This window comes from Erythrobacter sp. JB1-4, assembly GCF_057365025.1.
The window spans coordinates 2,646,229-2,869,586 of the sequence record NZ_CP200292.1; the positions used below are offsets into that span (position 1 = coordinate 2,646,229).

The window sequence follows — 223,358 nt, forward strand, 5'->3', positions numbered from 1 at the left end:
TGGTTTTTGCGGACCAGATCGCTTACCGCCTCGCCGCCCAAAGTCACGGTGCCACTGTTGGCAGTTTGTAGCCCGCAAATGATGTTCAAAAGGCTCGATTTGCCTGACCCCGAAGGCCCAAGAAGAAGCGCGCGCTCACCTGCATCAAGCGTAAAACTCACCTCATCAAGGATCGGCGTGCCGCCGTAAGAGAGGCTAATGCTGTTGACCGCAAGTTGCATGGGTGTGGAGTATCGGTTCGCAGCCACACGGTCAAAGACTGAATTGGTGGCACAATTTCTAACGGCTTGGGCTGGCATTTGTCTTCGGCCTGGGCCAAATGGCGCTTAAAGATTGACGCAGGACCTGTTGGATCATAACTAGCGGCATCTTTCGCGATAATGATACATTATATCATGGAGGCCACCGTCAAAAGCGACCGCGCCGCAACTGCCCTGAGCGCTTTGTGCATTTTGCACTGCCTTGCCCTTCCCATTGTGGCAAGTGCACTCCCTTTCTTATCGGCTGTCGCCGAAGCGGAATGGGTGCATTGGCTGTTTGCGGTCACGGCTGCTATCATTTCTGCAAGCGTGCCTTTGCGCGATGAAACAGCGCGCAAAGCGGCGTTTCTGTTACCGGCTGGGCTTGGTATCGCTTTCCTTATATCTGGACTGTTTGCCGATACACTGGGTGCCGATGAGACGGTACTTACCGTGATCGGCGGAGCGCTGGTCGCATTTGCTCACATCCGCCGCATGGTTGCACAACGTTGAGCGTAACCTCACCGAGGCTTCTCGTGTTGGGGACAGGAGGCACAATTGCGGGAAACGCAGACAGTGCGACGGGTGGTTCTTATGCCGCCGGGGAACTGGGTTTAGATGCAATGCTGAGCCAATTGGCACAGCTTAATCTTGATGCACATTTTATTGCCAAACCGATCGCGCAAATCGGGTCGCAGGATATGGGTTGGGACGAGTGGGACGCGCTTTATAGAGCGATTACCGCGGCGCAGGATGATCCTGAAATTGATGGCATCTTGGTGACGCACGGCACCGATACCGCCGAAGAAACAGCCTATATTCTCGACCTGACGCTGTCTGCGGAGAAGCCTATAGTTTTGGTCGGCGCGATGCGGCCGGCGGGCGCAGTGGGGTCAGATGGGATGCGCAATTTTGCAAATGCGGTTCGGGTCGCGAGTGATCCAGATGCAGGTGGGCGGGGGCCTTTGCTGGTCATGGGAGACACGGTGTTTGCGGCCAAGGATGTGCGTAAAGCTGCGACCTCGAACATCGACGCATTCAAAGGCTATCCGAGAGGACCGGTCGCGCGGGTGACACCGTCGAGCCTTGACTGGTTTGGCGGCGCGACCCGTGTGGATGAGCCTGCAAGTTATGCTTGGCCAGAGGCGCTTCCTCGTGTGGCGATCTTGACTGCTGGTGCTGGAATGGACGAGGCGCCCGTGAAAGCGCTGCTGGGCATTGGGTGCAAGGGCATTGTGCTTGCCGGAATGGGGCAGGGCAATGCGCCCAAATGCGTGCTGGATGCGCTTGGGCAGGCAGTCAAAAGCGGCGTGCCAGTTGTTCGCTCAGCCCGCGTGGACGAAGGCCTTGTGGACCGCAATATCGAGGTCGATGATGACGCTTATGGCTTCGTCGCAGCCCGCGCGCTCGGGCCTGCTAAAGCGCGCATCTTGCTGATGGTGCTGATCGCGAATGGGGTGACCGATCTCGGCGATATTCAGGCGGCGTTTGATCGCGGATAGGTAGGGGCAAAAGGCCCACCCCGCTGCGACTAAGCCTCACCCCAAAACGAGTTTGGGCTTCGGCAAGTCTCGCTCCCCTCCCGCAAGCGGGAGGGGCAATGAAGCTTAGCGAGCCGCAAGGCGAGCTTAGCTGCAATGGGGTGGGCCTGTTAAAGCGCTACCTCAACCCCACGGGGTCACGAGATATTTCTCACCTGTTTTCATCTGACGATAATCAAGGATCGCTTCCTTGGTGAGCATGCCTTCAAGGTCGACTTTTGCCTTGTAGCTTGAGGCGAAAGTGGTGCCGAGGTTCTCGATCACGCGGGTGCGCATGCGAACCACGGTTTCCATTCCGGCTTTCGCAAGAAACGGCGTCAGAAGCCAGCCAGCAACCGTCCACTGAAGCCCATAAGACGGCGTCAAAATGGTCGGGTTTTGAAGGTCCAGACGGCCATATTGATACATTTTCTTGTCTTGGTTCGAACCATAGCGAGAATACTCATCCATTTGGCTTGCCGCGACCTGCTCCATGGCTTTGAGCACGTGGTCGGTGTTCTGCCCCCCGCCAATCGGGTCAAAGCCAAGGAATGCGCCTGTCTCTGAGATCGCGGCGCGAAGCTGCTTCATGTAATCATCGTCCGATGAGTTCACGACATGCGTTGCGCCTTGCGATTTGAGCAGGTCAACGTGTTCCTGACGGCGCACGATGTTGACGAGCTTCATGCCGTCTTCCTGACAGATTTTGTTGAGCATCTGGCCAAGGTTTGAGGCCGCTGCCAAGTGGACGATTGCATCGTGGCCTTCCATTTTGGCGGTCTCGACAAAGCCGAGCGCAGTCATGGGGTTCACAAAACTGGAGGCGCCCGCTTCGCTCGAATGGTCACCCAAAGGCAGGCACATCATCGCATCAGCAATGGCGTATTGGCTGAACGCATGTCCGGGGACGCAAGCGACGCGCTGCCCCATAAGCGCTTTTGCCATATCGCTGTCACCCGTGGCGACAACGGTTCCGGCACCCTCGTTACCGGCTTCGAGGCGTTGACCGTGGCGGCCGCGTTGTCCTGAAAGGAAGGGCTCAGGCATGTCAGCGACGACTTTGCCAGCCGAATATTCCGCGTTCTCAAAGTCAGCGGCGCTGGTGAGAATGGCGAGGTCCGATGGGTTGATCGGGGCCGCTTCCATTTTTACCAAAACTTGGTTGCCCTTGGGCTCTGGAAAGCTCTCTTCGCTGACCTCCAGTGTGAGTTTGCCCTCTGCTGAAAGCGTCGTGAATAGCTGTTTGCCGGTGGTCATAAGTCTCTCTCCAATATGGGGTTATTCAGGGGCGGTTTCTGTTTTTTCTCTGGGTGACAGCTCAAGTAGTGTCGCCATTACAGCCCAAGTTGCGAGCGTTGGTTGCAGCTTGGGCACTTTGGTAAGCGAGAACCATTCTTCGGCGATTTCTGGCAGAAGATAGATCGCCCCTGCGGTGATAATGACGCTGAATAAGGTGTAATCGCTAAGCGCAATGGATTGGATCATCATGACCACGAAGGCGCTGATTGCAAGGAGCGCTACAAAGTCGAAAATGGGTAGGTTTTCACCGCCCACAAGGACGAAGCCAAGGACAGCGCCGAACACGATATTGAGCGCGCTGAGGCCGGCGCGGTAATCGCCCTCTTTCATCTTGGAATCGAGCGGAATTTTGTACCAGTTGGCCATCAGCTCTGGACCTCTTCGGGATAAATAGCTTCCACAAAGTAGAGCCCTTGTGGCGGCGCGTTAAGTCCTAATTCTTGGCGGTCTTTTGCCGCTAGGGCATGGCCGATTTGGCGCTCTTCCCATGTCCCTTGGCCGACCAATTTGAGGCATCCGACCATGGATCGAACCTGATGATGGAGGAAGCTTCGCGCCTGCGCATAGATTCGCAATTCCTCACCCTGACGCTCCACATCGAGGCGGTCCAGCGTCTTCACCGGGTCTTTTGACTGGCATTGGACAGAGCGGAAGGTGGTGAAGTCATGAAGCCCGACCAGCGATTGCGCGGCACGGTGCATCGCCTCGTGGTCCAAAGGCTGTGCAACATGCCAGACCTGATTCTTGGCAAAGGTCAGCGGCGCACGCCGATTGCAGATGCGGTAGACATATCGCCGCTCCACACAGCTAAACCGCGCATGCCAGTCATCGGGCACGATCTGGCAATCGAGAATGGCGATAGGGTCCGGGCGAAGATGGGCATTGATCGCCTCGGACAGGCGAAATGGGTCGATGTCTTTCTCAAGATCAACGTGGGACCGCATTCCCAGCGCATGAACGCCTGCATCCGTGCGCCCGGCGCTGTGTAGAGTGATCTCTTCACCTGTAATCCGGTGAAGCGCATCCTCGATCGACTGCTGCACCGAAGGCCCATGCTTTTGCCGCTGGAGCCCATGAAACGGTGTCCCGTCAAATTCTATGGTGAGGGCAAAACGGGTCACTTGAGCACGGTCCCCGCCGCAATCGGCCGTCCGCGCAAAAAGTCCTCGCGGTTCATCGCAGGTTTGCCCGCGCGTTGGAGCTTGAGCGGACGGATCGCGCCATCACCGCAAGCAATGGTGAATGCATCATCCAGCACCTCGCCCACTTGGCCGTTACCCTCGGCTGTCTCAGCCAAGAGCAATTTCACCCTCTCATTGTCCAGCTCAAACCAAGCACCGGGGAAGGGCGCGAGCCCTGCCACGTGCCGCACCAACTCGCTCGAACTCCGCGACCAATCGATCCGCGCCTCAGCCTTATCGATCTTGGCCGCATGGGTGGCTTGGGCATCGTCTTGAGGAACCGGCGGATAGGCCTCAAGGTCGCTCAAAACCTCAACCATTGCCTCCGCGCCAAGTGCCCCAAGCTCATCAAACATCTTCCCCGTGGTCTTGGCTCCAATTGGCGTCCTCACAATATGCCGCATGGGCCCGGTATCGAGCCCTGCCTCCATCTGCATAATGGTAACGCCCGTCTCCTCATCGCCCGCCATAATCGCGCGGTGAATAGGCGCAGCCCCCGCCAGCGCGGGAGGATCGAGGCGTGGATATTGAGACAGCCGTGCCTCGGCGCATCTAGCACGGCTTGAGGTAAAATCAGACCGTAGGCCGCGACCACCGCTACATCTGCGCCCAGCGCCGCAAACTGTCCTTGCGCCTCTTCATTCCGCAGCGATTTTGGTGAGCGCACCTCGAACCCAAGCTCCTCAGCTTTTGCCTGAACAGGGGAAGGGCGCAGCTTCTTGCCCCGGCCCGAACGGCTCGGCGGCTGGGTGTAGACGCAGGCGATCTCATGGCCCGCCTCATGGAGAGCCACCAAGGCAGGCACCGCGAAATCGGGCGTTCCCATAAAAACTATGCGCATAAGGTAACAGCCAAACCTTTGTGAATTGAGCCAAGCGCCCTATCTCCCCCCACATGGCATCGCAAGAGATTGAAGCTCTATCCAGCGCATTGGCGCGTTTGCCCGGGCTCGGCCCACGCAGCGCGCGGCGCGCTGTGCTGTGGCTGGTCAAGAACCGTGAGCGCGCTTTGCCAGACTTGCTCGAGGCGCTGGACGGCGTCTCCCAAACGCTGGTCGAATGCGAGATGTGCGGCAATGTCGACACCACCAACCCGTGCAGCATCTGCTCCGATCCAAAGCGCGATGCAAAATCGCTGTGCGTGGTCGAGGATGTCGCGGACGTGTGGGCGCTAGACCGCGCGCGGCTCTTCCAGGGGCGATACCATGTGCTTGGCGGCAAGCTTTCAGCGCTCGATGGCATCGGCCCCGAAGACCTCAACATCGCCTCGCTGATCGAGCGCGTCGCAGGCGGCGAGATTGATGAGGTCGTCCTCGCCATGAACGCAACGCTCGAGGGGCAAACCACCGCCCACTACCTCGCCGAGCGGCTGGAAGAGCACAAAGTGCGCATCACGCAATTGGCGCATGGCCTGCCAGTGGGCGGGGAACTGGACTACCTTGATGAGGGCACCTTGGCGCAGGCGCTACGGGCCAGAAGGCCGGTGGGATAGGCCCACCCCCAACCCCTCCCGCGAGTGGGAGGGGAGCGAGACTTGCCAGCTTGCTGGCCTAGTCGCAGCGGGGTGGGCATTCTCGATCTCTGAAATCGAACCGTTCCGCTTGCAGTTACCACCCAGCCGCCCTAAATCGCCCCAATGGCTATCCGCGAAATCATCGAAGTGCCGGACCCCCGGCTCAAACTTGTGTCTGAACCGGTCAAACCGGAAGAGTTCGGCGACGAGCTCAAGCAGCTCGCCGACGATATGCTTGAGACTATGTACGACGCCCCCGGCATTGGCTTGGCGGCCATCCAAGTCGCGGTGCCCAAGCGTCTGCTCGTCATTGACCTGCAAGAGCCCGATGAGGACGCAGAGCCCGAAGTCGACGAAGACGGCAATGAACATGTGCCCATCAAACGCGCGCCCCGCGTCTTCGTAAACCCGGTGATCACGCCGGAAACGGGCGAGATGAGCACCTTCCAAGAGGGCTGCTTGTCGGTGCCCGAAGTCTTCGCCGATGTGGACCGCCCCGCGTCCTGCATGGTCGAATACCAAGACCTCGACGGCAACCACCACAAAGAGCACATGACCGGCATGTGGGCGACCGTAATCCAGCACGAGATGGACCACCTCGAAGGCATTGTCTTCATCGACCACCTCTCGCGCCTTAAGCGCAACATGATGCTCAAGAAGCTGAAGAAACTGCGCGCGGCGTAGGCAAATGTCGGTCCATCCGATCATTGCGAATGCCATGCTCCTCGCTCTGCCAGCGCTGCTTCTTTTCATGTTCTGGTCTTGGTCACGGGGGCTTCCAAAGAAGAAGTCAAAAACCCGTCTATCGAAGGTTGACTTCCTTCTTTGTTGCTTGGTGGCGGCGTTTTGTGCGTTCAAAGCGTGGGACGGGTACTCACAAGGCATGAGCCACTGGTACATCTGGCTTGTTTTAGCAGCGTTCGTTCTTTTTTGGGTGGTCAGGGATTGGCCTAATTGGAAGGAACCAAGCCCTGATCAGTTAAAGCTCTACAGCGTCCTTTCTTGCATTGCGGCAGCGTTTCTGGCGTACACGGGTTGGGCTTTGTATTCGCAGGGTGTGAGTGACTGGTCATTGTTGATTTTCCCACCCGTCGCCTTGGTTTACCGCGCGATAACAGATTGGCCGAGATCCAAACTTGCGCACTAGATCGGTGGCCGGGGAAGTAAGTGCCATGAATTCGTCATCCCGGACTTGATCCGGGATCCAGCTTCGTCCGGTCTCAGCTTTGTCGGGGATATCCAACAAAGCGCTAGTGTTCCACTTATGTTCCATGCTATAAGTACGCATGGATAACGCGATTCTACTCATCATCACTTTGGTCATCGGCTTGGCCCTTGGCGGCGGGGCGGGGTGGTTCTTTGCCTCGCGGCCTATCGCCGATTTGCGCGAAAGGCTTACCGCGAGCGAGGGACAATCGCGTGAGCTTGAGGCGGGCCTTGGCGATGCAAACGCAAAACTTGCCGCTGCCGAGGTGAGGGCGGCGCAGGCCGTGACCCTCGAGCAAGAGCGCAATGATGAGCGTACCAAACGCATGGCCTTGTCCGAGCGGCTGACGCAGATCGAAACCACTGCGTCCGAGCGCGAAAAAGCGCATGAGGAGCAAAAGCGCGCCCTCGTCGAAGCGCGCACCGCGATGCTTTCCGAGTTTAAGGCGACCGGCGCGGAAGTGCTTAAGGCGAACCAAGACGATTTTCTCAAACGCGCCGAGCAACGCTTCCGCCAATCCGAGGAAGCGGGCGAGGCCAAGATCAAGGCGCTGCTCAATCCGGTGGGTGAGAAGCTTGCCAATTACGAAAAGCAGGTGAGCGAGCTAGAGGCCAAGCGCACTGATGCGTTCGGCCAGCTCCACGGCCTCATCCAATCCATGCGTGAGGGCCAAGAAGAAGTCCGCCGCGAGGCACAGCGGCTGGGCAATTCGCTCACCAACGCGCCAAAAGCGCGCGGGCGCTGGGGCGAGCGGGCCTTGCAAAACCTGCTCGAACAATGCGGGCTGGCGGAGCACACCGACTTTCAGATGGAACAATCGGTTGAGACCGAGGAAGGCCGCCTTCGTCCTGATGCGATCATCAACGTACCGGGGCAGAAAAAGCTCGTGATCGATTCCAAAGTGTCGCTCAACGCCTATCAAGCAGCCTTTGAGGCAGATGACGACGACATTCGCAAACACCAGCTTGACGCGCACGCAAAGTCGATGCGCGGCCATGTGCAAACGTTGAGCGCAAAGAGTTATCAGTCGCAATTCGAAGAGGCGCCCGACTATGTCATCATGTTCATTCCCGGTGAGCATTTTGTGACCGCGGCCTTGGATGCCGATCCGACTTTATGGGATTTCGCGTTTGAGCGCCGGGTTCTGCTTGCCACGCCAACCAATTTGGTCGCCATTGCACGCACTGTTGCACAAGTCTGGCGTCAGGATGGCCTTGCGCAAGAAGCGCAGGAAATTGGGCGGATGGGCGCAGAACTCTACACCCGCCTCGAGACGGCGGCCTCGCACCTCAAGCGCGTGGGTGGGGGACTGGAGACAGCGGTCAACAATTACAACAAATTCGTCGGCAGCTTTGAGCGCAACGTCCTCTCGTCGGGCAAGCGTCTTGCCGAAAAAGGCGTCGAGATCGGCAAGCGCGAGATCGAAGAAGTACCTCTCGTCGAAAGCACTCCGCGCTATAACGCGGCGGATGCTGATGAGGCTGAGAACTTCATGCTGGAGGACAGCAAGGGCGCGGCAGAGTAGCGCTGAGGAGAATAGCCAGCAAAGATGGCTCTTTCCTACTCGTACTCAGCTTGCCAATATCTGGGCAGCGCTCTTTGATATGGTCGAGATTGGCAGAAGCTCTTTTGCAAAGTGTCACCTTTTTCCAACACGGGAAATTGGCAGAAATTGGGCGCTTTCTGGCTCTTATCTGTAGGGAAAAGGTGACACATGCGTCACTTTATTCCTACAAGGCGTCCAGCACCTCATACGCCAGCACAGCCCCAGCCACGGCCGCATTTAGCGAGTCCGCACGGCCCTTCATCGGCATAGTCACCCGAAGGTCGCATTCTGCTTCATAGCCTTCCGGCAGCCCCTGAGATTCGTTGCCTACCAAGATGAAGCAGGGCGATTGATACGCCGCACCGCGATAGGGTACAGCATCGCGCAAACTCGCCGCGACCAATTGCCCCTCGCCGGATCTCAGCCAAGGCACAAATTCCTCCCACCGCGCCTGCGCAAGACCTTGTGTGAACAGTGCGCCCATGCTCGCGCGAACTGCTTCGGCGCTGAACGGATCGGCGCAGTCGTCGATTAGGATCAGTCCTCCTGCCCCCACAGCATCGCCTGTACGCAGCATCGTACCTAGGTTGCCGGGATCGCGCAGGTCCTGCGCAACGAGCCAGATGTCACCGCCGCTCCGGTCAAGGCGCGGCAGCGAGGTGTCAAACTCATCGAATACGCCGACGACGCTTTGCGCGTTAGACTTGCCGGTGATCTTGGAGAGGATGTCAGGATTGGTGGTGATGATTTCGCCGCCGACTTGCGCAACCTCGCGCTCCAGACCCTCAATCAGCGGATGCGGATCACGGCCCTCGGCCATCACAAGCGTGCGTGGAACAAAGCCTGAAACCCGCGCATCTTCGAGCAGCCGCAGTCCTTCGACCAAAAATTGCCCAGCGCGTTTGCGCAGCTTCTTTTCCCGCAAGCTGCGCAAATACTTCACGGTCGGATTGGAAAACCCAGAGATGTGTTTGCGGGTCATCAGGCCACCGGAATTCTGGTCAATTCAGTCTTCGCCAAAGCCATCTTCGACGAGGGCAACGAGCTGTTCGAGTACGACCGGGGCATTGGTTCCATCGACGATAAGCTCAATCTCCTGCCCCTTTGCAGCACCGAGCATCATGAGACCCAAAATCGACCCGCCAGCCGCCTCATTTCCGTCCTTGGCAACCTTGACCAATGCGCCTTCAGGAAGAGCAGCAACCGCGCCCACAAACTTGGCACTGGCACGGGCATGAAGCCCGCGTTGGTTCACAATAGTGACTGTTTGTCGCAGCTCCCCCATGCCGCCTCCTTAGCTTCCACCGCTCGCTGCGCGCGCTGTTTTTCCTTGGGGAGCCGTGTCCGCACCCAGCAACTCGCTTGCCACCGTGATGTAATTCCGGCCCGCAATCTGCGCTGCCTCCACCGCTTCGACCACATCCAAATTCTTGCGCGCACCAGCCAAACGGATGAGCATGGGCAGGTTGATCCCGGCAATGACCTCAACCCGGCCCGCATCAAGAAGGGAAATCGCCAAATTGGAAGGCGTACCGCCAAAAAGATCGGTCAGGATGATCACGCCGCGTCCAGCATCAACGGTGGTGATCGCAGCGGCGATGTCTGCGCGGCGCTGTTCCATGTCGTCATTGGGGCCAATGCATACGGTCTCAACGGCGGATTGCACGCCAACCACATGCTCCATCGCTTCGACGAATTGGTCCGCGAGGCGACCGTGCGTTACCAGAATCAATCCGATCATGCCGTGAATATCGTCCGTTCTACCAAAGCGCCCTTGAAGATCCGCGTACGTGAAAACCCACAAGGGGCGCTCCCTAACACTAACCCATGCCCCCGATGCAAGCCCTTAATGCGCTCCCTCGATGGAATCCGTCGAGCGCGACTTAAGATTACGATGCCGAACGGTGGGCGAAAACCCTTTATCGCGCAAGGCCTGGGCCATTCCCTCAGCGGTGAAGACGGAGCGGTGCCTCCCGCCGGTACAGCCAAAAGCTATGTGGATGTAGGCCTTTCCTTGCGCTGCATAACGGGGAAGGAGGGTCAGAAGAAGGTCGCGTATCTGATCGAAAGCAATTGCAAACGCGGGGTCTTTTTCAATATGCGCGCCAACTTCGCGGTCGAGGCCTGTTTTCTCACGCAAGCCTTCCACCCAGTGCGGATTATCAAGGAAACGCATGTCAAAGACCAAGTCGGCAAGCGGCGGCATCCCGCGTGCAAAACCAAAGCTGGAAACCGTCAAGCTGGGTTCGGCCTTGTGTTCTTTGTCAAACAATTCGCGCACGCGCGTTTGCAGGTCGTTGGAGGATTGCTCGCTCGTATCTATGACCACTTCGGCCCAGCGTCGCAAAGGTTCGAGCAGTTCGCGCTCAGCAGCGATCGCGTCTTGAATTGTGCGTTCATGGGCCAATGGATGGCGCCTGCGGGTCTCATTATAGCGCCGCTCAAGCTCGCTCGTTTTGCAGTCGATAAACATGAATGTGACAGCCAAATCACCGCGCGAGGCCATGGCTTTAATGAGCGAAATGATCTCAACCGGAACAAATCCGCGAGTTCTGGAATCAAAGCCAATGGCTAGCGGAGCGCGCGCGACTTGATCGCCAGGGTGGGGCGCTTCGCCAGGCTCTCCAATCAACCGCTCGAGCATACGGATGGGGAAATTGTCGATCGTCTCCCAGCCCAAATCCTCAAGCACGGCAAGCGCGGTTGATTTGCCCGCACCTGCAAGGCCGGTCACTAGCAACAGCCGCTGGCGCGTGTCTGATTGGGGAACTGTCTCAGCCATGATCGTGTGTGCTTTTCGTCTTTTACCCCGGAGAATGAAAGCGATTTATTCTTGCCATTGGAAGCGAAGTCCAAATTTGCGAAGCGCGATTTCAGCGCGAATGGCTGGGGCGATGGTCCCAGGGGCGAAAGGCAAGGATGGAACATCAATGCCCAGGATATCGCGCATAGGGGCACCCTCAGGCAAGCGTTCATCGTCAACGCCGAGCTGGAGTATAAGAGCAAGTGGGCAGGGCTGCGCGGTGGGCATCTCTATCAGGCCCACACCGCGCACTTCGAGAAGTCCTTCGATGTTGGGCGGTGGACCTGCGATAATGCGATCCTCAACACAGGTCAGAGTAACGCCATCATCGCCTATCAGCTGGGCCCCGCGATCAATCAATCCAAGGACGAGAGAGGATTTGCCGCTCCCTGGCGGACCCTCAATCGCCAATGCCACCTTGCCAATCGCGACCGCACTTGATGAGAACAGGATTGAGCTTGGCTGTGTCACTGCGCTCTCATGTGGGCTTATTCAGCGGCAGGGAGCTGAAGGCGCAAGCAAGCCCCGCGCTCACCATTTGTCCGTGGTTCGGCGACAAGTGATCCATCATGCGCCTCTGCGATAGCTCGGCCGATAGCAAGACCAAGCCCAGAGTGATTGCCAAAATCCTCCTCGGCAGGCCGTACCGAATGAAAGCGCTGAAACACCTTTTCGCGCGAGTCCGCGGGAATGCCGGGGCCGCTGTCGCACACGGTCACAGTGACGCAATTGCCATCGTTATCGACCATGACTTCAATCGGGGCATCGGGCGGCGAAAAGGAGACGGCATTGTCGAGAAGGTTCTCAAGGACCCGCTCAAGCCTTGCCCCCACTCCAACGACATTTGCTTTAAAGCCCCGCGTCTCGAGCTCGATACGGTGATCATGGTTCTCAGCTCGGTTCTCGCGGCTTCCGATTATTGCGCGGATGAGTTCCGCCATATCGATCGTCTCGCGCACCGCGCGGCTCATCTCTGCATCGATCCGGCTCGCGTCTGAAATTTCGCTAACCAACCTATCGATCCGGCGCACGTCATGCGTGGCGATCTGCTCTAGCTCGCGCCTTGTGTCGGGGTCCTTCACTTTGGGCAGGGATTCGACCGCGCTGCGCAGGCTTGCGAGTGGGTTTTTGATTTCATGGGCAACATCAGCGGCAAAACTGTCGACCGCGTCAATTCTCTGCCGAAGCGCAAGGGTCATGTCGGAAACTGAGCGGGCAAGCTGCCCAATCTCGTCTTTGCGCTCGGGCAGCCGTGGAACTTCAACCTCGCGCTCCCGGCCAAGGCGGACACGCTGGGTTGAGCCGGCAAGCAATTGCAAGGGGGATACTATGGTTCGTGCAAGATAAAGCGACAAAGCCGCCGATGCTCCAAGAACGAGAAGAACGGCCGTAATCAAAGCGGTCCGCGCAGCTCTCACGCTTTCTGTAATATCAACCGCGTTGCGCACGGTGAGCAATGTTGCGCCATTGAGGCCAACGGGCGCAGCGGCGGTGATGACAGGCGTTCCATCGCGCCAGCGGTACAGGCGGATTTGGCTAAGCCCTTCTTCGCGTGCTTGGACAAGTTCGGGCCAAGCGTCTGCTGTTTGGCCTTCGGGCTCAATGAAATCAGGGACGGCCTCTGCGCTAACGATGGCGTCAACTGTTCGGTCTAGCCAGCGCGCAAGCTCCTGCTCCCATGTGTCGTTTGAGATATCGTGGAGCTCAAAGGCGGGTTCATCCAAAGCATAGCTGTCTGCCCACAAGAGGCCCTCGGCATCGAACATACGCATGCGCATTCGCTGCTCCTGACCGATTTGGACGAGTAATGCTTCCTGGCGGGCCTTTGTGGCTCCTGCTAGCGCCTCAGCGGTGATCTGGGCCTCGATCCGGGCAAGTTTGAAACGCTCATCGATAAGCTGTGTGCGGTATGTATCGAGATAGAAGAGCCCGCCTGACAGCAGCGCCAACGGCAAAATGTTCACAACCAAAATGCGCGCTGTCAGCGAAAAGCGTGTGAAAAGGCCTGGCCTTTCGACGGCCTGACCGACCGCTTGGGTAAGAGGCGCGTTGGACTGCAACTCGTGGTCGCTGGAAGCACTAGCCATCGGTGAAGCTGTAACCTGCACCATAAAGCGTATCGATCGCGCCAAAGGTGTTGTCGACTTGGCGGAACTTGCGGCGCATGCGTTTGATGTGGCTGTCTACGGTGCGATCATCGACGAAGACATCGTCGGGATAGGCTGCATCCATCAATTGGTTGCGACTTTTGATCACCCCGGGACGTGCAGCGAGCGCCTCAAGGATCAGGAATTCGGTGACGGTCAAGCTCACCGGTTTATCGTCCCATTTCACATGGTGGCGGGCCGGGTCCATAAACAATCGCCCCCGGTTAATCTTGGGATGAACGGTGTCGTGGCTTTGCGCATTTTGGCCAAGAGCCCGGTCAGGTTCAGCGCGGCGGAGGATCGCTCTGATGCGCGCGGTGAGCAGGCGTAAGCTGAATGGCTTGGCGATGTAATCATCGGCTCCCAGTTCAAGGCCGACTTCTTCATCGGCCTCGTCATCTTTACTCGTGAGGAAAATGACGGGAAGAGCAGAATGTGCGCGCACGCGTCGCAGCAGTTCCAGACCGTCCATCTTAGGCATTTTGATGTCGAAAACCGCAAGGTCGGGTGGATTTTCAATCAGAGCCTTAAGAGCGGTCTCGCCGTCAGAATAAAGGCGGGTGACAAAACCCTCAGCCTGAAGAGCAATCGAGACTGTGGTCAAGATGTTGCGATCATCATCGACCAGAGCAATCTCTATCGCAGTATCTGACGCCGCATCAGAGGCGTCGTCTCCTGCGATAGCTTGTTCGGTGTCCTGCAAATCGCCTGCCATTCGGGGCTGTCCTGTTATTGACCAATCACAGTTGATTAGCGCCAAGTGGGCTTAGAAACAATCAAAGTGGCGTAGGCCAAATTGCAAGTTCGCACAAAATTTGGAGGCACCGTGTGAACATTAAGGACTGCGGGGCGAGGTTGATGCCTTTGGTTTGAGCGGTTTCGTGCAAGTGCGAAGCACGCCAGCATTCGATTGCTGCGATGCAGCGTAAACACAGGGGTTTGACGGCGCTTGGCCACATGCTTATGCGCTACTCAACCCTTGGGATCAGGTGACTTAGGCGAATCAAGCGCGCACGAGCGCGATTGTCTCAAAAGACTTGTCCTGACGGTGCATACGTATGCGCAGCTGTGTCCAAAGCAGTTTGCCTCAAGCGAAGACGTCTTAGGAGAATTCACGTTGACCCCCGCCGCAATCCCCTTGGCCCAGTCCCTTTCGTCACAAGGTTTTGAAACCTCGGCTAATATTCACGCAAACCTTGGCACTCCGGCGCTCGTTGAAGCTTCGGTTGCCTCAGGTGAAGGCCAGCTGTCCAAGCACGGCGCGCTGGTTGTAAAAACTGGCGCAAAGACTGGGCGCAGCGCCAAAGACAAGTTCATCGTTCGCGATGAGACGACCGAGGGCACAGTCTGGTGGGGCAAAGTCAATGCCAGCATGACAACTGAGCATTTTGCCAATCTCAAGCAGGATTTCTTGACGGCGATTGGTGACAAAGAGACGCTTTATGTGGCCGACCTGTTTGGCGGATCTCAGCCAGAGCACCGCGTCAATGTGCGCGTGATCAACGAACTTGCCTGGCACAACCTTTTCATCCGTACGATGCTGGTGCGTCCAACTGCGCAAGAGCTTTCAGACTTCGCGCCTGAATACACGATCATTGATCTGCCAAGCTTTAAGGCAGACCCCGCGCGCCACGGCACCAATTCGGAAACCGTGATTGCGGTGAACCTCACTGAAAAGCTGATTCTGATCGGCGGTACGCGTTACGCCGGTGAGATGAAGAAGTCGGTTTTCGGCATCCTCAACTACCTGCTGCCGACTAAGGGAGTGATGCCGATGCACTGCTCGGCCAATATCAGCGCGGATGGCAAGACGGCCGTGTTCTTTGGCTTGTCGGGCACGGGTAAGACCACACTTTCCGCCGACGCCTCGCGCACGCTGATCGGTGATGATGAACACGGCTGGTCAGATACTGCGGTCTTCAACTTCGAAGGCGGCTGTTATGCAAAGATGATCCGTCTTAGCGAAGAAGCTGAGCCGGAGATTTACGCCACCACCAAGATGTTTGGCACCGTGCTTGAAAACGTTGTGATGGACGAACAAACCCGAGAGCTGGATTTCGACGACAACACGCTGGCTGAAAATACGCGCGGTGCTTATCCGATCAACTTCATCCCAAACACGTCTGAAAAGAACTTGGGCCCAGCACCAAGCAACGTTGTCATGCTTACAGCCGATGCGTTCGGCGTATTGCCTCCGATTGCGCGCCTCACCCCCGATCAGGCCATGTATCATTTCCTTTCAGGCTATACGGCTAAAGTCGCGGGCACCGAAATCGGTGTGACCGAGCCAGAAGCGACCTTCTCAACCTGCTTTGGCGCGCCCTTTATGCCGCGTCATCCAAGCGTTTACGGCAATCTTTTGAAAGAGCGTATTGCCAAAGGCGGGGTGCAGTGTTGGCTGCTTAATACAGGCTGGACCGGCGGCAAATATGGCGTGGGTAACAGGATGCCGATTAAGGCGACGAGAGCGCTCTTGAATGCAGCGCTGGATGGCAATCTTGACGGCGTTGAATTCCGAAAAGACCCCAATTTCGGTTTTGATGTCCCCGTTCACGTGCCAATCCTCGCCGAGGCCGGGATCGATCAAACAATCCTAGACCCGCGCAGCACTTGGGCCGACAAGACCGATTACGACGCTACTGCTGAGAAATTGGTGCGTTTGTTCATCGACAACTTTGCCGAATTCGAGCCTCACGTTGACGAGGGCGTACGCCAAGCTGCGCCTGCAGGGGCGGTCGCCGCCTAAGCACAAATTTGCGAGCTGGAGAGGGAAGCCTCGCATGGCGCGCCTGTTACATTTAGGTGTAACAAGGTGCATCATGCGGGGCTTTTGCTTTGTTTGTGGGCTGGTTTCGGGCAAACAGCCCATGCACGAGTCGAAACAGATTCGCATTGGGAGACAATTCATGAGTATGCTTGATGGCCTTTTAAAGCAGGTTGCCGGTTCACCAGACACCGTTGCTGACCTTGCCGGTAAAGTTGGCCTTGACCCTGGCATGGTCGAAAAAGCGGTCGCGGCCCTTGGCGCTGCTCAACCTCAAGAAGGTGACACCGTGGAACTTGCAGCTGAGAAGACCGGCCTTGATGCAGGTGCGCTTGGCGGCATCGTGGAGCAACTTGGCGGTGAAGGCGCTTTGGGTGACCTCGCTGACAAAATCGGCGGCGACTCAAACCTTTCCGGGATCATGAGCATGCTTGATCAAGACGGTGACGGAAACCCGCTTGATGATATCGCGGGCATGGCCAGCAGCTTCTTTGGTAAGAAGTAAAAAGAAGGCTTTAGGAGGGGAAACTTCATGAGCTTAGCGGCAATGCTGCAGCAAACAGGTGCGATTTCGTCAATGGCGCGCGAATTGGGTGTCGACGAAAGCACAGCCAAAACCGCCGCTGGCGCGCTTTTGCCCGCTATTGTGGCGGGTATGGGACGCAGCGCCACAGGCGGTAATTCAACACCTGATCCGCTGGGCGGGCTCGGCGGCCTCGCTGGCGCACTTCTTGGCGGAGGCAGCGCGCAAGGCGCTTCTGCAGGCGGTCTTGGCGGTCTTATCGGGGGAGGGCTGCTTGATGCGGTTCTTGGTTCAAGCCCAACGCCAACTCAGCCAGGCAACGACATTTTGGGCAGCATCTTTGGAACGAAAGATGTGAGCCGTTCTGTTGCGGGCGAAGTCGCTGGGATCACTGGACTTGATGAAGGCCTTCTCAAAAAGATGCTCCCTATTCTTGCCATGGCTGTCGCTGGTTACATGGCGAAGCAAGCAACCGGTACAGGTACAGGTGCGGGCACAGGCCAAGAGGGTGGAGGCGCTCTTGGAGGGATTTTGGGTTCGATTGTTGGGGGTATGATGCAGCGTTAGGCGCAAAGCGGCATCATACTTTCAGCAAAAACGCCGCGCGGATCAGACGATCCGCGCGGCGTTTTTCATTGGCGTTTGCCAAATCAAATCAATCTTTGAGGTGGTCCGGAACAACACCGCCAGCCGCTGCCATCTGATCGAGCACAGCCTTGTGCAGAGCGATGTTGTCTTCTGCCGTGCCCGAATAGTCGGTGTTGCCCATCTCAACCGCGAGCGCCTTGCGGTTCTCGTAGCTTGGATCGATGCGCACAAGTTTCATCAAGTCGACAATCGACGTTTGCCAGTTAAGCTCACCAGCGCCAGGAATATTGCCAATGCGTGCTTCAACATCTTGTGCAGTGATCGCAGCACGCCCAGTCGGTTTTGCAGCAGCATCAGCAGGGGCCGCTGCGGGCGCAGCATCAGCCGCCTTTGCCTCGTCCTCGTCAGAGCCAAAGATCGCGTTTGAGATTGAACTGAAAATTCCCATATATCCCTCCATGGATTGTATACGCTGATAGCTAGCGGGCCGGGCCTGCAATTTCCAGCGTATTTACAACTGATGACAAGAGAAAGAATGGCGCGATAGATGACTGATCTTGTATTCTCCCTTGTGATGCTCGCTGCCATTTTGCTTATAGCAGGCGCATTCTTCTATTGGCGACGCACAGGCGAGGTGAAGCAACCAGCGCTGATGGTGATCTTGGCAATTGTTGCGATTGGGAATGTGCTGATCTGGACAATCCCGACCGTTGAAGGGACCGCGCCGATTGATCAGATCGAAGCGGCCGAGGCCCAATAAGAAGCCCAGTTAAGGGATCAATAAGCCCCGGCTGTTCCGAACTATTCTGGGATGGTCCAAGCGACGGAGCTGGAATAGCTTCCCGCAACCGCTTTTCCATCCGTCCCCTTCGCCGGGTTGAACACCGCGCGCTGTGAGACGAGGGTACATGTCGCACGGTCAAGCGCAGTATGCCCGGTTGATCCTGTGATCACACAATCGCTCACCTTGCCGGTCGCATCGATTTGAAGGGCGAAGCTCGCGATCCCTGTAAGTTCGCGCCGGATCCAAGTGCTGCGATAGTCCGCAGTGGTGATCCAATTGGCCGGATTGCCCCTTGGTGACGCGTCGATTGGATCAAATACGGGGTCAAGTGGTGGCAAAGCGCCGAGCCCTTCTGAGCCCAGCAGCGTGCCAGGGTCAACCGGCCCAAGCTGCCCGATGGGCGCTGTTGTCCCAAGTTCAAATTCCACATCGCTTTGAGGCCTTGTGACCGTTTGAGTGGGCGTGCTTGATGTCGCCTTTGCGTCGCTCGTTGGGGCAAGGTCGTCTTCGATTACCTCCGGGGTGACGACGACAAAGGGAATGTCTTCGCCGATAGGGTTGGGTATGGGTTCTTGGATCACGTGATTAACGGCCAGTCCTGCGATCAGGATAACGCCGAAACTCGCAGGAACGCCCATTGCGCCAAGCGCGGCTAAGGGGTCGGGGCGCCTTGCTGTAGTCGCATAGTTCATGAATTCTCTCCTTTCACGATTTGCGATTGGGAGAGGCTGACACGAGTTTTTGCGAGTGACAAGCAATATCGAGTTGCATTTAACGACCCGTAGCAGAGCGCAACCCGTTGTTTTTAAATACTGTCCTGCATTTTCCTAAGCTGCTTCCGCCACTTAGTCCTCACTAAACGGGCCGCACCCAGGACCTGATCCGGGGAGGCCATTTAGCGATGACGAGGACGCGGATGCGCCCTCGCAATTCAAAAAATCACTTAATCGGGCAATCTGGTGAGAGGCGGAAGTTGAGGTAATTGTCGACGCTCGCCATCATGTCTTCCATTTCGTTTTCAAAGAAATGGTTTGCGCGAGGGATCTCATCGTGGTGGATCGTGATGTGTTTTTGCGTGCGCAGCTTGTCGACGAGCTTTTGGACAGCGCTTGGCTGCACCACTGTGTCGGCTGCCCCTTGCACGAAGATGCCAGAGGCTGGGCAGGGCGCAAGGAAGCTGAAGTCATACATGTTCGCAGGCGGCGCAACCGAGATGAAGCCGCGCACTTCCGGGCGGCGCATAAGCAGCTGCATGCCGATCAGCGCGCCAAACGAATAACCCGCAACCCATGTTTGCTGCGCCTCTGGGTGGATCGACTGAACCCAATCAAGCGCGGAGGCTGCATCGGAAAGCTCGCCAATGCCGTTATCGAAGGAACCTTGGCTGCGGCCCACTCCGCGAAAGTTAAAACGCAGAGTCGCAAAGCCGCGATCGGTGAAGGTCTTGTAAAGACGCTGCACAATCCGATCATTCATCGTGCCGCCACCTTCAGGGTGCGGATGCAGGATCATGGCGACGGGTGCGCGTGGGCGAGGTGGAGGAGAAAAACGACCTTCGAGACGGCCCTCTGGGCCGGGAAAGATGACGGATGGCATCAAATACCCTTTATGAAATGAGTTGCGCTATTGCACCGGCTGGTGCCAGCGGTTGAGCGCTCTATATAAGCATTTGTACAAGAGTGCAATTTTTTAAGAATCGTTCGCAATAAGGCGCAGCTTTGACCAACCGAGTGTATCTTGACCACGCCGCCACAACGCCGCTTCGCCCAGAGGCGAGGGCAGCGATGGAGGAAGGCTTTGCGCTTTGGGCGAACCCTTCGAGCCCGCATGGCGAGGGGCGCAAAGCGAAGAATGCGCTCGAGGATGCAAGGGCTCGGATCAAGGCGGCATGTGATTGGGATGGCGAGGTGATCTTCACCAGCGGCGCGAGTGAGGCGCTTTGGATTGCGCTCAACCGCTGCAAGGCCAATCGGCGCATTGTCAGCGCGGTTGAACATGACGCGGTGTTTCGAGCTGCGCCTGATGCGGAAGTCTCCTCGGACGAGAGTGCGTTTGACGCCTCCACCATTCTTGCTGTGCAGCATGTGAATTCGGAGACCGGAGTCATCAATCCGATTGGTGCGATGGTTGAGACCTTGGCTCCAACAGGCGCTGTGTTGCTGTCAGATTGCGCACAGAGCGCTGGGAAGCTCGCACTGCCCGTTGCCGATATGCTGGTGGTCTCGGCGCACAAACTTGGCGGGCCGATTGGGATTGGGGCATTATTGGTACGCGATTATGCTCTGCTTGAGCCGATGGGCGGGCATGAGCGGGGCTATCGTCAGGGCACGGAGAATATGCCAGCAGCGCTGGGCTTTGCAGCGGCGCTTGAAGCAGGCGACTGGGCGACCTCGGCGGATGAACGAGCTGCATTTTCGAGCGAGCTTGGCGATGAATTGCTGACCTTTGGAGAGCAGACCGACTACATCTTCGCGCTCTCGCACCCCTCAATGAGTGCGCAGGCTCTTCTGATCCGACTAGACGCCATGGGCATTGCGGTGTCAGCGGGCAGCGCGTGCTCTTCCGGAACGCTCAAGAAAAGCCGGGTGCTTGATGCCTTTGGTGTCAGTGACGAGGTGGCCGCGCGCACCATCCGGGTGAGCCTTGGGTGGAACACCTCCACCGCCGATCTGGACCGGTTCTTGGATGCTTGGAAATCGCTCACATGATCTACCTAGATAATCAAGCCACAACCCCGCTTGCGCCTGAAGCGCGCGATGCGATGATCCGTTATCTCGACGGTCCAGACGGCACAGGATTTGGCAATCCCCACTCGCCTCATCGCATGGGGCGCCAGGCTGCGGCTGCAATTGAGGCAGCGCGTGATAGCGTCGCCGCGCTCTTCCCGCCGGGCGGCAAAGTCATCTTCACCAGCGGCGCGACTGAAGCACTTAACCTTGCCATCCGCGGGACGGGTGGGAAGGGCAGCGTTGCTTTCTCGGCAATCGAACACTCCGCCGTGGGAGACACTGCGCGCGATGCTGGCCTTTCGAAAATGCTTGAAGTTGGCGCTGATGGCATCTGCGATCCCGCACAGGAATTGGGCAAAGCGACGCGTATGATCGCAGTCATGCAGGTCAACAATGAGATCGGCACTGTGCAACCCTCGCTCGATTGGCATCGGCGCGCGAAGCAGGAAAATGCGCTTTTCCTGATCGATGCGGTGCAAGCTTACGGCAAAATCCCGGTTGCAGGCGCAGATATGATTGGGGTCTCTGCGCATAAGCTCAACGGCCCCAAGGGTATAGGCGCGCTATGGGTGCGCGATGGGCTCGAAATTGAACAGGTGCAAACAGGCGGCGGGCAAGAGCATGGCCTTCGTTCAGGGACGCTATCGCCTGCGCTAATCGCAGGATTTGGGGCAGCCGCCAGGCTTGCCAAGGAGCGCATGGAGCAGGACGAAACCCATGTCGAAGCGCTTTGGAACAGAGCGCGTGAACATTTCGATGGCTGGACGCTCAATGGCAGCGATGCCTCGCGCTGGTTTGGCAATATGAACATCCGAAAAGATGGCCTCGATGTCGCGCGTCTTATGTCTGATTGCCGAAACATTATGTTCTCCGCTGGCAGCGCTTGTGCCAGCGGATCAGGCCGCCCGAGCCATGTGCTCAAAGCCATTGGGCTCACTGACGCAGAGGCAAAAAGCTCTATCCGTTTGGGCTGGGGGCGCTACACGACGATTGAGCAGATTGATGAAGCAGCCAAGGCAATCCTGGCTGCTGCAAAGGAGCAAGAGCTGTGGGGCTAAAAGTCACCTTTATTGATCCCAAAGGGACGCCAGTGGAGGCCGAGGGTGAGGTGGGAGACAACCTCCTTAAAGTCGGCCAAGCCGCTGGGCTTCCCCTCGAAGGAACGTGCGAGGGGCAGATGGCGTGCTCGACCTGCCATGTGATCGTCGCCGCCGAATGGTTCGACAAGCTCGCCGAGGCTAGTGAGGAAGAGGAAGACATGCTCGACTTCGCAGCAGGTGCGCGCAGGACGTCGCGCTTGTCGTGCCAGATTGATTTGACTGAAGAGATGGACGGTCTGACCGTTAGCGTGCCGGGCGAAAGCCACGATGCAAGAGGGCTTTAGGGCGCCTATTGAAAGGAAACGAGAAACCCCGCCGCGCTGTTACGGCACGGCGGGGTTTTCTTATATCTAGCCCATAAATTGGGTCCGCCAATTTAGGCGTTTTCAAGCACCTGATCGGCCGAAATGCCGACCGCATCAATAAGCGCTTCAGTGAAGGCAGGAATATCCTCGGGGTTGCGGCTGGTGATAAGATTACCATCGACGGCCACTTTGCGGTCAATCACGTCACCGCCTGCATTTTCAAGATCGGTGCGCACGGAAGGCCATGCGGTGACGACCTTACCATCGACAAGGTCTGCTTCGATCAGAAGCCACGGCGCATGGCAAATGGCGGCGATCGGTTTGTCCTGATCATTGAACTGCTTGATAAGATCAATGACGGTGTCGTTCATGCGCAAAATGTCGGGGTTCATCTGGCCGCCGGGCAAAAGCAGCGCGTCGAAATCGCCTGCATCGACTTTGTCGACCGTGGTTTCAACTGCGACTGCATCGCCCCAGTCGCCATCTTCCCAGCCTTTGATCTCGCCGGTTTCGAGGCTTGCGATAACCGTTTCAGCGCCAGCTTCTTCCAAGAGGCGTTTGGGCTGTTCTAGCTCTGATTGTTCAAAGCCGTCGGTTGCAATGATGAGGATGCGTTTCATAGCGTGGGTCTCCTTTGTTGAGGGTTACACACTGCTTATGAAGTGACGCCGCAAGCGTTCCAATTTGGTCCGCGCTATCACGTGAGGAGGAGCATCTTAACGCTTGGCGCTGAACTGGCGATTAAGGCAATCCTAAACATTAGTAAAATTTCCCAATGCTTTGGGATGGACGCTTTCGGCATGCGCGCGCCACATCTAGAAAACCCCGGAATTCTGCCGTTTTTCGAGTTTGGCACGGGGTCTGCAAAGTAGTTGGCATACAGCGGAGGCACTCTTCGCAACCACGAAAACACTGGAGACCAACAATGACCAACACAATGAACTCTTTCGCAAGCGCCGCTCTTTCAATCATCGTTTCAACCAGCCTGCTCGCTTACGCAATCGTACCAGCAAGCCCCACGATGTTCGCTTAATTCTCAGACTGAACAGACACTTCAATTCAAAGGAAATTCAAAATGGCACTTTCACAAAACAACGTCTTCGCAGCAGCTCTCTCGGTCGTCGTATCCGCTAGCCTGTTTGCTTACGCTATCGTCCCTGCCAGCCCGCTCGCTTTTGCCTAATTGCTGACAGGCCTTCGGTAGCCCTTTTGCCCCTTGCCAATTCCCGGAGACCAACATGACCCGCAACAATTCCCTCTTCGCCGCCGCTCTCTCGATCCTTTCAACAACCGCAGTCTTCGCCTCAGCATTTCTTCTGAGCAACCCCAACATCCTCGCCTAAAGTCGCCCCATCACTAGCTACCCCCCCACCTTCATTTGGCGCAATTCCCCATTGCGCCAGTCCCAAAGGGCGCATCGGTATCTCTCCCCAACGAGCCGATGCGCCTTTTTCTTATGAGGCTACAATATCGCTTCTACGCTGCTCAGCCCTGATCTTTCAGATCCTTCTTCCAAAACCGAAGGCGCATACCGAAACGGTGGAGTATCCACCGCAATGCAAGGATGAGCAGCGCAACGGGAAGCAATGCGGTGATGGTGTAGATGATTGCGGCGACGCTAACGCCCAGTGTTGATCCAACCGAACGAAGAGCGCTCGCAATCGGTCTGACAAAGCCGACCTGAGTCTCTCCAAAAGCGGGCTCATATTCAATCCTAACATCGCTGTACTGAATGCGATTTTGATACGATTTGAGCCTCTGGCGGGCGGCATCGAGCTGTTCATTGACATCGGCGAGAGCCTTTTCCGCCTGCACCAGCTCTGCGACAGACCCTCGCGCTGTGCGCAGCACTTCAGTGAGTTTGTCGCGCAGAAGCACGCGCGATTGAATGCGCGCCTCAGTGTCGATGATCTGCTCAGACAGGTCTTCACCATTGCGAACAGAGGAAATGAGCGAGCCGCCAAGTTCTTCAGCGGGTTGGGTGAGGGCCTCGGCCAGAGTGTTGGCCTTATCTGCGGCGACTTGCAGTTTCAGTTCGCCATATCCGTCCCAGCTGTCAGAGCGCGCCTGCGAGCTGCGAATAACGCGGCACGCTTCGCCCATTTCATCGCACATCTCGATATGGGCGGATTGAAGCTCTTTAATCTCGTCGGAATCGATGCGGAAACCGTAGCCATAGGAATATGCGATTTGTTGGCTTGCTTTGGCTGAGGCCGCTGGAGGTTTGGAGGTGTCGGAGGACGCTTGCTGGGGCGTATCTGCGGCCATGGCTTCGGCCTGTGCATCTACCGAAGTGTTGAACATACCGAGCGGACCAGTTTCCCTCGCCTCCCACATTCCAAACTCATTGGCAGGCGCGCCATCTGCGTAGGCAACGCGGCCCGGTTCAATATCAGAAATGATGTCAGCAGATTGGTTTTGAAGCTCCATTTCGCTGCACCCGGCAAGCAAAAGAGCGCTGAGCGTACCGATTAAGAATTTGAGCTGCATCTGAGTTCCTCCCATCGTTGTAGAGATGCACGCTGCGAATTCGGTCTGCAAGTCCCACCAAGATTGTGGAAACTGCTCTCCCCGTGGCGCCCGCGCCTTGCTAAGCGTGACACATGGCTGACCCCACGATCCCAGACGACACCGATCCATTCGACGCAATTGTCGATGCGCCCTTTGATGCCGCATTGTCTGAGCGTTATCTTGTCTATGCGCTCTCGACGATCACCGCGCGCTCGCTTCCGGACCTGCGCGATGGGTTGAAGCCGGTGCACCGGCGGCTCTTGTGGACCATGCGTCAGCTGAAGCTGTCACCTGACAGCACCTATAAGAAATCCGCCCGCGTCGTGGGCGAGGTGATTGGTAAGTACCACCCGCATGGCGACACTGCCGCTTACGATGCGATGGTGCGCTTGGCGCAGGATTTCTCGCTGCGATATCCTCTGGTTGAGGGGCAGGGAAACTTTGGCAATATCGATGGCGATAATGCGGCGGCCTATCGTTACACCGAAGCGCGCCTGACCAAGACCGCGATGCAGCTGATGGAAGGGCTGGATGCGGGCACGGTTGACTTCATCCCGACCTATAATGGCGAGGAGGAAGAGCCGGAATTGATGCCGGGCCTATTCCCCAATCTGCTTGCCAATGGGGCGAGCGGGATTGCGGTGGGCATGGCGACCAATATTCCCTCGCATAACGTAGCCGAAGTCATTGATGCGACGCTGGAATTAATCGACAATCCGCATGTCGAGCATGAGCGCCTGATGGAGCTGATGCAGGGGCCGGACTTCGCGACTGGCGGGCAATTGGTGGACAGCGCTGAGGTGATTTCACAGGCCTATCGCACGGGGCGCGGGTCATTCCGCCTTCGCGGTGTGTTTCATGCGCCAGAGGCTGAGAATGCCGAGGATCAGGCCGCTGGCATTGAGCGTCTGGGCGGGGGGCAGTGGCAGCTGGTGATCACCGAAATCCCGTATCAGGTGCAAAAGGGCAAGCTGATAGAGCAGATCGCTCAGGCGATTGCGGACAAGAAGCTGCCGATCCTGGACGATGTTCGTGACGAAAGTGATGAAAGCATCCGTATTGTGCTGGTGCCCCGGACGCGCAATGTCGATCCGGAGCTGCTTAAAGAGAGCGTTTTCAAGCTGACGGATATGGAGACGCGCTTCGGGCTCAATATGAATGTGCTCGATGCGACCCGTACGCCGATGGTGATGGGGCTCAAAGAGCTCCTGCAAAACTGGACCGCTGCGCAGATCGAGATCCTGCAACGCCGTACGCAGCACCGCCTCGATCAAATCGCGCGGCGTTTGGAGCTTGTCGAAGGTTACATCACCGCTTTCCTCAACCTTGATCGGGTGATCGAAATCATCCGTTATGAGGATGAACCCAAGCAAGTGATGATGGCTGAGTTCAAGCTCACCGACCGTCAGGCCGAGGCGATCCTCAACATGCGTCTGCGGTCCTTGCGCAAGCTCGAGGAAATGGAGCTGCGCACCGAGAAGGACAACCTTCTCAAAGAACAGGACGAGCTGAACAAGCTGCTCGAAAGCCCCGCGCGTCAACGCACGCGCCTGAAGAAAGACCTGCGCGCGCTTCGCAAGGATTATGCTGAGGACACCACCTTGGGCGCGCGCCGTACGCGGATTGAAGAGGCTGCTCCTGCAGTTGAATTCTCAATGGATGCTATGATCGAGAAAGAGCCCGTGACGGTCATTCTCAGCCAGAAAGGCTGGATCAGGGCCGCAAAGGGCCACGTCGATCTGGCGCAGGAGTTCAAATACAAAGAGGGCGATGCGCAAGCCTTTATCCTCCATGCGCAGACCACAGATAAGGTACTGATCGCAGGGAGCGATGGGCGGTTCTATACGCTCGGCTGCGATAAGCTACCGGGCGCGCGCGGCTTTGGTGAGCCGGTGCGCACCATGATCGACCTGCCCGCCGAAACCAATGTCGCCGAAATGTTGGTGCACAAACCCGGGGGCCGCCTGCTGCTTGCGTCCTCCAATGGCAAAGGCTTCATCGCTGAGACGAAAGAGCTGATCGCGGAGACCAAAAAGGGCAAGCAGGTCGTGAACCTCAAAGGCACCGCCAAGCTTCAAGTTATCCGCGAAATCCCCGAGAGCCACGACCATGTTGCGGCGGTGGGTGACAACCGAAAACTCATCGTCTTCAACATGGAAGAGATGCCCGTTATGGCGCGGGGGCAGGGCGTGATGCTGCAACGCTACCGCGATGGTGGACTATCCGATGCGACGACTTTTAAGCTAGAAGAGGGCCTTAGCTGGAAAATGGGCGGATCGGGTGATCGCACTCGTACCGAAAACGAGATATGGCAGTGGAAAGTTGCGCGCGGCGCGGCTGGCCGTCTCCCGCCGCAAGGTTTCCCGAAGAACAACCGGTTTTAGGTTTGCCCACCCCCGAATAAGTCTTGATAAAGGGTGCAGAGAACTCTGTTTACCCCTCCCGCAAGCGGGAGGGGAGCGAGACTTAGTGGAGCGCAGCGAAACTTAGTCGCAGCGGGGTGGGCCTGCGCAAGTTTAGCTTGAAAGAACTTCGCCCAAAATCGCCTCAACGCGGGCATCATCGGGAAACCCTTCCGCCACCCACTGCCGCTCTACCGTCTGCAATATGCGCGCGACCTCTGGTCCGGCGGCCACTCCGCGCGCGACAATTGCGCCGCCCTTGAGCGGAAATGTCGGCGGCTCCCAAGTGGCTAGTGCCTGTGCATCCGCACCAAGAAGGAGCAGCCGGTCCACCGCAAAGGGCACAGAGATTGAATAGGCAAGCGCTTGCGGGTTTTTCTCGTCGCTCGCCAATCGCTCAGACGCACAAACGAGCCGCGCACGCTGAGCTTTGGAAAGACGCAACCGAGCGGCTACCGCCTCGGCAACATCGGGCGAGGGGGAAGAAGCGCTGCCAAACGGCGCACAGGATCAGCACGGATCGATTGCGCCGCCTCATGGGTGATGAGCGCTCGCAATGCCTTTACATGAGGCTTGCATGTCTCAGGTAAAACCACGCGCAAAACGCCGCGATCAAACATGCGCTCCACCGTCCGACCGGGATCGGGCAGTACGAGAAGGCGCAATATCTCATCGGCCACACGCTCGCGGCTCAGCCCTTTTAGAGTGGCGGCAAGCTCAGCGCAGGCCTCTTCGGCCTCATTATCGAGCTCAGCGCCAAAGCGGGCTTGGAAACGGTAATAGCGCAGGATACGCAAGTGATCTTCTGCTATCCGCTGACGGGCATCGCCGATAAACCGAACACGGCGCTCGTTAAGGTCTGAAATGCCGCCGAAATAGTCGCTGATCTCCAGCGTTTCGGGATGCGCATAAAGCGCGTTGATGGTGAAATCACGGCGGCTCGCATCTTCGCGCCATTCCTTGGCGAAGGCGACCGTCGCGCGCCTCCCGTCTGTGGCAACATCAAGTCGCAGCGTGGTCACTTCAACCGGGCCATCCTCCAGCACCGCGGTGACCGTTCCATGGTCAATGCCGGTGGGGACAGTGCGAATGCCTGCATTCGCGCATCGGTCGATCACTATGTCGGGTGTGAGGGTAGTCGCGCAGTCGATATCATGCACTTGTGCGCCAAGTAGCGTGTCACGCACGGCGCCGCCGACCCAGCGGATATTGTCCGCTCCCAAGGTTCGGACAAGCAGTTTGAGGCCATCGCGATGCGGCCAGATTGCAGATTTAAGCGCGTCGTTCACAACGCGATGTCGCTAAACAGAAAAGCATGAATTGGACAAGCTTCGTCTGGTCAGGAAGAGATCCAATCAACGCGTCCAATCGATCCGCTGCCCAAGGTTGGCAATGATCGCAGCTGTCACGCCCCAAATGCGAAAACCTTCATAATCCATCTCAAGATAGCCGCGCATTTGCCCTTTCCAAAACACCTCCTGCCTGTTCCATGCCGCTGGGTCGAGCAACAGTGAGAGCGGTGTCTCAAACCATGCCTCGACCTCGCCGGGATTGGGAGTGAGCGGCAGGTCTGGTGGCACCACTGCAAGCACTGGGGTCACATCAAAGCCGGTGCCAGTGGTGTACAGGTCGCTTGTCCCAATCACCTGAACAACTTCACGGGGCAGGGCGAGCTCTTCCTCCGCCTCGCGCAGGGCCGCGGTCACCGCGTCTTCGCCCGGATCGCATTTGCCGCCGGGAAAGGCGACTTGGCCGGGATGATCACGCATATCGCGGGGGCGCTGGGTCAGGATGACGCCGGGTTCAGGGCGGTCGGTCACCGCGATTAAAACCGCCGCGGGCGTCCGGCGATCCCCGCTTGCCAAATTGGCATCGTTCAGAAGATCGGGAAGGTCGCGCCCATGGCCTTCTTCATAAAGGGCGCTCAGCTTTTCGAATAGGCCCACCCTCAGCCCTGCAACGAAAAGAGCGCGCCTTGGCTAGAGACGATCCAATCATCGCCCCCCGTTTCCAATGCGATTTCAGCAAGCTGCGCATAGGTTGAACGGTTCAACCGCGCCTCAAGCCCGCGCCGTACATGAAGGTAGATAGCGGGTGTGTCGGGATCGCCTGCGATGCGCAATTGATTGTCTGGACCTGCGACCACCAGATCATCGGTGCTGAGGCGGAACGCCAGATCACCGCTTTTCGCGACGCAATCGACCGCGATAAAGGCGGCATCATCGACTTCGATTGTGAGCTTTTCAAAGGGTGTCACCAACCAATGCTGCCCGGCATCATCGCGTGTCAGCAAGCCGGAAAACGCGCGGACCATCGCTGGGCGGCGGATGGGATCGCCTTCGTGATACCAAGTGCCATCGCCCGCAATGCGCATAAAGCTGTCACCCAGTTTCTGGGGGTTCCAATTCTCTACAGGCGGGAGCTTGCGCTCTTCCACCTGATTGGCGATTTCGGCGAGGCTGAGTTCAGCCAAATAGGGAGGGGGTTCGTAAGGCATGTTGGGAACCGCGATGGCAGAGTGGACGGGCGTAGGAAAGTGTATTTGCGCACCTAAGTGGAATTCCTAGAGCTCCAAACCGGTCCACGGCCCAAGCATGCCCTCTTTCGGCATATGAGGAATGGCCGCGCCGCGTGCGAGAAGGCGCTCTTTTTCATATGGGCCGGGGCACTCCCATCCCCCGGTTGAGCCTGCGTTAAAGCCCCAACGCCCATAATATTCTTCATCGCCGATAAGCACCTGCGGGAACACCGGTGAACCTTCGGCTGCCATGCGCGCCTCAGCATCGAGCATTGCCATCATAAGGCCCACGCCAAAACCTTCGCCTTGCCTCTCGGGCACCACGGCCACTGGGCCCACCATGACCAGCGGCACGCGTGCGCCGTCTTTGGCCTGCAAGCCGACCGGGTAACACTGGATCGTGCCCACCAGCATCTGATCATCGTCAAGCGCTGCAAATGACAATGCCTCCAGCCACTCCATGCCTGCACGAACGCGATAAGCGGTGCGCGCATGGCGGTCCTCACCAAAAACGCGGTCAAGCAATTGCTCGATCATGTCGGCGGGAACCGCTGAAAGCGGGACGAGGGTTGCGGTATCTGACATCAGGGCGCGGGCGCTAAGGCCTTTGTGCCCATTTGCCAAGCCTACATACTGAGACGAAGCACGCTGCCCTCGTCCGTCGCCACCCAAATGCTGCCATCATCGGCCACATCGAGGGAACGCACTCGGCCATCGATGGGGTAACGCTCAGCCTCGTTGGCGCTGTCGCCGTCGATTTCGACTCGGACGATTGCGCGGCTTGAAAGACCAGCGATAAGAGCATCGCCCTGCCAATCGGCAAACATGTCGCCGCGGTAAAATTGCATGTCACCGGGCGCGATTACAGGGGTCCACCAGATAGCAGGCTTTTCGAAACCATCATCGGCTGAGTGGTCAGTGATCGGGTCGCCATTGTAATGCTCACCGTAAGAGCGTGTTGGCCAACCGTAGTTGGCGGCCTTTTTGACGAGGTTGAGCTCATCCCCGCCTGCTGGACCATGCTCAACATCCCAAAGGCGACCTTCGGCATCCCAATCGATGCCAAGCAAATTTCGGTGGCCGTAAGACCAGATTTCCGCTGTCACACCGCCTTCATCGGCAAAAGGATTGCCTTCAGCTGGCGTGCCATCAAGGTTGAGCCGCACGATTGTGCCAAGCGTGTTGGTTTTGTCCTGTGACGGCGTCATCTTCTGACGGTCACCGCTCGTGATGTAGATGTGGCTTTCGTCGGGTGAAAAGGTGATACGGTGCGAATAGTGTCCGCGCCCGCTTACTTTTGGTGCCTGACGCCAGATAACCTCGAGGCCCTCTAGCGCACAGTCTTCCATTGAAGCGCAGGCGAGGGTCCCTTTGCCCACAACAGCACCGCGGCTTTCGCCATCATCGCCAAATTCGGCCCAGCTGAGATAAATCGTGCGCCCATCGACGCCTTCTCCAGCTTCGCTTGGCAAGAATGCGATATCGCCAAAGCCGCCTTGGCCACCAAAAGCAACATCAGGTGCGCCAGCGACGGTCGCCGAAGTACCGCTCGCAGTGTCCATCACCTTGAGAACGCCTTCTTTCTCAGTCACGAACAGCATGTCTGAGCCGGGCGCGAATTCAATCGCCCATGGCTTTTCAAACTCACCCTTTTGCGTGATTTGAAGCTCGCCCGAGCCTGAAATCGTGCTTGAACTTTCCCCCGCTTCTGCAGTGGCGCAACTTGCGAGTGCGAGCATGGGAAGGGATGAGAGTGCGGTACATTTAGAAAGAGTGTTCATGTCTCAGGGTACTCCTGATCTCAAAAATAGTGCCGGACCTATCATCATAGGGGTCGATGAAGCCGGGCGGGGACCTTTGGCAGGGCCTGTCGTGGCCGCTGCCGTGCTTATGAGCGATGCAGTACCGGCGGGCGTTGCAGATTCCAAGAGGCTATCGGCGAAGCGGCGTGGCGCTCTTGATGAGGAGCTTCGCGCGAACTGCCAATGGGCGGTTGCCGTGGCGGAGCCAGCTGAGATCGATGCGGTCAATATCTTTCAAGCAACCATGCTAGCGATGACTCGCTGCGTGCGCGATTTGGTGGCGGATATCGCAGGAGCCCCGGAAATTGTCCTGATCGATGGCAACCAAACGCCAGAGCGGCGATGTGACGAATGGGTATGGCCTGCGCGCGCGATCGTGGGCGGGGATGGCAAGGAACCCGCGATCAGCGCTGCATCCATCATCGCTAAGGAATGGCGCGACCGATTGATGTTAGAGGCTGCCAAAACGCATCCCGAATATGGGTGGGAGCGCAATAAGGGCTATGGCACGCCAGAGCATTTAGAGGCTTTGAAGGTCCATGGGCCGACCCCGCTGCACCGTCAGAGTTTTGCGCCGGTGGCACAAGGTCGGTTGTTGTAACCAAGGCCTGCGAGGCACAGCCCACTCCTAACCCCTCCCGCCTGCGGGAGGGGCAGCGAGAATTAACGAACCGCAGGTGAGCTTATTCGCAGCGGGGTGGGCAAAAGAACTAGGCTAGCGGTAGGCACAAGGCCCCGCTAAAGGCCACTCATGCTAAATGCGATCCTTTTAAGTCTGGCGGGGCTAGTGAGCCTTGCGATTGGCGGCGAACTTCTGGTGCGCGGCGCTGTGGGCATTGCGCAAAAACTGGGCGTGTCTACGCTCTTCACCGGCCTTGTGATCGTCGGCTTTGCGACCTCGATGCCCGAAATGGTGGCGAGTGTTCAGGCCAGCCTTGCGGGCTCACCTGAGATTGCTTGGGGCAATATCGTCGGATCAAACCTTGCGAACACGCTATTGATCCTTGGCGTTTCCGCTTTGGTTGCACCTATCATCTTGACCGGCACAGGCCGCCGCGATGCAGTGGTTGCGCTCGGCGTGACGCTCCTTTTGTGGGGCCTTGCGCTTTCTGGATTGGGCGCGCGCTGGATTGGATTTGCGCTGCTGCTTGGCATCCTTGTCTATATCGTGTGGCGCTATCGCAATCCTGGCTCTTCCCAAGAGGATGAGGACGAAGAGGGACCGCAGAACGGATTGATCGCGGGGGTGCTTTTTGTCGTAGGCCTTGGAATTCTTGTGGCGGGCGGCGATGCACTGGTGACCGGCGCCATCGCACTTGCGACGATTTTTGAGGTGCCTGAGACGGTTATCGGCCTCACCGTAGTCGCCGTTGGCACATCGCTTCCTGAACTTGCGGCATCCATCGCTGCCGCCGTTCGCGGAAAGTCAGCTTTGGCGCTTGGCAATGTGGTGGGCTCCAATATCTACAACATCCTGCTCATCGGCGGGGCGACGATGAGCATCGCGCCCATCGCGCTTCCCGCTGAGCTTGCAGGGCTTCAAATGGCGCTTTTGACTGCCAGTGCCGCTGCGCTACTTGCGCTTTTATGGTTTGCCAAGAGCATTGGCCGTCCGCTTGGCGCGGTCCTTCTCGCCGCGTTTATCGGCAACGTCGTGCTGGTTTTCGCTTAATGGCGAGAACGCCCAAGGAGATTGTCGGCTGGCGCGAAATAGTCGCGCTTCCCGCGCTTGGCCTCTCGCACATCCCCGCCAAGATCGACACTGGCGCGCGTACGTCCTCCCTCCACGCTAAGGTCCTCGAAGAATTCGAGCGCGAGGGTGGCAAATATGTGCGTTTTGCGGTCGATTGGGACGGGGAGCGGCATGAGGGCGTTGCCATCCATGTCGACGTGCGCGGCATCACCAGCTCCAATGGTAAGACGCAAAGACGCTACGTCATCAAGACGCCGCTTTTGATCGGTACTCAGGAGTTTAAGGCCGAAATTAGCCTTGCTGACCGCTCGGATATGAAGTTTCCCATGCTGATTGGTCGCACTGCGCTGAGGCGTAGGTTTGTGGTTGATAGCGGCAATTCGTGGCTTACCTCACCCAAAGCACCCAACCCCAAAGGGACCACTTGAATGAAAATCGCAATGCTCGCGCGCAATCCGAACCTTTATTCGCACAAGCGTTTGGTAGAGGCGGCTGAGGAGCGGGGCCATGAGCTGGATATCCTCAACACGACGCGCTGCAATGTGAATATCGCGAGCCACCGCCCGACAGTAACCTATAATGGTGAGACGCTAACGGGCTATGATGCGGTGATCCCGCGCATTGGCGCGTCAATCACAAATTACGGCCTTGCCGTGCTGCGCCAGTTTGAGATGCAAGGCGTGTGGCCTCTCAACGAAAGCGTCGCCATCGGCCGCAGCCGCGACAAGCTGCGCTCCATGCAGATCCTGTCCAAGCACGGGATTGGCCTGCCGCTCACCGCCTATGCCAATGATCCCAAGGCGGCAGAAGAAATCATCAAGGCCGTCAAAGGCCCGCCAGTGGTCATCAAACTGCTTGAAGGCACGCAAGGGATCGGTGTGGTTCTGGCTGAAACCATGTCGAGTGCAAAGTCGGTTATTGAGGCCTTTCGCGGGGCCAATGTGAACATCCTTGTACAGGAATTTATCGCAGAGGCAGGGGGCACCGATATTCGCGCTCTGGTGGTTGGCGGCAAAGTGGTCGCGGCCATGAAGCGGACGGGCGCCGCCGATGATTTTCGCAGCAATCTGCACCGAGGCGGCAGCGCTCAGCTTATCAAGATCACTCCTGAAGAACGCTCCACCGCTGTACGCGCGGCAAAGCATATGGGGCTGAACGTGTGCGGCGTTGATATGCTGCGATCGAACCACGGGCCGGTTATTATGGAGGTGAACTCCTCGCCCGGGCTCGAAGGCATCGAAAAGGCAACCCAGAAAGATGTTGCGGGCACAATTATCGAGTTTATCGCCGCGAATGCTAAGGCTGGTAAGACAAAAACCAAAGGGCGCGGCTAAAGCCTTCGACTTTTTTCGTGCAAGGGGGCGATCTGAGTCCTCCAGGCAACACCCCTTGATCTGGAGTCCCCTGCTATCGCCGGGACTCAACATATAGTGGGGCCATGTTTTGTTCCGCACTCGACCTAGGGTTTTTACTAAGCATTAACCATAAGAGCCCAGAAACTAAGCGCTTGACGTAAGACCGGCGAGGACTCATCCCCTGTGGATAAGTTTGGCGAATAGTGACCTCTGGGGCAGATTATGGGCGTGATTGAAACAACAAAGCAGCGTGCAAAGCGCGGGGTTAAGACCACCCCTCAGGACACGCGCGCGCTTCTGCCGTTGGGTCAGATTTTGGACGGCGATTGCATCGAGGCGATGCGCTCGATCCCTGACAATTCGATCGATCTCGTGTTCGCAGACCCGCCTTACAACCTGCAATTGGGCGGTGACCTCAACCGTCCTGATGGCAGCGAAGTGGATGCGGTGACTGACCACTGGGACCAATTCGACAGCTTCCGCAGCTATGACGAATTTACAAAGGCTTGGCTGATAGAGGCGAAGCGCATTCTTAAGCCCGACGGCGCGCTTTGGGTGATTGGTAGCTATCACAATATCTACCGCGTTGGCGCTATCCTTCAGGATATTGGCTTCTGGATCCTCAACGACATTGTGTGGCGCAAAACCAACCCGATGCCCAACTTCAAAGGCACGCGCTTTACCAATGCGCATGAGACTTTGCTGTGGGCGAGCCAGGGTGAGAAGTCGCGTTACCACTTCAACTACCGGGCGATGAAGACGCTCAATGATGAGCTGCAAATGCGTTCTGACTGGGTGCTGCCGATTTGTTCGGGCAATGAGCGTTTGAAAGAGAACGGTTCGAAAGTTCACCCGACGCAGAAACCGGAGAGCCTATTATACCGCGTGCTGCTCGCAACGACCGAGCGCGGGGATGTGGTGCTTGATCCCTTCTTTGGGACGGGCACGACCGGCGCCGTCGCCAAGCGTTTGGGCCGGGAATGGATCGGGTGCGAGCGGGAGGGGACCTACCGCCAAGCCGCTCACAAACGCATCGAAAAAGAACTCCCGCTCGACGAGAGTGCGCTCACCACTATGCAGTCTAAAAAAGCCGCCCCTCGCGTTGCGTTCGGCGCTGTAGTGGAAAGCGGACTTATCAAGCCGGGCTCGCAAATATTTGACAAAAAACGCCGCTGGTTTGCAACCGTGCGCGCCGATGGGTCGCTCGAATGCGAGACGCCAAAAGGCAAACTCCAAGGCTCGATCCACGGTGTCGGCAAAGACCTCCAGGGCGCGCCAAGCTGTAACGGATGGACCTTTTGGTACTATCAGGATGGCAATGAGATGAAGCCAGTCGACGCCGCGCGCGAACTTTACAGGCTCGCAAACGAAGATTGATGTCTCGGCGGTAAACGCTCACCTAAAACGCCTCGTCGAAAACTGCGACTGATTATCGTTTGCTTTGCACGGGTCGCCGATCAGGTTTGGAACCATTCACATTGTAAGTTGTCTTCCGTGGACTTCGCGCACTTTCCCCAACCCGGGCCCCCTAACCCGGAGCGCGATACCAAACACAGAGGATTACAATGAGTAACAACGTAAAATTCACCCCCAATCGCTTTCTCCTGGCACCTGTCCTTCTGGCCGCGGCCATCGCTGTCCCCGCCAGCGCACAAGACAGCGAAGCTGGACCCTATATCGGCCTGAGCGGCGGTGTCGCTCTTCCCGGTGACAGCAACAATGAAGGCACTTTTGATCTCGACCGTTCCTGCAACTGACGACTTTGACGCCATCCCCGCTGGCACCGACGTTGCTTGGGAAACCGAGTTTGACACCGGTTTCGCGATCAACGGTCAGGTCGGCTACGCATTCGAAAATGGCGTACGCGTTGAAGTCGAAGGTTCATATGTTGAGTATGACGTCGACAGCCACGCTAACCTCACGGTAGGCGGCGCGAACATTGATGGCGTCGATGTAGCCGTGCTTACGCGCGGTCCGGCCGATGCAGCCAACCCAACAGTGGGCACCGTGCTCGCCGATGGTCAAGGTGATGTCACCAACATCGGCGTGTTCGGCAACGTCTTTTATGACATCGAAACCGGCAGCGGCTTTAAACCCTATGTTGGCGCCGGTCTTGGCTATCAGTGGGTCGATGTCGACTATCAGCCATCCGCTGTGCAGGTAGGCGATGATACAGACGGCGCTTTTGCCTATCAGCTTATGGCTGGTGCAAGCTTTGCTGTGACCGACACGGTCGATCTGTTCGGCCAATACACCTATCGCGACACGTTTGAAGATGCGGAAATCCCGCTTACGCTTCTCCCAGCGACCCTCGGCGTTGAGAGCCAGCAGTCACTTGTTACCGCAGGCGTGCGCGTGCGTTTCGGCGGCTAGGAGCTGTTCGGACTGAGGCGATGTAATCTGTTCGCACTTCTGATCAGATGCATGTGCCTCGCGCCTGAATTCTGAATCAAAAAGGGGAGCCGGGCTGCGGCTCCCCTTTTCTTTGCTCTAGAAGCTTGCTGAGGCTTATGCGCCAGCGCCGCGGCGGCGACGACGGCCAAGGCCGATGGCTGCAAGCGCCAAGCCCATAAGGCCCAGAACGCCTGGTGCTGGGACGTCTACGCCCCCTGATGAACCGCCAGAAGATGAAGCGCCCCCTGACGAGGCACCGCCAGAGGAAGCGCCGCCCGATGAGGACGCGCCACCAGACGAGGATGCACCGCCTGAAGTCGATGAACCGCCGCCCGAAGTCGAGGTGCTTGAACCGCCGATGATTTGTGGCTGTTTAGGCTTCACGTGGATATCGCCGCCTGGCCGCCAAATGCTGATCTGACCAAACTTAGCGTTGCCCGGTTGACGGAAGCGTACAACAAGCGCGGAACCGGCAATGTTCTTGCCGTTGAATGACCCGCTGATGCTGTCGAACTTAAATTTGTTGAAGCCGCAGATGCCGTTACAAGCCTGTCCCTCAAAAGGCTCGTTTGGCTGCCAGCTTTTGAAAGCTTCGCCGCGACCAAATGACTGATTGCCGCGCGGGTCTTGAAGCACGACTTCACCAGATGCGTTGTCTATCATGATAAAGCCGCCATCGCCGAGCTCATATTTGAACTGCGCTGCTGCTGCTGGTGATGCCATGAGTGCCGTCGTTGCGGCTAGTGCGAAAACTGCCCTTTTCATTTTCGTTCCTGTTCTCTCTTTTTTGTCCACAATGGACGTGCCTGAATTTTTGTTGAGTTAGCCTCGGCGACTAACAAGCAAACGGCATGCCAAGATGTAAGAACGCGGAGTTTCCGCCTTTTTCTCAGTTAACAATGGGTTACTGTAGGAAGAACCGATAAGAATTCCGACACTGACGTCTCTTACTTTATGCAGGCTCTGGCTGATGCGACTAACATTGTTAGAGCGACTGTCCTACGGCTGCCCTGCTTGCTAAAGCCGTGGGTGATGAACGTGTCCTTGCCCCTTGTCAGAACGCTGTGGAGCGCAAATTTAGGAACCGATGAGACTTCTGGCTCTAGACAGTGTGCCAAGTGTGCCAAACTTCAGACAACTGATGCGAAAGCTGAACAGATATGACCGCTAGCCTCTATATTCAGCCCCTCGGCCATGCCCTGGGTCCGCAAACAGAATCGAAGGGCGATGGTCCTGGCGCGGTCCGTTTGGCTGGCACGATGGTCTATGCCGGCCGCTTTGCCTTGATGGTGCGCGAAGAGAGCGTTGAGGGGAGCAAAATTACCCATCGGCGTGTCTTTGGCGTGAGCGAGGCGGCAGAAGCGATTGAGGAGGTTGGCGGGTCTTTATCGCGCGAAGCTGAGCAGCAATGGGCAAACCTTCAAAAAGTTCATGCGCCGCTGCAATTGGGTGAGCGCACCGTGCGCCTTGATCAGCCGCAGATTATGGGCGTGCTTAATGTCACGCCTGACAGTTTTAGCGATGGCGGCGAATGGTTGGAAAAGCCTGATGCGGGCCGCGAACATGCTGCCGCGATGCTTGAGGCAGGCGCGGCGGTCATCGATATCGGCGGGGAGAGCACAAGGCCCGGGGGAACGCCCACGTTTGAGGGTGATGAGATCGAGAGGGTTGTTCCGGCGGTCGAATATTGCGCTGCCATGGGCGCAGCGATCAGTGTCGATACACGGCGAGCGGGCGTGCTTGAGGCCGCTCTCGCGAAGGGCGCGCATATGGCGAATGACGTGTCGGCACTGCGCTATGATCCCCGGATGCTTGACCTTGTCGCAAGCGCGCGGTGCCCTGTGATCCTGATGCATGCGCCGGGTACAGGTGAGGATTTGCACTCGCTCGATGGGCTCAGCGGCGGCGAATATAAGAACGTGGTGACTGATGTGTTCGATACGCTCCAGCACCAACGGGCCAAGGCGATTGCGAGCGGGATTGCGGAGGACCGGATCATGATCGATCCCGGCATCGGTTTTGGTAAGACGCTTGGCGAGAATCTGGCGCTGATCAATGCACTACCGCTGTTCCACGCATTGGGGAGCCCGCTGCTGGTGGGGATGAGCCGAAAGCGGATGATCGGCGCGTTGAGCCGCGAAGAGGGCGCGCATGAGCGGCTTGGCGGGTCGATTGCCCTGGCGACAACAGCGATGAATGCAGGCGCGCATATGCTGCGGGTGCATGATGTGGCTGAGACGGTTCAGGCGAGGAATGTGTGGCGCGGGATGCGCGATTCAGCGCTGACGGATTTTAGCGGGTTGCCCCTTTGAGGCACATCAGAGCGTGAACCCGCCATCGCTGACCAACACGTGACCGGTGATGTTGGAGCCTGCATCGCTAAGCATATAGAGGATCGTGCCAGCCATCTCTTCAGAACTGGCAAAGCGCTGGTTGGGCGTTGTCTTGGACATGCGCTTCAGGGTCTCTTCACGGCCAATCGCTTCGACCGACCGGTTGAAGTTTTCGCCCGTCTCCCAGATGGCGGTGTCCACACCGCCCGGAGCAATCGCATTCACGCGGATGTTGGCGGACGCATTCTCCATCGCCGCAATGCGCGCCATATGCGCAACGGCGGCCTTGGCGGGACCATAAGGGCCGATGCCGGGAACAGGCTTCACGCCGGTGGAGGAACCAGTGATCACAACGCTGCCGCCCGCTTCAGCGTCCTTAGCTTTGATAGCTCGCAATGCGGCACGAAGTGTCAGGAATGCGCCATCCAAGTTGATCGCCATGACGCGGCGCCACTCTTCAAAGGTAAGCTCGTCAATAGCCCCAAACCCGCCGACACCTGCGTTGACAACCGCATGGTCAAGCCCGCCGAGTTTGGGCTCAATCGCGTCCCACAATACCTCATCCGCAACGCTTCCAGTGACTGCTTCGACTTCGCAATCAAGATTAAGGGCGGCCATCCCATCGGCATCCACATCGACGAGGATGAGTTTTGCAGCGCCGCGCTCAGCCAACAGCTGTGCGCAAGCAGCGCCAATGCCAGAGGCAGCGCCTGTGACAAGGGCCGTGCGGCCGGTGAAGTCTTGAAGAGTTGTCATGGGCGGTTGCCTACGGTCATCCGCAAGTGAAGTCGAGCAGTGTTAGCGCAATGCAGCGCCGGCAGGCGCAAACCAGCCGGCGTTGCATGCACTTTTCTGCGTCTCGCTTATCCGGGAGACGCAGCACTGCCTGCCAAAAGCCCGCCATCAAGGGTCAATTCGCTGCCGGTCATATATGCGCTGACATCGCTAGCGAGAAATACCGCAAGCCCCGCGACCTCTTCTGGCGTACCGAACCGTTTGAGCGGTGTGTCTGCCACCAAAGCGGCCATGTTGGCCTCACGCTCAGGACCAACGCCCAGCATCGGCTCCCAAATGGGCGTGAGCACGGCGGCGGGGTGGATCGAATTGCAGCGCACCTGCCAACCTTGCTGCGCCGCATAGAGGGCGACCGATTTGGAGTGGTTGCGGATCGCGGCTTTGGAAGCGGCATAAGCGGCTGCTCCGGGAATGCCGACAAGGCCAGAGCGCGAAGAGATATTGATGATTGAGCCCGTGCCCTTGACCCGCATCGCTCGCAAAGCATAGCGGCACCCAAGAAAGGTGCCATCGGTGTTGACCGCGTGCACAGCGCGCCAGTCTTCAAGCGACGCGGTCTCAGGGTCGTGAGGGCGTACAGCCTCTTCAAAACCGGTGATCCCGGCATTGTTCACCATCACATCGATCGCGGGATAGCGCTTGCTCAGCGCCTCCCAATGCACCTCTTCGCGCACATCGAGCTCTACGAAAGCGCAGCCGATGGTGTCGGCTGCCTTTTGGCCCTTATCAACATCGATATCGGTAAGAACAACATCAGCGCCCTCCGCGTAGAAAGCTGCACAAATGGCATAGCCGATACCGCTGGCACCGCCAGTTACGACGCAAGTAGCGCCGGTGAGAATAGACATAAGAAAACCTCAAGGAAAATCAGTGAAACATTCAGCAGCGCCTCTTGAGCTGCTTATGAATGGAGTTCCGCTTTAGCGGTTGCTCTTGTTCACTTGAGTTACTCCTTGTTGGGGCAAACTCTCTAGCCGCTCTAAGCCGCGTTGTCGATCCCAAGATCACTTAGCTTACGATACAACGTCGAGCGGCCAATGCCGAGCCTACGCGCAACCTCTGTCATGCGGCCCCGGTAGTGCCCGATGGCCAAGCGGATCACGTCAGCCTCAATCTCTTCGAGCGGGCGCAGATTTCCATCCTCGGTGTAGAGCATGACGCCCACACCCTCTTGCTGCGCAGAGCGGGCAGAGCTGTCTAGCTCGCCGATCATTTCGGAAAGCTGCGGGAAGCTTTCTGCGGTCAGCGTATCGCCTTCGCAATAGACGGCCGCGCGGAACAGGACCGATTGCAACTGGCGCACATTCCCCGGCCAATCATATGCCGCTAGCAGGCTTAACGCGCTGTCTGCGATGGAAAGATGGGTAAGGCCCGGTTGTTCGCCAATCCGTGTCAGGAAATGGCGAGTGAGCGCAGGGATGTCTCCAGTACGCTCACGCAAAGGCGGCAATTGCACTCGGGTTGCGCCAAGCTTTTGAGCAAGGCTCGCGTTGAACACTCCGCCTTCCACGAGCGGCGTGAGGCTCATATTGCTGGCGGACAGAATGCGAATGTCGATGCGGAAGCCGTGTGCTGCGCCAAGCGGGCGCACAATGCCCGTCTCAAGCGCATCATTGAGGCGTTCTTGCACAGCGAGGCTTAAACGGTCGATCTCATCGAGAACGAGAGTGCCGCCGTCACAATGCTGAAGCGCGCCGATCTGACGGTCGAACGCTCCGGGAAAGGCGTTGGGCTCGTGGCCGAAAAGCACCGATTCCACCGAGTTTGGCGGGACGCTGGCGATGTTGATGATCCGAAGCGCCTCTTTGGCGCGGGGTGATGCCCCATGCATCGCGCGCATCAGCATCTCTTTGCCGGTCCCGCTTTCGCCTTCGATGAGCGAGTGGTTGTGCCCGCGCGCAGCCTTTGCCGCCTGCGCAAGGGCTGTGCGGAATGGCGGCGCTGTGCCAATCATCGCGTCGAAATCGAGGCTCGCCGACATTTTCTCGGTCAGCGGTGCAAGCTCATCACGCGGCGTCTCACGAGTGGTTACGGCGCGAAGGGCTTCCATCAGGCGGTCAGGGGAAACAGGCTTGACGAGATAATCGCTGGCCCCTGCGCGCATCGCTTCTACTGCAAGAAGCGGAGAGGCGCTGGTGGTCAGCATCAAGATGGGCAGAGCAGGGCGGCGTTCTTTAAGCTCAGCGATAAGCGAACAGGCATCGTCGCCCGGCACCCATTGATCAAGAAGGATAGCGGAAAGTTGCATCCCTTCGCGTGTCCCAAGCATGGCAATCGCGGTCTCAGCATCGCTGGCGACAACCGTGCGCCAACCATCGCGCGCTGCAATCGCAGAGATCAGTCGGCTTTGCGCAGGCTCATCATCAATGAGCATGACGATGCGGGCGTCTTCTTCTGATTCGTCAGAGCCGCTCACATCGAGGTCAAACTCCTCGCCGCCCAAAGTTTCGGGCATAATCTCAGCGTGTTCGTCGCTTTGCGCCATAAATTGGGCCCGTATTCCTTACATCCCTGGCAAGCGCCCCAGGGTGAGACGTGAAAGAGGGCATAAAGGAGGCGGGTAAAGACGGAATTAAGGCTGTTGCGATGAAGCGCTGGGGCTGCAATGTGAATTTAGTCCCTGACGCGCGGGAACCGCATAAGGCTTTGATGGGTTGAGCTTCAACAAACCCTTCGATAGTGGGTTCGGGGACAAAACAAATGGCAGACGTAGCCGTGCGCGCAACAAATGGTGTGCGGACGTGCGTTTGTGGGAAAGAAAGCTGAAGGGACTTACACGATGTCAGCCAATGATATGGACCACGCCCGTTCCACGTACGATGGGTTTATGGGAGCGCTCAAATGGGCGATTCCTTTGATTGCGATCATTACATTTATCGTTGTTGCTCTGATCGCTCCATAAGGGCGTAAAAACATGAAAATTGCTGTTCTGAAAGAGCTCGCTGCGGGCGAGACAAGGGTCGCTGCAACCCCTGAAACGGTGAAGAAGTTCATTGCCCTTGGTAATGAATTCGCCGTTGAGAAGGGGGCAGGGCTGAACGCGTCCATTCCGGATGAGGCATATGTGGAAGCTGGTGCTACCATTGGGACGGCGGCTGCTACCGTAAAAGGCGCGAATATTGTGCTTGGGGTACAGGCGCCTGCGGTGGCTAAGCTCAAAGGCGCAAATGCCGGGGCGTGGGTCGCGGCGCTCTTTGATCCTTTCCAGAGCGGCGATGTAGTCGAGGCCTATGCGAAAGCGGGCTTTGAGGCATTGAGCATGGAATTCATGCCGCGCATCACCCGCGCGCAGTCGATGGATGTGCTCTCCTCGCAATCGAACTTGGCGGGCTACAAAGCGGTTCTTGCCGCAGCCGACACTTATGGTCGCGCTTTCCCGATGATGATGACGGCGGCTGGCACAGTTCAAGCGGCCAAGTGCTTTATCATGGGTGTGGGCGTTGCAGGGCTCCAGGCGATTGCAACCGCGCGGCGTTTGGGCGCGCAGGTTTCGGCGACCGATGTGCGCTCTGCCACGAAAGAGCAAATCGAAAGCCTTGGTGCAAAAGCCATCTTCGTCACCGATGTTGAAGGCATCGAGGGTGAGGGTTCTGGCGGTTACGCGACCGAGATGAGCGATGAGTATAAGGCAGCGCAGGCCAAGCTTGTCAGCGAACACATCGCCAAGCAGGACATCGTCATCACCACCGCTCTGATCCCTGGACGCGCCGCGCCTGTGCTCATTACTGATGAGCAAATCGCGACGATGAAAACGGGAAGTGTCATCTACGACCTTGCGGTCGCCCAAGGCGGGAATGTCGAAGGCTCCGAGGCTGACAAAGTGGTTGAGAAGCACGGTGTGAAGATCATTGGCTATGCCAACACGCCAGCAGCCCTTGCAGCAGACGCGTCAGCGTTGTTCTCGCGCAATCACTTCAACTTCCTTTCCGCCTTTTGGGACAAGGAAGCAGGCAATCCCGTCCTCGACGAAGAGATTGGCGATGCTATCCGCCTGACCAAAGATGGTGCGGTCGTGAATGAGAGGCTCAAAGGGTGAGGGCGCTAACCGCTCTTACCCTTGGTGTTGCTGCTCTGGCCCCGGTGATTGCCCATGCGGATACCGATGAGCCAGGCAGCGGCATGTCCTATTCACTAAACGATGCTCGTGCAGGTGCTCAGCTGCGGGCTGAGGCGGGCATTTTGATGCCTATCATCTTCGATCCATGCGGCAGCACCCCGGCGATGCGTCCTGTGAAGGAGCGCTTTGCCGCTATGCTCCACGGCGTAACGCAAGACCGCCACAAATTCGATATTGTGATCGCGCGTGCAGATTATGACTACCAAATGAGCCTGGTCGATATTGCATGCCCGGAATTGGACGCAGAACAACAAGCAGAGGCCGATAGGCTGGAAGCATCCGTTGCCAATAGCGTGATGGACCGCATCGACACTTTGCTCGCTCAATCAGCCGAGAGAGGCGAATAATGGACTTTATTTCAATCCTATCCATCTTCGTGCTGGCGTGTTTCGTCGGCTATTATGTGGTCTGGTCGGTGACCCCGGCGCTTCACACGCCGCTTATGGCGGTGACCAATGCGATTTCTAGCGTCATTATCGTGGGCGCGCTGATTGCGGCGGCCGAGGCGACAAGCCCGCTTGCCAAATGGCTTGGCCTTGCAGGCGTTGTGATGGCCTCGATCAATATCTTTGGCGGCTTTGCCGTGACCGAACGTATGCTCGCGATGTACAAGAAGAAGGAGAAGTAGGGATGGGTTTGCTAGCTTCTCTCGTTATGCCATCTTTGTCTGAAATCATGGCATTCTCGGATCTGGCAGCTTACGCTTGCGAGATGCTGCCCACGGACGGTAGCTGCTGTCCTCCTAACCCATGCGGTGGACAGTTGGCCGCATTGAGTGTCGATCAATCTGGTTCTTCGACAACTACAGCGGCGGCCCACGGTGGCTACACGCCTGCTTGGGCTATGCTTGCCTACCTTGCGGCGGGCGTGTTCTTCATCCTAGCGCTTCGCGGGCTTTCATCCCCTGCCACTAGTCGTGCGGGTAACCGCAATGGCATGATTGGGATGGCCATCGCGCTCATTACGACGCTTGTCACTCACGACATCGCCAATATCGTTGAGATCGGCATTGCGATCCTCCTTGGCGGCATCATCGGCGTCACCATTGCGCGCAAGATTGCCATGACCGCTATGCCGGAACTGGTAGCGGGCTTTCACTCCTTGGTGGGCCTCGCCGCAGTGGTCGTGGGTCTCGCTGCATGGCTCAACCCGGGCGCATTTGGCATTCTGGACGACGCGGGTCAGATCCTTGCGGTTAGCCGGGTGGAACTTGGTCTGGGTATCGCGATTGGTGCGATCACGTTCTCCGGCTCGGTTATCGCCTTCTTGAAACTTTCTGGCCGGATGAGCGGGTCTCCGATCCTTCTTCCAGCTCGCCATGTGATCAATCTGGGTACGCTGGCAGCGATCCTGGGTATTATCGGATTCTACACCGTCTCGCCGAATGGCGGGCCCGGCATTGGGTGGGAGATCATTGCGATCACGGCGCTCGCGTTTGCCATCGGCTTCCTCCTTATCATCCCCATCGGCGGGGCGGATATGCCGGTCGTGGTGTCGATGCTGAACTCCTATTCGGGCTGGGCTGCAGCGGCTATGGGCTTCACCCTTGGTAACTCAGCCATGATCATTACCGGCGCGCTGGTCGGCTCGTCTGGCGCGATCCTCAGCTACATCATGTGCAAGGCCATGAACCGCAGTTTCATCAGCGTGATCGCGGGCGGCTTTGGCGCAGAAGATGGCGCTGGCGGTGGCAGCGGGGAACCGCGTGAGCAGCGGCCGTACAAACAGGGTTCAGCCGACGACGCGGCCTTCATGCTTGAACAGGCTGAAAGCGTGATCATCATTCCGGGCTACGGCATGGCGGTGGCACAGGCTCAGCACGTTCTGCGTGAGATGGCCGACGCGCTCAAAGAAAAGGGCGTTGAGGTCAAATATGCGATCCACCCGGTCGCAGGGCGTATGCCGGGCCACATGAACGTGCTTCTGGCCGAGGCGAATGTGCCTTACGATGAAGTCTTCGAACTTGAGGACATCAATAGCGAGTTTGCACAGGCTGACGTTGCCTTCATCATCGGTGCAAACGACGTGGTGAACCCGGCGGCTAAAACCGACAAGTCATCGCCCATCTACGGCATGCCTGTCTTCGATGTAGACAAGGCCAAACAGGTCTTCTTCATCAAGCGTTCGATGGGCGGCGTAGGCTATGCAGGCGTTGACAATGACGTCTTCTACATGCCGCAAACGGTCATGCTCTTGTCTGATGCCAAGAAAATGGTCGAGGGTATTGTGAAGGCGCTTGACTAAAGCTTCCATGCGCTACGCCTTCCTCTTCGTCCTATTCCTTGCAGGGCTTGCTGCCTTCTGGGTTTTGGGCGGAGAGAAGCTCCTAGAACGCGTGACCGAAGCGCGGGTGGAGCAGGCTCTTCTCGACAACGGAGCGCCTGCACCGCTCGCAGAGTGCATGGCAGAACGGCTGGTCGATACGCTCACGATTGAACAATTGCTCAAGCTTGAAAAGCTTGCGCCCGAGGAGGGCGAGGCCCGCGTTCCCCTTTCACGGCGCGAGCTAATTGATCGCTTGAACCGTGTTGACGATCCTGAGGCTGTGCGGGCGCTAGCGGGCGCTGGGGCAGGCTGTTCGCTCTCAATTATAGGCGACGCGCTCAAGGATCGCTTCTGAGACTTGCCAAATCTCACCTTTCTGCGGCACAAAGCGTATCGGAGAGGGAGACCATCACATGATCAGAGTTGCACTGGCCGCGAGCCTGCTTGCCACCGCCGCGCCCGTTTGGGCAGAAACCCACACAATCAGCCCCGGTGAAGGCGCGCAAGAACGCTTGCAAGAGGCGCTGATTCTTGCCGAGCCCGGCGATGAGATCGTGCTGGAGGCAGGACGCTATACGCTCACCGATGGACTTTCGCTCGATGTTGACGGCGTGACAGTACGCGGCGCTGGCATGGATGGGACCGTGCTCGATTTCACGACGCAAGCCGGGTCAGGCGAGGGGCTACTTGTCACGTCGGACAATGTCACCTTGCGCGATTTCGCATTGGAGAACCCCAAGGGTGATGGGATCAAATCCAAGGGCGCTGATCAAATTGTCTATCACCGCATCCGTGTGACTTGGACCAATGGACCAGACCCCAGCAATGGCGCGTATGGCATCTATCCGGTCGAGAGCACCGGAGTGCTGGTCGACGGGGTGAAAGTCACCGGAGCTTCCGATGCTGGCATCTATGTTGGCCAGTCCAATCAGATCACCGTGCGCAATTCGATTGCCGAAGCAAATGTCGCTGGCATCGAGATTGAGAACAGTCGCAACGCCATTGTCGAGCACAATATCGCCACCCGCAACACTGGCGGCATTCTGGTGTTTGACCTGCCCGGACTGCCGATCATGAATGGCGGTAATGTCATCGTTGAGAACAACCTTGTGGTGGCCAATGACACGGCCAACTTTGCGCCTCCCGGTAACATCGTTGCTGGCGTTCGCCGCGGCACAGGCATCATGGTGATGGCCAATGAAAAGGTCCTCATCAAAGACAACATCATCGACGAAAACCCAACCGCGCCGATCATGGTCATCGCCTATATCCAACCCTTTGATGATGATCGCTACAATCCGTTTGCGCGCGATGTGGTGGTGGGCAACAACATCTATGGCCGGGGCGGCGATGACCCTCAGTTTGAAGGCGCAGAGATGCTTCTGGCGGCCTTTGGCGGGGCCCTGCCCCCGGTTTTGTGGGACGGGCAGGGCAGCCTTACTGCCGTCGAGGGTACAAGCGGATGGTCGCTGAATCTCACGGAGCAGGGCAAGGGACTGGCAGATGCGAACCCATCGCCTTTGAACGTGCCAGCGCCGACAAGCGAGTTCGACCGCACCGGCATCGGCGCGCCTGCTGAACTGGACGCGCGCATCTAGTGCGGGGGCTTGGACTGTTCCTGACAGCTTTGGCGGCTCTTGGCCTGTCCGTGGCAGGACAGTCGAAGGGTATTCCCAAGCCAATGGTCAATGACGAAGTGGTGCTGGGCAAAGGGCTACCGCGCACCCTTGGCGAATTTGGCTTCTTTCAAGATTATGGCGCGCGCGAGCCTTCAGACCGCGTAACGGCGTACGAGCTCAACACGGCCCTTTGGTCCGATGGAGCGGATAAGCTGCGATATATCTACCTGCCAGAGGGCGTTAATCTCGAGGGCGATGGAGAGGGGCTGCTGCAATTTCCCGTCGGCAGCGCCATCATCAAGACTTTCGCTTTCGGAGAGGGCAAGGAGCAGCGGTTTATCGAAACCCGCGTGTTGCTTCACCGCGCGGATGGGTGGTTGGCGCTCCCCTATCGCTGGAACGAAGGGCAGACCGAGGCGAAACTGGCGCTCGCTGGTGGCCGTATTGCGATTACTACGCCTTCGGGTGAAGAAATCAGCTATCGCATACCGAACAAGAACCAGTGCAAGGCATGTCATTCTGTAGATGGCGAAGTCATCCCCATCGGTCCCAAAGCGCGCAATTTGTCAGCTGAGTGGCTCGGCAAAATGCATGATGGCGAAATGCTCGACCAAGTGCCCGAAGGCGCTGATACGCTTCCCTTGTGGAGCAACACCAGCGCTAGCACAGACAAACGCGCCCGCGCTTACCTCGATGTGAACTGCGCGCATTGCCACAAGCCCGGCGGCGGCGCGTCCAACTCAGGCCTAGACCTCAGCTGGGAGCAAACAGACAGCTTTGCGATTGGCGTTAAAAAGCCGCCTGTTGCAGCAGGGCGCGGGGCGGGTGGCTTCCTTGTCTCTATCGACCCCGGAGCACCGGAGAAGTCGATCCTTGTGCACCGCATGAATTCGAATGAGCCCGGCGTTGCCATGCCCGAACTGGGCCGCTCTACAATCGATAAAGAAGCGGTCGAACTGATGCGCCAATGGATCAGTGAGATGCCTCAATGAAATGGGCGGTCCGTGTAGTCTTTGCGGTGCTCGCACTGCTCGTCGTCGCATTTTTCGTGTTTCGCGTGCCCGACACCGATCCCGATATGATGCGAGCACGGTGGGGCGGGGAGCCATCTCAATTTGTCGCAATCGGCGATGGCGTCACTATCCACCTTCGTGACGAGGGAAGCGGGGAGGGACCACCGATAATTCTCCTCCACGGCTCAAACGCGGACCTCCACACATGGGAGCCTTGGGTGGATGGTCTCAAAGACACTCGCCGGGTTATCCGCTTTGATCAAGTCGGCCATGGCCTCACCGGGCCAGACCCTGCGGGCGACTACAGCCGCGCGAATTACGCACATGATGTGATCGAAGTCGCCGATGCGCTTGAGATTGATATGTTCATCCTTGGCGGCAATTCCATGGGCGGAAAGCACGCTCTTGCGGTCGCCAGCCTTTATCCTGACCGCGTCTCCGGCCTGATCCTTGTTGATGCTGGCGGTGCCCCTCGCGATGAGGTTGAGGCGATGATGGACCCCGCCGTCGAAGAAGCAGATGACGGCGGCAATATCGGCTTTGCCATTGCGCGCATGCCCGGTGTGAACTTGATTGCAGAGCATATAACGCCGCGGTCACTCATTAAGCAGAGCCTTGAAGAGAGCGTTTCCAACAAGGCTATCGTGACTGAAGAGGCGGTTGATCGTTATTGGCAATTGCTGCGATATCCGGGTAACCGTGGGGCCACGATGGCGCGTTTCTCGACCGAGTATGCGCCGCTTACAGCGCAAGAAATTAGCGCGATAACCGTGCCATCTTTGATCTTATGGGGTGATGAAGATCGGCTAATCCCGGTCGAAGCGGGGGAATGGCTCGATCAGGCGCTGCCAGACAGCGAGCTTAAGGTTTATCCGCAAATCGGTCACCTGCCTCACGAAGAAGCGGTTGATGCCACTTTGGCTGATCTGAAGGCGTGGCTTGAAGTCCTTGAAACAGGGTCCGCTGAGGCTTCAGGTCAACAGCAGTCACCTTAATTTTCTGCCCCTTTACCACCTGCTATGGACGCAGGCGCGTAACGCTGTCACCATCTTTCGCGCGTCTGAAGTTTTTGGGCAAACAAGATTCGAGGGACACGTCTGTTGCGAAAATTGGGAATGATCGGGGGAATGAGCTGGGTCTCTACCCGTATCTATTATGATCGGATCAACCGCATAGTTCAGCGCCGCGCTGCACCTATGGCCTCAGCGCCGCTCCTCATCGAAAGTCTCGATTTTGCACAACTCTACGCTCTTCGCGATGACAAGGAGTGGGAGGGCGCTGCGCAAATCCTCTCCGAAAGCGCAAAACGGCTTGAGGGCGCAGGGGCACAGGCGCTGATCATCAATGCCAATTCCATGCACAAGGTCTATGATGAGGTTGCAGGCGCAGTTGATGTGCCGGTCATCCATATCGCGGATTGCGTTGGCAAGGCTCTGAAGGCTGCAGGGTGCAAAAGTGCCGCGATCCTTGGCACCCGCAATGTCATGACCGAGAGCTTCTATCGCAAGCGCCTTGTCGCTCAGGGGATCGATCTACTTCCACCCAATATGACCAATGTCGAAATCATGGATCGCATTATCTATGACGAATTGATGGTCGGCAAAGTCACCCGCGATGCCCAGCGTCAGATGAAGACAATCATTACAAATAAGTCACAGGACGGCGCAGAGGCCGTTGTCCTTGCTTGTACCGAGTTTGATCTGGTTGTGGATGTTGATGCCAATGTCTTGCCTGTTTTCGATTCCACGCGAATTCACTGTGAAGCTGCCGCCGATTGGATCCTTGAACAGGAAGCGGTGAATTAGAACTCGGCTGACCTCTTATCAGGGGCGCTTCGTCGCATAGCATCCAAGGTTGGGGTGTAAGTTCTCCTCTGTCGATTTACGTGAGCGTCAATGCTTGTCACTAAAAAGTAACAGACAAGCGTGGGTCTTCGGGTCGCGCCGATGACCCGAGAGCTAAAATGCTCTTGGGGCCGCTTACCACCCCCCATTGCACCCGGTAGGCGGTCCCATTTTTTCACACCATCTAACACGATTTGGGACGCACGGCGTGCTGTCCACGGTAAAGGGTATGGGTTGCCCTTCTGTTCCCGTTGAGACCTGGCAAACGCTCACCTAAGCCTATCTTAGCATGTCTACTAGAGCGCCCTTCGCAGCCGATCCTTTTGCCCATGGCGGCCGCGAGTTTGACGCTTCGCCATCAATTCATAAAGGTGCCTCGAACAGACCTGGTGAGAGGCGCGGGCCACGCACTGATTTTCAACGCGACCGTGACCGCATCATCCATTCGATGAGCTTTCGTAGGCTGAAATCGAAAACACAGGTTTTTATCGCGCCAGACGGCGATCACTATCGCACGCGGCTAACGCACACGATTGAGGTTGCGCAGATTGGCCGTGTTCTGGCCCGTGCTTTGGGCGTGGATGAAGATCTAACCGAAGCTCTTTGTCTGGCTCATGATTTGGGCCATCCCCCCTTCGGCCATGCAGGCGAAGACGCGTTATCAGAGGCGATGGAGGCCCATGGCGGTTTTTGCCATAATGCTCAAACCTTGCGCACTGTCATGCGGCTTGAAAACCCTTATCCAACACATGACGGGTTGAACCTCACTTGGGATCTCCTCGAAGGGCTAGCCAAGCACAATGGCCCGGTCTCAAAACCCGGCTGGGCCTTGACCAAATTGGACGAGGCATTCCCACTTAAACTTGGCTCTTGGCCATCTGTGGAGGCTCAAATTGCGGCGGTGGCGGACGACATTGCCTATGACAATCATGACATTGACGATGGGCTTCGCGCTGGGTTTTTGACGCTTGATGATTTGATGGGACTCGAATTCCTCGCAGACCAGTGGCGCTTGGTCGAAAAACGCTTTCCACGTGCACCTCGTGAACGGCTTTTGCGTGAATTGATACGTGATCAGATCGGGGTGATGGTAAACGATGTACTTGAGCACACCAGCGCCCTAACCAAAGGCTTTGAAAGCGTTTCAGACATCCGTGCGAGCGGCAAGCAACTTGCCGGTTTCTCACCCGCGATGGCAAAGCAAGAGCGCGAATTGAAATCGTTTATGTATGACAAACTGTATTATCATCCTGAGCAAGTTTGCGCCGCTGCACATGCGCGCGACGTTATTGTGAAGTTGTTCGATGCCTATTCCAATGACCCTGATCTAATGCCGTCGCAATGGCGCAATCGCTTGCCGACGGAAGAACCTGCTCGATCACGAAGCATCGCCGATTTTATCGCAGGGATGAGCGATCGCTTTGCAATGACAGAATGCGCTAGGCTCCACGGCGAAGTGCCAGAAGGGCTGATCAATGTCTGATATCGGTGGCGGAGCACACACGCCCGTTCGGGTCGGCCTTGTCGGGGCAACGGGCCTAATTGGCCGCCGCTTGATCGAAATTTCAAGTGCTGGTGAAGATATGCGTATGGTTGGCATTGCCCGGCGCGAACCGCAGCTGCCCAAAGGCGCTAAGGTTGAGATGTTTGTAGCGGACGCTGATAAATGGGGCGAGATCCTCGAGGCTGTCCGCCCGCGCGCTCTTATCTGCGCACTTGGCACCACTTGGCGTAAAGCCGGACGCGATGAAGCGTCGTTTCGCGCGGTCGATTATGAGCTGATCCTGGCAACAGCAAAGGCGGCGCATAAGGCTGGAGTGTCCAATTTTATCATGATCAGTTCGTCAGGTGCAAACCCGCGTGCCAAGAGCTTCTACATGCGGACCAAAGGCGAAACCGAGGAGGCGGTGTCCAAATTGGGGTTGAACCGGGTGGATATCCTTCGCCCCGGCCTTTTGAAAGGAGCGCGCCAAGACGACCTTCGCCCGCTGGAGGCCATTGGGCAAGTGGTCAGCCCAGTGCTTGATCCGCTGCTGCCAGAAAAGTGGCAAGGTTATCGCTCGATCAATGCTGATATCGTCTGCGAGGCCGCTATGGGACTTGCTTTGCGTAAAGCCGCAGGCCGATTTACCCACGACAATGATGCCATTAAGCGAGCCGCGCGCGAATGGCGCGCCAAGCATTCTGCAATCGAAAACTAGAGGGAGCAGGCGGCAATGGATTGGGCAACGATATTCAAGGCGGCCAATGGCCTTGCGCTTATTTCTTGGCTGGCTTTGATCCTTTTGCCTCGTTGGCCCGCTTTGCTATCTGCATTGCTCTATCTGGTGATTGGCCTGCTTTGCTTTGTGTACACGGTATGTTTGGGAGCAGTTCTAAGCGGCGCGGTCTCAGGGGGTAATAGCGGGGCGGACTTCACATCGATTGAAGGTGTGCGCTCGATCTTTGGAAGCGATGTGGGTGTGACGATTGGCTGGATCCACTACCTTGCCTTTGATCTTTTCGTTGGCCTATGGATTGCCCGCGACGCGGATGCCAAATTCATCTCGCGCGTCATCCAAGCGCCGATCCTGCTCCTTACGTTTGTCGCAGGACCTGCCGGCCTTTTCCTTTGGCTGATAGTGCGCGAACCGGCTGCGCGGGCCAAAGGGCGCTGGACGTGAAGATGCACCAGGAAAAATAGGTTAGTCTCCATAAGTAAAATTATGGACGCGGGGGGCTTCAGATGCTTAACGTCCGCACAAAAGCATAGGGTGTGGAGAGACAAGACATGGGCGCAGTAGCCGAAAACGATTTTCTTTCGTTTGATGAATTCCTGAACCACTGGGCGAAAGTGTCGCCTGATCAAGTTTCGCTCGAGATGGGCGATCGCAAGACAACTTATGGTGAGACAGATGTTCTCACGCGTCAGCTCATCGCTTTGTTTGCGCAAAATGGCGTGGGCCGGGGCGACCGTATTGCTTGGCTTGGCAAGAATTCTGACCGATATTTTCAGTTGCTTTTTGCCTGCGGGCGTATCGGCGCGGTGATGGCGCCGGTTGGGTGGCGTTTAGCTCCGCCTGAGATCACCTATATCCTGAGCGATACCGGCACAAAACTCCTGTTCATTGAAAAAGACTTCATCGACACCGCAGACGCAGTGACGAATGCCATGGAGAATGCCCCGCGCGTTCTTGAAGTCGACAGTGCCTTTCGCGCTGCGAGCGACCTTGAGCCCGCCACGTTCGAGCCCGCTGACAAAGACGATGCTGTTTTGCAGCTCTATACGTCGGGCACCACAGGCAATCCCAAGGGTGTCACCCTTTCAAACCGAAACCTTTTTGCACTGCGCAAGCCAAGCTTGGAAGCAGCGGAGCCTTGGCAGGTTTATGAGGAGGATGATTGCATCCTGGCGGTAATGCCGTGTGCTCATATCGGCGGCACCGGAATGGCGGCGATTGCGGTGGCGAACGGGATTAGAGCGCATGTTGTGCCTGAATTCCTGCCCGACGGCGTGCTTAGAGCTGTGCAAAACGGGACCACGCATATGTTCCTCGTGCCTGCTGCGATCCAATTCGTGATCCAGCACCCGCTTGCGAAAGAAACCGACTTTTCGAACCTGCGCTATCTTATGTATGGCGCCGCGCCCATGCCGCTGGAGCTGCTGAAGCAGACCGTTGCGACCATGCCGGGAGCGGGCCTGTTGCAAGTGTACGGTATGACCGAGACCTGCGGCACGGTGACCATGCTGCCCCCTGAAGATCACGAGCTTGAAGGCAATGAGCGGATGCGTTCGGCGGGGCGGGCTGTGCCGGGAGTCGATATCGAAATCCGCCTTGAGGACAATACCGAAGCACCGCGCGGTGAGATCGGCGAGATTTGCATCAAGTCGCCCTCTAACACGACCGGTTATTGGAAGCTTCCAGATGCGACGGCAAAGACCATCGACGCAGATGGCTGGCTGCATACGGGCGACGCAGGGATTATGGATGATGACGGTTACGTCTACATTCAGGACCGGATCAAAGACATGATCATCTCAGGGGGCGAAAACGTCTATCCTGCAGAGGTCGAAAGCGCGATTTATGGCCACCCTGCCGTGGCTGAAGTTGCGGTTATCGGCATTCCGTCAGAGCAATGGGGTGAAGAGGTGAAAGCCTGCTGCGTGCCTAAGCCTGGCATGGAGATCGAGGCAGGCGACGTGATCGCCTACGCGCGCGAGAGGATCGCGGCGTTCAAGGCTCCTAAGAGCGTTGATGTGATCCCAGAAATGCCGCGCAACGCCTCCGGCAAGATCCTGCGCCGCCAATTGCGCGATCCTTATTGGGAAGGACAGGACCGGCAGGTTTCCTAGGGCCAAGGCTTTCTGATGAAACGCCATGCACCCGCCACCTTGCGCAACCGCGAGGCAATTGCGCGCGTCCTTTCCGTAGAACTCCCTAAACAAGGAGTGGTGCTGGAAGTCGCGAGCGGTTCTGGCGAACACGTAGTTTTCTTCGCGGAGCGTTTTCCGGACTTGGAATGGCAACCCAGCGACCCAGATCCCGATGCCTTAAATTCGATCAGGGCATATACGGATGAGTATCAGGGTAAAAACATAAGAGCACCCTACGGTCTCGATGTACAGCTGCCCGAAGCGTGGGCATCGCTCCCTGAAATTGCCGCTACCTTGTGCAGCAACATGATTCATATATCTGCCTACGCCTCGTGCACCGCTCTTTTCGCAGGCAGCGTCCACATAGCTGAAACACCCGCTGCACAAAGGGCGAGCACTAAGGGTTTTCCCGTGATCCTTTATGGGCCGTTCTTTGAGCAGGGAGTCACGCCAGCGGAATCAAACCTTGCCTTCGATTTAAGCTTGAAAGCTCGAAATCCGATGTGGGGCATTCGCGATGTTGAAAAAGTAGACACGACCGCGGCCGAGCACGGCTTTACGCGCACCGCACGGTACGAAATGCCCGCCAACAATTTGATGCTGGTCTATCGCTTTTCGTAAATTTGCCCAGTTTTCAGGCAGGCCAACTTTTCAGCCAGGCCAAATTTTCAGGCCAATCAAGGGTAAGGACCGTAGGGCTGAGGAGCTTGGCCCCTTACGTTATTTGTCGTTGATGACGTCTTCGCCAGCTTGACCGACAGATTCAATGTCGCGGCCCACGCCTTTGACCGTGTTGCATGCGGCAGTCGTGACAGTCAGCGCGCCAAGAGCGATCACGAGAATGGTTTTTCGAGTTGTCGATGGGGTCATCTATGGGCTCCTTGATGTTAGCACATTAGCTCACAACAATAGGCCATGACACAACAAAAAAGGGCCCGCCCATCAGGCGAACCCCTTTTTCACTCAGCCTAGCGCTGGCTTAAGTTTCTTCGTCAACCGCGTCAGCTGCTGAATTGAGATCATCACCCACACCGCGAACGGTGTTGCAGGCGGCTGCGCTCAAAGTCATCGCGCCAAGGGCAAATGCGAGAATTGTCTTGCGGATCATCGGGGGGTCTCCTTGAATTGGTTTCGTTAAGCAACACGAATACCCAATCAGCCATCAAAGGGTTCCAATAAGTCTTTTGCTGATTTGTTCTTTTGGGCCAATGCCCTCTCGCGCCATGCGATCAATGCTCCCGCGCCCACGATCAACGGGGCTCCTAGCCATAGGCTGGTGCTTGGTGTCACGCCAAAAACACTCCAGCCATAATAGGTCGCCCATAAGAGCGCTGTGTAATCCATCAGGAGAATTACCCCCGCAGACCCAAACCTCAAGCTAGCTGTAAGGAGCAATTGAGCAAGCGCCCCGCAGAGACCCATGGCCCCGATGATCACCCAAGTCTCGGCAGTGTGCGGCACGTAAACGAAGGGCAAAGTGAGCGCCAAAACTGGCGTTGAAAACAGTGTAAACCAGAAGACGATGCTCCATGGACTTTCTGTCTTGTTGAGGTCTTGAAGTTGAAAGCTGATCAACGCCACCAGGAAAGCGGCGATAAGACCGACACCTGCTCCAAGCGGATCGATGCCAGTTGTGTCGCCAAGCCCAAAGCCGGGCTGGGTAAGCACCAAAACACCGGCAAACCCCAGAGCTACAGCGCCCCAACGGTATTTACCCACCCGCTCTTTGAAGAGCAGCACCGCAAGGATCACCGCAAAGAAGGGTGCTGTGAAATTGATCGCTGTGGCCTCGGCCAAGGGCAGCAATACCACCGCGCCATAGACAAAGAACATGCCAATGATGCCTGCGACGGCGCGCCCGCCATGTGCTTTGAGGCGCGCGGTCTTTAGGTCAGCAAACCGGCCCATTGCGGCCAGCAGCACGGTGATGGCGATTAGCGTGATAAATTGCCGCCAGAACACAAGTTCGGTGAGCGAAGCGCCTTGCTCGCTCGCCAATTTGACCAGCATAGAAAGCGTCGCGAGGGTCCCTGCTGCGGCGAGCCTCAGGCCAAGTGCCAAAAACGGGCGAGGGCGGGCGACTGATCCATCCATTGCGCTCATGGCTTTAGGCCCCTTGCGAATTTGCGCAATCCCAACGTCGCCCGCCTAAGTCTTCCTGGCCTTGCGTGTGGTTGAGGGGCGCTTAAATGGGCGACACCATGGATTTCATGAACCCTCTCACCTTTGCGAGCGATGCTGCGCTTTTGGCCATTGCGGGAGGCATGTGCTGGGTATTGGCGGCTGTATGCTTGCTGATGGACAAACGGCGCGAGCGGAACCGTTCGGTAGACCGGCTTGAGCGGGTTGGGTTTGTGCCATGGACGGGGCTCTTCCTAGGCCTAGCCATTATCGGAGGCGGATGCCTCGCGATGAGTTTGCCGGTTGTGCTGGGGAATTTGTAGGTTATCCTTAAACCCAATGAAAATTACGTCCCGATCGTTGGTAGCAGCGTTCTTGCTGGTGAACGTCATGGCAGTGCCCGCGGCGTTCGCATGCGATAGCGTGAATTCTGAGCCTATCTTCGCACCGGCTCAGATCATCTTTGTTGGGCGCCTTACTGACTACGAAGTGCGCTCTTCGAGCTTGCGAGAGCCTTCGCGTGCTATTCTGACGTATGATGTTGAGCAACGGTTGAAAGGCCAAGTGGCCGATCAGATTAAGTTGACTTGGGAAGGTGCACTATGGGGCGAGGGCATTCCGGCTGACTTGCAGGTTCCTCATATCGAGATTGTCGGAGCTTCACTTCATGCCATGGCTGGGCATCGGGAGGCCGAGTTCGATTTGTTTGTCGACGGCTGTGGTGAAAGATACTTAGTCCCGGCAACTGAGAGGAATATTCAGTCGATCAAACACTGGATCAAGACGAGTGAAGCGCTTCCGTTACAGAATGTCTATGACAGCTCACCTGAGCTAGTGTTGGTCGAGCAGCGACAAACCGGTCCTTCGAATTGGCCAGTTGCTCTTGGCTCCCTGACAACAATCATCGCATTTGCATTCTTGTGTGCTTGGCAACGCAAAGGCCTCAAGGCGACTTAGAGACAAGCCTCAAGATAAGCCTGATCAAACCCGAACTGACGCGCTTTTTCGAGAGTATAGGGCCGCAGACCGCTTGAGCGGAATTCGCCCATGATCTTGCCGTCTTCGCTCTCGTCCAAATACTCAAACTTGAACAGGTTCTGTGTCACGATCACATCGCCTTCCATCCCGATAACCTCGGTGATGTCGGTGGTGCGACGCGAACCATCGCGCAGACGCTTCACCTGAACGATAACGTCCACCGATTCTGCGATCTGACGTGAAATGGCTTCCTTCGGGATCTTGATGTCACCCATCAGGATCATGTTTTCCATACGGCCAAGGCACTCACGCGGAGAGTTGGCGTGAAGCGTACACATGGAACCATCGTGGCCCGTGTTCATCGCGGCCAGAAGGTCGAAACACTCTGAACCACGAATCTCACCAAGGATGATCCGGTCAGGACGCATACGCAGGGCGTTTTTCACAAGGTCACCGATGGTAATTGCGCCTTGACCCTCAAGGTTAGGCGGACGCGTTTCAAGCGGCAGCCAGTGAGGTTGTTGCAGACGAAGTTCCGCCGCATCCTCGATCGTCAGAACACGTTCACCCGGGTCAATCATCTTTGACAGGGCGTTGAGCATGGTCGTTTTACCGGAACCCGTACCGCCTGAAATAACGATGTTAAACCGGCACGCGCCTGCGATTTTGAGAGCGGTGCACATCTTCTCACTCATCGAGCCGAATTCCTTGAGCATATCCAAGGTGATCGGTTTCTCGGAGAACTTACGAATAGAGATCGCGGTGCCGCGCAGAGACAGCGGCGGAACGATGACGTTCACACGAGAGCCGTCTTTCAAACGAGCATCGGCAAGTGGCGTGGTTTGGTCAACACGGCGGCCAACCTGGTTCACGATACGCTGTGCGATCTGGAAAAGGTGTTGTTCATCGCGGAACCGGATCGGTGCGATGACAAGCTTACCCTTTTTCTCGATGTAGGTCTGATCAGGGCCGTTGACCATAATATCGGACACATCCGGATCGTTAAGAAGCTCTTCCAATGGCCCAAAGCCCAAAAGCTCGTCGATCAGGACTTTCTCGAGAGCAAATTGCTCGCGCCGGTTCAGCGTGACCTTAAGTTCGGCCAGCACTTCCATGATGATCGGGCGAAATTCTTCCGACAGTTCTTCTTTGGTGAGAGTGGCTGCCGCTTCAGGGTCAACACGCTCAAGAAGGCGTGGGAGAACCTGTTCTTTAATCTTGTGGACGCTGGCCTCAAAACCGCCTGCCTCTGCTTCGGCGGCGTGAGTTGCGTTCATGCGCTCTGCCAAGCGATCCATCGCATCAGAGGTAGACGTTGGCTTTGACGATTTTGGGGGAGGCGGAGCGGTCGATTTGGCTGGTTCGGCACTGCCACCACCACCATTTGGAAGCGGTGGGAACTGCTCGCCGCCCGAGGCATCCTCAGATTTTGAGTTGCCACCTTTCATCGGCCGTGCAACGCCAAAGGCAGGTTTTGCGCCCGGTCTCATTCCGCCTGCGCCACCTTTTTTGCCAAATGCGCTCATTAACTTAGCCCCCGGGCTTGGTAGTGTCCTGTCCGCTCACTCGCGAATTATCGCAAAGAGCTCGTGTCGAAGTGTGGTGAATAATTTGGAAACCTTAATTTTTCGCCAAAGCGATAGCTTTTGCTTTCTCCGGGTAAATCCACTCGTCTCCTATCGCGCAAATGGCGCTGTTTGGGCTATGCGCATAGCGCGCAAATTAATGCTGAATTCAATACACTTGGTGCGCCCGGATCTGGTCGTCACAATTGGCGTAAGGGCACGGTGTTAAAGAAGTCTGTCTCTACGAGAGGTGTCGAGCGAAACAATGGTCACGCTGCTGGGAGCCTGGAGCAAGCTTGTTAGTGGCAATGCGATCAACGGGGTCATGCAATTGGCGATCTTTGCCATTGCAGCTCAGGCGCTTGATTTGGCGATGCTCGGCGTGATTGTTTTAATCCAGACCTACGTCAGGACGCTCGACGGTATCCTCAATTTTCAATCGGTTAACGTGCTCACTAATTTTATGGCGGGTGCCCAAGAGCGCAAAGATTTGGGGCAGGTAAAAGGTCTCTTTAAAGCGGGGCTGTGGATTGATTTTGGAACAGCGGGCCTAGCGACATTGTTGGCTATTGCCTGCTTTCCTGTCGCTAGTGAGATACTCGGGCTAGAGACGCAATGGTACTGGCTTGGCGTTGCGTATTGCTTGGTCATCGCAACGCGTACCTTTGGGGCGGTTGAAGCAGGCTTGCGGTGTTTCGACCGCTTCGGTGCGATCAGTATGCGTCCTGTCACAGCCTCGGCACTGATACTCGCGGGCTCGATTGTAGCGTGGGGAATGGGCGCAGATGCCAAGACCTTCTTGGTTATTTGGCTGGTCGGGGAAGCGGTTGCGAATATTGGCTATTTGGTTTGGTCGCTGGCGGTGCTGCGCGGACACGGGATGACTAATCTTCGCCGCGTACAAGCGAGTGCTGCGATTTCCTCCTCGCCGGGTTTTTGGCCGATGATGTGGCAGACGAATGCCGCTTTTGGTGTGCGTATGTTGAGCCAGGAAGCCGACGTCTTGGTTGCAGGAGCCGTACTGGGACCGGCTGCAGCTGGGCTTTTGCGAGCGGCCAAAAACTTGGCCAACCTTGTCGGGCAATTGGGAAGGCCCGTTCAACAGGTGGCAAGCGCTCCGATCGCGCGGCTTTGCGCAGCGGGAGATAATACGTCGGCCCTGGTGTATGCTGCGAAAATCAGCGGTGTTGCCTGTATCGCAGGGCTTGCGCTTGCTGCTATGATGTACGTCTTGTCGGGGCCGATCTTGGCGATTGCGTTCGGCGCGCAGTTTGCAGCTGCTGCATTGATAACATCGATGCTCTTTGCCGCGAGAGGGATCTATCTTTCGGGGGTCACTTTGATGCCATTGCTGCTCGCCTTTGGGCAAAGTGGGCGCTTTTTGGGATCGGTTATTGCGGGCACAGCTGCATTCTTCACAGTCTTAATTTGGAGCATCGGCCCACTTGGCCTTGTCGGTATCGCCCTTGCGCACATCGCTTTTGAGCTCATCTGGTCAGCCTACGGCTGGTTTGTGGCCCGTGAGGCTACCCGGTCCTAGCAATTAGCTGCGCCCGAACACCTGTTTGACTTTACGGCTTAAAGCCCGGGCAGGTTGTGAGGCTTCTGCGTGCAGATATTGATCAGGGTGAACAAGATCGAGCATTGCTGGTGCGCCAAATCCTTGCGCTTTCAATTTGGCCTCGGTCTCTGATCCTTTGCGGGCAAAGACAATCAAGTTCTGGCGATACCAAAAGGCGATATCCGAGTTTTGCCAGATGAGCGGACGAATGGGATCAAACGCTGCAAACCCATGCCCGGCAAAATGCTCGGCCCAATAGCTTTGCCATTGCTCGTTTATATGCCCGGTGCCGCCCTGCATTGGGATAGCAGCTGAAAACAAGACACAGTCGCCAAGGGCGCACAGATCGCCAACAAAGCTCGTAGCGCGGGAAGGAGCTAGGTGCTCTGCCACTTCTAACGAGATGACCAGGTCGAAGCTGTCATCGGCGCTGACTTTGTCTTCAAGGTTCATAAAGCTGACCTGAGCTTCGTCCAACACGAGGTTGGCAGTCTTTGCCCAAGGTCCCTCAAATCCTTGTACTTTTTCGATGCCCAGCTCCTGCGCGACCGAAAGCCACGTGCCAACACCGCACCCCACATCGCAAACGCTTTTCGCATCAACCCATTCTTGGACTTTGCTCAAGATCAGCCTGGCTGATGCCCGGGTGCGGGCGTCACGATCTGCATGAAAGTCGCTGGAGTAAAGGGAATCGGGGGATGGAGCTGCGCTTGCCATTTGTGCTCGCCTTTATGCGCCATAAGAGGCGCGCTGAGAAAAGATGCCTAAGAGGTAAGAAATCTTAGTAACTGACAGGTTAATGGGCTTTCTATGATACGAAAAAACCTGTCTTCTCTTGCGATGATGATCCCGCGGCCTGTGCGCCGCGCTCTTAAGACGCAGGTTCTGCCGCCCGCCTTGCGCACGGTTCGCACGATCCGGGGGTAAGCCCTCGGACACCAAACCTTCGCGAACTTCGAGTGCTGGGGCATGAGACGTTTGCTGGCTATTATGAAATTCAGCCTGTTTCTGCTGATGGGAGAGCGGTGCTTGCCCACGCATCCATTACTGCGAGAGCTGCGCTTACTGGGAAAGAAGACGTTTTGCTCGGTTGGTTTGATATCGAGACTGGAGAATGGCACGAAGTGGCCAAGACCCGGCTGTGGTGCTGGCAGATGGGAGCACGGCTAAGGTGGTGGGATAGCGCTGGGCCGGGCACTTTGGCGTTTAATGCGATGATCGATGGCAGTCCGGCGCATTGCTTGGCGAGGGAAGGGCGGCCCCTGCAAAAGCACTGCGATATCCCGCTTTTTGATGCCCGCGAGGAAGCAAATGTCGGGCTTGGCCTCAATTTTGCGCGGCTTGCTAGATGTCGGCCAGGTTATGGTTATCCCTTGCTCGATGATCCGTTCGCCGATCAGAATTTGCCTGAGGCAGACGGCGTCACTTTGATTGATCTGTCAAGCGGCAAAAGCGAGCTTGTTTACTCACTGCCGGACTTTGCCGCTCTGATCCCAGAAGCTGGGCTGCATGAATATCATTATCTCAATGCAGCTTTGCTGAGCCCTAAGGCAACCCGCTTTACAGTGCTCTATAAGCGCCTCCCCGATCCAGATGACGTCCATGCCTGGACGGTTGATGCAGTAATTGGAAATTGCGATGGCACCGGTCTTATTCACGTGCCTCTTTCGGGAAGAGCCTCGCACTATTGGTGGATCGACGAGGACCGGATCGTCTACACGTCAAATTCTGGCATTCATTCGCAATATGTTGTGTTCGATTGCCGAGATGGGTCGCTCACGCCGCTCTCCCCTGTCGCCCCCGGCGTCGATGGACACCCCAGCCTTCATGCGCGAACTGGTCGGTGGGTAACCGACACCTACCCAGACTTGTACAGCGAACAAAGCTTGTTTGTGTTGGAGAAGGACGCCACGCAAACGCGAGCTCTTGGTAAGCTTTGTGCTGATAAACGCTATCAGGATGAGTGGCGCTGTGATTTGCACCCGCGTTGGTCGCGAGATGGTCATTCGATCATCGTCGATTCCTCTCATGAAGGATACCGCGCCCTCTATCATGTCGAGGCGAGCTCCGACTAATGCCTGAGATCAGCGTCTTGATGGGAGTGCACAATGGCGAGGCCTTCTTGGCGCAGACGCTTGCCAGTGTCGCAGGCCAAAGTTTCGCTGACTACGAATTCCTTATCGTCGACGATGCTTCGACAGACGCAACGCCCCATTTGCTGGCACAGGCGGCCGCTAAGGACACACGTATCCGCATCCTGACCAATCCTGACAACCAAGGGCTGACGCGCTCACTTAATCGCGGGCTTGAAGAGGCGCGCGGGGAGTTTGTTGCGCGAATTGACGCGGACGATGTCTGCTTGCCAAACAGGTTGCAAGTGCAATTAGAGCACATGCGCGCACATCCAGAGCTTGTCGGGGTCGTTGCCAATTTCGAGATGATCGATAGTGAGGGCCGCGCATTAGGCAGGCGTGAGGAGGCGCTTGATGATTGGCAGGTGCGCTGGCTTTTGGGCTGGAATCCGCCCGGACCTCACCCAACGTTCTTTTATAAACGCCTTCCCGATGGCATTTCCCCCATCTTTTATGATGAGAGCTTTCGGACGGCGCAGGACTTTGAACTCTGGAGCAGGTTGGCTAACCTTGGGCCAACGCAAAGGCTCGCCGATGTCTTAGTGCAATACCGACGCCACGAAGGCGCTATCACTCACGCAAAGCGTCATGAGCAAGCGCAAAATTGTGCGCGGATCGGAAGGGCCAATCTTGCAAGCCGCTTGCCAGAAAATGTGCTCACACAGCTTGAGCCTTTGATGGCGATGTTTCGTTATGAGCTGGGTGCAAACCCGCAAAGCGTCCGAGCTGCTGTCGAAGGGGCGGATGCTCTTGTGCGATGGGACTGCGCCAATGCGCCTAGCGCGTTTCACACAAATTGGGTGCGCGCAGTGGCTGCTGGATTGCTGGCCGACGCGGTTCTTTCCCGGGGAGGTGGGCTATCTTCTGCGAAGGCTGTGGCGGCTTTTGTATGGCACGCGCGTTGGCATCTGCGGCATTTGGCAAAAGCTGTGTTGAGCGACCCGATGACCGCGTTAAAGAGCCTGCGCCAAAGAGCGCGGAAAGACTAATTCTTATAGTCTACCCCTCGTAAACCTTACTGGTCTCACGGGCTACGCGGGCCCAGGAATAGTGGGTCTGTGCAAGCTTACGTGATCGCAAAAGGAACTTTGCGCGCTCAGCTGGTTGCCAGTCCATCACCTCAGCGATTTTGGCCGCCCAGGCCGGTGCATTCCCTGCTTCGATAAGAAGGCCGGTCTCGCCGTGTTTGACAGCATCGCTCAGCCCGCCCGTATTGGCCGCGAGGACCACTCCGCCCGCGCTCGCCGCTTCACAAGCGATCAGGCCAAAACCTTCGAATTCGCCATTGCTGCGTTCGATATTGGGGAGGATGACGCAGGTCGCTTTGGAGAAATCGTTTGCCAATTCAGCTTGAGGTTTTCGCCCCAGAAACTCGACTTGCGGATGATCGAGAGCCGTTCGCTCGTTTTTGTCCCAAACTGTGCCAACAACGCTCACGCGCAGATCACCAGGCAGAATTGGCAAGACCTCCTGAACAAACCAGCCAAGGCCTTTTTGGGTGATTAAACGACCCGCAAAGAGCAATTGCCTGCGTTCGTAATCAGCGAACGGCTTTCCTGCCAGATCCGTTGCAAGCGGCACCACAGCGCTGCATTGCCAACCAATTTCGGTTAGCCGTTGCGATGTGGCCTTTGAGTTTGCGATAACCAGTGCGCGCGAAAAAATGCGCGAACCAAGCGTTTGGTAAAGTTCGTAAAGCCCACCTCTAAAACCGCCGCGCAGGCCATAGGAAACATCGGTTCCGTGTGCTGACAAAACGAGCTTTGCACGCGGGAAAAAGGCGAGCGCCATAAGCGCCAGGGGCCAGATCGCCATATCACCGAGATGGATAATTGAAGGCTTCCGTTTGTGTTTCAGAAGCGCGCTCACGACCGTAAAAGGGAAGGCCAAAAGGGCCAAGAGACTAGGAGGAAGGCCATTTGGGCGACCACGCAAGGCAATCACATCGACGCACCGCTCTTTGCCGAGTTCCTCGGTCAAACGCTCGCAATATGTCTCCATTCCTCCGACAGCAGGGCCCCATTTGCGTGTTATGAATAGGACCGATTGATCACAGCGCCGAGCCATTGTCTGCGCCTCGACCTTTGCCTTTTTGTTGTCTTGCGAAGGGAGAGCGGTTTCCATCAAAAACCGCCCCAATAATCGCGCACTGGAGCGCTTGGATGAGGCTTGATATTGTCTCCCCAAGTGAGATTGAAAGGCTGATCGGACGTGTTGCTTATCTGAATAATGCCGCGCCTAAGCTTTACGGTTTGTCCCGTTTGAAGAGGCTCACCTGCCACCGTTAGCGTGCCTTTTCCTGTGGCGCTTCGCGTGGCCGTGTAAACGCCGGGTACAAGAACTGTCCATTGAACCGTTTGGCCCGCCGCAACCTCGCGGCCTGCTACATAGATATCCCCCCAGAAATGGCGATAGCTCGTGCGCAGCGCTTCTGCATCCTCACGATGGAAACCGTTTGCCGAACCATTGAAGAGCGGTCTGAACATTTGCTCGTTATCAAGGATGAGCGGCACGGCCTGCTGCTGCATGGCGTTTTTGAACCGTGGAACGCCGGCCTTGCGATAGCTTTCAAAGCCCCACGGCGTAAGAAACCCGTTCTTTTGCTGATATTTCCCCACCATGGCGCAGCAATCGAAATAGGCAACAGGCTCAGGAAAGGACGATTTGACGCCTTCTAATAAAGCACGCTGGCGTTCGGTTACGGGGGTTTCATTACCGACCCAATTAAGAAGCGCGAACAAAGCGATAGCTGATGCCAAGATGACCGGGCTGTAGCGTTTGGCTAGAAAAGCAAATGACAAAGCGGAGGCGGCGGCAACTGGCGGAAGGATGAATACGTAAAAATAGGGCGCAGCGTTGTGATAGAACAGCGGAGTGAGGACAGGGAGCCAAAGGCATAGGATCGCAGCGCGGCGAACAGGAGACTGAACTGTGTCCCAGACGATGATCGGGAGCAACACGACCCCCAGAGTTAAGGGCACTGCAAATATCGCTGCATGCTTGACCATGGGAAGGTATGGAGAATGCAGGAAACCAAACATCTTAGTCGCAGCGCCCCCGGCCGCTCCGCTTGATGACAATGCGCCCGAGGCATCGCCCATAAGGGCGGTGTGCATGCTCAAAAGGGCTGCAAACCCAAGCGCTGCGACAATGCCAGCGGCGACCCAGCGCAAAGGATAGCGCCAGTCGAATTGCTCGTCTTCCCAACGATAAAGTGCTGCGCCTGCAAAGGCCGGAAGCCAAAGAACGAATTTCATTGTGAATATTGCTGAAAGCGCGATCAGTGCGCCTAAGCCAAGGATAGCGACAGGACCCAATCGAGAGCGAATGCCAATCGCAAGCGCGCCGCCCAACGTGGCTGCAACCATGGGGTCAATCCGGAAGGAAGTCGCGTGGTTAAGCACAAAGCCTGCGCCAAGATATGCGGCAACCGCAAGACAGGCACTGGAGTGGTCGGAGAGACGTTTTGCAACAAGATAGACCATGAAAGCAGCGACAGCCGCAAAGCCTGCCATTACGCCCCTGGTTATCAATATGTGGTCGATTTCATCACCCGGTAGACCGGGTATCCACCAATGAAAGAGGCGTACAAAGAATGTCTGCAATGCTGGCAGCTGCTCGCCGCGCGCAAGAGATTGGATAAGCGAATAGTGCCAAAACTCGTCCCAATTGATCGAACGGGTAAGGGCTAAGTGCAGGTGAAGCGCTGCAAGCACCACTAGCACGCCATAGATCGCGAGGTTTGCACCTTTGCCGTGCAAAGCCTCTAAAAACGCAAAGCGGGGCCTTGCGTCATCGAGCGACGCTGCGATCACGCGCGCCGCCTGATTTTGGGGGCTTCCTCCAGCTTTGAAGCCTCGTCCCCGCGTTCTTGGTCCTGCGTCGCCAATTGCTCTTCAATCCGACGAAGCTTAAGCATGTTTGCCTCAAGAAGCTTGCGATTGGTCGCAATGAGATCGGCCAGAATGCCAAGTACGGTCACAAGCACACCAACGGTTAAAAGCGCGCCGCCAATCACAAGTGATTGAATGTGTCCCTGACTGTCGCCCATCGCAAAAAACCATAAGAAGCGTGCAATTGGGAAGACACCAAGGAGCGTCGCCAACATGCCAAGCCCTACAAATACCCGCAGAGAGTTGAAGGTGGTGTAGGCGCGAAGAATGGTCACTCCGGTCTGCTGAATAAAGCGCGGGATTGACTTGAAAAGGCGCGAGGGCCGCGTTGCTGCGTGGGTGCGGATTGGCACGCTGGTGATCGCAAGGCGCTTGCGCCCTGCTTGGATCAACATGTCAGTGGTGTAGCTGAAGTCGGTGGTGATATTGATACGTTGCGCTGCATCCCGGCTGATCGCGCGAAAGCCGCTGACAGCATCTGTTATGTCGGTCGCAGACAAAGTGCGGACCACGTAAGAGCCAAGGCGTTGGAGTAGCCGCTTACCGTTCCCAAAATGCGCATTGTTACCAACGGAACGGTCGCCGATGCAGATATCAGCCTCGCCTGCCACCACTGGCGCAACGATTTTGGCTATGTCTGCACCTTCATATTGACCATCAGCATCGGTGTTGACGATGATATCAGCGCCTTGTGCCAAACATTTATCGACCCCGCTGCGGAAAGCTTCGGCAAGACCGCGATTGCGGCGGTGGCGCACGATGTGATGCACGCCCCAACGCTTAGCGACCCCGCTTGTGTCATCATGGCTGCCATCGTCGATGATGCAATATTCTATACAATCGACACCCGGCAAAGAACGTGGCAATTTGGCCAATGTCTCAGGCAGCACTTCGGCCTCATTAAGGCAGGGTATCTGAATGATGAGCTTCATGTTCGTTTCTTGCCCCTTAGACGCGCCTTATGTTGTGTGTGCGCCCGCACCGCGTCATCAGCCGTGCTAACGGGGGTGCTTAAGCAATCGTAAACCATGATCAGTGACAGCTGGGGGAGCAGGCTGCTCATCAATGGGACAGGCCTCTCAATATTGCGGTTTTGCTTCAAGTCTTGTTCAAGCTTTGTAAGTAGTGCAGCGCGGCAGATGCGGATAATCAACGCAAACATCAGTCTGAGGGAATTTGTCTAAATATGTGCGGCATCATCGGGATCGTGAGTTCAAGCCCTGTTTCAGACCGGTTGGTCGATGGCCTCAGGCGAATGGAATATCGCGGCTATGACAGCGCAGGGGTTTGCACCTTAGATAGCGGCGCGTTGATCCGTCGCCGCGCAGAAGGAAAGCTCCTCAACCTTGTCGGTGTGCTAGAAAAAGAACCTGCTGCTGGCACCACAGGGATCGCACACACACGCTGGGCTACTCACGGCGCACCAACCGCTGCCAATGCGCACCCTCATGCGACCAGCGAAGTCGCAATCGTTCACAACGGAATTATTGAGAATTTCAAAGAGCTTAGGGCAGAACTCGCAAAAGCTGGTCGGACGTTTGAAAGCGAAACTGACAGCGAGGTGGTGGCCCATATGGTCTCTGCACAAATTGAGGCAGGCCTGAGCCCAGAAGCTGCTGTGCGCGCTGTTCTCCCCCGGCTTCGCGGGGCCTTTGCATTGGCGATTACGTTTCGTGAGCATCCTGACCTTCTAATTGGGGCGCGTCTCGGCTCACCATTGGTGGTGGGCTACGGCGAGGGCGAGATGTTCCTTGGCTCAGATGCGCTCGCGCTTGCACCGCTTACGCAGCGGATCACTTATCTGGAAGAAGGTGATTGGGTTGTGGTGCGCCGTGACGGCGCGCGGGTCTTTGATGAAACAGGTGAAGCTGTTGAGCGTCCCATCCAAGCATCGGGTGCGTCCGCTGCGGCAGTTGAGAAGGGCAATTACCGGCACTTCATGCAGAAAGAGATTTTTGAGCAGCCCACCGTGGTGGCGCAAACGCTCAGTTCCTATTTGCGGCGCGAAGATGTGTCGGTTGCTCTTCCCCAGTTTGATTTTGATCTCTCCGCTATCCGCCGTCTCACAATCGTCGCATGTGGCACGTCATATTATGCAGGGCTTGTGGCCAAATATTGGTTCGAGCAATTCGCCCGCGTTCCCGTTGATATCGATGTGGCGAGTGAATTTCGTTATCGCGATCCAGTTCTCGAAGAAGGCGGCTTAGCGCTCTTTATCTCCCAAAGCGGAGAGACCGCCGACACACTTGCAGCCCTTCGCCACTGTAAGGATGAAGGGCAGGTCATCGCGGTCGTGGTCAATGTGCCCACCAGTTCCATGGCGCGAGAGGCGGACTTGCTGCTTCCGACACACGCGGGGCCTGAGATCGGTGTTGCCTCGACCAAGGCATTCACTTGCCAATTGGCAGTGTTAGCAGCGCTGGCTGCGCACATGGCTGTCAAGAAAGGGCGCCTGTCGCGCGAGGAAGAACGTGAAGTGGTCAAGCATCTGCTTGAAGCGCCGGCCGCTCTCAATGAAGCGCTTGCACATGACGACGATATCGCTGCCATGGCCCCCCTCTTTTCGCAGACCCGTGACGTATTGTACCTTGGGCGCGGTCAGGATTACCCCTTGGCTCTCGAAGGTGCACTGAAGCTCAAAGAAATCAGTTACATACACGCAGAGGGCTATGCTTCGGGTGAAATGAAGCATGGGCCAATTGCGCTGATTGATGACGATGTTCCAGTTGTCGTGATTGCCCCATCCGGGCCGCTTTTTGAAAAGACTGTGTCCAATATGGAGGAGGTCCGTGCAAGGGGCGGCAAAGTCGTTTTGATCTCTGATGCAGCTGGCATTGCGCAAGCTGGAGAGGGCTGTTTAGCAACAATTGAAATGCCGGTTGTGCACCCTCTGATTGCGCCATTGGTTTACGCTATCCCTGTGCAATTATTGGCTTATCACGTAGCTGTGGTTAAAGGAACTGACGTAGACCAACCTCGCAACTTGGCCAAATCCGTGACCGTCGAATAGCCGCGGTTTCCCAAGAGTTTCACGCGAAAATCTTGTTGATCAAATGGCATGAGCTTTACATCCTTATAACCATTTGCGGTTAACCAAGAGGGCGTGAACGACCAAACCACCATCCAAGCGCAATCCATCGAGGATGAATTGCCGGTCTCTGCAGTCCTTGGCCTCTCGGACAAGGGGCAGGCTGATTGGCCGCGTCTGCGTGGGCTCGAAAAGTATGACTTGAGCCGGCTAACGTTCCAGCGTGCCTATGTGCATGCCGCTCTTGGCCTGTTTGTTGCACAGCTTTACGGCGCGGCCGTTGGTATTGTTTGGATCGGCGTTTGGTTTTTAGCTCTTGTGGCTGTCCAGATATACGGTGCGTTGGTCGACCGACGCCATCATGCAAGTCCAAAGAACGACGCACGGGGGAAAAAAGCTCCAAACGCCATTCACTGATCGGCTCAGTGGCTGCTGGCTTGTGGGTGCTACCCTTTGCAGTCTTTGCACCGCATGGATCGCGTGAAAGCCTTATCGCGTTGCTGACAATTGTCGCGGTGCTCATGGCGGTGCGTGTCTATTTCTACACCACAACACCAATAAACATGGTGATAGCAACAATTATCAATGGAGCTGGAGCCACCATCCCGTTTGTCCTTTCGGGCGAATGGCCAGTTGTCGGTGGGATCGCGCTGTTTACTATCTGCACCACTCTTGGCGCCATCGAAGTGGGCAGGGCCCATATGAGCGCGCGCATTGCGGAAAGCGTGATTGCAGAGAAAGAGGAGGTGGTCTCTCTCCTTTTGCGCGAGTTTGAAGAAAACGAAGCAGACTGGCTTTGGGAGATCGACACTCGCCGTCGCTTGCAATCGGTTAGCCCTCGCTTTGCCTTCGCTCTAAATGCCTCTGATGCAGACGTCGAAGGCAAGCCTCTTTTGGCGTTAATCGCAGGGGAGAATTGGGAAAGCGGGGATTTCCCTCCAAGCCTTCATGAACTCGCGGGCAAGCTGCGCAATCGTGAAAACTTCTCGAACCTATTTGTTCATGTTTCAATCAAAGGTGTTGAGCGTTGGTGGGAGCTATCGGGTACTCCCATCCGCGATGAACGCGGGAAGTTCACTGGTTTTCGCGGCGTTGGCTCGGATGTCACTGAACAGCGTCAGTCGTCTGAAAAGATCGAATATCTTGCCCGCTATGATACGCTGACCTCCTTGCCCAACCGCTTGATGCTAACCGAGGCTTTGGGCGATGCGCTTGAGTATGCACAGCATTGGCGCACACGCTGTGCGCTTATGATGATTGATCTTGATCGCTTTAAGGCGGTTAATGATTCCCTTGGCCATATGATCGGCGACAAATTGCTTGCTCAGGTCTCGTCGCGCCTTCAGGCGCTTACTGGCGAAAATGCAATCGTTGGTCGTCTTGGCGGTGATGAGTTTGCCGTTGTGATCCGCGATGCAAGCGATCTGGATTTTCTGCGTAATCTTGCCCGCCGAGTTATCTCTAGCCTTTCGGAGCCCTACCAAGTCGATAACCATACGCTTTACGTCGGCGCAAGCATCGGGTCTGCGATTGGTCCTCGTGATGGGCGGACAGTCGAGGAGCTGATGCGAAACGCTGACCTTGCTCTGTACCGCGCGAAGGATTTGGGTGGGGGCGAACATTGCCGGTTTGAGCAAAACTTGCACGCCTCGGCTGAAGAGCGTCGTCAGCTCGAGGTATCCCTTCGCAAAGCGTTGGGGCTTGATGAATTCGTTCTTCACTATCAGCCGGTCGTGGATGCGCGCAGCGAAAATGTTGTGAGCTTTGAGGCGTTGGTGCGTTGGAACAGCTCTGAACATGGTTTTGTGAGCCCGGGCAAATTTATCCCGCTTGCAGAGGACACGCGTCTTATTGTGCCCATTGGACAATGGGTGTTGCGTCAAGCTTGCTTTGAGGCGCGCAATTGGCCTGAGCATGTGAAGGTCAATGTAAATGTCTCCCCAGAGCAATTGCTTGAACCAGATTTCCATCAAGATGTAATCGACGCTTTATCAGCAAGTGGGCTGCGTCCAGAACGGCTTGAGATTGAGGTTACTGAGAGCATCTTCTTGAGAGATGCGAGCATTGCGCGAAACGCGTTGGAACAAGCTATGGCGCTTGGCTGCTCCATTGCGCTTGACGATTTTGGGACGGGTTATTCGTCGCTTGGATATCTGCGCAAGCTGCGCTTTTCGACGATCAAGGTCGACCGCAGCTTTGTTCAAGGCGCCTCACAGGGGTCGAATGAAAGCCTCGCTATTATCAATGCCGTTGTCGCTATGGCCAAGAGCCTTGAGATGACAACCACCGCTGAAGGGGTTGAGAGCGCTGACGAGGCAGAACTGATCCGCAATTTGGGCTGTGACAAAATCCAAGGGTTTTATTTCGGCCGCCCAATGCCGAGTAACGATGCCAAAGCACTATTTGATGAACGTTGGAAGCGGGCTCGCCAAGCGTAAGCGTTACGCGGCAATCAAGCTGCCGATCACATTTTCGAACAACGCACGGCCATCACTTCCACCAAGGGATTGGTGAGCGGCCTCTTCCATTGCGCGTTCTGGATGGGGCATCATACCAAGAATACGGCCATTAGCGCTCAGCACACCGGCGATGTTGCGCTGCGATCCATTGACATCGTCCATATAGCGCAATGCGATCCGGTCTTCGGCTTCAAGCGCGTCAAGCGTCGCATCATCGGCGAAGTAATTGCCATCGTGGTGAGCGACCGGGATGCGCAAGACTTGGCTCTGCTTTAGCCCGCGCGTAAAGAGCGACGTTGTATTGGCAACCTCAAGATCGACGGTGCGGCATACAAATGTTTGCTTTGCGTTGCGCATTAAGGCGCCCGGTAAAAGGCCACTTTCGGTCAGAACTTGAAACCCGTTGCACACGCCGAGGACCGGGACACCGCGATTGGCTGCTTCGACAACAGCGCGCAAAATCGGGCTGCGTGCAGCCATCGCGCCAGAGCGCAAATAGTCGCCATAGGAAAAGCCACCGGGAAGGGCGATAAAGTCGAGGCCCTCGGGAAGTTCGGCATCGCCATGCCAGATACGGATCGCAGTCTCGCCTGAGACCGCTTCAAGCGCCACTGCCATGTCGCGGTCGCAATTGGATCCGGGGAAAGTGACGACGCCGCCTTTAAAGCTGCTGTTCGCAAGGCTCATCAGGCTGGCACCTTCGTGCCATCGAGCCGCTCAATCGCGTAATCTTCGATCACCATATTGGCGAGGAGCTGCTCGCACATTTTGGCAAGCGTTTCATCGCTGGTTCCTTCTGCCACATCCATCTCGATCATCCGACCGATACGAACATCCTCAACCCCTTCAAACCCTAACCCATCAAGCGAATGGTGTACGGCGCGTCCTTGGGGGTCGAGCACGCCGGGTTTGAGACGAACAAGGATACGGACTTTCATGAGAATTGTTTCCTGCGCTGGATCGATGTTTGCGCTCGCCTATACTCATTCGGGGGCCCCGCGCAATCACGCGAGATGCGAAAATCACCCGCTTCGTGCGCAACGAGATTGTTCCAACGGTGGGCTTTTGCGCATTTGGGGCTTGGTAAAATCATCGCAGTCGACTAGCGGATGGGCTTACAGGGTGCTTTTAAGATACCCTCCGAAAGGCTGGCAGGAGGCGACCTGTCAGCCTTTCTTTTTTGGCTCTTCATTAGCGACCACAGCGTTGTCCCCACCAGCAGATTTCTCTGGAAGGACCAGAAATTCTACGGCTCTATCCATGGCAAGGTACCTCTGGGCGATCGCGCTCAATTGTTGTGGCGTAATAGCGCGCAAGGTCTCAGGCCCTGCAAACCAGCGTTCCAACCTATCCCGTTCGCTTTGGGCGCGGTCTGCAAGCTGTACCCATCCACCAAGCGATTTGAGCGCATTATCATAAGCTTCGAGCAAGGGCTGACGTGCGCGCTGGACCAGGTCGGGATCGATTGGCTTTTCGCGAAGGTCGTTGATCATCGTCGCAATCGCATCTCGCGCCGCCTCGATCTCCGCGACGTCAAGCGAAGCGGTCAGAGTAAACGTGCCATATCCCGGGAAGATCTTGCTCATCGAGCTTGAGGCATTGGGCGAATAGGCCTGTCCAAGCTCCTCGCGAAGGCGGTCGGTAAGCTCAATGCGTACCATTCGGGCGAGCAGTGACAGCTGCAACTCCTCAGCAAAATCGCTGTCGTCATTGGTTGGCCACACGATCCTTAGCAAAGCCTGATCCGCCTCCCCTTCGTGGGTGAGCACATGCTTTATCCGTTTGCTTGTGAATTGGCGGGTGCGTGCTTCTTTGCGAACTCTGAATTCCGGTTCGCGGGCGGGCAATGCGCCAAGGGTCGAGGCAACAGCGGCAATGGCGGCATCCTCGTTAAAATCGCCTACGAGTGACAGCTCGATCGCGCCGCTTTGAAGGCGGTCGCCGATCACGCTTGAAAGCCCATCGTAATCGAGTGAGAAGAAGGCCTCCTTAGTTTGCAAGCTGAACCTGGGATCGCCATCCGAAAGGATCGCGCCTGCCGAATTGCCAAGACTTCGGAACGGTGTTGACCGAAGTGTCGCAAAGAAATTGTCGATGCCGCGCCGGAATTGCTCAATCCCTTCAGGGCGATAACCGGGGTCGGTTAAGGCTGCTGTCAGTAATTGCATCTGCAGATTGAGGTCACGCGGCGTTGTTGCGCCTGTAAAGGTAAAACCCTCTGCCGAGTTGGAAGCGCTAAAGCCTACGCTTCGCCCTGCAAGGATGGTCTGAAGTTCATCGCGGCTATGCGCGCCGAGCCCGCCCGCTGAAAGTGCGCCAATCAAATAGGTGCGCAAAGGTTCATCGCTCGTATTCATCAGCGAGCCGCCATCTAGCAGCAATCGATAGGCGACACGGTCCTCGCGGATATCCGTGGTCTTAATGGTCAGTCGCACATTGTTTGCAAAGGTAATGTAGCGAAATCCCAAACGTTCATCACGCGTGTCCATTGTGACCTCGCCTGGCGTTCCGAAATCGCTATACGCAAAGGTCGCAGTGGCCGCTTCTTTGACCGGTGAAATAGGCAGAGCCAAGCCTTCAGCAAATGCAGTGCGAAGCGATGCTTCACCGCCCTCGGGCGCTTTGCGACCTTGGAAGCGGATGAGCGGATTGTCGAAGGGAATAAGCCTTTCGCGAAGAGCGCTGAGCACCGTTTCAGGGGTGATGGTGTTCTCCATTTCCTCAAACAAGGCGAGCTGGAAGTCAGGTGTAGTAGGCACCGCCTCGTTAGAAATGAGGCTCAACGCAGATCCTATGAAGAAACCGTTTGAGCGTGTGGGGGCGCCTGACACGCGGTTTTCGAGAGCCGTGCGAATATTGGCGAGCTGCTCTTTGACTTCGGCTTTGGTGAACCCATGCACCGCTGCCTCGCGAACGCTTTGCACAGCCGCGAGCATTCCTGCACGCCACTTTCCATCCTCGCTAGCTATGGAAAGCGTGTTGGTGCGCGCATCTTCGAAGATCGAGCCTTCTGAAAAGCGCGCTGCGCGAAAAGGTGCATCTGTCGCACGCGCAAGCCGAGACAATCGCCGCGCGATGATCCCGCGAGCAACGCCGCGCAAAAGCGATTTCTTGCGAGCATCCAATGTGTCGGGCTCATCAGTGTAAGGCGCGAGTACGGTGAGAGTTAGGTTTTCAGATAAAGCGGGATCAATAAAGACGTCGCTTTCCCCGCGCCGGGTTACATCAACGGGGCCTGTGACAGGTTCGGATGGTAGAGACGCTCCCTCCCAATCGGCAAAGCGCGATTTGATCGCCTCTTCCATGACCTCGACCGGAAAGTCGCCCACAATGACGATCACCGTGTTGGAAGGTACGTATGTGCGCTCATAGAGCGCACGAAGATCGGCAGCGCTGGCGTTCTCGATGACTTCTAATTTGCCAATGGGCAGCCGCTTGGTGTAGCGCGCACCGGGGGAGATGAACTCAAATCCATCTTCACGAGCGCGTTGCTGAAACCCGCGCCTATCACGGCGCTCAGCAATAATGACACCGCGTTCGCGCTCGACGGCATCAGGTGCAATTGTCAGTTCACTTGCTGTCTCGCGCATGAGCATCATCGCGGTGCCCAACAACGCCTCATCATTGCGCGGCAGATCGAGCATGTAGGTGATCGCCTCAAAACCGGTGGACGCATTGGTATCTGCGCCAAAAGCCAGTCCCTCCCGCTCCAGCAGCGGGATCATCTCGCCTTCGGGAATGCTCGTCGAACCGTTAAAGGCCATATGCTCGAGAAAATGTGCAAGGCCGCGCTCATTCTCCTGTTCTGCCAAGGAGCCAGAGCCAATCCGCATCCGGACAAGAGCAGTACCCTCAGGGGTCGCATTCTCACGTAAAATGTATCGAAGGCCATTAGGCAACTCGCCAAAAACATAGCCGGGATCAACCGGTAGATCGCTTATCTCAAAGGCCCAAGTGGGTGTGTCTCCGGGTTGCTGCGCGTTAGCGCTTGCCTCGGCTGGCTGCGCAGTTTGAGCAGCCAGCGATGCAAGGGGTAGTAGCACGAGCATACCAGCGCAAAGCGCACGGGTCGCAAATTGCATCACAGGTCTTTGTCTCTCATCTCTCTCAAGATGCACAGATTAACCAGTATCACCTGTATGTCAGCTTATTTTTGTCAGCTCACTTTTTTGGGGGTGGGTTTCCCCGCAGACGAGATCGGTGGCTGGAGAGGTCTAGCACTTCGCCGGGTCCCGTTTCTTCATTCTGCAAAAGACCAAGGCGGCGAGCCACTTCGCGATAAGCCTCTTCCTCACCGCCCATGTCGCGGCGGAAGCGGTCTTTGTCTAGTTTTTCGCCTGAAGCCATGTCCCATAGACGACAACCATCCGGGCTGATTTCGTCGGCAAGGATCACGCGGCTGTAATCGCCGTCGAACAAGCGCCCGAATTCGAGTTTGAAGTCGACAAGGCGAATATCGATCCCTGCAAACATTCCGCAAAGGAAATCGTTGATACGGATTGCCATTGAGGAAATATCCTGCATCTCCTCAGAGCTTGCCCAATTGAAGCAGGCGATATGTTCCTCAGCGATCAGCGGGTCACCCAGCGAATCGTCCTTGTAATAATACTCGATCAGCGTGTGAGGGAGCGGCTCACCTTCCTCAAGGCCCAAGCGCTTGCAGATCGATCCTGCAGCGACATTACGCAGCACAACCTCAATCGGGATAATCTCAACCTGGCGCACCAATTGTTCGCGCATATTGAGGCGGCGGATAAAGTGGGTGGGAATGCCGATATGGCTAAGGCGGGTGAAAACATGTTCGCTGATGCGATTGTTGATCACGCCTTTGCCGTTGATGGTGCCCTTTTTCTCCGCGTTGAAGGCTGTCGCATCGTCTTTGAAGTATTGGATGAGCGTGCCTGGTTCAGGGCCTTCATAAAGGACCTTGGCTTTGCCTTCGTAAATTTTGGAGCGGCGGGACATTTCTCAAGAGTTCCCTTCTTTCAGCGTGGTGCCCGGGGGCGGAATCGAACCACCGACACGCGGATTTTCAATCCGCTGCTCTACCCTGAGCTACCCGGGCATTCGCTGCGGCGTCGAGGCTTTGTTAAGCGCCCCGGCGAGCAAATGAAGCGGCGCTATGGCGCGGCTTGGGCGACTTGGCAAGAGAGAAATGGGATGGATTTCCCCTTTTATGCCTAATCTTGGTTGTCCCAGTCGCTTTGGACGAATTGTTCAGGATCAACCGGGTCACCAGGGACGGAGTATCCATCGCCAAACCATTGTGCCAAATCGCGGTCTTTGCAGCGCTGTGAGCAGAAGGGGGCGAATTCCTCAGTGCGGGCGCGCTTACAGATAGGACAGGGTTTTGTGGCTTGTTTCATTGGGCTATAATCTGGGCTTGGGGCGCTTCTAGTGCAAGGGCAGGGTTGGTCTCAATCCGCACTTGGCGCCCTGTCCGTTTTGCAAGCTCATCAAGCCAGTTGGGTTTAAGTTTCGCCTTTAGGGCAGGGTGAACAGTGAGCAGCAAAACTGGCCCTGTGCCTTGCGCTCTTTGTGCGATCCGCAAGGCATATCGCGCGCACATCCCAACGCGCGAGGTGGCAAACCGGTGAAGCAATGAGGGCCCTTCAAGGCGGGCCACGAGTTGAACAAAGCCAAATCCGTTCATAGCGGTGCGCTCATGTGGCCAGTCCAAAAGCGCCTCTTCGAGGGCCTTATCAACGGTTCGGCGATCCTTCTTGGCTTGTAAGGTGGGAAAATCGATCCCGATATTGCCGCCCATATCAAACCAGCGCAGCGCCTTTGCGATGGCAGGGACGGCCGCGAGGGCGAGTTCGCGGGGGGCAAGATTTCCATCGATATCGATTACGGTCATGCCGGGGGTCACTGCGCACAGGAGTTCGCCGCCATCAAATGCGATGCTGCCTGATGACGCCGCGTGCCAGATCTCCTCCCATGTGCCCGGTTCGAATTGATGGGTGGATACGGCGTGCGGTGTCGGCTGGTCGCCTGCCTCACCGTCAATCCAACGTGTCTGAGGGAGCTTTAGCCGGCCTTTTTCCGCTATGCCTGCCCGGGTGATCCGAACCCGTCCCCAATGGCCCTGTGTGACCTCGCGAGGCAGGTGGCCCACTAAAGCCTCAAGGCCATTTTCAAGTGTCACTGTGCCGCGTTTAGCGCCGGTGGTCTTATGGCTCAGCTGTGCTTTGAGGACCTCGCCTGCGCAAAGTTCACCGGACCATTGAACCTTGGCAGCGATCACTTCGCCGTCTTGGAAAAGGAGTTTGCGGGTTTCCCCAATACCCTCTTCGGCCAGCCACTCAGCCAATTGCAAATCCGGCCGCCCTGAGCAGCGCGCGCGTTTCATAAAGCGGCAGGCCCATCACACCCGAATGGCTTCCTTTCATCCACTGAATGAGCGCTTCTGCTTGTCCTTGGATCGCATAGCCGCCCGCTTTGCCGCGCCATTCATCGCTGGCGATATAGGCCTCGATTTCTTGGGATGAGAGGTTCTTAAACCGTACGACATTCTCGTTGAGCCGCTCTCGGCATGTGCCATCGGGTGCGCGCAGCACAACGCTGGTAAGCACCACATGCCGTCTCCCTGAAAGGAGTTGCAGGCAATCGCGCGCTTCGCCTTCTTCCTCTGTCTTAGGCAAAATCCGCCTGCCAGCCGCCACCACTGTATCGCCAGCTAGAACATAGCCGTCCGCTGTAACTGCAAGCGCCTTCTCGCGGCCCATGCGCAAGGCATAGTCGCGTGGGCGCTCTGCCGAAGCAGGCGTTTCATCAATATCTGCTGGCGTCACGGCGTCAGGCGTCACTCCAAGGCGCGCCAAAAGGTCTCGCCGCCGAGGCGATGCTGATGCAAGTGTTAAATAGAGAGAGCCCATGACGGGGTGTCCCGCCTCTGGGGCCTTATTGAGGACCGGGGCCACCACGGCCCGGCATAAAGCGATAGGTGATGCGCGCCTTGGTGAGGTCGTACGGCGTGAGCTCGCAAAGCACCTCGTCACCCACCAGCACCCGGATGCGGTTCTTGCGCATCTTGCCGGCAGTGTGTCCAAGGACTTCGTGACCGTTTTCAAGCTCTACCCGGAACATTGCATTGGGCAGCAGCTCGACGACGCGCCCGCGCATTTCGAGTAGTTCTTCTTTGGCCATGGGTTTCCTATGTCTCGTTTTGTGTGTGCGACAGATTGTTTGCCGCTTGGTGTTTGTCGTGTCTCGCGGGCCATTTAGCGATGGTGAGAACAAAAGGGAAGCCTCGTGCGTTAATGCCTGAAATCAGCTTGGTTCATGCGCGGGGTCTATCCCATTTAATAAGTGCAATCGGATCGAGTGATGCAAACCGATACAAAGAGCCGCTTTGTGGAGGCTCTGTAATAGCTCAAAAGGCACAGAATGACCCTCTCTCGCCTATGTCGTACCGCAGCTTTGTCGGGTGTTTCTGTCTGCGCGCTGCTCGCCGGTCCTGCTCTTGCGCAAGAAAGCGCACAGGCAGATCAAGAGCCAGCACCAGAACTTACTCAGGAGCCTATCCCCGCCGATAGCATCATTGTTCAAGGCGAACGGCGTCGCGGCCAGTTGGATGTCGAGCAGGCGCCCATCCTTGAGCTGAGCGAAGAGGAGATTGCCGCTGAAGGTGTCGCCTCGATCGCAGATCTTGTGACACAAATCACCGCGCAGACCGGCTCATCGCGCGGGCGAGGGGACGGCGGCAGGCCGGTCATCCTCGTGAACGGGATTCGTCCCGGTTCTTTCCGCGAACTCTTTCAATATCCGCCAGAAGCATTGGAAAAGGTCGAGGTCTTCCCGGAGGAAGTTGCCCAGCGTTTCGGGTTTTCCCCTGACAGGCGGGTGATCAACCTCATCCTCAAAGACAATTACCGCAACGCCGAGATTGAGCTTGAATTTGAAGGTCCATCACGCGGAGGATACTATCAGCGCGAACAAGAGTTTGGGTTTTTGCAAATCGCCAATGGCGCGCGGATCAATGTCAACCTTGAAGCAAATGATAGATCGTTTCTGACCGAAGATGAGCGGGATATTGTTCAAACCGACGGGTCGGTTTCCGATGTACCGGGCGATCCTGATCAAGCGCCGTTTCGCTCTCTTCTGTCTGACAGCCGGTCACTGGAAGGCAATGTAAGCTGGGCCAAGGCGTTTCTTGACAGCGGAATATCCGTCTCTGCCAACGCCAACTATGAACGCAGCGACAGTTTGTCTTTGCAAGGCCTCAATACGGTGACTTTGACAGATGGTGCAGGCAACAGCGCGCTGCGCACCTTTGGCGAGGATACCCCGCTGGAGAACAGCAGGTCGCAGGATTTTGTCAGCACTTCTGGTTCGTTTACAAGTCCCATCAACGCCTTCCGCCTGACAAGCACATTCGATGCCGGTTTTTCAGAGACCACCCAGCTTATCGATAGCAGGTTCGACACCTCCGAATTACAGGCCCAAGCGCTGGCAGGCGCATTAGCGCTAGACGGTGCGCTCCCTACCAGTGTTGTACGCACCAAGGACATCGCATTTTCGCGCGGGATAACGGCAAGTACTCTCACCACACTGCGCGGGCCTCTGGTGTATTTGCCCGGTGGGGAGGTCATTGCAACTTTCGATGTTGGCTATGATTGGCAGCGGCTTGAGAGCGATGACACGCGGACAAATCTGCCTGTGCAATTGACCCGGGGCGACCTTTCGACAGGTGCTAACCTTGTTATTCCGGTCACTAGCCGCCGCGAGGGGTTCGCCGATGCTTTGGGCAGTTTTACCCTCAATGCGCAAATCGGGCTGCAAGAGCTGTCAGACTTTGGCACCTTGGGTGATTATACGCTGGGGCTGAGTTGGTCTCCGTTTGATAATCTTGATTTGTCCGCAAACTACATCGTTCGCGATGTGGCGCCGGGGATCAGCGCACTTGGCGGCCCTCAGATCGAGACGTTGAATGTGCCCGTGTTCGATTTCGTCAATGGCGAAACTGTTCTGGCAACGGTGACAACGGGCGGTAACCCTAACCTTGCCGCAGAGACGCAGCGCGACTGGAAATTTGCCGCCAATTGGGAGCTCCCCTTTTGGGAAGGCGCGCGGTTCCAAGTCGAGTATATCCGCAACCGGTCCGATGATGTGGTGAGCACATTCCCGCAAGTGACCTCTGAGATCGAAGCAGCCTTTCCTGACAGGATTACGCGCGATGCGGGCGGCACATTGATTGCGCTTGATCGCCGCCAGGTGATCTTTGCCGAAACGCGCGCGGATAGGCTCAACTTCAGCCTGAATTTGCGCGGGACGATTGGTGGGAGCGGGCGCGGAGGCCCACCCGGTGCTGCTCGCGGTGGTCGCCCTGGCGGTGGTGGCGGACCGCCATCGGGCACAGCACGTCCAGCAAGCGCTCCGGCGGCGGCAGGACCTCCCCCGGGCGCAGCTAGCCCTCCTTCAATCGGCGCTCCAGCGGCAGGCGGCGAACGGCGCGCAGCATTTATGCAATTCCGGGAGCGCATCTGCGCCGATGATGGTCTCGAAGTGCTCACCCGCCTCGCCAATGCGATTACGAATGGAGAGGATGTTTCGACGATCATCCCCGGAGGCGGCTCGCCGCGTTTGATGCGCATGGTTGAGCGGATGAAGGGCGCAGATGGTCAGATTGACCCCGAGCGCCTCGACGCAATGCGCACGCGCATTTGCAGTATGGACCCCTCTGCTATGAGAGGGCCGCGCGGTGGTCCCCCGGGTGGTTCTCCCGGCAGTTCTCGCGGGGGGCACAAGGTGCACCTTCCGATGGTCCTCCTGCCAATGAACGCCCCAATGGACGTCCTTCTGGACCAATGGGTGAGGGCTTTGCAGCCTTTCGTTCGCTAGCGTGCGCCGAAGATGGCGAGGCGAAGCTGCGCGATCTTGTCGCTCGTATCGAGCGCGGAGAGGATGTGTCAGATGTCATCCCGGGCTTCGATCCCAATATGGCCGGCTTTATGATTGACCGTTTGCGCGGTGAGGACGGTACGCTCACCTCTGAACGGATTGCTGGCCTTCGCGCACGCTTCTGCGATGCGGAATCGAGCGGTTTATCCGGCGGCGCATCTGGCGGTGCGACTGGCAGTTCTGGCAGCGGTGCTCCCCAACGCGGCGGTCCGCCCCCCGGCTTTAACCCGCTTGCACGTCGCAACTTCTCAGGCTTGCGCTATTTCCTCTCGCTCAATCACACGATCGAGCTTGAAAATGAGATTGTGATCGCGCCCGGTCTAGCGCCGCTTGACCAGCTTGATGGGCAATCGACCAACGCCTTTGGTCAGCCGCGTCACAATACGCGCCTTGAAGCCGGGCTCTTCGGGCAAGGCGTCGGTATGCGTCTTTCAGGGCGTTACACAGGCTCCACGCGGCTTGATGGATCGGGCCTCCCCGGATCGAGCACCATCTTCTTTGATGATATCGCGCGGTTTGACCTGAGGGTCTTTGCCAATATCGACCAACTCACCGGCAGTAAGAGCCCACTGTTGAAGAATGTGCGCGTCTCACTTCGCGCTGACAACATTTTCGATGCCCAGCTTAATGTGGTGGACGAGAACGGTGATACACCGCTCAACTTCCAACCGTTCCTGATTGATCCGGTTGGTCGTTTCGTCGGCATTGATATTCGCAAGCTTTTCTAAAGCTTTGGGTTAGCCCCAGGCTGTTTCCAGCTTGGGGAACATCCAGCTTTGGAAGGGGTTTGCCTCAAACGGTTTCCAGTCACCCTCAGCCTGCGCGAGGCGGTCAGCGATAGCGATCATCACGCTTGGGTTCACGCCAAGCCCGCAGTGGCTGGCAAAGACGCGGATGTTTTCCGTTGGAGCGCCGCTCGCCTTGTCCGGGTCCTGTACGCTGCCGCGCCAGTGAACAACCCCATCGGTTTTTGTAAGGACAGAGGTGGTCGGCACAGGGGGCGCCACGTCTAGCCCGCGAAATTGACCATCGCGGATTTCGTCAGGTTCATTCCCGTTGAAAAACTCAAACAATCGAGAGGCATTGGTGTGCGAACGATCATCGGTGATCGGGCTGCCAAGGCTCATCACAAGGCGGATTTTCTCAGGGCGAAGCTTCGCCAGCTCCCGCGCCAGCACACCGCCAAGGCTCCATCCAATAAGCGAGATTTTGCGCCCGCTTTCCTCATACAGACGGTCAATCTGCGCCTCGAGCTTCGAGACAAGCTCTTCATTCACGCGGACATTGCGGCCCGAATCCCAGCCATGTGCATCATAGCCAAGGCTGTTTAAAAGGTTGCGCATAGGGGCGGTTGAGCTGTTGGTCGCCATAAAGCCGGGGAGCGCCATCACGCTATGCCCGTCGCCTTTTGGCAATGTCGAAAGGTAGGCACGCGAAGCGTAGAACGCGCCAAATTCAAACACCGCGCGCCCTTCTGAAAGCGCAAGCAGGGGGTGGGGCGCGCGCGGTTCGACCGGCACTTTGCCGCGCGTTTTGGCGTCATCGACAACGATGCTGCCGGGCATAGGCGGCAGGTCGCGCATTGTGGGTAGGGTGGCCATTATTTGCTCTCCTCAGCGATCCGCGATGCCGAGGCTTTTGTCGGCTTGCGTTTGGCTGGTTTTTTGGCCGGAGATCCCGTCCTAGCCGCGGTTGTGGTTTTCGCCGCAGTCTTGCGCGCGGCTGGTTTCTTTGTTGGAGCCTTACGCGGTGCAGCCTTTTTCGCAACCGGCTTCTTGCTCGGAGCCGGAGCTTTCGGCGGCGCCTTTGCCGCCGCTAGCATCTCCTCAAAGCTCTCTTTGAGGCACTGCGAATAGAACTCAGGATCAGGCATAATGTCGCGGCAAGCGGTGAAGCTGATGTAAGCTTCGTCGCGGTAGGATTGCACCACGTGCGCAAGGCCCAGACCATCGGACAAGCAAATGAGCGAGAGCGCCATACTCTCAAGTTGCGCGCCAGCCGAATAGATTGGAATGGGAGGGCCGGGCACATTGGTCACAACCGTGTTGAACGGCATCGCCATGGAGTGGGCAAAGCTCACCCGGCTGAACAATTGCGCGCCCAATGCCATGTAAAGCAACGGATTGACCTTGGAGACCTCTGTCATGGTCCGAGCGCCAATCGCATTGGTCATCGCTTTGGAATTGCTGGTCCGGCCAAAGACATATTGGAGCCGCTCCGCTGGGTCCGCGATATGCGTGCCCAATGGCGCAATCATGGCCGAAACCTGATTGCCCATATCGCTTTTCTCGTCGTTCGAACGCACGGAAATCGGGGCCATGGCGGTCATGGTCGCCTTGGGCAGATCATCCTTTGCAGTCAGATATTTGTGCAGCGCCCCCCCGATAATGGTGAGCGCAACATCGTTGACCTTGGTTTTAAGGTCAGGCGCAAGCGCCCGGATCGCCTTGATGTCTTCAAGCGGGAAGCGTTGTCCTTCGACGACACGGTGGGGTGAGATCGATTTATTGAAGCGCGTGCGCGGAGGCACATAGTCGCTGGTGAGTTTGAACTCGCTGGTGATGAGGCCCTTAATCGCATTCGCCACGCCAGGAACCGCTTGAGCGGCCACCTTTGCTTGTTTCAATGGGTTGAGAAGACCGTTGATATAGCTCTTGCCCAAAAGCTCCACTGGTCCCGGGATCTTCTCAGGCTGCCACTCATCAGGCTTATTAGGCGGCGGCGCGTGCGGGGCGAGTGTGTGGATCGCCTCCATGAGGTCAATACCGCTCATCCCGTCAATCGCGGCGTGGTGCACCTTGGTCACGAACGCAAAGCACCCCGGCGGATAGCCCGGCACATTATCTAGTCCCTCAACCACAGTGAACTCCCAAGGCGGGCGGTTGAGGTCCAAAGGCCGTGCATGAATACGCGCGGTTTGGATGCACAATTGCCGCCAATCGCCGGGTTTGGGCAGGGCCACATGGCGCAGGTGATATTCGAGGTCGAAATCCGGGTCTTCGATCCAATAGGGATAATCGAGGTCAAACGGCACGCGCACAAGGCGTTGGCGCATGGTTTTGGATAGCTGCAAGCGGCTGCGGAAGAACTCGAGGATGTCTTTGAAGCGCACAAATCCGCCGGGGGCGGTCGCCGGGTTGTAGATCAGCAAATTGCCAATGTGCATCGGGGAATTGGGCGACTCCATCGCCACAAATGATGAATCCATGCCCTGCAATTGCTGCAAATGGTCTCTCCCAACCGATTTATTCCCACAGAGCCTTTGGTAGCCCATTAGAGTAAAGGGGTAGGCACATTTCCCTGATGATACAAGCTGACGCGCGCGTCAGTAGTACACAGATGCTGCTCCAACACCGGTGTATCCACTCGCAGGCTTTACGACTACAGGTGTAGTTGTTAGTATTGTTGGGAAAATAGGAGAGCACGTTGATCGTCAATCTGGAAAACACAAAGCGTAGACTCCTTGCCGGAACTATCGCCGCTTTGTTGGCCGCGCTGCCGCAAGTGATCGCAGCGCAAGAGGGGGCGAGCGAGGACAGCGCTGCGCCGAATGTGTGCAAGGAGGTCGAGGCAATGGAATGGTTCGATCGCGATTGGGTTTGCACGGCCCAAGGCCGCGGTCTGGCGCTCGCTTTACCAGATCAGGCAGAGCAATTGGCCGCCACTTTGGATGTCGCGGTCTCCGATTTTGAGGGCTATTTTGGCCCTTCAAACTACAATTTTGCCGTACTCAGCACACCGTCGCTGCCTAAAGACGCCACCGCTTTTCTGAAAGAGCGCGGGTTTCTAACGCTTCCTTGGATCACCGAAGCATCACGGGCAGATATGATCAGGCTTTCAGTCGAGCGACAAGTCAATCAGCAGACAAAGGGTATGAGCGAAGAGCAGCGTGCGGCGGTCCTTGCCCAGGCTTTGGCCCAAGTTGCAGGAGAGGGGAAAAGTTCCCCACAACCGCCATCTGCAACCGAATTGGGAGCGCTTGCACATGAGGCAGGGCATATTTTGTTCCGCCAATTTTATGATGGCGATGCAATCCCGGGAAAAAGCGTCTCGCGTTATGGCAGCTCTTCTCCCGATTGGATTGATGAACTTGCAGCAGTCCTCAATGAGAACGGCGAATTGACCAAGGGCCGCTACGCGAATGCGCAAAAGCGTCTAGAGGAGGGCGAAAGCGCAAACCCTTTCGCGTTAGCTGAATTCTTCAAGATGGAGCACCCATCACTGCGCGCCGCGCAGGCGTTACGAGAACGGTCTGGGCAATCGGGTGAGAATGTGACTTTGGTCCTGTCAGGCGAAGAAGCGGAACAATTCCTCAAGGAAAGCCGCGGCAATCCGGCGGAATTTTATCTGCAAACTCGGCTATTTGCCGATTTCATGCTTGAGACCACGGGCGACCAACGCATCTTTGCGAAGGTCGCCAACGGGGTCAAAACGCAAGGATCATTCGCCGCATGGCTTGGCACCAATCACGAGATGTTCGGTCTTTCCGGGACTGTCGATGAGCTTGAGACGCAGTTTGAGAAATGGGTATCAGAACGCTTTGCTTATGGGCGTGAAACCGAAGGCTAGAGGCTGTCGCCCGCTGCAACGCCGCTTGCCCAGGCCCATTGGAAATTATACCCGCCAAGCCAACCGGTGACGTCTACTGCCTCGCCAATGGCATAAAGGCCGGGGACGGTCTTTGCTTCCATGGTTTTGCTGGAAAGTTCGTTGGTGGAGATGCCGCCGATCGTGACTTCGGCCTTGGCGAACCCTTCCGAGCCTGAGGGGCAAAAACGCCAGTTGGCGAGCTTTTCTCCCGCGTCTTTCAATGCCTTGTCCGACACATTGCCAAGTTCGCTGTCGATCCCGAGTTTCTCTGCGAGCGCGTCTGCGAGACGGTCGGGGAGATGCTCGCGCAAGGCCGACTTGACGTGAGCTCGCGGTCGGTCGCGTTTGAGGCCTATCAGCCAGTCGGCGTCAGCTTGGGGAAGGAAGGTGATCCCCACTTCCTCGCCGGGACGCCAATAGGAGGAAATCTGCAGTATCGCAGGGCCAGAGAGACCCTTGTGGGTGAATAGCGCCGCTTCATCAAAGCTCGCCTTGCGCTTTTTCACTCCAGCAGTCGCCCGCACCGGAGCAGAAACGCCAGAAAGCTCGCGGAACAGCACATCGTCTCCGCCAAGGGTGAGCGGCACAAGGGCAGGGCGCGGTTCGACCATTTTGAGCCCAAATTGCCGCGCAAGGTCATAGGCAAATCCGGTCGCGCCCATTTTCGGAATGGAGGGGCCGCCTGTGGCGATGACGAGATTGGGCGCGGCGAAGGTCTGACCGCTGGCGGAGACCGCGAAGGTGTCACCGTCCTTCACTACGGCGCTGATGAAAGCATCACAAAGGACGTCGACCGTCGACCCGCATTCGTCGAGGAGCATCTGCACGATCTGTTTGGCTGAGCCGTCACAAAACAGCTGGCCCAGCGTCTTTTCATGCCATGCGATGCCGTGTTTATCGACCAGCTCAATAAAGTCCTGCGGCGTGTAGCGGGCTAGCGCAGATTTCGCGAAATGCGGATTGTCGGAGAGATAGTTCGCTGGCCCTGCATCAACATTGGTGAAATTGCAGCGCCCACCGCCAGAAATCAGGATTTTCTTCCCTGGTTGATCGGCCTTCTCAAGCACCACGACGCGAAGGCCGCGCTTGCCAGCTTGCGCTGCACACATAAGGCCAGCGGCGCCACCGCCTAGGATAATTGCGTCATAATGCTTCATTTTGTCGCCGATAGAGGGTCGCCCGCGCATTGCCAATGGGCGGCCTCGCATCCTATCTATGCCCCATGCCAAGCGCGCCGATCAAAGATGGAACGGGAAGCCCTCATAATCCCGATGGGGCGCAGCGTTTTAACGAGGCGAATGCGGCTTCGACCGTTGCGCGCGCCACACCCAATTTGGAGGTCGGCGTTGCGGCCATTCGCGAGGTGGTGGACACGCTCAAACCCATTCCCGGCGTCTACCGGATGCTCGATGCGCGCGGTGATGTGCTTTACGTTGGCAAAGCGCGCAGCCTGAAGGCGCGGGTGGTCAATTACACGCAGGTCAATCAACTGACTAACCGGCTCCAGCGCATGGTCTCGCAGTGCCGCGCGATGGAGATTGTCACCACCAACTCAGAGGCCGAAGCGCTGCTTCTCGAAGCGCAGCTCATCAAGCGGTATCGACCGCCTTTCAATGTTTTATTGCGCGATGATAAGAGTTTTCCTTTCATCCTTTTGCGCGCAGATCACGAGTTCCCGCGCATCCACAAACACCGCGGCGCGCGCCGGGCGAAGGGAAACTACTACGGTCCCTTTGCGAGCGCTGGATCAGTCAACACCACGCTTAATGCGCTGGAGAAGCTCTTCCTTCTAAGGTCTTGTACCGACAGCTTTTTCAACAATCGCGACCGGCCGTGTCTGCTCTATCAGATCAAGCGGTGTTCCGCGCCTTGCGTGGGCCGGATCAGCGAGCCCGACTACGCCGCGCTGGTCGCTCAAGCGAAGGACTTCCTCGCGGGCAAGTCGGGCAAGGTGCAGGCCGATCTTGAAAAGCAAATGGCAAAGGCTGCCGAAGACCTAGACTTCGAGACCGCCGCTATCCTGCGCGACCGATTGCGCGCGGCGACCTTTATCCAAGGCTCTCAAGCCATCAATGCGAAGAACGTGGGCGATGCCGATGTCTTTGCGATTGCGTCCAAGGGCGGGCAGATGTGCGTGCAAGCGTTCTTCATCAGGGGCGGGCAAAACTGGGGCCACCGCGCGTTTTTCCCGAGCCACATCAAAGACGTCGAAGAAGCGCAGGTCCTCGCCAACGTCATGCTGCAATTTTACGAGGAAGTGCCGCCGCCGCCCGGTGTTCTTGTGGACCGGGAATTGCCCGAGGCGGAGTTGATGGAGGCGGCTCTCACTGAGCTTGCCGATAAGAAAGTCACCATTTCCACGCCCCAACGCGGCGACCGTCGCAAGCTTATGGCGCAGGCTGAGCGTAACGCTGTGGAGGCGCTTGAGCGCAGGCTCGCCGAGAGCGGGACCAAGGCCAAGGTCGCGCGTGAGCTTGCCGAATTTCTCGAGCTTGAAGAGCCGCCCAAGCGCATAGAGGTGTACGACAACTCCCACATCCAAGGCGCAAAGGCAGTGGGCGCGATGGTGGTCGCGAGCCCCGAAGGCTTTGAAAAGTCACAATATCGCAAGTTTAACATCAAGTCCGCGCAGACCAATGACGATTTCGCCATGATGCGCGAGGTGATGGAACGCCGCTTTACCCGCGCGATGAAGGACGATCCCGACCGTGAGCGCGAAGGCGTGTGGCCAGACCTGGTCCTCGTCGATGGCGGAAAGGGTCAGCTTTCCAGCGTGATTGAAGTGCTCGGCGAGCTTGGCATCGAAGACCTGCCGGTCATCGGTATAGCCAAAGGCCCGCACCACGGGCGCGAGGGACGCGAAGTATTCCACTTCCCCGATGGGCGCGAGAAGATGCTGCCGACCAATTCGCCGGTGCTGTTCTACGCACAGAATCTGCGCGATGAGGTCCACCGCTATGTCATCGGTGCGCACCGTGCCAAACGCTCCAAGGCGATCACCGCAAGCCCCTTGGACGAAATCCCCGGCATTGGTCCTTCACGCAAACGCGCGTTGCTGCTCCACTTCGGCACCGCGAGCAAAGTGCGCGCCGCAGCGCTAGAGGACCTTCAACGTGCTCCCGGTGTCAGCGATGCCGTCGCGCGCACGATCTACGATTTCTACCACGCGGGCGGGTAACGAACGAAAGCCTTACGCCTCGTTCGCCACCATGTCCTGTTGCAATGTCCGGCCCGCAAGCAAGTAGTGCAGCGCTGCCCAGCCATAGCCGCAACTGGCAATGATGATCGACCATTGAAGCCCACGCGCATTAGCATCATTGCACGCGGCTAGGTTGGTCGCATCTGCGCCGATCAGGGCCGCACGTGCCTCTGGTGCCATTGCGATCAAAGGCTTGCACGTCTCAAGCGTGAGCCCGAGGTTGTAGCCATCGAGGAAGAAGGTGTTGAGATAGCTTGAAAGAATGCCGACCACGAGCGGGCCAAGGCCATAACCAAGCAGGTTCACAACGAACAGAGTGATCGCCACCGACGTCGCCCGCATACGGCTGTCCACCACGCCGCCAGAGACCGCGTACATTGGCCCGAGATAGAAATAATGGATCATTGCCGCCAGCATCAGCGATGGCATGGCAAACCACAGGCTCTCCGCCATGAAGCCAAATGCGTAAAGCGGGACAGAGAAGCCCATGCCAAGAGCTGGCAACCATGAAAGCGCGGTGGGATAACGTTTTGATAAACGGTCAGAGAGCCAGCCTGAGCTAAACACCCCAATCGCTGCCATCACGCCAAGGATGATGCCGAACAGGATCGAGGCCTGTTGAATGGTCAGTCCGTGTGTGCGGATGAGGAAGCTCGTGGTGAACTGGTTCACACCGTAACCCACAAAGGAGGCGAGCATCGCGCCAAAGACCACATGGCGATAGGCGGGCTTCTTCATCAGCACTTTGAGAGCGTCGCCAAAGCTGACCTTTTCAAGGCCCTGGAGCGCGGCAGGGTCTGTGTAACCGCGCGGCGGCTCTTTGATCGAACGCCACACCAACAGCCCCAGGAGAATGCCGGGAAGACCAACGACGACAAAGGCAATTCGCCAACCCTCAACCTGCGACCAGTCAAGCGATCCGAACAGCCCGCCAAGGCCAATTGAGCCGATCCATGCGCCAAACGCTGCACTGTCGATCCCGGCAAGCTGCCCGCCGAAAACGCTAGCAAACATGCCGCCCAAAGGCACGCCGAGCGCGTAAATGGACACAGCTGTCGCCCGCTTGGACGGGTGGAAATAGTCTGCAATCAGCGACTGTGCGGGCGGTGTGCACCCAGCCTCACCAATACTGACGCCAACGCGGAATAGGAACAGCATCAAAAAGGACGCTGCAAATCCGCACAGCGCTGTAAACAGGCTCCAGATAATCACCGCGCCTGCGATAATCAAAACCCGATTATACCGCTCTGCCGCGCGCGCGATGGGAATGCCAAGGAAGGTGTAGAGCACCGCAAAAGCAGGTCCGCCAAGCAGGCCCATCTGCCAATCTTCCAATCCGAACGACAATTTGATCGGCTCTGTCAAAATATTGACGATGGTGCGGTCAATAAAGTTGAAGATGTAAACTGTGAGCAATGCCGCAAGCACGTAAGCGCGGTAGCCGGGAGTTCCAGATCCTGTGTTAGGGGCACTTGCTGAAGAAGCAGGCGCTGTGGTCGCTGAGGCTTGAGCCGCCGAACCTTGTGTCAAAATTCTCTCTCCCTCACCCTTTTCGGGCACGCGCTAAAGCGCTGTTCTTTTCTCAAACAGCAACCTTCACCAATTCGCAAGGGAGGTAAAGCGCAATGGGCAAGAGATGTCGTTTTCGCCCCACAAAAAAGGCCCGGACTGCGCATGATCGCAGGCCGGGCCTTTTAAAATTTGGGTGCCTTACGGCTTACTTCGGGTAAACCCACGTGCTGCCGCGCTCGAGGTTTTCGCTGGCGAATGCCCAGTTAAGCTTACCGTCAACGACTGCGTCGAGATACGCAGGGCGCGCATTGCGGTGGTCGATGTAATAGGCGTGTTCCCATACATCGATGGTCAAAAGCGGATTGAAGTCGCTGTCTGCAAGAGTGTCGCCATCGTGGGTTTCCTCAATTGAGAGCATACCATCTTTTTCAGCCAGCCACACCCAGCCGCTGGCAAAGTGGCCTGCGCCGCGCGATTTAAGCTGTGACTTCAGTTCTTCGATTGAGCCAAACGCGATTTCAATCTTCGCTTTGAGCTCGTCTGAAGGTGCGGTTTCTTCACCAGCGAGCGAATGCCAGTAGAACGCATGGTTCCATGTTTGCGCGGCGTTATTGAACAGACCAGCGTTTGATGCACGAGCATCTGCCACGACGGCCTCAAGCGCGGCATCATCGTGAGCAGTGCCCTCAATCGCAGCGTTCATTTTGTCGACGTAAGCCTTGTGGTGCTTGCCGTGGTGGAAAGACAGGGTTTCTGATGAAATCGCGGGTGCGAGTGCGTCGTCGCCGTAGGGAAGGTCGATGAGGTCAAAAGCCATCTTAGATTAGTCTCCTGCGTTGGAATTGGTTGTGCCATTAGCGAATGCGCGAACACGAGGAAAGTTGCAATTCACTGTTTCATTTCGCGACGGCATCGCAAAATACAGATCACAATATTGTAAAAAAGCGACTCTCAGTATTGTCAGAATCATGACAGTTAGCTTACGACACTAACCCATGATCGGGTATAAGATCGCCATGGTGAGAGACAAAAGCATGGAGCCGCGGCTGCCAAAAGGCAGCGTGGTTCTCTTTAAGTCTAAGATACGCCCAAAACGGGGAGATACCGTTTTGGCGCTTCACCCTGATATTGGCAAAGTCGTCCAGAAAGTTACAGCTGTTGGCCGCAAGGGCGGTGTACACCTTAGCGCAGAGCGCAAGGGTGGCAGCGAGGCGCAGTCTGCCGGCCGTGTGGATCCTGAAGATGTGCTTGGCGTAATGGTGCGCCGACTGGCTTAAACAGCGGTTGCTTGGGCTCGAAGCTCAGCGTCTTTCTTCAACTGAGAATGCTCCACCCATGTGGCATGAACGCCGCTTGAGATTTTGTGCGGTAGCCGCGCGCGGGCAATCGGGCCCTTTGTCACGTCGCTTGCGTCAAGGATCGCGAGCTCAGACCCGCCAGTATTCTCATCGATCAGGAAGGTGACGAGGTATCCATCATCTTCTGAAGTAGCACCTTGCCTTGGCACCATCGGGCTCTCGCTCGCATAAACGCCCTCTGGCAGAGTGAAGACCTGTTCCTCGCCCGTTTGCGTGTCGTGGCGCACATAGCCGTTGAAAAGGAACCAGCCGGGCCGCGTTGTGGTGGACCAGATATAGCGGCTTTTTGTCATCAGATACTGCGGGTTGATCATCCCAAATTCGACGATCTTGTCGCACAGGCGCTCTTCTGTTGTCTCGCCCGTTTTGAGGTTAAAGCGCCAGCGGTGCAGGCGGCTTTGGAAGCTATGCTCATCAACATAGGCCATCATATGGCTGTATTCGCCCGCCTCCTCTAGGGGGTCGGGCATGGGCTTGTCTTGGTAATAGCCTTCAAGGACAACCTCATCGCCATCCTCATACGCATTGGTCCAGTGAAGAACGTAGGTGGGCGAGGCCTCAAACCAGCGGATATCCTCAGGGTTTCCATAACGCGGGATGAGCGCGAACCTTGTTGGTACTCCATCATGAATGCGCGCGGCGTGAATTTTGCGCTCCAGCAGGTTTTCATCCCAATACAATGGCATATCGTTCAGAATCGACCAGTTCTTGGTGATTGCCATATCATGCGGCAGGCGCGGACCGGGTAGGGGGATGGGCACATAATGCGCAAGTTTGCTTGAGCGGTCGACCACCCCATAATGCATGTAAGGTGCATATTTGGAGTAGTTGAAGAACATGAGCTCGCCGGTTTCTTCGTCCACTTTGGGGTGGGCGGAAACCCCATCAATCGGGCCCCATGATGCTTTGCCAAGGTTCTCCAACGTCACCGGGTCCATCTGCCAGGCTTCCCCGCACTGATAGAGAGTGGCCAGCGCGGTGCCCGCGTGTACGATAATATCGGTTGAGCCTGTGTCTTTAAGCCCCTCATGCGCACCAAAGCCGGGGCGTTTGGAGGTGCCATGAGGGTCCATCAATCCGCCCCATAGAGCGCCGCCTGCAATCTGTTCTTGGTCAAAACAATGCGTGCGGATGAAACGGTTGCGATAACTCGCTTTGCCCCCTGAAATGCTCACCTGATGCACCATGCCATCACCATCAAAGGGATGGTGGCGGCCAAGTGGTTGGTGCACCGGATTTTCGGTATTGCGCAGATAGATGCCGTCGATATCTGCCGGAATCTCGCCTTCGATCACTTCGAGTTCTTCAACGTCCACTTCCTCGTGGACCGGCGTCCAAGGCCCGCTCAAATAGGGGTGGTTGGACGGTTCAAGCGTGGTTCTTACCGGCGGCTCGCGCGTGATCTGCATAAGTCTCTCCCAGTCCGTGTTTTAGACAATGCGCAGCATTTGGGAAGAGTGCACTCACCCCATGATGATGTGCGGTAAAAACCGCGCCAAATCACGCGTAATTGGGCTGGCGTCTTCACGGATAGACATGCCCGCTGGGTCATCGCCCACAACCCAGCTGCCAATGACAGCGTGATGGTCGCCTGAGCGGGCGATGGGCGCGTAGCTTTGTACAATATGCCCTTCTGCACCGTATCCCTCGCGCGGGCCTTCATGTCGTTCGTTTCCGTCGAAAAGGGCAATGTCTGCGCCTTCACGGCTGAAGAACGGCTTTGTCACATGTGGGTGGCCTTCGAGCGCGCGGGCACTTTCGGTCTGCGCGAAAAATGCAGGCAAGAGGTTTCGATGTCCTTGATACCGTTCCCACAAGAGCGGCAGGATCGCCTTGTTGGATAATATAGCCTTCCAAAGCGGCTCGATGAAATTGCACGCAGACCCTGCCAACTGAGCAGCGCTTTCTTCTTGGATCATGTCTTCCCAGGGATAGAGCTTGAACAAAGCGCCAATCCGGTAACCTTCTGAGTCCATAAATTCGCCCTGATCATCGATCCCGATTTTTTCGATATCGACAAATCGCGTCTCAAGTCCTGCTTGTCCTGCCACATCTTCAAAGTAGGCGACGGTCGCGCGGTCCTCCACATGACTTTCGACTGCGGAAAAATGGCACAGGCTTCCAGGGGTGAGGATTTGTGCAAAACGCTCGACCAAGGCTTCGTGGAGGCGGTTGAATTGGTCAGTGCTCTCAGGAAGCTCGCCCAGCGCAATCATGTCCTCTAGCCATTTCCATTGGAAGAATGCCGTTTCATAAACGCTTGTCGGCGTATCGGCATTGAATTCCAACAGTTTGGCGGGCCCATCACCTGTATAGGCAAAGTCAAACCGGCCATAGAGCGAGGCATCCCCGCGCTTCCATGAATTGGCGATAGGGTCCCACATATCGCGCGGGATCGCGAGGCGCTCCATCACCTGCTGGTCAGCGCAAGCATCATCCACAAGCGCCAGGCACATGGCATACAATTCTGTCGTGGGATCTTCGATCTCGTCTTCGACTTCAGCCAAAGTGAACTGCCAACAGGCGCGTTCGTCCCAGTATAAATCGCCATCGACATGGTGAAAAACAAAACCGTTTTCCGCCGCTATCTCTTGCCAGTTTGGTCTCTCAGGGAGAACCTTGCGGAGCATCTTTAAAGCCTCTTCTTTGCCGATTTACCCAAAATCCACCTTACGATAACCTTTTTGGCTTAACCCGAAACACTCAGGCCCAAGTCTTACGGGGAAAATAGGGAAAATGGCTTTAAATCGTTCAAAGCGTTCGTCGTCAGTTAAGCTGACCACTATGGCTGCCTTGAGCTCGGGCGTTATGCTCAGCGCATGTGGCGGTGACCCGGCGCCCGCGGCCAAAGCTGCGGCGGACCCGCAAGACAAGCTCGACGTTGAAGTTGAGGTTTATGAAAACGTATTTGCCTGCGCCAAAGCGACCGGTCTTTCTCAAGAGGAATGCGAAAACATGCGTCAGGAAGCGGCACAAATTGCTGCTGCTGATGCGCCGCGTTTTGAGGCGAAGGAAGACTGCGAGGCGGTCTATGGCCCTGGCCAATGTGTGCAGGACACTCCGCCAGAAGAGGAACAGACCTCAGGTCGTCGTTCACACTATTCCGGCTTTATCGTAGCTTGGTTTTCGAGCAAAAAAGACGGTCGCACCGGCCCGCTTTATAAGAGCACCGCAGGCGGTTATCAGACAGCGAACGGTTCGCGTCTTGGTTATGGCGGGGCGCCGGGCAAGTATCTTGCTTCAGGCCGCGCGATGGAGCGCGCGAAAAGCGTTCCCAAAACCAAGCCCGCCTCGCAAATGGCGCGCCAAGCCGGCTTTGGGAAACCCGGTTATGGTAAGAAGGATGCTGACTTTGGCAAAACCCGTATGGCTGGCGGCGCTGGCGGGGGTCTTTTTGGTAAGACTAGCGCAGCATCTGGCAGCAAGGGCGGCTAACCCTCTTTTTGGATTGAGGGTTTGATTAATGTCAATGCAGGCCTGAATATCTGCACGCATACTTCTCTTGCAACCACGGGAGATGAGCGATGCAGAGCATTCTTTTGCATGTCGATGACGATCAAAGCTTTGAGGCGCGCAAACAGGTCGCGCTTGATCTGGCGCGGGCAGGCGGTGGCCACATCACTTGCCTTCAAGCGGTCAGCTACGAGGTGTTTGCGCCGGGCGACTTTTACGGCAACGCCATGGCGGCTGCGATGCCGCGCATTAAAAAGGCCGCTGATGCCTTGCGCGCTAAGGTTGAGGCTGACCTTGAGAACGAGGGCGCGAATTGGGAATGGCGCTTTTGTTATGGCATGGCAGAGACGCATCTGCTTGAACACTCTGCGCTCCACGACATCATAGTCATCGGCCCGCACGACATTGGCGAGGACGGTGCGCGGGGTCCATCCGCCATGGCTGGAGAGCTTGCCATCAAGGCGCCTGCCCCTGTTATGGTGGTGCCAAGAGATGTGAAAAGCTTCGATCCTAGCGCCCCTATAACAGTGGCTTGGAATGGCTCTGCAGAGGCTTGCATCGCGATGCGAAGAGCTTTGCCACTATTGGCGCAATCAAACCGGGTTTACCTTGCAAGTGTGGCGGAAACGGATGAGCGTGGGCGTTTTGTATTTCCGGTAAGTGAGGCGGCCACATATTTGGACCGCCACGGTATTTGCGCCGAAGTGATCGACATACCGCGCGGGGATACAAGCATTGCCGATGCTCTGTTACTTGCAGCAAAGATGCGCAACTGTGCTGGCATGGTGATGGGCGCTTATGGCCATTCGCGGCTTGCACAGATGTTGATGGGCGGTGTGACCCGATCCGTGCTAAGCGATCCCAAATTACCGTTTTTGATGGCGCATTAAGGGTCGGGAGCGTTGCGGGTCAGCCGCGTTTGATCCGCTTTCTAACCATGCCTTCCTGCGCCACACTGGCGACGAGGATGCCATCCCGACTGAAGATACGCCCACGGTTGAACCCGCGCCCTGCGCCGGACCATGGGCTATCAGTGGCATAGAGAAGCCAATCATCAGCGCGCGTATCCTGGTGGAACCACAAGGTGTGATCAAGGCTCGCCCCTACAAGCTCACCGCGCATCCATGATAGGCCATGGGGAAGGGCAGAGGTGCCGAGCAGCGTGAAGTCGCTGGCATAAGCGATCACGGCGCGGTGCAATGCAGGATCATCGGGAAGAGCACTCGCCGCTTTGAACCAGCTGTGAGCGCGCGGCTCTTTGGGCTCTGAGTTCATCCAGTGGAGCTTATCGGTGGTGCGCATTTCGATTGGGCGCGGGCGAAGGGCGATGGCACGTTGGTCCTCGGAGACCTTATCGCCCATCATATCGATCATCGCGCGGCGCACCTCCATATCGGGTTTGAGCGTCGCGGGATCATCCACGTCAGGCATCGGCGAGTCGAGATGTTCAAGCCCCTCTTCTGCCGTCTGGAAGGAGGCGGTGAGGTTGAGAATGGGCGTGGCTGTGCCGTCTTCATTCTCTTGGCTCGCGACAACGCGGCGATTGGAAAAGCTGCGCCCGTCAAAGTCGCGTTCAATGCGGTATTCGATGGGAACGCCTTCACGCCCGCCGCGAAGGAAATAGGCATGCAAAGAGTGCGCTGACTTGGCCACAGGAACGCTGGCTTGCGCCGCTTGCAAGGCCTGTGCGATGACTTGCCCGCCAAACACGCGGCCAACGCCGCCTTTTTGGGGTGAGCCCAGGTAAATGTCAGTGGCAACGCGCTCTACCGTAAGCAGTCTGACGAGGCCTGCGACAATACGCTCATAGTCTGGTGTGTCACTCATGGTTGATCCCATGCAGCGGGTGACTGTTATGCGTCAAGCAGGAGCAAGCCGGGCTTTGCGGATCATTCGGTAGGCGAGCGACTTAGCACGGTTGGTCTGAGGCCAGCGTCCCGGGGCTTTGGGTTTGAGGCCAAGCTTGCGTAGAACCCCATTGAATGCGCGCGCTTCGCTCTCATGATAGCTCCATGTGGAGCGCCATGTGATGGATAAAGAGATGCTTGGTGATGGCCCGTTGCGCACGAAATGCGGAGCCATGACCGGGACGTAGACGGCATCGCCCGGGCCAAGCGGAAACTCAGTCGCTGCGTCCATAAATTGCCCATCCCACTGAAGCTCGCGCGGGCCACCGGTATGGTAACTTTCATGCACACTGTCGGCGGCAAAGCGCGGGTTTCCAGCGGGAAATTGGGTCATCACTTTTGTTCCGCGCACTTGCAGCAAAATGTTGTGCTCCGGGTCAAAGTGGTATGGCGTGACGGCGTTTGGGCTTGAGATGAAAATGTAGCCTTGTGGGGTCAGCAATGCGCCGGTTTTGGTTTCTATCTCTTCGCGCACCTGATCCAGAAGATCGGTGAGAAGCGCTTGGTAGGCTGGAGCTTGCTCAATGTTTTTAAGCACCGCCCAGCTGTTTGATCTGGCGACTTCGCGGATTGTCTCGCCGATTGAGAGGCCTGTCGCCGCTGGCTTGCCATCAACACCTATCGGCAGATCGCCGCTATTGTATTCAACGCTTTGGTCCGGAAGGTCCTCAGCAAGTTCGCTGAGTGCATCAAGCCCAAGAAGAGGGTGGTGTCCTAGAAAATGCCGAAGGGTGTGCGGGTCTTCGGGATAGTGCGTGGCAAACTTTTCACGCGCCTTATCATCGAAAGTCTCATGACTATCGCTGGCTGGTCTGAGCGTGTGTATCGGAGCGTTCATCGCTTTAGCCCCGCTCGCGCGTCTCGTACGCCATAAGCGCGCGGGCTGTTAGGCGGCGCAAAGACCCGCCAATCGCGACATTATGGCTCACCAATGGGCGCTTCTCGCACCAAATACGTTCGATCATGGAATGGCCTTGAACTGCGCAGCTATCGGTCCATGCAATGCTAGGATTGTTCAGCATATCGAGGTTTTCAATCTGCAGCTGAAGTCCTGGCGAAAAGCGAGCATAGTCTTCATCAAATGCCGTCTTAAAGCTGAATGCTCCGGGCGCAGTGATGATATTGGCGAGCATGGCGATAGGCTTGCCATCCAAACGCAGCGCCAGCCGTTCAAGCTTGCCCGCTTGCGCACAGCCGTACATGGCGTCGGCAAAAAAGGCATATGTTGCCGGATTGCCTTTAAGGGCAGAGCCTTCCTCGCCTTTCCAGCCTGCTGCTTCAAGTTTCAGAAACTGTTCGATCCATGGCTCAATACACTCGGTTCCCCCAAGGCGTTCGAATGACAGTTCTCCAAGCTCAGAAAGCCGCTTCTTCTGGCGGCGAAGTTCTTTGCGTCTTTTGTTACTGAATGCCTGTGCCAAGTAGTCCTGAGGGCTAAGGTTTGAGGCAAGCATCGCCCGGGCTTTGCGCTCCACGATGGCGGAAGGGCGGCGCATAGAATGAAGGACGCGGATTAACGCCTGATTGAGTTCGCCGCGCTCAGGAAGGGCAGGAAGGTGAAGAAACAAAGAAGGCCCAGGCGTCCTATCGAGCTGCTCAAACAACGCCCGCCAAAAGGCAGTCTCATAACCTTTGGCGACAAGGGGTGCGCCGTTAAATGCGTGGTCATGCAACCAACTGCTAATGTGCGGCAGAGTGTGTCCGTAGTAATTGGTGGAGCGCATGAGAGGTAAGACACCAACGAGCGCATCGCCATTCCAAAGGGCAGCGATGGCGTAGTCTTCACCGATGGCAAATTGCTCAAGCGAGGGGCCTGCAAACCAATGTTCAAAAAAAGGGTTAGGCTCTGCAGCGCGGCCCGCAAGTTTTCGCCACGCCTCAAGGAAAGCAGGTGACATGGCCGATTGCACATTTAACAGAAGCAGCTCTCCCTGAGGGCTGCTGATCGGCTTTGAAATGCCGGGAAGGGTCTGGGTGCTGGCTTGCATCTTGTGACGGGAAATAGGGGATATCCGGCAAGGAGCGCTACTGGTTTGCCCAAACGACTTTTGGGTGGCTCAGAGCGGGACACTTACCCAATCAAAAGCAAAGAGCCCCGCCGCGGCGTCACCGGGCGGGGCTCTTCAATTGGCAAGTGGAAGGCGTTGTTTAGTGAGCGCCGCCAGCCAGAGCCGCGAGCAGAAGCAGCGCGACGATATTGGTGATCTTGATCATCGGGTTCACAGCAGGACCTGCGGTGTCCTTGTAAGGATCGCCCACAGTGTCGCCGGTCACAGCCGCTTTGTGAGCCTCAGAGCCCTTGCCGCCGTGATTGCCGTCTTCGATGTATTTCTTCGCATTGTCCCATGCGCCGCCACCAGCGGTCATAGAAAGCGCGACGAACAGACCGCCAACGATCACGCCTAGAAGCAGTGCACCAAGCGCTGCGAAGGCGTTGTCTTGGCCTGCAAGGAAGTAGATCACGAAGTAAGTTACAATCGGTGCCAGCACTGGAAGCAGTGAGGGCACGATCATTTCCTTGATCGCAGCCTTGGTCACAAGGTCCACGGTCCGGGCATAGTTTGGACGGCTGGTGCCTTCCATAATGCCCGGATCGTTTGCGAACTGATCACGCACATCGACAACCACGTCGCCAGCAGCTCGGCCCACAGCGGTCATGCCCATTGCACCAAACAGGTACGGAAGGAGCGCGCCGAGCAGAAGCCCGACGATGACATATGGGTTTTCAAGGCTGAAGTTGACGTTCGCGTCTGGGAAGAAAAGGCGAAGGTCAGCGGTGTAAGCGGCAAACAGCACGAGTGCTGCAAGACCTGCTGAACCGATGGCATAGCCTTTGGTCACAGCCTTTGTCGTGTTGCCCACAGCATCGAGAAGGTCGGTCTTTTCACGAACACTCGCATCAAGCTCAGCCATCTCAGCGATACCGCCAGCGTTGTCGGTCACAGGACCATACGCATCGAGCGCCACAACCATGCCAGCAAGAGCAAGCATCGCGGTTGCACCGAACGCCAAGCCGATGAGCCCTGCGAGCTGGTACGCACCGATGATCGCTGCGATGATGACGATTGTTGGCAGAGCGGTAGGACTCAAGCGAAATCGCCAGACCTTGGATCACGTTTGTGCCGTGGCCCGTCTCCGATGCCTTAGCAATAGAGCGCACCGGACGATAGTTTGTGCCAGTGTAATACTCAGTGATCCAGATGATGATCCCGGTCAGCGCCAAGCCGATAAGCGAGCAATAGAACAGGTCCATGCCATTGAATGCAACGCCGCCAGGGCCGGTGCCCAGTGCAGTGTTCATGTCAGCACCGCCTGTTCCCAGAGCGTGCTGAGTGACAACATAGATCAGCGGAATTGCGAGAACGGCTGTGACGATGAAGCCCTTGTACATCGCGCCCATGACATTGGTGCCATTGCCCAGACGGACAAAGTAGGTGCCGATGATCGAGGTCACGATACACGCGCCGCCGATCAGAAGTGGCAAAGCCATCATCGGCAGGAGCAGATCACCCAAGGTCTCTGCAAAAAGCAGAGCGGTCAAAACCATAGTTGCACCAACGGTCACAACATAAGTCTCGAACAAGTCAGCGGCCATACCCGCGCAGTCGCCCACGTTATCGCCCACGTTATCGGCGATGGTTGCAGGGTTACGGGGATCATCCTCAGGGATGCTAGCCTCAACCTTACCCACGAGGTCAGCGCCAACGTCTGCGGCTTTGGTAAAGATACCGCCACCAAGCCGCGCAAAGATCGAGATAAGCGACGCGCCAAATGCGAGGCAGACAATACCATCGATCACCGTGCGGTCATTGGGGGCGAGCCCCATCGGACCAACGAGCACGTAGAAGAAGACCGCAATCGCCAGAAGCGCAAGACCTGCCACCAGCATGCCGGTGATAGCGCCTGCACGAAACGCGATGGTGAGGCCTTGCTGAAGACCTTGCTCAGCCGCCGCAGCCGTGCGCACGTTGGAGCGAACCGAGATGTTCATCCCGATGTAGCCTGCAACGCCCGATAGCACCGCGCCAATGATAAAGCCGACCGCAGCTATGCCGCCGAGGAAAAGCCCAACCAGCACGGCAGCGACCACGCCGACTATGCCAATCGCTGTGTATTGACGGTTGAGATAGGCCTGAGCGCCTTCTTGAATAGCGCCAGCAATTTCCTGCATGCGCTCATTACCAGCGCTGGCACCCAGCACTTGGCGGCTGGTGACGATGCCGTACACGACGGCAAGCAAGCCCAGCCCAATTGAATAGAGTATTAAGTCCACGAAGATTCCCCTCTCCAAAGCGTGGAAAACATGCGCAATGAGTGGGAGCTGCTTGTGTTTTTTCTCATTCGCAGATCCCTTGCGCTGAGGGCCGCCAACTTATCGGCAGAATGCGCGGACACAAGGGCGAAAGCGCGCACGCGGTGGGAAACTTTGCGTTTTTGGCAACTGTGCATGCAGTTTTAGCGATGCTGGAAGCCCAGACCGTCAGAATTCACCATTGGATGCCCATCGATAACCAGCGGCGCAAATCCAAGCGGTTCGACGTTTCCAATTCTAGAGGCATCGACCGGAGGTGTTGATCCAGCGGGAAGGGTAAAAAGCAACTCATAATCATCACCCCAACGCAAGGAATCATCGCGCCTGTCACTTGCTGCAACAGGCACCTTTGCGCTGTCGAGGGCGATAGTAACTTTGCTTGCCTCAGCCATCCGGAAGGCGTCGAGCAAAAGGCCATCAGACACATCCATCATGGCTGTGACTAAAGGCGCAAGTGCGCGCCCTTCTGGAAGACGCGGGGTGGGGCGATTGAAGGCTTCGAGATGTTCAGCCACCCCCTCAAAACCGAGCATTGCCCGGCCCAAAGTGCCGGTGACGTAAATATCATCGCCGACCTGCGCCCCGCTGCGGGATGGGACGGGCGTATGGGTCGCTTTGCCGATCGCGGTGAGTGCGTACACAGCCTGGCCCGGCGCCTTGATTGTGTCACCGCCGAGCAATGACACGTCGAATTCACAAAGAGCCTCGGAAAGGCCGCTGAGAAACCGGTCGTCGTCTTTGCCAAGGCTATGGCCTAGCAAGACCCCAATGGGCTGTGCACCTTTAGCGGCCAAATCCGACAAATTGCTCGCCACCAGCTTCCAGGCGACGTCAGCCATATCGGCATCAGGCCTGAAATGGGTGCCCTTGGCCATTGCATCGTGATTCAGGATCAGCGTCTCGCTGCCAAACTCCAGCACCGCACAATCGTCTTCAAGCCCGCGCGCTCCGGTGTGGAGCGGGAGGGCTTGCAAAGCCGCTATGAAGTCGGCCTCGTTTATGACCGGACCTCTTTTGCAACCGCATCTAAAATGCCGTTTACAAATTTCGCCTCGCGGTCATCGAAAAAGGCTTTGGCAACTTCGACATATTCGTTGATCGCGGCCGCCGTTGGCACATCCGCGCGGGCCATCAGCTCGTAGGCACCGGCGCGCAAAATCTGCACCATGGTCTTGTCCAGGCGCGTCAACGTCCAGCCGTCGGAGAGTTTCGCCGTCAACACCGCGTCGATCTCATCACGGCGAGCATCCACCCCGCGCACGATGTCGTTGAAGAAATCAACCTCGACGGCGGCTAACTCCTCGCCCTCGTGCTCTTCGTCATCGATTGTCCCACCAAGGCGGTGACGGTGGAATTCGACGAGTAGCTCATCGACTTTCGTGCCCTCCATCTGGCGCTGATATAGCGCTTGGACGGCGGCAAGACGCGCAGTGGAGCGAGCCTGAGATTTGGGATTTGTGTTCATTTGAGGCGCAATTCTACCGATTTCGCGTGGGCGGGAAGCCCTTCAGCATGGGCAAGCGTTGCAGCTGCTGGGCCGATGGCGCCAAAGCTGTCTTCGTCCAATTGGATAAAGCTTGTACGCTTCATAAAGTCGAGCACTGACAGCCCGCTTGAAAAACGCGCACGCCTTCCGGTGGGGAGAACATGATTGGGCCCCGCAACATAGTCACCCACGGCCTCTGGCGTCATGCGGCCAAGGAAGATGCTGCCTGCATGGCGAACCTTGGCCATCATCGCTTCCGGATCCTCTAGGGCCAGCTCAAGGTGCTCAGCAGCCAACGCATTGATGAGGTCAGGTGCTTCGGTTTCGAGGTCATTCACAAGGATGATGACGCCGTGATCCTCCCAACTTTGCTTTGCCGTCTTTGCCGTATCCAGCATGCTGATTTGCACATCGACGCAATCTGCAACCATCGCCGCAAAGCCTGCATCATCGGTGATGAGGATCGATTGCGAGGTGGGGTCGTGCTCGGCCTGACTTAAGAGATCAGCCGCGATCCAGTCGGGATCGTTCTTACCATCGGCGACCACCAGAATTTCGCTAGGTCCTGCGACCATATCGATGCCGATTACACCGTAAAGCTGACGCTTTGCCTCTGCTACAAAAGCATTGCCAGGCCCTACGATTACATCAACAGGCTTGATCCGCTCTGTGCCATAAGCGAGCGCGCCAATCGCTTGAGCGCCGCCTACGCGCCAAATCTCATCGATCCCCGCAATATGAGCAGCTGCAAGAACCAGTGGGTTCGAATTGCCTTTGGGAGTGGGAGTGACGACCACAACACGCTCAACCCCGGCAACGCGGGCCGGGATTGCGTTCATGAGAAGCGATGACGGATATGCCGCGCGGCCACCGGGCACATAAAGCCCCGCTGCATCCACCGGCCGCCAAATCGCACCAAGCCGCGCACCGGTCGCATCCTTATAGTCGCGGTTCTCGGGCAATTGTGCCTCGTGATATGCACGGATACGGTCAGCTGCCAAATGCAGCGCGTCACGCTGTTCAGGCTCGATCTGGCCATAAGCCTCCTCACAGCGCTCCGCGGTGACCACCCAATCAGCATCATCGATCAGTGAATAGCCATCAAATCGCTGTGTATATTGGACAAGTGCGTTGTCTTTGCCGGTGCGAACGGTGCGAAGGATATCTTGAACCACACCTGCAACATCGCTGTCAGCATCGCGGCGCGCCTCCACAACGCGGGCAAAATCGCGGGCGAAATTGGGATCAGTTGTATCGAGCCTCAACATTACGCAGCGTCCTTTTGTGTGCGGGCTTCTGCATCCTTGCGAAAAGCATCCACAAGAGCTGCCACGCGCGGATCGGTCTTATACGCGGCGCGGTTAACGATGAGCCGGGCAGTGATGTCGATAATGGCCTGCGTTTCGACAAGGCCATTTTGTTTTAAAGTCGCCCCGGAAGACACAAGGTCAACGATTTGACGCGCCAATCCCAAGGACGGCGCAAGCTCCATGGCTCCGTTGAGCTTTACGCATTCCGCCTGAATCCCGCGCGCTTCAAAGTGCCTTGCGGTAAGCCCTGGATATTTTGTTGCGACCCGAATGTGGCTTGCGCCTGTGTCATCCTGCGTGTCGCCAGCAAGGCGCGCGACAGACAAGCGGCAGTGGCCGATGTCGAGGTCGACGGGTGCATAAAGATCGTCATAGTTGAACTCTTCGATCACATCAGAACCCACAATCCCGATTTGCGCTGCGCCATGCGCAACAAAAGTCGCCACATCAAAAGCGCGCACCCGGATTAGACGCATGTCCTCGCGTGAGGTATCAAAGGACAAAGACCGGTTCTTTGCATCATGAAATTCCTCCGCAGGAACAATTCCAGCGCGCTCCATCACCGGAAGCGCCTCGTCCAGGATACGACCCTTGGGCACTGCAAAGGTCAGTTGGCCGCTGGGTGTATAGGAATTGGGCACACAAGCATTGGCCACAGAAGAACTGGGCATCAAGGATCGATCACGTGTCATAAGCCTCGGGCCCTTAAAGTCTGGGCGGGCAAAGGGCAACAAGAAGAGCCATAACGCAAACGGAAGGCATTAGGAAAGATGAACGCAACAGGTTCACGCAGCACACCGATCATGGACATCGAAGAATTCGACGCCGCAATCGAGTGGCAGGCCGAGCATGCCCAGATCAATCACGCGCCGTGCACAGCTCGAATAGTGCGTGCCCTCACCAAGGTCATCAAAGGCGATACGGCTTGCGCAAGGCGTATGGCCTCGTGGCAGGGTCTGACGCTTAAAGATGCCATGCCGCTTCGGATTGCGGGAGGGCTGCACCATCTGCTTTTGTCAGGCCAGGATGATCGGCTTGCACCGGTTTATGCCGGGCAAATAACCGAGCAAGGGCAGGTTGATCGGCTCGTATGCGAACTGTTCGATCTGTATGACGATCTCCTTCTTCCCTGGTTTGACGGACCACCGCAAACCAATGAAGCCGGGCGCTCGGCGAGCATTATGGCAGGCCTTGTGTGGCTCGCTGGGCGTATTCCTCCTCGTTTTCAGCTGTTCGAGCTTGGCGCGAGTGCCGGGGTGAACACAATGCTGGATCGCTACCATTTCCAGCTGGGCGACACAGCCGTCGGCCCGATAAACTCACCGATGCAGATCGAACCCGAATGGCGAGGGGGCAAAGGATCACCCCCGGCACCGCCTGAAGGTTTTGCACTCCAGTCGGTTCACGCCTGCGATATCTCTCCCATTGACCTTACTGATGAAGCTTCGGCTTTGAAGCTCAAGTCGTATGTTTGGCCCGATGCGCCGGGACGCATGGCGCGGATCGATGCAGCGGTTCAATTGGCCAATGATGATCCGCCAAACCTTGTTGAAATGGACGCATTGCACTTTGTGGAAGAGCGCCTTGCCGCCCCGCAAGAGCCGGGTACGACAAAGGCGATGTTCCACTCCATCATGTGGCAGTATATGCCGCAAACCTCTCAAAATGCGATCACCGAAAGGTTTAAAGCAGCAGGAGCCAAGGCAACGCCTGAGACCCCGCTTGCTTGGGTGGCGCTGGAAACCGATCCTCAAACCTTCCGCCATGAGCTGAAGGTTCGATATTGGAACGGGTGCGCGGATGATGGCAAGTCTTGGACGCTTGCCTTTGCTCATCCGCATGGCGCCTGGGTGGAATGGCTAGGAAGCTAGCCAATCCCTGATTTAGCTACAGCTGGTGCAACCACAATCGCAGCAACCGCTGCCTGATTTGCAATCGGTGCAGCCGCAGTCGCAATTGGCCGGGGTGTAATCGGTTGGGATATGATATACCATCTTAAAACTCCTTATCTTTTAATGACTTACGTGAATTTCACGCGTTTGTCAATCCAAGGAGCACACCGCACATCAGCCCAAGAACTTCTCCCCTAGGAACTTGTCCATCGCATCAATCACTTTATGAGGCGCTTCCCATGGCACGAAATGTCCGCAATCTTGCACCGGCTCTATCGTCAGCGGATCAATGATCGCATCCAGGCCCTCGATGTTCTCGGCAGGAAGCGCCAAGTCATCCAATGCCCAGATAACAAGGGTGGGGATGGTCAGTTTGGGAATGTCGGGGCCGCTATAGCCTGCAGGAAGCTCAAACGGCTCATCCATGGTTGGCACCACCATGGGACTGGCGCGGTAGTAATTGAGCATCCCAAAGGCTGCGTCCCGGTCCTCCCAGTCTTTTAGCAAGATATCGCGTTCTTCGCGCGGCATGGCGCCCGGCTTATCCCACTTCACCTCTTGCAGCATGATCCCGGTCAGACCGCGCTCTTGGATCAGGGGGTCGTTGGCAGGATTGCGGAAACCACGAATATATTGCGAGCTCTCGCGCTGGCCGGGGTGGGTATACAGCAGCTTTTGAAAAATCGCAGGGTGGGGCGCATTGGCGATAATCGCGCGGGTGACCCGGCTATGCTGACCGCCCAGAGCCACCCCCAGGCAATCGCGCCGCCCCAATCGTGACCCACGATGGTGAATGTCTCAATCCCCAGCGCATCGGCAAGCTGGAACACATCGCCGATCAGCTTGTCAGGCGTATAGGCCTCAACTTGCCTAGGCTTGGAGGACCCGCGATAGCCGCGTTGATCAGGCGCGATACACCTGTACCCTTTGGCCGAAAAATGCGCGATCTGGTGTCGCCATGTGCGGTGGTTTTCCGGAAAGCCATGCAGGAAAATCAGCGGGTCGCCGTGGTGCGAACCGTCTTGGGGGCCTTCATCCACCACATCAAGCTCAATCCCATTGGCAAGGCGCACACGCTTTTGCTCAAGAACGATCACGAGGCCTGCTCCTCCATGCGTTCCATATATCCAGCCGCCACCATGGCAGCCACCTGATCAAACAAAGCATCCGGCGTGCGGCGCATCTCGCCCATTTGTTCTTCCATGCCCCGTGCAACGATAATCTCGCGCTCTCCCTTGGCGATCCCGTCGAGCATCGTTTTTGCAGCATCGGGGGCAGGGATGCCTTCATCGATCGCTTTGTCAGAAACGCCGCGCTTTGATCCGTCCGCCGTCATCGCATTGCGCGAAACATTGGTGGCGACAGAGCCGGGGTAAATCACGTGGACACCGACCCCTGTTTGCGAAAGCTCGGCGCGAAGCGCATCGGCATAGCCTGCAAGACCGAATTTCACCGCGCAATAAGCGGTGCGCATAGGCACGCCGACTTTGCCTGCGATGGAGGAGATGAAACCAAGCCCGCCAGAGCCGCGCTCAACCATATGGCCGATAAGACCTTGGGAGAATGCGATTTGCGAAGTGAGGTCAATGTCAATCACATCGCGGTACACCTGCATATCGGTTTTGAGCGCTCTTGAACGCTGCGACACGCCGGCATTGGCCACCGCCAGATCAACCCCGCCTTTCCAGCCAATCGCTCGCTCAGTGGCCTCAGCCAAAGCGGCGTCATCGCGCACATCGAAGGGCACGATGAGCGTCTCACAACAGTCGGCTGCAACCTCGGCAAGCCGCGCTTCATCGCGGCCTGAAAGGATCACATGCGCGCCCCTGTTCGCCAAATCGCGGCACAGCCCCGCGCCAATTCCCGAAGATGCGCCGGTGATCCAGGCGACTTTTCCAGTGTAATCGATCATGTTCTCTCCCTTTTTCTTTTGGCCAGATTGCTGGCAATCTTGGGGTGAGGGGGCAAGCAAATAAATTTCGCCTCACCACGATTTGCCAGTGAAAGGGCTTGAACGGTGGGCGGTAACAAAGTGACACATGTGTCACCTTTTTCCTACAGAGTATTCGACTAACACTATGATATACATGAAAAATGTGTGTTGGAATAAGGTGACACCTCAACAAAGGCAGTTTCGCATCAGAGCTGCTCTGCCAAAGCGGCGCAGCCACCGCTAACGGGCCACATGCATGTAGGAAAGTGCGCGCGCTTAGCCCGCGCCCGAGATAATCTCAGCAAGGTTTTCGGGAAATATTGCCTCATGCCAGCTCGCAAGCTGCGCCAGCTCAAACCAGCGGTGCTGTGTCATCACACGGCGTTCAAGCTGCGTGTGGCCTGAGGTGCTGATTGCATCTGTTGCCACTCGCACAAGGTAATACCGCTCATCGGCTTGGATGGGTTCGCCTTCAACGGTGACAAACTCGGGCGTGGTCCGCGCGATTTGCTCTCCGGGCTCGGCGTGAATGCCGGTTTCTTCAAATAGCTCGCGCCGCGCGGCTTCTTCAAAGCTTTCACCCGCCTCGCATTCCCCGCCAGCTGTCACCCAAAAGGGCGGGCGGTCGGCCACATCGAAACGAAACAAAAGCACGCGGTCCTTCGGGTCGAGCACGATGATGCGGGCCGCGCGGCGGATGCGTTTGGAGTTGCCAAATTCGTTCATTGAACGCGCCTAGGCGGGCACGCTCGCCTTAATCGCCACCGCATGCACCCGCTGACCCACAATATCGCCAAGCGCTGCGATGACTGCGCGTTGACGCGCAAGGCGGGTCATGCTCGCAAATTCAGCCGCCTCGATCACCACGGTAAAGTGGGATTCGCCTGAGCCATCATCGCCCGAATGCCCTGCGTGAGCGCCGCTATCATTGATGATCTCAAGGTGTGTTGGAGCAAAGGCTTTGGTCAAAAGCTCCTGCATTTCTTGTGCAACAGTGCCGCTCATTTTTGCTCATCCCCTAGTTCTCGTGATTTCACGCCTTGGAATTTGGCCCCTCAATCGCCATTCTCAAGCACTTTATGGCCAATTCACGATTTCATGGACGCTTTGAGGGTGAGGGGAAGGTGTGCGAGCACCCGACTTGCCAAGAGCCCGGTGAGTTTCGCGCCCCCGGCTTTCGGCCAAGTGGCTTTGATGGGCCGGGCGAATATCGCTGGTTTTGCCTTGAACACGTGCGCGAATTTAACGATGGCTATGACTGGTTTGAGGGCATGAGCGCAGAGGAAATTCTCGATGCGCAAAGCCCGGTGAACGGGTGGCGGCGCGAAAGCCCTGCGTTCTCCCCACGGGCAGGCGTCGATGGCATGCCGAGGTGGAACGATTTTGACGATCCGCTGGACGCGATTTCGGCGCGGGCAAACGGGATCAAAAGCCGCGCGCAAAGGCAGGCGGCAATGCAGATGAGCGGCCAGTGGAGCAAGCCGGAGGCCGAGGCGCTGGAGACCATGGGGCTTGGCTCAAACACCGATAAGGCCAAGCTGAGGCGGCGCTATTCAGAGCTTGTGCGGCGCTATCACCCCGACCGCAATGGCGGAGACCGCAGCTATGAGACGCGTTTGAATAAGGTGGTGGAGGCCTATCAATTGCTGCGCAAGGCCGCAGCGCTCAGCTGAGCTTAAACTACTGGGCTTTCGCGTGATAAATCTGGTCAAAGCTGCCAAGGATCATGCGCTTGCCATCGATCATATCGGGCATTTCCATGGTCTTGAAACGCTCATCTTCCATCATCTTTGCATGCGCTGCATCGCAAGACTGTTTGCTTTCCCAAATGGCCCATGAAAGCACGACCTTCTCGCCTGCTTCAGCAGCAATTGCCTTGCGAAAATCGGTTTTTTCGCCGTCGGGCACATCGTTCTCCCAATTTTCGCAGATTTCCAGTGCGCCAAACTCCATGAAAAGCGCGCCCATTGTGTTCGCGACCTCGATATAATCCTCGCGCCGATCCTCTTTTACGCCGAGCACAAATCCTTGCACATACATATCATCATCCCCTCTCGTTCTGTTTGAAAGCCCATCGCAACGTCTTGCCCATGCCCCAAGTCGCAGCTCTTGCAGGCAGTGCGGTGAGCACGGGCCTTTGCAGTTTGAGCATGTCGCGCGCGAAATGCGGGAGCATGGCAACAGCCTCTGCTCCGATCATCGTTTGCACCGCAATGGGCGTGCCCTTGGGCCGCTGGCTCAGGACCAATTGCGCGACCTCACGCGCTTCGGGTGATGCTTTCAAGTCGCCGCGCATTTCGCGGAAAATGGCGTCCGCCTCGCGCCGGGTTTCAGGTACGGGATCCGCGCCAAGCGCACGCGCAATGACCGCGATTTGGGCGTAATATTCATCCTGTTCACGCCCGGGCATATTGGGGCGCACATGGCGAAGGTATCCGGCAAGAAAGCTTTGCGCCTCGGTCACATGGACCCATGCCAGCGTGCGCGGATTGATCGCCTCATATGCGCTGCCATCGGGCAAAGTCCCGCCGACACGCGCGTGAATGCGGTTCACCCGGTCAATCGCCTTCATCGCCTCATCGCGGTGGCCAAAAGTGGTGACCGCGATAAAGCGCGCTGTGCGCTGAAGCCGCCCGTGCATATCTTCGCGAAAATTGGAATGGTCGAGCACCCCTTGCAAAGCATGCGGGTGGAGCATTTGCAGCATCAAAGCGCGCACCCCGCCGGTCATCATCCCTACAAGGTCTGCGTGGACGAGACGGATCGGCGTGTCCTTTTCAAACAGAGCCTCATCCGAAGGGGGAACGGGCTTTTGCTTGGCCGCTTGATCGTTGAAAGTCGCGCGCACCTGCTCAACGAGTTTGAGCCTTAGGGTTTCAACCGGAGAGGTGATGGGTGCTGGCACCGGCGCATTATGCGCGCATTGCGTGCAAAAGTCAGCCGGAAATGCGTGCATTGAGCGCAGCGGTGCCCGCGTCAAACGCCTCCACACTGCCGGCCGCCTTGGCGAGCAGCTGCGCGCCCTGAAGAAGGGCAAGGGTCGCGGCGGCCTCTTGCGCAGGCTCGCTCATGCCTTTGATGGAGGCATCGCTTTGCGCCTGCGTGTAAATTTCTTCGAACCAATTGCGGGTGGCATCATTGGTGCTTTTGAGCGCTTGGCGGGTGGCCTCATCCAAAAGCGCCGTGTCGGTTGCAAGCGCTGCGCAAAGGCAGGCAGACGTGCCGTCTTGCAAAGCATTACGGTAAAGCGTGACCGCCGCGCGCATCGCGTCTCCTGGGGTAGTAGCGGTGGCCTGAATGCTGTCCAAAGCGTGTGCCAGGTCAACCGCATACCGCTCCACCAAAGCCAGCCCAAGGTCCGCTTTTGCGGGGAAGTGGTGATGGATGCTCGCCTTTTTGATCCCGGCATCGCGGGCCAAATCGGCATAGCTAAACCCTGCAAATCCGCGGGTGCGGATCGCCTGTTCGCCCAGATCGAGCAAGATATCACGTGTCGTTCGCATGCCTACCATCTAGTAGGTTGACAATCGGAATTCAAGCTTCGATATGACTGCCTACCTACTGATAGGTTGATTCTCAAGAAAAGAGGCAAGTAATGCGGATTTATGATGTTGAAGGTTTCCCCAATCCGGCGCGTGTGCGCATGGCTTTGGCGGAAAAAGGCGCTAGTGAGCAGGTCGAATTCATCCGTGTTGATGTGATGGGCGGCGAACACCGTTCGGACGCTTTCACCGCCAAAAACCCGGACGCCACCGTCCCTTGCGCGCAGCTGGAGTGCGGCACCACCATCGGGCGCTGCACCGCGATCATCGAATATATCGACGGCGCGTTCGAGGGCCCTTCATTGATCGGTGACACCCCCAAACAGCGCGCCATCACTCAGATGATGAACCTTCGCGCAGAAGAGGGGCTTGTCGATGCGGTGGGCGCGTATTTCCACCATGCGACAGAGGGCCTTGGCCCAGAGCTTGAGACCAATCAGCTCCCCGAGCTTGGCAAGCGCGGCTATGATAAGGCGCAAAAGACAATGCGTTATCTCGACACGGTCCTTGCCGATCAGCCATATTTGGCAGGCGAAATCTATACCATGGCCGACATCACCGCTTTTGCAGGGCTTGCTTTTGCCGATTTTGCCAAGGTGGAAATTCCGGCAGAGCTGACTAACCTCATCGCATGGCGCAAGCGCGTCGCGGCCCGGTATTAAGGCGCTACTAGGAGAAAACCGATGGAGATCAACGCTGACTTTTCAGAGCGCGCCACCGTTCAAACGAGCGCGCTTGACTGGGTGCCATCCCCTATGGCTGGCGTTGACCGCCGTATGCTGGACCGGATCGGCGCGGAGGTGGCGCGCGCCACCTCCATCGTGCGCTATGCGCCGCAAAGTGCCTTTCCCGAACACACCCATTCAGGCGGCGAGGAATTCATCGTCCTCGAAGGCGTCTTCCAAGACGAGCACGGCGATTATCCGGCGGGCACGTATGTGCGCAATCCGGTGGGCACGCACCACGTTCCCGGCTCTGCGCCCGGCTGCACCATTTTTGTGAAACTCTGGCAATTTGATCCTGACGATCAAGAGCAGCTGTCGGTCGATATGAACACCGCCGCGCTGACCGCTGATCCAAGCAATCCCGCAGTTCGCCGCCACGTGCTCGCCGCGCGCGATTATGAGCACGTGTCGCTTGAGGTTTGGGAGGCACAGACAAGCCTACCACTTATTCACAATGGCGGGGTCGAAGTGCTTGTTTTGGATGGCGCACTCACTCTTGATGGCGTTACATATGGCGCGCAGGATTGGCTGCGTATCCCGGCGGATGAAGTGGCCACTGTGACCGCTGGCGATATGGGCGCACGCTTGTGGATCAAACGCGGTCATTTGGGGGAAATCCGCGTTCCTGATCAAGTTGCCTAAAGCAACTCTTGCAGGGGCGGGCCGAGCCCACTAACGAGCGTATTGAAATGAATACGCACACCTCAGATGAATTCGCAGGCGCTGCTGCGCTCCCCACCGAACCCGATACCACCGTCTATGTCCGTGAGACTTTCGGCGTTGATGTTGATTGGCAGGTTCCCGCTTTCAGCACGCCATCAGAGCATGTGCCTGAGCTTGACCCATCTTACGTGTTCGATCCCGACACAACGCTCGCGATCCTAGCAGGCTTTGCCCACAATCGCCGGGTGATGGTTCAAGGCTATCACGGCACGGGTAAATCCACCCACATCGAACAGGTAGCCGCGCGCCTTAACTGGCCCAGCATCCGGGTGAACCTTGACGCGCATATCAGCCGGATCGACCTTGTTGGCCGCGATGCAATTGTTCTGAAAGACGGTCTCCAAGTAACGGAATTCAAAGAGGGTATCCTCCCATGGGCTCTTCAGCACCCGGTTGCGCTCACCTTTGATGAATATGACGCAGGGCGCCCTGACGTGATGTTCGTGATCCAGCGTATTCTGGAATTCGATGGCCGCCTGACGCTGCTTGACCAAAACCGCGTGATCACACCCAATCCGCACTTCCGCCTGTTTGCAACGACCAACACGGTCGGCCTTGGCGACACCAGCGGGCTGTATCACGGTACGCAGGCAATCAACCAAGCGCAGATGGACCGCTGGAACGTGGTGTGTGCGCTGAACTATCTGCCCGCTGAAACCGAAGAGCAGATTGTCGCTTCGAAAACGGACGAAACCGATGCAGCGGTCATCGCTGACATGGTCAAAGTCGCAGACCTCACGCGCCAAGGCTTTATGAACGGCGATATCTCCACCGTGATGAGCCCGCGCACGGTCATCACCTGGGCGCAAAACGCAAGCATCTTCAATTCGGTCGGCTTTGCCTTCCGCCTGTCATTCCTCAACAAATGCGACGAGGCAGAACGCACTTTGGTGAGCGAATATTACCAGCGCGTGTTTGGTGAGGATTTGCCTGAGAGCGCTGCATAAGGGAGGGCAAGCAAATGCAAAGATGGTTGAAGACAGGTCTTTGCACAAGCTTGTTATTTGTTGCCTCTTTTCCTGCCGCCGCGCCCACTACGGCGCAAGATTCGTCAATCGAAACGGTTGAAGAGACGCGTGACCCACCTCCTATCGCGTTCACCCCATCTCCTATGGTGCCCAAGGAGCGGGCGGCCTCGCCATGGGCAAGCGTCGAGCGCGTCAAAACCGTAGACATTCCCCAATGGGCCAAGGATGCAGGGCATAACGGCCGCGCGACTTTCACCGCAAGTGTTGGGGCCGACGGGCAGCTTATTAGCCTCGAACTTGTCACGAGCAGCATGTCTGATGCGATTGATAGTGCTGTGCGAGCCAAGGCCGAAACGCTGCAATATGGCCCCGCCAGAGGACCCGGGGGGAGCCGGCACCCGGTGTTGTTCATATGACGATGTCTTACGCCCGGTTTGATAAAGATAGCCCCGGTGGCGGCTTAGAAAACTACACGTGCGGCCATATGGTTCGAGAACACGATTGGTTTCTCAGCGCGAACTCGGATCGCAATGCGCTGTTTACCCCGAGGTTTGTGTATCTAGTCTCTGAACCTTTGGCTCGATTGGAACAGGGGGAAGATATCGGTTCAGCCCAGTTCTATGCCTTGGCAGAGAAACGCGCTGAGATGTGGGAGGCGTTGGTAAAAGAATGCCGAACGGACCCGGAGAAACTCCTGCTAGAAATGGTGGACTTCGCCCAGATGTATCGCCGCGAAGTCGACAGTCGCTGACTTCTTGCAATAGAGCGTATTATCCTGCTAACACACCATGGCAATGGCGCTGTTTGAACGATTCTGGAAACGCTCGCGTGGTGATGAAACCCGCTCGGATGAGCGTGGCTATTACGCCCTTTATGAATCGCAGCGACCCCTTGATCCTGATGAAGGGTCATCCACCGTCTATCGCTCACCGGGGTCCACTGATTTTTCGCGCTGGGATGCTGGCCTTTCGCAGTTGGATGCAGGGGGAGGAGCGGCCACGGGAACTGGTGCGGGCGCGCTTGTTCCCAAGAACCGCGGGTCGCTTTGGAAACGCGCCTTTTGGCTGGGGCGGCGCAAGCGGTGGTGGGCGGTTCGCTTTATCGCGGCAATCATCATGCTGTTTATCGTGCTCGTGGCATGGCTTGCGATCACCGCGCCGCTGTCCAAGAGTTTGGAGCCCATCGCCGCGCCGCAGGTGACATTGCTTGCCAGCGACGGCACGCCCATTGCGCGCAGCGGGGCAGTGGTGGCCGCGCCTGTCAAAGTCGCGGACCTGCCGCCCCACGTGATCGAGCCTTTCATCGCCATCGAAGACCGGCGGTTTTATTCGCATTGGGGCGTGGACCCGCGCGGGATTGCGCGCGCGGCCTGGACGGGACGGGGCGGGGGCTCCACCATCACACAGCAGCTTGCGAAATTCACCTGGCTCACGCCCGAACGAAGCCTGACAAGGAAGGCGCAAGAGGCGCTCATTGCGCTTTGGATTGAAAGCTGGCTGACCAAGGATGAGATCCTCGAGCGGTATCTCTCCAATGCCTATTTCGGGGACAATCAATATGGGCTGCGCGCGGCCTCGCTTCATTACTTCTACCGCAAACCGGAAAATTTGAAGCCAGAGCAGGCAGCGATGCTGGCGGGGCTTTTGCAGGCACCCTCGCGCTATAATCCGACCAAGCATTACGACCGCGCCAAGAACCGTATGGACCTGGTCGTGGGCGCGATGGTGGATGTGGGCTATATGACGCAAGGGGAGGCCGATGCCCTGCCCAGACCCAAAATTGACGTGCGCTCCCGCAATGACCTGCCAACGGGCACCTATTTTGCCGATTGGGCGCTGCCGTTGGCGCGCGAGCGGATGGATGCTGGCTATGAGAAGCTGGTCGTGGAAACCACGCTTGATGCGCAGCTTCAGGCGCTCGCCAACCGGGTAGTGGGCAGAGCAGGACTGGGCGATGCGCAAGTGGGCCTTGTCGCGATGCGGCCCAGCGGCGAAGTCGTCGCCATGGTGGGCGGCAAATCCTATGCGAACAGTCCCTTTAACCGGGTGACACAGGCGCGCAGGCAGCCAGGCTCGACGTTCAAACTGTTCGTCTACCTCGCCGCGCTGGAGGCGGGATGGGATCCCGAGGACACCATCTCCAACCAGCCGATTGAAACGGGCAGTTATCGCCCCAAGAATTCGCGTGAGCGCTATTCTGAAACGATAACGTTAGAAGACGCCTTTGCTTCTTCCAGCAATGTGGCTGCGGTGCGGCTTTTTAATGAAGTGGGCAGTGACGCGGTGATCCGCACGGCGCGGTCCTTGGGGGTGCGCTCCGATCTGCCAAAGGGCGATCCAAGCGTGGCGCTGGGCTCATCCAGCATGACCTTGCTTGAGCTTACCTCTGCTTATGCAGGCGTTGCGGCGAATGAATATCCGGTGCGTCCCTATGCCTTCCCGCAAGAGGAGGAAAGCTGGTGGGAGTGGCTCACTTCGAGCGAGGATAGCGCCTCTGGCCGGGTCCATGACGATATGGAGCAGATGCTGCGCGCGGCGATTAATCGCGGCACGGGGGAGGCGGCGGAACTGCCGATTGCAAACTTTGGCAAGACCGGCACTACGCAGAACAACCGCGATGCGCTTTTCGTGGGCTATGCGGGCGATCTGGTGGTGGGCGTATGGGTTGGCAATGACGACAATTCCTCGCTTGGCGGCGTAACCGGCGGCGGGCTTCCGGCTCGCATTTGGAAAGACTTTATGCGCGGCGCTCTCGACCTGCCAGCGCCCAAGCCCAAAGCTTCACCTGATCCCCAAGGGCCCGTGGAACCCTTCGATATTGATATCGAAGAAGGCGAGGAAATCCCCCTTGGCGAGGACGGCACCTCCTTGCGTTTTGAAGAGAACGGCGTGGTGCTTTCCCAAGACGGTGTGCCTGTCGAACTGCGCCTTACCGAAGACGGTTTTGAACTCGAAGAGATTGAGAATTAGCGGCCTGACCCTAAGCCATCAAAATGTTCAAAATCGCGCTGGCAATGGGTTTGTCCCGGTCAGCCTGCCATGCCTCGACACTGATATTGGCATTGCGCCGCCCCATGCGGGTGATGCGCGCTTTGGCATAGCTGGTGAGCGGTTTGCCCGCTGATAGATATTGCACGGTGATGTTGACGGGTTTCAGCTTGGCCTCGCGGCCCTGCTCGGTCAAAGCGCTGCGCAAAGCGGCAAAGGCGGCGTTCTCCAAAAGGCCCCCAATCGCACCGCCGTGGTAATGGCCGGGACGCCCTTCGACATCGGCGCTGAAATCGACGGTGAGGATCGGGATACCGTCCTCAATCTCGTGGACCGTAATGCCAAGCGCTTGTGCGTAGGCGGGAAGTGTCACAGCATCAGCCATTGCCGGTCTCCTTCATTTTCGCCTCAGCCTGCGCCTTGACCTGCCGCCCGATAGTCTTGGGATCGGCCGAAAGCGTCATAAAAACGCCCGCCATGGTCGCAACCGTATCCTCCGGGTCACCATCATGTGCAATGCCGCGCACAAAGGCGGCAGATTTGGTGATCCGGTAGCATTCCACCCGCGCCCACACCGCGCCGCGCTCTTTGGCAGGGCGTTGATAATCCACGCGCAAATCGAGCGTCGCCACAGGCATAAATGTGCCCCGACTGCACCAGATCGACATGCCGCTTGCCATATCGAGCAGGCTGACAATGGGCCCTGAGGCCAGCACCGGACGGTCCGGTTCGCCAAGCAGCTTTTCATTCCAAGGAAGCTTTAGCTCCACCCAGTCATCGCCGTGCCCCGAATACTCCAGCCCAAGCCAGCCGGGATGGGCGCGCGACATAAAAAACTTGCTGACCTGCGCGGGGTCAAAGCGTTCCATTGAGGGCTGGTCGTTGCTCATAATTGCCACTTCATTGCAGCGGGCAGACGCATATGACAACGCCTAAAGCATCCAAACCCTGCCGGTTTTTGACTAAAGCACGCCCTTGACGCGCGCCGTTAAAGTACACCGCCAGCCATGCGGTCGATTGCGCCCTGCAAGATGACGGCAGCGGCGTGCGCATCGATGGCCTTTGCTCTTTTGGCCCGGCTCATATCCTGTCCGATCATCGCCGCTTCCGCTTCCTGCGTGGACCAGCGTTCGTCCCAAAGCAGCAGCGGAAGCGCAAAGGCGTCCTCCAAATTGCGAGCAAAGGCGCGCGAGCTTTGTGCGCGCGGGCCCTCGGTGCCGTCCATATTGCGCGGGAGGCCAAGGACGATGCCTTTGACCTCGCGCTCTGCGATAAGCGCCTCAAGCTTTGAGCGGTCCTTGCCCCATTTGCTGCGGCCTATGACGGAGCCATTGGTGGCAAAGCGCCAGCCCGCATCGCAGGTGGCTGTGCCGATGGTTTTGGTGCCAAGGTCAAGCCCCAGAAGGACGCCTCCATCGGGCAATGCCTCGCTAAAATCAGGGGCAAACTCGGTGATCAATCAGTCTTCGCCTTCTTGGCCGCCGTTAAAGGCGCTTACCCGGCGCGCAACATCCGCTTTGGTGTTCGCCCAGAAGAGGGGGATGTCGTAGACGTGATAATTGTTCCCCGGCAGCACGTATGAGCCCATTTCTGGCGGGTCACCGATCATCAAGAGACCGCGTTCATCGCACCTTGCTGGCACAGCCCGAGGGACGAGCTCCCCGCTGGTCATCGTGTCATCGGGCACGAGTGTGCCAAGATTTGCGCCTTTGTCAGCCGCGCCGCCAAAGGTGCCCAGCAAGGGGTTGGTGCATAATATCTGGCTGTCACCGCGCACGCTACCATCAAAGCCCTCGGAGGCCGCGTAAGCGTCAATCACCTGCGAGGGATCAGCGGGCTGGGCAAAGCTTGACCATGAAAGAATGCATCCGGTTTGAGCGGGCGTTGCACAGGCAGGCACGCCCAATGCTGGCAAATCATGCTCCACCGATATGGGCCAGCCGATCGCATAGGATGCAACAATCCGCCCGCTCAGTCCCTTTTCAGCGACCTCCTCGCGCAGCAGACGCAGGAGATGCAGCGAGCCTTGCGAATGGCCAGCAAGCACAATCGGCGTGCTCTCATCGATGGAATCGACGAAGAAACGGAAAGCTTCGAGCACATCGGCATAGGCTGCATCGATGGATTGCTCGGCTTCTGGCGCGTCGGTCAAAAACGCGCCCAAAGTCGCCTGGCGATAGCGCGGTGCCCAGATTTCATCGGCTGCGTTAAACGGGCTCGCCATACCGCGCACATAGATACGCGCGATCCGTTCTGCCTCTTCATGGCCGATGGGCGCGTTCCAGCTGTCTGTATCGCGGTAGCTTGTGGGATGGATGAAAAAGACCGCAAAATCGGGCACGTTGCCCGTCACGCCAAGCTCTTCGCTTTCTGGATCAACGGGCAGCGATGTTGTGGTCTCTTCGCTTCCCTCGCTGCTTGCTTCATCTCCCACCTGCACCAAAGCAGGCTGCCAGCGGGCAGGGTCCTTGACGCCGATGCCTGGGCGCGAATACCACATGGCAGGGTCTTGATAGGCGGATGCCTCAAGCGGCTCTTGCTCAACAAATTCAACGTCTGGGACGAACACAAAGGCGGTCAATTCCTGTGACCAAACGCGCAAGACGATCAGCGCTGCAAATATCAGCACGATGAGGATTGCGATGAGATAGAGAAACTTGCGAGCCATCTTTTGGGCTTTCTGTAGCTAACTTTATTCAGCCGCAGATTGAGCCGCAGATTGAGCCGCAGCGTCTTCTTGGACGGACACGTCTTCGGTCAACGCGGGACGAAGTGTCGTCCACGCCCGGTCACCGCGCAAGGCAGAAAACCAAGACAGCGGGTTCCATGTGGCCGAACCATCAAGGCTAAAGGTGATGAATTCTGCGCGCCCGCCGATGTTTTCCAGCGGAATGCCGCCTCCAAGGCCGCTCGCCTCCGCTGGCGCGCGGCTGTCAGCGCTCGCATCGCGGTTGTCGCCCATCACAAACACCTCACCCTCGGGCACCATATAGGGGCCAAAGTTATCGTATTCGTAGCGTGGATTGTGATCGATGATCAGATAGCTTGCGCCATTGGGAAGCGTTTCGCGGTAAGTGGGCGGCTCGAACCAGCTTGAGCCATCGGTATCGGTGATGCGAAAGTCGTTAAAACTCGAAAGACACGGGGAGCCCTGGCAAAGCAGTTCAGGCTCAAACGGAATACGCACTGGCGGCACGACTTCACGTTTCACCGGTGTGTTGTTCAGGATAATGCGCCCATCGCGCACTTCGATAGTATCACCGGGCAGGGCCACCACGCGTTTGATATAATCCTCATCGCGCAATGGGTGCACGGGGATCACCACATCGCCATATTCAGGTGTTGAACCAAGAATGCGCCATTCGCCGCGCGGGAGCAGGTGAAAGCTCGCCGAGGCCCAGGACCAGCCATAGGGATATTTGCTCACCACCAACCGGTCGCCCACGTGAAGACCCGGCATCATCGAGGTTGATGGGATGTAAAAGGGTTTGGCCACAAAGCTGTGAAACATCAGCACCGCGAGCAGCATCAGGGCAAGGCCGCGTGCTTCTGCGAACCAGTTGATTTTTTCATCCGTGGTTTGGGTTGGTTTGGTCTGGCTCAAGCTCATGCTCATGTGTTGTTTCGTTTCCCGCTCAGATCATTTCCATCAGATCATCTCCACAGGGCCCATATTGGGTATTGCTTCGATGATGACAAAGGCCTGTGCCCATGGGTGATCGTCGGTGAGTGTTAGATGAATGTGTGCCTCATGGCCCGGTGGGATCATTTCTTCAAGCCGCTTGGCAGCCCCGCCTGTGAGTGAAAGCGTTGGCGCGCCCGATGGTTTGTTCACAACCCCGATGTCTTTCATAAAGACCCCGCGCCGAAATCCGGTGCCGACCGCCTTGCTGAACGCCTCTTTCGCAGCAAAGCGTTTGGCGTAGGTTCCAGCGATTGTGTAGGGGCGGCGGCGCGCCTTTGTGCGTTCGAGTTCGGTGAAGACGCGGTTTTCAAAGCGCTCGCCAAAGCGGTTGAGTGAGTTTTGGATGCGCTCGATATTGCACAGGTCTGAGCCTAGGCCGATGATCATGAAAACGCCCTTATGATGACGACAATGAGGAGGGTGGCTGCCATAACATGCAGCATGATTTGCGACTTAAACAACGGGTGCGCGAAATCGCCCTTGGCCATTTTGATCGCGCCGACATAGCCGAATATCTGCAACGCGACCCATCCGATTGCAAAGGGCCGCATGATGCCGGTGTTGAGCGAGAAGCCTAAGAATCCCACCGCGGCAAGAAACAAAGCCGCCGCAGCAAACGCCCAGCGCTTCTGCTGGGCGTTAAGGGGAGGGAGGTCTTGGCCTTGAGCCACTATCCTCTGGCCTCATCCATTAAATCGCGCATACGGCGGATGGCTGGCTCTAACCCTGAGAAAATTGCCTCGCCGATAAGGTAATGCCCGATGTTAAGTTCGGCCAATTGTGGAATGGCGGCGATGGGTTGGACATTGTCAAAGGTGAGACCGTGGCCGGCGTGCGGCTCAATCCCGTTTTTCGCAGCCAGCGCGCTCATATCGGTGATTCGGCGCAGTTCGCTTGCCACCCGCTCGCTGTCTTCATCAAGGATCGCATGCGCATATTCGCCGGTGTGAAACTCCACCACGGGTACACTAAGGCGATTGGCCGCGTCCAATTGCGCCTCGCTTGCCTCGATAAAGAGCGATACGCGAATGCCCGCCTCGCGCAATTGATCGACAATCGGCACGAGGGTGTTGTGCAGGCCTGCTGCATCCAATCCGCCTTCCGTGGTGCGCTCCTCGCGTTTTTCAGGGACGATGCAGGCGGCGTGCGGCTTATGCCTCAGAGCAATCTCCAGCATTTCCTGCGTTGCGGCCATTTCAAGGTTCAGCGGCAGGTCGGTCGCATCTTGAATGCGGGCCAAATCCTCATCGCGGATATGGCGACGGTCTTCGCGAAGGTGTGCGGTGATCCCATCGCCGCCAACAGCCGCCACAATCTCTGCTGCGCGCACAGGATCAGGGTGATCGCCTCCGCGCGCATTGCGGATCGTGGCGACGTGATCGATGTTCACGCCTAATCGAAGTCTATCGGGGGTCATGTGCTGCTTATTCTTTTCTGCTTCCGGGTTTGGTCACAGCTACGGCGGCGAGCTCTGGCGGGATGTTGTCCTCGTCATAGGTCGCAAAATCAAAAGCGGCGAGCGGGAAGAATGGCACTCCCAAATCGACTGTGCCCATAGACCGGTCGATGAGCGAGCATTCCGCGATCACTTCGCCGCCCTCTTTGGCAACGGCGGCAATGGCCTCGCGGCTGGAAAGGCCGGTTGTGACGACGTCCTCGACCATCAAGACCTTTGCCCCCGCCTCAAGCGCGAATCCCCGGCGCAGGTGGAAGACGCCATCAGGGCGCTCGAGGAACATTGCGTCCTTGTCTAGGACGCGCGCGACCTCCTGGCCGATGATGATCCCGCCCATTGCAGGGCTCACAACTGCGTCCACTTGCGCAAGGATTTCCCCAGGTATCCTTTTCACAATGCCTTGGGCGAGGCGGCCTGCACGTGCAGGGTTCATCAAAACGCGCGCGCATTGCAGGTAATGGGCCGAGTGTTTGCCTGAGGAAAGCTTGAAATGTCCCTCTAAAAGAGCGCCGCTCGCCCTGAATTCTGCAAGCACGTCATCGACAGTGGTGGGGATGGATTCGCTTGAAGGTGAGGTCGACATGATAGGTAACAATCCGCTGTATTCGGGGGTGACAATATGAATATTGAAGGGCCAATTGCGTATGCATCATGGCGACTTGCATAATTTTCTCCCTAGAAGCGCTTGAGGCCTTGAGCAAGCGCGGCTAAGGGGGCTGAGATTGTGGTAGGGATACCATGATGGACGGGACGAAATGGAGCCATTGCCGCTTCGCTGAGTTTCGGACGATGGGATACATTTTAGAAAACTGATTGGGCTGACAAAGCTATGCGTCATGCATTGACCCGTTTGAACCTCGCGATTTTTGCTGCTGTTGCAGCGCTTGTCGCGCTTTCCGCACCGCAAAGTGTTATCGCGCAAGATGCGCCTGTTTCAGAGGTTGCTGCCGAGGCAACAACCGCCGAGGCAACATCTGCTGAGGCGACCGGTGGCTATGTGCCGATGGCGCCTACGCCGGGCAAGGGCATGCCGACCTCGTATGAGGATGACGCGTTTGCAAGCATGACCTTCCAGGATCAGTACAGCCAAGACGGCCTGTACGCGCTGTGGATGCACGATGTGATCTTGCTCCCCGTCATTACTTTCATCAGCCTGTTTGTTCTTGGCCTGCTTTTCTACGTGATGTTCAAGTTCAACAGCCGGTCAAACCCGAACCCATCGCGCACCACTCATAATACTGCAATCGAAGTGATCTGGACGGTTGTTCCTGTGATCATTCTTGTGGTGATTGCGGTGCCATCGATCACGCTTCTCGCGCGCCAATATGAAGAGCCACCCGAAGATGCGATCACGGTGAAGGCTGTGGGTTATCAGTGGTATTGGGGTTACGAATATCCCGACCACGATGTTGAGATCATCTCCAACATGCTCAGCAAAGAAGAGGCGATTGCCTCTGGCGAAGGTGAGCAGTTCCAGATGGCGGTCGATAACCGCATGGTTGTGCCGGCAGGTGTTCCCATCCGTCTTCAAACGACCGCTGCTGATGTGATCCACGCATTTGCCGTGCCCTCGCTTTGGTTCAAGCAGGATGCTGTTCCGGGCCGTCTTAATGAGCGGATGCTGACGATTGATGAGCCGGGCGTATATTACGGCCAGTGTTCAGAGCTGTGCGGCGCGCTGCATGGTTATATGCCGATCACCGTCGAAGCGCTTCCGATGGAAGAGTTTGAGGCATGGGTTCAAAGCCAAGGTGGCACCATTCCGGGCGCAGAAGTCGCAGCGGACACCGAGACCGAAGCAACCGAAGAGGAAGCGGCTGCGTAACTTGCAGGACCGCCCACGACGATAAGATTTACACGCGAGAGAGCTAAACATTATGGCAACCACCGCAGACGATTTCGTAGCTGGACCAGCCGCACAAACAGGCGGCCCCGTTGATGATCATCACCATGATCACAAGCCCAGCTTCTTTGCCCGTTGGTTCATGTCGACCAACCACAAGGATATTGGTTCGCTCTATCTGATGTTCGCAATCGTTGCGGGTATCATCGGCGGCGCGATGTCTGGCGTCATGCGTATGGAGCTGATGGAACCCGGCATTCAATATCTGTGGTGGTTCGCTGGTTCCTCGCCCGACGATATCGCAGCTGCTGGTCACATGTGGAACGTGTTTATCACCGGCCACGGTCTCATCATGGTCTTCTTCATGGTGATGCCAGCGATGATTGGCGGCTTTGGTAACTGGTTTGTGCCGCTGATGATTGGCGCGCCGGATATGGCCTTCCCGCGTATGAACAATATCAGCTTCTGGCTGACGGTTGTTGGTTTCCTGTCGCTTCTTTTCTCGCTGTTTGTGCCGGGCAACTCGATCGGTAACGGTGCAGGTGTTGGTTGGACGGTTTATGCGCCGCTTTCGACCACGGGTGCGCCGGGTCCAGCAGTCGACTTTGCGATCTTCTCGCTTCACTTGGCGGGTGCAGGTTCGATCCTTGGTGCAACCAACTTCATCACCACCATTTTCAACATGCGTGCGCCGGGTATGACCCTCCATAAAATGCCGCTGTTCGTGTGGTCGGTGCTTGTCACAGCCTTCCTGCTTCTCCTAGCGCTTCCCGTGCTTGCAGCGGCTATCACAATGCTTCTGACCGACCGTAACTTCGGGACGACCTTCTTCGACCCAGCGGGCGGCGGTGACCCTGTTCTTTACCAGCACTTGTTCTGGTTCTTTGGTCACCCAGAGGTTTACATCATGATCCTGCCGGGCTTCGGCATGATCAGCCAAATCATCGCAACCTTTAGCCGTAAGCCAGTCTTTGGTTACCTCGGCATGGCTTATGCGATGGTTGCCATTGGTGTCGTCGGCTTCATCGTGTGGGCTCACCACATGTACACCGTCGGCCTCGACGTAAACACGAAGATGTACTTCACCGCGGCGACCATGGTCATCGCAGTGCCCACGGGCGTCAAAATCTTCAGCTGGATCGCGACCATGTGGGGCGGCTCTATGGAGTTCAAATCACCCATGGTTTGGGCGATGGGCTTCATCTTCCTCTTTACCGTGGGCGGTGTGACCGGTGTGGTCCTCGCAAACGGCGGGATCGATGATAACCTTCACGACACGTACTACGTTGTGGCTCACTTCCACTACGTGCTGTCGATGGGCGCTGTGTTCTCGCTGTTTGCCGGTTTCTATTACTGGTTCCCGAAGATGAGCGGGCGGATGCACTCTGAGTTCCTTTCACACCTGCACTTCTGGGTGTTCTTCGTGGGCGTGAACGTGATCTTTTTCCCGCAGCACTTCCTTGGTATGAACGGTATGCCGCGCCGCTATCCTGATTATCCAGAGGCCTTCGCGTTCTGGAACTACATCAGCTCTATCGGCTACATGATCATGGCAGCTTCGATGCTGATCTTCTTTGCGAACCTCGCTTACGCGTTCCTCGCAGGCAAGAAAGCGGCGAACAACCCATGGGGCGAAGGTGCAACCACGCTTGAGTGGACGCTGACCTCACCTCCGCCGTTCCACCAGTTCGAAACGCTGCCAGTGATCGAGGATCACCACGATTACCACGATCACCGCCCGGCGACTGCGTGAAGCTGGTAGCCTTGGCCAATGCCGGGGCACCAAAACCAAATAAGGGGGAGGGCGCGCCGTTTAGGAGTGCCCTCTTCGCACAAAAGGAAAAGGCCGAGAGGCTGAGCTTACGATGACCGCAACAACTACAACAGTCAGGATGCCGACCGAGTGGCGCGACTTCTTCGCGCTGACAAAGCCGCGCGTTATGACTTTGGTCGTGTTTACGGCCATTTGCGGCCTGCTTGCAGCTCCCGGTTCGATCCATCCTGTCTTGGGCTTTACCGCCGTCCTCGCCATTGCCATGGGTGCTGGTGGATCGGCTGTTCTCAACCAATGGTGGGAAGCTGATCTCGATGCAGGGATGAAGCGGACCAAGGATCGCCCGCTTCCCGGTGGCCGTATGGCCCGCGAGGATGCGCGCGATTTCGGCATGTTCCTCTCAGGCACATCGCTGGTCCTTATGGGTGTGGCGATTGGGTGGTTGGCGGCGGCTCTCTTGCTTGCAGCGATCATCTATTACGCCGTCATTTACACCATGTGGCTCAAACCGCGCACGCCTCAGAACATTGTGATCGGCGGGGGCGCTGGCGCGTTTCCTCCGCTGATTGGATGGGTCGCTGTGACCGGTGAGCTGACCGCGATGCCGATCTTGCTTTTCGCGATCATCTTCATGTGGACGCCGCCGCATTTCTGGGCGCTGGCTCTGTTTGTGAAGACTGATTACGCCAACGTTGGCATTCCGATGATGCCGGTGGTGAAGGGCGAGAAATCGACCCGCCACCAAATCCTCGCTTACACAGTGCTGCTTGCGCCGATTGCGGTCGCGCCTTGGCTGATTGGTGGGACAAGCTGGGTGTACGGTTCGGTTTCTGTGGTCCTTTCGGTTCTCTTCTTTGCGCTCGCATGGCCCGTTGGCCTTCGCACCCGTGCCGAAAGCGACCCGATGAAACAGGAAGTCCTCCTGTTCAAATTCAGCATCGCTTATCTCTTCGTACTCTTTGCAGCGCTGGTTGCTGACCGTGTGCTCTTTGCTCAAGGCTTGATCGGGGGAGGGATGTTCGCATGACACCCGACGATAAAGACGAGATCAAGCGCCGCCAAAACGCGCGCAACTGGGTTGTCGGCGGTTCGCTCCTCTTCTTCGCTTGCCTGTTTTACGCGATCACTATGGTCCGGATCGGGGATTCCTAGAGTGAGCACCTACACCGGCCTTGAAGACGACGTTGCGCGCAGGAATGTGCAGACCGGTATCATTGCCGGAATGGGCGCGCTTGCTATGCTCGGTCTCGGCTATGCAGCCGTGCCGCTTTACGATCTCTTCTGCCGTGTGACGGGCTTCGGTGGCACCACTCAGGTGGCGACCGAGGCGCAGGCCAATGCCGCAGCGCTCGTGAGCAATGGTCGCCAAATCTCCATCCGCTTCGATGCAAGTCTTGCGCGCGACATGCCTTGGGAATTCACGCCGACACAAAGCACCGACACCGTGCGCATCGGCCAACGCGACATCGCGACCTATGTGGCGAAGAACAACACGGGCAAGCCCATCACCGGCACCGCGACCTTTAACGTCGAGCCGTGGCAGGCGGGCGCGTATTTCCACAAGATCCAATGCTTTTGCTTTACCGAGCAGACACTGCAACCGGGCGAGGAAGTGACCATGCCCGTGCTCTATTATGTCGACCCGGCGATCCTTGAAGACGACACCATCGCCGATGTTGAGCAAATCACATTGAGTTACACTTTTCACCGCGCGAAAGACGCTGTAGCAGCAGCTCCGGACCGCAACACCATATCTGATGCATCCTAAGGGACGGGAACCGAGACCATGGCTGGCAATGTAAACCACGACTATCACATTCTGGAGCCCGATATCTGGCCGCTCGTCGGCTCGTTTTCGGCGCTGACCTTCACCAGCGGCATGGTGCTGAGCTTTTACCCAGACCTGTTCGGTGCTGCATCGAACATTGTCATGTGGTTGGGCCTTGCAGGCCTTATCGCGACCTTCTTCATGTGGTTCCGCAACGTCACTATCGAGGCGCAGCAAGGCGACCACACACCGGTCGTTCAGCTTCACATGCGCTACGGCATGATCCTCTTCATCGCCTCTGAGGTGATGTTCTTTGTCGGTTGGTTCTGGAGCTTTTTCGACTTCGCGCTCTTCCCTGATCCGCTTGCCTATGATGCAGCAGCGGGGAGCACTGAGGCGCTGAATGTGCTGGTTGGCGGCACTGAGACCCCTAAGGGAACCTTCATTCCGCAGGGCATGGAAGTGCTCGACCCGTTCAGCCTGCCGCTTCTTAATACGCTGATCCTGCTTTGCTCGGGCACCACTGTTACCTGGGCGCACCACTCGCTGATCCACGGTGATCGTGAGGGTCTTAAACAAGGCCTGTGGGCGACCATCGCTCTTGGCGTTCTGTTCAGCGCCATCCAGGCATACGAGTATGGCATTGCCCCGTTCACCTTTGGCGGGAACACATATTCAAGCGCGTTCTACATGGCGACCGGCTTCCACGGTTTCCACGTTTTGATCGGTACGATCTTCCTCGCTGTGTGTTTGTACCGCGCCTACATCGGCCACTTCACCTCGCGTCAGCACTTCGGTTTCGAAGCGGCGGCTTGGTACTGGCACTTTGTTGATGTGGTGTGGCTGTTCCTTTTCGTCGCAGTCTATGTCTGGGGCGGCTGGGGCGCTGTTTACCACTGATGAGTTCGGGCTCTGGCCCTGATGAAACCAAAGGGCAGTCCGGTCTCCTCCGGGCTGCCCTTTTGGGTTTATGCCCGCAGTGCAGCGAGCCGACCTTGTTTGAAGCGCCTGCAAGAGTAGCAATGACATGTTCGGGTTGCGGCTTGGACTACACCAAATATGAGCGCGGTGGGCGGGTGAGCGGCTTGTTCACTGTGGTTATCGCGATTGTGCTGATCCTGATCGCGCTTGGGATTGAGAACACGTTTCGACCACCCTTGTGGTTGCAGGCCGCTTTTTGGGCTCCGGTGACGGTTGGCACGGTGATATACGCGCTCCGTTTGTTTAAGACGGTGCTGCTCTATGCCGCTTTTGAGAATGCCAAGGAAACTTCCGAATGATCCGTCAATTGCCTCTCATCCCGACAGTGCTTGTGGTCGCTGCGGCGGCCACGATGGTGTGGCTGGGCTTCTGGCAACTGGGGAGAGCGGAGGAAAAGGCGGCGTTGATTGCGCAATATACCGATGCGGGCGCGCAGTCGGTGGATTTCCCTTATGCTGGCACAGGCGAAGAGGTCTGGTTTCGCCGCAGCTCTGTTGATTGCAGTGAAATTCTCAGCCGTGATCCAGTTTCAGGGACCGCTGCGAACGGGGCCAAGGGCTGGGCGATGCGCGTAGTGTGCAAGGCCAAGGACGCGAGCGGCGATGCTGGATTGATTGTTGACCTTGGCTTCACCCGCGACCTCAATGCTTTTGAATGGGAAGGCGGAATGGTGGAAGGGATCATTGCGCCTGGGCCCCGTCTCGTAGCCGATCCGCCAGCCGCAGACCTTTATCCTTTGGCAAAGCCTGACCCCAACGACCTCCCCAACAACCATCTTGCCTATGCGGGGCAGTGGTTCTTTTTCGCGCTGACGGCTTTGGTGATCTATTTCTTTGCGGTCCGTTCTCGCTTGGCAAAGCGGGACTAAGCACCCTGCAATAGAGCTTTACTTGCCCCCAAACCCACACAACGCTAACCGCACCTGCAATATGCAATACATATCGACCAGAGGAAGCGCACCGGCGCTCGATTTTGAAGGCGCAACACTTGCAGGACTCGCCAGCGATGGCGGCTTGTACTTGCCTGCGCAGTGGCCGCGTTTCAGCGAAGACGATATCCGCGACATGCGCGGGCTCCCATATCCAGAGCTAGCAGCGCGCATTATGAAGCCGTTTGTTGCTGGCTCGCTGACCGATGATGAGCTGAGCGGCCTTTGTGAAACCGTCTATGGCGATTTTGGCCACGCTGCTGTCACGCCTCTCGTGCAATTGAACGAACAGCACTGGCTGCTCGAACTGTTCCACGGCCCGACGCTCGCATTCAAAGATGTGGCGTTGCAGATGCTAGGCCGCCTGTTCGAGACATTCCTTGAACGCCGGGGCGAGCAGCTCACCATCGTTGGTGCGACCAGCGGTGATACGGGCTCTGCTGCGATCCGCGCCGTGGCTGGCCTTGAGCGGGTTGAGATTTTCATGCTCCACCCGAGTGGCAAGGTGTCCGACGTACAGCGCCGCCAGATGACCACAGTGCGCGCGCCCAATGTGCACAATCTGGCAATCGCAGGCAGCTTTGACGATGCGCAGGCCCATGTGAAGGCGATGTTCGCCGATGAAAGCGTCACAAACACGCTTAACCTTGGCGCGGTGAATTCGATCAATTGGGCGCGTTTGATGGCGCAGGTTGTGTACTATTTCTACGCTGGGCTCCAATTGGGAGCGCCTGACCGCGCGGCGGCTTACAGCGTGCCGACGGGCAACTTCGGCGATATTTTCGCTGGCTATGTCGCAAGCAAAATGGGCCTTCCCATTGAGCAGCTGATCGTTGCCACGAACGTCAACGACATTCTCCATCGCGCGCTGACCGATGGCGACTATTCCACCGGCACCACCACGCCCACAATCACCCCCTCGATGGACATTCAAGTCAGCTCCAATTTTGAACGGCTCTTGTTCGATGTGGGCGGACGCGACGGAGCAGGCATGGCCGAGCAAATGCGTGCCTTTGAGAAATCCAAAGCGATGCAGCTCACCAATAGCCAGCGCGAAGGAGCCTCTGCGCTCTTCTCAAGTGGTCGTGCGGATCAGGAAGAAACGGCAAGAGCTCTCCAATGGGCCTATCGCCACACCGCGCAAGTCATCGACCCACACACAGGCGTTGGCCTTCATGCGGCTCAGCACGCGGACCTTGGAGCTGATGTTCCTATCGTTACCCTGGCGACGGCACACCCAGCCAAGTTCCCCGATGCCGTCGAGCGCGCTACCGGCACACGCCCCGCGCTTCCCGCGCGCGTCGGCGATCTCTTCGGGCGCGAAGAAGCAATGGTTGAGATCGGCGGCGATTATGAAGCGGCGCGTGACTTCGTGCTTTCTAACGCCAGCGCGTCTGCATAATGGCTGAGCTCATCCAGCAACCGCTGGTGATGGAGTGCCATGGGTGGCCAGATAACAGCTCGTATCGGTTGCTCGACAGCGGGGCAGGGCGCAAGTTTGAGGCCTTTGGCCCCCATGCTTTTATCCGCCCCGAACCCCAAGCCATGTGGCAACCGCGCTTGTCTCAATGGGATGCAGCGGGCGAATTTGTGCCGGGCTCGGACGAGGATGGCGGCGGGCGCTGGAACCTTTCACCCGAAGTCCCAGATGGCTGGGAACTTGGGTGGAATGATGTGCGCTTTACCGCGCAACCAACACCGTTTCGCCACCTCCAATTCTTCCCTGATATGGCCCCCGTTTGGGACTGGATGCGAGGGCAATTGGGCGAGCGGACGGATGCTGAAACGCTCAATATGTTCGGCTACACAGGGCTTGGCACACTGGCGCTGTCTGATCATGGCCGGGTGACCCATGTTGATGCGTCCAAGAAATCGGTGGCTCAGGCCCGCGCAAACGCCGCGCTTTCCAAAATGGAGGATCGCCCGATCCGCTGGCTTGTCGATGACGCGGCCAAGTTTACCGCGCGCGAGGTTCGCCGTGAGCGCCGCTATGATGGGATTATTCTTGATCCGCCTAAATTCGGGCGCGGACCCAAGAACGAAACGTGGCGCATTGAAGAGGGGCTTCCGAGCCTAATCGGCGACTGCGAAAAGCTGCTCGACGACAAAAGCGCGTTTCTTTTCCTCACTGTGTACGCTGTGCGCATGAGCAGTCTTTCGATCGCTGGCTTGCTTGAAGAGGCGCTTCAGCACCTTCCCGGAAAAATCGAACATGGCGACCTTGCTGTGCGCGAAGAGGGTGAGGGCGGACGGCTCTTGCCAACAGCGATCTTCGCACGTTGGTCCAATCCCGGCTAAAGGGTGCGCATAATGACCCAAACCGATTCGCTCATTCTCGAAGTTGCCGACTTGGAAGTCGATGTCCTCACCGGCATCTATTCCGAGGAAACCGGCAAGCCCCAGCCACTGCGCATCACCATTCAGGTGCGTTATGATGTGGCGGATCGTTATGATCCTGATACGCCGCTGGATGCGTCGAAGAATTATATGGACCTCAAATTTGCAGCGTCCGAGGGCCTTCCCAAAGGCGTGCATTTCAAGCTGATCGAGGCGGTGGGCGACCACATTTGCGAAACGCTGTTTGTGCAAGATGTGCGTGTTCAGGCGGTCACGGTGAAGATCGTGAAGCTCGCCATTGCGGAAGCCAATGAGAAGATCGGCATCACCCTCCACCGCGAGCGGCCCGCGTAATCGTTGATGGCCCAGGCGCAGTACCACGTCAGCGATCTGCCAAAGAGCGCGCTTGAAGCGAGCGCCACATTCTATGCCGAGCATTTGCCGGCCGCGCGCGCAGCCATTGCTGAGATAGAGGGTGAGGGCGACCTTGTGATCATCCTGCCGCCCGCGCCATATGACCACAAAGATTGGCGACAAGCCTTGGCCCGCGATCTGGCCCGCGAGTGTGCGCCGGTGCGAGTGAACGTGATTGCTGCGGGGGATGACGCGCAGAAAAATGAGTTAGTCCAGTTTTTGGATGGTGCAAAAGGCGTCACAGGGCACTACACTGAAACCCATGACTGAGTTGGGCATACGCACTCGCGACGTTTTGGATGTCGCCTCGCATCAGCCCGGCGCGCCTTTGATCGACACATTTGGCCGCGCGATTTCTTATTTGCGTCTTTCGGTCACCGACCGCTGCGACCTTCGCTGCACCTATTGCATGCCAGAGCGCATGACTTTCCTGCCCAAGCGCGAGATTCTCTCGCTTGAGGAACTGTATGAACTTTCCACTGGCTTTATCGCGCGCGGAGTGACCAAGCTGCGCATCACCGGGGGTGAGCCTTTGGTGCGGCGGGATATCATTGATCTGTTCACAGCGCTTGGGCGGCATTTGGATGGGGGCAGGCTTAAAGAGCTGACCCTGACCACCAATGCGACGCAGCTGTCGGGCCATGCGGAAGGCCTTTACAAGGCAGGCGTTCGGCGGGTGAATATCTCGCTCGATACGCTTGACCGGGACCGGTTTGCTGAGCTCACTAGGCGCGATGCTTTGCCGCAAGTGCTGGAGGGAATTGCGGCGGCGAAAGAGGCCGGGCTCCGGGTGAAACTCAACGCCGTTGCGCTTAAAGGCGTGAACGAGGATGAGCTTCCCGATCTGATCGCTTGGGCGCATGGGGAGGGGCATGAGGTGACGCTTATCGAAGTTATGCCGCTGGGCGATGTAGAAGAGGAACGCCTCGACCAATATCTGCCCTTGAGTGATGTGCGCGCGCGGTTGGAGGAGCGGTGGACGCTAACCGACAATGCGCACCAATCCGGCGGTCCGGCGCGCTATGTCGATGTGGCGGACACCGGGGGAAGGCTCGGGCTGATCACGCCGCACACCAACAATTTCTGCGATGGCTGCAACCGCTTACGGGTGACGGCGACGGGTCAGCTTTACCCTTGCCTTGGCGGGGGAGAGCGGGTGGATTTGCGTGCAGCGCTTCGTTCAGATGACCCGCAAAGGCAATTGGCAGCAGCGCTGGATAAGACAATGCTGATCAAGCCCGAGCGCCACCATTTCCGCATGGATAAACGCGGGGCTGAGCCGCATTTAGCGCGCCACATGTCGATGACGGGAGGCTAGCACCATGGCTGTCAAAATCCTCTTTTTGGGTCCGCTCGCCGATATGGCTGGATGCCCGAGCATGGACACCGAAGCGCCGCTTGATTGGGCAGGGCTGCTCGACGTGGTCGGCGCTGACGTTGCGGGACAGCTCCAAGTAGAGCGCGTCAACATTGCCTGCGGGGGCCGGGTGCTCGCCGACAAAACTGCTTTGACGGCGAATGACGGCGATGAGGTCGCGCTGCTGCCGCCTGTCAGCGGAGGCTAGGCACAAGTGAAGGACGTCCGCCTCCTCACCGAAATGTTCATCCCCGGCGCGCTGGTTGGGCCATTCACGCAAGGCCATCCCGGCCTTGGCGGGGTCTGCACCTTTGTTGGCGAAGTACGGGGCGGGGAAGGTCAAGATCTGGGCGTGGAGGCGCTAGAGCTCTCCCACTACGAACCGCTCACTCTGCCCGCAATGGACAGCCTTGCAGACCAAGCCATCGAGCGCTTCGATCTAATGGGTCTGCTTATGGTGCACCGTGTGGGAAAAATGCGCGTGGGCGAACCCATCGTGCTCGTCTCCGCCGCCGCTCGTCACCGGCGCGGCGCGATTGATGCGGTGGACTTTTGCATGGACCATCTAAAGGCTGCCGCATGGTTCTGGAAGCGCGAGAAACGCGAAGACGGCTGGCATTGGATTGAGCCGCGCGCGGATGACTATGCCGATTTGGCGCGTTGGAGCTAAAAAAACAGGCCAAGTCTTGGCTAGTTTGATCTGGATCAATGTGGGCGCGGGGCGCCCGCGGTAATTCTCCTTTCAACAAAGGAGATCAGCACATGTCCAAACAGCTTCACGACCAAATCGCCCAAGGGAACGCCCGCATCGTTGCGGCGCCCGCTGCACCGCACACTGTAGAGGTTCGCCACCAGGTCGAGGTTGACCGCAACTTCGAAATTCCCACCGCCTATTACGGCATCACCGTTGGGCTCTATATGGCCTTTCTGGCGGTCACCTTTGCAGGGTTTGGCAATCCAGAGCTGGTGATCCCGATGGTCATCTTTGCGGTCTTTATCGTTGGTGGATTTGGCGTCCCTGCGATTTGGGCCCGCTTAAAGGGCGCTGATCATAAAACCAATGCGACCAAGCCGCTTACTATGGGCAAATTTGCAAGAGAGGGAATCATGACACTGACCGGCAGACTGGCTCCGCGCGATGCGGCGATCCAGATGCTGATCCTGCCGGTTTTGATCGTCATGTGGGGGATTGCGACCGTGATTATCGCTGCAATCGTTAGCTGACTAGCGGCCCGAAATTTCCCTCAAAAGCGCGGGGTCGGCAATGTCGATCCCGCGTTTTCCTTTGCGCGCGATCGCGCCCATTTCCTCCAGCTCCCCCAGCTTGCGGCTCACCGTTTCAATCGTCAGCCCGAGCATATTGGCGATCTCGCCGCGGGTGAGAGGCAGCTCGAAATGCTCCGCAATATGGCACGATGTATTGCTCGCAGCACTTGCGAAATCATGCAGCAGCGCTGCCAGACGTGCCTCGGCGCTCGCGTGAGCGGTCAACTCCAAAAGGCTGCGTGTTGCCAGCAAATCTTCCTGAGACCGCCTTAGCAAAGCACGCGCCAGCGCCGGATAATCGTCGATTGCCCGTTCAATGTCTTTACGCGCAAAAGTGCAAAGGCGGCTTTGCGTGAGCGCGACCACATCATGATGGGCGAAGGGGCTGAACAGCTCTCCGATAAAGCCTGATGGGTGCACGAGGCTGAGGATTTGCTCATTGCCCTCGGCATCCACCGCGCTGACCTTGAGGGCGCCGCTAACAAGCGTGGCGCATGCTGCATCATCGTCGCCTGCCGCAAACAGCATTTCGCCGCGTTCAAGCTCACGCGTGCTGCCGGCTGCGGCCAATGCATCGCGTTCCTCTTCGCTGAGCACTGCGCATGCCGCACTGTCTCTCACAGGGCAGGTGGCGCAGGTTTGGTTCATCTGCGGAGCGCCCCATTGAGCGTTTCGAGTGTCGCATCCTGATCAGCGATCAACCTTAGAATTTCCGCCTGCAATTGACGAATTTCCCGGGTGCGCTGAAATCCGGTTGCCGCTTTGACTTCGATAAGGTCAAGATCGGACAGAGCCAGCGCCGTTTGCCCCCTCAAAGAGGTGAGTTCAGCCACACCGGCAAGCGCGCGGGACCTTGTGTCATTTTCCGGGCCAACGCCGCGCGCTGCATAAACAAGCCTGCCGACGTCGCCCTGCAATGCCGTAAAGCGCGAGTGTGCGCTTTGCGCGCGGTCTAAAGGCGCCATCAGCGCCTCCAGATCCGTAATACCTGCCACCGAAGGAGTATCCGAGTTTGACGGCGTCAATTTTCCCTGCACACGCTCCGCATCACGCACCGCAAGCGAGGGATAGCGGCCGTCTGCCGCTGTGCATCCGCTAAGAATGATAGCAAGAATGACAGCGCTGGAAAGTTGATGAAAGTGTGTTCTCATGTTCTGGCTTTAGCCTTATCATAGCTACAGGCTCAAACAAATATGCGGCGGGCCCGGTCGATCTTGCAGATTCTCGCGAAACTGACGTTGACTCAAATGCCCCTTTCCCTTAACGGCACGCTTCCTTCAAGCGCGGCTTTTGTGAGTGGCGCTTCCCCAAACATGCGTTTGGGTGGTCTGAAAGGTGCAAGACCCTTGCACTGTCTTAGACAACCAAAGAATTGAGAGTATTTAGCCATGTTCGCTATCGTGCGCACTGGCGGCAAGCAGTACCGGGTTGCCGCTGGAGATAAGATTGCCGTTGAAAAGCTCGCCGGAGAAGCCGGTGACACCATCACTTTGGGCGACGTTCTGCTCGCTGGCGAAGGCGATTCAATCGCTGACGCATCAAAAGTGAGCGTCTCGGCTGAGATCATTGCTCAGGCCAAGAGCGAAAAGACGATCGTTTTCAAAAAGCGTCGTCGTCACAACTATCGCCGTAAAGCAGGTCACCGTCAGCAAATGACGCTCCTGCGCATCACTGACGTGGGTGAAGGCGCGAAGAAAGCTCCTGCTAAGAAAGCAGCCGCTCCCAAAAAGGAAGCAGCGCCCAAAGCAGAAACCGAAACGAAAGCAGCGGCTGCTAAAAAGCCAGCTGCGAAAAAGCCAGCTGCCAAAAAGGCACCGGCTAAAAAAGCGGCTCCTAAGGCCGAAGATAAGTAAGGATCAGGACCCATGGCACATAAGAAAGCAGGCGGTTCATCACGTAACGGTCGCGATTCAGTCGGTCGCCGCCTTGGTGTGAAGAAATTCGGCAGCGAAGCTGTCGTTGCTGGTAACATCATCGTGCGTCAGCGCGGAACCAAGTTCTATCCGGGTGACAATGTGGGCATGGGTAAAGACCATACCCTATTTGCGCTCGAGCATGGCGTGGTCCGCTTCCACACCGGCAAGCAATCGCGCAAATATGTCTCAGTCGACATTATGGCGGAAGCAGCCGAATAAACGGACGATTTCAAAAGGATCGTCCACCCGAAAGGGAACTGGGACGGTCCTAGCCGATAACAAATCGGCACTTTAGAGGGAGAAGGGCCACCCCAGCTTAGGGGAGCCTCGCTCCCTCTTGTCGTTTCTCCCTCGCATTTGGTCGGAAATTTGGTTTCCGATGCAAAGAAATTGTCATGGACGCGGCGTAGATGCGCGGACGTGGCGAGAGAGGAAACGAGACGTGTTCCATCGCAGTGAAAGATTATTGCTAAGACCTATCTGGCCCGAAGATTGGCAAGCCGTCTATGGCGGCATCGCGGATGAGGGCGTGGTTCGCAATCTAGCCCGTGCACCGTGGCCATACTCTAAGCAAGACGCGCGCGAGTTTGCTGCGCGTGTGCCCGCTCCTACTGAGCCGCGTTTTCTTATTACCACTGCTCGCAACGCCCAAGTCATCGGGTGCATTGGCCTCGATGCACATGATCCAGAATACCCCGGCGCGGTCGAGATAGGCTATTGGATCGCTCGCCAGCATTGGGGGAAGGGCTATGCCACCGAGGCAGGACGGGCAGCGCTCAATATCGCGCGGGCGCTTGGCTATCCCCGTGTGTTCGGATCGCATTTTCTGGATAATCCTGCATCGGGCGCGGTTCTTATGAAACTCGGCTTTGAACCCACAGGCCGCGTGATTGAGCGCCATTCTTGTGGTCGGGGCGAAGCGGCGATGACGGCAGAATATAGGATTGAGCTGTTCGCGCAGCAGGCCCCAAGCGGGGATAGCAAAGCTGCTTGAATTGGAAGCTCCCGCTCGTCTTGAGCGGGCGGGAGAATTCCCCTACGACGCCGACCAATGACTGTTCGCAAAAGACTAAGCCCCGAAGAATCGCGCAAATCTGCCCTTGAGGCGGCGCGCGCTTTGCTAATCGAAACCGGTCCCCAATCGGTGACGCTCAAGGCAGTCGCTGGCCGCATTGGCCGTACGCATGCCAACTTGCTGCATCACTTCGGCTCAGCGTCCGGCTTGCAGAAGGCATTGGCGGAGCATTTGGCTAAGACCGTTTGTGAGACCATCATCGAGGCCGTACGGGCAAACCGCGCAGGGCTTGGGTCGGCCCGCGAAGTGGTGGATCTGGCATTCGATGCATTCGACCGCGAGGGGGCGGGCGCTTTGACCAGCTGGATGCTGCTGACAGGCAATGAAGATGCGCTCGACCCGATTATTGGGACGATCCACGTGCTGGTCGATGAGATCGCGCCTGAAGAGGCAGAGACGCACGAGGATCCGCTTCATGTGCATAAGGATACGCTGAGCTTGGTGCTGCTCGCTTTGGGCGATGCGCTGATCGGGGCGGCTTTGGCCAAGTCTTTGGGCCTACCACGCCACGCAGCGCGCAATCGGGCGGCGCGCAATCTCGAGGCCTCAATGGCTGTGCATTACGGCGAAAAAATCACTCGCTAATCCCGGCGGCTTGCCATTCGGGAAGGGTAGCCGGGTCCAAATCAGCGACACGCAGGTGATCCACCGCAAGGCCAAGGTGGGGGTATGCTGCGCGTTGACGCTTCTCTTGCGAGGCCTCCAAAGGCACCACTACAAGCCGCCGGTTGACCTTTTGCCGCCAGTTCATACGCGCGGTGTTTTCCTGCCCAATATAGCAGCCTTTTTCGAAGCTTACGCCCGAAAGCTCAACCGCGTTGGTCTCTAGCCAGAGGATATCACCAAGCTCGCCTTGGCCTTCAGCAACGCCAAACGAGAGGCGGTGGGCGAGGTATGCGTCATCCGCCGATGCGCCCTTAGTCTCACCCAGCCAGCGGTATCCCAATTCGGCCAAGCGCGGGTCGCCGCCAGCGCCTTCGACGGCCTCACGTGCCCAGTGCACCCCTAGGGTCTCATCGCGTGCAATCGTGATTTTGCGGCGCAGGCGGTAAAGCGAGAGGCGCTTCACAAGGTCATCTGCGACGACCTCTTCACAATCCAGAAGAAGATCATCGCCGTCGGCCCAAACGAAAAAATCGAACATCGCCTTGCCCTGTGCCGACAACAAGGCGGCATAGACCGGCAGATCACCGCTCACATCATTGGTGACGAGCCCTTGCAGAAAAGCGCGCACGTCCTCGCCCGGTTCATCGGCATGCATGCGGATGATTGCTCGGTTGTTGAGATGGGTGGCGGTCATAATTCCAGTTCTTTCGCGATGGCATGGGCAAGGTTCTCACCCATTTGCGGCCCTTGTTCGGGATAGAGATAGGGTTCGATGAGCTCCGCTTCCATAACCATCAGCGCGCCGTCATCCCCTTCGAGCATATCTATCCGCGCATACAGCGGGGCTGCGAAGGGCAGGGCGTCGATGATCGCACGGGCTTGCGCCTGTTCCTCAGTTGTCGGCTGATAGGTCACCTCTGTCCCGCCATAGAGCGATTGGATGCGGTATTCGCCCGATTGCGGCAGCTTGCGCACGCAGTGGCTGTAGGTGCCGCCAAAGAAGAGGAAGCTCAGCTCTCCGGTATCTGCAATTGAAGGAAGGAAGGGTTGTACCATGGCTTTGTGTGTGAAGCGCCAGTCGTCGGGAATTGCGCCGCGCTCAAGCAATTCTTGCCCTTCTGCACCCCCGCCAATCTGGCGTTTGACCACCAATTTATCGCAGACGAACTTGTCCATCGCTGCCGCTGCATCATCGGCGTTCATCTGATCGAGCCACAGCGTTGGAATGGTCGAGGCCCCGCGCTCTGCAAGGGCGCTGAGATAGGTCTTGCGGATGTTCCAGCGCACGATTTCCGGCGAATTGCACACGGTTATCCCAGTGGCTTTGAGCGTCTCAAGCTTGCTCAGGAACGCCTCAACCTTATCCCAATAGTTCCATGAAGAACCGACCATAACGAGGTCCACGCCCTCAAATGCCTCCAACGGCGCTTCCCAGTCGATCACTTTGAGCGACCAACCGCGCGCTTCAAAAGCGGGCGCAATCGCCTCAATCATTAAGTCATGCTCAAAGGCATCTTCGCGCCGCGCGTCGGCACCGGGAAGAGTTGTTTCGCAGGCGAGAAAACCGATTGTCGTCATAGCGCCTTCCTCTAGGCCGGTGAATGAAGGGTGGAAACCCCCGCAATGCCCGGTTATGCGCTGCCCTCATGACAGAGCAGCTTACGATCCGCCGCCCCGATGATTGGCACCTGCATTTTCGCGATGGAGATGTAATGCGCGGCGTTGTCCCATACACAGCGCGCCAATTTGGCCGCGCGATTGTTATGCCAAACCTCACGCCGCCTGTGACCACCGCAAAGATGGCGGCGGGCTACCGCGAGCGGATCATGGCCGCCGTGCCGCAAGGTGTGGAGTTCGAGCCGCTGATGGTGTGTTATCTTACCGATGATACCGATGCGGAGGATTTGGTGCAGGGCGCGCGCGACGGTGTATTCACCGCGGCCAAGCTCTACCCTGCCAATGCGACCACCAATTCCGCCCACGGCGTCACCGATGTGCGCAAGATTTACCCGGTGCTCCAGCGGATGAGCGATGAGGGCATAGTCTTTTGCATCCATGGCGAGGTGACCAGCCCCGATATCGACGTGTTCGATCGTGAAGCTGAATTTATTGAGCGCTATCTGAGGGATATCGTTGCAACCTTTCCTGACCTCAAAATTGTATTTGAGCATATCACGACGAGCGATGCGGTCGATTTTGTGCTGGAGTGCGGGTCCAATGTGGGCGCGACCATCACACCGCAGCACCTCCATATCAATCGCAACGCCATGCTGGTGGGCGGCATTCAACCGCACAATTACTGTCTCCCCGTGGCTAAGCGCGAGACCCACCGTCTGGCGCTGCGCAGGGCGGCAACCTCGGGCAATCCCAAGTTCTTCCTCGGCACAGACTCAGCGCCGCATTTCAAGCACGACAAAGAAAGCTCATGCGGTTGTGCCGGGATTTTCGGCGCGCCGTATGCGCTTGAAAGTTATCTCACCGTGTTCGACGATGAGGGCGCTCTGGACAAATTCGAAGGTTTTGCCTCGCTCAACGGTCCTGCGTTCTACGGCCTGCCAGTGCACGATGAGACGGTGACGTTAGAGCGCGTGCCTGTCGAGGTGCCCGAAGAATTGGCGCTGGCGGGTTCGACCATTGTGCCCTGGCATGGGGGCCAAACCATCGGCTGGAAGTTTGTGGGTTAAGCGCGCTGTATCAAGCGGCGACCATCACTAAACCCGGATCATTGGTGCCCTTCGGCTTCTCCACCAAAGGTCTGCGACAAAGATGACAATCGCAGTCCAGATCGCGAGGAAACTTGCAAGCTGCACCATGCGCAGCTGCTGACCAAAGACAAACAGGCCCAGCAAGAACACGATTGTGGGGGCAAGATACTGGATAAAGCCAAGCGTCGAATAGGGCATGCGCCGCGCAGCTATCGCGAAAAGCAATAACGGCACCGCTGTCACCACGCCTGAGAACACCATGAGCAGGCTAAGCTCAGTGGTTTTGCCAAAGGTCGACCCCTCGGGGCTCACCGCATAGTAGAGCACCACCAGGATCGCGGCTGGGATCAGGATCATTGTCTCAATCGTGAGACCGGGAAGCGCGCCCACATCAACCTGTTTTCGAACAATACCATAAAGGCCAAAGCTCAGCGCCAGGCTGAGGCTGATCCACAGCGAAGTGAGGGCGCCGGCTGACAAAATGGCAACCGCAGTGGCGGCGATCGCGACGGCGAGCCATTGCAGTTTGCTAAGACGCTCTCCCAAAAGAAGCGTGCCCAAAAGGACATTCAACAGCGGATTGAGATAATAGCCAAGACTGGTCGCATAGACCTGATTTTCCATGATCGCCCAGATGTATATGAACCAATTTGCGCCGATGAGCGCGGCACTGGCAAACAGCGCGAGCATGGTTTTGAGCGATCCTAAAGCGCGCTTAATCTCGCCGAACTGGCGGCGAAACGCGACGATGATCAGGCACAAAGGCAGCGTCCAGATGATGCGCCAACCCACAAATTCAAACGGCGGAACGCTTGAGACAAGCAGGATGTAGAGCGGCAGAAACCCCCAGATGGTATAGGCCGCAAGCGCTGCGGGCAGGCCCGAGGGCTGTTTATCGGGGGAGGCGTTATCGTTCATCTGACTTGCGCCCTTAGGCGTGGGTGCAGTCCCGCGCAAGGCGGGGCGCGAGGCGGGGCGCGAGGCGGGAGGCGGGAGGCGAGCCGGGGCGCAAGGCGGGTCGCAAGGTTGGGCGTATTGGGGATGCGTAAGACGTGTTGTCAGAAAAGTGCTCGTTTAGATGAACGCGCGCCAACAATGGACTCCCAATCTGTTCAGATAGGACGCTCTATACATGAACGCACATTGAGAGGCGCGTGTTCCCCTTCTTTTCTCGTCTCTCCTCCTCCTTGGGCCAATCCACCACCGGCCCGGGCGCGGCGCCACCAGCCGTGGAAGACGCCTTCATATCCTTTACCGGGTATGAGGGCGTTTTCATGTGTGGGCCGGTCTTTGGGGACCTACTTAAGGTAAACTCCTGTATCAGGGCCCTTATTCAGGAATATACTTAGCGAAAATTAACCATTTGGCTGGAAAAAGGGGAGCATGACGAACAACATCAATCTTGGACCGATCTTTTGCGCCGTTCCTTTTCTCGCCTTGAGTGTGCTCACCGCCTGCAGCGAGAGTGGAGGAAATCAGCCCTTTGAGAGCGCCGCCTTGGCGCAGGACCCCATCATGGCACGGGCCTTGGGTGATCCTTTGATGACCGATCCAGACTTGGCATCGCGCAATCAGTCAAATGCAGTGATCGCGTTTCACGACAGCCATCCCCTGCCACCGATGAGCGCAAATGAAGAGGCGTCGGCACGGGCGCGCGAGGCGGGACGATTGGAGCTTCTAAATGGCGGGCAGGTTGAGACTTTGCCCATGCCGCTTGAGGATGAAGCGGCTGTATCTCTTGGCTCTTTTTCCAATGCAGCCGACATGATCGAGGCGGTCGGCAGCCGCACAGACTGTCTCGAAAGCATGGATGGGAGCCTTTTGTGGTCCACCCAAATGCCGGCAACATCTGCAATTATGCCGCATGGAATGGTTCAACAGGCCGCGGGCGCTGATACCGATCAATGCGTGGTGCGCGTGGTGCGCTATCATACGCCTGTGGGCGTGGACGATGCGCTTGAATATCACTTCAACAAAGCAAAGCGCGAAGGCTTTGACGTCGATCACCTGAAATCGCCCGAGGCACAGCTTCGCGGGGAATGGCGCGATGAACGTATCGCTGTGCATGCCCGCAAAGGCCCGCGCGGACTTGCCGAAGTTGATGTGATCCACTGGATCCGCTGAGAGGCGAAAGCTATTCTTTAACGCCAATCGCGATGTTTGCGCGTGGTTGTTCCATCTCAGTGCTGGCGACCGGATAGGCGCAATAATCGGCGGCGTAATAGGCAGCGGGGCGATGGTTTCCCGATAGGCCGATACCGCCAAAAGGCGCGCCCGAGGAGGCACCATTGGTGGGTCGGTTCCAATTGATGATCCCGGCGCGCGTGTTTGCCCAGAAACGTCCATAATCATCCGGCGACCCGCCAATAAGCGATGCGGAAAGGCCAAAGCGCGTGTTGTTCGCCTCGGCAATGCCAGCATCCAGATCAGGCACTCGGATCACCTGTAGCAATGGGCCAAACAGCTCAATATCGGGGCGGTCGGGAATATCGGTCGTATCGATAATCCCGGGCGTTACAAAGGGTTGCTGTGGTTTTACCCGGCGCATGGGAAGGAGCGGTTTGCCCCCGGCCGTCATAAGCGCAACGAAGCTTTCGGTGATGCCCTCGGCCGCTGCATTGTCGATCACAGGGCCCATAAAGGGTTGCGGATCAGCAAAGGGTTCATCCACCACCAGCTTGCGCGCAAGCGGGATGAGCTCTGCCATTAGCGGCTCAAACATGCTTTCGACCACAATCAACCGGCGTGCAGCGGTGCAGCGTTGGCCAGATGTGGTAAAAGCGCTTTGGATGATGAGAGCGCACGCGTCCGGGATAAGCGGCGTATCAGTGACAACGATGGGGTTATTCCCGCCCATCTCCAGTGCGACGATTTTGCCCGGATTGGTTGCCAGCTTGCGGTTGATGGCAATCCCTGCCTGAGCAGAGCCGGTGAACAGCACGCCGTCCACGCCGGGATGAGCGACCAGTTCTTTGCCCTCATCAGGCCCGCCGATCACGACCTGCACCACATCATCGGGCATGCCGCAGCGTTTCCAGCAATCCAAAAGCGCCATGGCAACGCCCGGCGTCTTTTCAGATGGCTTCAAAATCACCGTATTTCCAGCGATGAGCGCTGGGACCATGTGCCCATTGGGAAGGTGTGCAGGAAAATTATAAGGGCCAAGCACGGACATGACCCCGTGCGGTTTGTGACGCACGGCCGAAGTTCCTTGGAGCGCGCTGTCGCGTTTCTTGCGGCCGGTGCGTTCAGCGTATGCACTCACCGAGATATCGACTTTATCGACCACGGCATCGACTTCGGTGCGGGCTTCCCACAAGGGTTTGCCGGTTTCTTTCGCTATCAGAGTAGCGATGTCGTCGGCTGCGGTGCGCACTTCATTGGCGAAGCGGCGGGCAAGTTCGATGCGTTGTCCCTGGGATTTGGCAGCCCACGCAGGCCAAGCAATGCGCGAGCGGCTCACCGCTGCATCGACATTGTCGATGGGTCCGCGCCATACCTCTTCACCCGTTGCCGGAGCGTAGGAAACCAGCTCTGTGTCTGCCTCAGCCATCGCTCTTCTCTATTGTATTCCTCTTATCGAGGCCCATTGCACGGACGCCCGTTTCGAATCATGTCGTTAACGGCGCGGTTGTGCAAATAAAATGAAAACGGCCCTTTGGTTAATACGTGGCCTGTGGATTATGCCCCGCTGGGATTGGATTGTTGCCATGAGCCTCGCCCATACGCCGGATCGCAGCGACCTTGTCGTGCAACGGGGTCCAGTCATCCTTGGTCTCGATAGATGACCAAATGGCCTCCATTTCATCGATGACCATCGATTGGGGCGCATCATCCTGCCAATATTCGTGCGAGCTGTCTGTGAGGGTGTAGCCCTTGAGGAGGTCTTCCAGCTCACTGCCCAGATGCCCTGAGGTCTTATCACCAATCCCGTTCAAAGCGCGGCGAGCGTTGAAGAAGAACGCATCGGGTTGGGCTTTGCTCTCGCGCATCGCTTTTTCACACAAGGCAACGAGCTGCGCATCTTGGTCTGCGCCTTTTTGTTCCACACCCAAGCGCCAACACCATCGGCGCGCAACAGCTTCCATGTAAAGCGGGCCATAACGTTCCAGCGCTGCAATCAATGGCTCGCTTTGTGCCAGCATCCGCAAAGCCACGCCCATTTGACCGCAATTCCAGTGAAGCGCTTCGGGCTGGCGGCCAAAGGCATAAAGCCCGCCGTGGTCGAAATAGGCCGCGGTAAAGCCCGGCTCCCATTCGGGCAGCCAGCGCCATGGGCCATAGTCAAAGCTCTCACCGGTCACATTCATATTGTCGGTGTTAAGGACACCGTGGACGAAGCCTGCGACCATATAGCTTGCCGCAAGATCAGCGAGACGCTCCACCACATTGTGCATGAGGATGACGGCAGGGTTGTCCCACTCTGGCGCATCTTGGGGCACCGGCGCGCCGGGAAAATGCTCAAGACAATAGGCGATAAGCGCCTCCATCTTCTCCTTTTCCTCCATCGCATAGAGGCGTTGAAACGTGCCGATGCGGATATGCGAATGCGAAAGACGCACCATAACCGCAGAGCGTGCAGGGGAGGGCTCGTCATCGCGGTGGAGTTTTTCACCCGTTTCAATGATCGACAGCGTCTTGGAGGTGTTGGTGCCCAAGGCTTCAAGCATTTCGGTTGCAAGAATTTCGCGCACGCCGCCTTTCAACGTCAGCCGCCCATCGCCGAGCCGGGAAAAGGGGGTCGTACCTGATCCCTTGGTGCCAAGGTCCATTAGCCGCCCATCGCCTGCTCGCATTTGCGCAAACAAAAACCCGCGCCCATCCCCGATTTCCGGGTTGTAAACGCGAAATTGGTGGCCGTGGTATTTGAGCGCCAAGGGAGCGGGCAAATTGTCTTTAAGCGGTTTGAAGCGCCCGAAATGCTGGGCCCATTGGTCATCGCTAAGGCTATTCAATCCGACGCTTGCCGCTGCACGATCATTGCGAAAGCGCACCATCGTTTCGGGAAAGTCTGCCGCTTCAACCTCGCAGCCAAGCCAGTCGGCAAGTGTCTCAATGGCGGGGTCAGGGGTGTAGATCGCTGCCGAGATGGCTGCTTGCGGTTCGTCGCTCATGGCGCGATAGTGGGGGCGAAAGCGGCAGTGCGCAAGCGCTGCTTAACGAACGGGAAGCGCGCCAGAGCAATGGGCCAATCATATCAAGACAAGAATTGGACGAGCGCGGATGGCCTCTCCTTGTATTTCCGCGATTATGCAGGGCCGCAAGGGTATGATGGCCCCCCGGTGGTGTGCCTTCATGGCCTCACCCGCAATTCACGCGATTTTGCTGAACTGGCTCAGCACTTGTCAAAGACCCGCCGCGTGATCGTGCCAGAAATGCGCGGGCGCGGGCAAAGCGATTATGCGCCTGACAGCTCCACCTATAACCCGGCGCAATATGTGGCCGATGTGGAATTGCTGCTGAAGCAGGAAGAGATCGAAAAATTCATCTCGGTCGGCACATCAATGGGCGGGCTGATGACGATGATGATGGCAGCGGCCAAGCCCGGGCGCCTTGAGGCGGTGGTGATGAACGATATCGGGCCGCAGATCGAGACCGCTGGCTTAACGCGCATTGGCGGATATGTCGGGCAGGGGCGCAGCTATCCCACATGGCTCCACGCTGCGCGTTCCATGGCATCGGTGCACTCACAAGCTTTCCCAGACTACGACCTTGAAGCCTGGATCGATATGGCCAAGCGCACCATGGTGGTAAGCCAGAACGGGCGGATCAGCTATGATTATGACATGGCCATCGCAGAACCGTTTAAGCAGCCGGACAATGGCGCGCCGCCAAATTTGTGGATGGCTTATGAGGCCTTGGCGCAAGTTCCCATGCTGCTTGTCCGCGGCGAGCTTTCTGATTTGCTCTCGCCTGAAACCGTGCGCCAAATGGGCGTTCGCAACCGTGCGATGACCAGCGTGACAGTGCCGCGCGTTGGCCATGCACCGATGTTAAACGAGCCCGAGGCGCTCGAGGCCATCGACGCCTTGCTAGCCAAAGTGTGAGCTTGCGAGCAGGCCGATGACGAACAGCAAACCCAAAATCCTGCACCTGCATTCGACCTTTGCAGCTGGCGGGAAAGAAGTGCGCGCGGTGGGCCTGATGAACGCATTTGGGGATGAGATTGAGCACACCGTCGTCTCTGGACAACCAGGGCAAATGGCCGCCCGCGAGCTGATAGCAGACGGTGTCACGGCGCATTTTCCCGATGACTTTCCATCGCTCACTGGAAAGCCTACGCCGTGGCGGCTCATGACGCTTGCCAAGGCGATGAAGCCTTTCGACCTAGTGCTGACCTACAATTGGGGGGCGATGGACGGGGTTTTGGCGCATACGCTGTTTTCCAAAAGCTTAGGCCTGCCTGCGCTGATCCATCATGAAGATGGATTTAACGAGGACGAAGCACAGCGCCTTAAGAAACGCCGCAATTGGATGCGCCGTTTGGCACTTCGCCGGACCCATGCGCTGGTTGTGCCAAGCCAAACGCTTGAGAATATCGCGCTCACTGTCTGGAAACGCCCCAAGGTTCAGGTTCACCGGATTGCCAATGGGATCGATACAAAGGCTTTCGCCCGCGCGCCTGATCCATCCGCTTTGCCGATTGCCAAGGCCAAAGGCGAGGTGTGGATCGGCACGCTTGCGGGACTTCGCGCGGTAAAACAACTGCCCATGCTGGTCGAGGCTTGCGCGCCGCTTGCGGACAATTGGCGGCTCATCATCCTTGGCGAGGGACCAGAGCGCGGCGCAATTGAGGCAAGGGCACGCTCACTGGGCGTTGAGGCGCGCGTTCACCTGCCCGGCGCATTTAAGGACCCATCCTGCGTCGTGGGCTTGTTCGATATCTTTGCACTGTCCTCAAAAAGCGAGCAATTTCCTTTAAGCGTTGTGGAGGCGATGGCAGCAGGACTTCCGATTGCCGCGCCTGATGTGGGCGATGTCAAATCCATCGTATCCAACGCCAATCGGCCTTTCATTGCGCCCGCTGGAGCCGCTGAGCCGCTTACCAAAATGCTGGCGGATTTCGCCGGAAATGAGGGGCTGCGTGAGGAAATCGGGGAGGCCAACCGGCAAAAATCGCATGAACGCTTTGATAAGCGAACCATGATCGATGCCTACCACGCGCTGTATTGGGGGGCGATGCGGCTCTAGTTAAGGAGCCTAGAATGGAGCCCAGAGCAGCCTTGGCTATGTTTCATTCGCTTCACCTTGGGTTCAATTTCGAAAAGCCAGTTTGGGATGGAAATGCGCACTAAACGTCAATGCCATTGCGCCATAGCCACACCGACTTTAAAGAGCGCGGCTAACCAAAAACAACAGTAACGAGGAACATCCGCCCCGTGGCGCGTACTCCGACACAAACACCAGACGATAAACCCGGCGAACCCGGCGGTGCTCCATCGCGCGAAGACGAAATTCTGATGCGCGAAATTGATGAGGCCGTTCGTCAGGACGACACTCTTCAATTCTTCCAGAAATACGGCGTACCCCTTGGTGGCGCGGTTGCAGTGATCCTTGTCGGCATGCTCGGCTATTGGTGGTGGGATAGCACCAATGAAGCGTCACTTGAGGCTCAGTCTGAGGCAATTGTGAGCGCGCTCGATTCTGTTGAGGTGCGCAATTTCGACAATGATTGCTCCGAGGCGGCTGAAGGCGACGAATGCGCTGAGGGTGCGAACCAAAAGGTTGAGGGTCTCATCGACGAGGGCTCTGATGGTGCCCGTGCGATGGCGCGCTTTGTCCAGGCAGGCTCAGCGCTTGAACTGGGCGATAATGCGCGCGCGGTTGAGCTTTTCGCCGCCATTGCAGCAGACCCCGATGCGCCTCAACCTTTGCGTGATCTGGCCTTGATCCGCGAGGTTTCGACCAATTTCGACGACCGCAAGCCTGAGGATATCATCGCCAAACTCTCGCCGTTGGCAGAGCCGGGCAACGCCTATTTTGGCAGTGCGGGCGAATTGGTGGCGATTGCTCACCTAGAGGCGGGCAACCGCGAAGAGGCAGGCAAACTCTTCTCAGCAATCTCGCAAGACGAAAACGTGCCAGAGACTTTGCGCAATCGCACACGGCAAATGGCCGGGCTTTTGGGCGTTGATGCGATCGTCGATGTTGAAGAATTGCTCGAACAGCAAGGCGCAGGCGCGCAAGGCGGGGCACAGGGCCCTCCACGCGGACCAGCGGGTCCTCAATAAGCGATCCGCACCTTGGTTAGGCGCATTGCAAGACAATTAAAGACGGGATTTTGAGATGCTGAACAAAAGGTCTGGATTGAAAGGCGCGGTTATCGCTGGCGCTCTGGCCATGGTGCTTACAGGATGTGGCGGCAAAGACCGCACCACGCCAACAATTGGCGACCGCACGCCCATCCTCTCTCGTATTGAGAGCGGCGCGACCGTTGATCCGGCGCTCGCCGGCGTTTCGGTGGTTCTACCGCCGGCCCAAGTGAACACCGAATGGGCGCAGGTCGGCGGCTCGGCTAGCAAATCCTATGGCCACCTTGCCTTGGCCGATACCCCCTCAAAAGCATGGACCCGCTCGATTGCTGGTTCGACCAACTCGGTTCGCCTGGGCGCATCGCCGGTCACTGGTGCTGGTAAGCTTTTCGTCGAGGATACCGCGGGTGTCATCTATGCCTTTGACAAAAAGACAGGCGCTGAGGTCTGGCGTGCTGAAGACACTGAGATGAGCTCTGATATGCGTCCTTCCGCGTTTGGCGGCGGGGTGAGCTTTGACAATGGCGTGGTTTACGCAACCAATGGCGCTGGCGATGTAAAGGCGCTTAACGCTGAGACCGGTGAACAGATTTGGAAAGTCCAGCCAGCGGGGCCTTTGCGCGGTTCACCCACAATCGCCTTTGGGCAGATTTATGTGATGACACAAGACAACCAAGTCATCGCCTTGAACGCTGCTGATGGCTCGCTTGCATGGAACGAGAGCGGTTCCTCAACCCAATCCGGCGTATTCGGCGTGGCAGCTCCTGCCGCAGGCCAAGGCACAATCATCGCGGGTTATTCTTCGGGAGAGCTTTCGGCCTACCGGTATGAAAATGGCCGCACGCTTTGGGCAGATGCTTTGGCAAGAACCAATATTTCGACCAAGGTGAGCTCGGTCACCGATATTGATGCTGATCCGATTATCGATTCAGGCCGGGTTTACGCGCTTGGCCAAGGCGGCCGGATGGCGGCCTATGAGCTTGTGACCGGACAGCGGATTTGGGAGCTGAACCTTGCAGGCATCTCCACCCCTGCAATCGCTGGCGAGTGGATTTTCACCCTGACCGATGATGCGCGCCTTCTGGCGATTGCGCGCTCGACAGGACGGGTGCGCTGGATCACCCAGCTTCAATCTTATCGCAATGTCGAGAAGAAGAAGGATCCGATTTTCTGGACAGGCCCTGTGCTAGCTGGCGGACATCTTTGGGTCGCAAGCTCGCGCGGCGAGGTGTGGAAGGTGAGCGCGGGAGAGGGTTCCTCGCAGCTTTTCGCAGACGTCAAACAGCCTGTGAGCTTGGCCCCGGTGGTGTCTGAGAATATGCTCTATATCCTTGATGATTCCGGCACAGTCCACGCCTGGCAATAGCGATCAGATCGTAAGAGCCGCGCAGGTGTGTGCAGCATATTAACCCTTTTGCCTTAGGGGCGAAGAGGTCATGACTACGGCCTCACACAGCACCGTTCATTCAAGCGCACCAAAGACATTGCCTAAAAGCGATGTGTCTTCCGGTGTCGGCTTTGCAGGCCTGCTGGGTCTGCTTTTGTGGGTCCTGTTCTGCCGCAGCTTTCCCCTCATAGCCGAGATGATCGGTCTTGAGGGCGAATATGGCGTTTTGTCAGGGCCTTATGCGTCATTAACGGCCATGTTGTTTACGGCTGGGCCGATGGCGGTGTGGTCTGTCCTCGTCGATAAAGTGCATTTGCGCGCTTCAACCGGGCTCGATTGGAGCCTCAAGCGGCCTTTGCAAGAGACCATTGGTATATCGTCGGTCAAGATCATCGGGCTTTGGGCAACTTGGGCGGTTCTTGCAGCGCTTTACGCATTATGCCGCTGGTATTGGGGCGGGGATTATCTGTTTGCGATGCAGGTGCTGGGCACTGCGATCCTGCCGATGATTGTGCTGTCTGTGCCCTATGTCATGTGGCTAGATCGCCATATGGTCGATCTCAAAGACGCGACTTGGCACTTTGGCGCTTTGATTGCCACAAATCCTGCCGATGAGGCGCGCCGCGACATTGATACGGAAGCGGTCAAGAAACATTGGCGCGCGTGGATCATCAAAGGGTTCTTTGGCGCCTTTATGATCTCAATCCTGCCCGGCGGCTTTGCCTATATCGTGGAGGCTGATCTTGCCAACGCTTTCAGCAATCCTGTCGCGCTGGGCCTGATCCTCATCTCCTTCATGTTTCTGGTGGATGTGCAGATCGGGACTGTCGGCTACCTCTTCACTCTGCGTCCGCTGGATGCGCACATCCGTTCAGGCAATCCATTTGTGAGCGGCTGGCTCGCGGCGCTTCTTTGCTATCCTCCATTCGTGTGGGGCATTATCGGCGATAACGGGCAAATCTTGAGTTATCAAAGCCACACGGCGGATTGGACCCACTGGCTGAGCGACCAGACATTCCTTTTGTGGGCCACGATTGCGTGGATGGTGTTCCTCACCTTCGTCTATGCATGGGCGACGGTGATTTTTGGCATCCGCTTCTCCAACCTCACCTATCGCGGTGTGATCACAAACGGCCCTTACCGTTACACCCGGCACCCGGCTTACCTTTCCAAGAACCTGTTCTGGTGGTTTGAGTTTATGCCATTTTTCGTGGTCACCAGCGGCTCTTACGTCGATGTCATCCGCAACTGCTTCTTCCTCGCGGTGGTCAACGCCATCTATTACTGGCGTGCTAGAACCGAAGAGGCGCATTTGCTCGCCGAAGATCCCAAGTATCGCGAATATTATGACTGGATGGAAGAAAACGGCCTTGTGACCGCGCGGCTTGCCAAGCTTAAGCGCTGGATTTGGGGGAAAGTGACTGGAAACCCTCAGAAAAATAGCCCGCCAAAAAATGGCCCAGACGCGGCGGCGCAAAACTTGGGGGCAACCCCGCCGCATCCGGGCCAGGAACCCGCTGAGTAGGCGGCGTCAGCATATCGCATCGGCCACCAAAGGGTCAGTTTACTCAGCGAGCATGATCGCTCTTTTCATGAAGGGGAAGAGAGCTTTCATCGGATAAATGGATCGCTAAACCTCCCGTCCGCAGCGAGACTCTCGTCGGTAAGCGTAAGCATGAAATCAACGAGAGCCTCACGGTCGGCCTCGGATAGATTGAGGCGGCGCGGGTTCCCATTTTGCTGGAGCCGATTGTCGAGCGCTGGGCCGTCTTGAACCCCGTCTGCGTAGTGATCGACCACTTGGCGAAGCGTGGTGAAGCGGCCATCGTGCATAAAGAAGCTGGAGAGGCCGACGTTCTTTAGACTTGGGGATTTGAACTCGGTCGTCTCGCCTGCATCAAGCCCGTTTGAATCGCTGTTTGCCGCCAGGGCAAAAGTCGGTGGGCGGTGGCACGCAGCGCATCCTCCTCCGCCATTATTGGTGCCCGTCATAAATATCTCGCGCCCGCGGTTTTCGCTTGCTGAAAAACCAGGCAGCGCCTCGTTCAAAGCGCGGTTCGGCGCGCCGGGGCCAAAGACTTGCGCATAGGCACGGTCCCAGCGGCTGTCAGAGGAGATCATCGCCCGCTGGAAGTGCGAAAGCGCCCGCTCCAAGCGGTCTGCGGTGATTTGCTCATCGCCAAACACAAAGCCGAAGAGGGCGGGGTAGTATTCCAAATCCTCCATCTTAGTGATCAACGCGGCGATCCCGCCATTGTCGGACCACCCCATTTCGGTCGCATCAAGGATCGGCTCCAAGGCTTGGTCCTCAAGGGTTTCCGCCCGCTTGTCCCAGAACATATCGCCGGGGGCAAAATAGCGGACATTGGCAAGGCGCATCGCATGTGCGCCGGTTTGCCCTGCGTTAAAGCCGGTCGAAAGCCGCTCATCATCGTCAAAGCCAATCGACTGTTGGTGGCAAGTCGCGCAGCTGGTGGTGTCGTTGACGCTCAGCGCCACATCGTAAAACAGCACTCTGCCAAGTGTTGCGATGGCATCGTTCACCTGATCATTGTTCGGCGTGTTGTCGATGTCATCGACGGTATCGTCGAAATAGACGGGCAGCGCGGGGTTTGCATAATTGTCGAGCGCTTCAAGATCGAGCGACAGGAATTGTTGCACCGTCTGATTGGCGGTTGCTGTTGTGCTGGTTGTTGTGTCGTCTGTTCCACCGGTGGTGCCGGTTGTAGTGGTCGTTGTTGTTGTTGTGGTGGTGGCCGCATTGGTGCTGCCACCCCCGCCGCCGCACCCGGCAAGAAGCACCGCGCTGGCGCAAGCGGCCAGCCATTTGTAGCTGCGATTATGCGTTTTGGAGTTCATGCCCATTGTCATCCTTGACCCACAGATTTTTGTTTCTGTGAGGTAGGACGCAGCGCAGGTTTGAAACCCGCACACATATTCTCAAAGTTTTTGAAAAGGTGCGATCTACAGGCTAGAAATGAAAGCCCTCATCGGCGGTTTCGTACCCCGTCAGCTCGCGCTCACTAATGGCGAGGGAAGAACATTGCGCGCGCCATTCTGCGATATGCACAGTGCGCAAATGCGCCTCCAATGCACCGCGATCGCGCCATTTCTCAAGCACCCGAACAAGGCCCGGGTCCTGAAAATCAAGGGCATAGGAATATTCAATACACCCCTCTTCAGCGAGGCTCGCATTGACCATATCGGCCATCGCAGGGCGCAGCACATCGATGATGCTGGGGGGAAACGGAAGGTGCCGATGACAACGATCACAATGTCTCTCGCTTTGTCTTAGCTAAGGGGAGAGCCGTCATCGGCCTGGAATTTCTTAAGCTCGGTTATCGAAATATCGAGCCCCGCGAGAGCCTGTTGAAACGTGGCCATATGCGGCGTGCTGAAATGGTAGGTAAGGGCGGCGTCATCGACCCATTTTTCAACGATGATCAGCTTGGCAGGGTCAAGCACATCCACCGCATACGAATAGGCGATGCAGCCCTCCTCTTTGCGCGATGCCTCAACCATTGTGGTGAGCGCTGCGCGGCCTTCTTCAAGCGCGCCTTCGCCAAGCGTGGCCTCAGCTAAAACGATCAGCATTTGTTTCTCCCCCGCGTTGAATGCCGTGTGAGCATAGCGAGGGAGGGCGCGTTTTAGAAGGAATGTTTATAGACCTGTGAAACGTCCTCGCCCCAGTCATTGTGATAAGCGTCAAGAAGGCGCTGCGCAGGGACTTTGCCGCTCGCAACGATCTCGTCCAGCTCTTCGAGAAAACCAGTTTCATTGTCCCCAGCGACATTGAGGCGGGCGCGTGCCGAAAGGCCGCCCCGAGCAATCTCAAGCACTTCGCGCCCCAAATCCTGCATTGTGCCGCCGCCGGGTAAGGGGGCTTGGAGGCCCAATTTCGGCGCATCATTGCGCAGTTTCTCACGCTCTTCCATCGACCAGCCTTTGACCCGGTCCCATGCGGCATCAAGCGCGCCTTGATCATAGAGAAGGCCCACCCAAAATGCAGGAAGCGCGCAAATGCGGCCCCATGGACCGCCATCTGCACCGCGCATTTCGAGGAAACTTTTGAGGCGCACTTCGGGAAAGGCGGTGGAAAGGTGGTCCCACCAATCGCTGGCCGTGGGACGCTCGGCGGGGAGAACGGAGAGTTTGCCCTCCATAAAGTCGCGGAACGATAGGCCCGCTGCATCGATGTACTTCCCATCGCGGAAGACAAAATACATCGGCACGTCGAGCATATACTCGGCCCAGCGCTCATACCCAAAGCCGTCTTCAAAGACGAAGGGGAGCATGCCGGTGCGGTGCGGATCGGTGTCTGACCAGATGTGGCTGCGGTAGGAAAGGTAACCGTTTGGCTTGCCTTCCGTGAAAGGCGAGTTGGCGAAGAGCGCGGTCGCCAGCGGTTGGAGCGCGAGGCCAACGCGGAACTTCTTCACCATGTCGGCTTCGGAAGAATAGTCGAGATTGACCTGAATGGTGCAGGTGCGCAGCATCATGTCGAGACCAAGGCTGCCCACTTTGGGCATATGATCCATCATGATTTTGTAGCGCCCCTTGGGCATCACAGGCAATTCTTCGCGAGTTTTGTCAGGCCACATGCCAAGGCCGAGGTAGCCCACACCGCATTTCTCGCCAATTTCCTTAACCTGCGCGAGGTGACGCCCGGTTTCGTTGCAGGTCTCATGCAATGTCTCCAGCGGCGCGCCAGAAAGCTCCAACTGCCCCGCAGGCTCAAGGCTCACCGCGCCATCTTTGCCTTTGAGCGCGATGACATGACCGTTTTCCTCAATCGGCTCCCACCCGAATTGTCTAAGGCTCATCAGGATGTCGCGGATGCCTGCGTCCTCATCATAGGATGGCGCATGCTTGTCGTCGGTGTGATAGACAAACTTTTCGTGTTCGGTCCCGATCCGCCAATTGTCTTTTGCCTTCTCACCTTTGCGCATAGGGGCGGTCAGGTCATCGAGGTTCTCGATCGTAGGCTCATCAGCTGCAGAAGCTTCGCGGGTGCTCATGAATGTGGGGTCCTCTTCTCAGGCGCCGCTTTAGGAAACGAAATTGACGTGGGGAAGTGTAATCTGCCTTTACCCGGGGCAACTCATTCTGTTCCCGAATTATCCCTTGATGCCCAATCCCCCGCTTGCGCCATCCAGATCGAAAGGCTCGCAATCGCAGCGGTTTCGCCGCGCAGGATACGCGGGCCAAGGGTAATTGCGCGGGCTTGGGGCAAGGCGCGGATGGCCTCCCGTTCTGCGTCGTCAAAACCGCCTTCGGGGCCCACAAGAATAGCGGCTGGACCGCTGTTCGCCGCAAAAGTGTGAGCGGCGGGCGCGCCGCCTTCTTCATCGGCAAAGTAAAGCGTGCGGGTGGCGGGCCAGTCTTTGAGCAGCGCATCAAGCTTCACCGGCTCTGCAAGCTCAGGCAGCGCTGTGCGCGCGCATTGTTCGGCGGCTTCTGTGGTGATGGTGCGGGCGCGTTCAGCGTTGAGTTTGTCCGCGACACAGCGGCGCGTGACGACGGGTTGAATGCGCGCGGCTCCCAATTCCGTCGCTTTTTCAAGGACAAGGTCGAACCTGTCTTTCTTAAGAAGAGCGGGGCAAAGCCAAAGGTCGGGCACGTTCTCGCGGGGGCGTAGGCGCTCGGCTAGGCTCAAATCGACCCTGCGTTTCTCGACGCGATCCACACGCGCGGCCCATTCGCCGGTTTGGTCATCGCACAAGATCACCGTGTCACCGGCCTGCACCCGCATAACCTTGGCAAGGTAGTGCGCATGGTTTCCATCAAGGGCAATCATGCGCCCTTCGCCAAGCTCATCCTCGACAAAGAGGCGCGGTGCGCTTTTGGGCGGCCAAGATGGTGTGGCAGGCATGGCTTTTCCCTAAGCGTTTGAGCGGCTAGGGGGAAGTCATGCGTGCACTTCTTTGCCAATTTGCGATTGCTTTTGTGTTCCTTGGCCTTGGCGGCTGGGCCTTGCTTGCGCCGCAAAGCGTGATCGATCTGGCACTGACGCAAAGCTACCGCGAGGACAGCTTTATCCTGCGCTTCATCATGGCGTGTTTCGGTGCGCAGGCGGTGATGTTTGGGATCATGGCGCTTGTCACGCGGTGGTCATCGAGGGCTTTTGCTGTCTTTGCCGTGGTGCTGATCCCGTTTTTCATCTTCAACTGGTATTTCCATTATGAAATGCCTGTGCTGACCTCGATCGGGATGCTCGATTTTGCCGGCAATGTCATAATGTTCATCGCCTGTATCCTCGGCTGGTATTGGGCGCGAGAGGATGAGAAAGGCATCGGAGGGTTGATCCGGCTATGAGCGAGCAAGCACCTCCTGATCTTGGCCCCGATATCGTCCCTGACAGCGAACACCGCGGCATCATCGCGCGCCTTCCGCAATTGCCGAGGGATTTGGCGCAGCTTGCCCGTTTTGACCGCCCGATTGGGTGGTGGCTCCTCTTTTGGCCGTGTGTTTTCGGCGTCTGGTTAGCGGGGGCTGGGCCGCAATTCGCGCTGCTCGGCTGGCTTTTGCTGGGCGCGATAGCGATGCGCGGGGCAGGGTGCGTTTATAATGATATCGTCGATGCGAAGCTGGATGCGAGCGTTGCGCGCACCGCTTTGCGGCCTGTTGCCAGCGGGCGCGTGTCGAAAAAGCTCGCTTGGGGATGGCTTATTGCGCTCTGCCTGATTGGGCTGGTGGTGCTCCTACAACTGCGCCTCACCGCGCAAATTGTGGCTCTTGCCAGCTTGGCTTTGGTCGCTGCCTATCCCTTTATGAAGCGTATCACTTGGTGGCCTCAAGCCTGGCTTGGCATGGTGTTCAATTGGGGGCTGTTGGTTGGCTGGACTGAGCTAAGGTTCGACAATTGGGACGCGCTGGGGGCAATTTATGCGGGCTGCATTTGCTGGGTGATCGGTTTCGATACGATCTATGCGCTGCAAGACCGCGAGGACGATGCGCTAGTTGGCATTAAGTCGAGCGCTCTGAGGATGGGGAGCCATGTGCACGCCGGGGTTGCTGCATTCTACGCCGCAACAATTGGGCTGTGGGGGCTGGGCATCTGGCTCTATCGCCCGGACTTCATCGCCTTGCTCGCGCTCCTCCCAGTCGCGGTGCATCTCTTGTGGCAAGTTTCCACCCTTGATCCAAGCGATCCTGACAACCCGCTAGAACGTTTTCGCTCCAACCGCTGGGCAGGGGCATTGATGGCTGCGGCGTGTTTTGTGGTCGGGAATGCGGGGGCTTAAGCGCCATGTGCAACCTTTACCGCATGACCAAATCGCAGGATGAAATCGCGCAGCTCTTTGACGCAGTGGACGCTGGTCCGCCTGCCAATTTCGGCGAAGAGGTCTACCCCGGCTATCCCGGTCTGGTCGTTGCAAGCGGCGCAAATGGTGAAGCCCAATTGGGCACAATGAGCTGGGGCTTTCCGCTCGTGATGAAGGGCAAGAACGGGCAAGCCTTAAAGCCCAAACCCGTCAACAACGCCCGCACAGATAAGCTTGATGGGTTCTTCTGGCGCTCTTCTTTTGAGCGGCGGCGGTGCCTTATACCGGTCTCAGCATGGGCAGAGGCGCAAGGGGCAAAGGGAGCCAAGACCCGCACATGGCTCTCGCTCCCCGATGCCGAAACCTTCGCCTGCGCCGGGGTTTGGCGCAAAAGCGAAGAGTTCGGCACGTGTTACTCCATGGTGATGACGGATAGCGCCGGGTCAGATGTGGAGAGCATCCACGCCCGCATGCCGGTGCTGCTTGCGCCTAAGGACTATGGCCTTTGGTTGCGCGGGTCGCCCGATGAGGCAAAGAGCCTTTGCAAGCCTTGGGATGCGGCAATTGCGATTGATGCGACCGATGATCCTTGGACGCGGCGTTGAGGTTTGCGAGGGGCATTGCGGGTTTTCCTCTTGGGCGGGTCAGGAAAAAGCGGCTCGCGCGGCATAATCTCGTTCATGACGCGTCCCCTGCATAGCTCACGACCTCAAATTCGATCCCGTCCCAATCAAAAAAATAGAACCGCTTGCCCGGCTCATAATCGTCATGCGCAAAAGGTTCGAGCCCTGCATCCGCGACCGCCTTTTCAGCCGCATCCAGATCATCGACGAGCAGACCCACATGGTTCAGCGGCTCCCCTTTGGAATACCGCTTCTTGTCGTCAGCACGGACCTCGTCATTGGTGTAAAGCGCCATGTATGTCGCGCCTTTTGCAGGCTCTCCGACATGGATTGTATCGCCGCCGAGTTGCGATTTGCCGCGCCAGCGTTCCTCCCACCCCAGCATATTCTTGAACAATTGAGCGCTGCGCTCTGGGCTGGTGACGGTGAGGTTTGCGTGTTCGATGCGTCCTAAAGCCATTGTTTCTACTCCTGTTTCTAAAGGGGCGTGACCCTGTGGCGAATCACTAAGTAGGAGCACCATGCGACCTCAACCTAAGTTGAGGTCAAGCTTTGATTGCGCTAAGGCAGGGATCATGGCCGGAACACATTCTCATCGCCCATTGTCTCATAGGGACCTCATCCCCATCGGCGAAATGGCGCGCCGCACGGGACAAAGCGTCTCCGCAATTCGCTTTTACGAAGATAAGGGCCTGCTCGAACCCATCCGAACAGGCGGCAATCAACGCCGGTTCCTGCGCTCTGATATCCGCCGAGTGAGCTTTATTCTTATCGCGCAAAAGCTGGGGCTGACGCTCGCGCAAATCCAATGGGTCATGCGCGATTTGCCCCATGGCCGCACGCCCACGGCCAAGGATTGGCGGCGGATCAGCAAAGCCATTCGCGCCTCAATTGATGCCCGCATTGCCGCACTGGAGCGCACGCGTGACACGCTCGATGGATGCATTGGGTGCGGCTGCCTCAGCCTTGAGAAATGCGCGATCTACAACCCGGACGATAAGCTTGGCGCAGATGGGTCGGGGCCACGACAAATTTTGAGTGAGGCTCTCGAAGCCGGATTGGTCAAAGACAAGTAGCTGGCACGTGCGCCATTACGCGCCCTTTTAAGCTCCGGGTGCAAGCTCAGGATCAAGATCACGCGGACGTTTGAAATGAACAAGCTTGCCGGTGAACTTCTTAAGGTCCGCCCAGCTGTCGATATCGCACTCTAAAATGGCAAAGGCTGCAGTCGGAAATTTGACCACGCATTCTTTGAAAAGATCGTTTTCGTGTGATGGTGAAACAAGCTCTAGGATCGTTTCATAAAGCCCCGGATTGTGGCCCGAAATGAGGATCGCATCGGGTTCGGCGTTGCCATTGGTGCCGTGCTCTTGGATCACTTCAAAAATGGTGTCGGGGCTTGCGAGATAGAGCCTATCATCGAAGTTGAGTTGCATTTCGGGGAGGCCGACTTCGAAGGTTGCTTTAACGCGGGTTGCAGGGCTTGCGATGACCATGTCCCAGACTTGTCCGTCGTCGCGAATATGGTCGCCCATGACCTCCGCGCCGCGCCGTCCGCGTTCGTTCAATCCGCGCTCAAAATCGCGACTTGCACCGTCGCTCCAATCGGATTTAGCGTGGCGCAGAATTCCCAATAGTTTTGCCAAGTGGCAGGCCCCCCAAGAGCATTGGCGTCGTCAAAGCGTTCCCATGCCATGACTTTATGCAAAATGAAATGCAGCAGTCTTGCCAAAGTGCCTATCGGTTTAGAACCGCTGGGGAAGGGCATCTTTGAAAAGACTGCTGCGGGGCGGCCAAACACGAGGAGACGGGCTTGGCCAAATCGGGCGAGATCAGATGAAGTTTGGATCAACCGCGATAAGCCATCCGTGGACAGTCACCGCTCCTGCAAGCATAGCAGCCATAGTCACACTGACCCGTTCGCTCGCATTTCGGGCGAGTTGGGGGAGGCCCCAAGATGCCATCAGAGGCTTTGCGTGTTTGCGAAATTCTTGCGCATAGCGTGGGTGCTCAGTGCCCATAAGGCGGTCCCAGAAAGTGAAGTAGAAGCCGTAATTGTAGCCTGACGAATGGTGCAGATCGTGGTGGGTCGTGGTGCTGATCCAGCGAGTGAGCGGATTGTCGACCCAGCCAGCGGGGAACAGCTCGGAACCAGCATGCGCCATCACATTGCGGATGATCATGTGCCACAAGAATAGGAGCACCGCGAAGCCTGCATATTGAAGGCCGATAAGGCTGGTGATGATCAGAAAGGCAGGCATGAACGCGGCCTCAACCACGGCTTCCAAAGTCGCGAAACTGTAAGCGGTCCAAGGCGTTGGCGTGCGCGATTTGTGGTGGTGAAGGTGCGCGATTTTGAACAGGGCCTTGGTGTGCATCGCGCGGTGGATCCAATAGAAATAGGCATCATGCACCAGCACAATCAGCGCAAATTGCCACGCAACGGTCACAAGCGGCGCGCTGTCCAGTTCGAGCTTGATAAAGCCCAATTCACGCCCTGCCAGCGTCACCAAAGTGACAAAGGCAAACACCAAAACGGTGCGAAAAGAGGAGAGCACTTCGCGGATGTAATCGGCGCGTGAGGCTTTGCGCTTTACCTGAATGCGCCGCGCCTGCGACCAGCTGCGGAAGATGAGGAGGAATAGCGTGAGCGCGCCTGCTGCGATCAGATATCGGCCAAGATCGAAGTAGAACACATTAACGAAATGCTCGGTAAGCAAAGCGGTGATGTGCTCGGCGGTGCTGGCGTTTTGGGATGCGGTGTTATGTGTCATGTCAAAGGCTCCCATCGGTTGGTGTGCCTTTGGTATGACGGATGTGGGCTCGCTGGTCTTAGCGAGACTGAAAACATGTGCTCAATTTCAAAATTGAGCGCATGTTTTTAGTTTTGATCGGTATCGACAACCGCCATGTCAGCGGGTTCTTCGACAAATGCGCGCTTGCGAAATTCGCTGGGAGATGAACCGGTTAGCTCGCGAAACGCACGGTTGAATGGGGCAAGCGAATTGTAACCCAGATCCATCGCGATGGTCAGGACAGGCAGGTCGACTTTCTCAGGCGAGGAGAGCATTCTTTGCGCCTCTGCCACACGGTATCCGTTTAAAAACGCGCTGAAATTGCGATGGCCAAGTTGTGAATTGATGAGCGCGCGCAGGCGATGCTCGGGCGTGTCGAGTTGCTCGGCAAGCGCTGTGATGGTGAGGCCGGGGGCGGTGTATGCGCCTTCATCCATTGCGCTCACAAGCTTGTCGTGGAGGACCTTCTCCTGAGGGCTAAGGTCAAGTTCGGGCACAATCTCTTCGGGCGGATTGGCCGCTTGTTCTTCGCCTTTGCGCGGCAGCAGGTCGCGATTGGTGCGGAAGAGGGTCAGCCCTGCAAAGACCATGATGACGAGGATAATCGTCGAATTAAACAGCGACACCGCAGGGTGACGGCTATCGACGATTGAGATTAACTCGAGCAGTTCGACAAACAGGATTTGTCCCGCTTGCACTGCCACGAGTAGCGGTAACCAGAGCCGCACAAGGCGGCGCTCTTCAACAAGGTCATCATCGCGCTCAAATATGCCCACCCGAACAAGGTCGGCAACAAGAGCCAGAGCGACCACGTGCAAGATCAAAAACCCTGCGCGCCATGTGTAATCGCCCAAGAAGTTCTGCAAAAACCAGCCCAGCACCATGAGCGCGGCGGCGCCCAACATGATGCGCCGTTCGGGCTCGCGCTCAACCAGGCGGCGTCCGAACAGCCAGATGAAAAACGGGGTCGAGAGCGACACAAAGTCGATCCACGGGTCAATAATCCCGCGAGCGCTCATAAGCGGCGTTGAATTGAGCATATAGCCGATGACGCCCACCAGCATACCGATCAGCGGCACGCGCACAGACAGGCGCACTTCGCTTGCCACGACCATCGCGATCAGCGTCAAGCCGCTGCCGATGGACATTAGGCGGATGAGGTAATCCCACTGTTCTAACATCGGCCAATACCCATCATGCGAAACTATCTGGGATATTGTCGTGCAAGTTTCCAGTGTTTTGATCAGCTGGCGATGGGTCTTCGCCGATCAGGCCGTCTTTGACCCGTGCGAGCGCCTCGTCGAGAGTCACTCTGCGCACCGCCGTACCATCGGGAAAGGCGCTCAGCAGGCGCGAGGGGAAAGCGGAGGAGAGCACGATAAAGTGCCCTGCGTCATCCTTGTTGCGGATCAGACGCCCGAAGGCTTGGGCAAGTTTTGCGCGGATGATGCGGTCATCGTGCTTGCTGCCGCCGCCGGCTGCACGGCGGGCCTTATGGAGGATGTCGGGGCGCGGCCACGGGACCGCTTCGAGGACGACGCAGCGCAAAGACCGGCCCGGTACGTCCACACCATCGCGCAGGGCATCGGTGCCAAGCAGACTCGCCTTGGGGTCATCGCGGAATATGTCCACCAAAGTGCCCGTGTCGATGGGGTCCACATGCTGCGCGTAGATCGGCAGACCCTCACGTGCCAATCGGTCGGCGATGCGGCCATGGACCGCGCGCATGCGGCGAATGGCGGTGAAAAGGCCAAGAACGCCTCCTTCGCTGGCCTCGATAAGACGCGCGTATGCTCCCGCTAGCCCCGGCAGGTCGCCTTTCTTGACGTCGGTGACAATCAGCACCTCGGCGCGTTTGGCATAGTCAAAGGGGCTGTTGGCTTGTGTTAGCAGCGGCTGGCTTTCGATGTGGGCTGCGCCTGAGCGGGCAATCGCGCTCTCCCATGGATCACCTGTTTCGCTGCCAATCCGGTCGGTGAGCGTAGCGCTCGTTAGCATGACGCCGTGTGCTGGCTCCAAAACCACTTTGGCAAAGGGTTTCATCGGGTCGAGCCAGCGGCGGTGTATTGCAACGTCGAACTCACGCGCGTCCGAGCGGTCAACCGCGAGCCAATCGACGAATTCGGGGTCGGCAGGCCCACCAAGGCGCACCAGCAGCGATTCCCACGCGCTGAGCAAATCCGCCCGCCAGCTCAATGAGAAACGCGCGCCCTCGATCCGCGCCCGGCCTTGCCCATCGAGCCAATCGGGCGGGTCAGCCATAATCGCCTCGAGCCGCGCGCCCAGCTTCATGAGCGGGGTGCGAATGCTGGCGAGCGCTTCGGCGGCGGCATTTGCGGCTTCGATGACTTCACCGGGGAGGCCGGATGCTTCGGTTTCGATGCCATAGCCTGCCTCCTGCCCCGTCTCATCACGGGCGTAGGTGACGGTGCGAACGCTCGCGAGGAGGTGCTCAAGCGGGCCGGATGCGGCGTCCTCGTGCAAGCGTTGAAGCCAGCCGTCACTGGGGAGGGCAGCGGCATTCTCACACGCTTGATCAATCGCCTCGCCGCCTTCCTCGTCATAGCTCGCAACATCGGCAAGCCGTGCAGCAAGGCCTCTCCTGCGTCCCCGGTTTTTGCGCTCTGGTCCGATAATCCAGCGCCTGAGTTCAATCGCTTCTTGGCCTGAGAGCGTTGCGGCAAAGGTCGAGTCCGCAGCTTCGAACACATGGTGGCCCTCATCGAAAATGATGCGGGTCGGGCGCTGTGCATGGTCGCGGCCTCGCGCCGCATTGACCATCACAAGGGCGTGGTTGGCGATCACCAAATCGGCCTGCGCTGAGTCGCGTGCGGCGCGCTCGATAAAACACTTTCGGTAGTGCGGACAGCCTGCATAGATGCACTCGCCGCGTTGGTCGGTCAGCGCTGCAATCCCGCGTTTGCGAAAGAGCGTGCCGAGCCATCCGGGGAGGTCTCCCCCGATCATATCGCCATCACGCGTAAAGCTTGCCCAGCGCGCCACCAATTGCGCGAGGATTGCGGGGCGCCCTGCAAAACCGCCTTGCAGCGCGTCTTCGAGATTGAGCAGACACAGGTAGTTTTCACGCCCCTTGCGCACGACCACGGGCGGGGTGCCATCGGGGCGTTTCACAGGCCAAGCACGGCGGCTTTCTGTGCGAAGTTGCCGCTGGAGGTTCTTCGTGAAGGTGGACACCCACACTGTGCCACCGGATTGAGCGGCCCAAAGTGATGAAGGTGCCAGATAGCCCAGCGTCTTGCCAATCCCTGTGCCCGCCTGTGCCAAGGCCACATGCGGCAGTTCGCGGGCGTCGCGCGGCGCGAATATCTTGGCAGCATCTTGTGTGTAGGCCTGCTGCCCTTCGCGTTTCTCGGCCTTCTCTCCGGTGAGCGCATCAAGCTTTGCCACCACATCGGCAGGAGGCATCTCCACCTGGCGGGGCGGCCCACGATCGCCTGCCTCTTCCCATTCGGGAAGCGCTGAAAATAGCCATTTCTCCGCCCGCTCAGGCCGGGCAATATGCGGCTTGATCACCTGAGCCCAAGGCCATCTCAGCCGCTCTAAGGACTGCAATGAGGACCAAGCACCGGCGCGCTCAAACCACTCCGGGTCCTCGCACGCCTCGACCATTGCGCCTGCCGCCATTTGCAGAAACTCAGGCACCGCCTCATCGCCTTCAGGCTCTTCCAACTCCAACGCTGATGCAAGGCCGCGCGGGGTCGGTACACAAAACCGCGCCGGATACACAAAGGCGAAAAGCTCCAGCAGGTCGAGCCCTGACAAATCGGGATAACCCAGCCGGTTTGCCACCAGCGGCGCATTCAGCAAAAGCACCGGTGTATCGGCGGCTGCCATAATCGCATCACCTTTGGAGGCTGCCTGCGTCCCGCCATTGGCCGCTCTGAGCCAATTGCCCGAATGGCTGGCATGAAGAGCGGGGAGGGGAAGAGGATTTGCGCCGGACACAGTCCCCTTTTGATGGAGGTGCAGCGCCGCAATGTAAACGTGTGAGCACGAGACTTCTGTGGCTACACAAGCGCCTCGCAAAAAGAGGGACGACCCGGCCTCTCAGTCCCTCAAAATGGGATGCCGTGCCGCCCCTCTATTGCGACCCTTTCGCCTGACACCTCTGGAGAGCCAAAGGCGCAGCGGTCGGGCAGTAAGTATTCGGTGCTCCCGCCCCAAAGGTTACACAATGTGCAAACTCCAAGGGGCGGGAGGTTCCTCAGAAGCTTTTCTGAACGCCTACCGTAAGCGTATAGTCGGTCGGCATTTGCGGGCCATTGAGGTCCTGCACAATCGGGATACCGCCCTCGACACCAAGCCGCCAGCCTTTAAGCGCGCCGCCTGTGGCTGCAAAGTTCACGCCGACAAGTCCGGTGAGGCTCTCACCCCCCTGAAAATCGGGGTTTGCCGTTTGCACGGGGCCCGCGATCAGAGGATCAATGCCGTCGATGCGTCCGATGGTTTCAGCCTGGAGCCTGCCGGAAAGCGCAACGCCTTCCACCAGCGATGCCGCGACCCAAGCGGTCGCCTGCGCGCGGTTGCCGTAGGAATAACCTTCGGAGTTATCGCCAAGCCGCACAGTGCCACGCACTTGCGCGCCCCAGCCAAGCCGATCGTTTTGGTCGCGGTATGTGATGCCTGGTTCAAGGTCGAAGGTCCCTGATCCCAATTGCATGGGATAGGGAAGGCGCACCGTTGGATTGCCTCCCATCGGCGTCAAAATGTCATCGGTTTGCGTAATTGAGCCGGTCGGTAGCGAAAGCCCTGCGTTGATGTGCACATTATCGGTGATCCCGATAAGCGCTGCGACCTTGGTGTCGCCAAAGCCCGCTGGGCTTGTGCGGAAGGTGCCCAATTGGTTTGTGCCCATACCGCCTTGGAAAGTGATGTGGTCCATCTCTTTTGACCAATAATTGGCCATCACCATCAGCGTCACTTGATCACTCAGACCATACATGACGCCTGCCATATGCATGTCCATCCGCATTTCGGTTGGGACAATGCGCAAGGTGGGCGGCTGGCCCGGATTGCCAAAAAAGCGATTGGGAACGGTGGTCACAACGGTTTGCGGCGTCACACTGTCAGTGCCAATCTGCACTCCGCCCATGTCCATATGCATAAGGCGATAGCTCACCATCCATTCGCCTTTGGCGTGGCGGTGGTCACCCATAACGCCGATGGGCGCATGGTCGAGAGCGTTGATGTGGCCTTCATCGGCCAAAGCGGAAGTGGCGCTGCAAAGCGCAGCGGTAGCCGCGAGCGTGCTGCCCGCAAAGTTAAACGGTTTCATTGGAAAATTACTCCGATTGATCTGAAAATATGAGGGTTTCAGACCCGGAGTGGTGGCCCCCTGGCTTCGTAAGCGGGGAATGGGGGGCGTGTCTGGAGGGCGCGGATTGGGTCGGCAACGGGCGCGCTTGCAACTGTTGCGACTGCTCCTACCAGAGTGGGTTCGGGCGGCAGAGTTGGGCCGCAAGCCGAACAGCACGGATTAGCGCTTGGGTCATTGCCGTGGCCTTCGTGCCCGGAATGCCCCTTATGGTCAGCGTGGGGTTGATGACCTTCATGCTGGGCATGCGCCTCCAGATTTGCTGCATTGGCCTGTTCGATAAACACACAGCACGGAGCGCCCAACACCGATCGTATGCCGATCGCGACCAGCATGATGGCAAGCAGGAGAGGGCGGGACGTCTTCATCACCTTGGCTAGGCCTTTAGCGCGGTTGTAAACTTCGGCAACCGCCAATTCGACCAACGGTCCTTACGGGCCGCTGTTTTAGAGGTCGCTGTCCTAACGGTCGCTGTCCTACAGGTCGCTGTCCTACAGGCCGCACGCTGGGTTAGGTACACAGGATGGCAAGGCTTTGGACATTGTATTTGCTCACCAAAACGAAAGTTGACACATCGCGCGCACGATTTCGCTGCAACTCCATGAAGCGCTTCGACTTTCAGGCATGTGAGAGTTTCGTAAGCGCGCAGGCGTCAGTGTGCCGTATGAGGCGGCTCTTCGGTCACAAATGCGCGGTTTTCGCGCTTGTGGGCAAGCAAACGTGCCCCTAAAAGCGCCCAGCTATGACAGACAGTACACTCCTCGAAGCCGCACGTTCTTCCAAAGCTTGGCCTTTCCAAGAGGCTCAGCGCTTGCACAAACGGCTGCATGGCAAGGGTGGGAAAGGGAAACCCGGCGGTGAACCGGTGCTGTTTGAAACGGGCTATGGTCCCTCAGGTTTGCCGCATATCGGGACCTTTCAAGAGGTGCTGCGCACCACATTCGTGCGCCGCGCCTATGAAGCTCTCACCGGTGAGCCCACGCGGCTGATCGCGTTTAGCGACGATATGGACGGTTTCCGCAAAGTGCCCGGCAATTTGCCTAATCAGGCTATGCTGGCTGAGCATCTTGGAAAGCCCCTGAGCCGTATCCCTGATCCGTTTGAAAAGTATGAGAGTTTTAGCGCGCACAACAATGCAATGCTGCGCGAATTTCTTGACCGCTTTGGGTTTGAGTATGAGTTTATCGCCAGCTCATCCAAGTACAATTCAGGCGCGTTTGATGATGCATTGAAGAACGTCCTTCGCAATAATCAGGCGATTCTCGACATCATGCTCCCGACATTGCGGGCCGAGCGCGCGGCGACCTATTCACCGATCATGCCGATCTCGCCAAAGACCGGCGTAGTGCTGCAGGTGCCGGTCGAAGTCGTCGATGCCGACGCTGGCACGATCCGTTTCACCGATGACGATGGCGAAGTGATCGAGCAGAGCGCCCTTGGTGGTCAGGCAAAGCTCCAATGGAAGGTCGACTTTGCCATGCGCTGGGTCGCGCTGGGCGTCGATTATGAGATGTACGGCAAGGATTTGACCGACACCGGCGTTCAGTCGGGCAAGATTGCGCGCGTGCTTGGCGGCAATAAGCCTGAGGGTCTCATCTATGAGCTGTTCCTGGATGAAAAGGGCGAGAAGATCTCCAAGTCGAAAGGCAACGGCCTGACGATTGAGCAGTGGCTGGAATACGGGACCGAGGAGAGCCTTGGCTTCTACATCTTCCCCAATCCCAAGAGCGCAAAGCAGCTCCACACCGGTGTGATCCCGCGCGCGGTTGATGATTATTGGCAATTCCGTGAGCGCCTCGCTGACCAGCCTCTGGATAAGCAATTGGGCAATCCAGTGTGGCACTTGCTGCGCGCCAATCACTCGCTCGCAACGCCTGAGGCTCCAGGGGCGGGCGATACGGTTCCGGTGAGCTTTGGGCTGCTGTTGAACCTTGCAAGTGTTCTGGGCGCAGAGGCGACGGCAGAAAACCTGGCTGGCTATGTTGCGAGCTATCTGGGAGAGACCGAAAGAAGCGCTGACCTTGATCGGATGATTGAGGCAGCGGTTGCCTACACGCGTGATTTCATCGTGCCCACGCTCAACAAACGCGCGCCGGAAGGTAGCGAGGTTGAAGCTTTGCGCGAACTCGATGCCAAGCTTGCCGATGTCGCGCCTGATATGAGCGCTGATGACTTGCAAACGCTGGTCTTTGAGGTTGGCAAGAACGAGGCCTATGGCTTTGAAAACCTGCGTGATTGGTTCAAGGCGCTTTATCAAACGCTGCTTGGATCAGAGCAGGGGCCGCGCATGGGCAGCTTTATCGCACTTTACGGGGTGGAGCCCACGCGAAAGCTGATCGCTGAGGCTTTAGGCAAGGTCTAAACCCGTTTTTCCTATTTCCAAGGCCGCGTGCGATACCATTTGGTGATGATGTATTTTGAACCCTTCACCACAGGCGTACCTGCATGAATGGTGCCTTCATTGGGGCGGCCATCGATTAGGGCATTGTTCCAAGCGAGAAGCACGCCTTGCTTGGGCTCAATTTTGATGCCGATGTCGGTGAAATGGGTTTCTCCGCCTTCTTCGACGTCGTTTAGGAAAACCATGGTCGTCCAACTGCGTTGCCCACCGCGTTTGCGTTCGTCCTTCCAATAGTTTTCGCTGGTATAGAACCAATCATTGTGCGGCTTGAACTCTTGTCCAGGCATATAGCGCTGGCCCTGAATGGCCTCACCAACCACGCCTTTGACGCCCAGAAGACGGTCGATCCGCTTGCTTATCTCGGCAACGAATTCATCGTTTGGGTTGAGATCACCGGAATAGGAGGTGCGAAAACCGCTGTCATAGCCCAGCTCATGCAGGGAAGAGGGCCGTGCCGTTGCATCCACCATAAGGCAAAGGCGCTCACATTCGGCAGGGGTCAAAAAATCGCCCACCGCAAAGAGTTCCGCCTTTTCGGTCTCAACTTGGTAGACCTTTGGATCTTTCACCAATCTTTCGCGGACATACTTGCCCATGCGCCTCAATGCGTCTTGATCGGGAACTGTTTGCGTCTCGGCCATGGCTCTGGGTCTAGCACTGGCACTTGCGCAAAGAAAACCCCCGAAGGAATTGCTCCTCCGAGGGTTCTCTTCCCACTTGCACCCTGGATTTATCTGGGTCTTACCAGAAGAAATCGTGGATCACATCGACCACTTCGCCGGTGTAAACATCGACGAGCACAACATCGTCGTAATAGCGAACCCAGCGATAAGGTCCGTAGACCGGCGGCAGGCGATATGAATAGGGATCATTGATCCAATACCGCTGTCCAAAGAAGAGGTTATCCAGGTAGAAACCGATCCTTAGACGGCTGTAGCTGTGCCCGTAAAATGGGGCATAGTAGCGGCCGAGGCGGAAGATATTGCGGTTAAAGCCGCGATGCTTGCGCCAGCCAAAGCGGCGGTCACCGCGCCATCCGCGACGATCCCAGCGGCGGAAATCACGCCGGCCATCGCGGTAGCCACGGCCATACGCAAACCTGCGGTCGCGCCAGCCACGGTCATTGCGATAAAAGCCGCGGTTGTTGCGGATGCGGCGATCAGCACGCCTATCAGCCCTACGTTCAGAGCGGACACCATCGCGGAAACCTCTGCGTTCGGCGCGGTCCAAGCGCCGGTCTGTGCGCCGATCAATTCTGCGATCTGCACGGTCAACCCGGCCCAGTCTGCGATCATCGCGCCTGTTTACGCGGCCATTGTTTACGCGGCCATTGTTTACGCGGCCATCACGGATGCGGTCAGCCCTACGGTCACCGCGACGCTCAATCCTGCCTGCACGGTTGTCGCCCCGGCGTTCAACACGGTCCGCGCGCCGGTCGGTGCGACGATCAACCCTGTTCGCTGCACGGTTGTTGCCGCGACGGTCGAGACGGTCAGCCCTGCGGTCACCGCTGCGTTCAATCCGGTCAGCCCGGCGTTCGCTGCGGCGATCAACGCGGTCAGCGCGGCGTTCACTGCGGTTATCCACGCGGTTTGCGCGGTTGTTACGCGCTGCATTTTGACGTGCACGATCCCCGCGGTTGACCCATGTGTCTGCCCGGTCGCGTGTTTGAGAACTGCGTTGTACGCGCCTTTCGGAACGGTTTTGTGCGCGGTTCTCTTGGCGGTTGGCCCGACGCTCAACGCGTCGTTCTGAACGTTGCTCAGAGCGGCGTTCTGAACGGTTAGCCCGACGCTCTTGGCGATTGCTCTGACGATTGCTTTGCCGATTGGCGCGTCGCTCACCTCTGTTCGCTCGGCGTTCGCCGCGCTGGGAGACATCCCGCCTGTCGGGTTGAAATTCTGCTGCTGACGCTGAAACGCTCAAGGCTTCTGCCTGCGCCTCCTCAGCCGGTGCTACAAAGGCGAGCGCTATGGCTAAGGCCGAAAGAGCGCTTCCTTTCAAGAGCTGCGATAAATCCATGATGTGCCTTTCAGTGTTGCCGCCCCACCACTTACGGCCTGTTGTACGAGCCTGCTGCGTCTCGATATGTGCCTTTCTATCGACGAGTCGCTGAGCACAAGCTTAACCGAGTGTTTAGGCTCCCGTTCATGTTTGCGTTGACTTTCATGAACGTCTTGCGAAGGGTCTGTCAAAGCGTCATTGGCAGCTGTCTATGTTCGAAACACTCCAAGATGTTGAAACTGATCTCAAGCAGCGCCTCGTACGCGCAGCCAAGGATCGGCGCTCGCCCATGCATATTCCAGCGGTCGTCACCAGCGATGTCGATGCGCGCGGTATGGTCCTTCGCGAGTTTAACGCGGGCGATTGGTTCTTGCGCTTTCACACCGACACACGCGCCCCCAAAGTTGCAGCGATTGAAGCTGATCCGCGCATGGCTGTGCTGTTTTATGACAAGGGTGCCAAGATCCAGATCCGTGCGCGCGGGAAGGGCCGTGTTCTTCGCGATGATCCTGTCACTCAGACCGCTTGGGACAATGGCACCAATTTTGCGCGTCGGTGTTATCTCGGCGATGGGCCGGGAGCTGCGAGCGAGGTTCCCACATCAGGTCTCCCAGATGAGTTTGAAGGCCACGAACCCACCGATGAACAATTGGTGCCGGCACGCGATAATTTTGCAGTGCTGTTGGTCGAGCTCCAAGAGCTCGATTGGCTCTATCTTGCACACACAGGCCACGTGCGGGCGCAGTTCACGCGCACAGACAATGATTGGACCGGCCGCTGGGTTTCACCCTAGCGCCTTGTGGGCATAGCAATAAGGATCAGGCAGCCTTCGAGGGGGCGGGGAGAAGCAAGACTTCTTCCCATTCGCTCTCTGGCTCTGAGGTGTTTTGCGCCTCGGTTCCTTCACCGGAACCGGCTCTCATCACCTTTGCGATGTGATCATGGACGGCGGCATGGTCGAACCGCTCTGCGCGGTGGGGCGCGGGAGGTTTTTGAGCGGATTGCCGAGCAAACATCTTTGCCCTCACAGCCGACGCGGCCCGGTCTTTGCGCTCGCTGCGCGCCTCTGGATCAGCAATTCGTGCAAGCTGATCATCGAGGGTATCGCCGGCAAATAGGCCGGACAAAGGGTCCGCTTTTGTACGAGGTGAAGGCGACCAGCGCAGCACAGCCAGCGTAATACATGTGCCCAGAACGATTCCAGCCGCCAAAGCGTAAACAGGATCAATGGCTGCCAGATCGGCGCCGAACCTATCCCAAAATGCCCCATTATTCGTCATCGGCTGTCCCCGCAGCAGGTGTGTTTAAAACTAGCCTGCGTATCTTTCGCTATCGTGCGTTAAATGATCGTTAAGGCTGATGTCCCCGTTCTCGAAGGTACCGTCTTTGAAGGCATCGCGCTCGCACACCTCGCCTCCTGAAACACTCGTGAGAACAGCGCGTTGGCCATGTTCTGGAGTAAATCCAGCAGGCAACACCTCGCTCGCGCGGCTAACACAGTCGCGGCCCGCTTCTTTTGAGGCGTACAGCGCGCCATCCGCCCTTGCGAAAAGCGAACGGTATCCTTCGCCCTGTTTTTGCCCGGCCACGCCAAAGCTGGCTGTCAGACGCACATCAAGCGCGCGTTCGCCGACCTCAAGCGCGTTTGTGCGCGCGCGCAATCGCTCTGCAAGGCCCGCTGCGATGTCCTCATTTGCGTTCCACACGAGGATGCAAAACTCCTCGCCGCCCACGCGCCCTGCAATATCGCTGCCCCGGATCATGGCGGCCACCATCTCACCAAAACCAGCAATCGCGGTGTCACCTGCCTGGTGGCCCCAGATGTCATTCACCTGTTTGAAGTGATCGATATCGCCAACCACAAGCGCTGTATCGATCCGTTCGGCATTCGCGCGTTTGAGCGCTGCCTCGACCTGCGCTTCAAATTCCCGTCGCACCAGCAAGCCGGAAAGCGCATCGCGCGAGGTCTTGCGATAAAGCGATGCGATGTGATCCTTTACAGCTCCGGCAATCTGGGCGAGCCCGAACAGCACAGAGCCAAAGGCAAAGACCCAATTGAGCGCAAGATAATAGGTGCTGTCGCGATAAGCCTGCGCTGAGATAGGGCCATCGAACATGAGTGTGATGACCGGACGAATGAAAAATTGCGCGGCGGTCAAGACAAGCATGACCAGTAAGAACCGCTCCACCGCATCTCGGCCCGTGCTATAGGCAAACAGCTGCGCGGTCATGACGAACATCGCGCCGCACGTGAGGTTGGTGATGAACAGGTCTGCAAGGATGGAGTTGCCGGTGTTTTGAACAAACATCATTGTCGCAAAGCCAGCAAAAGCGATCCACAAATGCGCTTTGAGCGGAGGTTTGACCGATATTCTGGTGAGCAACCCCCAAGACATTGCCGCAGCGGCAAGAGTGTGGGGCACATGGGTGATGGCTGGTATCGCGCGCCCCCATTCAGCAGGGCTCAGGATCGAGATCGAAAACCCGCAGGTCATCATCAGCCAGCCGATGCTGAGCCCTAAGTTTTCATAACGGCTTTGGTCGCGGCTCCACACAATGAGGAACGCGGTCGCGAAAATCAGCGTCACCAAAGGCGTTGAGAAAAAGAGCAACAACTCGCGCAAGAAACTTCAAACCCCCCGAAATATCGAGCGTTGTCGTTAGCCTGAGAGGGTTAATTTGGAGTTAGGGACAATTACTTGCAAGATTGCTCGACCCAGAGGCAAGCCGGTCAATCCATCATGATCAATCGTCGGCGCAAACCTGCAACCGTTGCTGAAATCCGGTCATTTACGCCCATTTTGTCGAATAGCCGCCGGGTGTACGTGTCAACAGAAGAGGTGCTGATCCCTAAAATCTCAGCGATATCGGTGTTTGATTTGCCTTTGGCGATCCAGCCCAGAACGTCGCTTTCGCGCGCGGACAACTCGACCTTACCGTGGCTCGACCCAAAATAGCGCACCGAGCGGGTGTGATGCGTCACTGCAATCGTTTCCAATTCTTCGAGAAATGCGTCCTTTTCCCAGTTCAAAACGCGGGGAAATCCGAAGGAAATGACCCCGTTCACATTGTAGGGGCCATAGACTGGGACCATGAATTGGTCTTTCAGGCCAAACTGTGTCGCAGCTCCCATGATCGTCTTCGTGAGCTCAGGTTCCACTTCGGCAAACCCATTCAGGTATTTTGTAAGGACGATTGGCTTGCCCAATTGCACCAGAAACTCATGGCACCGCCCCAAAACCTCGACATGCTCTGGCGGGAGGTTGTGCCTTGAGAAATGCCGATCTCCCAAAAAGTGCATATGCGGCAAGGTTGATGTAAAAGACTGGAAACATACCGAAATATGGTATGTGATGGAGTTCACACCGCGCGCTTTTGCCTGCTTCACCAATTCTCTTGAAAGGCTCACCGGCCCCCGTCCTCTGCGCAGCTTTGCAGGTGCAGTAACCTTGGAGCTCAAAGGTTTTTCCATGACTGGCGGTGTTTTACTCACGTAGCTAACTTGCTGCTCCCAGCCTCTTCGCGCCTTGCCTTATTGGCCCTGTAAAGCCGGTTGCCGCGTTTGATGCGGCATAACCGGCTGTGGCTGACTTGCTCCCATAATCGAGGGCCTTATAATGAGGCGAAGTCACGCACTTACGTGACATGACATGCCGTCCCCTTGTTAACTAGTGTTTTCGCTTGAGGGTTAGGAGCTGTTAATGTTTCATTCTGCCAGGCCGGGAATTTCGGAAGCCTCCGATGAACAAGGCCGCGTGGATGCCCAGCTGGATCGCTTAAGAGTTTTGGACGCAAAGATTGCCAAAGCGCTGGAGCTTGGCACATGCCTAAAGCCTGAAGTTGCCTTGATGCTTGAGCTTTATGAAGCTGACCGCGAGGGTAGGGCGGTGACCGTGTCGGTTTTGGGCCTGCTCGACGGTATACCTGCGACAACGACGCTGCGATATCTGGAGGCGCTTCAAAAGAAGGGTGCGATCAAGCGCGTGGCCCATGAGACCGACAATCGCATGACCTATGTGGAGCTAACCGATGTGTCACGCGCGGTGATCAACGCTGCGCTGAGGGGGTGAGGGGTGGTTGGACCTACATCATGGCGGACCGGTATTGTGGGACGCTTTATGTTGGTGTGACCGCTGATTGGGCCGCTAGGGCTAACCAGCACCGCAGCGGCGAAGGCTCTGACTTTTATGCACGATATGGGTTAAAGCGATTGGTCTGGGCAGATCGTTTGGCGACCATCGAAGAGGCGATTGCGTTTGAGAAGCGCCTGAAGCGTTGACGGCGTCAGTGGAAGTTTGACTTGATCGAAAAGGCGAACCCGGACTGGAGCGACCTTCACGACGATCTGGCCGGAATTTAGCGCCCCTCGTCATCCCGGCCCCCGAGCCGGGATCCCGCTTGTTTTTCACGCGGATTTGAGAGGAAGAAGCTGGACCCCGGATCAAGTCCGGGGTGACGGCAAAGGAAAGTTCAGTTTCGCCACCTGATCGGCTCTTGCGCGCAAAGGCCCCTGCCATGTTCTTTCTCGATTTCGTCGCAGATCATGTCTGCTCCCGCCTCAAAGTCCCGCTCTAGATAGGGGGGCTGTGCGGGTTGAAATGTCTCGGGATAAAACTGAGCCATCATATCATTGTTGATAACTCGTCCAGCTTTAGCCGCTTCTCTCGCCTCGTGCACGATCGCGTCCTCTTGACGATCTGCCCCAGTACATGAGGCGAGCGCCAACGTTCCAACGAGAGAGAAGCGGGCGAATATCACCTAGTCAGCTTCTTATAAGCCAAGCGCGTAGGACGATCCGCCGCATCACCCAGCCTGCGCCGCTTATCCTCTTCATACGCCTCAAAGTTCCCCTCAAACCACTCCACGTGGCTGTTCCCCTCAAACGCCAAGATGTGCGTCGCTAGGCGATCCAGGAAGAAGCGGTCGTGCGAGATTACTACGGCGCAGCCGGCGAAGTTCTCGATGGCGTCTTCAAGTGCGCCCAAGGTCTCCACATCGAGATCGTTGGTCGGCTCGTCCAGCAGCAGTACGTTGCCGCCTTGCTTGAGCATTTTCGCCATGTGCACGCGGTTGCGTTCACCACCCGAAAGCTTGCCGACGTTCTTCTGCTGGTCCGCGCCTTTGAAGTTGAACGCGCCCACATACGCGCGGGTCGAAGCGTCGTGGCCGTTGACTTGCATGTAGTCGAGGCCGTCGGAAATTTCCTCCCAGACGTTGTTGGTTGGCGTCAGATCATCGCGTGATTGGTCGACATAGCCCAAGTGCACCGTGTCACCGATCTCGATGGAGCCGCTGTCCGGTGTCTCTTGACCCGTGATCATGCGAAACAGGGTCGATTTACCAGCGCCATTTGGGCCGATCACACCGACGATGCCGCCGGGGGGCAGCATGAAAGAAAGGTTTTCGAACAATAGCTTATCACCGTAAGCTTTCGAGATGTTCTTGGCCTCGATGACCTTGCCGCCAAGGCGTTCCGGCACTTGGATAACGATCTGAGCCTTACCCGGAGCGCGGCCTGCTTGGGCGTCTTGCAGCTCTTCAAATTTGCGGACGCGGGCCTTCGATTTGGTCTGACGTGCCGATGGCGTCTGCCTGATCCACTCAAGCTCGCGGGCCAAGGCTTTCTGTTTGCCTGACTCTTCGCGGCTTTCCTGCTCCAGACGTTTGGCTTTCTTCTCGAGATAGGTCGAGTAGTTGCCCTCGTACGGGTAGTAGGTGCCCCGGTCGAGTTCGAGGATCCATTCCACGACATTATCAAGGAAGTAGCGATCGTGGGTGATCATCAGCACGGCGCCTGCGTACTCTTTGAGGTGGTTTTCAAGCCACTCAACGCTTTCCGCATCCAAGTGGTTGGTAGGCTCGTCCAAAAGCAGGATCGAAGGCTTCTGGATCAGCAGGCGGGTCAGTGCAACGCGGCGTTTCTCACCACCGGACAGGTTCTCCACGCTCGCATCCGAAGGCGGACAGCGAAGCGCCTCCATCGCAATCTCAAGCTGGTTATCGAGCGTCCACCCATCAACCGCATCGATCTTACCCTGAAGCTCAGCCATTTCCTCGCCAAGCGCGTCAAAATCCGCATCAGGTTCAGCCATTTGCGCAGAGACGGCGTTGAACTTCTCAACTAGATCAGCGGTTTCACGCGCGCCGTCTTTCACGTTCTCAAGCACGGTTTTTGACGTGTCGAGCTCTGGCTCCTGTGGCAGGTAACCAACGGTGATATTCTCACCCGGCCATGCCTCGCCTGAGAAGTCCTTATCGATCCCGGCCATGATCTTCATCAATGTCGATTTGCCCGCACCGTTGGGCCCCACGATGCCGATCTTTGCGCCTTGATAGAATTGCAGATTGATGTCTGAGAGCACGGGTTTTTGAGCGCCGGGGAAGCTCTTAGTCATGCCTTTCATTACGAAAGCGTATTGCGCGGCCATGGGGCAGGTCCTTTGGATCGAAATTTGGTGAGTTATCGCTGTTTGGCTCCAAATAGTCGCGCGCACCGCCAGGGGCAAGCACACATATCTTTTGAATTCGGGCTCAAACGGGGTGAATTCGAACAAAACTGTGCGCAAAGTCAAAATGTAACGCACCAAGGGTTTCCCCTAAAGACGCTGTTAACCTTATTACCCTAGCCGTGATCCATCGGGAGGCTTTGAACCCATGCAAGCACAGCTTTTAGGAATGCTAACACCTTTGATGGCGCTGCTGTTTGCGGTTACCTTTGCGCTGTTCTGGAAGCTTGGCGGGATGAAGCGCCATGTCCTTGGTTTTGCTGTGGGCTATACCTTTTTCGCCGCGGGTTTTCTGGTCACGCATTTTCTGCCGCTTGATGCGTTTTATCTGTTTCACGCCACACAGTTGCTCTATTCCATTGCAGTGATCGCGCTTCTGACTTCCATCTGCGAGCGGGTGGGGCAGCGGGTTAACCTTGGCGCCCTTGTCGGCATTTACATCATCAGCGCCGTAGCGCTCGCATTAGCCGTAAGCGTTACCAATGACGTGGCACCCCGGCTGATCATCGTAAACACCGGATATGGCGCGATGTATGTGGTGGGCCTGACCACGATTTTGATGGCTCCACGACGCGGGCTGGTCGATTACACGATCATCTTTATGGTTGGCCTTTGGGCGATGGATTTCCTTGTGCGGCCCAATCTCACCTTGATGTATCAAAGCACAATTCCCGACGCAGCTTATCGAGATTCCTTCTATTATTCGCTCATCGGGCTTGTTCTCGGAGTGAAGTCGGTGATCGGTGCGATGGTCCTGATGGGAGCGACAATCGCCGAATGGACCACTTCACTGCGCGAAAGCAGCGAGAAAGACACCCTCACAGGTCTTCACAACCGCGCGGCCTTTGAAGATGCAATGGGCACAATCATGTCCAAAGCTCATGCAGAAAAGCGTCCTTTGAGCCTTGTGATTGCCGATATCGACCACTTCAAGCAGGTGAACGATCTATGGGGACACCAAGCAGGTGACCGGGCTATCTCAAGCTTTGGAAAGCTGATCAATGAGATGGTCCGTGGGTGCGATACGGCCGGCCGCGTAGGCGGAGAAGAGTTCTGTATTGCTGTGTGGAACTGTCCCAATGAACCAGCCGGACGTCTTGCTGAGCGGATCAGAAAGGCCTTTGCCCAGCTCGAACACGAAGAGCTTAATGAAGACATTCGTCTGACTGCAAGTTTTGGCGTTGCGACTGCGCATCCTGATGAGAGTTATGAGCGCCTATTTGCTCGCGCAGATGCGGCGCTTTACGATGCAAAATCGCGTGGGCGTGACCGGGTGGAGAATGCTGAGCGGACAAGCCCGCTTGAAGCTGTGACCATTGAAACGGCAGCCCCAACGACCAATCTGGAACGCGCTGCTGCTGAAGGCTAAAAATGGGCGGGCTCTTCAGTATGATAGGGCGCAGCTGGATCGAAATTAGCGCACGTTTTCCAATGCGATTAATGTGGCTCGAAGTGCCTCCCCTCATCATTGCGCAAAGTACCCTTTAACTATTCCCTGCGATTGCGTGGGAAGCGGTGTAGAGGTCGATGCAAACAGCAATTTTGACATTCATTATTCCGGTCATTTCGTTGATCTTCACCTGTGCGTTTCTCGCGCTCTGGTGGAATGATCGCAAGCAATGGCCCGTACTCGCTTTTGCGGTGTGTTTTGGTTCGCTTGCTCTTGGTGTTGCGATCAATATCTGGATCTTTGAAAGCGTAGGCTCTCTTGGGGTTGTCACCTATCATCTGGTGTCAATGGTCGGGATACTTGCATTGATGTGGGGGGTCGCTGAGAGGGCAGAGGTCAAAGCCCCGATAGGATTTTGCGCTGCGACAGTGGCAATCGCGTCGGCCATGATTTGGTATGCGATAGAAATTCAGCAGCCTGACGCGATGCGGCTCATTCAAAATACCAATTCTGCTATTGTCACCACTATGATTGCTGTGACGCTATGGCATGGAACGCGGCGCAATATGGCCGACCATACACTTATGTGGGTCGTCATTGCCTTGGCTGCATTTGGGTTCATTCGCCCGACACTGACCATCCTCTTCGACGCAGTGGCTGGCGGCGATGGGACAGGCGCTGTTATCATCAACGCGATCCATATTCTTGTTTTAGCAACCCTGCTTACGCTTATTGCGCTTTGTCTGATCGCCTCGATCGTATTTGGCACTATGCAAAATGAGCGCGAACGGGCGACCACTGATGCTTTGACAGGCCTTCCCAATCGCGCCGCGTTTGAGGAGAAAGTGGCAGAGACACTCGACAGAGCTCGCCAGGAAGGCACGCCAGTTTCGTTCATCGTTGGCGATATCGACAATTTCAAAACGGTGAATGACACATGGGGGCACAGCACTGGCGATAAGGTCATCTCGATATTCGGCTCGCTCATCGATAACAGGATTAGGCCAAACGATGTTGCAGGGCGGATCGGCGGTGAGGAGTTTTGCGCTCTTATCTGGAACTGTGAAGAGGCACCTGCTGTATCGCTTGCCAACCGCTTGCGGCTTGCATTTTCCAATGCGCTGATCCCTGGTCTATCCTCTGACCAGCGTTTCACAGTGAGCTTTGGCGTTGCCCAGTGGCAGCCTGGAGAGAGCTATTCACAAACCTTCTCGCGCGCTGATCAGGCGCTTTATGCTGCCAAGCGGGCAGGGCGTAACCGGGTTGAGTCGGCCGTGTCTGATCACAGAAGTCAAAAGGAAATGGGTGAAGAAGTGCCAGTTCCATCGCCGGAGCGGTCCGATCTTGGAGAGATCGTTTCCTTTGCGAAGGTGAAAGCAGGCAAAAGCCAGGCCCAGTGATAGCATTGCCATGATCACCTGCGCATCGTTGCATAGCTGCTGAAACACATCGGCAATACTGGATTTGGCGATGTTGTGGTTGCGATAGCGATATGTTCAGGAGCTTTGCTGCGCGCACCGGGCCTCGCACATGCAAACGTGCAGTCATGATGGCGATATCGTTTGAGGGCACCTGCTTGAAGAAGCCTATGAACAGCGCTGACGAGGCATACCACATGTCTGCATACAGGTACGCGCGAAGCCGCTACCTACGTTCAGCAGCATCGTCCTGCAGATTGTGCGAAAAGGTGTCGAAGCTTTGTCTTGGGCGCCCCATCACTCGACGCGGCGAAGATGGTCTCTCAGCTCGCTAAGGGTAACCTTCTCTGCCGCAGCAACAGGGTCCTCTGCTGATATCACATTGGCGAGCTGCACCAGCTGTTGGCTCCACCGGTCGAGGCTCTGCAAGCTTGTGAGATGCCGCTGGGCGACGTCTGGATCAACGACCAGCTCTGCCCCCAATTCCTCAACCTGTGATGCCATAATCTGCAGCGACTGTGCAGCAGCCTTTAGCAAGTCAGAATGCGAGGTGGTCATATTGTCTATCCTGATCGCGGAGCAACACAGCGCTTAGGCTGCCAGTTCAATCTCGTCGGCTGCCATGAGCTTTGTAAGATCAAGCACCATGACCATTTGATCATCAAGCGGCGCAATGCCTTCCAGGAAGTTGGTGACAGTGTCGTCTGAGCCCGCGTCCGGCTGCTGCAAGCTGTCTCGTTCGATCGATACGATGTCGTTGACATCGTGAACGATAAGGCCGCGTGATTGGCCATGATGTTCCACCACCACAATCGGATTGCGCGGAGTGGTCTGTGTCGCAGGCCAACCCAGGCGAATGGATAGATCGATAACGGGCAGGACTGTTCCGCGAAGGTTTACAACACCGGCAACATAATCCGGCACACGCGGCAGGCGTGTCACAGGCGACCATGCGCGGATTTCGCGGATTGTCATGATGTCGATGCCAAACAGCTGATTGGCAATTCCAAATGTGATCAGTTCATATGGCATGGCAACGGTAATCCAGTGGTCTTGTTCTAAACAGGAAGTCAGTGCGCAACGCGCCGCAACGCAGCGGTCAGCTTGGCTGCATCAAAGGGCTTTACGATCCATCCGGTCGCGCCCGCGTCTTTCGCGCGCGCTTTCTTTTCATCTGAGCTTTCCGTGGTCAGTACGAGAATAGGACGATCAGCATGAAGCGCAGTTTCACGCAGTTTTTCAATCAAGCCAAAACCATCAAGGCGAGGCATGTTGATGTCGGTCAACACCACATCAACCTCGTTGGTCTCAAGCCATTCGAGCGCTTCTTGCCCGTCCTCGGCCTGTTCGACCTTAAATCCGTTTGACGTGAGCGCGGTACGCAAGAGTGCGCGCATACTGGCACTATCATCGACGGTCAGGACGCTGACAGGCGGTGAAGAGGCATCGCGCGCTGATGGCTGACTTGTGTCCATTACGTGCTCCTTTGTGTTTCTAAAATAGGTCCACATCCCCAAGTCCGCCTTGAGGGCGTCCCTGTGGATTGTGCCTAATTGGGCTGATTGGTGCGACCGGGGGTGGTGCTTCGCCTGCGACTTTGCGGGCGCGAACGAGGCCATGGGCGGGGCTGAACTCAATCCTGCGAGAGCAATTGCCTTCAAGGTCCTCAAACACCGTTTGGATCGCTTCATCGCGCAGGAATTGGCGAGCAAACGCGGCGTTGTCAGAGCCGATGCGACCCAGTCCACAGGCCATATTTGCGCCGCCATAAAGACGCGCTTTCATTCGCCGTTTATCCGCACCCAGCTTCAGCATTTCGTTGATCAACAGCTCCATGAGATACAGGCCATAGGAACTGTCACCACAAGCGGAGCCTTCATCGAGTGGTTTTGCCAAAAGGTAGTGGTTCATGCCGCCAACCCGGGCCATCGGATCGTAAAGGCATGTCGCAACACAGCTGCCCAACACCGTGGACATGATCACCCTTTCATCTGCGCTTGCCCGGGCCTCACCTTGCATAATAGTCATCTTGACCTGCGCTTGAGATGGAAGGGTCATGCGCCCGGTCCCGCGCTAGAAGGGGCGTTTCGATTGGTCGGCATTGTGGCGCTGCTTTGCGCAATAGCGGTTTCTGGACGTGCGCTGGCAGAAGGAAAAATATGCCCTGCAATTTTGCCAAGCGGCAGGATATTTCTCGCAGCGCCTAGCGCAATGGCAGCGCGGGGCATGCCAAAGACCACGCAGGATCCGCGATCTTGCGCAATCGTGTAGGCACCCGCCTTCGCCATAGCTAAAAGGTTCTTCGCGCCATCTTCGCCCATACCTGTAAGCAAAACGCCAATCGCATTTGGACCGACCACTTTGGCAACAGAGGCAAACAAGCGATCGACGCTTGGCCGGTGACCTGTTTCACGCTCACCATCGCGCAAAACACAGCGAAGGCCTTGTGAACCTGCCGGTGCCACCTCAAGGTGTTTGACCGCACCGGGCGCCAAATAAACGTGGCCGGGGCGAAGCAGCGTGTCAGTTTGGGCAAGCTCAACTTTGGGCTTTGTCGCCTTATCAAGGCTTTGCGCGATCGCGGGCGCGAAAGTGGCATTAACGTGCTGTACGATCAGCGTTGGCGGGCAATCTGCTGGAAATTCACCGAGCACCGTGTGCAGCGCCTCGACGCCGCCTGTCGATGATCCAATTGCGATTACATCGGGACGGCTGGGCACAGACGTGTTTGATGCACCTTGAGCGCTTGTTGCAACGCGCCGACGTGCTTGCGCCGGTGTGCTCACCGCCTGTGCCTCGCGCGAGGCGGCTGCGGGTAATCGGCGCGGTGCTTGGGTTTTGGGCATTTCCACTTTGGAGGCTTCGCGCACAAGCCGAGCCAATTCGCCGCCATCATCGTCGCGGATTGATCTCTCGCGGGTCGATTTGGCGTAGCAATTGACCGCCCCCAACTGCAGCGCGCGCGCGGTGGCCTTTGTGCCTGCGCGAGTGGAGCTTGAGACAATAATGACCGGGGTGGGGCGCAAAGACATGATCTTGCCAAGAAAGGACAAGCCATCCATTCCCGGCATCTCAATATCAAGCGTCACCACATCCGGGTCGAGCTGTTTAATAAGTTGGCGCGCTTCAGAAGCATTCCCTGCAGCAGCGATAACCTCGATATCAGGTTCGACGTTGAGTTTGCGCGCGATCAGAGCCTGCATCATGGCCGAATCATCGACCACAAGTACGCGAATGGTCATCCCTCAATCCTTTGGTAGATGGTCGCCCCAACCGGTTGCAGCAGTTTGGTCGCCTCCCCTGACACGCGTTCGGAATGGCCAATGTAAAGATAACCGCCGACATTCAGCTGCTTGGCAAACCGCAGCACAAGTTGCGCCTTTGTGGGCTCATCGAAATAGATCATGACATTGCGGCAAAAGATGACATCGAAGAGCGCATCAAAGGGCCAAGCGCGCAGCAGGTTAAGCTGGCGATATCGGATCAGCTGCGTGATTCTCTTAGCGATTGTAACGCTGCCTGTGGGGTCGCCTGCAATTGGTTCGCACCATGCCTCGCGCAGCGCTGTCGGCAGTTTGCTGACCGCCTCACCATCATAGGTGGCCGCTTTTGCGGCGTTGACGGCATGAGGCGCAAGGTCGCTTGCAAGCACGAGGAGATCGCCTTTTGCGATGGTCTTGCCCTCGTGTTTATTGGCACCAAGCAGGAACATCATCAAAGTGTGGATTTCCTCACCGCTCGATGACCCGGCAGACCATATGCGCACTTTGTCCTTATTTTGGCTGCGCGCGATCAAATCGGGCCGCACATGTTCCACAAAATGCTCAAAATGGTGAGGCTCGCGGTTGAAGTAGGTGTGATTTGTGGTGAGCGAGGCGATGACCTTCTTGCGCTCTTGTGTATCGCGGTCGACCACGTCGAGGAACTCGGTGAAGGTCTGAAGCCCGCTTGCACGCACCAATGGGGCAAGCCGCGAATAGGCGAGCATCTTTTTCTTTGAATTGAGGATGATCCCCGCTTCCTCTTTCACAAGGGCAGAGATGCGGTTGAAGTCGGCCTCTTTGTAGAGCTGCGGACTGACGCCGGGCACCACTGAGCCTGCGTATTGCGTTGATGCGGCCTGTTCCATCGTATCAGGCGGCTTTGGCGAGCGTTGATGGGGCAACAGAGGCGCGCACCATATGGTCGACGTCCACAATCAACGACACCTGGCCATTGCCAAGGATGGTGGCCCCCGCAACGCCGTCAACGGCGCGGAAGTTTGCATCAAGGCTCTTGATTACGAATTGGCGCTGGTCGGTTATCATATCGACCATAAGCGCGGCTTGGCCATGCCCTTCGGTCTCAACCAGAACAATGACACCTTCGCATGGATCTTCGACCCAACCATTTGCGCCTGTCACTGCGCCAAGCGAGATAACCGGCACGAAGCGGCCGCGCACATTGAGCATGGAGCGCTGTGTGCCGACACCTTTGATGTCACCGGGGGCGGGGCGCAGGCTCTCGATCACGTGGGTTAAAGGCACAACCAGCGACAAATCGCCCGACTGCACGATCATCCCATCGGAGATCGCAAGAGTAAGGGGCAGGGCTAGGCTAAAGGTTGTGCCTTCGCCTTCGATCGATTGGATGGCAATGCGCCCTCCCAGATCGCGCACATTGGATTTGACCACATCCATGCCGACACCGCGCCCTGATACGCTGGTCACCGATGCGGCGGTGGAGAAGCCGGGGGCAAAGATCAGCTGGCAAATTTCATCATCAGAAAGATTTGCATCCCGGGCCACAACGCCGTTTTCGATGGCCTTTGCAAGAACTCTCTCCCGGTTGATGCCGCTGCCGTCGTCCTTGATGTGAATGACGACCCGGCCTGCTTTTTGTTCTGCGGATAGGGTAAGTGTCCCTTCGGGATTTTTACCAGCTGCCTTGCGCTCTTCCGGCGTCTCGATACCGTGATCCACCGCATTGCGGATCAAGTGGGTCATGGGCTCTGAGAGGCGCTCGATGACAGTCTTGTCGAGCTCAGTGCCCTCACCAAACACTTCGAGTTTCACGTGTTTGCCGGTGTTGCTTGCAAGCTCGCGCAGCAACCTTGGGACCCGGCCAAAGACCGAGCTGATCGGTTGCGCACGAAAGGCCATAGCGTGTTCTTGGATGTCGCGAATAAGCGTATCGACCATGGCAAGTTCTTCGATGTGCGCCACGTTCTCGTTCTCAAGCCGCTGAGCCATCATCGCCTGCGCAATGACAAGTTCGCCCACGCCGTCGATCAATCGGTCCAATTTTGCCAGATCAATCCGAACGCTTTGGGCCGCTGGATTGGTGCTTGAAGCAGGCGGCGAAGCTTTAGGCTTTTCAGCCGGTTTGGAGGCAGGGAGGGCGTTGCCGCTGGGGTTGGCGGTGCTGCTGCTTCTGGTGCCGGGGGGTGATCCGCCGATGTTGAGGCGGCCTCCACGGGTTTGGACACTTCACTAGCCGCAGCCTTTGGTTGTGCTGTTGGCGCGCCTGATTGCTGCACATGGGGCATTGGGGCGTCATTAAATGCAAGGCCGCAATCTTCGCCAGCAAAGTCGAAAATCTCTTCGACATCGCCGCGCGCCACTGATCCCGGCATACGAAATGTCCAGCCGAGGTAGCCATAATCAATGTTGAGCTCATGCAGCTTTGGGATCGCATCATGATCGCACGCCTCACATGTGCCGCCAAAGCTGGCGAGTTCGCGCAGCCACAAAAGCGGCTCTCCCCCGTTGTCCATCGCGCCGGCATGCGGACGCAGATGGATCAGCCAGCTGGGCTCGTCTCTTTCCCCTTGAGGGGCAATGGCCGCACTGTTTTCTTCAGTGAGATCATCAAGAAGCGCGTCCAGATCGAGGTCATCAAGGGGATCGCTCTCAGCATCATTCGAGCTCTTTGCAGTAGCGTCATCATCGGTTGGTCCAGCGCTTGCGCGCGCCGCTTCGAGGCGCTCCATCAGGGCTTGATCATCGGGCGCATCGCCTGCCCCGCGCGCCGCCTCAACGTGATTGCGCAGCAAGTCGCAGGCGAGCAAAAGCAGGTCGGTCAGCTCTGGAGTGAGCGGAACCTGGCCTTCGCGAATGTCACCAAGAAGGTTTTCAAAGCAGTGTGTGTAAGACGCAAGAGCAGTGTGACCAAATGCGCCTGCCCCTCCTTTGATCGAATGCACGCCGCGAAAGATTGCGTTGATGGTTTCATCATCATGCGTGCCCGCTTTGCATGCGTCGAGCCCGGTTTCCGTGGCTTCGAGTGCCTCTTCGCACTCAACGAAGAAGATTTGTTGGATGTCGTCATCGTTCATGCTGCACTCGCTGCTTCAATATCTGCACCAAGGCTCGCCTCGAGCCCTGCAAGGCGGATGGCTTTGAGGAAGGGTTCGCTCGGAGCGTGCAATGTGATGCCGCTCTCTGTTTTTGCTGCGGAGACGAGCAATTGCAGCATTGCTTGGCCAATGCGCTCAACTGCACTTGCATCGACCGCGATTTTTGCCTCCCCAACAAGGTCCACAAAGTCTGAATGGACCGAGCGCGCAGCAGCGCGGTCGCAAATCGCAGGAAGGGTTACTGAATTCATCATGTCCTCACAGCGTGTTTGAGTGCGGCCGGATGCAAGACTTGCGGTCCCGAGGCTTTGAGGGTGCGTGCAATCATTATTTCTCCCACCTTAACTGGACGTCCGTTTCAGCTCGCGTTCTTGCGAGGTGATAAGTGCCAAGTGGTGAAAACCGGTTTTGTGACCCTCTAGGCCCGAGCCCTTAAGCCAAGGCACAAGAATTCTTCGGTAGATTGCTGTTAACCATGCTCCACGACCTTAACAGCTTCGCATGATGTGCGTTGCTTTGAGCTACTGTAAATGACGGAATTCAGGACGGTTTTTGTCTCATGCGTGACACACGAGTAATGGTTGTTGACGATTCCGCTGCAATGCGCGCGCTCTTCTCTGGAATATTGGAGAACGCCAAAGGCGTTAATGTTTGCGGGGTGGCATCAAGCGCTGCAGAGGCGCGCGAGATGATCCCTGAAATCAAACCCGATGTCCTCACTCTCGATGTGGAAATGCCGGTCATGACAGGCATTGAATTCCTCGAAGAGATTATGGAAAAACGCCCGATGCCTGTGATCATGCTTTCAAGCATCGCACAGGCTGGCTCGGACACTGAGAGTAAGGCCTTGGCGCTTGGCGCGGTGCATTGTTTCCCTAAACCGCTACGCACGACGCCTGAGGAATTCGACGCAACCGTCGCTAAACTTGGCGATATTGTCATCAAGGCCGCAAACGGAGAGCTAAATTCTGCCGAAGATGAACACGCTGGCGAGGATGATGGCTCTTCTTTCGAACCCAACGGCAGCATAGTGGCGATGGCATGTGGTCAGGCAGGGATTGAGCCTTTGAAGGGGATCATCGCTGGCTATCCCACCACTTGCCCGCCAACAGTTATTGTGATCGACGCGGATCGCCCTGTGGTTGAACCGGTGTTCAAAGAGCTTCAAGAGAGCGCCAAATGCGAGGTTGCAGAAGCCTCAAACGGGGCAGAGCTTATACCTGGCAAGGTCTATCTCGCCTTTGATCGCAGCGCCCATGTGATCGTTGAGGCAGGCCCGCCGCCGCGCCTACGCTGCGCTGCAAGAGACCCTGTGGCCGGCATTCGTCCGTGTGCAGATTTGCTCCTTGGTTCAATTGCCAGAGCCAAGGTCCCTGTGCACGCTGGGCTTTTGTCGGGGACGGGCGGTGATGGCGCGAAGGGACTGCACATTCTGATGCAGACCGGTGGAACGGTGTTCCTCGAAGACCCTGCACAAGGTGCGCCGCGTGATCGGATGAATGCCGTTCACGCGCTTGGCGTTGCCGCAGCGGATATGCCGGCTGATGAACTGCTGGGTTGGATCTTGAAAGGAACAGCGAAGGTCTAGGGCAGCTCAGGCGGCACAATCCGCGCGCGCGAAAAATGCCCGTTTCGCTGATTAGAACGACTGACCAACTCTTAAGTTGAACAACGGACCAGCGCTTTCGCTGTCTTCGCGCTCTCCGGTTAGTGGCACCGCAACCTCAACGCCCAGATCCGTATCTCGCGTCAAAGCAAGCCGCAGGCCTCCCCCAGCAGAGGCGAGCGAACCGCCTCCAAAGCCTTCTTCAAGGTTGGAGACAACACCCCCATCTGCAAAGACATAGGCTTGGCCACGCGGCAACCAGAACCCTTTGCCGCGCCAATTGTAGCGCAGCTCGCCAAAGCCCATAATGCCGCTGTCACCTGAGCGTTCGTTAAAGTCATATCCGCGCAGGAAAGATGTGCCCCCAAGGCCGATATCTTCAGTGACGAGAACGGGATCAAAGGCAAGTTGCCCGCGCGCACCAAGCGCTACGCTAAAGGAGTCGGCAAGTGACCGGTTCCAGCCAAGAAAACCATAAATACTGGTAAAGCGCGAGCTTGCATCAAGGCGCGAGGCGAGGTTGTCGCCCGGGTCTGTTGCAGACAAGATATCGAGGCCGCGCGATGCCATGAGCCTGCCGCTGAAACGACCGCCTGCCAGCTTCCCTCGCGAATAGATACCTGTACGGATGGCTGGCACCCGGTCGCGCCGCGCCTGGAACCCTTCGCGATCCTGGCGAAGGTCTGTCACCTCAAATTCGCCCACCACCCAAAGGCTAAGATCACGGCTGCGAATAAGAGGGTACTTGGCGCTTACGCCTGCACGAAGAAAACGCCCCTCGATCTCACGCTCAGCCAGAAAGTCGCCCGGATTTGTTGACGAATATGACAGGTGCGCGCCAAGCTCGAGCCCGCTTGCATCCACGATAATCTTATAAGAACCACGGGCGAATTGGAGCTCGCCGGGTTGAAGCGGCGTTGTGCCAACAGAAATATCTATTTCATCGGCTGAAGAGATCAGACCATTGAAATCAAGGTCTATGCGCGCCCGGATTGGGCCCACTTGGCGCGACCCATTATTGCGCGCCTCAACATAGGCAGAGGTGCGCGAACGGCGGGCCTTCACGATCAGGACGCCGCGCTCGCCTTCTTGTTCAAACTTTGTATCAACGATGCGCACACCAGAGATATCATCGGCGAGAAGCAAGCGTCTCTCGAGCTCTTTTTGCGTAATCGGCTCACCTGACACAAGCGGCGCAAGCTGGCGCGCAATCGCTGCATCTTGAGCACCCTCGATCCGCACCTCATCAATCGTGCCTTCATCAAGCTCTACGCGCAAAACGCCCAGATCCAGATTTTGGCTGGGGACAGTGGCCGAGGCAAAGACATATCCCTGAAACTGGGCTCTGACGGCAACGCGCGTTGCGAGCGTCGAGAGGTCTTCTTGAGTGAGAGGGCGCGAGGTGTATTCCTCGATCAGGTCGACAAATTCAGTATCGGGCAGCGCTTTGTTGCCGGAGATTATGATGGAGTTGATGAACAACTCATCGCCAGCATTTGCGCGCTGTTGATTGATTGGTTGGGTGATCGGTGACTGTGGCTCGGCAAAGCGCACAGCTTGAGGGGCCGTCTCGCTCATCGCAAGCCGGGCGACATCATAGTCGATGCGCATCTGTCCCTGGTCCATTTGCTCAAACGACGACTGTGCGAAGAGCGGAGGAGTTATCAGTGCACCTAGAACTGGGAGGCTAACAAGCCACCTAGACATTCAACGAATCCCTTAAAGCCACGCTGCACGATTAAGCCGCAAGACCCTAAGAAATGGTCAAAATCGTAATTTGTTAAGTCTCTAAGGTTACGAGAATTTGAGGGGCGCCGTTCTAGTGAGCGGCTAACTTAGGAGCTCGAAATGTCTAACCTCACGCGCGGTGCAGGCGCGATACTGCCGCTATCTCTCTTGCTTTCCAGCACGAGCGTCTTTGCCCAAACCGGGCCATGGACGTTAAGCGAAGTGCGCGGAAACGTTCTGATCCGCAGCGATGCCGGAGAGCGCAAGGCACAGCGCGGAACGCGGGTGGGGCCGGGGCAGCAGGTCGTGACACGTGGGAATGGCAATGCCGTTCTTGTTCGCGGCAATGAGTTTGTGACCGTGCGTCCCAACACGCAAATCACGATCGCGCCTGAAAAGCGCGAGCGCGGCGTTGTCCAAATGATCCAGGACTTTGGCAGCGCCATCTTCAATATCGGCAAACAGCCTGATCCGCACTTCGGAGTAGATACTCCGTATCTCGCCGCTGTGGTGAAGGGCACAACCTTTTCTATCACGGTCAACGAGAGCGGCGCTGCGATGCAGGTGACCGAGGGTGCAGTCGAAGCCTCGACGCTTGACGGAGGCGCTGTTGATCTGATCCTTCCTGGTGAAGTGGCGATGATTGCATCGGATGATCGCTTCCGCCTTAGCATCGAAGGCGATGTGTCGCGCCAGATTGATTCGCCAGAGCGCGGCGTGGCAACGCGCGTGCCTGCACAAGCGCCTGCTGCCTCTTCGGCTCCCGCGCGTTCAAATCCAGTTGCAGCGCCCGCTGCGACCCTGATTTCAACGCCAGCCGATCTGCCCGCTAACGCGGCTCCGGCGGTACGTCCAGTTGTTATCCGCACAGCCGTCGTGAGCGAGGCGTCGAACCTTGGTGAGCTGACCAATGGACTTGTCACGGGAAGCGTTGATGCAGGCGGCGATGAGGATAGCAATAACCGCACAGGTGGCAGCGCGGCATCATCAAACTACGAAAATTCAAGCGAGGACAGCTCGGGAGGGGATGCCTCGAGCACCGAGGGCGAGAGCGCTGATGGCGATGGTGTTGATGACACGGCCGATGACACAGCGATGGAGGAAGACCTGCGCTCTGCCGAAAATGAGCGGGAAATGGATAACGGCACCGGCGATGCTGTAGCCAGTGACGATGCTCCGGCCGATGATGACGCTCCGATGGATGATGGGGCAAGCGCTGGTGGTGGTGCCGAGGATGGCATGGTTGATGACGACGACGCGGCTGATCCAATGGAAGATCCGGTGGCCGGACCCGCGGATGACCTAATGGCCGAACCGGTGGCCGAGCCAGCCGACGATCCAGTCGACGAGCCAGCGGCTGATCCAGTCGATGAGCCAGCGGCTGATCCGATGGATGATCCAATGGGCGGCGTTAGCGAAGATGAGGCAAGCGGCCAGAACGATGACGGCGATGGCGAAGATGCCTCTGACAGCGATGATGACATGGGGATGGAGGTCGCTGATCCCGAAGATGACGACGATGATCGTGGCAACGGCAACGGCAATGGCAATGGCAACGGCAACGGCAACAACGGTAATGGCAACGGCAACGGTGGAGGACTGGGCCTGGGAGTGAACGTTGGTATCGGAGACGATGACGACGTCGACGATGATGATGATGACGACGACGACGACGATAATCGCGGCAACGGCAACGGCAACGGCAACGGCAACAACGGTAATGGTAACGGCAACGGCGGAGGGCTGGGCTTAGGAGTTAACGTTGGTATCGGAGATGACGACGACGATGACGATGACGACGACGATTACGACGATGACGATGATGACGACGATGACGAAGATGACAACGATGACGACGGTGACGACAACGACGACGACGACGATCAGCGCAGTAGCCTAGCGGGCTCCGACATGGCTGCAAATGACGACAATCCCATCAATGACGACATGGCAATGGCTGAAGATAACAGCGCCATGGATGATGAGATGGACGATGAGATGGACGACGACATGGACGATGCCATGGAAGAAGAGGGCGAAGAACGCGACCGCCGAGGGCCCTTGCGCCGTCTCTTTGACTATCTTCGCGACCGCTATGAGGACTACCGTGAGGACAACGGTGGCTGATCGCGATTGCCCCCACCCGGCAACGCAAATCCGTGGGGCCGGGTGAGCCACAGCAAAGAAACATATGGAACATTCGATCTCAAAAAGCGCCAAAAGCTGGGCGGCAATCGCGATAGCACTGATCGTGGCAATCGCGCTTGCCCAGACCGGCGGCTTGCGCTTGATCGAGGATGAGCAACGCGCTGGCGTGGCCCGGCTTATGAGCAAACCGGCATCCGGTAATTTGCACATGATCGAAGTCGATGCGAAAAGCCTAAAATCTTCAGGGACATGGCCATGGCCGCGCGACCATTATGCAAGGCTTATCAACGAGCTTGACGAGGCCGGTGCGCGTTCTGTTGTCTTTGATATCGACTTCTCCTCACACGCCTCACCCCAAGGCGACAAAGCGTTCGCAGAAGCGGTCGCACAGGCGCAAACCTCGGTCGTTCTGCCAACATTTGCGCAATTCGCATCAGAAACGGACACGCAGCGGATCGAGGCGCTTCCCATTCCCGCCTTGCGTGAAAACACAAGCCTTGCCTCGGTCTCAGTGATCCCTGATGCAGATGCTCGGGTGCGCCGGATGGTCTATGGCACCACCACGCAAAACACGCCGCGCCCCTCTTTGTCAGCGCAAATCGCAGGGGTGTCAGGCGCGGTCAACGATGACTTCGCCATCGATTTTAGCATCGATCCAACATCCATCCCCCGGCACAGCTTTGTCGACATAGAGACAGGCGCCTTTGATAAAACGGGCCTTGCGGGCAAAGATGTGATTGTCGGTGCGACCGCCATTGAACTTGGCGACCGATATGGTGTGCCAACATATGGGGTGATCCCCGGCGTCACCATTCAGGCGCTGGCTGCTGAAACCCTCCTTGCTGGCGGGTTGGCTGAATTTGGCCCATTGCCTTTGCTAATCTTGGCAGCGCTTCTCTCCTCACTTGTTGTGCGCGCCACCAGCTATCGCCAAGTCGCCGTGCGCACCCTCGCAGCCATCCTATGCATCATTGCCGTTGAGGCCTTTGTATACCACGCGGCGCAAACCGTGCTCGAAGCCGTGCCAGCCGCCATAATGGTGCTCGTTGTTGGGCTCGTCCAAACAGCTTGGATCGTGCATCGCACGCTGCGCGCAGAGGCATTGGTCGACAGCCAAACTGGTATGCCCAATGCGCTTGCCTTTGCGCAGTCCGAGGTGGACGGGGCAGAATTCACCATCACGGCCTTCATCAAAGAGTTCGATTCTATTCGCGCCGTGCTTGGGCAAGAACTTATGAGCAAATTCTTTGATAGGCTCGTCGAGCGCATGCAATCGATCCACCCCATCGCGCGGGCCTATCGCGTAGATACCAGGATGATCTCCTGGGTTCACTCAGGCGATTATAAGGCGCTTATCGATGCTTGCGAAAGAATTTCCGAGGCGATGGAAAAGCCGCTCGATGTGGGCGGCAGACGGGTCGATATCCATATCGCATTTGGCATTGCATCGGGCGTCGATTTGGGGGCTGCGAACAGAGCCTCGAGCCAGGCTGTGACCGATGGTGAGTTGTGGCATGCACATGAGGATGCAGAGGCCGCGATAATCGAACAGCGAGTGTCGCTTATGGGCGAATTGGACGAGGCGATTGATGCTGAGCAGCTCAAAGTCGTCTATCAACCCAAATTGCGGCTGGCGACAAACCGGATTGAAAGCGTCGAAGCCCTCTTGCGCTGGGAGCACCCGGTGCGCGGCTTTATGCGTCCAGATTTGTTTATCCCTCTTGCCGAAGAGACCAATCGGATCGACCGGATGACGCTGTTTGTGCTGCGGCGCACTATCCGCGACATGCTTGATTGGAGCGCACGTGGTGCAGCGGTCTCAGCCGCCGTCAACATTTCTGCCAATCTCATCACTTCAGAACGCTTCGTATCGGCGGCTGCGCAAATGGTGAAAGACATGAGCGTGCCAAAGGAGCGTCTTATCTTTGAAGTCACCGAATCGGCCGCAATGAGCGATCCCGAAATTGCCGCGGCCAATTTGGAGCGTTTTCGGGCACTGGGCGTGCTTATCTCAATGGATGACTATGGCACCGGTCAATCGACGCTCAGCTATCTTCAGCAGCTTCCCTTGTCTGAGCTCAAGGTCGACCGCGCTTTTGTCCAGAACGCGCACAAAAACCGCAGCGATGGCTTGATGGTTCGCTCGACTATCGATCTTGCCCATTCGCTTGGGCTTCGTGTGGTGTGTGAGGGGATTGAGGAAGAGGAATGCCTCGAATTCCTGCGTGAAAACGGCTGTGACTACGCCCAAGGCTATTTGATCGCCAAACCCATGCCATTGGAGGCGTTGGCGCCGCTTTTCGCCAAAGACGACGAACACGCAGAGCATGGCGGAGCCCGGGCCGCCTAACACCCCACAGGGCCGCTCACTCTTTTAGAAAACTTGATGAAATGGTCGGGGAGAGAGGATTCGAACCTCCGACCCCCTGTACCCAAAACAGGTGCGCTACCTGGCTGCGCCACTCCCCGACATTTCATCTTCGCTTCGCAGTCAGACTGCCAAGCTTTCCTTCGTTCGCTCTCAGCCCGCATTTGCATTATCGCAAATGTGGTGGGCCCGGCAGGATTCGAACCCGCGACCTAGCCGTTATGAGCGGCCAGCTCTAACCACTGAGCTACAGGCCCCTAGGTGGGTTCTTTCGGCCAATCCCGAGGCGAACTGGCGGTGCCACTACAGCCTCTTTCCCAAAACCACAAGCCAGTGTTTTGCGGTAATGTGAAAAGCTTGGGACAAGCGTGCCAAAATGGGCCCCAAGTTCCCGTCTCGCGTGGCCTGTTTTGAACCGTTTATTTCTTAGCAGCAGCAATCACATCGTCCACACTTGCAGAATGAACCTGCGCATGTGTCAGCCGCGCATAGACTTGCGCAAACCAATCGTAAAGCGCCTCAACATCGCTCTCGTTTTGGGTGTAGGGCGTGAAACCGGGCCTAAGCGAAGGGCTGTGGAAGGAAAGCACCGTCAATGGCAGTTTTGCCTCAAGAGCAAGCTCAAGCCCGCCAAGCGCCTCGTTTGCCGTTACTCCCTCGGGCGTCAGTGCGATTCGTTCAAGCAAGCCAAGCCGCGCAAATGCACCAAGCAGTTTTGGAAACTGGCGCTCCGTTCTTTGAAGGGTTGCGCCCATTTGCCGCATTGCACCGCGGTGGACCACCGTCATCGGGGCTTCTAACAAGCTGCGCTCTTCATCCACCCAATAAGGTCTTACGGGGTGTTTTGAGAAATCAGGACCGCTGTGCACACTGTAGTCGAACAGCGGCCGCACCGAGGTGTCGATCTTTATTCCGCCTTGTTTAAGGATATCGGCGCTGTGCGGGCCCAAACCATATCGGCCTGCGCGGTAAATCAGAGGCGCTTTGCCAAATGCAACCTCTATTTGGTCGCGCAATGCTGTGAATTTCGCCCGCTCCAAATCGCGCGGCAGGTTGCCGGCAAAAGAATTGTATGTGCCAAGGCTTTCTTCAAAGGGAGGATTGACCCACGGGTGAAGCTGCGCGCCAATGTCGGCTTTGCCGCGCCGTAATGCATCGCCGATAATCTCAACCGCGCGAGGGTCATTGGCGATGGGCCAATCGACAAGGTAAACAGGGTGCGCGCCAATTTCTTCACAAAAGGATTGGAAGCGGGGCAGGGCGGCGACATGGCTTAGCCCGTGTCCATCGCGTGTGAAGGGGCCGTTCCAGTCGAACTCTTCTTCGGTGTCGACCGTGAGCAGCACCTTTTGGCCGAATTCAGGTGCGAACTTTGCTTGTGAACATGGCTTTGGTGCCTCAACCATGGACAAAGGGAACACGTCTTCTTGCAGCACTTTCTCGTGCCCGCTCAAAGCAGCGCTCTCGCCTGCTGGTTGGATCCTTGCCCACTTCATCGAAGCGTACCTAGCACGATAGTGTTTAGCGAGGCCTTACTATCCAAAATCGTAGGTCGCTCAGCTTTCGCTTGCCGCATTGTCCGATACTGATGTGCCTTTAGCAATGGCGGCGCGCGGCAGGGTGAGGGTGATGCTTTCCTTTCTGCGCGCAAGGTCGCCCCCGCATGCCCGCGCTTCGGCACGCGCAAGGCGAAGGGCAAACCCTGCACCAAAGATGCCCGGATTGATCGCAGTGCTCAGCGGGCGAGCATCAACCGCAAACAGGTCCTCTTCACCAAGCAATTGCATCGGGAGATCGCATTTAAGGTGCACAAATTCGTCTTTGCATGTGAGGCGGATCGCAAGCGTTTCCCCCGCAGCACACCCCCCACCAAGGCTTGCGAGCAAGCGCCACATCAAGCTTTCAGCGCTTTCCTCGTCGATTGCTGCGATATGCGAAATGTCTGTGTCCGCTAACAGTTCAAGCCCAGCCATGCGCGCATCCAGCACATGCGCCAATTGGCGCACAAACCGCTGTGAGAGTGCAGCGATGTCCGTTTGGCCGCTGTCAATTTCAGTGGCCCCTGTTTCCAGTCTCGCCAGCCGGTCGAGCTCTTCAAAGCCTGACAAAATTCGCGCTGCATCCGAGGCGATAGAGGCCGCAAGCGCGCGATATTCGTGCGGGGCAGAACCGAACAATTGTTGTTGAATGACTTCGGCATAGCCCTGAACGGCTGTCACAGGTGTCCGCAGTTCGTGGAGCAATTGCCTGATACGATCGGCTTCCTGCTGAGCGGGTGAAGGGACTTGAGGGGCAGCCTCTATTGGCCGCCTCATGCGCCCGACATAGCCGGAAAAACCGCCAATCTGACTGAACCGGGGCTGTGCATCGACGACCCAATCGCCAGATATCGCCGGGGCACCGTTCATCGTGAAGGGGGCCGATTTCATTGGCTGGCGCTTTGCAAATGCATCGGCCACGGGGCCTTGGCCCAAATCGCTGCGCATCCGCGATGGCCCAACGAGCCTTGTGCCCACAACCATCGGGGCGATCTCATCTTCTGCCCACTCAATGCGTCCCCCCGCATCAGCGGCAAAGCCAAATCCGCGAACGATGCGCACGCGCGATGTGTCTTCCTCGCCCAAAGGCAGGCGCGGCATAAGCCGGTCGCCATCGGTTGCAGTCTCGTGTGCAACACTATCGGGTTTCTTGGATTGTTCTTTGTTGCGCTGATAGGTGGAAATGCGCTCAACCAATGCGGAGATTTCGCTTCGTTCAGCCGCCCTATCATCGAGCGGATCGTCAATCTCGGGAAGCAGCCGGGCTAAGTCTGCTGGTTCATCCGAAGAGGCAGCTTCATCCAGCGCCCCGTCGGCTTCATCCAGCGCCCCGTCAGCTTCATCCAGCGCCTCCTCAAGCGGTTCGCGAGGCTCCTCGTCTTCAGGGGCCTCAGATATCCCGGGGGCCTCAGAATTCTCCGGGCCATCTTCATCAGATGACGGCTCACAAATGCCGAGCGGTTCTTCGGCGATTTGCCTGAGTTCGTCGATCGTGAAGGGTTCCGGCGTAAAGTCCTGGGGCTCAACAGCGGCATCTTGCGCGGTGTCGTCTTCTTGCCCTTTTGGGAAAAAGATCGGGCGCAGCCTCGCGGGTGGCTCCTTACGTGTCGGCTCCTCGCTCCTGTCCCCAAAGCGCTTGTTCTCGATCCGCTTGTCCCCATCGCTTTGGTCCTCGGGTAAAGGACCCACCGGGGCAATCACCAGCGGATCGTCTGGGAGGTCCTCTGGCGGGATGTTGGCGCCGGGAAGTTCGTCGGTGAGGGTCAAGTCCAAAGGCTCATCAGGGAGCGTGCCGCCCTCGCTTTGCTCAGCTGTTTGGGGCTGGGGCAGCCCCCGGTCGTATACACCAAGCTGATCAAGCGTCGCCTCAACATCGTCAGGCAAATCTCGGCGAAGCCTCAAAAATCCGCGCGCGCGCACTGGCAGACGCGGGATCAGTGCGATCCAATCGTCGCTTTGTAGATCCGCTCGCGAAAGTGCAGCGGAGGCCACATCAGGTTCGAAATCAGCAAGGTGGGCAACAAGCTCTGGATTGCGCAGACGCCAGCCCGGCTCAGCAATAAGACGCGCTCTGTCCTTGGGAGCAATTGTCTCAGCAAGCTTGTTCATCCGCATCCAGGCCGCAGCGACTAGGCTTGGGTCACGCGCGGCCTTGCGCGCACCGCTCTCTTGCGAACCTAGCAGATCAAGCAATTGGCGGTACTGCGTGCGCCGCATTGCATCGCTCTCTGCGCGTTGGCGCAGAACAGTTGCAAGGCGATCATCAAAGAACATTCGGGCTCCAAACCAATGGTGCATCGCTAAAGCTGCAGTGCGCACTTTATTGCACGCTATTGATAGCACCGCAGGGCTATAGCGACACAATGGCTTTAAGGTGCGTTGCAAAGCGGGACAATTGCTGGCACACATAATAATATTAGTTTCATAACCGATTTATCGGGCACATTCTTGCAGGGTTTTGTTTCGCTGTTAGCATAGATGCCTGAAACGAGGGGCGGAGCTGATCCGGCAAATCGCCGCGCAGGCAATCTAAGGTGGCATTGGTGCAAACGTCCGCCTTTCGAGGAGAGAACAGGGATCATGGCGAACTTGGACGAGATTGATCGTCGCTTGTTGAGTGAGCTTCAAGCTGAAGGGCGCGTCACCAATGTAGAGCTGGCACAGCGAGTGGGGCTTACCGCACCGCCGTGTTTGCGCCGGGTGCGCGGGCTTGAAGAAGACGGTGTTATCCGCGGATATCATGCGGATTTGGACCCGTCCAAACTGGGCTTTGCAATCACCGTATTTGCGATGGTGAGCCTCAAAAGCCAGGCGGAAGCCGACTTGCGCGAGTTTGAAGAGCACATGGCACATTTGGCCGAAGTGCGTGAGTGCCACATGCTCAATGGTGAAATCGACTTTATTCTGAAGATCGTGAGCCAGGATTTACAGAGTTTTCAAGAGTTTCTTACGAGCAAACTGACCCCTGCACCCAATGTGGCGAGTGTCAAAACCTCACTCACAATCCGCACGGCAAAGCATGAACCTGGAGTGCCGCTTTAAAATTCCAACTGGGCCGGGGAGGGCAATATGAGTGATCTGAGCAAGTGCATCGCTGAGCCGATGAAAGGGTCGTGCCTTTGCGGCAGTGTTTCGATAACTCTCAAACAAGCTCACCGCGAAGTTGACGTGTGTCATTGCACCATGTGTCAGACGTGGAACGGGTCAATGTATGCAGGGATTGAGGCGGACGATTTTACGATCGATGGTGATGAACACATCACCCGCTATCCTTCCAGTGATTGGGCTGAGCGCGCTTTTTGCGCCAAATGCGGGAGCCATCTTTGGTATAAGTTTGTGCCGACGGGAAATCGCACATTCCTGGCGGGCATGTTCGATTTGCCTAAAGAACTGCCGATAAAGCAGCAGATATTTATCGATGAGAAACCGGATTGGTATGATCTGGCTCAGGACAGTCCTAAGAAAACTGGCGCTGAGATTATCGCCGAGGCAGAGGCTGCAGGTTTTACGTTTGATTAGTGCAGCTTAAGCTTAGGCCGCACGATCCGGTTCACCCTACCGATTACCATAAGGCCAAGTCCCTTCACCCAGCCGTGAATGCCAATCAGGTGCATGCGATAGAGCGAGGTGTAGATAAACCGTGCAATCTGCCCCTCAACAGCCATCGCGCCGCCGACCAGATTGCCCATCAAATTGCCCACAGTCGTGAAGCGGCTGAGCGATATCAGCGAGCCATTGTCTTTGTAGACGAATGTTTGAAGCTTGCGCCCTCGTTCGCGTAGGCGGATGTTGTGATAAACCGTGTCTGCCATTTGGTGCGCGGCCTGCGCGCGCGGAGGGATCTGCGGCGCGCCTTCCTCGGGGGTGAATGCGCAGCAATCACCAAGGGCGAAAATGTCCTGATCGGTCACGGTTTGAAGCGTGGGTTTGACCACGATCTGATTGCGCGGTGTCACTTCAAGGCCCAGCGTGCTGAGGAAATCAGCGCCTTTCACGCCAGCTGCCCAAACCATAAGGTCAGCCTCGATCTCTTCGCCCTCTTTGGTGACAAGCGCGCTGTCGGTCGCTTTAACGACCTGTACCCCTTCGCGCACCTCGACGCCAAGTGCCTCAAGCTCCCCTCGTGCCGAATTGGACAATCGCTCCGGTAGTGCAGGTAGAATACGTGGCCCTGCTTCGAGCAAAGTCACATTGAGGCGGCTTTCATCGAAAACCTCAAGACCATAGTGTTTAAGGCCGGCGGCCGCATTGTAGAGCTCTGCTGCAAGCTCCACACCTGTCGCGCCGCCGCCGACGATGGCGACTTTGACGCGTTCATCGGCGCCGGGGTCGGTGAGCATAGCGCGGCTTACGCGAAGGCAGTGGTTCAAGAGTTTGGTCCGGAACCGATCAGCTTGCACGCGGCTATCGAGGTAAAGGCAGTGTTCTTTGACCCCCGGCACGCCAAAATCGTTGGAGACCGAGCCTAGAGCAAGCACAAGCATATCATAGCGGATTGTGTGCGAGCCAATGATCTCTTTGCCATTGTCATCAAGGACAGGGGCCAAGCGGATCGTTCGCTCGCGCCGGTCGATGCTCTCAAGGCTGCCTTGGAAGAAACGATAGCCCCATCGCGCGCAGTGGCTGCGATAGCCGACCTCATCGAGATTTGCATCAAGAGAGCCTGCTGCAACTTCATGCAAGAGCGGTTTCCAGATGTGCGAAAGGTTCTGATCGACAAGGATAATGTCGTGATTGCGCCGGCCAAACTTGGCACCAAGCTTGCGAACAAGCTCAAGGCCACCGGCGCCCCCGCCAACGACCACAATTTGCGTTTTGCGCGCTCCGCGACGGATACGCGGATAGGGCGGGGAGGCGGTCTTTGAGGCGATGTTCACTGGAGGCTGCTCAGTTCGATCTTCAGCGGCGATATCCTGATGTTCCATGGTGCGTCGTCCGTTATCATCCCCGATCCCGCGAGGGTTAGCCCGAATTTTCGGGGTCGATGATGCAACGCACAAAATCCAATTTTGTGCCCAAAGGCGCATTCATCGCCTCCGCCATAGAAAAAGGCCCGGCAGCATCGCTACCGGGCCAATATCTCATCTGGGACAGATTGAGGGCCCTTAGCCCTCGCGGCTCTCCAGCCATTCTTCGAGCCATTTGATCGAATAATCGCCGTGGAGCACATCTGTTTGATGCAGCAATTCCTGATGCAGCGCGATGTTCGTTTTAACACCTTCGACCACCATCTCTTCAAGCGCGCGGCGCAGGCGCATGATGCAGCCTTCGCGGTCGCGGCCATAGACGATGAGCTTGGCGATCATGGAATCGTAATAGGGCGGGATGGAGTACCCTGCATAGAGCCCTGAATCGACGCGCACATGCATACCGCCGGCCGGGTGGTAATAGTTCACTTTGCCGGGGCTGGGTGTGAAGGTGAACGGGTCTTCGGCATTGATCCGGCACTCAATGGCGTGGCCGCGGAACTCGAGGTCTTCCTGCGCCACTGAGAGCGGTTTGCCAGCCGCAATGCGGATCTGTTCGCGTACAAGGTCAACGCCCGTGATCGCTTCGGTCACGGGGTGTTCAACCTGAAGCCTTGTGTTCATTTCGATGAAGTAGAACTCACCATTTTCCCACAGGAATTCAATCGTGCCAGCCCCGCGATAGGCCATATCACGCATGGCTTTGGAGCAGACTTCACCCATGCGCATACGCTCCTCGTCATTGATGACGGGGGAGGGGGCCTCTTCGAGAACTTTTTGGTGCCGGCGTTGGAGCGAGCAATCACGCTCACCCAGATGGATGGCATTGCCATTGCCATCACCAAAGACTTGGAATTCGATGTGACGCGGATTGCCAAGGTATTTCTCGATATAGACGGTTGCATCGCCAAACGCCGCCTTGGCCTCTGATCCCGCCTGCTTCATCAGCGTTTCGAGTTGATCCTCGCTCTCGCACACTTTCATGCCGCGACCACCGCCGCCAGAGGCCGCCTTGATGATTACCGGATAGCCAACTTCAGCAGCGACACGTTTGCCCTCTTCAGGATCGTCGATCGCGCCATCTGAACCCGGCACAAGCGGAAGCCCCAAGTCACCAGCGGTTTTCTTCGCCTGAACCTTATCGCCCATGGTGCGGATATGCTCAGGCTTTGGCCCGATCCATGCGATGTCGTGGGCCTCAACAATCTCAGCGAATTTGGCGTTCTCAGAAAGAAAGCCATAACCGGGGTGGATTGCATCACATCCAGCGACTTCGGCCGCCGAGATGATCGCTGCATGGTTGAGATAGCTGTCAGCGGCCGCTGGTGGCCCGATGCACACCGCGTGGTCGGCAAGCCGCACATGCATTGCGTCGGCATCAGCGGTGGAGTGCACCGCGACCGTCTCAATTCCCATTTCATGGGCTGCGCGGTGAATACGCAGTGCAATTTCGCCGCGATTGGCGATCAGAATGCGCTTAATGCTCATAATATTGTGTCCGTTTAACCGATCACGACAAGCGGTTGGTCAAACTCAACCGGCTGCGCGTTTTCGATAAGGATCGACTTGATTGTGCCCGATTTGTCTGAGGTGATCGGGTTCATGACCTTCATTGCCTCAACAATCAGCAATGTGTCGCCTTCAGCCACGCTATCGCCCACTTTGATAAAGTTTGCAGCGCCCGGTTCCGGCGCAAGGTAGGCCGTGCCAACCATTGGCGATTTAAGAGCGCCAGCATGTTCGGCCTCTGCCGAGACCGCAGGAGCAGGCGCGGACGTTGGCGCTGCTGGTGCCGCGGCAGGAGCAGCTGGTACAGGAGCCGCGGCAACCGCTGCCACAGCGCCGCCGCGCGCCACGCGGATCTTGCGATCATCGTCTTCGACTTCGATTTCGGTAAGCCCGGTCTCGTTCAAGAGCTCTGCAAGCTCACGGACCAATGCGGTGTCGACATTCATGCCAGATTTTGATCCGGCGCTCGGCTTTTTGTCAGCCATTCATTTCCTCTGAGGTGACCCTTGAATTAAGCGTTTGTGCCTATTCACCCCAATTGTGGCTGGCAAGTGGCAATCGTTCATTGGGGAGAAAGATTCTTTGCCAGCCTTTCACACTTCGCCCGACGTTACGGCCTCCAAAGCTATGCTGTAAGAGCGCGCTCCATGCCCCTCGACCGTCTTGGCCGCAGCCATCGCGACATAAGAGAGATGCCGAAATTCCTCGCGCGTTTTTGGATCGGACAAATGCACTTCGATGACCGGCGTTGTGATCGCCTTGATCGCGTCGAGAAGCGCGATGGAGGTATGGGTGTAGGCGGCGGCATTGAGCAATACGGCCCGCGCGCCTTGCGCCTGTGCTTCATGGAGCCAATCGACCAGCATGCCTTCATGATTGGTTTGACGCATATCAATCGTAAGGCCAGCCTCTCTGGCTTGGTCTTCGAGCATTCCTGCGATTTCATCGAGGGTGGTTGAACCATAAATTTCTGGCTCGCGCAGGCCAAGAAGGTTCAGATTGGGGCCGTTAAGAACGTATACGGTATCGGACATAGCACGCGCCTTAGCGCGTTGTTCGCTTCCCTGCAAAGACCCAAGGAAAGTCGAATTAGAGGTTTAAAGCAGGACCAAGAAAGGCCCAGGATAGCTTAGGCAACGGCCAGGTTTAGGAATTTCTCCGCCGCGCGTTTGACTTTGGCAGGTGCGGTTTCAAGCTCTGACACCACCGTTTCTATTGGCGTGCCAGCATCCGGCGCAGCGACCCGTTTCATGCTCCACGTCGGGAACGAACGATGAGCGACGCGTTCGTGCGAGACGACCCTGATCGAATGATGGCGCGGATCAACCTTCAGCCGGTTGATCAAATTGTCGACGTCCGAAACTGAACCTTCGATCACTTGGAAAAACTGACCCTCTGAATAGATCAGAAAACCGGTTAGGCCGCTTTGCGCGTTGTTTTGCGCAGACTTCTCGATGATCTTGAACACTTCCCCTGAGCCAAGGCTTTGGGTGGCGACGCTGGTGTAGGCTAGCTGGAGCATGTCACCGTGATAGGTGGAACTACTTGTCCGGAAGTTAACGCGCGTTCGACTTAAGACCTGGCTCAAGATCACCCACGGTACGTGAGCCTCATGCTGGTGGAACTTTTTTGAGCGTTGACGCAAAGCACCAGCACGCTCACGCAGGCTGGCAACAGCAACACGGCAAACCCTTCGTTTGCGCCGCCCTATTTGTCGACGCCCTTGACCTTGCCCCATTGGCGCGCGGCTGTGTAACCAAGATATCCTGTTCCAAACAGCGCATAGAGCGGCTCGGGCAACCCAGCAAGATAGGCATTCATGCCGCTCGCGATATCCTTCGCAGCATCCGGATTGAAGGCGCTGAGTAGCCCCATGGGGAGCGCTGTCAGGATCAGAACGTACATGACATAAAGGAAGCTCGGCCGCGCTCGGCTGGTCCAGGGATCTTTGGAGTTGGCCTCGGCGACAATGGCCTGCAAACGCGCTTCGATCAGGTCCATCTCTTGGCTTCCCTCAAGCCGGATGAGTTCAAGCTGCGCCTTGGCGCGCGCTTCTTTGTCCGGAATGATTTTGTCGAGCAGCTTGGTGATCGGGCCGATAAGCGAGTTGAGCAGTCCCATTTGCGAGCTATCCTTTATGTGAGTCGCATGAAGGATATCCAAATGGGCATATGTAGGAAAATAAAATGACCGATCCGGTTATTCGCCTGCTTCGCTGAGCAGCCGTTCAGCCAATGCGAGGTGAGGGCGGTCGATCATATTGCCATCAAGCTGGAGTGCGCCCGCCGTAGGGTTTGCGGCGAAGACCTCAACGATTGCGCGGGCATGCGCGAGTTCACCTTCGCTTGGAGTGAAGGCGGCGTTGATGGGCGCAATTTGTGCCGGGTGGATCGCGAGCATTCCGCGAAAGCCTTGAGCGCGCATGCGCCGAGCGCGCGTTTCGAGTGCCTCAAGATCGCGAAATTCAGGTTGGACGGTCTCAAGCGGCATAACGCCCGCCTTAATCGCGCCGAGCAGACACAAGGACCGCGCCATTTCAAAGACATGGGTGTATTCCCCATCGGGCCCGCGCTGTTCACTTGCGCCAAGTTCGCTTGAAAGGTCCTCCGCGCCCCAGCTCATTGCGACCAAGCGTGGTGCCCCATCATAGGTGCCAGTCGTGAACATGGCGGCGGCGGTTTCTGTTACCAGCGCTGCGACCTTGGTGGTGCCTTTGGCGATACCTGCTGCGGCCTCACGCTCGCCAATCATCGCATCAAGCGTCACCACATCATGCCCACCTTCGGCTTTGGGCAAAAACACCCCGCCGGGCCCTGCTGCGATAACAGCGTCCAGGTCGTCGCCTGTCCACTCGCCGGAAAGCGGGTTCACCCTGACCCAAACGCGGCCTCTATCCGGCGCGCTTGCAATAGCCTCAGCCACCATTTTGCGTGCATCAGCCTTGCGGTCTGGCACCACTGAATCTTCAAGATCCAGGAGCGCAATATCGGCATCGCTCGCAATGGCTTTGCCCATTTTTCTCTCGCTGTCGCCTGGTGCAAACAGCCAGCTTCGCATTTTGATGTGTGGAGCGGTGCTCATCCAAATTCCCCTTTGGAAAGCCGGTTAGAACGCTCAGAAGGTTCCTTCAATCTCGAGCGTGAAGATTTGCCCGAAGGTGCGGTCACGGTCTTCGCGAAAGTCGATTGTTCCAGCCGCCCGGTCGAGGAAGACGGTGCGATCAATTTTATTGGTGCGATCCAGTATATTGTTGATCGCAAGCCGTACCACTGCGCCCCTTACATCCTTATTTTCAATGTAATAGCCTGCAAATCCGAAAGTCTCGCGCCGGTCGGAAATCTGGTCGAGGCGTATATCAGGCGCGCGGTCATTCCAGAAAGCGGTCACGCCCGTTGCCCAATTTGAAGACGCGAAATCGTGGCGCAATTCAAAGTCGACCTGCGCGGTCTCAAAGCCAGACAGATTGCGAGTGAACCCTTCGAGAGGGTCGCGCACCGAGCTATCGGCCAAACGAAAGCCTGCATCAAACCGTGTGCCTTGCCAGCCCAAGCCATCGGAAAGGAGCGTGATATCGCCCTCAATCCCGTATCGGCTTGCCGAGGGGATATTGCCTGGCGCCTGGCCGCCGCCCTCGATGGGGATCAGGTCAACGATATCGGAGACATCTTCATAAAACGGGCGCAGTGCCAGCGTTCCCAGCTCTCCCAAACCAATGTTTGCCTCAAGCTCAAAGCGCCACAATTGCGGAGGGACAAGCTCGACGTTTGAGACATTGGCATTGTCGAAATCGAGATCAACCGAGGCGATAAAGTCGAAGAAATTGAGCTGGCCCACTTGCCGCTCAATCCGGCCGGAAAGGTTGAACGTATCGCTCGCATTCCAATCAAGCGCGACAAAGCCCTTGGGCCGGTAGAATGTCCGCGTGAGCCCGGCTGGTCCATCCTGGCTGATGCGCGAATATTCCGCGCCCACATTGGTCTGCAATTGCAGATTGCTTGCAAGCGAGCGGCTGTAGGTGATGGTGCTTTCTGCGCGGTCTTCTTCGACGCGGCTGTTGGCACCGGCAAGCGCTTCGGGTTGCAGGACGCCAGCTGCATCGCGCACCTCTAAAGAGGCCTCGATATCGAGGAAGTTTTTAACCCCCTCGACCGCGAGCACGACATCGCCGCTCGCTGCATCAAAGCTGAATTCGCCGCGCGCAATTGTCTCTGCCTCATCTGCGTCACGGGTGAATAATGAGCCTTGCGATGGGCTGCCATCGGCAAATTCGGTTACGACAGAATTGGTCGTGGGGCTGTCTTCGAAGCGGTGGTATCCGATCAGCTTCAATCTGCCTCCTGCGAGCGCGAAGTCATAATCTGCACCGACCTCGAAATTGAACTCGTCTTCCGTACCGCGCAAAGTGCGCACGCGGTCCACGGGATCAATTATGCCTGAGCGTTCAGACACTTCGCGGTTGCGCCGGATAAATCCGTTCACCTCGCCTGTGAGATTGAGCACGTTTCCGTTATTTGCGGTGCGCGAATAAGAGCCTGAGAGACTGATCGTATCAAAGGCGAAGTTGGATTGCTCATCGCGCGTGTCGATGAGGGTATCTGCACCGTCGAAGACGAATTCGAGGCCTTCATCACCGCGCCGATTGGAATCATTTTCCAAGGCAAGGGTCCACTCGTCCTTTTGCCCGCCCCCTGCGAACGACACACGCCCTTCGAGAAGGCGGGGCGGGGTGCCTTTTGTGCGAATTTGCGGAGCGTAGCGGAATGTGCCGGTGATCCCGCCGCTCCTCGCGGTGATCACGTTTAAGACCTGTCCGGTGAGCCCGCCTATATCAAGGCTTGCGCCATCGACGAGCTCCAGCCTGACAACCTCTTCCACTGGAATACGTGCCAGCGCTTCGACGGGGCCGTTGGATTTGCCAGAGATGCGCCGTCCGTTGATAAGAACATTGGTGTCAGCTGCGCCAAGACCGCGAGCGCCATCGCCCTCACGGATAGAAAATCCGGGAACTTGGCGCGCCATATCGGCTGCGCTGCGTGGAGCGAAACGGGCAAAGTCTTCCGGTGTAAAAACCGCGCGCGTGCCAGCTTCTTGCGATGGTTCTTCGGTTTCGTCCACGCTTTCAGAAGCCGGTTCTTGTGCAACAGCAGGCACAGCGGCGAGCGCGAGTGAGGCCACACCTGCCAAAGAAGCTATTCGAACAAATGATAACGGGGCAGGCGTGGTGGTCATGAAATTTCCTTGCGCGCGCCTGAAATCAAAATTCGATTCTTTTGAACAGCGCCAAAGGACCAAGCGACAACCTTTCCCGACGAAGGGGCTTGGATAAGCGAATTGGGGTGGTCACTCCACTGGTCGGGAAGACAGGATTCGAACCTGCGACCCCCACACCCCCAGTGTGATGCGCTACCAGGCTGCGCTACTTCCCGAACCGGTGGAGAAGCGCGCCTATAAGCGGCTCAATTGGCGCTGGCAAGCGGGATAAGTTGTGATGAGGTGACACAGGTGATTGTGGCTTTGATGCACGCCTCTTTTCCGCCTCCGATTGCGGGCTGCTTGCAATGCTGCTAACCGCGCCCACTTACATCCGATAGCCAGAGCGCTCGGGAGCGGGATTAAAAGGGATTATCAAGCGGCTAGGCAGGTTAGGTCTAAGCCAGCCCCAATGACACCTCTCACGCGTGCTTTTTCAATGTTACCATAGGTTTGTTAGACATGTTTGAACTTTTCATTGCAGCAGCTGGAGCTGGGGAAGCGCCTCCAGGATGGATCAATTTTCTGCCGATTGTCGGCATGGTTGTGATCTTCTGGTTCCTGATCATCCGCCCTCAAATGAAACGTCAAAAAGACCATCAAGCCAAAGTCGCTGGTCTGAAAAAGGGCGATCAGGTTGTGACGCAAGGCGGTCTGGTGGGCAAAGTCATCAAGACAGATGACACCTATGCCGAAATCGAACTTGCCAAAGACGTGCGCGTGAAAGCGGTAAAGCACACAATCGCAGACCTGATCGAACCGGGCTCAAAGCCTGCTGCCAACGATTAAATCGTGGGTTTCAGCCACCTTAGATACATCTCAATAGGATCAAAGCGCTCTCATGCTTGATACCCCGCTCTGGAAGAAAATTGCGCTTTGGGCTTTGACCCTTGCGTTTGTGGCGGCCGCTTTGCCGTCTCTGCTTGCGCCTGCTGGTGTCGACCTTGGCGAAGACGCGCCTGAGGTTAACTTGGGGCTGGATTTGGCAGGTGGCTCGCACTTGCTCCTTGAAGCTGACCCCGATGATGTCGCGGCTGAGCGGTTGGAGAATATGGAAGGGTCGGTTGAAGCGGCGCTTAAAGGTGCAACGCCTGCGATTAAGTTTGGCGACACGTCGCGCGGTGATGAGAGGTTGTCGCTGTTGCTCGACAGTGCAGCCGACATCGACCGGGCGCGCGGCATTCTTGAACCGATGATGATGGGCACTGACGGTTCGCTGCGCGCTGAATGGGAACTTGAAGTTGTCGATACACAGCGCCTTGTTCTGGTCCCGACTGAGAGCGGCCTTGATGTGGCGGTGAACAACGCGATGGAAAGCGCGATTGAGGTCGTCCGCCGCCGGATTGATGAACTTGGCACGCGTGAGCCGACGATTGTGCGTCAGGGCGCAACCCGTATCGTGGTGCAGGTGCCGGGTCTCCAGGACCCTCAGGCACTGAAGGACCTGCTGGGTAAGACCGCGCAGCTAGAATTTAAACTGGTCGATCAACAGGCTCTGCCGAGCAATGTTGAGGCAGGTATTGCCAATCCGGGCAGCCAGATCTTCCCCTATGCCCCCGATTCTGGGCGTGCGGGCGCGTTTGAGGCGGTGAAGCGCCTTGGGGGTATTCGCGGCGATAGGCTTACCGGCGCGCAAGCAGGCGTTGACTCGCGCAATAACGAAAACGTCGTCAACATTCAGTTCGACCAAGAAGGCGGGCGTATCTTCGCAGACCTCTCAACGAAAAATGTCGGTGAACGGTTTGCGATTATTCTCGATGGCGAAGTGATCTCCGCGCCATTCTTCAATGAGCCGATCCTTGGCGGGCAAGCTCAGATTTCCGGCAGTTTTACACCTGACAGCGCCAACCAGCTCGCCATCCAATTGCGGTCTGGTGCATTGCCCGTGCCGCTAACCGTGATCGAAGAGCGCACCGTTTCCGCAGAACTGGGTAAGGAATCGATCCGCTCAGGCATGATTGCGATGTTGATCGGTAGCCTTGCGGTGATCGCGCTCATGATTGCAACCTATGGCCGCTTTGGCGTCTATGCGACCGGCGCGCTGGTTCTTAACGTTCTGATCTTGCTTGGCCTTATGGCGATCGGGAACTTCACATTGACGCTCCCCGGGATTGCAGGCTTTGTGCTGACAGTCGGCGCGGCGGTTGACGCCAACGTGCTCATCAACGAGCGTATTCGCGAAGAGCGAAAGCGCGGTCGCAAAGTCATTACAGCGGTAGAAAACGGCTATAAAGAAGCGAGCCGCGCGATTTACGATGCAAACATCACCAACTTTATCGCAGGCGCTTTGCTGTTCTGGTTCGGCTCTGGTCCGGTCAGAGGATTTGCAGTCGTGCTCGTCATCGGGCTTATCACTTCGGTGTTTACCGCACTGACCATCACCAAAATGTGGGTCTCGGGCTATTTGTCCTCAAAGCGCCCCAAAGACATCAATATTTAAAGGCAGGCGAGACCCATGAAACTTCTCAAACTCGTCCCCCAAGACACCAACATCCGGTTCCTGCGCTTGCGGGTTCCGTTCTTTATTCTGAGCCTCGTCCTGATGGCTGCAAGCTGGGGCTTGGTTGCGGTCAATGGCCTCAACCTTGGCATTGATTTTGCCGGCGGACAAAAGGTTGAGCTCGTCTTCGAAGACCAAGATGACGCGCCAGTCGACGAACTGCGACAGCTTGTTGAGGGCTTGGGGTATGGCACGCCTGTGGTTCAGGAATTTGGACAAGCAAACCGCGTGTCAGTTCGCGTGCCTTTGCCCGACGACATCGAAGAGCGCGGAGAAGGCGCGGCTAACGCGATTGGCGATGAAGTGGTGGCGGCCATTCAGGCGCAATTTGACAATGCAAGGCCTGATGGAAACGACACTGTGTCTGGCAAAGTCGCAGAGGAATTCAGCCGTGATGCAGCCTTAGCGCTGCTGTTCGCTCTCATAGCGGTCGCGCTTTACATCTGGATCCGGTTCGAGTGGCAGTTTGGTGTGGGCGCGCTCTTTGCGCTCTTCCATGACGTCTCTTTGACGCTTGGCATGTTTGCGCTGTTCCAGCTTGAGTTCAGCCTGCAGATTATCGCCGCGATCCTTGCCATCATTGGTTATTCTTTGAACGACACCATCGTTGTCTACGACCGGATTCGCGAGAACCTCAAAAAGTACCGCAAGATGCCGCTGCCAGAGCTGCTTGATCTTTCGATCAATGAAACGCTGGCGCGCACGGTGATGACCTCACTCACGCTTCTGGTTGCGCTTTTACCGCTCTTGATTGCTGGCCCATCAAGCCTGTTTGGCCTTGTGGTCGCGATCACTATGGGCCTGTTTGTGGGTACATATTCGAGCGTCTATCTCGCCTCACCGATCCTGATCTGGCTGGGCGTGACCTCGGACAGCTTTGTACCCAAAGAGACCGAAGCGGATATCCAAGAGAAAAAAGTGCTTGGAGAAATGGGCGGGACCTGACCGCTCACGTTTGCTGAGTGATCAAACCTTCGTAATAGGCCGCAAGTTCGATTGCGTTGGTCTGCCAACTGAACTTCTCAGCCAAGGCCGCCACCGCATCGCGCATGGGTGGGTCGTTGAGGACGTCCACGATACCCCTCGCAACGCTTTCGGGGGTGCGTTCAACCAGCCGGCCCGCGGTGGAATTGGTGATAATCTCGCGCGCGCCGCCCACATCGCAGGTCACCACCGGTGTTCCACAGGCAAGCGCCTCGACCCAAGCATTGGCCAAGCCCTCATTTTTGGTTGGCAGCACCATCACATCCGCTGCTGAAAGCACAAGCGGCAGCATGTCGTGATCAAGCGAGCCTGCAAAGTGCACGCGGAGCCCTACGCCCAAATCACGGGCAAGATCGCGCAAATGCGCCTCGTCATCGCCTTTGCCGACAAGCACCAATTGCGCGCCCTCTATCTGAGCGAGCGCTGCGATAGCAATGTCTTGCCCTTTGCGCTCAATTAAAGCGCCAACACACACCAAAAGCGGCGCATTATCAGAGATTTGAAAGCCTAGCTCTGAACCCAATTGTGAGCGCAGCTGTGTGTGGGTGAGGGGGCGAAAACGGTCACGATCAAGCCCTGTGTAATGCACATGGATTTTCTCGCGCGGCATTCCAATGGTGGCCATTTCTTCCGCCATTGATCCGCTGACAGCGAGCAGACCTTCGGCGCGAATGGCGGCCTCAACCATTTGATCGCGGGCAAAATCGAGCGTGCCCCAATAGGTGATATCCGACCCGCGCGCTTTAAGAGACAGAGGGAGCCCCATCTCCTTTGCCACCCATGCCGCCGCCGGGCCATCGGGGAAAAAGAATTGCGCATCGATGAGGTCAATCGGATTGTCTTCGTGGATGCGCTGAACCACTGGAAGGGCAGCCTTTGCAATGGCTGCTGAATTGCGCCTTGCGCCTACTGCCGGAATAAGCGTGAAGTTCGGGCGGTGGACGGTGACACCGTGCTCTTCACTGTGTTCAGGCAATTTGGAGAGCGCTCTGTATCGTCCAAGCGCAACGGGCGGCAGGCCGATTGGGTTCACGACGCTTACCCGCCAATCCCCGCGCTCGGCTCCGCGCTGGGCAAATGCCTCCATTGAGCGCGCGACAAACGTCCCAAAGCGCGGGTTCACCGCGTTGGGATAGAGCGTGCTGATCGATAAAACGTGCTTCACCAGGAGGCCTTTTTACAGCGGAGAATGTCGAGAGAGGGCGCCTGTGTTAAGGGCATAAGTGTTAAGGATATAAGTGTTAATGACTTATCGCTCATAAGGGCCGCACAAGCATAACCGCAACTGCGATCCAGTCGGGATTGTCGATCACCTGTTGTTTCTGCCCTGCTTGTGCTGGCAAAATTCCGACAAGCGGTCCTTTACGATCAATCAATCGCCCAAAGGCGAAACGCCCACCAGGGCGCGGGACCAGGCAATCGCGGTTCATGGCGGCCAAAAAGTCCTGATCCTTGGCGCTCCACGCGTCCATTTGTCTCAACCATACCGTGTCACCGGGCCGATATTCCCCCACAGGCGCTGTCACATCGAGCACCAGCATCGGCTCATCCCCTGCCTGGGCTGCCATTTCGGATGGGAGGATCGCATCGCGCGGTGTCTTGAGGCCTTCAGGATCAGAAAGACCAAGTTCAGCGATAACTTGCGCTCTCGGTGCTCTATCTGAGCCGACCAGAACCTGAGGATCGACGCCCAAAGCGCCGCCAATCCGCTCCATCCATTTGGTTGAAAGGGTGCGCATACCCGTTTCAAGCCGCCCAATGGTCTGCGCGGTCGTTGGTGGCTGGCATGAGGCTCCAAGGTCAGCAAGGGTCATTCCCTTCGCCTTTCGGATCTCTCGAATGCGGTTAATCATGGCGGATTTTCCTTAACTGTCGCACCGCCCATGTATCAAATATAACCAAATTGGCAAATTCAATTTTCCTACATCATTGGGCGTCGTGCAGGGCATCGGTTCACCACAACGGTAAAAAGGGAGTGAATTGATGCGCAAATTGGTAGAGCGTGAACTGACCTCGGAAGGCCCCAAAAGGAAGAGCAGCCAGGGCAATCGGCGCAGCGTTACCGTGAACCTTGGCGAAAGCCCGATTGCTTGGCTGCATTCTCGCGGTCATCTGTCTGACCGGCTTTATGACGCAGGCGAAGCCTTGCGCGGCGATTACGAACGCTCGCAGCTTTCGCCCAATGTGACCATGCGTTGGGACCCGGTGCGGGTGAAAACGGGCAATCCGGGGAGCACAGAGGCAGGGTTGTCGCCCAGTGAACGTCAGATTGCGGCCAAGCAGCGTTTCGATGGCGCGCTTGCCGAGGCAGGCAAAGGGCTCGAAGATGTGCTCTGGCGCGTGGTGTGTGCAGGCGAGGGCTTGCCGCATGCAGAAAAGGAGCTGGGTTGGCCTGCGAGAAGCGGCAAATTGGTGCTGCAATTGGCGCTGGAAAGGGTGGCGGATTATTACCGGATCAGGTGAGGGCAAGTTTCTCCCCTGGACAGTGTGCCAAGTGTGCCAAACTGTGTTGCTTGGCCAATACACCTAGGCGATAAGAGAGCGAAGAGCAGGGAGAGTGTCTGCCTCAAACCAAGGGTTGCGCGCCATCCACATCCGCACCCGCCACGAGGGATGGGGCAAAGGAATCACGGGACCAAGGGCTTCGCTGTGCTGCTGGCCTTGGCGCACCCGATCTGCGAGCGAGAGTTTGCGGGCTTGCGGGAGATACCGGGCCTGCGCGTGAACGCCGACCAAGAGCGTGAGCCGATTGCGGGGAAGCGCATCAAGGATGCGTTGATGCCAGTGCGGTGCGCATTCTTTACGGGGCGGAGCATCGCCGCCCCCACCATTCTTGCTTGGGGCCTTGCCGGGATAGCAAAAGCCCATTGGCATAAGGGCGACGGTGTCGGGGTTGTAAAAATCGGCTTTGTCGAGGCCAAGCCACTCGCGAAGCCGATCCCCGCTGTCATCGTCCCATGGGACACCGCTCGCGTGGACTTTGGTGCCCGGCGCTTGGCCGATGATGAGAATACGCGAGCTGGTCGAGAACTGGACGACAGGGCGGGGACCAAGCGGGAGGTCCTTGGCGCAGATTGTGCAGGCTTTAATCTCTTGATGCAGCCGCTCGCAGCTCATCCCTCGACCTGTTCGGCGAGCTCCAACCAGCGCTCTTCGGCGGCGTCTTTCTCAGCCCGCGCATTCTCCAAGCCCTTGGAGATGCTAGCAAAACGCTTGGGGTCTTTGGTGAAAAGGTCTGGGTCTGCGAGGATGGTCTCGCCTTTGGCGATGGCTGCTTCGAGCTCTTCGATCCGGTTGGGCAGGAGTTCGTAGTCCCGTTGGTCTTTGTACGAGAGTTTGGTCGAAGTGGGAGTGGGCGAAGGTGTGCGCCCTTCGACAGGCTCAGGACGAACGGTCTTGGTTTTGGCGGCGATGGGTTTGCGGCGCTTGGCTTCCCAATCCTCATATCCGCCCGCAACGATATCAACGCGCCCTGTGCCATCGAGGCCGAGGGTGATGGTGACGGTCTTGTCGAGAAAGTCACGGTCGTGGCTGACGATCAGGACGGTGCCTTCAAAGTCAGCGATCACCTCTTGCAGGAGATCGAGCGTTTCCAGGTCGAGGTCGTTGGTGGGTTCGTCGAGAACAAGCAAGTTTGCCGTGCGGGCAAATTCGCGGGCCAAAAGGAGCCGCGAACGCTCGCCGCCAGACAGAATGCCGACCTTAGTGTCGACGAGCTTCGGATCGAATAGAAAGTCTTTGAGATATGCCTGAACATGCTTGCGATTGCCCCGTACATCGATCCAATCGCCGCCTTCAGCAAGGATATCGCGCACCGTTGCGCCCGGCTCCAGAAGCTTGCGCTGTTGGTCGATCATCACCCCCGAAAGGGTGCGCGCGTGGGTGATGGTGCCGCTATCAGGTTCAAGCTCTTTGGTGAGCATTTTGAGAAGTGTGGTTTTGCCAGCGCCATTGCCCCCGACGATCCCGATCCTGTCACCGTTCTGGATACGCAGAGTGAAGGGCTTGATAACCGCGCGGCCGTCATAGTTTTTGGAGATGTCCTCCGCGACGATAACCGATTTGGATTTAAACTCCTCATCATTGGCAAGCTTAAGTTTGGCCGAAGAGCTGTCCGAAATCATTGCGGCCCGCGCGGCGCGCATTTGGTGGAGTTTTTCAAGACGGCCTTGGTTGCGTTTGCGCCGCGCAGTGACACCGCGCTCCAACCAATGCGCCTCAATCTTGAGCTTTGCGTCCATGCGTTCAGCAGCGCGCGCTTCTTCTGCATAGACTTGCTCTTCCCACGCCTCATAGCCGCCAAAGCCCACCTCTTTGCGGCGCAAGGTCCCCCGGTCGAGCCACAAGGTCGCCCGCGTCAAACGTTTGAGGAACGTCCTGTCGTGGCTGATCGTGATAAACGCGCCTTTGTAGCGGCTGAGCCAATCTTCCAGCCAATCAATCGCGGAAAGATCCAAGTGGTTGGTGGGCTCGTCAAGCAGCAGCAAATCAGGGTCCTGCGCAAGAGCGCGCGCAATCGCTGCCCTGCGCCTTTCCCCTCCACTAGCGGTCACCGCGTCGGTGGCCATATTGATGCCAAGCTGACCCGCAATCGCCTCAACTTCATAAGCGGCTGGGGCGTTTTCGCCTGCAAGCGCAAAGTCCATCAGCGTGTCAAAGCTGCTAAAATCGGGCTCTTGTTCCAAAAAGACGATGCGCGTCCCCGGCTTCACCCGGCGCGTGCCGCGGTCGGCTTCAATGCGGTCCTCGATCAGCTTAAGCAGCGTTGTCTTACCCGCACCATTGCGCCCGATAAGCGCAAGACGATCCCCGGGCAGGATGTGCAAGTCAATTGGCTCTGCACCTTGGCCGGGCTGAGGCCCGCCAAAAAGCCAGCGCGCGCCTTGTTGCAGGGAAAGGCCTTCCCACGAGAGGATTGGAGGTTGTGCCATGGTGGACTGCGCCGTTACGCGCTTGTCCCCAGCCTGCCAAGTCCTCAAAAAAGGGACTGGTTAAGTGCACGCTCAGGCAAAATGTTGTAGGCAATCGAAAAATTCAGGAGGAAATTTGATGATCCGTCATTCGCTAATGTTCGGCGCCGCTGCTCTGATGCTCGCGCCTTCTACCGCTCTTGCTCAGCAGGTTGAGATCGAAGCCGAGGGGCCGGTGATTGAGCTTTCAGTTTATGAAAGCGTCACCGCTGATCCTGACCTTGTGACCATTGGCGCTGGCGTTACGAGCCAGGCTAAGACCGCTGTGGAAGCAATGCGAATGAACGCGCGGCAGATGCAAAGCGTGGTCGATCGGATCAAAGCGCTTGGTGTGCCGGAGAAGGATATCCAGACGACCGGCATCAACTTGAATGCTCAATACGACTACGACCGTTCGACGCAACAGCAGGTTTTTCGCGGCTACCAAGTCTCAAATCGGGTTTCAGTAAAGCTGCGCGATGTGCAGGAAACGGGCGCGGCACTTGATGCCTTGGTTGTAGCGGGCGCAACAGACCTTTCCGGCCCCAGCTTCAGCATTGAGGATGACACAGAAGCGAAAGCTCTTGCACGCAAAAGGGCAATCGAGCGTGCTCAGGCGCGGGCTAATTCTTATGCGCAGATGTTTGGATATGACCGTGTGGAGGTTTTGTCAGTGAGCGAGAGTATTCGCGCAAGTGGACCTTCACCGCAAATGGCCATGCGCTCTGTCGCGCTTGCAGCTGAAGCAGCATCTGCGCCAGTACTGCCCGGTCAGGTCAGCACCGGGGTGAGCCTTTCGATAAAATATGAGATGGTGCGCGATGGTGGTGAGCAATAAATCTTTACGTGCCTGAACGCATTGAAGATCACGCATTCAGTACTTGTTCAATGGAACCGGGCTAGGCATGACAGCGTAATGACAAAACGTCGCTTTCTTTTGGCCGCTCTGGGCGGTGCTGCTTTGACGATCATGTTGGGCGCTGGCTCTGCCACGTCCGTGATTGCGGCGGGCACCTCTCACTATAAAACGGCCCAGGATCAGACACGTTCTGACCAAGGGACGGCGCGGCGCGAAATGCGGGCGGGCAATCAGCTGTCGCTTCGCGAGATTGAAAAACGCGTGCTTCCAGGCATGCGGGGCGCTGAGTATCTGGGCCCTTCCTATGACAGCACAGCGCGTGCCTACCGCCTCAAATTCATCCGCGATGGCAGGGTGACATATATCGATGTTGATGCGCGCACAGGCCGCATTATCAGCCGCAGCAGATAGGCTTTGGGCGATCAAACTCATGAATTCTCCGGGGACTAAGGCCTGTTTGAGCGGCTACGCTTCCTTGACGGCAAGGGCGCAAAGGCTCAGGTCTCACCGGGTAAACACTTGCCTAACCGGCGCACGCAAAAATGGTGGATTATGCGAATTCTGATTGTCGAAGATGAACCCACTCTGGGGCAACAGCTCAAATCAACGCTTGAACAAAATGGCTATGCCGTTGACCTTTCGACCGATGGCGAGGACGGGCATTTCCTTGGAAGCACCGAGGATTACGATGCATGTATCCTCGACTTGGGGCTACCTGAGATTGATGGGCTTTCGGTCCTTGGCATGTGGCGCAAGGAAGGGCGAACGTTCCCTGTCCTCGTCCTGACGGCGCGCGATTCATGGTCTGACAAGGTCGCCGGCCTTGATGCGGGCGCGGATGACTATCTGGCGAAGCCGTTCCAGACCGAAGAACTCATTGCTCGCCTACGCGCGCTCATCCGCCGTGCGTCTGGCAATACTTCGTCTGAGCTCACTGCCGGCATGGTACGGCTGGACACGCGCTCTGGACGGGTCACACTTGATGGCGAGCCGGTGAAGCTCACCGCGCAGGAGTATAAGCTCCTCTCCTATCTCATGCACCATAAGGGCAAGGTGGTAAGCCGCACTGAGCTTATCGAACATATTTACGACCAGGATTTTGACCGCGATTCCAATACGATCGAAGTCTTCGTCACCCGCATCCGCAAGAAACTTGGCAGTGAGGTAATCACTACGATCCGTGGCCTCGGTTACAGCCTCGACGACCCAGCAGAGCCCCCAAGAGCCTCGTAAGGCAGGTGGTGCTCTGAGCGAAGTCCCCGCTAAGGACGGTGTTGACGCGCCGACCTTAGCGTCCGCGCTGTCTGGGCCAGCGGAAATCGAGACGCCAAAGCCCCGCGCCAGCCTTGCGCGGCGGATGGGCTTGATTGCGGCGGGGTGGATTACAGTTTTGCTCCTAGGCGGCGGAATAGCCCTCGAGCGCACGCTTACCCGGCAAGTTGTCGCCAATTTCGATGAACAGTTGGAGTATCAGCTTACATCGATGATTGCGTCTGCTGAAATCGACAGTTTTGGCGAAGTGTGGTTTTATCGCACCCTTGGCGATCAGCGGTTCTTGGAGCCTGGAAGCGGGCTTTACTGGCAGATCAGCGGGGAGGGGTATGAACCCTATCCCTCACGCTCGCTTTGGGACCGGACGCTAACATTAGAGGCACAAGGTCGCGGCGGGTCTTCGGGCAGTGACGGATTTAACAGCGACGTCAGCATTTACGATTCTGCACAGTTTGACGGTGAGCCATTGCGCATTGCCGAGCGCACTGTTGTCCTGCCAGGAAGCGAGACCCGCTGGACCTTTGCTGTGGCAAGCGCGACCGAGCAAATCGACAGTCAAATCGGGCAAGTGCGCTTGATCCTGACTTGGAGTTTCGCGGTGCTGGGTTTGGGGCTGATCGTGATGGCGCTGCTCCAAATCCGCTATGGTTTGTCACCGCTTCGCCGGGTGAGGGCGGCGATCCAGAAGCTGCGCACTACGGGCGAAAACCGCATTACTGAGCCGCTTCCCGGAGAGGTCGAACCTCTGGTGGAGGAAGTGAACGCGCTGCTTGAGCATACCGAGCGACAAGCCGAAGAAGCGCGCACCCATGCGGGTAATTTGGCGCATGCGTTGAAGACGCCTTTGACGGTACTGACCAATGCGGCGACTGCGCGCGACCCGAACCTCAATGAGGCAGTATTCCGCGAAACCCGCACGATGCAGCGCCATGTGGATCACCATTTGGCCCGTGCCCGTGCCGTGGGCAGGCGAGCTGTGGGGCAGGCTCGCAGTGATCTTCGCGGCAGTGCCGAAGCTGTGCGCCGCGCCGTTGAACGCCTTTACCCGCAGGGCCGCCTTGATATCGCCGGAGGCAAGGGCGCCATGGTCTCTATCGAGCGGCAGGATCTGGACGAAATCCTCGGCAACCTCATTGAAAATGCTGCGAAATACGGCGGGGGAAGCGTCTTTGTGACCCTCGATAATGAGCCTGATGCAGAACAATGCATTATCTGGGTCGAAGATGACGGCACCGGTATACCAGAGGCCGAGCGCAACCGTATCTTTGATCGGGGTGCGCGGCTGGACACAGGCAAACCGGGCACAGGCTTAGGCCTCGCCATCGTGCGCGATGTGGCGGAGATTTACGGCGGATCGGTCACGCTTGGCGAAAGCGAGGATCTAGGCGGACTATTGGTCGAACTAAGCTTGCCGAGGGCCTAGAAGCGCAGCTTAACCCCCGCGTGCCTTTTCATGATGGCGGATGACTTCTTCGATGATGAAGCGCAGGAATTTCTCGCTGAATTCAGGGTCGAGGTCTGCGTCCTCTGAAAGCTTGCGAAGCCGCGCAATCTGACGCTCCTCACGCGCTGGATCGGCAGGCGGCAAAGTCACCTTCGCTTTATATTCGCCCACGGCCTGCGTGATGCGAAAGCGTTCCGCCAGCATGTGGATGAGCGCTGCGTCGATATTGTCGATGCTTTTGCGGAACTTCGCGAGTTGCGGATCGTCAGACATATCATGCGCACTACGCATCAATTCAGCGCTTGCCAAGCGACACGCGCACCAACTAAGGCCCAAGTCATGACTGCGGACGTTATCCCTCTCCCGCGAAAAAACCGACGATCGAGCCGATGTTGTCTCTGACGGCAAGCGGTATGAACTCGGTAAACTCAGTGATTCTGGACCGGATGCAAAGTGAGATACCCCTCATTCCGCGTCTTGCGGGGCACTTGATTTCGGGCGGCGGCAAGCGTTTGCGCCCAATGCTGACCCTCGCTGGTGCTGAGCTGGTGGGATATCAGGGTACGCGCCATCATAAACTCGCAGCAGCGGTTGAATTTATTCACACTGCAACACTTCTCCACGATGATGTGGTGGATGGAAGCGAGCTTCGCCGCGGGAAGGCGGCGGCCAATATCATTTTCGGCAATCCTGCAACGGTTCTGGTGGGCGATTTCCTCTTCAGCCGCGCGTTTGAGCTGATGACAGAAGACGGCAGCCTTAAGGTTCTAAAAATCCTCAGCAATGCCTCTGCCGTGATCGCGGAAGGCGAGGTCGCGCAGCTATCCTCCCAGCGCCAGATTGAGACGAGCGAAGAGCGTTACTTGCACATTATCGGTGCGAAGACTGCGGCTCTGTTCGCTGCGGCGAGCCAGATCAGTGCGGTTGTCGCTGAATGCAGTGAAGAGCAAGAGCGCGCCCTAGAGGACTACGGCCGCAACCTCGGTGTGGCGTTCCAATTGGTCGACGATGCGATCGACTACGACTCTGATGCCGCTGAAATGGGTAAAGACCCCGGCGATGACTTCCGCGAGGGGAAAATGACCTTGCCGGTTATCCTTGCCCATGCACGTGGCAATGAGGAAGAGCGCAAATTCTGGAAAGACGCGATCCTTGGACATCGTGCATCGGATGAGGATTTAGCCCACGCGATTGGTCTGATCGAGAAGCACAATGCCCTCGAGGACACGCGCGAAAAGGCGCGCCATTTTGCGCAGCGGGCGATTGATGCGATTTCGATCTTCCCTGACAGTAAGGCCCGCGCTGCGATGGGCGAAGCTGCGCAATTTGCAGTCGCGCGCGGGTACTGATCCCGCTAACTAGGCGCGCGTGACGCCTGATCTTCCCATTTATGAGGTCCTGCCCGATTTGCGGGAGGCTTTGACGCGTCGTGGTGCGGCGGTCCTGATCGCACCTCCGGGGGCTGGTAAGACGACGGCGGTTGCCCCTGATTTGCTTGGCGAAGAGTGGTGCAAAGGCCAGATTATCCTTACATCACCGCGCCGGGTTGCCGCGCGCGCTGCGGCTGAGCGGATGGCGCAGATGCTGGGTGAAAAGCCGGGTGAGACTGTGGG

233 protein-coding genes, 4 tRNA genes and 4 pseudogenes (2 of these 241 only partly in view) are annotated in these 223,358 nt (G+C 57.2%); 113 read left to right on the forward strand and 128 right to left on the reverse strand.

The genetic code is table 11. The annotated features are described in order from the left end of the window. Positions 1-299 carry the start of an ABC transporter ATP-binding protein gene (locus AC0V61_RS12210; RefSeq protein WP_486157909.1) on the reverse strand. 409 nt of this gene lie to the left of the window's left edge, so 299 of the gene's 708 nt are visible here — the first part of the coding sequence; it begins with the start codon at positions 297-299; the stop codon falls past the left edge of the window. Between the two features lie 81 nt (positions 300-380). Between AC0V61_RS12210 and AC0V61_RS12215 the strand changes: the two genes are divergently transcribed. Then, entirely contained in the window at positions 381-752 is a 372-nt protein-coding gene (locus AC0V61_RS12215; protein WP_486157911.1) for a MerC domain-containing protein, read from the forward strand. A gap of 23 nt (positions 753-775) precedes the next feature. Further along, the gene (locus AC0V61_RS12220) at positions 776-1,741 is read left to right on the forward strand and encodes an asparaginase (RefSeq protein ID WP_486157913.1); all 966 of its coding nucleotides are present in this window, start codon (positions 776-778) and stop codon (positions 1,739-1,741) included. A gap of 162 nt (positions 1,742-1,903) precedes the next feature. Here AC0V61_RS12220 and AC0V61_RS12225 read toward each other — a convergent pair whose 3' ends face one another. The 5 genes and pseudogenes from AC0V61_RS12225 to AC0V61_RS12245 form a co-directional block, all read right to left on the reverse strand. After that, positions 1,904-3,016: a zinc-binding dehydrogenase gene (locus tag AC0V61_RS12225; RefSeq protein WP_486157915.1), complete on the reverse strand. Its 1,113-nt coding sequence runs from the start codon at positions 3,014-3,016 to the stop codon at positions 1,904-1,906. Positions 3,017-3,037: 21 nt separating this feature from the next. Next, positions 3,038-3,424 carry a hypothetical protein gene (locus AC0V61_RS12230; protein ID WP_486157917.1) on the reverse strand — a complete coding sequence of 129 codons (387 nt, stop codon included), beginning with the start codon at positions 3,422-3,424 and terminating at the stop codon, positions 3,038-3,040. Then, a complete protein-coding gene (gene truA, locus AC0V61_RS12235; protein WP_486157919.1) occupies positions 3,424-4,179 on the reverse strand; it encodes a tRNA pseudouridine(38-40) synthase TruA in 756 nt (251 codons plus the stop codon). Before truA ends, AC0V61_RS12230 begins: the two co-directional genes overlap by 1 nt. Next, on the reverse strand, positions 4,176-4,595 hold the full coding sequence (locus AC0V61_RS12240; RefSeq protein WP_486159541.1) for a methionyl-tRNA formyltransferase: 420 nt from the start codon (positions 4,593-4,595) through the stop codon (positions 4,176-4,178). Before AC0V61_RS12240 ends, truA begins: the two co-directional genes overlap by 4 nt. Positions 4,596-4,604: 9 nt before the next feature. Continuing rightward, a pseudogene (locus AC0V61_RS12245) lies at positions 4,605-5,080 on the reverse strand (methionyl-tRNA formyltransferase); the annotation flags it as partial. 53 nt (positions 5,081-5,133) lie between these two features. Between AC0V61_RS12245 and recR the strand changes: the two are divergent. The 3 genes from recR to AC0V61_RS12260 all read left to right on the forward strand — a co-directional run bounded on the left by recR (position 5,134) and on the right by AC0V61_RS12260 (position 8,483). Further along, on the forward strand, positions 5,134-5,730 hold the full coding sequence (gene recR / locus AC0V61_RS12250; protein ID WP_486157921.1) for a recombination mediator RecR: 597 nt from the start codon (positions 5,134-5,136) through the stop codon (positions 5,728-5,730). Positions 5,731-5,874: 144 nt separating this feature from the next. Beyond that, positions 5,875-6,435 carry a peptide deformylase gene (gene def, locus AC0V61_RS12255; RefSeq protein WP_486157923.1) on the forward strand — a complete coding sequence of 187 codons (561 nt, stop codon included), beginning with the start codon at positions 5,875-5,877 and terminating at the stop codon, positions 6,433-6,435. 602 nt (positions 6,436-7,037) lie between these two features. Further along, a complete protein-coding gene (locus AC0V61_RS12260) occupies positions 7,038-8,483 on the forward strand; it encodes a DNA recombination protein RmuC (protein ID WP_486157925.1) in 1,446 nt (481 codons plus the stop codon). 205 nt (positions 8,484-8,688) lie between these two features. Here the strand turns inward: AC0V61_RS12260 and AC0V61_RS12265 are convergent, their stop codons facing one another. The 7 genes from AC0V61_RS12265 to AC0V61_RS12295 form a co-directional block, all read right to left on the reverse strand. Beyond that, positions 8,689-9,486: a TrmH family RNA methyltransferase gene (locus AC0V61_RS12265; protein ID WP_486157927.1), complete on the reverse strand. Its 798-nt coding sequence runs from the start codon at positions 9,484-9,486 to the stop codon at positions 8,689-8,691. 24 nt (positions 9,487-9,510) lie between these two features. Then, on the reverse strand, positions 9,511-9,789 hold the full coding sequence (locus tag AC0V61_RS12270) for an HPr family phosphocarrier protein (RefSeq protein WP_486157929.1): 279 nt from the start codon (positions 9,787-9,789) through the stop codon (positions 9,511-9,513). 9 nt (positions 9,790-9,798) lie between these two features. Then, complete coding sequence (locus tag AC0V61_RS12275) at positions 9,799-10,245, reverse strand: PTS sugar transporter subunit IIA (RefSeq protein ID WP_486157931.1); 447 nt, start codon at positions 10,243-10,245, stop codon at positions 9,799-9,801. A 105-nt stretch (positions 10,246-10,350) separates the two neighbouring features. Then, on the reverse strand, positions 10,351-11,286 hold the full coding sequence (gene rapZ, locus AC0V61_RS12280) for an RNase adapter RapZ (protein ID WP_486157933.1): 936 nt from the start codon (positions 11,284-11,286) through the stop codon (positions 10,351-10,353). 45 nt (positions 11,287-11,331) lie between these two features. Continuing rightward, positions 11,332-11,778: an HPr kinase/phosphorylase gene (locus tag AC0V61_RS12285; RefSeq protein WP_486157935.1), complete on the reverse strand. Its 447-nt coding sequence runs from the start codon at positions 11,776-11,778 to the stop codon at positions 11,332-11,334. Between the two features lie 17 nt (positions 11,779-11,795). Further along, positions 11,796-13,394 (reverse strand): ATP-binding protein, encoded by a 1,599-nt coding sequence (locus AC0V61_RS12290; protein WP_486157937.1) that lies wholly within the window; start codon positions 13,392-13,394, stop codon positions 11,796-11,798. Then, the gene (locus AC0V61_RS12295) at positions 13,387-14,169 is read right to left on the reverse strand and encodes a response regulator transcription factor (RefSeq protein WP_486157939.1); all 783 of its coding nucleotides are present in this window, start codon (positions 14,167-14,169) and stop codon (positions 13,387-13,389) included. The genes AC0V61_RS12290 and AC0V61_RS12295 overlap by 8 nt, the downstream gene beginning before the upstream one ends. Positions 14,170-14,571: 402 nt before the next feature. Here AC0V61_RS12295 and AC0V61_RS12300 point away from each other — a divergent pair, with 402 nt between their 5' ends. The 3 genes from AC0V61_RS12300 (at position 14,572) to AC0V61_RS12310 (ending at position 17,308) form a co-directional block, all read left to right on the forward strand. Next, on the forward strand, positions 14,572-16,200 hold the full coding sequence (locus AC0V61_RS12300) for a phosphoenolpyruvate carboxykinase (RefSeq protein ID WP_486157941.1): 1,629 nt from the start codon (positions 14,572-14,574) through the stop codon (positions 16,198-16,200). A 160-nt stretch (positions 16,201-16,360) separates the two neighbouring features. Next, a complete protein-coding gene (locus tag AC0V61_RS12305) occupies positions 16,361-16,723 on the forward strand; it encodes a hypothetical protein (protein ID WP_486157943.1) in 363 nt (120 codons plus the stop codon). Positions 16,724-16,750: 27 nt separating this feature from the next. Next, positions 16,751-17,308, forward strand: coding sequence for a DUF937 domain-containing protein (locus AC0V61_RS12310; RefSeq protein ID WP_486157945.1), 558 nt, complete (start codon positions 16,751-16,753; stop codon positions 17,306-17,308). Between the two features lie 88 nt (positions 17,309-17,396). Here AC0V61_RS12310 and AC0V61_RS12315 read toward each other — a convergent pair whose 3' ends face one another. Then, positions 17,397-17,777, reverse strand: a complete 381-nt coding sequence (locus tag AC0V61_RS12315) for a DUF3597 family protein (protein ID WP_486157947.1) — start codon at positions 17,775-17,777, stop codon at positions 17,397-17,399. 99 nt (positions 17,778-17,876) lie between these two features. Between AC0V61_RS12315 and AC0V61_RS12320 the strand changes: the two genes are divergently transcribed. Then, positions 17,877-18,089 carry a hypothetical protein gene (locus AC0V61_RS12320; protein WP_486157949.1) on the forward strand — a complete coding sequence of 71 codons (213 nt, stop codon included), beginning with the start codon at positions 17,877-17,879 and terminating at the stop codon, positions 18,087-18,089. A 41-nt stretch (positions 18,090-18,130) separates the two neighbouring features. Here AC0V61_RS12320 and AC0V61_RS12325 read toward each other — a convergent pair whose 3' ends face one another. Further along, entirely contained in the window at positions 18,131-18,805 is a 675-nt protein-coding gene (locus AC0V61_RS12325) for an energy transducer TonB (protein ID WP_486157951.1), read from the reverse strand. A gap of 247 nt (positions 18,806-19,052) precedes the next feature. After that, entirely contained in the window at positions 19,053-19,709 is a 657-nt protein-coding gene (locus AC0V61_RS12330; RefSeq protein ID WP_486157953.1) for an alpha/beta hydrolase, read from the reverse strand. A 122-nt stretch (positions 19,710-19,831) separates the two neighbouring features. On the opposite strand from AC0V61_RS12330, the gene AC0V61_RS12335 reads away from it, so the two are divergent. From AC0V61_RS12335 to AC0V61_RS12345, 3 genes are read left to right on the forward strand one after another with little or no spacing between them, the layout of a single operon-like run. Next, positions 19,832-20,821, forward strand: a complete 990-nt coding sequence (locus AC0V61_RS12335) for a cysteine desulfurase family protein (protein ID WP_486157955.1) — start codon at positions 19,832-19,834, stop codon at positions 20,819-20,821. Continuing rightward, on the forward strand, positions 20,818-21,900 hold the full coding sequence (locus tag AC0V61_RS12340; protein WP_486157957.1) for a cysteine desulfurase family protein: 1,083 nt from the start codon (positions 20,818-20,820) through the stop codon (positions 21,898-21,900). Before AC0V61_RS12335 ends, AC0V61_RS12340 begins: the two co-directional genes overlap by 4 nt. Next, positions 21,891-22,226, forward strand: coding sequence for a 2Fe-2S iron-sulfur cluster-binding protein (locus tag AC0V61_RS12345; protein WP_486157959.1), 336 nt, complete (start codon positions 21,891-21,893; stop codon positions 22,224-22,226). The genes AC0V61_RS12340 and AC0V61_RS12345 overlap by 10 nt, the downstream gene beginning before the upstream one ends. A 92-nt stretch (positions 22,227-22,318) precedes the next feature. Here the strand turns inward: AC0V61_RS12345 and AC0V61_RS12350 are convergent, their stop codons facing one another. Then, the gene (locus AC0V61_RS12350) at positions 22,319-22,867 is read right to left on the reverse strand and encodes a type 1 glutamine amidotransferase domain-containing protein (protein ID WP_486157961.1); all 549 of its coding nucleotides are present in this window, start codon (positions 22,865-22,867) and stop codon (positions 22,319-22,321) included. Between the two features lie 305 nt (positions 22,868-23,172). On the opposite strand from AC0V61_RS12350, the gene AC0V61_RS12355 reads away from it, so the two are divergent. Together AC0V61_RS12355 and AC0V61_RS12360 are read left to right on the forward strand one after the other, a co-directional pair. Next, positions 23,173-23,280, forward strand: a complete 108-nt coding sequence (locus tag AC0V61_RS12355; protein WP_486157963.1) for an enoyl-CoA hydratase — start codon at positions 23,173-23,175, stop codon at positions 23,278-23,280. 42 nt (positions 23,281-23,322) lie between these two features. Further along, on the forward strand, positions 23,323-23,430 hold the full coding sequence (locus AC0V61_RS12360; protein ID WP_486157965.1) for an enoyl-CoA hydratase: 108 nt from the start codon (positions 23,323-23,325) through the stop codon (positions 23,428-23,430). Positions 23,431-23,732: 302 nt separating this feature from the next. Here AC0V61_RS12360 and AC0V61_RS12365 read toward each other — a convergent pair whose 3' ends face one another. Further along, positions 23,733-24,737 (reverse strand): DUF4349 domain-containing protein, encoded by a 1,005-nt coding sequence (locus tag AC0V61_RS12365; RefSeq protein ID WP_486157966.1) that lies wholly within the window; start codon positions 24,735-24,737, stop codon positions 23,733-23,735. A gap of 113 nt (positions 24,738-24,850) precedes the next feature. Between AC0V61_RS12365 and parC the strand changes: the two genes are divergently transcribed. Beyond that, positions 24,851-27,142 carry a DNA topoisomerase IV subunit A gene (parC, locus tag AC0V61_RS12370; protein WP_486157968.1) on the forward strand — a complete coding sequence of 764 codons (2,292 nt, stop codon included), beginning with the start codon at positions 24,851-24,853 and terminating at the stop codon, positions 27,140-27,142. 132 nt (positions 27,143-27,274) lie between these two features. Here the strand turns inward: parC and AC0V61_RS12375 are convergent. The 5 genes and pseudogenes from AC0V61_RS12375 to AC0V61_RS12395 all read right to left on the reverse strand — a co-directional run bounded on the left by AC0V61_RS12375 (position 27,275) and on the right by AC0V61_RS12395 (position 31,459). Further along, positions 27,275-28,449 (reverse strand): annotated as a pseudogene (locus AC0V61_RS12375) (CCA tRNA nucleotidyltransferase). A gap of 66 nt (positions 28,450-28,515) precedes the next feature. Continuing rightward, complete coding sequence (locus AC0V61_RS12380) at positions 28,516-29,106, reverse strand: CoA pyrophosphatase (RefSeq protein ID WP_486157970.1); 591 nt, start codon at positions 29,104-29,106, stop codon at positions 28,516-28,518. A 2-nt stretch (positions 29,107-29,108) separates the two neighbouring features. After that, on the reverse strand, positions 29,109-29,657 hold the full coding sequence (locus AC0V61_RS12385; RefSeq protein ID WP_486157971.1) for a DUF1285 domain-containing protein: 549 nt from the start codon (positions 29,655-29,657) through the stop codon (positions 29,109-29,111). A 66-nt stretch (positions 29,658-29,723) separates the two neighbouring features. After that, entirely contained in the window at positions 29,724-30,263 is a 540-nt protein-coding gene (locus tag AC0V61_RS12390) for a GNAT family N-acetyltransferase (protein WP_486157973.1), read from the reverse strand. Positions 30,264-30,304: 41 nt separating this feature from the next. Then, positions 30,305-31,459, reverse strand: a complete 1,155-nt coding sequence (locus tag AC0V61_RS12395) for a PQQ-dependent sugar dehydrogenase (RefSeq protein WP_486157975.1) — start codon at positions 31,457-31,459, stop codon at positions 30,305-30,307. Between AC0V61_RS12395 and AC0V61_RS12400 the strand changes: the two genes are divergently transcribed. The 7 genes from AC0V61_RS12400 to AC0V61_RS12430 all read left to right on the forward strand — a co-directional run bounded on the left by AC0V61_RS12400 (position 31,458) and on the right by AC0V61_RS12430 (position 36,901). Next, a complete protein-coding gene (locus AC0V61_RS12400; RefSeq protein WP_486157977.1) occupies positions 31,458-32,081 on the forward strand; it encodes a ribonuclease HII in 624 nt (207 codons plus the stop codon). The genes AC0V61_RS12395 and AC0V61_RS12400 overlap by 2 nt on opposite strands. A 150-nt stretch (positions 32,082-32,231) precedes the next feature. Then, positions 32,232-33,152 (forward strand): calcium/sodium antiporter, encoded by a 921-nt coding sequence (locus AC0V61_RS12405; protein WP_486157979.1) that lies wholly within the window; start codon positions 32,232-32,234, stop codon positions 33,150-33,152. Further along, the gene (locus AC0V61_RS12410) at positions 33,152-33,601 is read left to right on the forward strand and encodes an ATP-dependent zinc protease family protein (RefSeq protein WP_486157981.1); all 450 of its coding nucleotides are present in this window, start codon (positions 33,152-33,154) and stop codon (positions 33,599-33,601) included. Before AC0V61_RS12405 ends, AC0V61_RS12410 begins: the two co-directional genes overlap by 1 nt. Continuing rightward, positions 33,602-34,507, forward strand: coding sequence for a 30S ribosomal protein S6--L-glutamate ligase (gene rimK / locus AC0V61_RS12415; protein WP_486157983.1), 906 nt, complete (start codon positions 33,602-33,604; stop codon positions 34,505-34,507). It begins immediately after the preceding gene. Positions 34,508-34,750: 243 nt separating this feature from the next. Continuing rightward, positions 34,751-35,905 carry a DNA methyltransferase gene (locus AC0V61_RS12420; protein WP_486157985.1) on the forward strand — a complete coding sequence of 385 codons (1,155 nt, stop codon included), beginning with the start codon at positions 34,751-34,753 and terminating at the stop codon, positions 35,903-35,905. 188 nt (positions 35,906-36,093) lie between these two features. After that, on the forward strand, positions 36,094-36,285 hold the full coding sequence (locus AC0V61_RS12425; protein WP_486157987.1) for a hypothetical protein: 192 nt from the start codon (positions 36,094-36,096) through the stop codon (positions 36,283-36,285). After that, on the forward strand, positions 36,248-36,901 hold the full coding sequence (locus AC0V61_RS12430) for an outer membrane protein (protein WP_486157989.1): 654 nt from the start codon (positions 36,248-36,250) through the stop codon (positions 36,899-36,901). Before AC0V61_RS12425 ends, AC0V61_RS12430 begins: the two co-directional genes overlap by 38 nt. Before the next feature lie 135 nt (positions 36,902-37,036). Here AC0V61_RS12430 and AC0V61_RS12435 read toward each other — a convergent pair whose 3' ends face one another. Then, positions 37,037-37,645 (reverse strand): PEP-CTERM sorting domain-containing protein, encoded by a 609-nt coding sequence (locus AC0V61_RS12435; protein WP_486157991.1) that lies wholly within the window; start codon positions 37,643-37,645, stop codon positions 37,037-37,039. A 437-nt stretch (positions 37,646-38,082) separates the two neighbouring features. Between AC0V61_RS12435 and folP the strand changes: the two genes are divergently transcribed. Continuing rightward, positions 38,083-39,234 carry a dihydropteroate synthase gene (folP, locus tag AC0V61_RS12440; protein WP_486157993.1) on the forward strand — a complete coding sequence of 384 codons (1,152 nt, stop codon included), beginning with the start codon at positions 38,083-38,085 and terminating at the stop codon, positions 39,232-39,234. A gap of 6 nt (positions 39,235-39,240) precedes the next feature. Here the strand turns inward: folP and AC0V61_RS12445 are convergent, their stop codons facing one another. The 3 genes from AC0V61_RS12445 to AC0V61_RS12455 all read right to left on the reverse strand — a co-directional run bounded on the left by AC0V61_RS12445 (position 39,241) and on the right by AC0V61_RS12455 (position 42,424). Further along, positions 39,241-40,011, reverse strand: a complete 771-nt coding sequence (locus AC0V61_RS12445; RefSeq protein ID WP_486157995.1) for an SDR family NAD(P)-dependent oxidoreductase — start codon at positions 40,009-40,011, stop codon at positions 39,241-39,243. A 107-nt stretch (positions 40,012-40,118) separates the two neighbouring features. Continuing rightward, entirely contained in the window at positions 40,119-40,898 is a 780-nt protein-coding gene (locus AC0V61_RS12450) for an SDR family NAD(P)-dependent oxidoreductase (RefSeq protein WP_486157997.1), read from the reverse strand. A gap of 131 nt (positions 40,899-41,029) precedes the next feature. After that, the gene (locus AC0V61_RS12455; RefSeq protein ID WP_486159542.1) at positions 41,030-42,424 is read right to left on the reverse strand and encodes a sigma-54-dependent transcriptional regulator; all 1,395 of its coding nucleotides are present in this window, start codon (positions 42,422-42,424) and stop codon (positions 41,030-41,032) included. Positions 42,425-42,829: 405 nt separating this feature from the next. Here AC0V61_RS12455 and AC0V61_RS12460 point away from each other — a divergent pair, with 405 nt between their 5' ends. From AC0V61_RS12460 to AC0V61_RS12530, 15 genes are all read left to right on the forward strand, one after another. Then, entirely contained in the window at positions 42,830-42,952 is a 123-nt protein-coding gene (locus AC0V61_RS12460; RefSeq protein WP_486157999.1) for a hypothetical protein, read from the forward strand. 12 nt (positions 42,953-42,964) lie between these two features. Further along, on the forward strand, positions 42,965-44,086 hold the full coding sequence (locus AC0V61_RS12465; RefSeq protein WP_486158001.1) for an NAD(P) transhydrogenase subunit alpha: 1,122 nt from the start codon (positions 42,965-42,967) through the stop codon (positions 44,084-44,086). Further along, the gene (locus AC0V61_RS12470; RefSeq protein ID WP_486158003.1) at positions 44,083-44,514 is read left to right on the forward strand and encodes a hypothetical protein; all 432 of its coding nucleotides are present in this window, start codon (positions 44,083-44,085) and stop codon (positions 44,512-44,514) included. The genes AC0V61_RS12465 and AC0V61_RS12470 overlap by 4 nt, the downstream gene beginning before the upstream one ends. Beyond that, positions 44,514-44,795, forward strand: a complete 282-nt coding sequence (locus tag AC0V61_RS12475) for an NAD(P) transhydrogenase subunit alpha part 2 (protein ID WP_486158005.1) — start codon at positions 44,514-44,516, stop codon at positions 44,793-44,795. Before AC0V61_RS12470 ends, AC0V61_RS12475 begins: the two co-directional genes overlap by 1 nt. A gap of 215 nt (positions 44,796-45,010) precedes the next feature. Next, the gene (locus AC0V61_RS12480) at positions 45,011-46,411 is read left to right on the forward strand and encodes an NAD(P)(+) transhydrogenase (Re/Si-specific) subunit beta (RefSeq protein WP_486159544.1); all 1,401 of its coding nucleotides are present in this window, start codon (positions 45,011-45,013) and stop codon (positions 46,409-46,411) included. Then, a complete protein-coding gene (locus tag AC0V61_RS12485) occupies positions 46,404-46,787 on the forward strand; it encodes a hypothetical protein (protein ID WP_486158007.1) in 384 nt (127 codons plus the stop codon). Before AC0V61_RS12480 ends, AC0V61_RS12485 begins: the two co-directional genes overlap by 8 nt. Before the next feature lie 58 nt (positions 46,788-46,845). Beyond that, a complete protein-coding gene (locus AC0V61_RS12490; RefSeq protein WP_486158009.1) occupies positions 46,846-48,030 on the forward strand; it encodes a parallel beta-helix domain-containing protein in 1,185 nt (394 codons plus the stop codon). Beyond that, the gene (locus AC0V61_RS12495) at positions 48,030-49,043 is read left to right on the forward strand and encodes an SO2930 family diheme c-type cytochrome (protein ID WP_486158010.1); all 1,014 of its coding nucleotides are present in this window, start codon (positions 48,030-48,032) and stop codon (positions 49,041-49,043) included. Before AC0V61_RS12490 ends, AC0V61_RS12495 begins: the two co-directional genes overlap by 1 nt. Next, positions 49,040-50,059, forward strand: coding sequence for an alpha/beta fold hydrolase (locus AC0V61_RS12500; RefSeq protein WP_486158012.1), 1,020 nt, complete (start codon positions 49,040-49,042; stop codon positions 50,057-50,059). Before AC0V61_RS12495 ends, AC0V61_RS12500 begins: the two co-directional genes overlap by 4 nt. 105 nt (positions 50,060-50,164) lie before the next feature. After that, complete coding sequence (locus AC0V61_RS12505; RefSeq protein WP_486158014.1) at positions 50,165-50,869, forward strand: aspartate/glutamate racemase family protein; 705 nt, start codon at positions 50,165-50,167, stop codon at positions 50,867-50,869. A 328-nt stretch (positions 50,870-51,197) separates the two neighbouring features. Then, positions 51,198-52,391, forward strand: coding sequence for a deoxyguanosinetriphosphate triphosphohydrolase (locus AC0V61_RS12510; RefSeq protein WP_486158016.1), 1,194 nt, complete (start codon positions 51,198-51,200; stop codon positions 52,389-52,391). Continuing rightward, complete coding sequence (locus tag AC0V61_RS12515; protein WP_486158018.1) at positions 52,384-53,109, forward strand: NAD(P)H-binding protein; 726 nt, start codon at positions 52,384-52,386, stop codon at positions 53,107-53,109. Before AC0V61_RS12510 ends, AC0V61_RS12515 begins: the two co-directional genes overlap by 8 nt. 15 nt (positions 53,110-53,124) lie before the next feature. Then, positions 53,125-53,571, forward strand: coding sequence for an ABA4-like family protein (locus AC0V61_RS12520; protein WP_486158019.1), 447 nt, complete (start codon positions 53,125-53,127; stop codon positions 53,569-53,571). A 107-nt stretch (positions 53,572-53,678) separates the two neighbouring features. Next, a complete protein-coding gene (locus AC0V61_RS12525) occupies positions 53,679-55,241 on the forward strand; it encodes a long-chain-fatty-acid--CoA ligase (RefSeq protein WP_486158021.1) in 1,563 nt (520 codons plus the stop codon). A 15-nt stretch (positions 55,242-55,256) separates the two neighbouring features. Beyond that, positions 55,257-55,883, forward strand: a complete 627-nt coding sequence (locus tag AC0V61_RS12530; RefSeq protein WP_486158023.1) for a DUF938 domain-containing protein — start codon at positions 55,257-55,259, stop codon at positions 55,881-55,883. Between the two features lie 99 nt (positions 55,884-55,982). On the opposite strand, the gene AC0V61_RS12535 is transcribed toward AC0V61_RS12530, so the two are convergent. From AC0V61_RS12535 to AC0V61_RS12545, 3 genes are all read right to left on the reverse strand, one after another. Beyond that, on the reverse strand, positions 55,983-56,132 hold the full coding sequence (locus AC0V61_RS12535; RefSeq protein ID WP_486158025.1) for an entericidin A/B family lipoprotein: 150 nt from the start codon (positions 56,130-56,132) through the stop codon (positions 55,983-55,985). Between the two features lie 109 nt (positions 56,133-56,241). Next, complete coding sequence (locus AC0V61_RS12540; protein WP_486158027.1) at positions 56,242-56,370, reverse strand: hypothetical protein; 129 nt, start codon at positions 56,368-56,370, stop codon at positions 56,242-56,244. 47 nt (positions 56,371-56,417) lie between these two features. After that, the gene (locus tag AC0V61_RS12545) at positions 56,418-57,365 is read right to left on the reverse strand and encodes a DMT family transporter (protein ID WP_486158029.1); all 948 of its coding nucleotides are present in this window, start codon (positions 57,363-57,365) and stop codon (positions 56,418-56,420) included. 86 nt (positions 57,366-57,451) lie between these two features. Here AC0V61_RS12545 and AC0V61_RS12550 point away from each other — a divergent pair, with 86 nt between their 5' ends. Further along, positions 57,452-57,706 carry a hypothetical protein gene (locus tag AC0V61_RS12550; protein ID WP_486158031.1) on the forward strand — a complete coding sequence of 85 codons (255 nt, stop codon included), beginning with the start codon at positions 57,452-57,454 and terminating at the stop codon, positions 57,704-57,706. A 16-nt stretch (positions 57,707-57,722) separates the two neighbouring features. Next, a complete protein-coding gene (locus tag AC0V61_RS12555; protein WP_486158033.1) occupies positions 57,723-58,340 on the forward strand; it encodes a hypothetical protein in 618 nt (205 codons plus the stop codon). Here AC0V61_RS12555 and AC0V61_RS12560 read toward each other — a convergent pair. Further along, the gene (locus AC0V61_RS12560) at positions 58,337-59,887 is read right to left on the reverse strand and encodes a TadA family conjugal transfer-associated ATPase (RefSeq protein WP_486158035.1); all 1,551 of its coding nucleotides are present in this window, start codon (positions 59,885-59,887) and stop codon (positions 58,337-58,339) included. The two genes, AC0V61_RS12555 and AC0V61_RS12560, sit on opposite strands and share 4 nt — an antisense overlap. Positions 59,888-60,191: 304 nt before the next feature. Between AC0V61_RS12560 and AC0V61_RS12565 the strand changes: the two genes are divergently transcribed. Then, positions 60,192-61,466 (forward strand): lipopolysaccharide biosynthesis protein, encoded by a 1,275-nt coding sequence (locus AC0V61_RS12565; RefSeq protein ID WP_486158037.1) that lies wholly within the window; start codon positions 60,192-60,194, stop codon positions 61,464-61,466. A gap of 3 nt (positions 61,467-61,469) precedes the next feature. Here AC0V61_RS12565 and AC0V61_RS12570 read toward each other — a convergent pair whose 3' ends face one another. Beyond that, a complete protein-coding gene (locus AC0V61_RS12570) occupies positions 61,470-62,204 on the reverse strand; it encodes a class I SAM-dependent methyltransferase (protein WP_486158039.1) in 735 nt (244 codons plus the stop codon). A 242-nt stretch (positions 62,205-62,446) separates the two neighbouring features. Between AC0V61_RS12570 and AC0V61_RS12575 the strand changes: the two genes are divergently transcribed. Together AC0V61_RS12575 and AC0V61_RS12580 are read left to right on the forward strand one after the other, a co-directional pair. Next, positions 62,447-63,562, forward strand: a complete 1,116-nt coding sequence (locus tag AC0V61_RS12575) for a TolB-like translocation protein (RefSeq protein WP_486158041.1) — start codon at positions 62,447-62,449, stop codon at positions 63,560-63,562. Continuing rightward, entirely contained in the window at positions 63,562-64,608 is a 1,047-nt protein-coding gene (locus AC0V61_RS12580) for a glycosyltransferase family 2 protein (RefSeq protein ID WP_486158043.1), read from the forward strand. Before AC0V61_RS12575 ends, AC0V61_RS12580 begins: the two co-directional genes overlap by 1 nt. Before the next feature lie 10 nt (positions 64,609-64,618). On the opposite strand, the gene AC0V61_RS12585 is transcribed toward AC0V61_RS12580, so the two are convergent. Genes AC0V61_RS12585 through AC0V61_RS12595 form a run of 3 tightly spaced genes read right to left on the reverse strand, consistent with a single transcriptional unit; the run spans position 64,619 to position 68,444 of the window. Beyond that, positions 64,619-65,743: a glycosyltransferase family 4 protein gene (locus AC0V61_RS12585; RefSeq protein WP_486158045.1), complete on the reverse strand. Its 1,125-nt coding sequence runs from the start codon at positions 65,741-65,743 to the stop codon at positions 64,619-64,621. Then, positions 65,743-67,434, reverse strand: coding sequence for an ArnT family glycosyltransferase (locus tag AC0V61_RS12590; RefSeq protein WP_486158047.1), 1,692 nt, complete (start codon positions 67,432-67,434; stop codon positions 65,743-65,745). The genes AC0V61_RS12585 and AC0V61_RS12590 overlap by 1 nt, the downstream gene beginning before the upstream one ends. Continuing rightward, the gene (locus AC0V61_RS12595; protein WP_486158049.1) at positions 67,431-68,444 is read right to left on the reverse strand and encodes a glycosyltransferase family 2 protein; all 1,014 of its coding nucleotides are present in this window, start codon (positions 68,442-68,444) and stop codon (positions 67,431-67,433) included. Before AC0V61_RS12595 ends, AC0V61_RS12590 begins: the two co-directional genes overlap by 4 nt. Positions 68,445-68,698: 254 nt before the next feature. Here AC0V61_RS12595 and glmS point away from each other — a divergent pair, with 254 nt between their 5' ends. From glmS to AC0V61_RS12610, 3 genes are all read left to right on the forward strand, one after another. Next, complete coding sequence (glmS, locus tag AC0V61_RS12600) at positions 68,699-70,522, forward strand: glutamine--fructose-6-phosphate transaminase (isomerizing) (RefSeq protein ID WP_486158051.1); 1,824 nt, start codon at positions 68,699-68,701, stop codon at positions 70,520-70,522. Positions 70,523-70,615: 93 nt separating this feature from the next. Beyond that, complete coding sequence (locus AC0V61_RS12605) at positions 70,616-70,957, forward strand: hypothetical protein (protein WP_486158053.1); 342 nt, start codon at positions 70,616-70,618, stop codon at positions 70,955-70,957. Positions 70,958-70,965: 8 nt separating this feature from the next. Then, complete coding sequence (locus tag AC0V61_RS12610) at positions 70,966-72,978, forward strand: putative bifunctional diguanylate cyclase/phosphodiesterase (RefSeq protein WP_486158055.1); 2,013 nt, start codon at positions 70,966-70,968, stop codon at positions 72,976-72,978. A 3-nt stretch (positions 72,979-72,981) separates the two neighbouring features. Here the strand turns inward: AC0V61_RS12610 and purQ are convergent, their stop codons facing one another. The 9 genes from purQ to infA all read right to left on the reverse strand — a co-directional run bounded on the left by purQ (position 72,982) and on the right by infA (position 80,148). Next, positions 72,982-73,686: a phosphoribosylformylglycinamidine synthase subunit PurQ gene (gene purQ, locus AC0V61_RS12615; RefSeq protein WP_486158057.1), complete on the reverse strand. Its 705-nt coding sequence runs from the start codon at positions 73,684-73,686 to the stop codon at positions 72,982-72,984. Beyond that, positions 73,686-73,937: a phosphoribosylformylglycinamidine synthase subunit PurS gene (purS, locus tag AC0V61_RS12620; protein WP_486158059.1), complete on the reverse strand. Its 252-nt coding sequence runs from the start codon at positions 73,935-73,937 to the stop codon at positions 73,686-73,688. The genes purQ and purS overlap by 1 nt, the downstream gene beginning before the upstream one ends. 228 nt (positions 73,938-74,165) lie before the next feature. Further along, positions 74,166-77,081, reverse strand: coding sequence for a M16 family metallopeptidase (locus AC0V61_RS12625; RefSeq protein ID WP_486158060.1), 2,916 nt, complete (start codon positions 77,079-77,081; stop codon positions 74,166-74,168). Positions 77,082-77,160: 79 nt separating this feature from the next. After that, a complete protein-coding gene (gene purC / locus AC0V61_RS12630) occupies positions 77,161-77,964 on the reverse strand; it encodes a phosphoribosylaminoimidazolesuccinocarboxamide synthase (RefSeq protein WP_486158062.1) in 804 nt (267 codons plus the stop codon). Between the two features lie 26 nt (positions 77,965-77,990). Further along, positions 77,991-78,064, reverse strand: a tRNA-Phe gene (locus tag AC0V61_RS12635). Between the two features lie 115 nt (positions 78,065-78,179). Beyond that, on the reverse strand, positions 78,180-78,365 hold the full coding sequence (locus AC0V61_RS12640) for a DNA gyrase inhibitor YacG (RefSeq protein WP_486158064.1): 186 nt from the start codon (positions 78,363-78,365) through the stop codon (positions 78,180-78,182). Next, the gene (locus tag AC0V61_RS12645) at positions 78,362-79,351 is read right to left on the reverse strand and encodes a ribonuclease (RefSeq protein WP_486158066.1); all 990 of its coding nucleotides are present in this window, start codon (positions 79,349-79,351) and stop codon (positions 78,362-78,364) included. Before AC0V61_RS12645 ends, AC0V61_RS12640 begins: the two co-directional genes overlap by 4 nt. Next, a complete protein-coding gene (locus AC0V61_RS12650) occupies positions 79,305-79,877 on the reverse strand; it encodes a Maf family protein (protein WP_486158068.1) in 573 nt (190 codons plus the stop codon). Before AC0V61_RS12650 ends, AC0V61_RS12645 begins: the two co-directional genes overlap by 47 nt. A gap of 25 nt (positions 79,878-79,902) precedes the next feature. Continuing rightward, positions 79,903-80,148: a translation initiation factor IF-1 gene (infA, locus tag AC0V61_RS12655; RefSeq protein ID WP_007163491.1), complete on the reverse strand. Its 246-nt coding sequence runs from the start codon at positions 80,146-80,148 to the stop codon at positions 79,903-79,905. 240 nt (positions 80,149-80,388) lie between these two features. Between infA and AC0V61_RS12660 the strand changes: the two genes are divergently transcribed. Together AC0V61_RS12660 and AC0V61_RS12665 are read left to right on the forward strand one after the other, a co-directional pair. Beyond that, a complete protein-coding gene (locus AC0V61_RS12660; protein ID WP_486158070.1) occupies positions 80,389-82,842 on the forward strand; it encodes a TonB-dependent receptor in 2,454 nt (817 codons plus the stop codon). Continuing rightward, positions 82,809-83,630, forward strand: coding sequence for a hypothetical protein (locus AC0V61_RS12665; RefSeq protein WP_486158071.1), 822 nt, complete (start codon positions 82,809-82,811; stop codon positions 83,628-83,630). Before AC0V61_RS12660 ends, AC0V61_RS12665 begins: the two co-directional genes overlap by 34 nt. 9 nt (positions 83,631-83,639) lie before the next feature. On the opposite strand, the gene AC0V61_RS12670 is transcribed toward AC0V61_RS12665, so the two are convergent. Beyond that, a complete protein-coding gene (locus tag AC0V61_RS12670) occupies positions 83,640-84,503 on the reverse strand; it encodes an esterase/lipase family protein (protein WP_486158072.1) in 864 nt (287 codons plus the stop codon). Next, entirely contained in the window at positions 84,503-86,110 is a 1,608-nt protein-coding gene (locus AC0V61_RS12675) for a WS/DGAT/MGAT family O-acyltransferase (RefSeq protein WP_486158074.1), read from the reverse strand. Before AC0V61_RS12675 ends, AC0V61_RS12670 begins: the two co-directional genes overlap by 1 nt. A 218-nt stretch (positions 86,111-86,328) precedes the next feature. Here AC0V61_RS12675 and AC0V61_RS12680 point away from each other — a divergent pair, with 218 nt between their 5' ends. Further along, complete coding sequence (locus AC0V61_RS12680; protein ID WP_486158076.1) at positions 86,329-87,471, forward strand: hypothetical protein; 1,143 nt, start codon at positions 86,329-86,331, stop codon at positions 87,469-87,471. Here AC0V61_RS12680 and AC0V61_RS12685 read toward each other — a convergent pair. Then, positions 87,468-88,649 (reverse strand): BaiN/RdsA family NAD(P)/FAD-dependent oxidoreductase, encoded by a 1,182-nt coding sequence (locus AC0V61_RS12685; RefSeq protein WP_486158078.1) that lies wholly within the window; start codon positions 88,647-88,649, stop codon positions 87,468-87,470. The two genes, AC0V61_RS12680 and AC0V61_RS12685, sit on opposite strands and share 4 nt — an antisense overlap. Positions 88,650-88,714: 65 nt before the next feature. On the opposite strand from AC0V61_RS12685, the gene uvrC reads away from it, so the two are divergent. Continuing rightward, positions 88,715-90,670, forward strand: coding sequence for an excinuclease ABC subunit UvrC (gene uvrC / locus AC0V61_RS12690; protein ID WP_486159546.1), 1,956 nt, complete (start codon positions 88,715-88,717; stop codon positions 90,668-90,670). 12 nt (positions 90,671-90,682) lie between these two features. Here uvrC and AC0V61_RS12695 read toward each other — a convergent pair whose 3' ends face one another. Then, the gene (locus AC0V61_RS12695; protein ID WP_486158080.1) at positions 90,683-92,221 is read right to left on the reverse strand and encodes a spinster family MFS transporter; all 1,539 of its coding nucleotides are present in this window, start codon (positions 92,219-92,221) and stop codon (positions 90,683-90,685) included. 187 nt (positions 92,222-92,408) lie between these two features. Next, positions 92,409-93,020 carry a superoxide dismutase gene (locus AC0V61_RS12700; protein ID WP_486158081.1) on the reverse strand — a complete coding sequence of 204 codons (612 nt, stop codon included), beginning with the start codon at positions 93,018-93,020 and terminating at the stop codon, positions 92,409-92,411. A gap of 178 nt (positions 93,021-93,198) precedes the next feature. On the opposite strand from AC0V61_RS12700, the gene AC0V61_RS12705 reads away from it, so the two are divergent. Further along, the gene (locus AC0V61_RS12705; protein ID WP_486158083.1) at positions 93,199-93,480 is read left to right on the forward strand and encodes a S24/S26 family peptidase; all 282 of its coding nucleotides are present in this window, start codon (positions 93,199-93,201) and stop codon (positions 93,478-93,480) included. Here AC0V61_RS12705 and AC0V61_RS12710 read toward each other — a convergent pair. Further along, positions 93,477-94,970, reverse strand: a complete 1,494-nt coding sequence (locus tag AC0V61_RS12710; RefSeq protein ID WP_486158085.1) for a carotenoid oxygenase family protein — start codon at positions 94,968-94,970, stop codon at positions 93,477-93,479. The genes AC0V61_RS12705 and AC0V61_RS12710 overlap by 4 nt on opposite strands. A 54-nt stretch (positions 94,971-95,024) precedes the next feature. Continuing rightward, positions 95,025-96,191, reverse strand: a complete 1,167-nt coding sequence (locus AC0V61_RS12715) for a glutathionylspermidine synthase family protein (protein ID WP_486158087.1) — start codon at positions 96,189-96,191, stop codon at positions 95,025-95,027. A gap of 154 nt (positions 96,192-96,345) precedes the next feature. On the opposite strand from AC0V61_RS12715, the gene AC0V61_RS12720 reads away from it, so the two are divergent. Further along, the gene (locus AC0V61_RS12720) at positions 96,346-96,996 is read left to right on the forward strand and encodes a DUF1190 domain-containing protein (RefSeq protein WP_486158089.1); all 651 of its coding nucleotides are present in this window, start codon (positions 96,346-96,348) and stop codon (positions 96,994-96,996) included. An 89-nt stretch (positions 96,997-97,085) separates the two neighbouring features. Continuing rightward, on the forward strand, positions 97,086-97,904 hold the full coding sequence (locus tag AC0V61_RS12725; RefSeq protein WP_486158091.1) for a universal stress protein: 819 nt from the start codon (positions 97,086-97,088) through the stop codon (positions 97,902-97,904). Between the two features lie 19 nt (positions 97,905-97,923). Here the strand turns inward: AC0V61_RS12725 and AC0V61_RS12730 are convergent, their stop codons facing one another. The 8 genes and pseudogenes from AC0V61_RS12730 to hisG all read right to left on the reverse strand — a co-directional run bounded on the left by AC0V61_RS12730 (position 97,924) and on the right by hisG (position 106,700). Further along, complete coding sequence (locus AC0V61_RS12730) at positions 97,924-98,841, reverse strand: acyl-CoA thioesterase (protein WP_486158093.1); 918 nt, start codon at positions 98,839-98,841, stop codon at positions 97,924-97,926. Between the two features lie 33 nt (positions 98,842-98,874). Next, positions 98,875-99,759 (reverse strand): cupin-like domain-containing protein, encoded by an 885-nt coding sequence (locus tag AC0V61_RS12735; protein WP_486158095.1) that lies wholly within the window; start codon positions 99,757-99,759, stop codon positions 98,875-98,877. A 4-nt stretch (positions 99,760-99,763) separates the two neighbouring features. Next, positions 99,764-100,909 carry a GNAT family N-acetyltransferase gene (locus AC0V61_RS12740; protein ID WP_486158096.1) on the reverse strand — a complete coding sequence of 382 codons (1,146 nt, stop codon included), beginning with the start codon at positions 100,907-100,909 and terminating at the stop codon, positions 99,764-99,766. 160 nt (positions 100,910-101,069) lie between these two features. Continuing rightward, a pseudogene (locus tag AC0V61_RS12745) lies at positions 101,070-103,194 on the reverse strand (sodium-translocating pyrophosphatase). A gap of 182 nt (positions 103,195-103,376) precedes the next feature. Continuing rightward, entirely contained in the window at positions 103,377-104,207 is an 831-nt protein-coding gene (thiL, locus tag AC0V61_RS12750; RefSeq protein WP_486158098.1) for a thiamine-phosphate kinase, read from the reverse strand. 23 nt (positions 104,208-104,230) lie between these two features. Further along, entirely contained in the window at positions 104,231-104,698 is a 468-nt protein-coding gene (gene nusB, locus AC0V61_RS12755) for a transcription antitermination factor NusB (protein WP_486158100.1), read from the reverse strand. Beyond that, entirely contained in the window at positions 104,695-105,987 is a 1,293-nt protein-coding gene (gene hisD / locus AC0V61_RS12760; RefSeq protein ID WP_486158102.1) for a histidinol dehydrogenase, read from the reverse strand. Before hisD ends, nusB begins: the two co-directional genes overlap by 4 nt. Beyond that, positions 105,987-106,700, reverse strand: coding sequence for an ATP phosphoribosyltransferase (gene hisG / locus AC0V61_RS12765; RefSeq protein WP_486159548.1), 714 nt, complete (start codon positions 106,698-106,700; stop codon positions 105,987-105,989). Before hisG ends, hisD begins: the two co-directional genes overlap by 1 nt. Positions 106,701-106,799: 99 nt before the next feature. Here hisG and AC0V61_RS12770 point away from each other — a divergent pair, with 99 nt between their 5' ends. Further along, on the forward strand, positions 106,800-107,900 hold the full coding sequence (locus tag AC0V61_RS12770) for a DUF2332 domain-containing protein (protein WP_486158104.1): 1,101 nt from the start codon (positions 106,800-106,802) through the stop codon (positions 107,898-107,900). A 195-nt stretch (positions 107,901-108,095) separates the two neighbouring features. Here AC0V61_RS12770 and AC0V61_RS12775 read toward each other — a convergent pair whose 3' ends face one another. From AC0V61_RS12775 to AC0V61_RS12795, 5 genes are all read right to left on the reverse strand, one after another. Continuing rightward, positions 108,096-108,488, reverse strand: a complete 393-nt coding sequence (locus AC0V61_RS12775) for an alpha/beta fold hydrolase (RefSeq protein WP_486158106.1) — start codon at positions 108,486-108,488, stop codon at positions 108,096-108,098. Between the two features lie 26 nt (positions 108,489-108,514). Further along, positions 108,515-109,018 carry an alpha/beta fold hydrolase gene (locus AC0V61_RS12780; RefSeq protein WP_486158108.1) on the reverse strand — a complete coding sequence of 168 codons (504 nt, stop codon included), beginning with the start codon at positions 109,016-109,018 and terminating at the stop codon, positions 108,515-108,517. After that, positions 109,015-109,833: an SDR family NAD(P)-dependent oxidoreductase gene (locus AC0V61_RS12785; protein ID WP_486158110.1), complete on the reverse strand. Its 819-nt coding sequence runs from the start codon at positions 109,831-109,833 to the stop codon at positions 109,015-109,017. Before AC0V61_RS12785 ends, AC0V61_RS12780 begins: the two co-directional genes overlap by 4 nt. Before the next feature lie 297 nt (positions 109,834-110,130). Continuing rightward, positions 110,131-110,580, reverse strand: a complete 450-nt coding sequence (locus AC0V61_RS12790; protein ID WP_486158112.1) for an NUDIX hydrolase — start codon at positions 110,578-110,580, stop codon at positions 110,131-110,133. 9 nt (positions 110,581-110,589) lie between these two features. Further along, positions 110,590-110,859, reverse strand: a complete 270-nt coding sequence (locus AC0V61_RS12795; RefSeq protein WP_486158114.1) for a BolA family protein — start codon at positions 110,857-110,859, stop codon at positions 110,590-110,592. Between the two features lie 74 nt (positions 110,860-110,933). Here AC0V61_RS12795 and AC0V61_RS12800 point away from each other — a divergent pair, with 74 nt between their 5' ends. After that, complete coding sequence (locus AC0V61_RS12800; RefSeq protein WP_486158116.1) at positions 110,934-111,527, forward strand: J domain-containing protein; 594 nt, start codon at positions 110,934-110,936, stop codon at positions 111,525-111,527. A gap of 7 nt (positions 111,528-111,534) precedes the next feature. Here AC0V61_RS12800 and AC0V61_RS12805 read toward each other — a convergent pair whose 3' ends face one another. Genes AC0V61_RS12805 through AC0V61_RS12815 form a run of 3 tightly spaced genes read right to left on the reverse strand, consistent with a single transcriptional unit; the run spans position 111,535 to position 113,357 of the window. Beyond that, positions 111,535-111,894, reverse strand: coding sequence for a DUF1428 domain-containing protein (locus AC0V61_RS12805; protein WP_486158118.1), 360 nt, complete (start codon positions 111,892-111,894; stop codon positions 111,535-111,537). A 4-nt stretch (positions 111,895-111,898) separates the two neighbouring features. Then, a complete protein-coding gene (locus AC0V61_RS12810; RefSeq protein ID WP_486159549.1) occupies positions 111,899-112,747 on the reverse strand; it encodes an oxygenase MpaB family protein in 849 nt (282 codons plus the stop codon). A gap of 43 nt (positions 112,748-112,790) precedes the next feature. Then, entirely contained in the window at positions 112,791-113,357 is a 567-nt protein-coding gene (locus AC0V61_RS12815) for a TetR/AcrR family transcriptional regulator (protein ID WP_486158120.1), read from the reverse strand. Positions 113,358-113,449: 92 nt separating this feature from the next. Here AC0V61_RS12815 and AC0V61_RS12820 point away from each other — a divergent pair, with 92 nt between their 5' ends. From AC0V61_RS12820 to AC0V61_RS12845, 6 genes are read left to right on the forward strand one after another with little or no spacing between them, the layout of a single operon-like run. Beyond that, positions 113,450-114,058 (forward strand): glutathione S-transferase family protein, encoded by a 609-nt coding sequence (locus AC0V61_RS12820; protein ID WP_486158122.1) that lies wholly within the window; start codon positions 113,450-113,452, stop codon positions 114,056-114,058. A gap of 21 nt (positions 114,059-114,079) precedes the next feature. Beyond that, complete coding sequence (locus tag AC0V61_RS12825; protein WP_486158124.1) at positions 114,080-114,763, forward strand: cupin domain-containing protein; 684 nt, start codon at positions 114,080-114,082, stop codon at positions 114,761-114,763. 47 nt (positions 114,764-114,810) lie between these two features. Further along, positions 114,811-115,791: a cobaltochelatase subunit CobS gene (gene cobS / locus AC0V61_RS12830; protein WP_486158126.1), complete on the forward strand. Its 981-nt coding sequence runs from the start codon at positions 114,811-114,813 to the stop codon at positions 115,789-115,791. Between the two features lie 14 nt (positions 115,792-115,805). Beyond that, the gene (locus AC0V61_RS12835) at positions 115,806-116,228 is read left to right on the forward strand and encodes an energy transducer TonB (RefSeq protein ID WP_486158128.1); all 423 of its coding nucleotides are present in this window, start codon (positions 115,806-115,808) and stop codon (positions 116,226-116,228) included. Further along, the gene (locus AC0V61_RS12840; protein ID WP_486158130.1) at positions 116,225-116,563 is read left to right on the forward strand and encodes a hypothetical protein; all 339 of its coding nucleotides are present in this window, start codon (positions 116,225-116,227) and stop codon (positions 116,561-116,563) included. Before AC0V61_RS12835 ends, AC0V61_RS12840 begins: the two co-directional genes overlap by 4 nt. Before the next feature lie 43 nt (positions 116,564-116,606). Continuing rightward, positions 116,607-118,781, forward strand: a complete 2,175-nt coding sequence (locus AC0V61_RS12845) for a transglycosylase domain-containing protein (RefSeq protein ID WP_486158132.1) — start codon at positions 116,607-116,609, stop codon at positions 118,779-118,781. Between the two features lie 10 nt (positions 118,782-118,791). Here AC0V61_RS12845 and AC0V61_RS12850 read toward each other — a convergent pair whose 3' ends face one another. The 9 genes from AC0V61_RS12850 to pyrE all read right to left on the reverse strand — a co-directional run bounded on the left by AC0V61_RS12850 (position 118,792) and on the right by pyrE (position 124,523). Then, complete coding sequence (locus AC0V61_RS12850) at positions 118,792-119,184, reverse strand: PaaI family thioesterase (protein WP_486158134.1); 393 nt, start codon at positions 119,182-119,184, stop codon at positions 118,792-118,794. After that, positions 119,177-119,689, reverse strand: coding sequence for a PaaI family thioesterase (locus AC0V61_RS12855; RefSeq protein WP_486158136.1), 513 nt, complete (start codon positions 119,687-119,689; stop codon positions 119,177-119,179). Before AC0V61_RS12855 ends, AC0V61_RS12850 begins: the two co-directional genes overlap by 8 nt. Before the next feature lie 98 nt (positions 119,690-119,787). Further along, complete coding sequence (gene ruvX / locus AC0V61_RS12860) at positions 119,788-120,258, reverse strand: Holliday junction resolvase RuvX (RefSeq protein ID WP_486158138.1); 471 nt, start codon at positions 120,256-120,258, stop codon at positions 119,788-119,790. Further along, the gene (locus tag AC0V61_RS12865) at positions 120,259-121,467 is read right to left on the reverse strand and encodes a DUF3089 domain-containing protein (RefSeq protein ID WP_486158140.1); all 1,209 of its coding nucleotides are present in this window, start codon (positions 121,465-121,467) and stop codon (positions 120,259-120,261) included. It lies immediately after the preceding gene. A 24-nt stretch (positions 121,468-121,491) separates the two neighbouring features. Then, positions 121,492-122,415, reverse strand: a complete 924-nt coding sequence (gene lepB / locus AC0V61_RS12870; RefSeq protein WP_486158142.1) for a signal peptidase I — start codon at positions 122,413-122,415, stop codon at positions 121,492-121,494. 33 nt (positions 122,416-122,448) lie between these two features. Beyond that, positions 122,449-122,871: a holo-ACP synthase gene (acpS, locus tag AC0V61_RS12875; protein WP_486158144.1), complete on the reverse strand. Its 423-nt coding sequence runs from the start codon at positions 122,869-122,871 to the stop codon at positions 122,449-122,451. Next, a complete protein-coding gene (locus AC0V61_RS12880) occupies positions 122,868-123,155 on the reverse strand; it encodes a pyridoxal phosphate biosynthetic protein (protein ID WP_486158146.1) in 288 nt (95 codons plus the stop codon). The genes acpS and AC0V61_RS12880 overlap by 4 nt, the downstream gene beginning before the upstream one ends. Further along, complete coding sequence (locus AC0V61_RS12885; protein WP_486158148.1) at positions 123,155-123,901, reverse strand: pyridoxine 5'-phosphate synthase; 747 nt, start codon at positions 123,899-123,901, stop codon at positions 123,155-123,157. The genes AC0V61_RS12880 and AC0V61_RS12885 overlap by 1 nt, the downstream gene beginning before the upstream one ends. A gap of 7 nt (positions 123,902-123,908) precedes the next feature. Next, positions 123,909-124,523, reverse strand: a complete 615-nt coding sequence (gene pyrE / locus AC0V61_RS12890) for an orotate phosphoribosyltransferase (RefSeq protein WP_486158150.1) — start codon at positions 124,521-124,523, stop codon at positions 123,909-123,911. 246 nt (positions 124,524-124,769) lie between these two features. Between pyrE and coxB the strand changes: the two genes are divergently transcribed. The 16 genes from coxB to AC0V61_RS12970 all read left to right on the forward strand — a co-directional run bounded on the left by coxB (position 124,770) and on the right by AC0V61_RS12970 (position 136,566). Beyond that, positions 124,770-125,765 carry a cytochrome c oxidase subunit II gene (coxB, locus tag AC0V61_RS12895; RefSeq protein ID WP_486158152.1) on the forward strand — a complete coding sequence of 332 codons (996 nt, stop codon included), beginning with the start codon at positions 124,770-124,772 and terminating at the stop codon, positions 125,763-125,765. 52 nt (positions 125,766-125,817) lie between these two features. Beyond that, entirely contained in the window at positions 125,818-127,536 is a 1,719-nt protein-coding gene (gene ctaD, locus AC0V61_RS12900) for a cytochrome c oxidase subunit I (RefSeq protein ID WP_486158154.1), read from the forward strand. Positions 127,537-127,648: 112 nt separating this feature from the next. Further along, positions 127,649-128,584: a heme o synthase gene (locus tag AC0V61_RS12905; RefSeq protein WP_486158156.1), complete on the forward strand. Its 936-nt coding sequence runs from the start codon at positions 127,649-127,651 to the stop codon at positions 128,582-128,584. Beyond that, a complete protein-coding gene (locus AC0V61_RS12910; protein ID WP_486158158.1) occupies positions 128,581-128,709 on the forward strand; it encodes a hypothetical protein in 129 nt (42 codons plus the stop codon). The genes AC0V61_RS12905 and AC0V61_RS12910 overlap by 4 nt, the downstream gene beginning before the upstream one ends. Before the next feature lies 1 nt (position 128,710). Continuing rightward, positions 128,711-129,325, forward strand: a complete 615-nt coding sequence (locus tag AC0V61_RS12915; protein WP_486158160.1) for a cytochrome c oxidase assembly protein — start codon at positions 128,711-128,713, stop codon at positions 129,323-129,325. A gap of 18 nt (positions 129,326-129,343) precedes the next feature. Then, entirely contained in the window at positions 129,344-130,225 is an 882-nt protein-coding gene (locus tag AC0V61_RS12920) for a cytochrome c oxidase subunit 3 (RefSeq protein ID WP_486158162.1), read from the forward strand. Beyond that, positions 130,225-130,605, forward strand: a complete 381-nt coding sequence (locus AC0V61_RS12925) for a DUF983 domain-containing protein (RefSeq protein WP_486158163.1) — start codon at positions 130,225-130,227, stop codon at positions 130,603-130,605. Before AC0V61_RS12920 ends, AC0V61_RS12925 begins: the two co-directional genes overlap by 1 nt. Further along, positions 130,602-131,174, forward strand: a complete 573-nt coding sequence (locus tag AC0V61_RS12930) for an SURF1 family cytochrome oxidase biogenesis protein (RefSeq protein ID WP_486158164.1) — start codon at positions 130,602-130,604, stop codon at positions 131,172-131,174. Before AC0V61_RS12925 ends, AC0V61_RS12930 begins: the two co-directional genes overlap by 4 nt. A gap of 61 nt (positions 131,175-131,235) precedes the next feature. Further along, the gene (gene thrC / locus AC0V61_RS12935) at positions 131,236-132,636 is read left to right on the forward strand and encodes a threonine synthase (RefSeq protein ID WP_486158165.1); all 1,401 of its coding nucleotides are present in this window, start codon (positions 131,236-131,238) and stop codon (positions 132,634-132,636) included. Then, on the forward strand, positions 132,636-133,532 hold the full coding sequence (locus AC0V61_RS12940) for a class I SAM-dependent rRNA methyltransferase (protein WP_486158166.1): 897 nt from the start codon (positions 132,636-132,638) through the stop codon (positions 133,530-133,532). The genes thrC and AC0V61_RS12940 overlap by 1 nt, the downstream gene beginning before the upstream one ends. A 12-nt stretch (positions 133,533-133,544) precedes the next feature. Next, positions 133,545-133,925 (forward strand): dihydroneopterin aldolase, encoded by a 381-nt coding sequence (locus tag AC0V61_RS12945; RefSeq protein ID WP_486158167.1) that lies wholly within the window; start codon positions 133,545-133,547, stop codon positions 133,923-133,925. A 6-nt stretch (positions 133,926-133,931) separates the two neighbouring features. Beyond that, a complete protein-coding gene (locus AC0V61_RS12950; protein ID WP_486158169.1) occupies positions 133,932-134,255 on the forward strand; it encodes a Rossmann fold domain-containing protein in 324 nt (107 codons plus the stop codon). Further along, entirely contained in the window at positions 134,248-135,303 is a 1,056-nt protein-coding gene (moaA, locus tag AC0V61_RS12955; RefSeq protein WP_486158171.1) for a GTP 3',8-cyclase MoaA, read from the forward strand. The genes AC0V61_RS12950 and moaA overlap by 8 nt, the downstream gene beginning before the upstream one ends. 4 nt (positions 135,304-135,307) lie before the next feature. After that, positions 135,308-135,550 (forward strand): MoaD/ThiS family protein, encoded by a 243-nt coding sequence (locus AC0V61_RS12960; protein ID WP_486158173.1) that lies wholly within the window; start codon positions 135,308-135,310, stop codon positions 135,548-135,550. A 6-nt stretch (positions 135,551-135,556) separates the two neighbouring features. After that, on the forward strand, positions 135,557-136,012 hold the full coding sequence (locus AC0V61_RS12965; RefSeq protein WP_486158175.1) for a molybdenum cofactor biosynthesis protein MoaE: 456 nt from the start codon (positions 135,557-135,559) through the stop codon (positions 136,010-136,012). 92 nt (positions 136,013-136,104) lie between these two features. Then, positions 136,105-136,566 (forward strand): hypothetical protein, encoded by a 462-nt coding sequence (locus tag AC0V61_RS12970; protein WP_486158177.1) that lies wholly within the window; start codon positions 136,105-136,107, stop codon positions 136,564-136,566. On the opposite strand, the gene AC0V61_RS12975 is transcribed toward AC0V61_RS12970, so the two are convergent. Beyond that, positions 136,567-137,256 (reverse strand): Crp/Fnr family transcriptional regulator, encoded by a 690-nt coding sequence (locus AC0V61_RS12975; protein WP_486158179.1) that lies wholly within the window; start codon positions 137,254-137,256, stop codon positions 136,567-136,569. It abuts the gene before it with no gap. Then, positions 137,253-137,759 carry a hypothetical protein gene (locus tag AC0V61_RS12980; protein WP_486158181.1) on the reverse strand — a complete coding sequence of 169 codons (507 nt, stop codon included), beginning with the start codon at positions 137,757-137,759 and terminating at the stop codon, positions 137,253-137,255. Before AC0V61_RS12980 ends, AC0V61_RS12975 begins: the two co-directional genes overlap by 4 nt. A gap of 237 nt (positions 137,760-137,996) precedes the next feature. On the opposite strand from AC0V61_RS12980, the gene rplU reads away from it, so the two are divergent. The 4 genes from rplU to AC0V61_RS13000 all read left to right on the forward strand — a co-directional run bounded on the left by rplU (position 137,997) and on the right by AC0V61_RS13000 (position 140,184). Next, complete coding sequence (rplU, locus tag AC0V61_RS12985) at positions 137,997-138,461, forward strand: 50S ribosomal protein L21 (RefSeq protein WP_486158183.1); 465 nt, start codon at positions 137,997-137,999, stop codon at positions 138,459-138,461. A gap of 12 nt (positions 138,462-138,473) precedes the next feature. Further along, a complete protein-coding gene (gene rpmA / locus AC0V61_RS12990) occupies positions 138,474-138,743 on the forward strand; it encodes a 50S ribosomal protein L27 (RefSeq protein WP_486158185.1) in 270 nt (89 codons plus the stop codon). Positions 138,744-138,990: 247 nt separating this feature from the next. Further along, positions 138,991-139,518 carry a GNAT family N-acetyltransferase gene (locus AC0V61_RS12995; protein ID WP_486158187.1) on the forward strand — a complete coding sequence of 176 codons (528 nt, stop codon included), beginning with the start codon at positions 138,991-138,993 and terminating at the stop codon, positions 139,516-139,518. A 57-nt stretch (positions 139,519-139,575) separates the two neighbouring features. After that, positions 139,576-140,184: a TetR/AcrR family transcriptional regulator gene (locus AC0V61_RS13000; RefSeq protein WP_486158189.1), complete on the forward strand. Its 609-nt coding sequence runs from the start codon at positions 139,576-139,578 to the stop codon at positions 140,182-140,184. Here AC0V61_RS13000 and ygfZ read toward each other — a convergent pair. Both ygfZ and AC0V61_RS13010 read right to left on the reverse strand, forming a co-directional pair. Continuing rightward, positions 140,174-140,899 (reverse strand): CAF17-like 4Fe-4S cluster assembly/insertion protein YgfZ, encoded by a 726-nt coding sequence (gene ygfZ / locus AC0V61_RS13005; protein WP_486158191.1) that lies wholly within the window; start codon positions 140,897-140,899, stop codon positions 140,174-140,176. The two genes, AC0V61_RS13000 and ygfZ, sit on opposite strands and share 11 nt — an antisense overlap. Then, complete coding sequence (locus AC0V61_RS13010) at positions 140,896-141,783, reverse strand: ATP-grasp domain-containing protein (RefSeq protein ID WP_486158193.1); 888 nt, start codon at positions 141,781-141,783, stop codon at positions 140,896-140,898. The genes ygfZ and AC0V61_RS13010 overlap by 4 nt, the downstream gene beginning before the upstream one ends. Before the next feature lie 68 nt (positions 141,784-141,851). Here AC0V61_RS13010 and pyrC point away from each other — a divergent pair, with 68 nt between their 5' ends. Then, a complete protein-coding gene (gene pyrC / locus AC0V61_RS13015) occupies positions 141,852-142,889 on the forward strand; it encodes a dihydroorotase (RefSeq protein ID WP_486158195.1) in 1,038 nt (345 codons plus the stop codon). Between the two features lie 27 nt (positions 142,890-142,916). Here the strand turns inward: pyrC and rarD are convergent, their stop codons facing one another. Then, entirely contained in the window at positions 142,917-143,828 is a 912-nt protein-coding gene (gene rarD / locus AC0V61_RS13020; protein WP_486158197.1) for an EamA family transporter RarD, read from the reverse strand. Between the two features lie 465 nt (positions 143,829-144,293). Here rarD and AC0V61_RS13025 point away from each other — a divergent pair, with 465 nt between their 5' ends. Further along, positions 144,294-145,034, forward strand: a complete 741-nt coding sequence (locus AC0V61_RS13025; protein ID WP_486158199.1) for a hypothetical protein — start codon at positions 144,294-144,296, stop codon at positions 145,032-145,034. A gap of 10 nt (positions 145,035-145,044) precedes the next feature. On the opposite strand, the gene astD is transcribed toward AC0V61_RS13025, so the two are convergent. Then, positions 145,045-146,463: a succinylglutamate-semialdehyde dehydrogenase gene (gene astD, locus AC0V61_RS13030; RefSeq protein WP_486158201.1), complete on the reverse strand. Its 1,419-nt coding sequence runs from the start codon at positions 146,461-146,463 to the stop codon at positions 145,045-145,047. 109 nt (positions 146,464-146,572) lie between these two features. Next, complete coding sequence (locus tag AC0V61_RS13035) at positions 146,573-148,024, reverse strand: protein adenylyltransferase SelO family protein (protein WP_486158203.1); 1,452 nt, start codon at positions 148,022-148,024, stop codon at positions 146,573-146,575. Positions 148,025-148,093: 69 nt separating this feature from the next. Between AC0V61_RS13035 and AC0V61_RS13040 the strand changes: the two genes are divergently transcribed. The 5 genes from AC0V61_RS13040 to AC0V61_RS13060 all read left to right on the forward strand — a co-directional run bounded on the left by AC0V61_RS13040 (position 148,094) and on the right by AC0V61_RS13060 (position 154,074). After that, the gene (locus AC0V61_RS13040; protein ID WP_486158204.1) at positions 148,094-148,957 is read left to right on the forward strand and encodes an alpha/beta fold hydrolase; all 864 of its coding nucleotides are present in this window, start codon (positions 148,094-148,096) and stop codon (positions 148,955-148,957) included. A 16-nt stretch (positions 148,958-148,973) separates the two neighbouring features. Then, on the forward strand, positions 148,974-150,101 hold the full coding sequence (locus AC0V61_RS13045; protein ID WP_486158206.1) for a glycosyltransferase: 1,128 nt from the start codon (positions 148,974-148,976) through the stop codon (positions 150,099-150,101). 188 nt (positions 150,102-150,289) lie between these two features. After that, positions 150,290-151,141 carry a tetratricopeptide repeat protein gene (locus tag AC0V61_RS13050; protein WP_486158208.1) on the forward strand — a complete coding sequence of 284 codons (852 nt, stop codon included), beginning with the start codon at positions 150,290-150,292 and terminating at the stop codon, positions 151,139-151,141. A 55-nt stretch (positions 151,142-151,196) separates the two neighbouring features. Beyond that, positions 151,197-152,528 (forward strand): PQQ-binding-like beta-propeller repeat protein, encoded by a 1,332-nt coding sequence (locus AC0V61_RS13055; protein ID WP_486158210.1) that lies wholly within the window; start codon positions 151,197-151,199, stop codon positions 152,526-152,528. A gap of 70 nt (positions 152,529-152,598) precedes the next feature. Then, a complete protein-coding gene (locus tag AC0V61_RS13060) occupies positions 152,599-154,074 on the forward strand; it encodes a methyltransferase family protein (protein ID WP_486158212.1) in 1,476 nt (491 codons plus the stop codon). 86 nt (positions 154,075-154,160) lie between these two features. On the opposite strand, the gene AC0V61_RS13065 is transcribed toward AC0V61_RS13060, so the two are convergent. From AC0V61_RS13065 to AC0V61_RS13085, 5 genes are all read right to left on the reverse strand, one after another. Beyond that, on the reverse strand, positions 154,161-155,408 hold the full coding sequence (locus AC0V61_RS13065; RefSeq protein WP_486158214.1) for a cytochrome-c peroxidase: 1,248 nt from the start codon (positions 155,406-155,408) through the stop codon (positions 154,161-154,163). Between the two features lie 112 nt (positions 155,409-155,520). Further along, complete coding sequence (locus tag AC0V61_RS13070) at positions 155,521-155,775, reverse strand: putative quinol monooxygenase (protein WP_486158216.1); 255 nt, start codon at positions 155,773-155,775, stop codon at positions 155,521-155,523. A gap of 65 nt (positions 155,776-155,840) precedes the next feature. Continuing rightward, the gene (locus AC0V61_RS13075; RefSeq protein ID WP_486158218.1) at positions 155,841-156,143 is read right to left on the reverse strand and encodes a putative quinol monooxygenase; all 303 of its coding nucleotides are present in this window, start codon (positions 156,141-156,143) and stop codon (positions 155,841-155,843) included. A gap of 53 nt (positions 156,144-156,196) precedes the next feature. Then, positions 156,197-157,567 (reverse strand): glutamate--cysteine ligase, encoded by a 1,371-nt coding sequence (locus AC0V61_RS13080; protein ID WP_486158220.1) that lies wholly within the window; start codon positions 157,565-157,567, stop codon positions 156,197-156,199. Positions 157,568-157,650: 83 nt separating this feature from the next. Then, positions 157,651-158,421 carry a 16S rRNA (uracil(1498)-N(3))-methyltransferase gene (locus tag AC0V61_RS13085; protein WP_486158222.1) on the reverse strand — a complete coding sequence of 257 codons (771 nt, stop codon included), beginning with the start codon at positions 158,419-158,421 and terminating at the stop codon, positions 157,651-157,653. 38 nt (positions 158,422-158,459) lie between these two features. Here AC0V61_RS13085 and AC0V61_RS13090 point away from each other — a divergent pair, with 38 nt between their 5' ends. From AC0V61_RS13090 to AC0V61_RS13100, 3 genes are read left to right on the forward strand one after another with little or no spacing between them, the layout of a single operon-like run. Further along, positions 158,460-158,864 (forward strand): hypothetical protein, encoded by a 405-nt coding sequence (locus tag AC0V61_RS13090; RefSeq protein ID WP_486158224.1) that lies wholly within the window; start codon positions 158,460-158,462, stop codon positions 158,862-158,864. Beyond that, complete coding sequence (gene ubiA, locus AC0V61_RS13095) at positions 158,861-159,793, forward strand: 4-hydroxybenzoate octaprenyltransferase (RefSeq protein ID WP_486158226.1); 933 nt, start codon at positions 158,861-158,863, stop codon at positions 159,791-159,793. The genes AC0V61_RS13090 and ubiA overlap by 4 nt, the downstream gene beginning before the upstream one ends. A 5-nt stretch (positions 159,794-159,798) precedes the next feature. Beyond that, positions 159,799-160,419: an SOS response-associated peptidase gene (locus AC0V61_RS13100; RefSeq protein ID WP_486158228.1), complete on the forward strand. Its 621-nt coding sequence runs from the start codon at positions 159,799-159,801 to the stop codon at positions 160,417-160,419. Between the two features lie 73 nt (positions 160,420-160,492). Here the strand turns inward: AC0V61_RS13100 and AC0V61_RS13105 are convergent, their stop codons facing one another. Beyond that, positions 160,493-160,897, reverse strand: a complete 405-nt coding sequence (locus tag AC0V61_RS13105; RefSeq protein WP_486158230.1) for a VOC family protein — start codon at positions 160,895-160,897, stop codon at positions 160,493-160,495. 115 nt (positions 160,898-161,012) lie between these two features. On the opposite strand from AC0V61_RS13105, the gene soxR reads away from it, so the two are divergent. Next, the gene (gene soxR / locus AC0V61_RS13110; RefSeq protein WP_486158232.1) at positions 161,013-161,513 is read left to right on the forward strand and encodes a redox-sensitive transcriptional activator SoxR; all 501 of its coding nucleotides are present in this window, start codon (positions 161,013-161,015) and stop codon (positions 161,511-161,513) included. Positions 161,514-161,540: 27 nt separating this feature from the next. Here soxR and AC0V61_RS13115 read toward each other — a convergent pair whose 3' ends face one another. The 5 genes from AC0V61_RS13115 to AC0V61_RS13135 form a co-directional block, all read right to left on the reverse strand. Continuing rightward, complete coding sequence (locus tag AC0V61_RS13115) at positions 161,541-162,083, reverse strand: SixA phosphatase family protein (RefSeq protein ID WP_486158234.1); 543 nt, start codon at positions 162,081-162,083, stop codon at positions 161,541-161,543. Positions 162,084-162,269: 186 nt separating this feature from the next. Further along, positions 162,270-163,211: a sterol desaturase family protein gene (locus tag AC0V61_RS13120; protein ID WP_486158236.1), complete on the reverse strand. Its 942-nt coding sequence runs from the start codon at positions 163,209-163,211 to the stop codon at positions 162,270-162,272. 107 nt (positions 163,212-163,318) lie between these two features. Then, the gene (locus AC0V61_RS13125; RefSeq protein ID WP_486158238.1) at positions 163,319-164,413 is read right to left on the reverse strand and encodes a helix-turn-helix domain-containing protein; all 1,095 of its coding nucleotides are present in this window, start codon (positions 164,411-164,413) and stop codon (positions 163,319-163,321) included. Between the two features lie 13 nt (positions 164,414-164,426). Beyond that, a complete protein-coding gene (locus AC0V61_RS13130) occupies positions 164,427-167,198 on the reverse strand; it encodes an ATP-dependent DNA helicase (RefSeq protein WP_486158240.1) in 2,772 nt (923 codons plus the stop codon). A gap of 259 nt (positions 167,199-167,457) precedes the next feature. Next, the gene (locus AC0V61_RS13135; RefSeq protein WP_486158242.1) at positions 167,458-168,528 is read right to left on the reverse strand and encodes a transporter family protein; all 1,071 of its coding nucleotides are present in this window, start codon (positions 168,526-168,528) and stop codon (positions 167,458-167,460) included. Positions 168,529-169,309: 781 nt separating this feature from the next. On the opposite strand from AC0V61_RS13135, the gene AC0V61_RS13140 reads away from it, so the two are divergent. After that, entirely contained in the window at positions 169,310-170,929 is a 1,620-nt protein-coding gene (locus AC0V61_RS13140) for a lysine--tRNA ligase (RefSeq protein WP_486158244.1), read from the forward strand. 11 nt (positions 170,930-170,940) lie between these two features. On the opposite strand, the gene AC0V61_RS13145 is transcribed toward AC0V61_RS13140, so the two are convergent. After that, entirely contained in the window at positions 170,941-171,609 is a 669-nt protein-coding gene (locus AC0V61_RS13145) for a prolyl hydroxylase family protein (RefSeq protein ID WP_486158246.1), read from the reverse strand. A gap of 100 nt (positions 171,610-171,709) precedes the next feature. Next, positions 171,710-172,990: an RcnB family protein gene (locus tag AC0V61_RS13150; RefSeq protein ID WP_486158248.1), complete on the reverse strand. Its 1,281-nt coding sequence runs from the start codon at positions 172,988-172,990 to the stop codon at positions 171,710-171,712. Between the two features lie 193 nt (positions 172,991-173,183). On the opposite strand from AC0V61_RS13150, the gene AC0V61_RS13155 reads away from it, so the two are divergent. Continuing rightward, positions 173,184-173,765 (forward strand): flavin-binding protein, encoded by a 582-nt coding sequence (locus tag AC0V61_RS13155; protein WP_486158250.1) that lies wholly within the window; start codon positions 173,184-173,186, stop codon positions 173,763-173,765. A 25-nt stretch (positions 173,766-173,790) separates the two neighbouring features. On the opposite strand, the gene AC0V61_RS13160 is transcribed toward AC0V61_RS13155, so the two are convergent. The 3 genes from AC0V61_RS13160 to AC0V61_RS13170 all read right to left on the reverse strand — a co-directional run bounded on the left by AC0V61_RS13160 (position 173,791) and on the right by AC0V61_RS13170 (position 176,444). Then, positions 173,791-174,252 (reverse strand): hypothetical protein, encoded by a 462-nt coding sequence (locus tag AC0V61_RS13160; protein WP_486158252.1) that lies wholly within the window; start codon positions 174,250-174,252, stop codon positions 173,791-173,793. Positions 174,253-174,282: 30 nt separating this feature from the next. Beyond that, positions 174,283-175,596: a GGDEF domain-containing protein gene (locus tag AC0V61_RS13165; protein ID WP_486158254.1), complete on the reverse strand. Its 1,314-nt coding sequence runs from the start codon at positions 175,594-175,596 to the stop codon at positions 174,283-174,285. Between the two features lie 107 nt (positions 175,597-175,703). Then, on the reverse strand, positions 175,704-176,444 hold the full coding sequence (locus tag AC0V61_RS13170; protein WP_486158256.1) for a helix-turn-helix transcriptional regulator: 741 nt from the start codon (positions 176,442-176,444) through the stop codon (positions 175,704-175,706). A gap of 229 nt (positions 176,445-176,673) precedes the next feature. On the opposite strand from AC0V61_RS13170, the gene AC0V61_RS13175 reads away from it, so the two are divergent. Both AC0V61_RS13175 and AC0V61_RS13180 read left to right on the forward strand, forming a co-directional pair. Continuing rightward, on the forward strand, positions 176,674-177,042 hold the full coding sequence (locus AC0V61_RS13175; protein ID WP_486158258.1) for a hypothetical protein: 369 nt from the start codon (positions 176,674-176,676) through the stop codon (positions 177,040-177,042). Further along, a pseudogene (locus tag AC0V61_RS13180) lies at positions 177,039-177,332 on the forward strand (GIY-YIG nuclease family protein). Before AC0V61_RS13175 ends, AC0V61_RS13180 begins: the two are co-directional and overlap by 4 nt. A 394-nt stretch (positions 177,333-177,726) precedes the next feature. Here the strand turns inward: AC0V61_RS13180 and ettA are convergent. Further along, positions 177,727-179,400: an energy-dependent translational throttle protein EttA gene (gene ettA / locus AC0V61_RS13185; RefSeq protein ID WP_486158260.1), complete on the reverse strand. Its 1,674-nt coding sequence runs from the start codon at positions 179,398-179,400 to the stop codon at positions 177,727-177,729. A gap of 226 nt (positions 179,401-179,626) precedes the next feature. Between ettA and AC0V61_RS13190 the strand changes: the two genes are divergently transcribed. Beyond that, positions 179,627-180,847 carry a GGDEF domain-containing protein gene (locus tag AC0V61_RS13190; protein WP_486158262.1) on the forward strand — a complete coding sequence of 407 codons (1,221 nt, stop codon included), beginning with the start codon at positions 179,627-179,629 and terminating at the stop codon, positions 180,845-180,847. Between the two features lie 158 nt (positions 180,848-181,005). Continuing rightward, complete coding sequence (locus AC0V61_RS13195) at positions 181,006-182,268, forward strand: GGDEF domain-containing protein (RefSeq protein WP_486158264.1); 1,263 nt, start codon at positions 181,006-181,008, stop codon at positions 182,266-182,268. Between the two features lie 315 nt (positions 182,269-182,583). On the opposite strand, the gene AC0V61_RS13200 is transcribed toward AC0V61_RS13195, so the two are convergent. The 9 genes from AC0V61_RS13200 to AC0V61_RS13240 all read right to left on the reverse strand — a co-directional run bounded on the left by AC0V61_RS13200 (position 182,584) and on the right by AC0V61_RS13240 (position 188,877). Beyond that, entirely contained in the window at positions 182,584-182,844 is a 261-nt protein-coding gene (locus AC0V61_RS13200; protein WP_486158266.1) for a hypothetical protein, read from the reverse strand. A 33-nt stretch (positions 182,845-182,877) separates the two neighbouring features. After that, positions 182,878-183,318 (reverse strand): chemotaxis protein CheW, encoded by a 441-nt coding sequence (locus AC0V61_RS13205; RefSeq protein ID WP_486158268.1) that lies wholly within the window; start codon positions 183,316-183,318, stop codon positions 182,878-182,880. Positions 183,319-183,356: 38 nt separating this feature from the next. Then, positions 183,357-183,683 carry a response regulator gene (locus AC0V61_RS13210; protein ID WP_486159551.1) on the reverse strand — a complete coding sequence of 109 codons (327 nt, stop codon included), beginning with the start codon at positions 183,681-183,683 and terminating at the stop codon, positions 183,357-183,359. Positions 183,684-183,780: 97 nt separating this feature from the next. Further along, positions 183,781-184,344, reverse strand: coding sequence for a chemotaxis protein CheD (locus tag AC0V61_RS13215; RefSeq protein WP_486158270.1), 564 nt, complete (start codon positions 184,342-184,344; stop codon positions 183,781-183,783). Continuing rightward, a complete protein-coding gene (locus AC0V61_RS13220; protein WP_486158272.1) occupies positions 184,341-185,528 on the reverse strand; it encodes a protein-glutamate methylesterase/protein-glutamine glutaminase in 1,188 nt (395 codons plus the stop codon). The genes AC0V61_RS13215 and AC0V61_RS13220 overlap by 4 nt, the downstream gene beginning before the upstream one ends. After that, positions 185,525-186,415 (reverse strand): CheR family methyltransferase, encoded by an 891-nt coding sequence (locus AC0V61_RS13225; protein ID WP_486158274.1) that lies wholly within the window; start codon positions 186,413-186,415, stop codon positions 185,525-185,527. The genes AC0V61_RS13220 and AC0V61_RS13225 overlap by 4 nt, the downstream gene beginning before the upstream one ends. A gap of 4 nt (positions 186,416-186,419) precedes the next feature. After that, positions 186,420-187,568: a chemotaxis protein CheA gene (locus tag AC0V61_RS13230; protein ID WP_486158276.1), complete on the reverse strand. Its 1,149-nt coding sequence runs from the start codon at positions 187,566-187,568 to the stop codon at positions 186,420-186,422. Further along, positions 187,556-188,602, reverse strand: a complete 1,047-nt coding sequence (locus AC0V61_RS13235) for an Hpt domain-containing protein (RefSeq protein WP_486158278.1) — start codon at positions 188,600-188,602, stop codon at positions 187,556-187,558. Before AC0V61_RS13235 ends, AC0V61_RS13230 begins: the two co-directional genes overlap by 13 nt. Beyond that, positions 188,599-188,877 carry an STAS domain-containing protein gene (locus AC0V61_RS13240; protein ID WP_486158280.1) on the reverse strand — a complete coding sequence of 93 codons (279 nt, stop codon included), beginning with the start codon at positions 188,875-188,877 and terminating at the stop codon, positions 188,599-188,601. Before AC0V61_RS13240 ends, AC0V61_RS13235 begins: the two co-directional genes overlap by 4 nt. Positions 188,878-189,182: 305 nt before the next feature. On the opposite strand from AC0V61_RS13240, the gene AC0V61_RS13245 reads away from it, so the two are divergent. Further along, entirely contained in the window at positions 189,183-190,211 is a 1,029-nt protein-coding gene (locus AC0V61_RS13245; RefSeq protein ID WP_486158281.1) for a response regulator, read from the forward strand. A 51-nt stretch (positions 190,212-190,262) separates the two neighbouring features. Here the strand turns inward: AC0V61_RS13245 and AC0V61_RS13250 are convergent, their stop codons facing one another. Then, complete coding sequence (locus AC0V61_RS13250) at positions 190,263-191,840, reverse strand: ShlB/FhaC/HecB family hemolysin secretion/activation protein (RefSeq protein ID WP_486158283.1); 1,578 nt, start codon at positions 191,838-191,840, stop codon at positions 190,263-190,265. A gap of 237 nt (positions 191,841-192,077) precedes the next feature. Here AC0V61_RS13250 and AC0V61_RS13255 point away from each other — a divergent pair, with 237 nt between their 5' ends. Both AC0V61_RS13255 and AC0V61_RS13260 read left to right on the forward strand, forming a co-directional pair. Further along, positions 192,078-194,084 carry a FecR domain-containing protein gene (locus tag AC0V61_RS13255; RefSeq protein ID WP_486158285.1) on the forward strand — a complete coding sequence of 669 codons (2,007 nt, stop codon included), beginning with the start codon at positions 192,078-192,080 and terminating at the stop codon, positions 194,082-194,084. A 64-nt stretch (positions 194,085-194,148) separates the two neighbouring features. Then, complete coding sequence (locus AC0V61_RS13260; RefSeq protein ID WP_486158287.1) at positions 194,149-196,455, forward strand: EAL domain-containing protein; 2,307 nt, start codon at positions 194,149-194,151, stop codon at positions 196,453-196,455. A 42-nt stretch (positions 196,456-196,497) separates the two neighbouring features. Here AC0V61_RS13260 and AC0V61_RS13265 read toward each other — a convergent pair. The 4 genes from AC0V61_RS13265 to AC0V61_RS13280 form a co-directional block, all read right to left on the reverse strand. Continuing rightward, a tRNA-Pro gene (locus AC0V61_RS13265) sits at positions 196,498-196,574 on the reverse strand. Positions 196,575-196,654: 80 nt separating this feature from the next. Beyond that, positions 196,655-196,730: transfer RNA gene (locus tag AC0V61_RS13270), tRNA-Ile, on the reverse strand. A 162-nt stretch (positions 196,731-196,892) separates the two neighbouring features. Then, positions 196,893-197,969, reverse strand: coding sequence for a polysaccharide deacetylase family protein (locus tag AC0V61_RS13275; protein WP_486158289.1), 1,077 nt, complete (start codon positions 197,967-197,969; stop codon positions 196,893-196,895). 60 nt (positions 197,970-198,029) lie between these two features. Continuing rightward, the gene (locus tag AC0V61_RS13280) at positions 198,030-200,285 is read right to left on the reverse strand and encodes a histidine kinase dimerization/phospho-acceptor domain-containing protein (RefSeq protein WP_486158291.1); all 2,256 of its coding nucleotides are present in this window, start codon (positions 200,283-200,285) and stop codon (positions 198,030-198,032) included. A gap of 306 nt (positions 200,286-200,591) precedes the next feature. Here AC0V61_RS13280 and AC0V61_RS13285 point away from each other — a divergent pair, with 306 nt between their 5' ends. Then, entirely contained in the window at positions 200,592-201,053 is a 462-nt protein-coding gene (locus AC0V61_RS13285) for an Lrp/AsnC family transcriptional regulator (RefSeq protein ID WP_486158292.1), read from the forward strand. Between the two features lie 27 nt (positions 201,054-201,080). Then, complete coding sequence (locus AC0V61_RS13290) at positions 201,081-201,530, forward strand: GFA family protein (RefSeq protein ID WP_486158294.1); 450 nt, start codon at positions 201,081-201,083, stop codon at positions 201,528-201,530. Here AC0V61_RS13290 and AC0V61_RS13295 read toward each other — a convergent pair. The 9 genes from AC0V61_RS13295 to AC0V61_RS13335 form a co-directional block, all read right to left on the reverse strand. After that, on the reverse strand, positions 201,527-202,846 hold the full coding sequence (locus tag AC0V61_RS13295) for an NAD(P)/FAD-dependent oxidoreductase (RefSeq protein WP_486159553.1): 1,320 nt from the start codon (positions 202,844-202,846) through the stop codon (positions 201,527-201,529). The genes AC0V61_RS13290 and AC0V61_RS13295 overlap by 4 nt on opposite strands. A gap of 270 nt (positions 202,847-203,116) precedes the next feature. Beyond that, entirely contained in the window at positions 203,117-204,466 is a 1,350-nt protein-coding gene (gene accC, locus AC0V61_RS13300; protein WP_486158295.1) for an acetyl-CoA carboxylase biotin carboxylase subunit, read from the reverse strand. Between the two features lie 14 nt (positions 204,467-204,480). Continuing rightward, complete coding sequence (gene accB, locus AC0V61_RS13305; protein WP_486158296.1) at positions 204,481-204,972, reverse strand: acetyl-CoA carboxylase biotin carboxyl carrier protein; 492 nt, start codon at positions 204,970-204,972, stop codon at positions 204,481-204,483. A gap of 108 nt (positions 204,973-205,080) precedes the next feature. Further along, a complete protein-coding gene (locus AC0V61_RS13310; protein WP_486158298.1) occupies positions 205,081-205,521 on the reverse strand; it encodes a type II 3-dehydroquinate dehydratase in 441 nt (146 codons plus the stop codon). A 95-nt stretch (positions 205,522-205,616) separates the two neighbouring features. Further along, entirely contained in the window at positions 205,617-206,009 is a 393-nt protein-coding gene (locus AC0V61_RS13315) for a BLUF domain-containing protein (RefSeq protein WP_486158300.1), read from the reverse strand. 185 nt (positions 206,010-206,194) lie between these two features. Continuing rightward, on the reverse strand, positions 206,195-206,608 hold the full coding sequence (locus AC0V61_RS13320) for a holin family protein (protein ID WP_486158302.1): 414 nt from the start codon (positions 206,606-206,608) through the stop codon (positions 206,195-206,197). Positions 206,609-206,686: 78 nt separating this feature from the next. Continuing rightward, complete coding sequence (locus tag AC0V61_RS13325; protein WP_486158304.1) at positions 206,687-207,568, reverse strand: HpcH/HpaI aldolase/citrate lyase family protein; 882 nt, start codon at positions 207,566-207,568, stop codon at positions 206,687-206,689. Positions 207,569-207,601: 33 nt separating this feature from the next. After that, entirely contained in the window at positions 207,602-209,716 is a 2,115-nt protein-coding gene (locus AC0V61_RS13330; RefSeq protein WP_486158306.1) for a TonB-dependent receptor plug domain-containing protein, read from the reverse strand. Positions 209,717-209,836: 120 nt separating this feature from the next. Then, positions 209,837-209,913: transfer RNA gene (locus AC0V61_RS13335), tRNA-Pro, on the reverse strand. A gap of 286 nt (positions 209,914-210,199) precedes the next feature. Between AC0V61_RS13335 and yajC the strand changes: the two genes are divergently transcribed. The 3 genes from yajC to secF are packed head-to-tail and all read left to right on the forward strand — an operon-like array spanning position 210,200 to position 213,182. After that, positions 210,200-210,526 carry a preprotein translocase subunit YajC gene (gene yajC, locus AC0V61_RS13340; protein WP_486158307.1) on the forward strand — a complete coding sequence of 109 codons (327 nt, stop codon included), beginning with the start codon at positions 210,200-210,202 and terminating at the stop codon, positions 210,524-210,526. Between the two features lie 52 nt (positions 210,527-210,578). Continuing rightward, positions 210,579-212,177, forward strand: coding sequence for a protein translocase subunit SecD (secD, locus tag AC0V61_RS13345; RefSeq protein ID WP_486158309.1), 1,599 nt, complete (start codon positions 210,579-210,581; stop codon positions 212,175-212,177). Between the two features lie 15 nt (positions 212,178-212,192). Beyond that, positions 212,193-213,182: a protein translocase subunit SecF gene (gene secF / locus AC0V61_RS13350; protein WP_486158311.1), complete on the forward strand. Its 990-nt coding sequence runs from the start codon at positions 212,193-212,195 to the stop codon at positions 213,180-213,182. A gap of 4 nt (positions 213,183-213,186) precedes the next feature. On the opposite strand, the gene AC0V61_RS13355 is transcribed toward secF, so the two are convergent. Further along, the gene (locus AC0V61_RS13355) at positions 213,187-214,386 is read right to left on the reverse strand and encodes a glycosyltransferase (RefSeq protein WP_486158313.1); all 1,200 of its coding nucleotides are present in this window, start codon (positions 214,384-214,386) and stop codon (positions 213,187-213,189) included. Between the two features lie 91 nt (positions 214,387-214,477). After that, positions 214,478-215,074, reverse strand: a complete 597-nt coding sequence (locus AC0V61_RS13360) for a helix-turn-helix domain-containing protein (RefSeq protein WP_486158314.1) — start codon at positions 215,072-215,074, stop codon at positions 214,478-214,480. A 127-nt stretch (positions 215,075-215,201) separates the two neighbouring features. Here AC0V61_RS13360 and AC0V61_RS13365 point away from each other — a divergent pair, with 127 nt between their 5' ends. Next, positions 215,202-215,684, forward strand: coding sequence for a DUF6456 domain-containing protein (locus AC0V61_RS13365; RefSeq protein WP_486158316.1), 483 nt, complete (start codon positions 215,202-215,204; stop codon positions 215,682-215,684). Positions 215,685-215,747: 63 nt separating this feature from the next. Here AC0V61_RS13365 and AC0V61_RS13370 read toward each other — a convergent pair whose 3' ends face one another. After that, positions 215,748-216,338, reverse strand: a complete 591-nt coding sequence (locus AC0V61_RS13370; RefSeq protein WP_486158318.1) for a uracil-DNA glycosylase family protein — start codon at positions 216,336-216,338, stop codon at positions 215,748-215,750. Then, positions 216,335-218,152 carry an ABC-F family ATP-binding cassette domain-containing protein gene (locus AC0V61_RS13375; protein WP_486158320.1) on the reverse strand — a complete coding sequence of 606 codons (1,818 nt, stop codon included), beginning with the start codon at positions 218,150-218,152 and terminating at the stop codon, positions 216,335-216,337. Before AC0V61_RS13375 ends, AC0V61_RS13370 begins: the two co-directional genes overlap by 4 nt. A 118-nt stretch (positions 218,153-218,270) precedes the next feature. Between AC0V61_RS13375 and AC0V61_RS13380 the strand changes: the two genes are divergently transcribed. From AC0V61_RS13380 to AC0V61_RS13395, 4 genes are all read left to right on the forward strand, one after another. Then, positions 218,271-219,008 carry an SIMPL domain-containing protein gene (locus AC0V61_RS13380; RefSeq protein ID WP_486158322.1) on the forward strand — a complete coding sequence of 246 codons (738 nt, stop codon included), beginning with the start codon at positions 218,271-218,273 and terminating at the stop codon, positions 219,006-219,008. A gap of 78 nt (positions 219,009-219,086) precedes the next feature. Further along, positions 219,087-219,440, forward strand: coding sequence for a PepSY domain-containing protein (locus AC0V61_RS13385; protein WP_486158324.1), 354 nt, complete (start codon positions 219,087-219,089; stop codon positions 219,438-219,440). 141 nt (positions 219,441-219,581) lie between these two features. Further along, positions 219,582-220,262 (forward strand): response regulator transcription factor, encoded by a 681-nt coding sequence (locus AC0V61_RS13390; protein ID WP_486158326.1) that lies wholly within the window; start codon positions 219,582-219,584, stop codon positions 220,260-220,262. After that, the gene (locus AC0V61_RS13395; protein WP_486158328.1) at positions 220,210-221,724 is read left to right on the forward strand and encodes a sensor histidine kinase; all 1,515 of its coding nucleotides are present in this window, start codon (positions 220,210-220,212) and stop codon (positions 221,722-221,724) included. The genes AC0V61_RS13390 and AC0V61_RS13395 overlap by 53 nt, the downstream gene beginning before the upstream one ends. Before the next feature lie 9 nt (positions 221,725-221,733). Here the strand turns inward: AC0V61_RS13395 and AC0V61_RS13400 are convergent, their stop codons facing one another. Beyond that, positions 221,734-222,018 carry a chorismate mutase gene (locus AC0V61_RS13400; protein ID WP_486158330.1) on the reverse strand — a complete coding sequence of 95 codons (285 nt, stop codon included), beginning with the start codon at positions 222,016-222,018 and terminating at the stop codon, positions 221,734-221,736. Between the two features lie 116 nt (positions 222,019-222,134). Between AC0V61_RS13400 and AC0V61_RS13405 the strand changes: the two genes are divergently transcribed. Both AC0V61_RS13405 and hrpB read left to right on the forward strand, forming a co-directional pair. Next, positions 222,135-223,094: a polyprenyl synthetase family protein gene (locus AC0V61_RS13405; RefSeq protein WP_486158332.1), complete on the forward strand. Its 960-nt coding sequence runs from the start codon at positions 222,135-222,137 to the stop codon at positions 223,092-223,094. 19 nt (positions 223,095-223,113) lie between these two features. Next, positions 223,114-223,358, forward strand: the beginning of a protein-coding gene (hrpB, locus tag AC0V61_RS13410) for an ATP-dependent helicase HrpB (RefSeq protein ID WP_486158334.1). It continues 2,197 nt past the right edge of the window; the window shows 245 of its 2,442 coding nt (coding positions 1-245); its start codon is at positions 223,114-223,116; the stop codon falls past the right edge of the window.

Coding starts and splice junctions, on each gene's coding strand:
- AC0V61_RS12705 (WP_486158083.1), top strand. CDS start 93,199: ATGATCGGGTATAAGATCGCCATGGTGAGAGACAAAAGCATGGAGCCG.
- AC0V61_RS12855 (WP_486158136.1), bottom strand. CDS start 119,689: ATGAGCAACGACCAGCCCTCAATGGAACGCTTTGACCCCGCGCAGGTC.
- ubiA (WP_486158226.1), top strand. CDS start 158,861: ATGAGCGAGCAAGCACCTCCTGATCTTGGCCCCGATATCGTCCCTGAC.
- AC0V61_RS13315 (WP_486158300.1), bottom strand. CDS start 206,009: ATGCTCCAGCTAGCCTACACCAGCGTCGCCACCCAAAGCCTTGGCTCA.
- pyrC (WP_486158195.1), top strand. CDS start 141,852: ATGACAGAGCAGCTTACGATCCGCCGCCCCGATGATTGGCACCTGCAT.
- AC0V61_RS12730 (WP_486158093.1), bottom strand. CDS start 98,841: ATGAGTGACACACCAGACTATGAGCGTATTGTCGCAGGCCTCGTCAGA.
- AC0V61_RS12525 (WP_486158021.1), top strand. CDS start 53,679: ATGGGCGCAGTAGCCGAAAACGATTTTCTTTCGTTTGATGAATTCCTG.
- AC0V61_RS13240 (WP_486158280.1), bottom strand. CDS start 188,877: ATGATGAATTCAGTAACCCTTCCTGCGATTTGCGACCGCGCTGCTGCG.
- accB (WP_486158296.1), bottom strand. CDS start 204,972: ATGGCTGACAAAAAGCCGAGCGCCGGATCAAAATCTGGCATGAATGTC.
- AC0V61_RS12230 (WP_486157917.1), bottom strand. CDS start 3,424: ATGGCCAACTGGTACAAAATTCCGCTCGATTCCAAGATGAAAGAGGGC.
- AC0V61_RS13290 (WP_486158294.1), top strand. CDS start 201,081: ATGAGTGATCTGAGCAAGTGCATCGCTGAGCCGATGAAAGGGTCGTGC.
- lepB (WP_486158142.1), bottom strand. CDS start 122,415: ATGAGCATGAGCTTGAGCCAGACCAAACCAACCCAAACCACGGATGAA.
- AC0V61_RS13245 (WP_486158281.1), top strand. CDS start 189,183: ATGCGTGACACACGAGTAATGGTTGTTGACGATTCCGCTGCAATGCGC.
- AC0V61_RS12420 (WP_486157985.1), top strand. CDS start 34,751: ATGGGCGTGATTGAAACAACAAAGCAGCGTGCAAAGCGCGGGGTTAAG.
- glmS (WP_486158051.1), top strand. CDS start 68,699: ATGTGCGGCATCATCGGGATCGTGAGTTCAAGCCCTGTTTCAGACCGG.
- AC0V61_RS12390 (WP_486157973.1), bottom strand. CDS start 30,263: ATGTCAGATACCGCAACCCTCGTCCCGCTTTCAGCGGTTCCCGCCGAC.
- AC0V61_RS13135 (WP_486158242.1), bottom strand. CDS start 168,528: ATGAAACCGTTTAACTTTGCGGGCAGCACGCTCGCGGCTACCGCTGCG.
- yajC (WP_486158307.1), top strand. CDS start 210,200: ATGTTTGAACTTTTCATTGCAGCAGCTGGAGCTGGGGAAGCGCCTCCA.
- AC0V61_RS12460 (WP_486157999.1), top strand. CDS start 42,830: ATGTCAGCCAATGATATGGACCACGCCCGTTCCACGTACGATGGGTTT.
- AC0V61_RS13085 (WP_486158222.1), bottom strand. CDS start 158,421: ATGCCTGCCACACCATCTTGGCCGCCCAAAAGCGCACCGCGCCTCTTT.
- AC0V61_RS12215 (WP_486157911.1), top strand. CDS start 381: ATGATACATTATATCATGGAGGCCACCGTCAAAAGCGACCGCGCCGCA.
- AC0V61_RS13380 (WP_486158322.1), top strand. CDS start 218,271: ATGATCCGTCATTCGCTAATGTTCGGCGCCGCTGCTCTGATGCTCGCG.
- AC0V61_RS13275 (WP_486158289.1), bottom strand. CDS start 197,969: ATGAAGTGGGCAAGGATCCAACCAGCAGGCGAGAGCGCTGCTTTGAGC.
- AC0V61_RS12340 (WP_486157957.1), top strand. CDS start 20,818: ATGATCTACCTAGATAATCAAGCCACAACCCCGCTTGCGCCTGAAGCG.
- AC0V61_RS13175 (WP_486158258.1), top strand. CDS start 176,674: ATGTTTCATTCTGCCAGGCCGGGAATTTCGGAAGCCTCCGATGAACAA.
- AC0V61_RS12970 (WP_486158177.1), top strand. CDS start 136,105: ATGTCCAAACAGCTTCACGACCAAATCGCCCAAGGGAACGCCCGCATC.
- moaA (WP_486158171.1), top strand. CDS start 134,248: ATGACTGAGTTGGGCATACGCACTCGCGACGTTTTGGATGTCGCCTCG.
- AC0V61_RS13220 (WP_486158272.1), bottom strand. CDS start 185,528: ATGACCATTCGCGTACTTGTGGTCGATGATTCGGCCATGATGCAGGCT.
- AC0V61_RS13285 (WP_486158292.1), top strand. CDS start 200,592: ATGGCGAACTTGGACGAGATTGATCGTCGCTTGTTGAGTGAGCTTCAA.
- AC0V61_RS12580 (WP_486158043.1), top strand. CDS start 63,562: ATGCCTGAGATCAGCGTCTTGATGGGAGTGCACAATGGCGAGGCCTTC.
- AC0V61_RS12850 (WP_486158134.1), bottom strand. CDS start 119,184: ATGGCTGATGCTGTGACACTTCCCGCCTACGCACAAGCGCTTGGCATT.
- parC (WP_486157968.1), top strand. CDS start 24,851: ATGGCTGACCCCACGATCCCAGACGACACCGATCCATTCGACGCAATT.
- AC0V61_RS12670 (WP_486158072.1), bottom strand. CDS start 84,503: ATGGCCACCCTACCCACAATGCGCGACCTGCCGCCTATGCCCGGCAGC.
- AC0V61_RS13105 (WP_486158230.1), bottom strand. CDS start 160,897: ATGGCTTTAGGACGCATCGAACACGCAAACCTCACCGTCACCAGCCCA.
- AC0V61_RS13075 (WP_486158218.1), bottom strand. CDS start 156,143: ATGCTGATCGTTTTAGCTGAGGCCACGCTTGGCGAAGGCGCGCTTGAA.
- AC0V61_RS12825 (WP_486158124.1), top strand. CDS start 114,080: ATGGAGATCAACGCTGACTTTTCAGAGCGCGCCACCGTTCAAACGAGC.
- AC0V61_RS12270 (WP_486157929.1), bottom strand. CDS start 9,789: ATGGGGGAGCTGCGACAAACAGTCACTATTGTGAACCAACGCGGGCTT.
- AC0V61_RS12800 (WP_486158116.1), top strand. CDS start 110,934: ATGGCCAATTCACGATTTCATGGACGCTTTGAGGGTGAGGGGAAGGTG.
- astD (WP_486158201.1), bottom strand. CDS start 146,463: ATGGCTGAGGCAGACACAGAGCTGGTTTCCTACGCTCCGGCAACGGGT.
- AC0V61_RS12500 (WP_486158012.1), top strand. CDS start 49,040: ATGAAATGGGCGGTCCGTGTAGTCTTTGCGGTGCTCGCACTGCTCGTC.
- AC0V61_RS12950 (WP_486158169.1), top strand. CDS start 133,932: ATGGCCCAGGCGCAGTACCACGTCAGCGATCTGCCAAAGAGCGCGCTT.
- secF (WP_486158311.1), top strand. CDS start 212,193: ATGAAACTTCTCAAACTCGTCCCCCAAGACACCAACATCCGGTTCCTG.
- AC0V61_RS13120 (WP_486158236.1), bottom strand. CDS start 163,211: ATGACACATAACACCGCATCCCAAAACGCCAGCACCGCCGAGCACATC.
- AC0V61_RS12405 (WP_486157979.1), top strand. CDS start 32,232: ATGCTAAATGCGATCCTTTTAAGTCTGGCGGGGCTAGTGAGCCTTGCG.
- AC0V61_RS12725 (WP_486158091.1), top strand. CDS start 97,086: ATGCAGAGCATTCTTTTGCATGTCGATGACGATCAAAGCTTTGAGGCG.
- AC0V61_RS12945 (WP_486158167.1), top strand. CDS start 133,545: ATGACCCAAACCGATTCGCTCATTCTCGAAGTTGCCGACTTGGAAGTC.
- AC0V61_RS13320 (WP_486158302.1), bottom strand. CDS start 206,608: ATGGGACTGCTCAACTCGCTTATCGGCCCGATCACCAAGCTGCTCGAC.
- AC0V61_RS12490 (WP_486158009.1), top strand. CDS start 46,846: ATGATCAGAGTTGCACTGGCCGCGAGCCTGCTTGCCACCGCCGCGCCC.
- purQ (WP_486158057.1), bottom strand. CDS start 73,686: ATGAGCCTTGCGAACAGCAGCTTTAAAGGCGGCGTCGTCACTTTCCCC.
- hisG (WP_486159548.1), bottom strand. CDS start 106,700: ATGCCCAGTTCTTCTGTGGCCAATGCTTGTGTGCCCAATTCCTATACA.
- AC0V61_RS12735 (WP_486158095.1), bottom strand. CDS start 99,759: ATGAACGCTCCGATACACACGCTCAGACCAGCCAGCGATAGTCATGAG.
- AC0V61_RS13145 (WP_486158246.1), bottom strand. CDS start 171,609: ATGGCCGAGACGCAAACAGTTCCCGATCAAGACGCATTGAGGCGCATG.
- AC0V61_RS12515 (WP_486158018.1), top strand. CDS start 52,384: ATGTCTGATATCGGTGGCGGAGCACACACGCCCGTTCGGGTCGGCCTT.
- coxB (WP_486158152.1), top strand. CDS start 124,770: ATGCGTCATGCATTGACCCGTTTGAACCTCGCGATTTTTGCTGCTGTT.
- def (WP_486157923.1), top strand. CDS start 5,875: ATGGCTATCCGCGAAATCATCGAAGTGCCGGACCCCCGGCTCAAACTT.
- AC0V61_RS13000 (WP_486158189.1), top strand. CDS start 139,576: ATGACTGTTCGCAAAAGACTAAGCCCCGAAGAATCGCGCAAATCTGCC.
- AC0V61_RS12640 (WP_486158064.1), bottom strand. CDS start 78,365: ATGAAACAAGCCACAAAACCCTGTCCTATCTGTAAGCGCGCCCGCACT.
- ygfZ (WP_486158191.1), bottom strand. CDS start 140,899: ATGACCGCCACCCATCTCAACAACCGAGCAATCATCCGCATGCATGCC.
- AC0V61_RS12835 (WP_486158128.1), top strand. CDS start 115,806: ATGCAAAGATGGTTGAAGACAGGTCTTTGCACAAGCTTGTTATTTGTT.
- AC0V61_RS13255 (WP_486158285.1), top strand. CDS start 192,078: ATGTCTAACCTCACGCGCGGTGCAGGCGCGATACTGCCGCTATCTCTC.
- AC0V61_RS13125 (WP_486158238.1), bottom strand. CDS start 164,413: ATGTTAGAACAGTGGGATTACCTCATCCGCCTAATGTCCATCGGCAGC.
- AC0V61_RS13170 (WP_486158256.1), bottom strand. CDS start 176,444: ATGGAAAAACCTTTGAGCTCCAAGGTTACTGCACCTGCAAAGCTGCGC.
- AC0V61_RS12775 (WP_486158106.1), bottom strand. CDS start 108,488: ATGCTGCAAGAGGTGAAGTGGGATAAGCCGGGCGCCATGCCGCGCGAA.
- AC0V61_RS12265 (WP_486157927.1), bottom strand. CDS start 9,486: ATGACCCGCAAACACATCTCTGGGTTTTCCAATCCGACCGTGAAGTAT.
- accC (WP_486158295.1), bottom strand. CDS start 204,466: ATGAGCATTAAGCGCATTCTGATCGCCAATCGCGGCGAAATTGCACTG.
- AC0V61_RS13235 (WP_486158278.1), bottom strand. CDS start 188,602: ATGAACGATGACGACATCCAACAAATCTTCTTCGTTGAGTGCGAAGAG.
- rimK (WP_486157983.1), top strand. CDS start 33,602: ATGAAAATCGCAATGCTCGCGCGCAATCCGAACCTTTATTCGCACAAG.
- AC0V61_RS12925 (WP_486158163.1), top strand. CDS start 130,225: ATGAGTTCGGGCTCTGGCCCTGATGAAACCAAAGGGCAGTCCGGTCTC.
- AC0V61_RS13150 (WP_486158248.1), bottom strand. CDS start 172,990: ATGGATTTATCGCAGCTCTTGAAAGGAAGCGCTCTTTCGGCCTTAGCC.
- AC0V61_RS12815 (WP_486158120.1), bottom strand. CDS start 113,357: ATGCGAACGACACGTGATATCTTGCTCGATCTGGGCGAACAGGCGATC.
- AC0V61_RS12325 (WP_486157951.1), bottom strand. CDS start 18,805: ATGAACTATGCGACTACAGCAAGGCGCCCCGACCCCTTAGCCGCGCTT.
- AC0V61_RS12425 (WP_486157987.1), top strand. CDS start 36,094: ATGAGTAACAACGTAAAATTCACCCCCAATCGCTTTCTCCTGGCACCT.
- AC0V61_RS12530 (WP_486158023.1), top strand. CDS start 55,257: ATGAAACGCCATGCACCCGCCACCTTGCGCAACCGCGAGGCAATTGCG.
- secD (WP_486158309.1), top strand. CDS start 210,579: ATGCTTGATACCCCGCTCTGGAAGAAAATTGCGCTTTGGGCTTTGACC.
- AC0V61_RS13205 (WP_486158268.1), bottom strand. CDS start 183,318: ATGCCATATGAACTGATCACATTTGGAATTGCCAATCAGCTGTTTGGC.
- AC0V61_RS12865 (WP_486158140.1), bottom strand. CDS start 121,467: ATGGCTCGCAAGTTTCTCTATCTCATCGCAATCCTCATCGTGCTGATA.
- AC0V61_RS13090 (WP_486158224.1), top strand. CDS start 158,460: ATGCGTGCACTTCTTTGCCAATTTGCGATTGCTTTTGTGTTCCTTGGC.
- acpS (WP_486158144.1), bottom strand. CDS start 122,871: ATGATCATCGGCCTAGGCTCAGACCTGTGCAATATCGAGCGCATCCAA.
- AC0V61_RS12395 (WP_486157975.1), bottom strand. CDS start 31,459: ATGAACACTCTTTCTAAATGTACCGCACTCTCATCCCTTCCCATGCTC.
- AC0V61_RS12675 (WP_486158074.1), bottom strand. CDS start 86,110: ATGGATTCATCATTTGTGGCGATGGAGTCGCCCAATTCCCCGATGCAC.
- AC0V61_RS12450 (WP_486157997.1), bottom strand. CDS start 40,898: ATGTCTATTCTCACCGGCGCTACTTGCGTCGTAACTGGCGGTGCCAGC.
- AC0V61_RS12520 (WP_486158019.1), top strand. CDS start 53,125: ATGGATTGGGCAACGATATTCAAGGCGGCCAATGGCCTTGCGCTTATT.
- purC (WP_486158062.1), bottom strand. CDS start 77,964: ATGTCCCGCCGCTCCAAAATTTACGAAGGCAAAGCCAAGGTCCTTTAT.
- AC0V61_RS12795 (WP_486158114.1), bottom strand. CDS start 110,859: ATGAGCGGCACTGTTGCACAAGAAATGCAGGAGCTTTTGACCAAAGCC.
- AC0V61_RS13060 (WP_486158212.1), top strand. CDS start 152,599: ATGACTACGGCCTCACACAGCACCGTTCATTCAAGCGCACCAAAGACA.
- AC0V61_RS13155 (WP_486158250.1), top strand. CDS start 173,184: ATGTTCGAAACACTCCAAGATGTTGAAACTGATCTCAAGCAGCGCCTC.
- AC0V61_RS12545 (WP_486158029.1), bottom strand. CDS start 57,365: ATGAGCGCAATGGATGGATCAGTCGCCCGCCCTCGCCCGTTTTTGGCA.
- AC0V61_RS12790 (WP_486158112.1), bottom strand. CDS start 110,580: ATGAACGAATTTGGCAACTCCAAACGCATCCGCCGCGCGGCCCGCATC.
- AC0V61_RS13370 (WP_486158318.1), bottom strand. CDS start 216,338: ATGAGCTGCGAGCGGCTGCATCAAGAGATTAAAGCCTGCACAATCTGC.
- AC0V61_RS12740 (WP_486158096.1), bottom strand. CDS start 100,909: ATGCAAGCCAGCACCCAGACCCTTCCCGGCATTTCAAAGCCGATCAGC.
- AC0V61_RS12350 (WP_486157961.1), bottom strand. CDS start 22,867: ATGAAACGCATCCTCATCATTGCAACCGACGGCTTTGAACAATCAGAG.
- thrC (WP_486158165.1), top strand. CDS start 131,236: ATGCAATACATATCGACCAGAGGAAGCGCACCGGCGCTCGATTTTGAA.
- AC0V61_RS12720 (WP_486158089.1), top strand. CDS start 96,346: ATGGCTGCCTTGAGCTCGGGCGTTATGCTCAGCGCATGTGGCGGTGAC.
- AC0V61_RS12930 (WP_486158164.1), top strand. CDS start 130,602: ATGATCCGTCAATTGCCTCTCATCCCGACAGTGCTTGTGGTCGCTGCG.
- AC0V61_RS12275 (WP_486157931.1), bottom strand. CDS start 10,245: ATGATCGGATTGATTCTGGTAACGCACGGTCGCCTCGCGGACCAATTC.
- purS (WP_486158059.1), bottom strand. CDS start 73,937: ATGAAAGTCCGTATCCTTGTTCGTCTCAAACCCGGCGTGCTCGACCCC.
- AC0V61_RS12535 (WP_486158025.1), bottom strand. CDS start 56,132: ATGACCCCATCGACAACTCGAAAAACCATTCTCGTGATCGCTCTTGGC.
- AC0V61_RS12445 (WP_486157995.1), bottom strand. CDS start 40,011: ATGACAACTCTTCAAGACTTCACCGGCCGCACGGCCCTTGTCACAGGC.
- recR (WP_486157921.1), top strand. CDS start 5,134: ATGGCATCGCAAGAGATTGAAGCTCTATCCAGCGCATTGGCGCGTTTG.
- AC0V61_RS13375 (WP_486158320.1), bottom strand. CDS start 218,152: ATGGCACAACCTCCAATCCTCTCGTGGGAAGGCCTTTCCCTGCAACAA.
- ctaD (WP_486158154.1), top strand. CDS start 125,818: ATGGCAACCACCGCAGACGATTTCGTAGCTGGACCAGCCGCACAAACA.
- AC0V61_RS12905 (WP_486158156.1), top strand. CDS start 127,649: ATGACCGCAACAACTACAACAGTCAGGATGCCGACCGAGTGGCGCGAC.
- AC0V61_RS12660 (WP_486158070.1), top strand. CDS start 80,389: ATGACCCTCTCTCGCCTATGTCGTACCGCAGCTTTGTCGGGTGTTTCT.
- AC0V61_RS12645 (WP_486158066.1), bottom strand. CDS start 79,351: ATGAAACGCGCGCGCTGCTCAGGGCGGCCGGATTTGCAATTGGCTGAG.
- cobS (WP_486158126.1), top strand. CDS start 114,811: ATGAATACGCACACCTCAGATGAATTCGCAGGCGCTGCTGCGCTCCCC.
- AC0V61_RS13035 (WP_486158203.1), bottom strand. CDS start 148,024: ATGAGCGACGAACCGCAAGCAGCCATCTCGGCAGCGATCTACACCCCT.
- AC0V61_RS12355 (WP_486157963.1), top strand. CDS start 23,173: ATGACCAACACAATGAACTCTTTCGCAAGCGCCGCTCTTTCAATCATC.
- AC0V61_RS12820 (WP_486158122.1), top strand. CDS start 113,450: ATGCGGATTTATGATGTTGAAGGTTTCCCCAATCCGGCGCGTGTGCGC.
- AC0V61_RS12650 (WP_486158068.1), bottom strand. CDS start 79,877: ATGGGCTCTCTCTATTTAACACTTGCATCAGCATCGCCTCGGCGGCGA.
- AC0V61_RS12315 (WP_486157947.1), bottom strand. CDS start 17,777: ATGGGAATTTTCAGTTCAATCTCAAACGCGATCTTTGGCTCTGACGAG.
- AC0V61_RS13280 (WP_486158291.1), bottom strand. CDS start 200,285: ATGTTCTTTGATGATCGCCTTGCAACTGTTCTGCGCCAACGCGCAGAG.
- AC0V61_RS12330 (WP_486157953.1), bottom strand. CDS start 19,709: ATGCCATCCGTCATCTTTCCCGGCCCAGAGGGCCGTCTCGAAGGTCGT.
- AC0V61_RS12960 (WP_486158173.1), top strand. CDS start 135,308: ATGGCTGTCAAAATCCTCTTTTTGGGTCCGCTCGCCGATATGGCTGGA.
- AC0V61_RS12305 (WP_486157943.1), top strand. CDS start 16,361: ATGAGTATGCTTGATGGCCTTTTAAAGCAGGTTGCCGGTTCACCAGAC.
- AC0V61_RS12685 (WP_486158078.1), bottom strand. CDS start 88,649: ATGAAGCATTATGACGCAATTATCCTAGGCGGTGGCGCCGCTGGCCTT.
- AC0V61_RS12845 (WP_486158132.1), top strand. CDS start 116,607: ATGGCGCTGTTTGAACGATTCTGGAAACGCTCGCGTGGTGATGAAACC.
- AC0V61_RS13225 (WP_486158274.1), bottom strand. CDS start 186,415: ATGGAACAGGCCGCATCAACGCAATACGCAGGCTCAGTGGTGCCCGGC.
- AC0V61_RS12260 (WP_486157925.1), top strand. CDS start 7,038: ATGGATAACGCGATTCTACTCATCATCACTTTGGTCATCGGCTTGGCC.
- AC0V61_RS12290 (WP_486157937.1), bottom strand. CDS start 13,394: ATGGCTAGTGCTTCCAGCGACCACGAGTTGCAGTCCAACGCGCCTCTT.
- AC0V61_RS12570 (WP_486158039.1), bottom strand. CDS start 62,204: ATGGCAAGCGCAGCTCCATCCCCCGATTCCCTTTACTCCAGCGACTTT.
- AC0V61_RS12770 (WP_486158104.1), top strand. CDS start 106,800: ATGAACGCAACAGGTTCACGCAGCACACCGATCATGGACATCGAAGAA.
- AC0V61_RS12295 (WP_486157939.1), bottom strand. CDS start 14,169: ATGGCAGGCGATTTGCAGGACACCGAACAAGCTATCGCAGGAGACGAC.
- AC0V61_RS12805 (WP_486158118.1), bottom strand. CDS start 111,894: ATGTATGTGCAAGGATTTGTGCTCGGCGTAAAAGAGGATCGGCGCGAG.
- AC0V61_RS13310 (WP_486158298.1), bottom strand. CDS start 205,521: ATGTCCGATACCGTATACGTTCTTAACGGCCCCAATCTGAACCTTCTT.
- AC0V61_RS12540 (WP_486158027.1), bottom strand. CDS start 56,370: ATGATCCGCAAGACAATTCTCGCATTTGCCCTTGGCGCGATGACTTTG.
- AC0V61_RS12940 (WP_486158166.1), top strand. CDS start 132,636: ATGGCTGAGCTCATCCAGCAACCGCTGGTGATGGAGTGCCATGGGTGG.
- nusB (WP_486158100.1), bottom strand. CDS start 104,698: ATGAACACAAATCCCAAATCTCAGGCTCGCTCCACTGCGCGTCTTGCC.
- AC0V61_RS13195 (WP_486158264.1), top strand. CDS start 181,006: ATGCAAACAGCAATTTTGACATTCATTATTCCGGTCATTTCGTTGATC.
- AC0V61_RS12710 (WP_486158085.1), bottom strand. CDS start 94,970: ATGCAGATCACGCGCGAGCCGCCGGTAAGAACCACGCTTGAACCGTCC.
- AC0V61_RS13405 (WP_486158332.1), top strand. CDS start 222,135: ATGTTGTCTCTGACGGCAAGCGGTATGAACTCGGTAAACTCAGTGATT.
- AC0V61_RS12510 (WP_486158016.1), top strand. CDS start 51,198: ATGTCTACTAGAGCGCCCTTCGCAGCCGATCCTTTTGCCCATGGCGGC.
- AC0V61_RS12715 (WP_486158087.1), bottom strand. CDS start 96,191: ATGCTCCGCAAGGTTCTCCCTGAGAGACCAAACTGGCAAGAGATAGCG.
- AC0V61_RS12980 (WP_486158181.1), bottom strand. CDS start 137,759: ATGAGAACACACTTTCATCAACTTTCCAGCGCTGTCATTCTTGCTATC.
- ettA (WP_486158260.1), bottom strand. CDS start 179,400: ATGGCCGCGCAATACGCTTTCGTAATGAAAGGCATGACTAAGAGCTTC.
- AC0V61_RS13010 (WP_486158193.1), bottom strand. CDS start 141,783: ATGACGACAATCGGTTTTCTCGCCTGCGAAACAACTCTTCCCGGTGCC.
- AC0V61_RS13385 (WP_486158324.1), top strand. CDS start 219,087: ATGACAAAACGTCGCTTTCTTTTGGCCGCTCTGGGCGGTGCTGCTTTG.
- rplU (WP_486158183.1), top strand. CDS start 137,997: ATGTTCGCTATCGTGCGCACTGGCGGCAAGCAGTACCGGGTTGCCGCT.
- AC0V61_RS12320 (WP_486157949.1), top strand. CDS start 17,877: ATGACTGATCTTGTATTCTCCCTTGTGATGCTCGCTGCCATTTTGCTT.
- AC0V61_RS12565 (WP_486158037.1), top strand. CDS start 60,192: ATGGTCACGCTGCTGGGAGCCTGGAGCAAGCTTGTTAGTGGCAATGCG.
- AC0V61_RS12920 (WP_486158162.1), top strand. CDS start 129,344: ATGGCTGGCAATGTAAACCACGACTATCACATTCTGGAGCCCGATATC.
- AC0V61_RS12585 (WP_486158045.1), bottom strand. CDS start 65,743: ATGGAAACCGCTCTCCCTTCGCAAGACAACAAAAAGGCAAAGGTCGAG.
- pyrE (WP_486158150.1), bottom strand. CDS start 124,523: ATGTCGACCTCACCTTCAAGCGAATCCATCCCCACCACTGTCGATGAC.
- AC0V61_RS13360 (WP_486158314.1), bottom strand. CDS start 215,074: ATGATTAACCGCATTCGAGAGATCCGAAAGGCGAAGGGAATGACCCTT.
- AC0V61_RS12465 (WP_486158001.1), top strand. CDS start 42,965: ATGAAAATTGCTGTTCTGAAAGAGCTCGCTGCGGGCGAGACAAGGGTC.
- AC0V61_RS12910 (WP_486158158.1), top strand. CDS start 128,581: ATGACACCCGACGATAAAGACGAGATCAAGCGCCGCCAAAACGCGCGC.
- AC0V61_RS12240 (WP_486159541.1), bottom strand. CDS start 4,595: ATGTTTGATGAGCTTGGGGCACTTGGCGCGGAGGCAATGGTTGAGGTT.
- AC0V61_RS12455 (WP_486159542.1), bottom strand. CDS start 42,424: ATGCTCATTGATGATGAGCCTGCGCAAAGCCGACTGATCTCTGCGATT.
- AC0V61_RS13080 (WP_486158220.1), bottom strand. CDS start 157,567: ATGAGCACCCGCGAAGCTTCTGCAGCTGATGAGCCTACGATCGAGAAC.
- AC0V61_RS12840 (WP_486158130.1), top strand. CDS start 116,225: ATGACGATGTCTTACGCCCGGTTTGATAAAGATAGCCCCGGTGGCGGC.
- folP (WP_486157993.1), top strand. CDS start 38,083: ATGACCGCTAGCCTCTATATTCAGCCCCTCGGCCATGCCCTGGGTCCG.
- AC0V61_RS13260 (WP_486158287.1), top strand. CDS start 194,149: ATGGAACATTCGATCTCAAAAAGCGCCAAAAGCTGGGCGGCAATCGCG.
- AC0V61_RS13400 (WP_486158330.1), bottom strand. CDS start 222,018: ATGTCTGACGATCCGCAACTCGCGAAGTTCCGCAAAAGCATCGACAAT.
- AC0V61_RS12225 (WP_486157915.1), bottom strand. CDS start 3,016: ATGACCACCGGCAAACAGCTATTCACGACGCTTTCAGCAGAGGGCAAA.
- AC0V61_RS12430 (WP_486157989.1), top strand. CDS start 36,248: ATGAAGGCACTTTTGATCTCGACCGTTCCTGCAACTGACGACTTTGAC.
- AC0V61_RS13045 (WP_486158206.1), top strand. CDS start 148,974: ATGACGAACAGCAAACCCAAAATCCTGCACCTGCATTCGACCTTTGCA.
- rapZ (WP_486157933.1), bottom strand. CDS start 11,286: ATGGCTGAGACAGTTCCCCAATCAGACACGCGCCAGCGGCTGTTGCTA.
- AC0V61_RS12410 (WP_486157981.1), top strand. CDS start 33,152: ATGGCGAGAACGCCCAAGGAGATTGTCGGCTGGCGCGAAATAGTCGCG.
- AC0V61_RS12365 (WP_486157966.1), bottom strand. CDS start 24,737: ATGCAGCTCAAATTCTTAATCGGTACGCTCAGCGCTCTTTTGCTTGCC.
- AC0V61_RS12700 (WP_486158081.1), bottom strand. CDS start 93,020: ATGGCTTTTGACCTCATCGACCTTCCCTACGGCGACGACGCACTCGCA.
- AC0V61_RS12885 (WP_486158148.1), bottom strand. CDS start 123,901: ATGACCCCCGATAGACTTCGATTAGGCGTGAACATCGATCACGTCGCC.
- AC0V61_RS13190 (WP_486158262.1), top strand. CDS start 179,627: ATGCAAGCACAGCTTTTAGGAATGCTAACACCTTTGATGGCGCTGCTG.
- AC0V61_RS12560 (WP_486158035.1), bottom strand. CDS start 59,887: ATGAGCGCATTTGGCAAAAAAGGTGGCGCAGGCGGAATGAGACCGGGC.
- AC0V61_RS13325 (WP_486158304.1), bottom strand. CDS start 207,568: ATGAGCACCGCTCCACACATCAAAATGCGAAGCTGGCTGTTTGCACCA.
- rpmA (WP_486158185.1), top strand. CDS start 138,474: ATGGCACATAAGAAAGCAGGCGGTTCATCACGTAACGGTCGCGATTCA.
- rarD (WP_486158197.1), bottom strand. CDS start 143,828: ATGAACGATAACGCCTCCCCCGATAAACAGCCCTCGGGCCTGCCCGCA.
- AC0V61_RS13215 (WP_486158270.1), bottom strand. CDS start 184,344: ATGACCCTTCCATCTCAAGCGCAGGTCAAGATGACTATTATGCAAGGT.
- AC0V61_RS12480 (WP_486159544.1), top strand. CDS start 45,011: ATGCTTGCCTACCTTGCGGCGGGCGTGTTCTTCATCCTAGCGCTTCGC.
- AC0V61_RS12975 (WP_486158179.1), bottom strand. CDS start 137,256: ATGAACCAAACCTGCGCCACCTGCCCTGTGAGAGACAGTGCGGCATGC.
- AC0V61_RS12385 (WP_486157971.1), bottom strand. CDS start 29,657: ATGCCTTACGAACCCCCTCCCTATTTGGCTGAACTCAGCCTCGCCGAA.
- AC0V61_RS12555 (WP_486158033.1), top strand. CDS start 57,723: ATGAAAATTACGTCCCGATCGTTGGTAGCAGCGTTCTTGCTGGTGAAC.
- AC0V61_RS13210 (WP_486159551.1), bottom strand. CDS start 183,683: ATGCGCGCACTCTTGCGTACCGCGCTCACGTCAAACGGATTTAAGGTC.
- AC0V61_RS12785 (WP_486158110.1), bottom strand. CDS start 109,833: ATGATCGATTACACTGGAAAAGTCGCCTGGATCACCGGCGCATCTTCG.
- AC0V61_RS13330 (WP_486158306.1), bottom strand. CDS start 209,716: ATGACCACCACGCCTGCCCCGTTATCATTTGTTCGAATAGCTTCTTTG.
- AC0V61_RS13040 (WP_486158204.1), top strand. CDS start 148,094: ATGGGCCAATCATATCAAGACAAGAATTGGACGAGCGCGGATGGCCTC.
- AC0V61_RS12310 (WP_486157945.1), top strand. CDS start 16,751: ATGAGCTTAGCGGCAATGCTGCAGCAAACAGGTGCGATTTCGTCAATG.
- AC0V61_RS12550 (WP_486158031.1), top strand. CDS start 57,452: ATGGGCGACACCATGGATTTCATGAACCCTCTCACCTTTGCGAGCGAT.
- AC0V61_RS12595 (WP_486158049.1), bottom strand. CDS start 68,444: ATGAAGCTCATCATTCAGATACCCTGCCTTAATGAGGCCGAAGTGCTG.
- AC0V61_RS13160 (WP_486158252.1), bottom strand. CDS start 174,252: ATGACGAATAATGGGGCATTTTGGGATAGGTTCGGCGCCGATCTGGCA.
- AC0V61_RS13065 (WP_486158214.1), bottom strand. CDS start 155,408: ATGAACTCCAAAACGCATAATCGCAGCTACAAATGGCTGGCCGCTTGC.
- AC0V61_RS13025 (WP_486158199.1), top strand. CDS start 144,294: ATGACGAACAACATCAATCTTGGACCGATCTTTTGCGCCGTTCCTTTT.
- AC0V61_RS12475 (WP_486158005.1), top strand. CDS start 44,514: ATGGACTTTATTTCAATCCTATCCATCTTCGTGCTGGCGTGTTTCGTC.
- AC0V61_RS13055 (WP_486158210.1), top strand. CDS start 151,197: ATGCTGAACAAAAGGTCTGGATTGAAAGGCGCGGTTATCGCTGGCGCT.
- AC0V61_RS12360 (WP_486157965.1), top strand. CDS start 23,323: ATGGCACTTTCACAAAACAACGTCTTCGCAGCAGCTCTCTCGGTCGTC.
- AC0V61_RS13250 (WP_486158283.1), bottom strand. CDS start 191,840: ATGCGCATCGACTATGATGTCGCCCGGCTTGCGATGAGCGAGACGGCC.
- AC0V61_RS13390 (WP_486158326.1), top strand. CDS start 219,582: ATGCGAATTCTGATTGTCGAAGATGAACCCACTCTGGGGCAACAGCTC.
- soxR (WP_486158232.1), top strand. CDS start 161,013: ATGGCCGGAACACATTCTCATCGCCCATTGTCTCATAGGGACCTCATC.
- AC0V61_RS12665 (WP_486158071.1), top strand. CDS start 82,809: ATGGGTGAGGGCTTTGCAGCCTTTCGTTCGCTAGCGTGCGCCGAAGAT.
- hisD (WP_486158102.1), bottom strand. CDS start 105,987: ATGTTGAGGCTCGATACAACTGATCCCAATTTCGCCCGCGATTTTGCC.
- infA (WP_007163491.1), bottom strand. CDS start 80,148: ATGGCCAAAGAAGAACTACTCGAAATGCGCGGGCGCGTCGTCGAGCTG.
- AC0V61_RS13200 (WP_486158266.1), bottom strand. CDS start 182,844: ATGACCACCTCGCATTCTGACTTGCTAAAGGCTGCTGCACAGTCGCTG.
- AC0V61_RS12625 (WP_486158060.1), bottom strand. CDS start 77,081: ATGCAATTTGCGACCCGTGCGCTTTGCGCTGGTATGCTCGTGCTACTA.
- AC0V61_RS12400 (WP_486157977.1), top strand. CDS start 31,458: ATGTCTCAGGGTACTCCTGATCTCAAAAATAGTGCCGGACCTATCATC.
- AC0V61_RS12435 (WP_486157991.1), bottom strand. CDS start 37,645: ATGGCATCACCAGCAGCAGCAGCGCAGTTCAAATATGAGCTCGGCGAT.
- AC0V61_RS13140 (WP_486158244.1), top strand. CDS start 169,310: ATGACAGACAGTACACTCCTCGAAGCCGCACGTTCTTCCAAAGCTTGG.
- AC0V61_RS13100 (WP_486158228.1), top strand. CDS start 159,799: ATGTGCAACCTTTACCGCATGACCAAATCGCAGGATGAAATCGCGCAG.
- uvrC (WP_486159546.1), top strand. CDS start 88,715: ATGCCAAGCGCGCCGATCAAAGATGGAACGGGAAGCCCTCATAATCCC.